The organism is Streptomyces harbinensis, assembly GCF_900116145.1.
Classification (GTDB): domain Bacteria; phylum Actinomycetota; class Actinomycetes; order Streptomycetales; family Streptomycetaceae; genus Streptomyces; species Streptomyces carpaticus.
Genome location: NZ_FPAB01000004.1, coordinates 558,100 through 751,957 on the forward strand (window position 1 = coordinate 558,100; position 193,858 = coordinate 751,957).

Here is a 193,858-nt window from a genome sequence, read left to right on the forward strand (position 1 = left end):
CTGGCGACCCCGGGAGCTGGCGACCGGGGCGACGGCTACCCGCCGCTGGCGGGCGAGACGGCGCTGCGGGTCGAACTCGCCCGGTATCTGGGCCGCGCGCACGGCGTCCGCACGGCCCCCGAACGGATCATGATCACCAGTGGGTTCGCGCAGGCCCTCGGTCTGCTCGGCGCCGACCTGCTGGAGCGGGGCATCTCCCGGCTCGCCGTGGAGGACCCGGGCCATCCGGGGCTGCGGCACTTCATCCACGCCTCGGGGCTGAGCCCCTGCCCGGTGCCGGTGGATGACGAGGGCATCGACGTGGAGCGGCTGGTGGCCTCCGGGGCGCGCGCCGTACTGGTCACCCCCGCCCACCAGTTCCCCACCGGTGTCACCCTCAGCCCGGCCCGCCGTGAGGCGCTGGTCCGCTGGGCGCTGGAGCGGGACGGCTGGATCATCGAGGACGATTACGACGGCGGCCTCTGGTACGACCCGGGCGCCGCCCGCCCACTGGCCCTGCAACGCCTGGCCCCCGAGCGGGTGATCTACGCGGGCACGGTCAGCAAGACGCTCAGCCCCAGTCTGCGACTGGGCTGGCTCGCCGCTCCCGGACCGGTGCTCGGCCAGCTGCTGCGGCAGCGTGCCCGGCTGGATCTGGGGAGCGAGTCGCTCAGCCAGCGGGCGTTCGCGGAACTGTTGGGCGGTGGCCTGTTCGACCGTCATCTGCGGCGGCTGAACAAGCTGAACGCGGTCCGCCGCGCCGCCCTGGACGCGGCCGTCCGCCGGCATCTGCCCGGCGCCCGGGTGCTGGGCCCGGCGGCCGGACTGCACGCGTACGTCCGGCTGCCGCGCCGTACGGACGAGGTGGCGCTGGTGGCCGGTGCGCTGCGCCGTTCGGTGCTGGTGCGGGGCGGCGCGGCGTATCACACCCGGCCGCGCCGGGACACCCCCGCGCTGGTGCTCGGCCATGCCCGGCTGCCCAGGACGGGGGTGGCGGAGGCGATCAGGGAGCTGGCCTCCTAGGGCCTGGCACCGGTAGCCGCACCCGCCTCCGTACCGGCACGGACCAGGAAGTTCTCCAGCAGTTGCAAGCCGCCGGTGGTCATCACACTCTCCGGGTGGAACTGCACGCCCTCCACCCGCAGCGAGCGGTGTCGCAGGCCCATCACATAGCCGTGGTCGACGTCGACGGCGGTGGTCAGCAGCGGCTCGGGCAGCGGCTCGGCCACGATGAGGGAGTGATAGCGCGTGGCCTCCAGGGTGTTGCCGAGGCCAGTGAACACCCCGTCTCCGTCGTGCCGCACCGAACTGGTGCGGCCGTGCATGACCTGGTCGGCAACCTCGACCCGGCCGCCGAACGCCAGGGCGATCGCCTGGTGCCCCAAGCACACCCCGAGCACCGGCACCCGGCCGGCGAACCGGCGTACCAGCTCCACGTGCCCGGACGCGGCCGGATGTCCCGGCCCCGGTCCCAGGACGACGGCGTCCGCGCCGAGCGCGGCCAGCTCGTCCGGGGTCCTGGTCCGCGAGCGCACGACCTCCGTCTCCGCCCCCAGGGTGCGCAGGTACTGGTCGATGATGTGCACGAAACTGTCGTAGGCGTCGACAAGCAGCACCCTGGGTGCCCGGGCCGTCGTGGTGGTCACAGCAACTCCTCACCGGTGAGCGCCCAGTAGGCCGCCCCCATCTTCGCCAGGGTCTCCTGCCACTCGGCCGCCGGATCCGATTGCGCGACCATCCCGGCGGACGTCTGGGTGGAGTACGCGGCGCCGTCGTACTCCACCGTGCGGATGCACAGCGCGAGTTCGCTCCACGCACCGCGTGCGTCCAGCAGTCCGACAGCACCCGCGTACGCGCCCCGCGCCTCCCGCTCCAGGCCGTCGATGATCTCCATCGCCCGGATCTTGGGGGCCCCGGTCATGGTCCCGGCCGGAAAAGTGGCCCGTACCGCGTCCCACACCCCGGTGCCCGGCGCGAGCCGTCCGGTGACCGTGGACACCAGGTGGAAGACGTGGGAGAACGTCTCCACCTTCATCAGCCCGTCCACCGGGCGGGTGCTCGGGATCGCGACCCGGCCCAGGTCGTTGCGGCACAGGTCCACCAGCATCACGTGTTCGGCCTGCTCCTTGGTGCTGGCCCGCAACTCCTTGACACGGCGCTGGTTCTCTGCGTCGTCCGGCCCGCGCGGGGTGGTGCCCGCGATGGGTCGCATGGTGATCACCGCGTCCTCGATCCGCACGTGCAACTCGGGGCTGGCGCCGATCAGCAGCCCGCCGGCGCGCGGCACCAGATACATGTACGGGGACGGGTTACGGGCCCGCAGCCGCCGGTACACGTCGGGCGGTGTCAGCTCGGTCTCCACATCCACCCGGTGGCCGATCTGGATCTGGTAGATGTCGCCGACCCGGATGTGTTCCAGACAGCGGCCGGCCCACTCCAGGAAGGTGTCACGGCTGACGCTGTCCCGTACGGCCCGCGGGCGCGGGGCCTCGGGCAGACCGCCCTCGTACCGGCGGGGGAGCGCAGGCGGCGGTGGTGCGGCGGGGAAGTCCGCGCTCTCGGCGCGCAGATGCTGCGGTTCGCCGCCGGAGCCGGTGCCATACCACACGGTGTCGCGGAAGAGCGCGAGCGTGAGGTCGGGGCCCCGGGGAGGTTTGGTGCGGGGCGGGAGGTCCTCCATCAGCCAGGACGACTCGTAGGCGAGGGTGGTGAGGAAACCGAACGCGTACCGGTCGGACGGGAGGGCGGTGTCCACCGCGAACAGCCGCCGGACGTCCTCCAGCAGGTCCCACAGGGGACCGGGGGCGGCGAACCGCGGCCGGTGGGCCTCGCCGGTCATGCCGTGCCGCCGGGTGAGCGCGGCCAGGGCGTCGCGGAGTACCGGTATCCCGCTGATCTCCAGCCGGCCGCCGCCCCCGTCGCCGCCGTACACGCGGAGTTCCGCCAGCCGTCCGTAGCCGACGACAGCGGAGTGCCGCGCTCCGTCGCTCTCCAGCTGCTCCAGCAGAAACACGTCATCGGCGGGCTGCGTCGCGCGTAATCCGGTCCACAGGTCGAGGGGTTCGTGCGGAGGAAGCCCGGATGCCGTCACCCGTACCTGTATCGGTTCACTTCCCGGCAATGGCATGACTGAACTCCTCGTGAATTCCAGGTCCTTTCACTATCGGCAAGCGAAACACCGGCGGTTGCCGGGGACCAGACCAGTCCGGCGTTTTTCATGCGGTCCATTCCCCGAATGATTGACCTGCCCGCCGCCCATCCCGTGAGGTGGTGCCACCAGAAGGCAAGGAAGGGGAAGAGCCGTGAACGCACAGCAGCCCGACTGGCCGGACCCGGACCTCCTGCGGGCGGTGACGGGACGTCTCGGCGCGGCGCCGCCGCTGGTCTTCGCCGAGGAGTGCGACCGGCTGCGGGACCGGCTCGCGGCGGTCGCCCGGGGCGAGGGTCTGCTGCTACAGGGCGGGGACTGTGCCGAAACCTTCTCCGAGGTGACGGCGGACGCCGTACGGGGCAAGCTGCGCACGCTCTTGCAGATGGCGGTGGTCCTCAGCCACGCCAGTGGCCTGCCGGTGGTCAAAGTGGGATGGATGGCCGGGCAGTTCGCCAAGCCGAGGTCGAGCCCGGTGGAGCGGCGCGGCGCGCTGACCCTGCCCTCGTACCGGGGGGACGCGGTCAACGGGCGGGAGTTCACCGCACGGGCCAGGCGCCCCGACCCGCGCCGCATGGAGCGGATGTACGAGGCGTCGGTGGCCACGCTCAACCTGGTGCGGGCCCATGTGCGGGGCGGTTTCGCCGATCTGCGGCAGGTGCAGGAGTGGAACGAGGAGTTCGTGGCCGGTTCACCGCTGGCCGAACGCTACGCCCGCACCGCCGGGGAGGTGTCCCGGGCGCTGGCCTTCCTGCGGGCGAGCGGTGTCGACCGGAGCAGGCTGCGTATGGCGGAGTTCTTCGTCAGCCACGAGGGGCTGTTGCTCGACTACGAGCGGGCGCTGACCCGGGTGGACGAGCGGACCGGCCGCGCGTACGCGACCAGCGGCCACCTGCTGTGGGTGGGGGAGCGGACCCGGCAGCCGGACGGCGCGCACATCGACTTCCTGAGCCGTGTGCACAATCCGGTCGCCGTAAAACTGGGGCCGGGCACCGAGCCGGACACGGTGCTGCGCTATGTCGACCGGCTCGACCCGGCCCGTACCCCGGGGCGGCTCACCTTCGTGGTGCGGGCGGGCGCGGAGCGGGTGCGGGACGTGCTGCCGGTGCTGGTGGAGAAGGCGCGGGCGGAGGGCGCGCGGGTTGGCTGGGTGTGCGACCCGATGCACGGCAACACGGTGACCGCGCCCTCCGGGCACAAGACGCGCGACTTCTCGGCGATCTGGGCGGAGGTACGCGGCTTCGTGGAGGTGCACCGGGCACTGGGCAGCCATCCGGGCGGCATCCATGTGGAGCTGACCGGCGAGGATGTGACGGAGTGCACGGGCGGCGGGACGCCGGTCCGCGCGGCGGACCTGCCGCTGCGGTACACGACGGCGTGTGACCCGCGGCTCAACCACGCGCAGTCCCTGGATCTGGCCTTCCACCTGGCCGAGGTGTACACGGCGCCGCTCCGTGGGTTCGCAGGGGAACCACCGTGCCCGGCCGCCGCGGCGGCCGACTGACCAGAGGCCGGCGCCGGCCGCGTTCACCTCTTTCGCACCACGGCGACGTAGCAGGCGAGCGAGAGCGCCAGCCGGAGCATGACGTCCAGCCAGCCGGCCCACCCGCCGCCGAGCGCCGCGACGGCGACGCCGGACAGCGCCCCGGCCGCCGCCAGCGCCGTGCCGTAGGCGCGGACGGGGTGGTGGCGGTGGACGAGGGTGCCCAGCAGGGCGGCCGGCAGCTGGACGACGACGTGGGCCAGGGCGCCGGTCAGCAGCATGGCGAGGACGAGCAGCGCCGGCGGCTCCACCGTGCCGTACAGCGCCGCGCTCGACGGGGTCGGGACGAGGAACAGCCCCAGCAGCACGAAGCCGCTGACGTGCATCGCCAGGAGATGGACACCGGTCCGCAGGCTCAGCCGGGGGAGGGCGCGGGTGAGGGCCTCTTCGATGCGTACTTCTCTGGGTACGTCCATGAGCCGACAGGCTACGGGCCCCTGGCCGCGGCCGGACCCCGCGGGGCCGTCAGCCCAGCCGCGAGCGGTGCTTCACCGTCGCTTTCTCCGTCTTGCCGTGCGTCTTCGCCGCCACCTCGCGCGCCTTGTGCTCCGCCTCGCGCACCCGCTCCGGCGTCACCGCGTGCTTTCCGTGACCGCTTGCTTCCCTCTCGTGTTGTGCCCGGTGCTTCGACATGCTCACCGTCTCCTCGTATATGTCCCCTTTGTCCATCCTCTCTCGCCCGGGCCCGGATAGCATCCCCGCATGGGAAACGGCCAGTGGTTCCCGGCCGAGTGGGCGGGGCGGGTACGGGAGTTCGTGCGCGGCGAGATCACCCCGGTGGTGCCCCGGCGGGCCGCCACCGTGCTGCTCACCCGGGAGGGGCCGGACGGCGGGCGGCAGGTCTTCCTGCTGCGCCGGCGGCTGTCGATGGGCTTCGCGGCCGGCGCGTACGCGTACCCCGGGGGCGGGGTCGATCCGCGCGACGCCGCCGCCGGTGCCCTGGCCTGGGCCGGTCCCGGCCGCGAGCAGTGGGCGCGACGGCTCGGGGTGCCACCCGCCGACGCGCAGGCGATCGTGTGCGCCGCCGTCCGCGAGACCTTCGAGGAGACCGGCGTCCTGCTGGCCGGGCCGGACGCCGCCACCGTGGCCGCCGACACCACCGGCGCCGGCTGGGAGGCCGACCGGGCCGCGCTCGCCGCCCGCGAGCTGTCCCTGGCCGCCCTGCTCGCCCGCCGCTCGCTGCTGCTGCGCAGCGACCTGCTCACCGCGCGCGCCCGCTGGATCACCCCGGAGTTCGAGCCGCGCCGGTACGACACCTGGTTCTTCAGCGCCGCGCTGCCGCCCGGGCAGCGCACTCGCAACGCCTCCACCGAGGCCGATCGCACCGTCTGGATGGCGCCCGCCGAGGCCCTGGCCGGATACGAGCGCGGCGAGATGATCATGATGCCGCCGACCGTCGCCACCCTGCGGCAGCTGGCCACCGGCGCGGAGCCCGGCCCGCTCGACCCGGTGCTCGTCCGGGTGCGGACCACCGGCGAGCGGATTGTGCTCAGCTGGCCCGGGCATGAGGAATTCGAAAGGACGGTGGAACGATGAGTGAGGCCTCCGCGCTGCCCGGCGCGCCCCGGATCGGCTCCCCGGCCGGCCCCGCCACCGAGCGGGCCACCTGCGTGCTGGCGCCCAACCCCTCGGCGATGACCCTGGACGGCACCAACACCTGGGTCCTCGCCGAGCCCGGCTCCGACCTCGCCGTCGTCCTCGACCCGGGCCCGGACGACGAGACGCATCTGCGGCACGTCGCCGACACCGTCGAACGGTCCGGCCGCCGCGTCGCGTACACCCTGCTCAGCCACGGGCACCAGGACCACTGCGGCGGCGCCGCCCGGTTCGCGGAGCTGACCGGCGCCCCGGTGCGCGCGCTCGACCCCCGGCTGCGGCTCGGCGAGGAAGGGCTCGCGGACGGCGACGTCCTCACCGCCGGCGGCCTCGAACTGCGGGTGGTCGGCACCCCGGGCCACACCACCGACTCGCTGTGCTTCCTGCTGCCCGCCGACAACGCGCTGCTCACCGGCGACACGGTGCTCGGCCGGGGCACCACGATCATCGCCCACCCCGACGGCCGGCTCGGCGAGTACCTCGCCTCCCTGCGCACCCTGCGCCGCCTCACCGAGGAGGAGGGCGTACGCACCGTGCTGCCCGGCCACGGCCCGGTGCTGCGCGACGCCCTGGGGGTCATCGACTACTACCTGGTGCACCGCGCCAAGCGGCTGGCCGAGGTGGAGAGCGCCGTCGAGGACGGGTACCGCACCGCGCCCGAGATCGTGGCGCACGTCTACGCGGACGTGGACCGCGCGGTGTGGCCGGCCGCCGAGCTGTCGGTTCTCGCCCAGCTCGACCACCTGCGCGCGCACGGCCTGATCCCGGACGGCGAGGACGCCCCGTAAGGGCGCGGTGGCGGAAACGACGGCACGCCGGTACGCCCGTGGGCGTACCGGCGTGCCCGGGAAGAACGGGGGCCGGGTGCTCAGCGCGAGCGGCGCGCCAGCCGCTCGATGTCCAGCAGGATCACCGCACGGGCCTCCAGCCGCAGCCAGCCGCGGGCGGCGAAGTCGGCCAGCGCCTTGTTGACGGTCTCCCGGGAGGCGCCCACCAGCTGGGCCAGCTCCTCCTGGGTGAGGTCGTGCACCACGTGGATGCCCTCGTCCGACTGCACACCGAAGCGGCGCGACAGGTCGAGCAGCGCCTTGGCGACCCGGCCGGGGACGTCGGAGAAGACGAGGTCGGACATGTTGTCGTTGGTGCGCCGCAGCCGGCGGGCCACCGCGCGCAGCAGCGCCGCCGCGACCTCGGGCCGGGCGTTCAGCCAGGGCTGGAGGTCGCCGTGGCCCAGGCCGAGCAGCCGGACCTCGGTCAGGGCGGTGGCGGTGGCGGTGCGCGGGCCCGGGTCGAAGAGGGAGAGCTCACCGATCAGCTCGCCGGCGCCCAGGACGGCGAGCATGTTCTCCCGGCCGTCGGGCGAGGTGCGGTGCAGTTTGACCTTGCCCTCGGTGACGACGTACAAGCGGTCGCCCGGATCGCCCTCGTGGAAGAGGGTCTCACCGCGAGCCAGGGTGACCTCGGTCATGGAGCCGCGCAGCTCAGCGGCCTGCTCGTCATCGAGCGCCGCGAAGAGCGGGGCGCGCCGCAGAACGTCGTCCACGAGTTCTCTCTCCTTGTCGGCCAGGCCGTGAAGGGTCATGCACCCCTCATCATGCCGGACACCACAGCAGTGCTATCAGTCACAAGTTTGACTTACCGGGAAAGCCCGGACAGCGCCAGGGGCTGATTCGGGTGACGGATGAGGTGAGTGCCCCACGATTGTCGGCGGGGCCGTTTACGCTGGCCGAGTGGCCAACGGCCCTGTGAACGTACGGGGCTGGGCCGCCCGGAGAGACCAGGAAGAGAGGCCGGGAGGGTGAACGCGACCGGGAATTCCGCTGATGGCGAACGCGGAGCGGGCGGGCCGGCGAAACCGGTACGAAAGCCCACGCGCGCCCGTCCGGGTGCCGCGGGGGAGAGCCGTACCGCTCTGGTGCGCCGGGCGCGCAAGATCAACCGCGAGCTGGGCGAGGTGTACTACTACGCGCATCCGGAGCTCGACTTCGAGAACCCGTTCGAGCTGCTGGTGGCCACGGTGCTGTCCGCCCAGACCACCGACCTGCGGGTGAACCAGACCACCCCCCGGCTGTTCGCCGCCTACCCCACCCCGGCCGCCATGGCCGCCGCCGACCCGGCGCGGGTGGAGGAGCTGATCCGCCCCACCGGCTTCTTCCGCAACAAGACGAAGTCGCTGATAGGGCTCTCCACGGCGCTGCGCGACCGCTTCGACGGCGAGGTGCCGGGCCGTCTGGAGGACCTGGTGTCGCTGCCCGGCGTGGGCCGCAAGACCGCCCATGTGGTGCTCGGCAACGCCTTCGGCAAGCCCGGGATAACGGTGGACACCCACTTCCAGCGGCTGGTGCGGCGCTGGAAGTGGACCGAGCAGACCGATCCGGACAAGATCGAGGCCGAGGTGGGGGAGCTCTTCCCGAAGAAGGACTGGACGATGCTCTCGCACCGCGTCATCTTCCACGGCCGCCGCATCTGCCACAGCCGCAAGCCCGCCTGCGGGGCCTGCCCCATCGCGCACCTGTGTCCGTCCTACGGGGAGGGAGAGACCGATCCGGAGAAGGCGAAGAAGCTGCTGAAGTACGAGATGGGCGGCTACCCCGGGCAGCGGCTGAAGCCGCCGGCCGACTACCCGGGCCCGCCCGCCCCGGCGGCCGGAGACCCGGCCGGCTGAGGGCGGCGGCCGGACGGCGGCCCCGTCCGCCCCGTACCCCGGTACGGGGCGGGTTCCGGTCCGGTGGCCGACCCGGACGCCGCGCGCCCGACCGGCGGCCCCGGGCCGCCGCCGGGCACCCCACGCCCGCGCGGACCGCCCGTACCGCAACGCCCGGACCGTCCGTACCGCATCGCCCGTACCGCAACGCCCGGCCCGCACCACCCGCTCCGCCCGCCGCCTGCGAAGGGACCAGCCCATGACCCCGCGTGACGCCCGCCGCGCCGAGCCACCGCCGGTGCGGGTGAGCGCCGAGGGGCTGCCCGGCTGGCTCCAGCCGGTGGCAGACGCCGCCACCACCGTCCGGGCCGGGCAGCTCAGCCGCTTCCTGCCGCCGCCGCACGGCGGCCGGCCCGCCGCCGTCCTGGTGCTGTTCGGCGCCGGGCCGCACGGCCCCGAGCTGCTGCTGCTGGAGCGGGCCACCAGCCTGCGCGCGCACGCCGGCCAGCCGTCGTTCCCCGGTGGCGCGCTCGACCCGGAGGACGGCGACCCGGCCGGGCAGGGCCCGCTGCGGGCCGCCCTGCGCGAGGCCGAGGAGGAGACCGGACTCGACCCGGCCGGGGTGCGGGTCTTCGGCGTCCTGCCCCGGCTGTACATCCCGGTCAGCGACTTCACCGTCACCCCGGTCCTCGGCTGGTGGCACACCCCCAGCCCGGTGGCACCGGTGGACCAGGCCGAGACCGCCCGGGTGTTCACGGTGCCCGTGGCCGAACTGGCCGACCCCGCCCGGCGCGCCAGCGCCGTCCACCCCAGCGGCTACCGCGGCGCCTGCTTCCAGGTCGCCGGCACCCTGGTGTGGGGGTTCACCGCCGGGGTCATCGACCGTATTCTGCACTTCGCCGGCTGGGAGCTGCCCTGGAACGAGGAACGGGAGATACCTCTCGACGCCGGGGCATGAACTGCCCATACATGAGAGCGTGTCGGGCATGAATACGCTCGACGTGCTGCTGCTGCTGGCCGCCGTGTGGTTCGCGGTCGTGGGCTACCGGCAGGGCTTCGTCGTGGGGATACTGTCCGTCGCGGGCTTCCTCGGCGGCGGGCTCATCGCCCTCTACGCCCTCCCCAGGATCTGGAGCAGGATCAGCGACGGCGCCGAACCCGGCCCGATAGGCGTGATCGTGGCGGTCGTCGTCGTGATCGTGTGCGCCTGCTCCGGCCAGGCCCTCACCACCCACTACGGCAACCGGCTGCGCCGGCACATCACCTGGTCCCCGGCCCGGGCGCTGGACGCCACCGGCGGCGCGCTGGTCAACGTGCTGGCCATGCTGGTGGTCGCCTGGCTGATCGGTTCGGCCCTCGCCATCACCACCCTGCCCACCCTGGGCCGCGAGGTGCGGTCCTCCCGGGTCCTGCTGGGCGTCGAGCGGGTGATGCCGCTGGACGCGAGCAGCTGGATGAATGACTTTTCGGCCATTCTCGCCCAGCACGGCCTGCCGCAGGTCTTCTCGCCGTTCGCCACCGAGCCGATCACCGAGGTCGATCCGCCCGACCCGGCGCTGGCCGGCAGCCCGGTGGTCGAGCAGGCCGCCGCCTCCATCGTCCGGGTCTCGGGCACCGCCCCCAGCTGCGGCAAGGTGCTGGAGGGCAGCGGCTTCGTCTTCGCCGAGGACAAGGTGATGACCAACGCCCATGTGGTGGGGGGCGTCGGCGAGCCCACCGTGCAGATCCGCGGCGAGGGCAGGCTGTACGACGGCCGGGTCGTGCTCTACGACTGGGAGAGCGACGTCGCGATCCTGGACGTGCCGGGGCTCGACGCGCCCCCGCTGGAGTTCAGCGACCGCGACGCGCTCACCGGTGACGACGCCATCGTGGCGGGCTTCCCGGAGAGCGGCCCGTTCGACGTCCGCCCGGCCCGGGTGCGCGAGCGGTTCACCGCCAACGGTCCGGACATCTACCGCCGGGGCACCGTCAACCGCGATGTCTACTCGCTGTACTCGACCGTCCGCCAGGGCAACTCCGGCGGCCCGCTGCTCACCCCGGAGGGCGAGGTGTACGGCCTGGTGTTCGCCAAGTCGCTGGATGACGACAGCACCGGGTACGCGCTGACCCTGGACGAGATCGCGGACGCCATCGAGCGCGGCAGCGGCGCGACGGCGCCCGTGGACACCCAGAACTGCGCCATGTGACCGGTGCGGCGGTGCGGCGGTGCCCGGAGGTCACTGCTGCCGGTGACGCGCGATGAGGGCGAGGACGGATTCCGGTACGGGCGTGTGCAGGTTCGCCGAACGGGCGTCGGGCTGGGGTGTGCCGTAGGTGTGAAGCAGCGGCACGACGCCGGCCCAGTAGGCGTCGAGCCCCCAGCTGTCCTGCTCGTGTTCGGGGTTGCAGATCCGATGCGTCTTGGCACAGACCTCCGTCGGCGCCGCGAGGCTGATGGCGAGCACGCCGACATCGGGGCTGCCCTTGCCGTCCGTGTTCAGCTCGCTGTCGGTCAGGGGGTGGATCTCACCCCAGCGGCCCGGAATGATCTGCTCGGTCAGTGCCTCGAACGCCTTCATCCGGTCCTCGGGCCGCACTTTCTTCGCGATGCCGTTCACGACGACGGAGCTGTAGTTGAGCGAGGTACTGATGGCGGCCCGTCCCACGACCAGCCCATTGACGGAGGTGACGGTCACGCAAACGGGTACGCCGGTCTCCGTCCACAGTCTCCTCAGCGAGGGAAGGCGCTTGGTGTCCGGCGGCCAGTAGGTGGAGCCGTGCAGATAGATGACCGGCTCCCCGGCCTCCTCGTGGTAGCCGTACACCATGGGGACGCACCGGGGTTTGACCGACGAGGTGTCCCCGGGGGTCACGACCTCGGAATAGGCGACGCTGCAGACGAAGCCCGCTTTCAGGATCGGCTTCCGCGCGTCGGCCGAACAGGTCAGATCTCCTCTCTTGTTGATCACCGTGGCGGTGAATGACGGCTGTCCACTGTCCGATTCCTGCGACATGGTTCCTCCGGTCCACCAGGGGTACGGGATAAGGCCGCGAGCCGTGCTCATTCATACGGCACGCAGCGCGCCCGGCCGGCCCGGAAACGGGTCACTTCCCGGTACTGTTGAGCCGATCAGCGGTCCCCTGTCCGAGGGGAATGCTGCGGCAGTCGGGGCGAGACGGTGTTCCGGGGCAGGGGCGGGAATCCGGGTACCGGGATCGGTGGAACGTTTCGGCTTGTCCGGGTGCTCGCGAGAATCCGAACTCTTCATATCTGCGGCCACTTTCCCTTTCCGGTGACCCGGACGTACGTTCCGCTTTCTTCGCCGCCGGAAGGGCACATACTCGATGCCGTGAACGCGGGTTCCGCGCGGTGGCGCCCACGGCCGGGCGGCCGAAGTGCTGCGGCGGGCCGCCTTGGACATCCGCCCCGATGAACAGGAGCAGCGATGACGCCAACCCACCACCACCCCGAGACGCTCGCTGATTTCCTCGCCAAGATCAGAAAGTGGTACGAGGAGGACCATCAGAGCTTCGCTACCCTGTTCAGGGCGATGATCGCGCATGTGGTGCCCCTCCCCGACGACACACCCGAAGAGGTGCGGTACGACTGGCGGGGGAAGACGATCGACCAGCTGTGCGACTTCTTCAGCGAGTGGTACGAAGCGGGGTGGACCACCAAGCCCAACGACGGATTGAACTACATCGAGAAGTTCAGCTGGCTCACCTACGAGAACGACTACGGCATGGTTTTCGTGACCTGTGGCCCGGGTCTGGAAATGACGGCCGACTTCACCCATCTCCAGGGAATGCAGATGGATGATGAAGGGCCGCAGGGGCAGGAGCTCATCAAAATCTGGAAGGATGAGCTGGGCGCCCGGATGGACGACTTCACGAAGGGGCCCTGGAAAACCTTCAACGAGTTCTTCGTCCGAGAGCTGCTGGACGCTTCGAAACGGCCGATCGACGCCCAGGACGACAACAGCGTGGTGGTCGCCCCGACGGATTGTGTCATCAACATGATCGTCGACGACCTGGCGGAAGAGACGCCGATTCCCGTCAAGAGCGTCACCATGAATGTCAAGCAGTTGCTCGCGGACTCCGAGTACTACAAGAAGTTCGTCCCGGAGAAGAATTCCCACGGCGAGATCATCCAGCCCGGCGGCACAGCGGTGTCCTGCATTTTGATGCCCGACACCTACCACTGGTACCACGCGCCGGTGGCCGGCGAAGTGGTGGAGGCCCACGACGACATCGGCGGCGTCTACTACGGGATGCGCGACTTCCCCCAACTCCTCAACAAGGGCAACGTCGGATATGGCTTCGACTACGAGATGTTCGACAACTTCCGCCGGGGATACCTCATCTTCAGGACGGTCTTCACGGACCCGCACGGAGCGGAACACGAGACGTATGTCGCGATGGTGACCGTCGGGATGAACTCGATCGCCTCGGTGCGGTACGAGTCACCGTTCCGGAACCCTCAGCAGCCGGTCCCGGTCAGCAAGGGAGACCGGATCGGCAACTTCCAGTACGGCGGCTCCCTGAACATCCTCCTCTTCCAGTACGGCAGGTTCCCCGCCCTGCAACTGCACATGGGCCAGCGCATCGGAACCCTGGAGCAGCAGGACCGCACCGAGAAACTGTTCACCCACCACCGTCACCATGGGCCCCGGCACCACCACCTGACGTTCTGACCCGCCGCCGAACGGAGAACAGGCATGTCACCAGCAGTTCCCGTCGCGTCGATCCCCGCGAACGTCGCCGGCACCCAGCGGATCGACCTGTTCAAGGACGACCCCTACGAAACCGGCTGGTGCAGCACACCCTGGACCTCGGCGGCACCTTCGACGTCTACGACATCCGCCGCTGGGACGACCTGTCACCCGGGGCACTCGGGTCCTACCTGGGGACCGACGCCGTGAAGGACGCCCTGCACGTCCCCCGGCACGTCCCGTGGGAGTTCCACGACAACACCGGCCCGGTGGCCCAGCATCTCGCGGTGGACAACATGCAGGACTGCTCCGACAAGTACCGCGCGATCATGGACCGGTACCGGGCCCTGCTCTACACCGGTAACTTCGACACCGCCTGCGGTTACCGGAGCACCGAGGAGATCCTCGACGACATCATGGACAAGCGGGGCCTGCGGGCGGAGTGGCGCGACGCTCCCCGGCTGATCTGGACGCAGGCGCAGGGAAACCCGAAGGGGTTCGTCCGCAGCCACGGGCAGCTGACGCAGGTGAGTGTGCCCGACTCCGGACACGAGGTGCCCGCCTATCAGCCGGAGATCTGCCGGGAGATGCTGTACAACTGGCTCTTCGACCGCCCGTTCCACGGCTACGACCCGCTGAAGGCCGGGAAGCCGGACAGCTGAAACGGGGGGTCCCGCACGGCATGGCGGTGAGCGCCCGGGCGCGTGCCCCGGACCGGCCGCCACGCCGTACGCCCGGGTGGCTGCCTCGGACCGGCCGGCAGGACGGGCCCGGCCGAGGACGGCACGGCCCGCAACACCTCGGCCGCGCCGCAGACCTCAGCGATCGATGCGCCCGCGCGGATGCCGCAGGCGCGCGCCGACCCAGCGGGCCCGGCGGCGCAGAATGTGCGGGAAGCCGATGGGTGGATCCAGCACACCCCCGCCCGGAATCCGGCGCACGGCGCCGCCCGCCGCCTGGGCGGCGGCTCCTTTGCCGCTGCGATTGCGTGCCACGTCACGGTAGTCGTGCGTCCAGCCCATACCGGCTCCCTGCCCGGGCCCCAAGGTCAGTAACCTCGTGACGGGCGGGCATTTGGACTATGCGCCGGGCATGTGTGACAGGGCCGCGTCAGCGACGGTCGGGCTCGGGGTCCTTCAGCCAGTCGATGAGTTCGGTGCTGAACGCCACCGGGTCCTCCTCGTGCGGGAAGTGCCCCAGACCGTCGAACAGCCGCCAGCGGTACGGCGCCTCCACGTACTCCCCGGACCCGGCCGAACTGCGGGTGCGCAGCACCGGGTCCAGCGAACCGTGCAGATGCAGCGTGGGCACCTGCACCGGCCGCTTCATGCGCCGATTGAACTGGATGCCGTCCGGACGGGCGATGGAGCGCACCATCCAGCGGTACGGCTCGATCGCGCAGTGCGCCGTGGACGGGATGGTCATCGCCCGCCGGTACACCTCGACCGTCTCCTCGTCCGGCTGGCGCGGCCCCGACCACTCGGTGAGCATCCGGGCGACCTCGGCCGCCTCGTCCGCGACCAGGGCGCGCTCCGGCAGCCACGGCCGCTGGAAGCTCCACACCGAACCGCTGGCCACCGTCTGCTTGGGGTCGCGCAGCAGCGCCGAGCGCCAGCTGCGCGGATGCGGCATCGAGGCGACCGCGAGCCGGCGCACCAGCTTCGGCCGCATCACCGCCGCCGTCCAGGCCAGATAACCGCCCAGATCGTGGCCGACCAGCGCGGCGTCCGGCTCGCCGAGCGAGCGGATCACGCCGGTGACATCGAGGGCGAGATTGGCCGGGTCGTACCCGCGCGGGGTGCGGTCGGAGCCGCCCACGCCGCGCAGATCCATCGCCACCGCCCGGTACCCGGCGTCCGCGAGCGCGGTGAGCTGATGCCGCCAGGTCCACCAGAACTGCGGAAAGCCGTGCAGCAGCAGGACCAGCGGCCCGTCCCCCTGCTCGGCGATGTGGAACCTGGCGCCGTTGGCGGCGACGTGGCGGTGCGTCCACGGCCCGTCCCGCAGGACGACCGCCGAGCGCGCCTCGGAGTGCCCTTCGGTGCTCATACGGGCGTGCCGGCCTTGCCGTTGGCCTCGGCGCGCGGGTGCGGCCGTACCCCGGACAGCACGGACGCCGACTCCTTCGCGGACCGGATGGACCGCTCCGGCGGCGTGATCCGCTTGAACTTGGCCACCGCGACGGCGGCGAAGATCCCGGCCAGGACCAGGAACACGCCGGCGGTGACCAGGAAGGCGATCGCCGGCGGCGCGCCCCACCAGGCGCGGATCCAGAAGGCCAGGGCGATGGCCAGCAGCGGCAGCGCCAGCAGGGCGAGCACGGCGGCGACGGCACCGACCGCGCCGCCGAGCTTCGCGCGCTGGATGTCCTGGCGTACCTCGGCCTTGGCCAGCGCGATCTCGTCGTGCACCAGCTCATGCAGATCGGCGGCGGCCGAGGCGACCAGCTCTCCCAGGCTGCGGCCCTCGTCGGCTGCGTCGCTCATCGCGTTCCCCTCTTCCCGCTCCACCAGGAGGCGTGTGCCGTTGCTGCGTGTGCCAGTGACAGTAGTGGGCGTGGTGCCCCGACGCCGCCCGAGCGGCCGTTTGACGCCCTGCCATAGCCCTGGGGAGTGATCGCGGCCGTCCCGCCCCCACTCGTTCGGCCCCCCTGCATGGTATGCGGCCGGGGGCGCGGACGCGCGCGAGGGCGCCCGGCGGGTCGCCGGACGCCCTCGAACGGGACGGAGCGGGGGTCACTCCTCGCGGGAGGCACCCGGGAGCTTGGCCTGGATCAGCTCCATCACCGTGGCGTCGGTGAGCGTGGTCATGTCGCCCAGCTCGCGGTCCTCGGCGACATCGCGCAGCAGCCGGCGCATGATCTTCCCGGACCGGGTCTTGGGCAGCTCCTCCACCGGCAGGATGCGCTGCGGCTTGGCGATCGGGCCCAGCACCTTGGCGACGTGCTTGCGCAGCTCCTCGACCAGCGCACCGTCCTCGTCACCGGCGTCCGCGCCGCCGCGCAGGATGACGAACGCGCAGATGGCCTGCGTCGTCTGCGGGTCGGTGGCGCCGACCACGGCGGCCTCGGCGATCCGGGGGTGCGAGACCAGCGCGGACTCGACCTCGGTGGTGGAGATGTTGTGGCCGGAGACCAGCATCACGTCGTCGACCCGGCCCAGCAGCCAGATGTCGCCGTCGTCGTCCTTCTTGGCGCCGTCCCCGGCGAAGTACCGGCCGGGGAACCGGGACCAGTACGTGTCCAGGTAGCGCTGGTCGTCGCCCCAGATGGTGCGCAGCATGGACGGCCACGGCTCGGTGAGGGCCAGGTAGCCGCCGGAGCCGTCGGGCACCTCGTTGCCCTCGTCGTCCAGCACGGTGGCGCTGATGCCGGGCAGCGGCACCTGCGCGGAGCCGGGCTTGGCGAGGGTGACCCCGGGCAGCGGGCTGATCATGATGCCGCCGGTCTCGGTCTGCCACCAGGTGTCCACCACGGGGGTGCGGTCGGCACCGATGTGCTTGCGGTACCAGATCCACGCCTCGGGGTTGATCGGCTCGCCGACCGAGCCCAGGATGCGCAGGCTGCTCAGGTCGAACTGCGCCGGGATGTCGTCGCCCCACTTCATGCAGGCGCGGATCGCGGTGGGCGCGGTGTAGAGGATGGTGACGCCGTACTTCTGCACGATCTCCCACCACCGGCCGTTGTGCGGGGTGTTGGGGGTGCCCTCGTACAGCACTTCGGTGGCGCCGTTGGCCAGCGGCCCGTAGACGATGTACGAGTGGCCGGTCACCCAGCCGACGTCGGCGGTGCACCAGTAGACGTCCGTCTCCGGCTTGAGGTCGAAGACCGCGTGGTGGGTGTAGGCGATCTGCGTGAGGTAGCCGCCGGTGGTGTGCAGGATGCCCTTGGGCTTACCGGTGGTGCCGGAGGTGTAGAGGATGAACAGCGGGTGCTCGGCGTCGAACGCCTGCGGGGTGTGCTCGGCGGGCTGGCGCTCCGTCACCTCGTGCCACCACAGGTCGCGGCCGTCCTGCCAGGGGATGTCCTGGCCGGTGCGGCGGACCACCAGCACATTGCGGACCCGGCCGGCGACGCCGGGCCGGGTGAGGGCCTCGTCCACGGCGGGCTTGAGCGCCGAGGGCGCGCCCCGGCGGTAGCCGCCGTCGGAGGTGATGACGACCTTGGCGTCGGCGTCCTCGATCCGGGTGGCCAGCGCGTCGGCGGAGAACGCCCCGAACACCACGGAGTGCGGGGCGCCGATCCGGGCGCACGCCAGCATCGCGACCACGGTCTCGGGGATCATCGGCATGTAGATGGCGACCCGGTCGCCGGCCTCGACACCCAGCTCGGTGAGCGCGTGCGCGGCCTGGGAGACCTCGCGCAGCAACTCGGCGTAGGTGAGGGACCGGGAGTCGCCGGGCTCGCCCTCGAAGTGGAGGGCGACCCGGTCGCCGTGCCCGGCCTCGACGTGCCGGTCCACACAGTTGTACGCGACGTTGATGCGGCCGTCCGCGAACCACTTGGCGAACGGCGGGTTGGACCAGTCGAGCACCTCGGTGGGCTCGGTCTCCCAGCTCAGCCGCCGGGCCTGCTCGGCCCAGAACCCCAGCCGGTCCTCGGCGGCGGCGGTGTACGCGTCGGCGGTGACATTGGCGTCGGCGACGACCTCGGCGGGGGGAGCGAACCTCCGCTCCTCCGTCATGAGATTGGCCAGGCTCTCGTTACCCACAGTCCAGCTCCCTTGCGGCGTGGTCCCACTGCTGTGTCCCAGAGCACACCCCATCAGCACCACGTCCCTTTGACAAGGGAATGCCCCCCGGGTGCGGCGAACGGTCCCCACCGGGCGCCGAACGGTCCCGCCCGCCCCCCGCCCCGCCCCGCCCCGTCGCGCCGTGCCGCGCCGCCTCCGCCGTTCGGCAGTCCGTCCGCTGCCGGCCGGTGACCACCGGCCGGCAGCGGAGCGGGGTACGCCGCTACCCCGTCAGCACATCGGGCCGCACCGGTGTGAACACCGCCGGATGGCCCGCCATATCGGTGCCCTCATGGTTCAGCACATAGGCCTGGGCCTCCCCGACGTGGAAGTACATGCCGCGCAGGGCCAGGGTGCCCTCGGCCAGCCGCTGGGCCACGCACTCGTGCCGCGCCAGATGGTCGAGCTGCTGCACCACATTGGCCAGGCACAGCGTCTCCAGCTCATCGGCGGTGGGCCTCCCGTCCAGTATCGGCCTGGCGCCCTCCGGCTCGGTCAGCCGTGCCACGCTCGGCCGGCCGTGCCGCAGCCACCGGCTGAGCGCGTGCGCCCCGGGCACCGCGTGCCCGCCGTCGGCCGTGGCCTGCAACGCCTGCATGGCGCCGCACCCGGAGTGCCCGCACACGGTGATGGTCGGCACCCGCAGCACCGTCACCGCGTACTCGATGGCAGCCGCCACCGACGGGTCCGCGCTCTCCTCGCCGGGCGGCGGCACCAGGTTGCCCACGTTGCGCACCGTGAACAGGTCCCCGGGGCCGCTGGAGGTGATCATCGAGGTGACCAGCCGCGAGTCGGCGCAGGTGACGAACAGCTGCCCCGGCTGCTGCCCCTCGGCGGCCAGCCGCGCCAGCTCCTGACGGACCAGCGGCGCGGTGTGCCGCTGGAAGGTGCGCACCCCGCCCATCAGCCGGTCGTCCTCGCGCCGGCCGCCCGGCTTGTGGGTCGTCCCCGCGTTGTCCGCGGCGGCGGTGCACTGGTGGTTGCGCCACGGGGTCCACGGCCGGCAGCGGTGCGCCGCCGCGGGCTCGGCCACCACCTGCCCGGAGCGCCCGGTGATCTCCGCCTCGGCCCCGTGCGCGATGTGCGCGGTACGCCAGTCGTGCAGCGTCTCGTACGCGGCGTGGTCCATGAAGGAGCCGTCCAGCTCGACGGCGGCCGGCGCGTCCTCGGGGATCTGGGCCAGCGTCCGGCTGAGCCTGGGCACCGCGAGGAACGTCAGCTGCCCCCGCACCCGCACCCGGTGGCTGCCGTCCGGCTGCCGCTCGTGGCTGATCCGGGTCTGGGTGAGCCGGTGCAGCGCGATCGCCACCGCCATCGCGATGCCGATCGCCACCCCTTCCAGCACGCCCAGCGCGGCGACGCCGAGGGCGGTGGCCGCGTACACCACCACCTCGCGGTGCCGGGTGACGGTGCGGATGTGGGTGATGCTCACCATCTGGATGCCGACCACCATCACCAGTGCGGCGAGCGTGGCCAGCGGAATCTCCTCCAGCAGCCCCACCAGCAGCCCGGCCGACAGCAGCACCCAGCAGCCGTGCATGATCGAGGACCAGCGGGTGGCCGCGCCGGCGGCCACGTTGGCGGCGCTGCGGACGGCGACCCCGGTCACCGGCAGCCCGCCCAGGGTGCCGGAGAGCAGATTGGCCGCGCCCTGTCCGCGCAGCTCCCGGTCCAGGTCGGCCTTCGGCACCCGGGTGCCGCCCTGCCGCTGCCGCGCGGCGGCCAGCTTGTCCACCGCGACGGCCGACAGCAGGGATTCGACGCTCGCCACCAGCGTGATGGTGAGCACGGCAGCGATCAGCCCGAGCACCGGACCCTCGGGCATCTGCGGCAGCGCGTGACTGCTCCAGGACGGCAGATCGACCTTCTCCACCGAGGCGGAGGTCAGCCAGCTCAGGACGGTGGCCAGGGAGACGGCGGCGAGCGCGGCGGGGAACGCTCTGCGCACGGTGGCGCCGCGGCGGCCCGGCAGCCGCGGCCACAGCAGCAGCACGGCGACGGTGAGCCCGCCGATCAGCAGGGAGGCGGTGTGCGGCTGGGCCAACTGGCCGGGCAGCTGGGCGAGATTGGCCAGGGCCTCGCTCTCCGGGCTGCCGCCCAGCACGATGTGGAGCTGCGCGAGCGCGATGGTGATGCCGATGCCGGCGAGCATGCCGTGCACGATGGCGGGGCTCACCACGAGGGCCGCTCTGGCCACGCGCAGCGCGGACAGGCCGAGTTGGGCGAGACCGGCCAGCGCGGTGATGGCGCAGGTGACGCGCCAGCCGTACTGGATGATCAGCTCGGCGGTGACGACGGTGAGACCGGCCGCGGGGCCGCTCACCTGGAGCGGGGCTCCGCCCGCCAGGCCGACGACGATCCCGCCGATGGCCGCTGCCACCAGACCCGCCTGGAGCGGCGCGCCGGTGGCCAGCGCGATGCCCAGGGAGAGCGGCAGGGCGATCAGGAAGACAGAGATCGAGGCCGGCAGATCGGCGCGCAGCACGGGGCCGCGACCGCCGCCGGTGGGGGCGGAGGGGGGAGGTGAGGTCGAAGGGGTGGGCGCGGGGGCGCAGGCGGACATGTTCCGTCTCCGTCCAGGTCCAGTTCGAGATCCGGGGAGAAGCCACGTTCCGTGTCGTTATGGCTACTCCCAAGCATTGGTAAACGAAGAGTAATGCCGCGTAAAGCCAGTTACTAGAGCAGATGCCCGAATGGCGGATGACTTCCACCTTTCGGGTGAAGCAAGATGAAAAGCCGCTTGTCGTACTAACATCTCATCTGATTTATGGAGATGTTGGGGGCCGGTCGGACCACCCCGGCCACCAGGCACCCCAGTACGGCGGGAGGACCGATGGCGGTCACACGCGGCACACATACCACCCCACTCAGGACAAGGAGGTCCCGGCGGATCACCGGCACCGCGCTGCTCACCGCCCTCGCCCTGGGCCTGACCGGCTGCGGCAGCGGCGACGGCGGGCAGGACACCGGGCGCGAGGCCGAGGAGGAGGGCGCCGCCGCCCGCGACGCCCCCGCCAAAGTGGCGCCCCGGCTGATCGGCGACGGCTCCACCGCGTTCACCGGGGAACAGCCCAACCAGCCCGAGGTGAGCCGGCTCGCCCCCGGCGAGACACCGCCGCAGTTCGTCGTCTTCTCCTGGGACGGCGCCGGGGAGGACAGCAACAAGCTCTTCTCCCGGTTCCGCGAGATCGGCCGCGAGTACGACGCGCACATGACGTACTTCCTCTCCGGCGTGTACCTGCTGCCCGAATCCGAGCGCACGGCCTACCAGCCGCCCGGCCACGCCCCCGGCGCCTCCGACATCGGCTACCTCAAGGACGAGAACATCGCCGCCACCCTCGAACAGGTACGCGGCGCCTGGCTGGACGGCAGCGAGATCGGCACCCACTTCAACGGCCACTTCTGCGGCCCCTCCGGCGTCGACAGCTGGTCGGCGGAGGACTGGATCAGCGAGACCGAACAGGCCAAGTGGATGGTGCAGAACTGGAAGACCACCACCGGCTGGACCGAACTGGAGCCGCTGCCCTTCGACTACGACGAGGAACTCGTCGGCGGACGCACCCCCTGCCTCGAAGGGCGCGACGCGCTCCTGGAGGCCGCGGACGAACTCGGCTTCCGCTACGACTCCAGCGGCAACGGCAAGCAGGTGTGGCCGGAGCAGATCGACGGCATCTGGGACGTCCCACTCCAGGCCGTCCCCATGCCCGGCCGCTCCTTCGAGACCCTGTCCATGGACTACAACTTCATGGTCAACCAGTCGGGACCGACCAGCGGCGACCCGGCCATGCACACCACCTGGGGCAACCAGATGCGCGACGGGCTGCTCGCCGCCTTCGACCGCGCCTACGAGGGCAACCGTGCCCCGCTGATCATCGGCAACCACTTCAACAGCTGGAACGGCGGCGTCTACATGGACGCCGTCGAGGAGGTCATCAAGGACGTGTGTCCGAAGGAGGACGTCCACTGCGTCTCCTTCCGCCAGCTCGTCGACTGGCTCGACGCCCAGGACCCGGACCTCCTCGACGCCCTGCGCACCCTGGACGTCGGTGAGCGGCCGGCCGGCGGATGGGAGACCTTCCCGGCCGCCCCCGCCGACCCGGCCACCGAACCGGACACTCAGCCGACCGCCTGAGCCACCGGCTCCTCACCCAGCACGAAACCGGGGTCGACCTGCGCCGCCAGGTCGGCCCCGGTCCGCTCGTTGCCCCAGCTCGCCGCGTTCTTCAGATGGAAGTGCACCATCTGCTGCGTGTACCGGCCCCAATCGCGCCGCTCGTACGCCGCGTCCGCCTCCCGGTACAGCACCGAGAGCGCCGCCCGGTTGCCCGCCTCCAGCTCCCCGAACGGCCGCCGCACACCGCGCTCCAGCGCCCGTACCCAGTCGGAGTGGCCCACCGTCACCAGCAACTCGTCCCCGACCTGCTCGCGCAGGAACTCCTCGTCGTCCCGGCCCTGCACCTTGTTGCCGATGACGCGCAGCGCCACGCCGAAGTCCCGCGCGTACTCCCGGTACTGGCGGTACACCGACACACCCTTGCGGGTCGGCTCCACCACCAGGAACGTCAGGTCGAAGCGGGTGAACATCCCGGAGGCGAACGAGTCGCTGCCCGCCGTCATGTCCACCACCACGTACGCGTCGCGCCCGTCCACCAGATGGTTCAGGCACAGCTCCACCGCGCCCGTCTTGGAGTGGTAGCAGGCCACCCCCAGGTCGTCCTCGGTGAAGGCACCCGTCGCCAGCAGCCGCGCCGAGCGGCCCTCGCCGAGATCGACGTCGCGGGCGCAGGCCGCGAAGACCGGATTGTCCTCATCCAGCCGCAGCAGCCGCGAACCCGCGCCCGGCGGGGTCGTCTTGATCATCGTCTCCGCCGACAGGATCCGCGGATTGTCGCCGCGCAGATACTCCTTGATCAGCGGCAGCCGTCCGCCCAGCGGCGGTACGGCCGCCGCCTCCTCGTCCGACAGGCCGAGCGCCGGGCCCAGGTGCTGATTGATGTCGGCGTCCACCGCCGTGACCGGCACCCCCCGGTGCGCCAGGTGCCGGATGAACAGCGAGGACAGCGTGGTCTTGCCACTGCCGCCCTTGCCCACGAAAGCGATCTTCATGTTCATTAGCGTAGTGGCCCGGAGTGCCCGCACCGGTCAGCCTCTAAGCTTCGGCACCATGCACGCCAACGCCCCCGCCGACCCCCTCGGCCCCCTGGCCGCACTGCCCGGCGTCGCCGACGCCGTCGACTCCGTACGCACCGCCGTCGACCGGCTGTACGGCCACCGGGTGATGCGCCGCCGCGCCGCCGAGGTCGCCTCCGAGGCCGCGCTGCGCGGCGCCCGCGGCTCGGCCGCCCTCTCCGGCGCCGACTGGGCCCTGGAAGAGGTGCGCCGGCGCACGGACTTCGGCGACGACGACCAGGCCCGTACGGTCGGCGCGGCGCTGCGGGTCACCGCCGAGGCGGGCGAGGCACTCGACGTGTGGCGCGGCACACCGCTGCGGGTCCTGGCCCGTCTGCACCTGCTGGCCGCCGGCGGCCCGGCGGCCCGGGCCGGTACCGCGGACACCGTCGGCCGCCCCCGGCTGGCCGGCGAGCCCGTCACCGAACCCCTGCTGACGGACGATCACCCCCCGCTGCCCGGCCCCGAAGCCGTCGCCGCCCGCCTGGACGCCCTCAACCAGCTCCTGGTGCACGGCTCCACGGCCCCCGCCCTGGTGACCGCCGCCGTCGTGCACGGCGAACTCCTCACCCTGCGCCCCTTCACCTCGCACAACGGCCTGGTCGCCCGCGCCGCCCAGCGCATCGTGCTGCTCGGCTCCGGCCTGGACCCCAAGGGCGTCGCCCCCGCCGAGGCCGGACACGCGGAGACCGGAACGGAGGCGTACAGGCGGGCCCTTGCCGGCTACGCCTCGGGTACGGCGGCGGGCATGGCGGAGTGGATCGCGCACTGCGGGCGCGCCGTGGAGCTGGGGGTACGCGAATCGGTGGCCGTGTGCGAGGCGCTGCAACGCGGAGCCGCCTGAGCCGGCCCGCACAGGAGGCGGCGGCGCCGCTGTGACGCCGCGCCGCCGATCGGTGCGAAGCCCGGGGTGAACAGTGCGTGCGCCTCATGTGGCCGATCGGGTGCGGGGACGTGCCCCGTTCCCCGGTCGGCCGGCCCGGTTGGCGGGTCGGCTACGCGTGGGTGCCCGGTCTTCCCACCGCCGGTCCGTGGGCCTTGTCCGCCGCATCCTCCCGGATGCCGCCGGCCGCACGGGCCTTCACTTCCTTTGTACTCCGTCCGGGGCGGAAGCGGGAACCCGGAGCGGCCCGGGCCCGCAATTTTTACTCACCCGGCGCATTTGGACGTACCGCCTGGGGCCGGCTCAGGCCGCCCGGGCCGCCCGCGCGGACCTGCGCCGCCCCACGTACCAGACCACACCGGCCGTCGCCACGGCCGCCACCACCGCCGCACCGGCCGCCAGCGCCGGACGGGTCGGCATGGACAGCGACGGCAGCCGCTGCCGCAGCGGCACCGGGCGCTCGAACGCCAGCACCGGCCACTGCCGCGCCACCGCCTCCTTGCGCAGCGCCCGGTCCGGGTTCACCGCGTGCGGATGGCCGACCGACTCCAGCATCGGGATGTCCGTTACCGAGTCGCTGTAGGCGTAACAGCGCTCCAGGTCGTACCCCTCCGACTCGGCCAGCTCCCGGATGGCCTCCGCCTTGGTCGGGCCGTAGGCGTAGTAGTCGACCTCGCCGGTGTAGCGGCCGTCCTCGATCACCATCCGGGTGGCCACCACCCGGTCGGCGCCCAGCAGCCGCCCGATCGGCTCGACGACTTCGGCGCCCGAGGTGCTCACGATCACCACGTCCCGGCCTGCGGCGTGGTGCTTCTCGATGAGCGAGGCCGCCTCGTCGTAGATGATCGGGTCGATCACCTGGTGCAGCGTCTCGGCGACGATCTCCTTCACCTGGGCTACGTTCCACCCACGGCACAGAGCCGACAGATACTCCCGCATCCGCTCGGTCTGCTCATGGTCCGCGCCGCCCAGCAGATAGAGGAACTGGGCGTAGGCGGTGCGCAGCACGGCCCGGCGGTTGATGAGCCCACCCTGGTAGAAGGACCGGCTGAAGGTGACCGTGCTCGACTTGGCGATGACCGTCTTGTCCAGGTCGAAGAAGGCGGCCGTGCGCGGCTGGGAGAGGTTTTCCACCTGCCCGAGCATAAAGGGCCGCCATTCGGCGTACGCTGGGGCGCGTGGGTTTGCCTGAGAAGCCTCTCGGGTACACCATGGAAGTCACGGATCGTTCGCGACCGTGCTAACCCGGTCCGGCTCCTCCCCCCCGAGTCGGCCGTGGAAGACGACCCCCGCTCTCCCCCCCGGCGGGGGTCGTCGCATGTCCGGGCCCGGTCGCGGCCCGTGGAGCGCCGCTCGGCCGGGGCGGCAATTCGACACCCCCTTAACCCTAGGTAATCGTGCCGGTGGTGCGGAAGCCTTTGCCGCCCCGTTCACCGAATGGGGTGACGGAGTTATCCACAGGGCTGTGGTTATCCACAGAATCCGAGCGAGATCCCCGTAATCCCGTGAGATCGGTCACCGTGTTTCCCGTCGCTGTCGCATAGCCGAAGGGGACGGACTCATGACCGCCTCGATTCTGATCGTCACCGAGGACGAGACCACGCTGGAGGACCTGCTGCGCCTGTGCGCGGCGGCCGGCACCCCGGCCGAGGTCGTGCACGGGACGCCCACGGCCGAACAGTGGGCGAGCGCTCCGCTCGTCCTCGTCGGGGACGACCGGGCGCTCGCCCGGCAGGGCCGCCGCTGGCCCGGCCGGCGTCCCGGAGTGCTGCTCATCGCCCGGGACCTGGACGACCACACCGTGTGGGCGCGGGGCGTTGCACTCGGCGCCGAGGAAGTCGTCCATCTCCCCGACGCGGAGCCGTGGCTGGCCGACCGCATCGCCGACGCCGGTGAGCCGCCCGGACGGCCCGCGCTCACCATCGGGGTGCTCGGCGGGCGCGGCGGCGTCGGCACCTCCGCGCTGGCCGGGGCGCTCGCCGTCACCGCCGCCCGGCAGGGCCACCGCACCGTCCTCGTCGACGGCGATCCGCTCGGCGGCGGCCTGGACGTGCTGCTCGGCGGCGAACGGATCGCCGGCTCCCGCTGGCCCGCGTTCGTCACCGCGCAGGGGCGGCTGTCCGGGGCCGCGCTGGAGGAATCCCTGCCCCGGGTGCACGGGGTGAGCCTGCTCAGCTGGGACCGGGGCAGCGTGCTGCGGCTGACCGGCCAGGCGATGCGCTCGGTGCTGACGGCGGCCCAGCGCGGCGGCGGTCTGGTGGTCCTCGACCTGCCGCGCACCGTGGACGAGGCGTGCGCCGAAGCCCTGGCCCAGCTGGACCTCGGGTTGCTGGTGGTCCCCGGCGAACTGCGCGCGGTCGCCGCCGCCCGCCGGGTGGCCGGCACCGCCGGGGCACTGGTACGGGACCTGCGGGTCGTCGCGCGCGGCCCCGGGCCGGCGGGCGGGCTGGCCGGGCCCGAACTGGGGCAGGTGCTCGGACTGCCCCTCGCGGGCGAACTGCCCGACGAACCGGGCCTGTCCAAAACCATCGAGGAAGGCAGGCCACCCGGCGGCAACCCCTCCGGAGTCCTCGCCCATTTCTGCGCCGAACTCCTCGGCCACGCCCTGCCCGCGCTGGGAGCGGCGGCATGAACGCGGCGGCGGGACTGCTGGAGACGGTCCGGCTGCGGCTGGCCGAGACCGGCGCGGAACCCACCCCCGGCAATGTGACCGCGGCCCTCGGCGACCGGGGACGGCTGCTGGGCGACACGGCGGTGCGCGAGGTCGTCCGCACGCTCCGCTCCGAACTCGACGGCGCCGGCCCGCTGCAACCCCTGCTCGCGGAGCCGGAGGTCACCGACGTGCTCGTCAACGGGCCCGACGAGGTGTGGATCGACCGGGGAGGCGGCCTCGAACGCGCCCCGGTGCGCTTCGCCGACGCGGCGGCCGTCCGCCGGCTCGCCCAGCGGCTGGCGGCCACCGCCGGCCGCCGGCTGGACGACGCCAGCCCCTGGACGGACGCACGCCTCCCGGACGGCACCCGGATGCACGCCGTGCTGCCTCCCGTGGCCGCCGGCGGCAGCACCGTGCTGTCGCTGCGGGTCATCCGGCCCCGCGCCTTCGCGCTCGCCGACCTGCTGGCGGCCGGGACCGTACCGCCCGGTGGCGACCGGCTGCTGCGCGCTGTGCTCGCCGCCCGGCTGTCCTTCCTGGTGACCGGCGGCACCGGCTCGGGCAAGAGCACCCTGCTCGCCACCCTGCTGGGCCTCGCCGATCCGGCCGAACGCCTCGTGCTCGTCGAGGACTCGGCCGAGCTCCGCCCCGACCACCCCCATGTGGTCCGGCTGGAGACCCGCCCGGCCAACCAGGAGGGCGCCGGCCGGGTCGGACTGCGCGACCTGGTGCCGCAGGCGCTGCGCATGCGGCCCGACCGGCTGATCGTCGGCGAGGTGCGCGGGCCGGAAGTCCTGGAACTGCTGTACGCGCTGAACACCGGTCACGATGGCTGCGGCGGAACGCTCCACGCGAACGCCGCCGCCGATGTCCCGGCCCGTCTGGAGGCCCTGGCCAGCGGGGCCGGGCTGCCCAGAGCCGCCCTGCACAGCCAACTGGCGGCGGCGCTCCACCTGGTCGTGCACGTCGTCAGGGACCGCGGCACCGGCCGCCGCCGGATCGCGGAGATCCACACCCTGGACCGCACCGACACCGGCCTGGTCACCACGACCCCGGCGGTGCGCTGGACACCCGGGGGCTTCGCCCCCGACCGGGGGCACGAGCGGCTGCGGGCGCTGTGCGCGCGGGGCGGTGCGGCGCTGTGAGCGGGCCGCGACGCGCGGCGGCGCCCGGCACGGAATACGCGGCGGGAGCACCGACATGAACGGGCCGACGACGACCCTGATGCCGTTCGCGGGCGCGCTGTGCGCGGGCGGCGCCACCTGGCTGCTGACCACCTCCGGCGCGGCGGCGCGGCGCCGCGCCCGGTGGGTGCTGGCGGACGACCGGCCGCGGGGGCCGCGGCCCGGGCCGGGTGCCCGGTTGCGGGCGCGGGTGCGCCCGCCGGCGGACGGCACGGCCCGGGCGGTGCTGTGGTGCCTCGCCGCCGGCGGCCTGGTCGCGCTGTGGGGCCGCTCCCCGTTGCCCCTGGTCGCGGCGGGCCTCGCCGCACCCCTCGTGGTGCGCGGCCTGCGGCGCCGGCGGAAGCGGCGGCGGGCCGAGGAGCGGCGGGAGTCGGTGATCGGGTTCTGCCGCGCGGTGGCGGCCGAGGTCCGCGCCGGCCGGCAGCCCTGGCAGGCCATCACGGCCACTGGCACCGGCTCCCTCGGCGCGGCGGGCACGGCGGTGCTGGCCGCCGCACGGTACGGCGGTGACGTGCCGGGCGCCCTGAGCACCGCCGCGCAACGGCCCGGAGCGGACGGGCTGCGCGCCGTGGCCGCCTGCTGGCGGGTGGCGGTGGACAGCGGGGCCTCTCTCGCCGCCGGTCTTGAGAAGGTCGCGGAGGCGCTGAGAGCCGAGCAGGACCAGCGGGAGGAAGTACGGGCCCAGCTCGCCGGGCCCCGGGCCACGGCTGCCTTGCTGGCGGCCCTGCCGCTGTTCGGACTGCTCATGGGTACGGCCATGGGCGCGCGGCCCCTGGAGGTGCTGCTCCATTCCGTGCCCGGGCTGGTCTGCCTGCTCCTGGGCGGCCTGCTGGAGCTGGCGGGCCTGGCCTGGGTCGCGGCCATCAACCGGTCGGCGGAGAGGACGGCGCCATGACGACGCACGCCCTGCGGGTGCTGCTTCCCCTGCTGACCCTGTCGGCGGCCGTCGCCGGTCCGCTGCTGCTGCTCCACCGCTTCACCCGGCGCCGGACCACCGCCGCCCGGCTGACGGCGCTCACCCCCGGCGCCACCGGGCCGCCTGACCCGGACCCGACGCCGCACCCGGGCCCGGGAGCGGTGGCCGAGGCGGCGGGACGGCGGGCGCGCCTGCGGGCGCGCATCCGCTCGGCGGGAGCGGCCCGGACCGATCGGGAGGATCCGCAGCTGCCGCTGATCGCCGAGTTGCTGGCCGCCTGTCTGGCAGCCGGGGCCGCCCCGGCGGTGGCCGCCGGGGCGGTGGGTGGCTCACTCGGCGGGCCGCTCGGCGACGGCCTGCGGCGGGCGGCCACTGAGCTGCGGCTCGGCGGGGAACCGGCCGCCGTATGGAAGAGATTCGGCCAGTTGCCCGGGGCCGCCGGGCTGGCCAGACGACTGGAGCTGGCCGGATCCAGCGGCGCTCCCGCCGTCGCGGCCGTGGCGGCGGAGGCCGTCGAATGCCGTGGGCGGCGCCGCAGGGCCGCCCAGACGACCGCCCGGCGGGCGGCGGTCCTGGTGACGGGGCCGCTGGGCCTCTGCTTTCTGCCCGCGTATCTGCTGATCGGGGTCGCCCCTGTGGTGATCGGACTCGCGAAGGAGCTGATGTGAGATGACCAGGTGGATCACGCTGTACGGTCCGCGCCGCGACGCCGGGATGAGCACGGCCGAATACGCCGTGGGCACCATCGCGGCAGCCGGACTCGCGGCCCTGCTGTACCAGGTGCTGACCTCCGACACGGTGGCCGGACTGCTGCGCGGCCTGGTCGAGCGGGCGTTCAGTGGGCCGGTGTGAGCGCCGTGCGCGGAGCGCGCCACGGGACGGCGGCTATGTCACCGCCGAGGCGGCGATCGCCGTGCCCGCGCTGGTGGCTCTGCTCGCGATGCTGCTGTGGGCGCTGGGTGCCGTGGCCACACAGCTGCGCTGTCAGGACGCCGCGCGGGCCGGGGCCCGCGCGGCGGCCCGGGGCGAGCCGCCCGCCGTGGTGCTTCAGCTGGCCCGGGCGGCGGCACCCGGCGGGGCGGACGTCCAGCTCCGGGACGAGGGCGACCTCCACCACGTCCGGGTGGTGGCCCGCACCCCCGGCCCCGCGGCGCTCGCCCTCGACATCGGCGCGGACGCCGCCGCCCACCGGGAGCCCGGTCTCCCGTAGGCCCACCCGGGGTGCTGGCCGGGATATGGCCGCCGGGCGGGGCGGAGTGACTGGTTCGCATCCCGCCACTCGGACCGCGCCCGGTGCGGCCGCCGGGCGCGGCCGGGCGGGCCGGTGGCGGGAGGGGCGCGACCGGGGGGTGGCGTCCGTGTGGGCGGTGGGGCTGGTGGCGCTGCTCCTGGCCGGGTTCGGGGTGGTGCTGCTGCTCGGGCAGCTGGCCGGGCTGCGGCAGCGGGTGGCCACCGGGGCGGACCTGGCGGCCCTCGCCGCCGCCGACCGGGCGCTGCGCGGGGCCGATGCCGCCTGCGCGGCGGCCGGGCGGGTGGCCGCGGCGCACCGGGTCCGGGTGGTGCGGTGCGACATGGCCGGCGAGATCGCCGACCTGAGCGTGGCGGGGGAGGTGGGGCCCTACGCCGTCACGGTGCGGGCTCGGGCGGGGCCGGCTGCCGCAGCAGTTCCGTGAGCAGCCGGATGGCACCGCGCTTGTGCAGCGGCTCGTTGCCGTTGCCGCACTTGGGCGACTGGACGCAGGACGGGCAGCCGGCCTCGCAGCCGCAGGCGGCGATCGCGTCGCGGGTCGCGGTCAGCCAGGCGCGGGCCACGTGGAAGCCGCGTTCGGCGAACCCGGCACCGCCCGGGTGGCCGTCGTGGACGAAGACCGTTGGAAGGAGGGTGTCGGGATGCAGCGCGGTGGACACGCCGCCGATGTCCCAGCGGTCGCAGGTGGCGAAGAGCGGCAGCATGCCGATGGCGGCGTGCTCGGCGGCGTGCAGGGCGCCGGGCAGGATCTCCGGGGTGATCCCGGCGGCGTCCAGCTGGTCTTCGGTGACCGTCCACCACACCGCGCGGGTGCGCAGCGAGCGCGGCGGCAGGTCCAGGGTGGTCTCGCCCAGGATCTCGCCCGTCAGCAGCTTGCGGCGCAGATAGGAGACGACCTGGTGGGTCACCTCCACGGTGCCGAAGCACAGCTTCGCCGCGCCCCACGGGATCTCCGTCCCGGTCTCCAGGATCGAGATGTCGGTCACGTCGCGCGCCGAGGTGGACCAGGGCGGGCTGGACTCCTCGACCAGGGCCACCGCGTCCGTCAGGTCCAGTTCCCGGACGACATAGCTGCGGCCCCGGTGCAGATGCACGGCGCCCTCGTGGACGGTGGAGTGGGCGGCGGAGGCGTCCACCGTGCCCAGCAGGCGGCCGGTGCCCTCTTCCACCACCTGGACCGGGCGTCCGCCCTGACCGCGGATGTCGACGAGGTCGGCCGGCCGTTCGCGGCGCGTCCAGTACCAGCTCTCGCCCCGGCGGCGCAGCAGGGCGCGGTCGGCGAGCTTGGGCAGCAGCGCGGCGCCCGCCGCGCCGAACAGGTCCTCGGCGCCGTCCGCCGCGGTCAGCGGGACCTCGGCCGCCGCCGCGCACAGGTGCGGGGCGAGGACGTACGGGTTGGCCGGGTCCAGCACGGTGGATTCCACCGGCTGCCGGAAGAGGGCGTCCGGGTGGTGGACGAGATAGGTGTCCAGCGGGTCGTCGCGGGCCACCAGCACCGCCAGCGCGCCCTGCCGCCGGCGACCGGCGCGGCCGGCCTGCTGCCACAACGAGGCCCGGGTGCCCGGGTAGCCGGCGAGGACGACGGCGTCCAGCCCGGCGATGTCCACGCCCAGCTCCAGGGCGTTGGTGGCGGCCAGGCCCAGAAGTTCGCCGCTGTGCAGCGCCTGCTCCAGGGCGCGGCGCTCCTCGGGGAGATAGCCGCCCCGGTAGGCGGCGACCCGGCCGGCCAGCGAGCGGTCGACCTCGGCGAGCCGTTCCTGGGCGATGAGCGAGATCAGTTCGGCGCCGCGCCGGGAGCGGACGAAGGCGACGGTGCGGGCGCCGGCGACGGTCAGGTCGGTGAGCAGGTCGGCGCTCTCGGCGGTGGCGGTACGGCGCAGCGGGGCGCCGCGTTCGCCGTGGGCCTCGGTGAGCGGGGGCTCCCACAGCGCGAAGACGACCTCGCCGCGCGGGGCGGCATCGTCGGTGACCTCGGTGACCGGCAGTCCGGTGAGCCGGGTGGCGGCGGCGCCGGGCTCCGCGGTGGTGGCGGAGGCCAGGACGAAGACCGGTGCGGCCCCGTGGTGGGCGGCCACCCGGCGCAGCCGGCGCAGCACCTGGGCGACGTGGGAGCCGAAGACGCCGCGGTAGATGTGGCACTCGTCGATGACGACGTAGCGCAGCCGCCGCCAGAACGCGGTCCACCGGCGGTGTCCCGGCAGCAGCGCCCGGTGCAGCATGTCGGGGTTGGTGAGCAGCACGTTGGCGTGCTCACGGGCCCAGGCGCGTTCCTCGGGCGGGGTGTCGCCGTCGTACACGGCGGGCCGTACGGCGCTGCCCAGCGGGGCGGCCAGGGCGCGCAGGGCGCGGCGCTGGTCGGCGGCGAGGGCCTTGGTGGGGGCCAGGTAGAGCCCGGTGCCGCCCGCCAGGACGCCGGTGAGCAGGGGCACCTGGTAGGCGAGGGACTTGCCGGAGGCGGTGCCGGTGGACAGGACGACGGAGGAGCCGCCCAGCGCCAGCTCGGCGGTGCGGGCCTGATGGGCCCAGGGCTGTTCGATCCCGGTGGCGCGCACGGCGTCGGTGACCGCGCCGGGTATCCCTTGCGGCCAGGGCGCATGGCGGCCGGTCCGCGCGGGCAGGTGCTCCGTATGGGTGATCCGCGTGGAGCGGTCACTTGGGCTGCCCAAGCGCGCCAGCACCTCCCCGGGGGAGGGCCGGCGGGCGGCGGGGACGCCTGCGGTCGGCGGTGGCTGCTCGTGGGACATCAGCACCGAGTCTGTCACTGGTTGGACGGACAATGGCTGTAAGACGTCGTCGTGGGCAGGCGGTAAGTGATTGAATGCGATGGCGGCTGCCGATCCATGGGGGGCGACCGCTCGTGAGCAAGGTGCTGGAGGAGTCCGTGGACCTGTCCCTTTCGACCAGGACCGTTGGTGACCGCACGGTCGTCGAGGTCGGTGGCGAGATTGACGTATACACCGCGCCCAAGCTGCGCGAACAGCTGGTAGAGCTGGTGAACGAGGGCAATCACCACCTGGTGGTGGACATGGAGCGCGTTGACTTCCTGGACTCCACCGGTCTCGGGGTGCTGGTCGGCGGCCTGAAGCGGGTCCGGGCACAGGAGGGCTCGCTGCGGCTGGTGTGCAACCAGGAGCGCATCCTCAAGATCTTCCGGATCACGGGTCTGACGAAGGTCTTCCCGATCCACGAGTCCGTCGAAGAGGCCATCGCCGCCACCGACTGAGGGGCGGGGCGGGCCCCGTGCGGGCCCGCACCGGATTCGTACGAGATCATCACAGTGAGCCGCCCCGGACCGGCGTCGGTCCCCGGGGCGGTGTCCGTGTACGACGTAGGGGGATGGCATGGCCACCGTCGAACTTCGCTTCAGCGCGTCGCCCGAGCATGTGCGGACCGCCCGGCTGGTCGCCGCGGCCGTGGCGCGGCGGGCCGGGGTCGACGAGTCCGTGCTGGACGAGCTGCGGCTCGCGGTGGGCGAGGCGTGCAGCCGCGCGGTGGGTCTGCACGCGGTGCACGGCCTGACCTCCCCGGTGCGGGTCACGCTCACGGAGGCGGAGAAGGCGTTCACCATCGAGGTGGGCGACGACGCGCCGAGCGCGGTGGCCGTGCCGCAGGGCAAGCCGGCGGCGGAGGCCGCCGAGGAGACCGATGAGCTGGGCCTGGCGGTCATCAGCGGGCTGGTGGACGACGTGGAGGTCGTCGCGGACGACCGGGGCGGTCTCATCCGGATGAGCTGGCCGACGCTGGACGCCTCGTTCTCCTGAGCGGCCCGGCTCCGAGCGGCCGACCCCTGAGCGGCCGGGCCGCCGGCCGCCTCCTGTCACCGTTCGCCGCTTTTCCCCGGAGCACCGCCTTTCTCTCGCTGCTCCTTTTTCTCTCCCGTCACCTTTCTTTTTCTTGATCGGTTTTCTCCGGTCGATCTTCCGCTGCCCGCCGCGGCATGCATTCCTTTCGCATCCCCTTTTTGGATCGCGTAGTTCTCCCTACACTCCCGCCACGTCTCTTCCGGATCAACGCCTGAGCGTCAAGGAGGACGAATGGCGGGAATTCCGTACACACAGGCCGCCGAGCTGACCGGCGGTGATCGCGGTCTCGTGGTGGTCATCGCGCTGGTGGCCGCCGCCGCACTGGGGCTGGCCGTGGTGCTGGCCCGGCAGGTACTGGCCGCCGGCGAGGGCACCGACGGCATGAAGAAGATCGCCGCGGCCGTACAGGAGGGGGCGAACGCCTATCTCGCCCGCCAGCTGCGCACCGTGTCCCTCTTCGCCGTCGTGGTGTTCTTTCTGCTCTTTCTGCTGCCGGCCGACGACTGGAATCAGCGGATCGGGCGCTCGCTCTTCTTTCTGATCGGCGCGCTTTTCTCCGCCGCCACCGGTTATCTGGGAATGTGGCTGGCGGTGCGCAGCAATGTCCGGGTGGCGGCGGCGGCGCGTGCGGCGGACGCGCGCGATCCGGTACCCGCCCGGCATCACGCGATGCGGATCGCGTTCCGTACCGGCGGGGTCGTCGGCATGTGCACGGTCGGCCTCGGGCTGCTGGGTGCCGCGTGCGTGGTGCTGGTGTACGCCGCCGACGCGCCCAAGGTGCTGGAGGGCTTCGGCCTGGGCGCGGCCCTGATCGCCATGTTCATGCGGGTGGGCGGCGGGATCTTCACCAAGGCCGCCGACGTCGGCGCCGACCTGGTCGGCAAGGTCGAGCAGGGCATCCCCGAGGACGACCCGCGCAACGCCGCCACCATCGCCGACAACGTGGGCGACAACGTCGGCGACTGCGCGGGCATGGCCGCCGACCTGTTCGAGTCGTACGCGGTGACGCTGGTCGCCGCGCTCATCCTCGGCACGGTCGCCTTCGGCGACGCCGGGCTGGCCTTCCCGCTGCTGGTGCCGGCCATCGGTGTCATCACCGCCATGGCCGGGATCTTCGTCGTCGCGCCCCGGCGCGGCGACCGCAGCAGCATGACCGCCATCAACCGGGGCTTCTTCATCTCCGCCGGCATCTCGGTCGTCCTGGTGGCGATCGCCGCGTACGTCTACCTCCCGGGCTCGTTCGCCGAACTGGACGGGATCGGCGACGCGCAGATCGCCGGGCACGACGCCGACCCGCGGCTGTTCGCGCTCGCCGCCGTCAGCATCGGCATCGTGCTGGCCGCCGTCATCCAGCAACTCACCGGCTACTTCACGGAACCGGGCCGCCGCCCGGTGCGGGACATCGGCAGGACCTCGCGCACCGGTCCGGCCACCGTGGTGCTGGCCGGGTTCTCCCTCGGCCTGGAGTCCGCCGTGTACACGGCGCTGCTGGTCGGCCTGAGCGTGTACGCGGCCTTCCTGCTGGCCGGCTCCACGATCATGCTGGCGCTGTTCGCGGTGGCGCTGGCCGGCACCGGGCTGCTGACGACGGTCGGGGTCATCGTCGCCATGGACACCTTCGGCCCGATCGCCGACAACGCGCAGGGCATCGCCGAGATGTCCGGGGACGTGGAGGGCGAGGGCGCCCGGGTGCTGACCGATCTGGACGCGGTCGGCAACACCACCAAGGCCGTCACCAAGGGCATCGCCATCGCGACGGCGGTGCTGGCGGCGGCGGCGCTGTTCGGCTCGTACCGGGACGCCATCGCCACCGCCGTCGCGGACGTCGGCGTGGACCGGATCACCGACGCGACGCTGCTCTCGCTCGACATCTCCCAGCCCAACAACCTCGTCGGTCTGATCATCGGAGCGGCGGTGGTGTTCCTGTTCTCCGGACTCGCCGTCAACGCCGTCTCCCGCTCGGCCGGCTCGGTCGTCCACGAGGTACGCCGGCAGTTCCGGGAGCGGCCCGGGATCATGGACTACAGCGAGCGGCCCGAGTACGGCCGGGTCGTCGACATCTGCACCCGCGACTCCCTGCGCGAGCTGGCCACCCCCGGGCTGCTGGCGGTCATGGCGCCGATCGCCGTCGGCTTCAGCCTCGGCGTCGGGGCGCTCGGCTCCTACCTCGCCGGCTCCATCGGGGCCGGCATCCTCATGGCGGTGTTCCTGGCGAACTCCGGCGGCGCCTGGGACAACGCCAAGAAGCTGGTCGAGGACGGCCACCACGGCGGCAAGGGCAGCGAGGCGCACGCCGCCACCGTCATCGGGGACACGGTCGGCGACCCCTTCAAGGACACGGCCGGCCCGGCCATCAACCCGCTGCTCAAGGTCATGAACCTGGTGGCGCTCCTCATCGCCCCGGCCGTGGTCGCGCTCAGCTACGGCGACGACGCGAGCGCGCCGCTGCGGGTGCTGATCACCGCGGTCGCGCTGGTCGTCATCGTCGGCGCCGTGTACGCGTCCAAACGGCGCGGCATCGTGGTCGGCGACGACGACGGGGGTGACGGGGACGGCGGCAAGCGGCCGGAGGAGGCGACCACGCCCGCGTAACGTCCCCCGCCCCCGGGTCAGCGCCGGGCGGCGAGCCGTCCCGCCACCACGTGCGCCCCGGCGGTGACGGCGCCCGCCGGCGCCGGACCCCGGGCGGCATCCCGCGCCCGGGCCGGCCGCAGCACCCCGGCCCGGCGCAGCCGCCGCCGCGCCCTGCTGACCCCACCCGTCACAGGGCCCCCTCCCGCTCCAGCAGCTGCCGCTTGCGCTCCAGCCCGCCCGCGTACCCGGTCAGCGAGCCGTCCGCCCCGATCACCCGGTGGCAGGGCCGGATCACCTGGAGCGGATTCGCCCCGATCGCCCCGCCCACGGCGCGCACCGCCGCCCGCGAGGCGCCGATCGAGGCGGCCACCGCCCCGTACGTCGTCGTCTCGCCATACGGAATGGACTCCAGCGCGGCCCACACCCGGCGCCGGAACTCCGAGCCGGTGGGCAGGTACGGCAGCGCGAAGCGGGTCCGGTCGCCCGCGAAGTACTCGGCCAGCTGCCGGACCGCCTCCCCGAACACCGTGTCGTCGCGCTCCCACGCCGGGTCCACGGGGAAGCCCTTCGGCGAGTCCGGCGAGCCGACCGCCGACAGCGCGCCGCTGCGGTCTCCCACCAGCACCAGTTCGCCCACCGGGCTGTCCACGCGTGTCCACACGGTTGTCGCCATCGTCCTCGGCCTCCTTCTCGCTGCTCGCCCCCAGCCTGCGCCGCCCGGGGGCCGTCCGTCCGGCGGATTTCGGACATGACGGTGACACGTACCACCCCGCTCCCGCGCATTGGGAGCCGTCAGTGGGGAAGGCGTGCCCCATCCGGTGCCCCGGACGCGGCTTCCGCACGCGGCGCCCGCGCCACCGGGGAAGGATGACATCGACTTCGCGGCCGTGCTGCCGCCGCCCGGGCCCCGTCGCCGACGCCGGCCGCGCGACGCGAGCTCGCCGGTGTACGGGTCCCCTCGGGGCCGACTGCTTGAGGTGAGAGACGTGCTGGGTGCCGTGCTGTGCGACATCGACGGAGTGCTGAGGACGTGGGACGACGCGGAGCGGTGGCGGCCCGTGCTGGAGGTGGCGCTGCGGCCGGACCTGCTGCGCCCGGCCGTCACCGGCGCGATCACCGACGAGGAGTGGCGCGCCGCCGTCCGCGCCGAACTGCCGGCCGCGCAGCGGGCGCTGGCCGACGCGTGGGCGGGGCCGGCCGGGATCGGCCGGGTCGATCCGGAGCTGGTACGGCTGCTGCGTGAGGTACGCCGCAAGGTGCCGGTGGTGCTGGTGTCCAACGGCACCACCCGGCTGGAGGCCGATCTCGCCGGGCTCGGGATCGCCGATCTGGCGGACGCCGTGGTGAACTCGGCGCGGGTCAAGGCGGCCAAGCCGGAGCCCGCGATCTACCGGATCGCGGCCCGGCGGGCGGGGGTCGCGGCGGCCCGGTGTCTGTTCGTCGACGACTCCCTGGAGAATGTGCAGGCGGCACGGCGGGCCGGGATGACCGGGGTGCACTACCAGGGAACCGGCCCGTTGCGGGAGATGCTGGTGCCGCTGATGCAAATGGCTGCAATCCGCGGCGACCGGTCCGCTCGTCACTCGGAAGAGGGATCGACGGCATAGTAGGTTCCCGCCCAGCGGCTCGAAGGGATGAGGGAACGGTGACTTACGGACGTGCGGTCAGATGGTCCGGTGGCGCGGCGCTGGCGCTGGCGCTCACGCTGACCGGGTGCGGGAGCGACGACAACGGCAAGACGGACGAGTGGGCCAAGGCCGTCTGCGACCGGATGCAGCCGGAGGTCGAGAAGATCCGCTCGGCCAGCGCGGCCATCACCGAGGCCAGCGAGGGTGGGAAGCCGGCCGCCGAGGTTCAGGAGGCCGACTCGGCGGCGTTCCAGGAGATCTCCGACGCGTACGCCAACCTCGCCACCATCGTCAACGACGCCGGCGACCCGCCCGTGGACAACGGCGCGCAGCTGCGGCAGGACGCGGTCGGGGAGCTGAACAGCATCTCGGAGTCGTACGCCGGCCTGAAGACCTCGGTCGACGAGCTGGACCCGGACGATGTGTCGGCGTTCTCGGACGGGCTCAAGGACATCGCCGGCCGGCTGAGCACGCTGGGGCAGAGCGGTGACGAGGCGCTGAGCGAGCTCCAGTCCGGGGAGCTGGGCCAGGCGATGGCCCAGCAGGAGGGCTGCCAGAGCGCCCCGGCGGGCGGCCCGGGCGGCGAGGACGCGGACGGAGGCGAGGATGCCGACGCCGACGCCGACGCCGACGCCGGCAAGGACGAGGACGCGGACGCCGACGCGGACTCCGATGACGAGGACGCCTGAGCGCGCACCACAATGGCAGGGTGAGCACTGCTGATCTCCCCCTCCCCACCGCCGCCGGCACCGCCCGTCTCCGGGCGGCGCTGACGGCGTCCGCCTTCACCGCCGACGGTCTGCTTGAGCTGCTGGGCGGCCCCGCGTACACCGCGCTGGCCCGCGGCGAGACCGTCCCGGCGGCCCGTGCGACCGGCGGCGACGACAGCGCGCCCGCCGTCCTCGTCCGGCTGTTCCTGCTCCAGCGGCCGGTGCCCTACGAGCGGGCCCGCGCCGTCCTCCCGGTGGATGGGCTGCTCGGCGACGGCTGGCTGCTGCGCGAGGGCGCGGGCGTACGGGCCGCGGTCGACGTCCGCCCGTACGCCGGGCCCGAGGGGCAGGACTGGTGGGTGGTCTCCGACCCCGGGTTCGGCGTCGGCGGCGCGGGCGGGGCGGGCGGCAGGGACCGCGATGTGGTGCTGGGTGTCGGCGGCGCCTCCATGACGCTCGCTCAGCTCACGGTCCGTGAGCCGGTGGACCGCGCGCTGGACGTGGGCACCGGCTCCGGCATCCAGGCGCTGCACCTCGCCCAGCACGCGCGGCGGGTGGTGGCCACGGACGTGAACCCGCGCGCGCTGCGGATGGCCGCGCTCACCCTGGGGCTGTCGGGGGCGGCGGAGCCGGAGCTGCGGGAGGGCTCGCTGTTCGAGCCGGTGGCGCGGGAGGCGGGCTTCGATCTGATCGTCGCCAACCCGCCGTTCGTCATCTCCCCGGCCCAGGGCGCGGACGCGCTCACCTACCGCGACGGCGGGATGGGCGGCGACACGCTCTGCCGCACGCTGGTGGAACGGTCGGCGGACCGGCTGACCGACGGCGGCGTGTGCCAGCTGCTCGCCAACTGGCAGCACGTGGAGGGCGAGGACTGGCGCGAGCGGGTCGCCTCCTGGGTGCCGGCCGGCTGCGACGCGTGGATCGTGCAGCGCGAGCGGCAGGACATCACCGAGTACACCGAACTGTGGCTGCGCGACGCGGGCGTCCACCGGGACGATCCGGCCGGGTACGAGCGGCTGTACGGCCAGTGGCTGGCCGAGTTCGAGCGGCGGCGCACCGGGGGCGTGGGGTTCGGCTGGATCACCCTGACCAAGACCGGCAGCCGCCGGCCGTCCGTCACGGCGGAGGAGTGGCCGCACGCGGTCGAGCAGCCGCTGGGGGAGACGGCGCGGCGCCGTCTCGCGCTCGCGGCGTTCCTGCGGGACCACGACGACCGGGCGCTGCTGGCCACCCGGTTCGAGCTGGCCGAGGGCGTGGTGCAGGAGCAGGTGGGCGCGCCGGGTGCGGAGGACCCGGAGCATGTGGTGCTGCGGCAGCGGCACGGCATGATGCGGGCGCACGCCGTGGACACGCTGGGCGCGGCGCTGGCGGGGGCGTGCGACGGGACGCTGCCGGCCGGGGTGATCGTGGACGCGATCGCGCAGTTGCTGGAGGCCGATCCGGCGCGGGTGCGGGAGGGGGCGCCGGCGGTGCTGCGGACGCTGGTGGGCGACGGGTTCCTGCTGCCGGTGTGAGCGGCGGGCCGCGAGCCCGCCGGCGGCACGGCCCCGGGCAGGCCAAAGGGCCGACTCCGGGGCGCCCGGGCCGGCCCTCCGCCTGGTGCCGTCGCGTTACTTCTTCAGGACCAGGCCGTCGGAGTCGGTGCGGTCCTCCTTGACCAGGAAGAGGATGCCGTCGATGAGCGACCAGATGCCGAGGCCACCGCAGGTGAGCAGCTGGGCGACGGCCATGCCGTAGTGGCCGGTGTACCAGCGGCCCGCGCCGACGCCGCCGAGCAGGATCTGCAGGATGCCGGCGACGACCTTGGACTTGGGGGACTCGGGGGCACCGGCCGGGGAACCGGGAGCCGGGGCGGGGGGATAGGTCATGAGCGGTGTTCCATTCAGGCTGTGAGATGGTCGAACGACAAGCGGATTTACTTGTTGTTGGTGCTCAGACATCCCGAAGCGCTCACCGGTTGCACCGGATCGGATACCGATGCAGAAGTGATATCCGTTACCCCATGAGGTTGCGGACCACGGCCCACCCCACCGCGATCCCCACGATCGCCACCATCCCCGCCCGGCCGCCGAGAGCCGGCCGGTAACGCCGCCCGCGCAGCCCCTCGTACAGCCAGCGGCCCCCGATCCACGCCCCCAGCGGCAGACCGAGCAGCAGCAGAACCGCGTTGTCGTGCAACGCCGCGGCGACGTCCCCGTGCAGCAGGTCGTACGCCATCCGGGTGCCGCCGCAGGCCGGGCAGAGCAGCCCGGTGGCCCAGTTGAACGGACAGCGCGGCAGCAGCCCCCCGCCCTCGTGCGGGTTGGTGTGCCACAGATAGACCGAACCGGCCAGGCCGGCGGCGAGGGTGGCCAGCGGCAGCACCGAGGGGTGAAGCCGCCGCCCCGCCCGCGTGACACTGCTCACCCGGCTCACCCCCTCCACCTCACGGCCCGGCCCGGATCAGCTCTTGAGGGCGCGGCCGTCGGAGTCGGTGCGGTCGTCCTTGACGAGGAAGAGGATCCCGTCGATGAGCGACCAGATGCCCATACCGCCACAGGTGAGCAGCTGGGCGACCGCCAGGCCGTAGTGCCCGGTGTACCAGCGACCCGCACCGACACCGCCGAGGACCAGCTGGAGCACACCCGCGATGATCTTCGACTTGGAGGAGTACGGACGCCCGTACTGGTCATAGCCGAAGGGGGCGTTCGGGTCCACCGCGCCGTAGGCGGCACCGGGCTGCTGGGCGTATCCGGGCGGCGGGTACTGCCCGTACCCGCCGGCGCCCGGCTGCTGCGGGTAGCCGTACCCCGGCTGGCCGGGCTGCCCGCCGGGCGGCGGCGTCCCGGGCTGGCCCGGCTGGCCGGTGGGCTGCTGGTACGGGTTCTGGTTCGGGTCCGGCGGCGGCTGCTGATACGGGTTCTGGTCGGTCATGAGTCCCCCTTGCGGATGGATGAGCGGAAGCGCGGGCCGGTCAGGGACAGACCGGTTCCACGGCCGACATCCTGCCAGGGGCATGGGGCGGCGGGAACGCGGGCTGTCGGGTTACGGTTCGAGTGGCGTCGCGGGGTATTCCCGTTTGACACGGAGCCGGGAGGTAGCGTCACACTCCGCACGGGGCGCGGCGAGCCCGTACCCACCCCGTACGCGGCGACCGCCCATCCGCGCCGAGAGCTACCGGAGAAACCGGAGAGAAGAGAGCGAGACGTTGTCCCCGACCAGCGAGACCACGAACGGCGGACGCCGGCTTGTCATTGTCGAGTCGCCCGCCAAGGCCAAGACGATCAAGGGCTACCTCGGCCCGGGCTATGTGGTCGAGGCGAGCGTCGGACACATCCGCGATCTGCCGAACGGCGCGGCCGAGGTGCCCGCCAAGTACAAAGGGGAGTCCTGGGCGCGGCTCGGCGTGAACGTCGACGCCAACTTCCAGCCCCTCTACGTCGTCAACAGCGACAAGAAGGACCAGGTCAGAAAGCTCAAGGAGCTGCTGGCCGAATCGGATGAGCTCTACCTGGCCACCGATGAGGACCGCGAGGGCGAGGCCATCGCCTGGCATCTGCGCGAAGTCCTCAAGCCCAAGGTGCCGGTGCGCCGGATGGTCTTCCACGAGATCACCCGCGACGCCATCCGGGCGGCCGTCGACAACCCGCGCGAGCTGAACCAGCTGCTGGTGGAGGCGCAGGAGACCCGGCGCATCCTCGACCGGCTGTACGGGTACGAGGTCTCGCCGGTGCTGTGGAAGAAGGTCATGCCCCGGCTGTCGGCCGGGCGCGTGCAGTCGGTGGCCACCCGGCTGGTCGTGGAACGGGAGCGGGAGCGCATCGCGTTCCGCCCGGCCGCGTACTGGGACCTCGTCGGGACCTTCGCCACGGGCGAGGGCGCCGACGGCGGCCCGGACACCTTCGGCGCCCGGCTGGTCTCCGTCGACGGGCGGCGCATCGCGCAGGGCCGGGACTTCGGCGCGGACGGGCAGCTGAAGAGCCCCGGGCAGGTGCGGCAGCTGGACGAGGCGACGGCCCGCGCGCTGGCCGAGGGGCTCGCGGGGGCGGCGTTCACCGTCCGCTCGGTGGAGTCCAAGCCGTACCGGCGCGCCCCGTACGCGCCCTTCCGCACCACCACCCTCCAGCAGGAGGCGTCGCGCAAGCTCGGGATGGGCGCGAAGGCCACCATGCAGGTGGCGCAGCGGCTGTACGAGAACGGCTTCATCACCTACATGCGGACCGACTCCACCACGCTGTCGGAGACGGCGGTGGCGGCGGCGCGGGCCCAGGTCACGCAGCTGTACGGGCGGGACTATCTGCCGGACCGCCCGCGCACCTACGCCAGCAAGGTGAAGAACGCGCAGGAGGCGCACGAGGCGATCCGGCCCTCCGGCGACCGGTTCCGCACCCCGGCCGAGACGGGGCTGACCGGCGAGCAGTTCCGGCTGTACGAGCTGATCTGGAAGCGGACCGTCGCCTCGCAGATGAAGGACGCGGTCGGGCAGTCGGTGGCGGTGCGCGTCGCCGGGACGAGCGCGGACGGGCAGGACTGCGAGTTCGGCGCGACGGGGAAGATCATCACCTTCCACGGCTTCATGAAGGCGTACGTCGAGGGCGCGGACGACCCCAACGCCGAGCTGGACGACCGCGAGCGGCGGCTGCCGCAGGTCGCCGAGGGCGATGCGCTGGCCGCGCGCGAGCTGGCCGCGGACGGGCACTCCACCAAGCCGCCGGCCCGCTACACCGAGGCGTCGCTGGTCAAGGAGCTGGAGGAGCGCGAGATCGGGCGGCCCTCGACGTACGCCTCGATCATCGGCACCATCCTGGACCGGCGCTACGTCTTCAAGAAGGGGACGGCCCTGGTGCCGTCCTTCCTCTCCTTCGCCGTCGTCAATCTGCTGGAGCAGCACTTCGGGCGGCTGGTGGACTACGACTTCACCGCGAAGATGGAGGACGACCTGGACCGCATCGCCACCGGCGACGCGGAGGCGGTGCCGTGGCTGCGCCGCTTCTACTTCGGTGAGGGCGAGGGCGTCGGCGGTGCTGCGGAGGCGGGCAACGGTGACGGCGACCATCTGGGCGGGCTGAAGGAGCTGGTCACGGACCTGGGCGCGATCGACGCCCGGGAGATCTCCTCGTTCCCGGTGGGCGAGGGCATCGTCCTGCGGGTCGGCCGGTACGGGCCGTACGTGGAGGCGCCGCCCGAGGAGGGCGCGGCCGAGGGCGAGCCGGGCAAGCGGGCGGACGTCCCCGACGAACTGCCGCCGGACGAGCTGACGGTGGAGCTGGCCAAGGAACTGCTGGCCAAGCCCAGCGGGGACTTCGAGCTCGGCACCGACCCGGTCAGCGGTCATCCGATCGTGGGACGGGACGGGCGGTACGGGCCGTACGTCACCGAGGTGCTGCCGGAGGGCACGCCGAAGACCGGCAAGAACGCGGTCAAGCCGCGCACGGCGTCGCTGTTCAAGTCGATGCGGCTGGACACGATCACGCTGGAGGACGCGCTGCGGCTGCTGTCGCTGCCGCGGGTGGTGGGCACCGACCCCGAGTCGGGGGACGACATCACCGCGCAGAACGGGCGGTACGGCCCGTATCTGAAGAAGGGGACGGACTCGCGCTCGCTGGAGAGCGAGGAGCAGCTGTTCACCATCACGCTGGATCAGGCGCTGGCGATCTACGCCCAGCCGAAGAAGCGCGGGCGGGCCGCGGCCAAGCCGCCACTGAAGGAGCTGGGCACGGACCCGGTGACGCAGGCGCCGGTGGTGGTGAAGGACGGGCGGTTCGGTCCGTACGTCACGGACGGCGAGACGAACGCGACGCTGCGGCGGGACGACGATCCCGAAACCATCACCCCTGAACGTGGGTTCGAACTGCTCGCAGAGAAGCGGGCGAAGGGGCCGGCGAAGAAGACCGCGAAGAAGGCGGCCAAGAAGACCACCAAGAAGACGGCGGCGAAGAAGACGACCGCGAAGAAGACGACGACGGCGAAGAAGACGACCGCCAAGAAGACCGCCGCCAAGAAGACCACGGCGAAGAAGACGGCCGCGAAGAAAACCTCCACGGTGGAAAAGTCCACGTCAAAGGCCGAAAACGGCCCCTCGGGCGACCCGGGCGCGGACGGCGGCGCCTGACGCGGCACGCCCGGCCGGTGTGTGCGAGTGGGAAGGCACCCGGCCGGGCCGCCTCATGGCGGCGCTGCCGCGCTCGTTCCCCGGGCAAATGTTCGGGTAGCTGACGCTTGTGTCGGTGACGGCGGTTACGCTGGCCGAATGACGCGAGCAGAGCAACACCCGGTTGTTGACCCCACCTGCGGCGCCACCGACGAGGCACTCGCCGCGGACTCCCGGGAGCGCGCCCGGCGGGCGTTGCTGCGGGTGCCCGAGCTGCGGCGCCTGTGGGAGGCGCAGTTCACCGGCGGTATCGGCGACATCCTCGCCGTGCTGGTGGTCACCCTGCTGTCCGTGCAGGCGGCCTTCCACGTCACCGCGGGCGGCGAGATGCTGTTCGGCGGCGGCTACCGGGGTGTGGCCCTCGCCATCACCCTCGCGCTGACCGTACGGCTGGCGGCCGGGGTGCTCGGCGGCGTGCTGCTGCTGGGCCCGATCGCGAAGCTGCTCGCCCCGGCCGGCTCGCTCGACCGGCGCTGGACGATGATCGGGGCGGACGGGCTGCGTGCCGCGCTGCTGATCGTCGCCCCGCTGTGGATCATCTGGGTGCCGGACAGCGCGTACATCTACCTGCTGGTCACGCTGGGCGTCAGCGGGCTCGCCGAGCGGGTGTGGACCCTCGCCAAGGACGGCGTCGCCCCCGCGCTGCTGCCGCCTCCGCCGCCGGAGGGCGCCGCTGTCCGGCCGCTGCCCGACCACGGCGAGGCGCTGCGCCGGCTGTGGCTGCGCACCGCGTTCCTGTCCGTGCCCGCCGCCGCCGCGGTGCTGGTGGCCGTCACCCTGGTCAGCAATCTGCTCGCCACCGGCATCGACTGGTTCGGTGTGCACCAGGCGGCGCTCGCCTCCTACGTGGCGGCCGGGTTCTTCGCCGCCTCGATCTCGGTGCTCTACTTCCTGAAGCTCCCGGCCGGTGACGCGCGCCGCCCGGTGTCCCCGCTGGAGGGGCTGCGCCGGCCGGCGGCCGGCACCACCCCGGACCGGGGGCGTACCGGCGCCATCCCGGTGCTGGTGCTGGGGTGCGCCGCGCTGGCGGCGGCGGTCGCCGCGGCGGTCGCGCTGGGCGTCCTGCGGGTGCTGGAGTTCGGCGGCGGCCCGGTCTCGTACGGCCTGCTCGTCCTGGGGCTGACCGGCGGTGTCGCGGCCGGGGTGCGCTGGTCGGGCGCGGTGCTGCCCGCGCTGTCGCGGCGGCGGATCTTCGCGCTGGCGCTCGCGGTCGGCGGGCTCGGCCTGTTCGGGGTCGGGATGATCGCCGACCCGGCGACGGTGCTGTTCACGACGGCGGTCACCGGCGTCGCGGCCGGTGTCGCGGCGGCCACCGGGCACGTTCTGCTGGACCAGGAGACCGAGGAGTTCCGGCGGCCCCGGCTGACGCAGCACCTGCACGCCGTGGTCCGGGTCGCGATCGGCCTCGGGGTGCTGGTGGCCCCCCTGGTGGCGGCGCTGATCGGGCCGCACCGGGTGGAGCGCGGCGACTTCGTGATCGACCACGGGGGCGCGGCGTACACCCTCATGATCATCGGGGCGCTGCTGCTGCCGGTGGCCGCGCTGGTGCTCGGCCGTACCGACGACCGGCGCGGGGTGCCGCTGCGGCGCGACCTGGTGACGGCGGTGCGCGGCGGCTCGGTGGAGCCGGTGGCGGCCACGGCCGACGGCGGGTTCTTCATCGTGGTCGAGGGCGGTGACGGCGCCGGCAAGACCACCCAGGTGGAGAAGCTGGCCGAGTGGATCCGCGGCAAGGGCCACGAGGTGGTCGTCACCCGCGAGCCGGGCGCCACACCGGTCGGCCAGCGGCTGCGCACCATCCTGCTGGACGTGTCGACCGGCGGGCTCTCGCACCGGGCCGAGGCGCTGCTGTACGCGGCGGACAAGGCCGAGCACGTGGAGACGGTGGTGCGTCCGGCGCTGGAGCGCGGCGCGGTGGTGATCTCCGACCGGTACATCGACTCGGCCGTGGCGTACCAGGGCGCCGGGCGCGATCTGTCGGCCACCGAGGTGGCGCGGATCTCGCGCTGGGCGACCGACGGTCTGCTGCCGCATCTGACGGTGCTGCTGGATGTGTCGCCGGAGACGGCGCGGGAGCGGTTCACGGAGGCGCCGGACCGGCTGGAGTCGGAGCCGAGTGAGTTCCACCAGCGGGTGCGGTCCGGGTTCCTGGCGCTGGCCGCCGCCGACCCGGCGCGCTATCTGGTGGTGGACGCCGGGCAGGACCCGGAGTCGGTCACCACGGCGGCGCGGCACCGGCTCGACCAGATGCTGCCGCTCTCGGAGAAGGAGCTGCGGGAGCAGGAGGAGGCCCGGCGCAAGGCCGAGGAGGAGGCGCGGCGGCGCGCGGAGGAAGAGCGCCGGCGCAAGGAGGAGGAAGAGCGCCTGGAGCGGGAGCGCCAGGAGGAGCTGGCGCGGCTGCGGGCCGAGGAGGAGGAGCGCAAGGCACGCGAGGCCGAGGAGGCCCGGCTGGCCGAGGAGCGGCGCAAGGCCGAGGAAGCGCGGCGGGTCGCCGAGGAGGCCCGCCGGCTGGCCGAGGAGGAGCGCCGGCGGCGGGAGGCCGAGGAGCGGCTGCGGCAGGCCGAGGAGGAGCGCCGCCGCCGGGAGGCCGAGGAGGAGGCGCGGCTGCGGGCGCAGGCCGAGGAGCGGCGCCGTGAGGTGCAGCGCAAGGCCGAGGAGGCGCTGCTGGCGGCCGAGCGGGCGCGTCTGGAGAAGGCCGACAACAGCGAGACGGTGCAGATCCCGCAGGTCGGCGACGCGGACGACGGCAGCAACAGCGAGACGATGCAGATCCCGAACTCGTACCCCGGCACGGCCGACGACGAGACGACGGTGCTGCCCGTGGCGGGCGACGTCGGCGAGACCCGGCCCATCCCGAAGGTGACGGACGAGGGCGGGGACGAGGAGCCGAAGCGCCGGTCGCGGCCCGCGTGGGCGGAGGAGACCCCGCTGGACGACGTGCCGACGCTGGCGGACGAACTGCTCGGCCCGCACCGCGACGACGACGAGCGGGACGAGGGCAAGGGGGGCAAGGGCGGCAGAAGCCGCTGAGCCCACGGGGCCCACTGAGCCGCTGAGCCGACCGCCGAAACGGCGCTTCCGGGAACTCCGGGAGCGCCGTTTCCGTCGGGTGTGGGGGTGCCGGCCGTTACTGGTCGCCGGGCGCGGGCAGCAGCGGGAACGGCTCGTGGATGGTGACCTCGTCGCCGGGGGCGATCCGGTACGGGCCGTCGCAGACCTCGTCGGGGGCGGGCATGCCGTAGCCGGCGGGGGTGGTGGCCACGCAGGCGTAGTACGTGCGGTGCTCCTGGGGCGCGAAGGCGACCCCGCAGCGTCCGCTGGCGTCGGTGGTGCAGGCGTCGATCAGGGCGCCGCGTTCGTCGACGACCTCGAAGACCACGTCCTTGACACCGTGCCCGGCGCCCGCGTCCTCGGCGACCGAGATGAGGACCCCTTCTTCCGCGGCGGTCCCGTCCTCTTCCTCGGCCGGTTCCTCGGCGGGCTCCTCCTCGACCGGGTCCTCCTCGGCGGGCGGCTCCTCGGCCGGCACCAGCGAGGGGCAGGTGACGGAGCCGATGACCACGTCGCCCGCCAGGTCCCCGGCGGCCTCGGTGAGGCTGAGGCGCAGGGCGTTGACGGTGAGGGAGCCGTCCGGGCCGGGGAGCTGTTCGTTGAGGACGACCTGGCCGAGGCCGCCGGGCAGCTGGACGGTGGTGCCCGGCGCCGGGTTGGCGCTGAAGCCGAGGCGCGTACTGCCGTCGACGGTGAGCAGGACGTCGTGGACGCGTACCCGGGCGGTCGGGTCGGACTCGTCCTCGCTGGCGCAGCGCGCGGTCACCACGCCGGTGCTGAGGACGGCGGCGGCCAGGTCGAGTTCGGTGGCGGCGACGCCGGCCTCGGCGGCGGTCCCGCCGGTGCTGCGCTCACCGGCGCGGGCGTGGATGCCGGCGACGGTGCCGAGGGAGGCGAAGCGGGCGGAGGAGACCTCGGCCCGGACGGGACCGCTGGGGTAGGCGGCGTGGGCCTCGGTGATGGCGATGCCGTTGCCGAGGGCGGCGGTGAAGCCGGTGGCGGAGAAACCGGCCGGGTCGGCGGTGGGGGCGGCGAGCGCGGGACCGGGGAGGGCGAGGGCGAGGGCGGTGGCCACGGCGAGGGCCGGGAGGGTTGCGGTGCGGGGCATGGGGCGGGACACTCCTATCATCGTGACGCGATGACCACATAGTGTGATGATCGGTATCGCGGATTCCATGCGCCTCACACGGAGTCCACCGATCGGCGCAGCAGGCCGCCCGGGATGGACTGTCAGTGGGAGACGGCAGAATGTGGGGCATGACGGTCTGGGACGAGCTGGTGGGCCAGGACCGGGTCGCGGCGCAGCTGACGTCGGCGGCCCGGGACGCCGACGCGTATGTCACGGCGATCGAAGCCGGTCAGGAGCCGCGGCTGGCCGGCTCCTCGATGACGCACGCCTGGCTGTTCACCGGCCCGCCCGGCTCCGGCCGCGCCACGGCGGCGCGCGCCTTCGCCGCCGCGCTCCAGTGCCTGAGCCCGGACCGCGCCCTGGGCGGAGCCCCGGGCTGCGGCTTCTGCGACGGCTGCCACACCTCGCTGGTCGGCACCCACGCGGACGTCGAGGTGCTGCGCACCGACCTGCTCACCATCGGCGTCAAGGAGACCCGGGAGCTGGTCCGCCGCGCCCAGCTCTCCCCGGCCGGCGGCCGATGGCAGGTCATCGTCATGGAGGACGCCGACCGGCTGACCGAAGGCGCCGGCAACGTCCTGCTGAAAGCGGTCGAGGAGCCCGCCCCCCGTACCGTCTGGCTGCTGTGCGCGCCCTCCACCGAGGACGTCCTGCCCACCATCCGCTCGCGCTGCCGCACCCTGTCGCTGCGCACCCCGCCGGTGGCCGCGGTGGCCGACGTCCTGATGCGGCGGGACGGCGTCGCCCCCGAGGTCGCGCACGCCGCCGCGCAGGCCACCCAGGGGCACATCGACCGCGCCAGGCGGCTGGCCACCGACGAGCGGGCCAGGGAACGGCGGGCCGCCGTGCTGCGCATCCCCGAGCGGGTGAGCGACCTCGGCGGTGCGCTGCGCGCCGCGCAGGAGTTGGTGGACGCCGCCGCCGAGGACGCCAAGCAGCTGGCCGGCGAGCGGGACGAGAAGGAGACCGAGGAGCTGCGGGCCGCCCTCGGTGCGGCCGAGGGCAAACGGCTGCCGCGCGGCACGGCCGGCGTCATGAAGGACCTGGAGGACCGCCAGAAGCGCCGCGCCACCCGCACCCAGCGGGACACCCTGGACCTGGCGCTCACCGAGCTGACCGGCTTCTACCGCGATGTCCTGGCCCGCCAGCTGGGCACGGCCGTGGCGCTGGCCGGCGGGGAGAGCGCGCCGGCCGTGGAGCGGGTGGCGGCGGCCAGCACCCCGGAACACACCCTGCGGCGGATGGAGGCGATCCTGGCCTGCCGTACGGCACTCGATCGCAATGTTTCCCCGCTCCTCGCGGTGGAGGCGATGACGGTGGCCCTGCGATGAGCGGATACGCTCCAGGGATCACGCGATCAAGGACACGCCACGGGGGCCTGACATGACCCGATTCGCCCGCTCTCTACCCCTGCTGACGGCCGGCGCCCTGCTGCTGACCGCGGCCTGCTCCGCCGAGACCCGCACCGAGGAGCGCCCCAGCCCCTCCCCGTCGGCCGGCGACGAGCCGGGCGGCGGCGGCCCGGAGGGCGCCGACGGCGGCTCCGCCGCCGACGCCCCGGTGCTCGACCCGCTGCCCGAGGAGATCCCGGCGGACCTCCAGCCGTACTACGAGCAGGAGCTGACCTGGCGCGGCTGCCCCGGCGTCCCCGGCTTCCAGTGCGCGATGCTCACCGTTCCGCTCGACTACGAGAGCGTCGACCCGGCCGACGACATCCAGCTCACCGTCACCCGCGCCCGGGCCGGCGGGGCCGACCGGCTCGGCGCCCTCCTGATGAACCCCGGCGGCCCCGGCGCCTCGGCGGTGGAGTTCGCGCAGGACGCGGCGAACTACATCTTCCCGGCCGAGGTGCGCGAGCAGTACGACATGGTGGGCCTGGACGCCCGCGGCACCGGCGGCAGCGAGCCCATCGAGTGCCTGACCGGCCCCGAGATGGACGCCACCACCCAGGTGGACCGCACGCCGGACGACGAAGAGGAGATGCAGGCGCTGCTGACCGCGCACGAGGAGTTCGCGGCCGGCTGCCAGGCCAACTCCGGGCGGCTGCTGGAGCACATCTCCACCATCGAGTCGGCCCGCGACATGGACGTGCTGCGCTCGGTCCTCGGCGACGAGCGCCTGCACTACGTGGGCTTCTCCTACGGCACCAAGCTGGGCGCGGTGTACGCCGGCCTCTTCCCGCAGCGGGTCGGCCACCTGGTGCTCGACGCCGCGGTGGACCCGCGGCTGTCCACCCTGGACCTGGACCGCGAACAGGCGGGCGGGTTCGAGACGGCGTTCCGCTCCTTCGCCGCCGACTGCGCCTCCCGCCGCTCCTGCCCGCTGGGCCCCGAGGGCGGCGACGACGCCTCGGCCAACCTCCTCGCCTTCTTCGCGGAGCTCGACGCGACCCCCCTGGAGACCGGCCAGGACCGCCCGCTGACCGAATCGCTGGCCACCACCGGCGTGGCGATGGCGCTCTACAGCGAGTCCCTGTGGTCCGAGCTGCGGCTGGCCCTGACCGCCGCCATGGACGACGGCGACGGCGCGCCGCTGCTGGCACTGGCCGACGCGTACAACGAGCGCGAGCCCGACGGCTCGTACGGCACCACGATGTTCGCCTTCCCGGCGATCAGCTGCCTGGACAGCCCGGCCGCGACCACCACGCCCGAGGAGGTCCTGGCCCAGCTCCCGGACTACGAGGAGGCGTCCCCGACCTTCGGCCGTGACTTCGCCTGGGCCACCCTGCTGTGCGGCGTGTGGCCGGTGGAGCCCAGCGGCACCCCGCTGACGATCCCGGCGGCCGGCGCCGACCCGATCCTGGTGATCGGCACCACCCGCGACCCGGCCACCCCGTTCGCCTGGGCGGAGGGCCTGGCGGACCAGCTCCAGTCCGGCATCCTGCTGACCTACGACGGCGACGGCCACGGCGCGTACGGCAGCGACAGCTGTGTCGACACGGTGGTGAACGACTACCTTCTGGCCAACACGACTCCCGAGGAAGGTGCTTCTTGCCCATAGCCTGCGCGGGCTTCCGGCCCGCGATCTCGGCCCGCACGGAGGGCGAACCCCTCCCTGCGGGCGTGACGGACACCGAACTGGACGCCCACTTAAGCCAGTGCCGCGACTGCAACCGCTGGGCCCGCCACCTGCGAGCCCTCCGCGCAGCCACGGACGACCTCCTCCACCGCCGCCCCCGCCGCGGTGTGACCCCACCCCCCACCCCCATGTAGACTCATCACGCACCACCCGCCGCCTTAGCTCAGTCGGCCAGAGCGACGCACTCGTAATGCGTAGGTCAAGGGTTCGATTCCCTTAGGCGGCTCACCCGGGAGCCCAGGTCACATCTCCTGTGACCTGGGCTTTTCCGTGTTCATGACCCCGGCATCCGTCAGCTGCGGGTCGCTCACGCCGCCCAGAGGGCCCGTTCTGGGTCCAATCTGGGGACGAGAGACCGGGAAAGACCTACGATGACCTCGGCGTTTCTCGAATGGCGATGACGTCGATGACAGAACCGCTCATGAGAACACACTCCTTCGTGAGAGGGCAGTGGTGCCGGGTACGCGGCGGGAATGGCAAGGCAGTTCATTTGGGAGCCGCCCTGGCAAGTTCTCCCCGCCAAGCCCGGGTTTACCTGACTGGTCACTCCTTCGGATGATTTGAGCGGAAGCGGCGCCATGGCGTCCGGGCCGGACGTCCCGCCGGCGTGCATGCCAAGGATTCGATGTTCTTCGGGCGGCTCGTCAGTGACCTTGGACCTTGGCCAGGGTTTCCTGGGCTTCCGGGATGCCGAGGTCGTTCAGCAGCCTGGCCACATTGACGCCGACGAAGGCGCGGTCGGCCGGGGTCAGGTCGCGCAGGGCGACCGCGAGTGATCGTTCCCAGCTGTCGGGTGCGGGCTCGGGTGCGGCCGGCTTCTCCGGTGGCTGGAGGAGTGACCGGTTCGCCACCGTCCACTCCAGCACCTCCTTCGCGTCCTGCGGGTGGTACAGCAGCCACATCGCCGCCAGGCCGCGCGGGTCGTCGCTGATCAGCTCGCGGAAGAACTGGAAGGCGTTGAGCATCCCGCTGTCCCACGAGGACGGCAGGGGCGGTGCCGCGCGGACGCCGGTGGGGTCGGTCGCCGGCTGCTGGAGGACGCGGTACATGATCCCGGCGTCGGGTACGAGATGCAGCCCGCCGGAGCCCATGCCGTTCTCCGCTATGTGGCGGGCGATCCGGAGAGGTACCTCGGCCGCGGTGATCTGGTGGTACACGACCATGACCGGGTCGCTCACCTGCCAGCTCACCGAGTACCGGAACGCCGGCCGCGGACCCGTGCCGCCGTCCGGTGCGGCCACGTCCACCCAGTCCGGCCGTTCGGCGAGCGAGACCCACCCGGATCGCGCGTAGCTACTGCCCAGCACCTGCAGCGCCTTCGGCTGCGGATAGTCGAACCCGCCCCACTCCCCGGGCGGGACCCCGACCAGGGCCGTGCCGTCCTGGGCGATCAGCACCAGGGCCCGGTCGGGTCTGGCATTGGCGGGGCAGCGGAGTTGCAGGACGGAACGGAACGCCGACGTGGTCAGCGGTTCCACCAGTGGCGCGCTCATGCGGCGGCTCCTTCTGCGAGGTTCTCGGACCGGGCGCGCCGGTGGAGACGGGCGACGAGCAGGGTACGTACACCGCGCTGCCGCCCCGCGTCGGCGGCCAGGGCGGTGATGAGGGCGGTGGCCCGGGCCCGGATGCGGGGGTTGGGGGATTCCTCGGCCCGCAGGAGTGCCTGTACGACGGACTCCCTGGCCTGGGCGTTGTTCAGGGCCTCGCGCACCAGGGGCAGCAGCGGCCCCGGATCGTCGACGTCCAACTGGAGGAAGTCCGCGATCAGTCCCGGGATGGCCCCCAGCGCGTACGAGTGCTGGCCGGTGTCCTCCGGCCGGGCGATCCAGTCGGTGAAGGTGTCGAAGACGAGTCCCGTGTTCGCCGATTCCGTGAGCAGGACGGCCAGGGAGAGCGAGACACCGGTCCGTACGCTGGTCGGGGCCGAGCCGTACAGCACCCGGTCCAGCAGGGACAGCGTCCGCTCCGGCCGGATCAGGCCGAAGCCGCCGCCGCACGTCTCGGCCACGGTCGCGCGCAGATGCTCGTTCGCGTATCGGCTCCACCGCGACATCTGGTCGCGGACGGCTCCGGCCAGCAACCCGTCCTGCGCGGCCTCGTTCAGCGCGTACGCCACCAGCCGGCGTCGCCAGCGATCGGGTGACTCGGCCAGGTGCCGCAGTTGCCGCAGTACCTCGGGCCCGGTGGCCTGGCGCAGTACCCGGCCGATGGCCAGACCCGCCGTGTAGTCGATGCCGGGGGAGTATCGCGTGGAGTCTCTCCGCAGCCAGGTCAGCACCGCGTGGGCGATGCCGTCGTAGTCCAGCCAGAGCCGGCTGAGGACGGCATTGGCCTGGTGCCGGCGCTGGAAGGCGATCGGTTCGATCCAGTAGCGGAACCAGTGGTGACTGCTGCTGTCGACGACACGCGGCAGCGGATGGGCGTTGACCTTCCGCAGGCGGGTGGTGAAGTCGTCGCCCAGCACGTCCGTCTCGGGTGCGGCTGTCGCCTCCGGTTCCCGGCCGAGAGCGGAACGGTCGAGCAGGGGCCGCAGGCCGGCCGCGCAGCGGGCGATCACGGTCCGGTCGTGGCGTTCCAGCAGCGCGATCGAGGTGGCCAGGGCCAGGGCGTCGCCGTCCGCGCGCACGGCGCGCAGTGTCTGGGCGGCGTGGTCGGCGGCGGTACGGGTGAGGCCGCCCAGCGCCTCGTGCAGTTCCTTGGTACCCAGGGCGATGTGGCGCAGCTCCTCGGCCACCTCGGTGCCGACGGCCGGTTCCCGGCTGGTCTCCAGATGGGCCTTGACCTGGGGATCGCCCAGAGCAGCCAGGGCGAGGGACAGCTGCTCCTCGGTCAGGCCCATCGTCCCGAGACGGGCGCGGGCCACCTCCGCCGGGTGCGGAGGTGTGTGGATCACCTGCCAGCGGGCGGTCGTGGAGGCCAGGCGCAGCGCCGGGTTGACGATGACGACCAGGTGGGCGCCGGCCGCGCGGAGCCGCTCGTGGAGGGCGGCCAGCGCCACGTCCGTCAGCGCCTCGGCGGATTCCGCGTTCACACCGCGCAGCAGATACCCGCTGCCGTCCGAGGGGTTCAGCTCGGCCAGGTCGCGGCTCGGATCGAGGCCGATGATGCGGCCGTCGCCGGTGATCCGGTCGCGGAGCAGGGCGAACGCCGCGGTGCCGGCGCCGGAACCGGCGGCGCCGATGAGCAACAGCACCCGGCGCCGGTCCAGTACGGCGCGGGCGTCGGCGCACGACGGGGGTTCGACGAAGGCGTGCAACCGCTCGGAGATGTCCTCCGCGGGGTACGGGCCCTCGCGGAAGCGGGGTTTGACGACCCTGGTGGCGGTGCCGAACGTGAGGTTCACGTCGCCCTGCACATTGCCGTGCACGGCGGCGCCCTGATCGACCCGCTGGTGGTCGCCGGTCCGGCCGGGCTCCGGCTCGGGGTGCTCGCTCACTGCGCGGTCCCCGGTACGCCGAAGTTGCTGGAGATGCCCCCGGTCACATTGCCGATGACCGCGTTGCCCTGCCCGACGCGCTGCGTGTGGCCCGCGCCCGGCTGTTGCGACGGGGGAGCCTCGGGAACGGCCGGCCGGGCCGCGTCCTCCCCGGCGTCCGGCGCGGCCTCCGGTTCCTCGATGGCGGCGATGATGCCGTTGCGCAGCAGGTGGCCGGACGGGGACGGGATGTACAGCCAGGCCCGCTGGGCGAAGGGCTTCCCCGGCACGGTGGCCGGGACCTCGATGAAGTGCTCGGGGCGCAGGCCGGTGTAGCCGCCCAGGACCACGTCCTCGTAGACCCGGTCGGAGACGATGGCCGCCAGATGCGTGGCCCGTTCGGTGCCCGGGGTGGCGAGGATCGCCTTCACCGGGCGGGAGTCGAGCAGCCGGTGGGTGTCGTTGCGGGCGGTGCCGTTCCCGTCGGGCTCGGACAGCGGGCCCACGTGCACACTGGCGCGCAGCCGCAGGCGTGCGGTGACGTACTGGCCGTTGTGCCGGCCGAGGAGACCGTCGAGGACGCGGAGGAAGGGGAAGACGACGAACGGCAGATAGCCGGGGTCGAAGCCGAAGACGATGCCGTCGCCCGTGTTGGCGGGGAAGCTCTTGGCGTCCCTCAGTTCGGTCAGGCCGGCTTCGGTGAGCGCGCGGTCGACCAGTTCGGGGATCACCATGCTGACCGCCGAGTGCTGGATGGAAGCCAGTCCGGTGAAGTCCTTGGCGTCGACGGCGAGCAGCGCGCGGTAGCCGGGCAGCGCGCGGCTCTCGGCGTTGGGTTCGGGGATGGAGGTGGGGATGGGGGTGGACATGGAGGTGCGTGCCTCTCCTGAGAATCGGGGTGCCCCGTATCGGGCGTCGCCGATCCTTCCGCCGGGCCGCGCGCCGTTCTGCCCGCTACTGGGCACTCGCACGGTGAGGGCGCTCACACGCCTGGTGGCCGTACCGGCCGCCGTCACCGCGGGTCAGGAGCGATCCGCCCACTCGTCCAGGACGCGGGTGTCGACGACGCTGATCACTTTGCGTGCGGTCGCCACCGCGCCGACCTCGCGCAGGTCCTGCAGCGCCTCGGTCACGCTGTTGCGGGACGCGCCGACGGCCTGCGCGAGTTCTTCCTGGGTGAGCCCGGTCAGCTGCCGGCTGCGGGCGAGGGTGGACAGTCGCCGCAGGGTACGGGCGAGCCGGGCCGGGACCGGCAGGGTGACCAGCTCGGCGCGGTACTCGTCGGATTCGCGGGTTCTCTCCAGCGCCCGGTCGAGCAGGTCGGCGTGGAGGTCGTTCTCCTCGACGAACTTCCGGAACCGGTGCGCGTCCAGGACACGCGTGACGCAGGGGGTGACGGCGACGACATCCGCGCCGCGCAGCTGGTGTCCCCGGCTGAGGACCGAGACCTCGCCCAGCAACTCGCCGGGCCCGCGGAAGGCCAGCCACAGGACGGTTCCGTCCCGCCGGTGCTGGACAACCTTGGCCAGACCGGTGGTGAGCACCAGCAGATACGTGCCGCGCGATCCCTGGCTCAGCATCACGTCCCCGGCCGCATAAAGCCGTTGTGTGCCCTGCCGGGCCAAGATCTCCGCCATCTGATCCGACCGCACCGTCGTACCCTCCCCGCCCCAGGTGGCACTTCCCCGGCCGGGCGCGAACGGGTGGTATCCGGTGCGGCACCCCCGTCATGCCTGCGCGGCCCGACCCGGAGAGCATGCGCCGCGACCGCCGGATCGAAACCGGCGGATCCCGCCGGTCAGGTACCGGACAGGTCCAGCAGCACCTTGGAGGCCGTCGTGCGGTCGCCGGCGAGGGTGAAGGCTTCCGTCGCGCGGTCCAGGGGGAAGGTGTGGGTGACGACCGGACCGACGGGGAGGCCGGTGGCCAGGAGGGTCAGGGCTTCGTCGAATTCGGTGTCGAAGCGGAAGGCGCCGCGCAGGTCGAGTTCGCGGGTGACCGTGACGTTGCCCAGCAGGCCGATCTCGCCCGGTGGCAGCAGGCCCAGCAGGACGACGGTGCCGCCGCGGCGGGTGCGTTCCACGCAGGTGCGCAGGCCGGCCGGGGCGCCGGAGGCTTCGATCGTGATGTCGAACGGGGCGGACCAGGCCGGGTCGTCGGGGTGGTCGGCCCGGACGGTGGCGGTGGCGCCCACCGCCGCGGCGATGCGCAGGGGTTCGTCCACCAGGTCGGAGGCCACGATCTCGGCGGCGCCGCGGTGGCGCAGGGCCGCGACGACGAGGCAGCCGATGGGGCCCGCGCCGGTGACCAGGACGCGCTTGCCCCGGACGTCGCCGGCCCGGTTGACGGCGTGCAGTGCGACGGAGAGGGGTTCGGCCAGTACGGCGCGGTCCAGCGCGAGGCGCGGCGGCAGCGGACGGAGCTGGGCCGCGGGTACGTTGACGCGCTGGGCGAACCCGCCCTGGACGTGCGGCAGATGTGCGGCGCTGCCGAGGTAGCGGGTGTGGCCGCAGATGTTGCGGCGGTCGGCGGCGCACTCGGGGCAACTGCCGCAGGGGGTGGCGGGGTGGATCGCGACCGGGGTGCCGACCGCCGGGCCGGTGGTGGTGGGGCCGAGCGCCGCCACGTGGCCCACCACCTCGTGGCCGAGCACCATCGGCTCGCGCACGGCGAAGTCGCCGACGCGGCCTTGGTGGTAGTAGTGCAGGTCCGAGCCGCAGATCCCGCCGAGCGCGATGGCGACGGCGATCTCGCCGGGGCCGGGCCCGGGGGTGGTGCGTTCCTCGATCCGCAGATCGCCGGCGCCGTGCACGGTGCAGGCGCGGACGGTGGTGGGGTGCATGGGTGGCTCCGGAGGGGTTACAGGACGGAGAGCATGCCGCCGTCGACGTACAGCAGTTGCCCGTTGACGAAGTCGGAGGCGGGGGAGGCGAGGAAGAGCAGGGCGCCGACCAGGTCCTGGGTCTGCCCCCAGCGGCCGGCCGGGGTGCGCTTGCGGACCCAGGCGCTGAACTCCTCGTCCGCGACCAGCGCGGAGGTCAGTTCGGTGTCGAAGTAGCCGGGGCCGATGCCGTTGACCTGGATGCCGGACGGGCCGAGGTCGGCGCACATGCCCTTGGTGAGCATCTTCAGGCCGCCCTTGGTGGCCGAGTAGGGGGCGATGCCCGGGCGGACGGCCTCGCTCTGCAGCGAGCAGATGTTGATGATCTTGCCCTGCCCCCGGGGCACCATGCGCCGGGCGACCTCGCGGCCGACGAGGAAGGCGCTGGTGAGGTTGGTGTCGAGCAGGCCCTGCCAGTCCTCGTCGGTGAAGTCGGTGAAGGGGGCGCGGCGCTGGGCGCCGGTGTTGTTCACCAGGATGTCGATCGCGCCGGCCCGCTCCTCGATCCGGGCGACGGCGGTGGCGACGGCGGCGGAGTCGGTGACGTCGAAGGGCTCGGCGAGGACGGCGTCCCCGTACGTACCGGCCAGTTCCGCGCGGGTGGCCTCCAGGGTGGCGGCGTCGCGGCCGTTGAGGACGACCGTGCAGCCGGCCTCCAGCAGCCCGGTGGCCAGCGCCCGGCCGATGCCGCGGCTCGATCCGGTGACCAGGGCCACCTTGCCGGTGACGTCGAACAGGGGGTGGCTCATGAAGATCCTCTCACCTTTCCACTGAGTGGAAAGAACATCTACTGACTGGAAAACATCGTCGGCGCCGGCGGTGAGCGCTGTCAAGCGAGGAACGGGAAGCAATTCCGGCCAGTGGTAATTTCCTGGGGTGAGCAGCACCGAAGTGCCGTCCGACGTCGTCGGCCGGGCGATCCGGCTCCTCGTCCTGGTCGGCGAGCACCCGCACGGCATCACGCTCTCCGAACTGTCCCGGGCGAGCGGCGTCCCGGTCAGCACGGCGCACCGGCTGGTCAACGCGCTGTGCCGCGAGGGCCTGGTGGACTTCGAGACCGCCGGCAAGCGCTACAAACCCGGCCTGCGCCTCTTCCAGCTCGGCCAGCAGGCGGGCCAGGCGTACGGGTTCGCCGGCACCGCCCTCCCCGTCATGCGGCGCGTGACGGAGCGGACCGAGGAAGCCACCCTCATGTCCGTCCTCGACGGCACCCGCCACCTGTACGTGCACTACGTGGACGGCCCGCTGCCGGTCGGCGTGCGCAGCGAACCCGGCCGGCACGGCCCGCTGCACTGCACCTCGATGGGCAAGATCCTCATCGCCTTCGCCCCCGAGGACGTACGCGCCGACCTGCTGGAACGCGTCGACCTCACCCCGTACGGCCCGAACAGCATCACCGACCGCGCCCGGCTGCGCGAGGACGTCCTGCGCGCCGCCGACCGCGGCTACGCCACCGCCGACGAGGAACACCACGCCGGCCTGCGCGCCGTGGCCGTACCGATCCTGCGCCCGGACGGCACCGCGCTCGCCTGCCTCTCCACCGCCGCCCCGGCCTTCCGCCGCAGCCTCGACGACCTGGTCGCCCTGGTACCCCTGCTCGGCGAGGCGGCCACCGAACTCGGCATCCGGCTGCCCGCCCGCTGAACGCGGAACGATGTAGCGCCCCTTCGCGTGGTCACACGGTGTCGATGGGGGGTTGGCTCTGCGAGACTGCCATGGGCAGAGACGAGGGGCAGGAAGGGGACCACGCGCATGTACAACCGGGACGAGGAGACATGGGAAGCCCTCACCGTGGCCGGGCGGGAATTCCTGACGGAGTGCGCCGCTGACGGGAAGCTCACCGACTACACCACGCTCAACAGGGAACTGGCCGAACGCACGGGCCTCGCGGGTTTCGACTTCCATCGCCCGGACGAGCGGGCAGCACTGGGCCACCTGCTCTACCGCGTCGTGGAGTCCACCTATCCCCAGGCGCGGAAGATGCTGTCGGCGGTGGTCGTCTACGGGAACAGCAACGACCCCGGGACCGGCTTCTACGCCCTCGCAACGGAGATGGATCTTCTCCCGAAGGGGGCTTCCGCCGAGCAGAAACTCGCGTTCTGGTCCGACCAGCTCACGGGGATCTTCGCGCACTACGGATCGCGGCCTGCCTCCGCCTAGTGCGCTCAGCGCAAGGTCGCCGTCACGCTCCGGCCATTCAGCCGACGGGTGTCGGCCCGGAGACGAGTCCCGGTGGCGAGCTGTGCCACGCGCACACCCTCGTCCGCCGAGACGACGCCGAGGCGGTGGCCGCGGAACAGGACGGTCACGGTGTCGCGGGACGCGGTCGGATCCGCCACCGCCACCCGGAGCAGGCCGTCGCCGTCCCGGCGGAGGACGACCGAGGCCGGTCCCTCGATCGTCAGGTCCGCGACGCGGTGCGGGCCGGGGGCGAAGGTGTTGGCCGCCAGCAGGGAGAGGCCGTGGTGAGCGATGGCCTGCAGGCGGGGGGTGTTGGCCAGGACGGTGAGGGGGCCGTCGGTGTACGTGGCGAGCTGGGCCTCGGTGGCGTGCGGCACCAGGGCGTGCGCCAGGGACCGGGGCGCCGAGCGCGCCGGGTGGTGGACGGTGAGGGAGAAGACCCGCTTGCTCACCGGGGTATCGGCGTTGGCGGTGCGGATGCGGCGGCGGCTGTGGGTGACGGTTTCGAGGGTGACCACCGGGTTCGCCGGGGTGAGGAAGACATAGCCCACCGAGTGGCCGGACGCTTCGTAGCGGAGCCAGTCGGGAGAGCCACTGCCGGCCCACGGGGTGCCGTCGGGGAGGCGGCCGGTCACCGTGACCGGGTCGGCGGGATCGGCGATGCGGGTGTCGAGGGTGGTCGTCAGCGCGCGGCCGGCGGGGTCGGTGATGCCGGCGGTGAGGACGACGACCTCGTCGTCGAGCAGGAACCAGGACTTGGTGGCGCGGGCGTTGGCGTACGTCACGAAGTCACCGGGGAGTTCGTCCCTGGCGGCGTGGGCGGCGTCGTCGCCCAGGACGAGGGCGGCCGTGCCGTAGGTGTCCAGGCGGGCCCCGCCGGAGTGGGTGTTGGTGGCGAGCGGGAAGTAGACGTACCGGTTCTGGGCCTCGGAGGAGGCGGTGAAGCCGGCCGCCGGGTTGTCGTACCAGGTGGAGCCGTACAGTTCCGGGACGGTGCGGCGGGTTTCGACGGGGACGGTGACGCCGGCCAGGTGGTACGGGGAGACCGTGGTGAAGTAGTCCACGCCGTGGGCGAGGCGCTGGTCCTGGCCGCCGAGGTAGAGGTAGTGCGCGCCGTCGCCCTGGAACCAGGGTGTGAGGTTCTCGCCGTTCATGTACTCGTACGTGCTGATCCGCTCCGAGCTGCGCGCGAGCGCGAAGGCCCAGCCCGGCCGCCGGTGGACGGTGCGGTCCATGGCGGGGAACGCGGCGTGCGCCGTCGTGCCCGCCAGGTCGGCCGCCGGGACGGAGGCGTCGGCCAGGATGTCCGCGTACCGGACGATGGTCAGCGGTGAGACGAACGTCGCCGGATCGGGCGGGGACTTCGACGTCTCGTGCAGATACTTGAGGTAGCCCCGGAGCGCGGTCGTATCGGCCACGTCGGTGACGGCCTCGGCCACGGCGGAGACGTCCGCGTAGCCGGTCGCCGGCCGGGAGACCGTGCGGCCCTTGACGATCTCCATCATCCAGCCCTCGAAGATCACCGGGGCGAAACCGCGTACCACCCAGTCCTGGACGACCGAGGTGAGCGCGGTGGTGTCGGTGTACGCCGTGCCGCGCAGCAGCTGGATGGTCTGGACGGCGCGGGTGAGGAGGTTCTTGCCGTACGCGCCGGTGTACGCCACCGATTCGTGTTGGATGAACGAGCCGTCGGCGTGGAAGCCGTCGCCCTCCTCCACCGTCGCGTACACGGTGAGCTGGTCGGCCACCGCCTTGGCGATGCGGGCGTCGTCGCCGGTGGCCGCGCCCTGGAGGACGCGGTTGGTGGTGATGTCGGCGAGGTTGGCGCCGGTGTGGAAGCGGGAGCCGAGGTCGACGTCACCGTCCTTGCCGTTGCGCAGGTACGCGTCCATCGAGGCCAGGTAGGTCGCCGTCAGGCCGGGGCGGTACGCGGCGAGTTCGTCCCCGAGCAGCACCAGCGTCTTGCTGACACTGGCCGCGATGCCGATCTCCCAGGTGAACCAGTTGCCGTAGTAGCCGCGTTCCTGGTCGCCGTAGTACGTGGCGTGCAGCTCTTCGAGCGCGTCGACGACCCGGTGGGCGGTGGCGGTGTCGCCGGTGAGCCGGGTGGCGAGGGCGATCTCGTACAGGTTGCGGTAGGTGGTGTTCAGGTTCGGGTCGCTGGCGCCGAGGGGGAGGCCGCGGAAGAGTTCGCCGGGGCCGGCCGCGTCCAGCGCGGCGAGGTGGGTACGGGCGGTGGCGGCGATCGCGGCCAGCCGGGCGGCCGTCTCCGGGCGGGCACGGGACGCGGGGGTGCCGGCGAACAGGGCGACGGCGTTGGCGCGTACGGTCGCGGGCCCGGCCCGGTCCGCGGCGACCGCCGTGCCGGGGCGCGCGGACGCGGCCAGGGCCAGCGTCATCAGCAGGGTGCGGCGCGAGAGCTGCATGGGCCACTCCAGGTCGGGTGCCGGTGCCTATGATCCGGTAGGACGGGGATGTTGCACAGGGGGAGTGCATGGGGGAGAACGAACTGGCCGCGTTCGAGGCGGCCATCGCGCGGCTGCGGGCCCTGCCCGAGGACGATCCGGTACGGCTGCGGGCCGAGCGGGCGGCCGGCTCCTTCGTCCGGGAGGCAAGACGCCGGCGGAGCAGGGACCGGCGGGCCGGGGCGCGGGCGGCCGACGCCCGCGTCCAGGAACGGACCGCGACCGGCGCCGACGGCCGGCCCGAGGACGCCCCGCTGGCGGAGCGCGGCACCGGCACGGTGGGACGCTGGTCCGCTCCGCGGCGGTGCTACGTGTGCAAGGTGCTCTACCAGGACGTGCACACCTTCTACCACCGGCTCTGCCCCGGCTGCGCCGCCGACCATCTGCGGCGGCGCGGTCTTGGCACCGATCTGCGCGGCCGGCGGGCGCTGCTCACCGGCGGCCGGGTGAAGATCGGGTTCCAGCTCGCGCTGATGCTGCTGCGGGACGGGGCCGAACTGCTGGTGACCAGCCGGTTTCCGGCGGACACGCTGCGCCGGTTCCGGGCTGTGCCGGGCAGCGACGCGTGGTTCGGCCGGCTCACGGTGGTCGGGATCGATCTGCGCGACCCGCGGCAGGTCGCGGGGTGGTGCGACCAGTTGCTGGCCGAGGGGCGCGCGCTGGACATCCTGATCAACAACGCGGCGCAGACGATACGGCGCCCGCCCGAGGCGTACGCCCTGCTGGCGGCCGGCGAGCAGCCGCCGTACCGCGAGGGACGGGCCCTGACGGCACCGGGGTTCACCGGCGCGGCTCCGGCCGCCCTCCCGGCCGGCGTGCTGGCGGAGGTGGACGTGGCGGGGCTGCTGCCGGACCGGGCGCCCGTCAACTCCTGGTCGGTGCGGCTCGGCGAGCTGGACGGAGCCGAGGTCCTGGAGACGTACCTGGTCAACGCCCTCGCCCCGCTGCTGCTGTGCGACCGGCTGCTGCCCCTGCTGCTGGCCTCGCCGCGGCCGCGCCGGTACGTCGTCAATGTATCGGCGGTGGAGGGCCGCTTCACGGCCCGGAACAAGACCGCGCGGCATCCGCACACCAACATGGCCAAGGCCGCCCTGAACATGCTCACCCGCACCAGTGGGCCGGAACTCGCCAGGAGCGGCGTTTACATGAGCGCGGTGGACACCGGCTGGATCACGGACGAGAACCCGGAGCCGCGCAAGGCGTGGACGGCCGGGGTCGGGTTCCGCACCCCACTGGACGTGGTGGACGGGGCGGCCCGGGTGTACGACCCGATCCTGCGCGGCGAGGCGGGCGACCCGGTGGCGGGGGTGTTCCTGAAGGACTACCGGGAGGCGGACTGGTAGCCGGGGCCCCGCCGGGCTCCGGGAGCCGGCGGCCACCGGGTCACGAGCCGGGCGGGGCGGGGTTCCACGTCACGATTCCGGTGTCCGCCGGATATCGGTGACGGCTACTTCGGCGGATACGGGGCTCTGGGGATTCAGCTTCACGACGGCGTGATCCGGCAGACCCGTGAGGACGTCCCGGAACAGGACGCGCTGGACTTCCGGGACATCACTGGGTGCGTGCACCGGGCTGGTGTAGATGGCGACGGTGAAGGGCTCGGTGCTCCGGAGTCCGGGGGAGTCCGGGGCGGTGTAGACAACGGACCCCAGGAGGGCGGCCTGCATGTCACCGTCGGAGATGTATCCCGTGGCCGCGAGCTGGATCGCGGCTTCGAGCCGGTCCGTGGGAGCCTTCATGCCTCGGGCCTGCGGAGAAGGGCGGTATCGCGGGTTGGGGCGGAACTCCTCCGTCAGTTGTCCGTTGTCGTCGGCTTTCCAGGCGCCGATGATGCCGAATGGCGGGACCCTGCCGGATGGGTCGAAGTGGGGGTCGATGGCATAGATCCAGGATCCCGGCGACTTCGCGGCCTGCGCGCGTAGCGCGTCGGACACCGGCGGCAATGCCGGGTGGGGTTCGGTCATTGCCCTGCGCTCCTGCGTTGACGATGGGCGGCCTCTTGCCGGTCCACGCTGATCCATAGGTGATGCGAACCGCGTAGTCGGTGCCCGAGAACTCTGCCAGGAGTCGCCCTCGGCGGTCCCCGTCCGGGGACACCAAGGTGATCTCCTGGTCGTAAAGAATCTCCACCTCATCCGACACGTCGGGCCTCGGGGATCTTGGCCGTTCGGGTCGGGTTTGACGAGTCAATCGCTGAAGCGTCGAACGAGAGGGTGCCAGTGCGGTGGGGGGAGAGAGACGTGCCGGACGCATGCGCATCCGCCGGTGAGTGAAGAGGCCGGAAGACCTCTTGGGTGCTCCCGCGGTCAATACCGGCCTGACAGTTCTTCGAGTGCGTCCAGCGTCGGGGCTTGGTGCGGCTTCTGCTCGACGGCCGAGCCGGCCTCCTGGCGTGGTGGATTCTGGATGGCCCATACCAGCGCGTCAAGCGAACCGAGTCCTCGGGCGTGGGCGGCTCGCAGGTGGAGCAGCCATGCTGCGCCCGCCTCGAATGCCGCTTCGCCGGCGGCTGTTCTGGGTTCGAAGCCCGCGGCCTCGTCGCCGGTGGAGGCCCAGAGGTAGCCCAGCGTCTGCCCACCACGGCTGATGGTGACATAGCGGACCGGCTGGTCTGTCGTGTCCGGGTACTCGTCATCGGACGGAGGCAGGCGGGAGCGGATCAACCGCGAGCGAGCAGGAACCTCGAATGTTCCCCAGGAGTCGTCGTAGGCGAATCCCTCGGTCCTCGGGTCCTCGAATCCCTGTCGGGTGGGCGTGGCGTGGCGGTTCGGGTCGCCCGGTGTCGGAGCAGTGCCGAGCAGCGCTGAGATCCCTTCCAGGGAAGCGGCCAGGCGGGGCGCGTTCTCCGCGTGAACTTCGGGTTGCGGCCGGTCACGGGTGTCCATGGTCAGCCAGGCGTCGGAGTACGTTTCCAGGGTCGCGACGAGCAGGCGTCGTTTCCAGAGGTCCACCTGTACGACGAACAGTTTCTGCGCGAGGTGTTTCACTCCTGCTTCCAGCCAGTATCCCGGGCACTCGATGCGCACGCTCACGAGGAGATCGCCCGAGAGGGACCCGGCCTCGAGCACGGCGTGCGAGAGCGCCGTACCGGGAGACAAAGGGTTCGGCTCCAGGGGCAGGCCGGTGACATCGACCAGTGCGTGCTGGTTGTCACCCATGGCACGTGCCGAAAAGCTGACCTTTCCAGTGGGGACCGCCAATTCTTTCCCGGCCAGGATATTCCAGATGTCTACCGCGACCTCTGCTGCGCGATCCGGCTGGGTCTCTGCCGCGTCCGAATCGACTTCCCAGGTCCAGTCGCCAACAGGGTTCGAGGTGATCACAGCATGTCCTTGGGGTCGAGCTTGCTTCCGGGTGGAATGACGAGATTCCCATCCTCGAGGCGGATGACAAAGGTGATGCCTTGACCTTTCGGTCCTCGGTCGCCTCGGTGGATATCCATGAGAGCATCGTAGGAGCCGTTGGCCATCCACTCCGCCAGTGTGCCTCGCCCTCCGTCCACCAGCAATATCTGGTGGTCGGCTTCGGATTTGGCCAGCTGAAGCAGATATTTTCCCCGCGTGATCTCACTCACCGGATCCAGGGGATTGTTGAGGTGCTTCATCTGATATGCGTAGACGTCACCGGTTTCGTCCACGATGCGAACGTCCATGTCGGCACCGACCGGGAATTTCTGCTCGAAGTCGATGGCGTGCGGGGGAACGCCGCTCTTGACGAGATCATCGGCGAAGATGAGCTGGTCGGCACTGGGCTGGAACATCGCTGTCTTGTTGGCGCCCAGTGCCGACACCACCTGCCCGTATTCGTCGCTCTGGTTGAAAGCCCCGGAACCGATGATCTCGGCGAGTCGTTGCCCGTCCGGTTCCGTGCCGAGCCTGTCCAGTACCCTTTTCAAGACGTTGGGCTTGGGTCGCTGCTTGCCAGGGATGCCCTTGATCGCCTCCCGGACTCTCTGCTCCTCATCTCCTCCGCGAACCATGGGCTGTCCCGGGCCCTCCGATGAGCCTCCGGAGGGGTCCGAGGGAGACCGGCCGTCCGGCCCGCCGCCGCCTCCTCCGTAACTGTGTCCGTGACCGTTGGCGTCACCTCCGGTGTCACCGCCACCACCATGGTGCTGATCGGCGGCCGGGCGCTCTGTGGAGTGACCGCTGTAGTCCTCTCCCGAGTGTCCGTGCTCCCCCCGGAGGTCGCGGCTCATGCCACCGTTCTCATAGGGGTTGGCCTGAGCCGTGGCGCCGGCAGAGGAACCGTCCCTCCCGGCCTGGGCGTTGAGGTCGGGTTTCTGGGTGGCGCCGACCGCGACGGGGTCGTGGGTGGTGTTGTCGAGGATGGTGCGGTCCCGGGCGGAGAGTTCGGCGGGGATCTGGTCGGGGGTTTGGAGGGTGTCGCCGGTGGGGGAGGTGAGACGGCCGTCGGGGTGGAGGGTTCTGCCGTCGGGGAGAAGGAGGGTTCCGTCGGGTTTCCGGGTGGCTTGGTGGGGTGGGTCGATTTCGTAGGGGCGGCCGGGGTGGACGACGGTGCCGTTGGGGAGTTGGGTGGTGCCGTCGGGGAGGTCGAAGCCTTTGGCGGCGGTGAGGCGTGCGAGGTCGTCGGTGATCTGGCTGAGGCGGTTGAGCTGGGTAAGGCCGGTGACGATGTGGCCGGGGACGTCGATGGCGGTGCCGATGCGGGCGGTCGTGGCGGCGATGCGGGTGGCGGTGCTCGCTCCGCTCGCGGCTGCGCGGACGCCGGCGCCGGCGCCGAAGGTGGCCACTGTGGTGAGGACGTTGAAGGTGGTGAGGCCGGCGGCGCGGGCGGGGTCCTCGCTCCAGGTGTCCCAGGCGATGAGGCCCTTGGCGGTTTCGATGGTGAGGTCCTGGGCGTCGGTGAGCCAGTTTTTGACGGTGCCGTCGGGCATGAGGTCGACGGCGTAGTGGCCGAGGGGGTTGATGGTGATGCTGAGGCCGACGACGAGTTGGCCGAGGCCGTTCCAGGAGGCTTTCATCGCGTCCCAGCCCTGGAGACCGACGAGGCTGGAGAGGCCGACGAGGCCGTCCCAGATGCCGTCGACGATGATGCCGTCCCAGACGAAGCTCTTGAGGTGCTGGTCGATGCGCCAGGCGGGTTATTCGCGTTCGACGGCGCGGCCCCAGGGCGCTTCTTCCATGGCGGTCAGGTCGGCTTCGCTGACGCCGTACATGCGGGTGCCGCCGGAGCCGTCGTCGGTGGTCCACTGCGGGCCGCCCCACAGGGCGTTGATGCGGTTGGCGCAGGAGCGTTCGGCGGCCCAGAACGCGGCGACGGTGGCGGCCACGTCGTCGCGGAGCTGGTTGTTGCGGTCGGTTCTGGCGGTGTCCTGTTTCCAGTCGTCGTCGTCCCGGATGGAGGCGACGAACTCCTCGGCTTCGTGTTTGAGGCGGCGGAGGCGGCCGACGAGGGGGGTGATCTCCTGGTGGTAGTCCCACAGGGCGGAGCGGACGGTGGTGAGGTCGTCGGCGAAGTCGGCGGCGCGGTCGCGGGCGGGTGCGGTGGTGGCGAAGAGTTGTTCGGCCTCGGGGGCGGTGTAGAAGGAGGACAGGCCCTGGAACTCGTCGTGGACGTCCGAGCCGATGGTCCGTACGCGGGTGGCGGCGGCGTCGAAGCCCATGCAGTCGGCTGCCAGCATGGCGAGATTGCCGGTGAACTCCGGGATACCGGCGGGATCGACCCGCTCCACGTCCCCCGTCTCGGGAACACACATCTCCTCACTCACCGGCGTCCCCCCGCTCCGGCTGGTGCCCCCGAATGTCCGCGTCGCACACCCATGCCCGAACCCCTCCCCCTGGGCTGTACACACGTCCTGACGCAGGGTGGACACGTGCGGTTGCGGGAGGGGCCGGACACAGGGGGGTGATCAGCCCCAGACGGTGATGTCGGAGTTGCCGCTGCTCTGGTAGCCCTCCGTGGCCATGATCATGTAGTAGTTGAAGGCGCCCAGGTTCATGCCGGACCGGTTCCAGGCGTCGAAGTGGTTGCCCGTGGTGATCGTGCCGCCCACGCGGCGGGACTGGCGGACGCTCCAGTACTGCGGGAAGGTGCGGGTGCCTTCGACCGACGGGGCGTTGTAGCGCATGGTGTGGTAGATGTCGTACGTGCCGCCGTCGCTGCTGACCGAGCCGCGGTAGTCGCCGGTCGGGCGGTAGTTGCCCCAGCTGTCGACGATGTAGTACTCGACGAGCGGGTTGGCGGTCCAGCCGTAGAGGCAGAGGTAGCCGTTGCCCGAGGGGTTGAAGCTGCCGGAGTAACCGACGTTGCGGCGGGAGCCGTTGGGCCAGCCCTTGCCGCACACGAAGTTGCCGGTGTTCTGCCACCAGGTGCTGTAGTTGCCGCCGTTGCCCAGGGTCATGGACACGGTGTTCTGGGCGTCCGTCCAGAACGAGTAGTAGAAACCGTTGTGGGTGCCGGTCTGGTTCTGCGTGATCGTCTGCGCGTGCGCGACGCCCGGCAGCGCCAGGGCCGAGGCCGAGGCGGCGGCCAGGCTCACAGCACCGGTACGGGCGATGAAGCGCCGCCGGCTGAGCGGCCGGGCGGGAGTGCTGTCCTCGTGCATGTGTCCTCCAAGCAGCGGGACATGACCGTGCGGGTCTGTCGTGGGGGTAACACTCAGCGTGCCTAGCAGTGTTGGGCGGGGGCATAAGGGCGTCAACAGTTCTCGCAAGGATTCCGGAAGGAAAATCCGGCCCCCGGTCTTGTCCAGGCGCCTTTCCGGTCAATCGCGGGCGGTCGTGGTGGTGATCGTTCTCCGATAATTTTCGGAACCGTTCCGGATCGGCGGTGAGCGCTCCGCCGGGTTTCCCCCGACTGGTGCGGAAGAGGTCATGAAAGCCGCTTCCAAGGGGTACGTTGGCCCGGCGAGGGGGTGCGCGGTGCATGTGAGGGAAATGCCCGTCGGCGACGACGGGGCGGATGTCGTGATGGTGGAGATCCGGGAGGCGCCGGACGAGGGGGTCGTCCCGGCCGGAGCCGCCGGCAGGGTGGCGGCCCGGGCCGCGCGGTCGCTGGAGGGGATGCTGCGCACCGTCCGGCCGGTCGCCGAACGGTTCGTGGACACCTTCCGGGAGATGCCCCGGGCGCCCGACGAGATCAGTGTGCAGTTCGGGCTCTCCCTGTCCGCCGACGCCGATGTGATCATCAGCAGCGCGGCGGCGGAGGCCAACTTCTCGGTCACCCTCACCTGGACCCGGCCCGGCGATGGTCCGCAGCGCTGACCCCGAGGCCGCGCCGCTGGACGCGGCCCTGCTGACGGTCCGGGCGGTGGACGGGCGACCGATCGGCGTCGCCTTCCTGGCCACCACGCACACCGCCCTGACCTGCGCCCACGTCCTGCCGCCCGAGGCGGACGAGGCGGTCGTGGTGCCCGCGATCACCACGGAGGACGAACCGGAACCGGTGCGCTGCACGGTGGAGCGCCGGGACGAGGACATCGCCGTCTTACGGTTCGCCGCGCCCCCGCCCGGTACCGCGCCGGTCCCGCTGGCGTATCCGGGCGAGGGGAACCGTACGGTGCGGGCCTTCGGCCACCCCGCCGGGCGGCCGGACGGTGTCCGGCACGCGGGAGTGCTGCGCGGACTCCAGTCCGGCGGCCGGGTGCAGATCGACAAGGCGCCGGACAGCGCGTACGAGATCACCGGCGGTTTCAGCGGCTCCCCCGTCTGGGACACGGAACTCCGGGCCGCCGTCGGCATGGTGGCGACCTACGACACCGCGGCGCCGGCCGCGTTCATGATCCCGCTCCAGCGGCTCTGCGCCGAAGTGGCGGAGATCCGGGACCTGTTCGAGAAGCCCTCGCCGTTCCCGGGCCTCGCGGCGTTCGGTGAGGAGGACGCCGGGCGGTTCTTCGGCCGGGCGGAAGAATCGGAGAAGATCGCCACCCTGGTGCGCCAATACCGGGTGGTGACCGTCACCGGGCCGTCCGGCTGCGGCAAGTCCTCGGTGGTACGTGCCGGGGTGGTGCCCCTGCTGCGGGCCGACCACGAGGTGGTGGTGATCGACGCCCGCTCGGCCGAGAGCGTGATCGAGAAGCTCGCCCAAGCGCTCGACACCAGCGCGGAGCAGCTGACGCCGGAGGCCCTCGCCCGGCACGCCGCCGCGAGCGAGGGCGGCCTCGTCGTCGTCATCGATCAGCTGGAGCAGCTGACCTCCGGCCCTGGCCCGCTGGTTCCGCTGCTCCTGTCCGACGATCGGCCCGAGAAGCTGCGCGTCCTTATCACCGCCCGGCTCGACGCGGTGGAGAAAGCCGTCCCCTGGACGAAGGAGCTGTATCTGCTGCCGGCCATGTCCGCCGAGCAGTTGGACGTCGCGATCACCGCACCCTTCGCCGCGCTGGGCGGCCGGTACGCGGACGGCCTGGTCGGCCGCATCCGTGCGGACATGGGGGAGGGGAGCGACGGGCTGCCGCTGCTGGCGTTCACCCTGAAGCGGCTGTGGGAGCAGAAGGACGGCGCGTGGATCGGCCATCGCACCTACGAGGAGGTGCACGGGGTGCGGGGCGCGCTGGTTCTCCAGGTGGAGGAAGCACAGGCGGGATGCCGTGCGAAGGGGGCCGATGTCGAGAAGGCCCTGGAGCCGCTGCTGCTGGCGCTGGTCAGGATGCCGCCGGACGCCACCCGGCCGGTCCGGGCGAGCGTCGACCGCGCCGAGCTCGACCCGCACCAGCGCGCGGCGGCCGATGTCCTGATCGGGGCCCGGCTGGTGGTGGGGCGCGAACGGCTGGAGCTGGCCCACGAAGCGGTGATCGACGCTTGGCCGGGACTCGGCCAACGCATTCAGGAGGACCGGGACTTCCTCGTTCGGCGGGACGAACTGCGCGCCGACCGGGAGCGCTGGGAGGCGGCCGGGCGCCCCGCCGATCTGCTGCCGGGCGTCACCGCCCTGGACCGCGCGGCCCGCTGGGAACGGGACCGGCCAGCCGATCTGAGCCCGCAGGACCGCGACTTCCTGGCCCGGGGCCGCCGCCGCCGCAGGCGGCAGGCGTTGCGCCGCCGGTGGGGCCTGATCAGTATCGCGCTCGCCCTCACACTGGCCTCGGCGCTGGGCACGCTGTTGGTCAACGAGGCGCGTACCGGGGCGATCCGGGCCGCCGAGTCGGCGTCCCGCACGATGGCGGTGGCCTCCGCCGATCTGCGGGAGACCGACCCGGTGCTGTCCCTCATGCTCGCGGTCGGCGCGTACCGCAGCGCGCCCACCGAACTGGCCCGGGACGCACTGCTCCAGGGGTATCTCGGCTACGGCACCACCGAGTGGCTGGTGTCCGGCGGTACGGGCGCGGACACGCAGCTGGCGGCGAGCCGGGACGGGCGGGTGATCGTCACCGTCACGGGCGGCGGCCGGGCCACGCTGTTCGTCCGGGACGCGGACGGTGACTCGCGGCAGCAGCCGTTGCCCTGGGGGACCGCGTACGCGCTGTACCCGTTCGTCGCTCCGGACGGCGGGCGCGCCGGTTATCTGGGGACAGACGGGACGCTGGTGTGGTTCGACGTGGTGGCCGCGCAGGACGGGCCGGAGCCGCTGGGCACCGAGCGGCGGCTCCCGGGCGGACCGGCCGGCGTCACGGATGGCCTCGGGTACGACCATCCGAGCCAGCCGCTCACGGTGTCGGCGGAGGGGAGCCGGGTGGCCGTGGCCGTCGCGGGCGAGCTGGTGGTGTGGGATCTCGACGCGGAGGCGGTGCTGCTCCGGCAGTCGCTGGATCAGGAGATCGCCGATGTCGCCGATCTGTGGTTCGGCCCCGAGGACGGGACGCTGTACCTGGCCTCCTACGAGTACCGCGAGGGCACCGGCAACCTCTGGAATCTGGACGCGCTCGACACCACGGACGGCAGCCACCGCTCGCTGGCGGAGGGGGTCCGGCGGGCCGGGATGTCGGGGGACGGGTCGACGGCGCTGGTGTGCCGTGACTCCGGTGATGTGACGCAGCCGGCCGAGTATCAGCTGCTGGACGTGGCCACCGGCCGGACCCGGGCGGGCTTCTCGCTGGAGCTGTGCAGCGAGATCGCGGTGGACGAGAGCGGACGCCGGTTCGTCGTCGGCACCGGTTCCTGGTCCCGGTCGCTGGAAGTCGCGGACGACGGCACGGTCGGGCTGCTGCCGACGCCGTTCGGCAACCCGATCACCAAGGCGAGCGGCGCCACCCTGCACCGGGAGTTGCTGGGCAGCGGCGAGGAGCTGTCCGTCCTGGTCCGGGCGCCGGCGGGCGCCGCGCTGCTGGCACTGCCGGGCCGGGACGAGGAAGCCGTGCTGGAATCCATGATGCTGAGTCCGGACGGTGCCACCGTGGTGGGCGTCACTCCGGACGGCTCCCAGGTGCACGCCGCCACGGTCGAGAGCGACCTGGAGGACGGGCAGTGGGCGGAACGCCCGGGGGCGACCCGGGTCCCGGAAAGCCACGAGATCACCTTCTCCCCGGACAGCACCCTGGTCGCGGACCGGGTGACGGACGACCGCATCGAGATCCGTGACGTGGACACCCTGGAGGTCACCGGCGCGGCGACGGTCGCCGAGCCGGACGGTGACGTGGACTACTGGTTCCTTGACGACCGGACCCTGCTGGTGCGCTCCGGCACGGTGCTGGAGCTGTGGGAGGCGCGGGCCGAGCGGCTCCGTATCCGGGTCGACCTCGCCGATCTGGGCATCACCGGGCGGGAGGACTGGCACTTCGGTGTGTACCGGCACGTCGAGCCTGGCCATGTTGCCGTGGTGGACGGCGGTTCCGTGATCCGGGTGGTGCACCTGTACGAGGGGCGTGAGGTCCCGGAGCTGAACGTGGACACCGGAGGCGATGTGCTGGCGGTGCGGTTCGACACCGAGGGCCGGTATCTGCTGCTGGCGCGGCCCGGTGACGCGGTGTGGGAGCTGTGGCGGCTCGACCCGCCGCGCCGCGAGCTGGGGCCGCTGCCGACGCTGTGCCGGACCTGTACCGGGTACGAGACCCGGTCGTTCGGCTTCCCGGGCGACGGCCGGGTGCTGATCGGCATGGGGGACACGCTGCGGGTGTACGAGCCGGGCAGCCCGTACGCCGTCGAGCGGTATTTCCTGGGCGGGCCCGGCCAGTTCCTGGGCATCTCGCGGGACGGCACGACCGTGCTGTTCAGCCCCGGCGAAGGGTACGAGGAGTCGCCGGTGTTGGTGATGCGGCTGGACCAACCGGAGGAGTGGGCGGACCGGTTGTGCGAGGTGCTGGGGCACCGCCGGATCACGGATCCCGAACGGGCGGTGACCACCGCCGAGCTGCTGCCCGAGCCGGTGTGCGAGCCGTCCTGAGCCGCGCCGCCCGGCGAGCGGGCCGTCACTGTCAGTGACCCATGGCAGGATGCGGGTGGGGTGATGCGGTGATGGAGTTGCGGGAGTTGGCGCAGGGTGTGGTGGCCGATCACACGGCGGCCGTCGCCCGGGTGCGCGAGGCGCTGGTGCCGCTGCGCGACGCGGAGATCGCCGAGCGGCTCGGCGGCATGGGCGTGGAGCGGCTGAAGGAGGTCACCGAGGGGCGGCTGCGGGTGGCCGCCCTGGAGGACGGCGGGTACCGGACGGTCGGCAGCGTGTGGGCCGCCACCGTCGGGGAGTTGCAGCTGGTGCCCGGGGTGGGGGCGCTGACGGCCGGGCAGGCGCTGGCGGCGGCGCGGCAGATCGGGCAGGCGGTGGAGCGTACGGTCACCGTCTGGCTGGACGTGGACGAGCCGGACGCGCGCACCACGGCCCTGGTCGTCGCGCTGCACCGGCTGCTGGCCGCGGGGCCCGGGCTGCGCAGGACGGTGGCGGCGGCGCGGGAGATCGAGGCGCGGCTGGCGGAGTTGCTGCCCGCGGCCCGGCCGGCGCGGGGGCGGCTGCGGATGCTGGTCGCCGGGCGGGAGGGGCGGGCCCGGGCCAGGGCGGCGGTCGCCGCTATCGAGGAGCTGACGGCGGACGCCGAACGGCGGGGGCTGACCGGGGAGTTCCGGCAGGCGTCGGTGGATCTGCTGCGCGACCCGCCCTCGGACGTCGAGGCGTGGGTGGACTTCGAGCTGCGCTCGGCCGACTACTACAGCCTGCTCGCCGAGCTGGACGCCCGGCCGCCGGACGCGGACGCGGCCCAGGGGTATGTGCCGGCCGAGATCGGGGACCGGGTCCGGGCGGAGGTGCTGGACGACAGCCTGCTGAAGGTGTCGCTGCGCGGGTACCAGTCGTTCGGCGCGCGTTTTCTGCTGGCCCAGCGGCGGGTGCTGCTCGGGGACGAGATGGGGCTGGGCAAGACGGTGCAGGCGATCGCCGCGCTGGCGCATCTGGCGGCCCGGGGCGAGACCCACTTCCTGGTGGTCTGCCCGGCGAGTGTGCTGATCAACTGGACGCGGGAGATACGGGCGCGCAGCGCGCTGCGGCCCCTCGCGGCGCACGGGCCCGGCCGGGAGGAGGCGTTCGCGCGCTGGCGGCGGGACGGCGGGGTGGCGGTGACGACCTTCGACGCGCTGCGGGTGGCGGGCAAGGCCGCTGCGACCGCGATGCTGGTGGTGGACGAGGCGCACTACGTGAAGAACGCCGGCGCGCAGCGCACCCGGGCGGTGGCCCAGTGGGCCGCGGTGGCCGGGCGGGTGGCGTACCTCACCGGCACTCCGCTGGAGAACCGGGTGGGCGAGTTCCGCGCGCTGGTGCGCCAGTTGCGGCCCGAGGTGCTGCCCCGGGTGGACGGGCGGGAGCTGGTGGCCGGTTCGCAGGCGTTCCGGCGGGCGGTGGCGCCGGTGTATCTGCGGCGCAACCAGGAGGACGTGCTGAGCGAGCTGCCCGCGGTGGTGCGGGTGGACGAGTGGGAGGAGTTCGGGCCGCAGGACGCGGCGGCGTACCGGGAGGCGGTCGCCTCCGGGAGTTTCATGGCGATGCGGCGGGCCGCCTACGCCTCGCCGCGGTCCATGAAGGTGCGGCGCATACGGGAGCTGGTGGCCGAGGCCGCCGAGAGCGGCGCCAAGGTGGTGATCTTCTCCTACTTCCGTTCCGTGCTGGAGACGGTGGGCGAGGCGCTGGATTCCGGGCGGGTCACCGGGCTGCTGAGCGGGTCCACGACGGTGAGCGCGCGGCAGCGGCTGGTGGACGCGTTCACGGCGGCGGACGGGCACGCGGTGCTGCTGAGCCAGATCCAGGCGGGCGGGGTCGGGCTCAATCTCCAGGCCGCCTCGGTGGTGATCCTGTGCGAGCCGCAGATCAAGCCCACGATGGAGCATCAGGCGGTGGCCCGGGCGCACCGGATGGGGCAGGTGCGGACCGTCCGGGTGCACCGGCTGCTGGTGGCCGACAGTGTGGACCAGCGGATGCTGGAGACGCTGGCCGGCAAGAGCGCGCTGTTCGACGCCTACGCGCGGCGCAGTGAGGTGGCGCGGGCCACCCCGGACGCGCTGGATGTGTCGGAGGGGGAGCTGGCCCGGCGCATCGTGGACGAGGAGCGGGCGCGGCTCAGCACAGGTGGCCCGCCGCCAGCGTGAGGGTGTGATCCGCCGCGGCGGCTTCGGCCGGGTGGTGGGTGGCGTGGACGACGGTGGTGCCGTCCTCGGCCGCGATGCGGGTGAGGGTGTCGGTGATCTGCCGCTGGGCGGCGGCGTCCAGGGCGGCGGTGGGTTCGTCCAGCAGGAGCAGCGGTGAACGCTGCGCCAGGGCCTGGGCGATGAGGGTGCGCTGCCGCTGACCGCCGGAGAGGCCGCCGAGCTGGCGGTGGGCGAGGTCCGCGATGCCGAGCCGGGTCAGGCAGTCGTCGACCACGGCGCGGTCGGCGCGGGTCAGCCGGCGCCAGGGGCCGCGCTCGGCCCACCGGCCCATGGTGACGGCCTCGCGCACGGTGAGCGGCAGGGCGTCGGGGACGGCGCTGCGCTGCACCACGTACGCGGGGCGGCAGGGGCGTCCGTAGCTGATGGTGCCGGTGGTCGGGGTGAGCGTGCCGGCCAGCAGGTTGAGCAGGGTGGATTTCCCGGACCCGTTGGGGCCGGTCAGCGCGGTGACCGCACCGGCGGGAAGGGTGGCACTGATGCCGTGGAGGGCGCGGTGGCCCGGGTAATCGGCGGTGACCTCGTGGAGTGTGACCGGCATGACAACCCCCAGTAGATGACGATAATCGTTTTCATTATAGAGTGACCCATCATGGAATGGTTGCTCGAACCGTTCGCGGTGTCCTTCGTTCAACGGGCGCTGTGGGGCGGGATCCTCGTATCGCTGATCTGCGCGCTGGCCGGCACCTGGGTGGTGCTGCGCGGCATGGCCTTCCTCGGCGACGCGATGGCGCACGGCATGCTCCCCGGGGTGGCGCTCGCCTCCCTGCTCGGCGGCCCGCTGCTGATCGGGGCGGCGGCCAGCGCCGGGGCGATGGCGCTGGGCGTCACCGCGCTGGGGCGCTCGACGCGGATCTCCCGGGACACCGGGATCGGGCTGCTGTTCGTCGGCATGCTGTCCCTCGGCGTCATCATCGTGTCGCGGTCGCAGTCCTTCGCCGTGGATCTGACCGGGTTCCTGTTCGGCGACGTGCTCGCGGTACGGGACGGGGACCTGGTGTTCCTGGCGGTGGCGCTGGCGCTCGCGGCGGCGGTCGCGCTGCTGGGGCACCGTGCCTTCCTGGCCCTGGCCTTCGACCCGCGCAAGGCGCACACGCTCGGGCTGCGGCCGAAGGTCGCGCACGGCGTGCTGGTCGCGCTGGTGACGCTGGCGATCGTCGCCTCCTTCCATGTGGTCGGCACCCTGCTGGTGTTCGGCCTGCTGATCGCCCCGCCGGCCGCCGCCGCGCTGTGGGTGCGGCGGGTCCCGCTGATCATGCTGGGCGCCGCCCTGCTGGGCACGGTGTCGACGGCGGCGGGCCTGGTCATCTCCTGGCACGGCGGTACGGCCGCCGGCGCCACGATCGCCGCCGTGGCCGTGGGGCTGTTCTTCGCCTCCGCCCTGGCCACCCTCGTCACGTCCCAGCTGGAGAAGAAGAGAGTCCATGCGTCTTAGGAATGTCATGATCGCGGCAACCCTGCCCGCGCTGCTGCTGGCAGCCGGCTGCGGCACCTCGGACAGTGGTCAGGAAAGCGCACCGGAAGCCACGGAAACCGAGGAAAGCACCCCGCACGGGTACATAGAAGGCGCCGAGGAGGCCGCCGAACCCCAGTCCCGGCTCGTCCTCGCCGACGCCGGCACCGGCGGCATCCACGTCCTCGACCTGATCACCGAAGAGATCACCGAGGCGGGCGAGTTCGCCGACCCGCAAGCCCTGCGCGGCGACGGCAGGTACGGCTACCTCACCGGAGCCGACGGCACCGTCCAGGTCGTCGACAGCGGCGCCTGGACCGTCGACCACGGCGACCACTCCCACTACTACCGCGCCGCCATCGAACTCGGCGAACAACTCCCGGCCGGCACCGTGCCCTACCGGGAGACCCCGTTCACCGTCGCCGACGGCACCGTCAGCGGCCCCGGCCTGGAGGAGACCTGCGCCGACCCTTCCCCAAGCTCTTCGAGCAGGGGATACCCCATGGGCACCGCCGTCACCCGGGCCGGCCTGGTGCTCGGCTGCGCCGACGGCGCCCTCCTCGTCACCGAACAGGAGGACGCCGAGGGCCAGTTCACCGCCGAACGGCTCCCCTACCCGGACGGCACCGAGCCCGCCGCCCGCGCCGGGGAGTTCCACCACCGCGCCGGCAGCACCACCCTCGCCGCCCTCGCGGCGGACGGCACCGGCTTCTGGCTGCTCGACGTCACCACCGGCGACTGGCAGTTCACCGCCGACGACACCGTGACCGCCGTCAACGCGGTCGGCAGCGGCGGCGCCGTCCTCACCCTCACCGACACCGGCGAACTCGTCTCCCGCGACGGCACCGACGGCACGGAGACCGCCCGCGTCCCGCTGACCGGCGACCGCATCGAAGTCGACAGCAGCCGCGCCTACATCAGCGACCCGGAAGGGCAGCAGGTCGTCGAGATCGACTACGCGGACGGGCTGCGCACCGCCCGCACCTTCGACCTCGGCTTCACTCCCTCCTACATGGTGGAGACGGGCCGATGAGGCGGCGCACCGTCATCGGCGCCCTGCTCGGCGCCCTCGCCCTCCCCCTCGCCACCACCGGATGCTCCACGGCGGACGACGACCGTGCCGGCATCGTCGTCACCACCAACATCCTCGGCGACATCACCCAGCGGATCGCCGGCGACCAGGCCGAGGTCACCGTCCTCATGGGCGCCGGCACCGACCCGCACTCCTTCGGCATCTCGGCCCGCCAGGCCGCCGGCATCGAAAGCGCCGCGCTCCTGGTCTACAACGGCCTCGGCCTGGAGGAAGGCGTCCTGCGGCACGTCGAGGCCGCCGCCGGATCCGGTACCCCCACCCTGGAGGTCGGCGCGGAGATCGACCCGCTGCCGTACACCTCCGACGCCATGGCCGGCGAACCCGACCCGCACTTCTGGACCGACCCGCAGCGCGTGGCCACCGCCACCGAACGCATCGCGGACCGGATCATCGAGGACGTACCCGGCGTCGACGCCGACCGCATCCGCGAGAACAGCGCCGCCTACCTTGCCGAGGTCGGCGAACTCGACGCCTGGATGACGGACGAGTTCGCCTCCCTGCCCGCCGAACGGCGCGCCCTGGTCACCAACCACCACGTCTTCGGCTACCTCGCCGACCGGTACGGCTTCACGGTGATCGGCGCCGTCATCCCCAGCGGGACGACCCTCGCCTCGCCCTCCGCGTCCGACCTCGAATCGCTGGCCGGCGCCATCCGCGAGGCAGGCGTCCCGGCCATCTTCGTCGAGGCCCAGCAACCCGACCGGCTGGCCCAGGTGCTCGCCGAGGAGACCGGACTCCAGGTGGACGTCGTCCCCCTGTTCTCGGAATCGCTGAGCGCGCCGGGCGAAGGCGCCGAGACCTATCTGGACCTGATGCGTTCCAACACCCGGGCCATCGTGGCCGGCCTGCGGTGACGACAGGAAAGACAAGAGAGAGAAGAGAGATGCGCACCAAGCGAATCACCGGCGGGATATCCCTCCTCGCCGCCTCCGCCCTGGTCCTGACGGCCTGCGGATCGGACGACACCGACAAGGAGGAGACCCAGCCCAGGGACGAACAGTCCGCACCGGCCCACGAGGTCGCCGAACCGCTGGTCACCACCTACGACGGCGGGCTCCTCGTCCTCGACGGCACCACCCTTGAGGTCATCGAGGACATCCCGCTGGAGGGCTTCAACCGCCTCAACGCCGCCGGCGACGAGCGGCACGTCCTGGTCTCCACCTCGGCCGGCTTCCAGGTCCTGGACGCGGTCGGTGCCCAGCTGACGGAGGCCACCTTCGCCGCCGAGAAGCCGGGCCACGTCGTACGGCACGGGGACCGCACCGTGCTGTTCGCCGACGGCACCGGTGAGGTGACCCTGTTCGACCCGCACGAGCTGGGCGGCTCCGCCCTGCCGGCCACCGACACCTACCAGGCGGCCGAGGCCCACCACGGCGTGGCCGTCGAGCTGGAGAGCGGCGACCTGCTGGTCACCCTCGGCAACGAGGAGAGCCGGGTCGGCGCCATGGTCCTGGACGCGGACGGGGAGGAGATCGCCCGCAGCGAGGAGTGCCCCGGCGTGCACGGCGAGGCGGCGGCCAAGGGCGACGTCATCGTCATCGGCTGCGAGAACGGCGTCCTCGTCTACAAGGACGGCTCCTTCACCAAGGTGGACAGCCCCACCGACTACGGCCGGATCGGCAACCAGGCCGGCTCGGACGAGTCCACCGTCGTCCTGGGCGACTACAAGCAGGACAAGGACGCCGAGCTGGAGCGCCCCGAGCAGGTCTCCCTCATCGACACCGCGGACGGCTCGCTCACCCTCGTCGACCTCGGCACCAGCTACACCTTCCGCTCGCTGGCCCGCGGCCCGCACGGCGAGGCGCTGGTGTTCGGCACCGACGGACAGCTCCACGTCATCGACCCCGAGGCGGGCGAGGTGACGAACTCCATCCCGGTGACCGACGCCTGGGAGGAGCCGCTGGAGTGGCAGCAGCCGCGCCCCGCGGTCTTCGTCCGCGACCACACCGCCTTCATCACCGAGCCGGCGACGAAGGAACTGCACGCCGTGGACATCGAGTCGGGTGAGATCCTCACCTCCGTCACCCTGCCGCAGGTGCCGAACGAGCTGAGCGGAGTGCTCGCCCACTGACACGCGCCGAAGCGCCCGGGGGTGCGCCCCCGGGCGCTTCCCGCGCGCCGCCGAGCGCCCTGGTGGGCCCGGGTTTCCGTGCTGATCATGAGGTGTGACGCAAGATCGCTTGACCTCGAACGCCGAGTACGCCGCCTCCCGGCACGCCGTCTGGATGTGCGCCACCGCCCTCCTGACGGACGACCGGGGGCGGATCCTGCTGGTACGCCCCTCCTACCGCGACACCTGGCTGCTGCCGGGCGGCGGGGTGGAGGAGCGCGAACTGCCCACCGACGCCTGCCGCCGCGAGGTGTGGGAGGAGACCGGCCTCACCCGCACCCCGGGCCCCGCGCTCGCGGTGGACCACGTCAGCCCGCGCATCGAAGGACTCCCGCCCGACCTGCCGTTCCCCGGCGAGTTCCACACGGTCTTCGACGGCGGGACCGTCCCGGCCGCCGACGCCGCCCGCATCCGGCTGGCCGAAGGCGAACTGGAGGACCACGCCTTCCTCGACGCGGACGAGGCCGCCGACCGGATGACCGGCCCGGACGCCCGCCGGATGCTCGCCGCGCTGCGCGCCCGGCTCGGCGGCACCGGCACCGTCTACCTCCAGGACGGCCGGCACACCGGGCCGCAGCCGCCGCTGGAACGGCACTGTGTGATCACCCGCGTGGCCCCCGGCCACGACCGCCCCTGGCAGCCGGAGCCGCCGGCCGGCCACCACCCGCCCGGTACCGAGGTACGGGGCTGGCTGTTCGCCCCGGACGGCCGGGTGGTCCTGCTCGTGGACCCCAAGGAAGGCGTCGTCCTGCTCCCCGGCGGGCCGCTGGACGCGGCCGACACCGGCGACCCGGCCCGCGCCCTGACCCGGCTGGCCCACGAGGAGGCCCGGCTCACCACCGGCCCACCGCTCCCGCTGGCCCGGCGGGCCGCCGCGCCGGGCGAGCCCGCGCTGCTCACGCTGGCCGGCCGGATCACCGGCATCGGCCCGCACGGCCTCGACCCGGCCACCCGGCTCACCCACCACCGGCTGCTGGCCACCCCGCGCCAGGCGGCCGGCCTGCTCGGCTGGGGCCCGGCGGCGACCGACCAGGCGCGGGCGGCGGCGGCCGTCGCCGCCGGACGCTGGGGGCTGCCGCCCGCCACCGAGCGCCCGGTGACGGAGGTGGACGCGTGAGCCGGCCGTCCGCCCAGCGCGAGCCCGCGCCCGTCCCCCCGGACCGGCCCGAGCCCCCGCCGCGCCCCGACCACCCCCAGCCGCCCCCGCCGCCCGATCCCCCCGTCCCGCCCGAACACCCCACACCACCGCCGCCCCCGCCCTCCCCGGAGCCGCCCGCCCAGCACCAGTCCGAACAACTGCTGTTCGGCGGCCCCCTGCTGTACGACCGGGCCTGGTCCAGCCACGAGGGCGCGGCGGCCCGGCTCACCCTGGGCCAGATGCTCGCCTCGCTGCCCGCGCTGGTGGCCACCTCCGTCCGGCTGGCCCGGGCCGCCGACCCGGCCGCGCTGCGCATGGTGGCCGGCGCGGAGATCGGCCGCGGCCTGGCCCAGGCCGTCGGACTGGTCGCGGTCAACGCCGTACTCGCCGCGATCCTCGCCGACGGCCAGCCCGCCGAGCGGCTGCGCGCCGCGCTCCCGGCGCTGGCCGTCGTGGCGGCGGTGGGCGTGGCCTCCGCTCTGCTCACCGCCGCCTCCACCTACGGCTCCGGACGGCTGCGGCCCAAGGTGGAACGGGTCGCCACCGAGCGCTATCTGGAACACGCCGCCCGGGTCGAGCTGGCCGCCATGGAGGACGACCGGTTCCACCGGCTGCTGGACACCGCCCAGTACGGCGCGTCCGCCGCCCGCAGCATGATCGGCTACTGCCTGAACGCGGTCACCGGCCTGTTCTCGCTGATCGCGGCGGCCGGTGTGCTGACGGTGCTGCACCCCGTCCTGCTGCCGCTGCTGGTCCTGATGACCCTGCCCAGTATGTGGAGCACACTGGTGACCACCCGCCGCCGGTACGCCTCGTACCGGGTGTGGGTCCAGCACACCCGGGCCGGGCACCTGCTCAGCGGCGAACTCACCCGGCCCGAGCCCGCCCCGGAGATCCGGGTGCACCAGGTCGGCCCGTTTCTGCGCCGGCACTTCCGCCACATGTCGGAGAGCGCCGAGGGCGAACAGACCCGGCTGGCGCGGCTGGACGCCCGTACCGGTCTGTGGGCCGCCGGGTGGACGGGCCTGGCGGGCTTCCTCACCTACAGCACGCTCGGCGCGCTGGCCTGGAGCGGCGCGGTCGCGATGTCGGTGGCCGGCACGGCGGTGCTGGCGATCCGTACCGGCGCGGGCAGTCTGGGCGGTCTGGTCGGCGCCATCAACCAGCTGTACGACGAGTCGCTGTTCGTCGCCGATCTCGACCGGCTGTGCACCGAGGCCGACAGCTGGGCCATCCCTCAGGGCGGGCAGCCGCTGCCCGCCCGGATCGCGGACATCCGGTTCGACCGGGTCTCCTTCGGCTACCCGGCCGCACCGGAGGCCGAAGCCCCCCGGCTCGCGCTGGACGAGGTGAGCCTGAGCATCCCCGGCGGCCGGATCACGGCCCTGGTCGGGGAGAACGGCTCGGGCAAGACCACCCTGGTGAAGCTGCTGGCCGGGCTGTATCTGCCCGGCTCGGGCACGGTGCGGTTCGGCGGGGTCGCCACGGCGGACGCCGACCGGCAGGATCTGTTCTCCCGGATCGCCATGGTGGCCCAGGACTTCAACCGCTGGCGGTTCACCGCCCGGATCAACATCGCCATCGGCGCGCCCAACGATCCCATCGAGGAACGGCGCGTCACCTCCGCCGCCACGGCCGCCGGCGCCGACCAGGTGATCGCCGGGCTGCCGCGCGGCCTGGACACGCTGCTGGCGCGCGGCTTCCAGGGCGGGCACCAGCTCAGCGGCGGGCAGTGGCAGCGGCTCGGGATCGCCAGGGCCCGGTACCGGGACGCCGAGATCCTGATCGTGGACGAGCCGACCGCCGCGCTGGACGCCAAGGAGGAGGCCCGGGTCTTCGCGCAGATCAGGGAGCTGGCGGCGGCCGGGCAGACCGTCATCCTCATCACCCACCGGATGGCGTCGGTGCGGCACGCCGATCTGGTGCATGTGCTGCACGAGGGGCGGCTGGTGGAGTCCGGCGCCCCGGACGAGCTGCTGGCGCGCGAGGGCGGCCGGTTCCGGGAGCTGTACGAGATCCAGGCGGCCCAGTTCGTCCGGACCGGCTGACCCGGGCCCGCCGCCGGGGCCGGCCCGGGTGGCCGAGAAGGCGCTCTGGCGGGCGGGAGCGCGTACCTCCCACACTGGCGCGCCATGGGCGGAAAGCGGCAGAAGCAGCGGAATCAGCGGAAGCGGGGGCGGCAGGGGAAGCGGTACGAGCGGCGCACGCGGTGGGGCGCCGCGGGGCTGGTGGCCGTGGTGGCGGCCGTGGCCTTCTGGCCGTACACGCTGCTGGTGCTCGGCGCCTGCCTGCTCGGCGCGGGCGGGTGGTGGCTGTGGCGGCGGGACCGGCGGGCGCGGGCGGCCGACCGGGAGTTCCGGGAGGCGGACCGGCGGGCCCGGGCGCGGGCCACGGTGGCGGCGCTGGACGTGCTGAGCTGGCGGGAGTTCGAGGAGCACGTGGCCTGGCTGTGCCGGCGCGACGGCTGCGGCCAGGTGGAGGTCACGGGGCGGGCCGGGGATCTGGGCGCGGATGTGACCGCGCTGCTGCCGGACGGGCGCCGGGTGGTGGTGCAGTGCAAGCAGTACCGGGCGGACCGGTCGGTGGGCAGCGCCGACATGCAGCGGTTCCTGGGGACCGTGTACCAGCACCACCGGGCGGATCTCGCGGTGTTCGTGACCACGGCGCGGGCCTTCACCAAGCCGGCGCTCGAACTGGCGACGCAACAGCGGGTTCTGGCCATTCACCGGGACTATCTGGGGCTGTGGAACAGCGGGACGCCGCTGCTGGACCTGATCCCGGTCAACGGGGCCGGGCAGGGCCGGCGTGAACGGCGCGCCGATGGGTAGTGAGGGGGCGAAGGGGGAGGTTTCTCATGGTCGATCCGCTGTCGCTGGCGGCCATCACCGCGGCGGTCTCGGCCGCGGCGGGGGCGCTCGGTACGGAGGCGGGCACCCGCAGCTGGGCCGTGCTCACCCGGCTGGGGCGGCGGGCGCTGGGCCGGGCGGACGATCCGGAGCCCGAGCCGGACGCGGAGCCCGGGCCGGAGCCCGGCGGGCGGCCCGATGACACCGCCGTCAGCCAGCTCGCGGCCGTCGTCTACGCCCGCGCCGTGCAGGACGCGGCGTTCGCCGCCGAGCTGCGGGCCTGGATGCGGGAGAGCGAGGCGGCGCGCGGTGCGGGCGGCGGGGTGACGGTCACCAATGTGGTCAAGGGGAACGCCCGGGTGGAGAACCTGATCCAGGCGAACGAGGTCACCTGGCATTCCGGTCGCTGATCAGGCATGTTCGCTCACGGCGAACGCTCCTCGGTGGCCGGCCAGTTGCGCAGCAGCGCGTCGAGGGAGTCCAGGATGCGGGTCCAGCTCTGCGCGCTGTCGGGGGCGCTGTGCGCGAAGCCGCCGCCCAGCTCCAGCCCGACGTAGCCGCTGAAGACGCTGCCGAGCAGCCGCACCGCGTGGGTGCGGTCGGGTTCGGCCAGGTCGTACCCGCGCAGGACGGCCCGGGCCATCTCGGAGTGGCGCCTCCCGGCGCTCGCCGCGGCCGTCTCGGGGTCGAGCCGCAGCTGGGCGGCGGCGTAGCGGCCCGGGTGCTGGTGCGCGTAGTCGCGGTAGACGTCGCCGAGGGCGGCCAGCGCGTCGCGGCCGGACCGTCCGGCGAGCGCGGCGGCGGCCCGGTCGGCCATCTCCTCCAGGGCGAGCAGCGCGATCCGGGTCCGCAGCTCCTGGGAGTTCTTCAGGTGCGAGTAGAGGCTGGCGACCTTGACGTCGAACCGGCGGGCCAGCGCCGAGAGCGTCACCGCGTCGAACCCGGCCTCGTCGGCCAGCTCCGCGCCCGCCCGCACCACCCGCTCGGTGGTCAGTCCCGCACGCGCCATGATCGCCTCACTTCCCGCACCTTCCAGGCCACTGCCTGATCACATTAAACATTTGCCTAAAGGCTATAGGCAACCTAGCCTCGCGCTTATGAAGCCACTGACCGAACAGGAGATCCGCGCCGCCTTTGTGAACTGCTCCAAGGGCGAGGCCAAGCGGCTGTACGTCCCACGGGACCTGGCCGACCGCCCCTGGGACGACCTCGACTACCTCGGCTGGCGCGACCCGCAGTCCCCGGGCCGCGCTTACCTGGTCGCCGCGCCCACCGGCCGGCCGCAGGCCGTCGCCCTGCGCAGCCCGGGCCCGGCCGCCGGGCTCCAGCGCCGCAGCATGTGCTCCATCTGCCTGACCACCCGCTCCGGCGGCGTCGTGCTGATGGTCGCCCCGCGCGCCGGCCAGGCCGGCAAACAGGGCGACTCGGTGGGCAGCTACCTCTGCGGCGACCTGGACTGCTCGCTCTATGTGCGCGGCAAGAAGGACACCGCGGACGGCGCCCGGGTGTACGAGACCCTCACCGTCGAGGAGAAGATCGAGCGGACCACCGCCAACCTCGCCGCGTTCCTCGCCAAGGTCACCGCCTGACCCGGCCGCCCGGTCCGGCGTCCCCCGCCGTGACCAGCACCGGCAGCCGGGCCGGCGCGTGGCTGCGGAACGTCGTACGCCACAGGGCCGGCTCGCCGTCCGCGAGCCGCAGGGCCGGGAAGCGCTCCAGCAGCGTGCCGAGCGCGATCCGGATCTGGAGCCGGGCCAGCGGCGCGCCCAGGCAGTAGTGCAGCCCCTGGCCCAGCGCCAGGTGCGCGGTGTCGGCCCGGCGCACGTCGAAACGGTCGGGCTCCGGGTAGCGCGCCGGATCGCGGTGCGCCGCGGCCAGCGCCAGCAGGACGGTCTCGCCGCGCGGGATGACCGTACCGCCCACCTCGATGTCCTCGACCGGGAAGCGGCGGATGGCCGTCACATTGGGGTGCACACAGCGCAGCAACTCCTCCACCGCCGCCGGCAGCAGGCCCTCCGGATCCGCCCGCACGGCGGCCAGCTGCCCGGGATGGGTCAGCAGGGTGTGCACGCCGCCGGAGATCAGATGGGTGACGTTCTCGATACCGGCGCCGACGATGAGGAAGGCGAGCGAGACCAGTTCGCTCTCGGACAGCCGGTCGCCCTCGTCCCGGGCGGCGATCAGCCCGGAGAGCAGATCATCGCCGGGGGCGGCGCGCCGTCCGTCGATCAGCTCGCGCATGAACGCGGCGATGGCGGCCACCGCGGCCCGGGTGCTGTCCGGGGTGCGGGCGCCGATCACCGAACCGATCAGCTCCGCGAAGGGCCGCCGGCCCTCGGCGGGCAGCCCGAACAGGTCGCCGATGACGGTCATCGGCAGCGGCCCGGCGTACGCGCGCACCAGGTCCACCGGCCCGGACCGCCCGGCGGCGGCCACCCCGTCCGCCAGCCGCCCGGCCGCCTCCTCGATCCGGGGCCGCAGCTCCTCGACCCGGCGCGGGGTGAACGCCTGCGACACCAGGCGGCGCAGCCGCAGATGGTCGGCGCCGTCCATGTTGAGGAGGTTGGTGTCCAGCTCGGGCGGCAGCGAGAAGCCCCGGTACCCGGTGGTGGAGTGCGTCTTGTCGAGCGACAGCCGTGGATCGCCCAGCCAGGCCCGGACGTCCGCCTCCCGGGTGACCACCCAGGCGCTGGTGCCCTCCGGCAGGGTCACCCGGACGACGGGGGTGTCCTCGCGCAGCCGCGCGAGGACACCGTACGGATCGGCGGCGAACACCTCGGGATCGAACGGCGACCGGGACTGAGCGAGCGTCATGTCCCCAGCGTAGAGGGGGAGTACGTCACCGGGTGCGGGCGTTGTACTCCTCGGCCGCAGCCGCGACGTCCACCGCGAAGGTGCCCTGGGTGACGGAGGTGGCGCCGCCGTCCACGGGGATCACCGCGCCGGTCACGAACTGCGCGAGGTCACTGCCCAGGAACACCGCCACCCGCGCGATGTCGTCGCCGGTGCCGACCCGGCCCAGCGGCTGGCTGCCGCCGAGGCGGTCGGCGAGGAAGGAGGTGAACTCCACCGCCTCCGTCATCGGCACGCCGAAGCTGCGGGCCATGATCGGCGTCATGATGATGCCGGGCGCGATGGCGTTGGAGCGGATGCCCAGCGGGGCGAGTTCGGCGACGGCCTGGTGGACGACACCGACCACCGCGTGCTTGGCGACGGTGTAGCCGGCCGCGCTCCAGCCGCCCTGGAGGGCGGCGGCGCTCGCGGTGCTGATGATGGAGCCGGGGCCGTCCTGCGCCTGGAACTGGCGGGCGGCGTACTTGTGGCCGAGGATCACCGACCGGGTGAGCAGATCGAGGGTGCGGGTGAAGCCCTCCGCGCCGATCTCGGTGATGGGGGAGGGGTCGCCCTGGGCGCCCGCGTTGTTGAACATGATGTCGAGCCGGCCGAAGTGCTCGGCGGTGCGGGCCACCACGTTCTCGATGGCGGCCTCGTCGGTGACGTCGGTGCGGACGTACAGGGCGCTCTCGCCCAGGCGGCGGGCGAGCGCCTCGCCGGCGTCGTCCTGGATGTCGGCGATGGTGACCTTGGCGCCCTCGGCGACGAAGCGCTCGACGGTCGCCTCGCCGATGCCGCTGCTGCCGCCGGTGACGATGGCGACCTTGTTCTCCAGGAGAGCTGACATGGTGGTACCTGGCTTTCGTGTGGTGCGGGTGGTGCGGGTGGTGCCGCCGGGCCCGGGATACGGGACGGTACGGGGCGGGGGTGGGATCGGCGCGCGCCGTCAGCGCAGGTCGCCGAGGGCGCCGGCCGCGAAGGCATCGATGTGGGCCAGGAATAACGGCTCCGGGTCCCGCCCGGTCCGCGCCATCTCCTCCAGGGCCAGCCGGGTGGCGGAGGCCACCGCGGCGGCGGCCGTCCGGGTGAGGACCGCGTCCGCCGGCAGACCGAGCCGGGGCGCCAGCGCCTCGGCGAGCGTGATCTCCCCGTGGTGCACGGCCCGCAGGAAGACCGACCACATGCCCGGGTCGGCGAAGACCAGCGGGAACAGCGCCCGGGTGCGCGCCGCGTGGGCCCCGCCGAGCATGGCCCGGAAGCCGTCGCGCAGCACGGCGCGCGGCGCGCCGGGGCCCGCGGTGCGCACATGGGCGTTGAAGGTGTCGGTGGTCCAGTCGAAGACCGGCTGCACCGTGTCGGCCTTGGTGGGGAAGTAGCGGTGGAAGGAACGCGCCGAGATGCCGATGGCCGCCGTGATCTCGGCGACGGTGAGGGCGGTGGTGCCGCGGCTGATGTACAGCTCGCAGCACCGCTCGGACGCCCTCATCGCGGCGTCGTCCCTGACGCGTCCCATGGTCCGCACCCTACGCCCGTGCTGGCAGAATCTGCCAGGGTCGGCCCGGAAGCGGCCCGTTCCGGCTCCGGTACGCCGGGCCGGGCCGGTTACGGCGCGGGCTCGGGCGCGGCCTCCGGAGCCGCACCCGGCTCCGGCCTCCGGCCCGCGTGCGTACCCGTGTTCGGGTCCGTGTCCGTGTCCGGGGCCGGGTCCGGCTTCCCCGGCGGCGCCTGCTCCGCGTCCGGCTCCGGCTCCGGCTCCGGCAGCGTGTACGACCGCAGCGGGCGGTTCACCGCCGCCACCACCCCGACCGCCACCGCCCCGGCCAGGCCGCCGGTCACCAGCGCCACCGGCGCCGAGGTGAGCGAGGCCACCAGACCGCCCCGGAAGTTGCCCGCCTCGGGCCCCGCCATCCCGATGATGTGCTCGACCGACGACACCCGGCCCCGGTACCGGTCCGGCGTCTCCAACTGCACCAGCGCGCCGCGGGTCACCACCGAGATGGTGTCCGCGCCGCCCGCCACCGCCAGGGCGCCGAGCGCCAGCCACAGCGGCCCGGCCAGCCCGAAGACGGCCAGCGCCAGACCCCACACCAGCGCGGCCGTCAGCTGGACGAGACCGGCCCGGCGCAGCCGGGTCACCGTGCCCGAGAACAGCCCCGCCGTGATCCCGCCCACCGCCACGGCGGACAGGAAGAGCCCCAGCGTGCGCGGATCACCGTCGAACCGCGCCTCGTTGACCAGCGGGAACAGCGAGATCGGCATGGCCAGCAGGGTCGCGGACAGATCGGTCGCGAAGGATCCCCACAGGGTCGGCCGCCGCAGGATGAACCCCCACCCGCCGCGCTCCGGCCGCCGTGGCCGCCCACCGGACGCGCCGCCCGCCGCCGGCCGGCCCCCGTCCACCGGCATCGGCGGCAGCCGGAAGGTGACGGCGAGGGAGACGACGAGGGCGGCGGCCTGGCACCCGTACGCCGCCGGGAAGTCCCAGCGGGCCAGCAGTAGCCCGGCCAGCGCGGGCCCGGCCAGCATCGAGACCTGGAAGGCCATGCCCTGGAGCGCGAGCCCCGCGGCCAGCTGATCGGACGGCAGCAGCCGCACCGGGAACGTACGCCGGGCGGGCGCCCCCAGCGCGCTCGCCCCGGCAGCCGCCCCGACCAGGGCCAGAAGCAGCAGCACCGACCGGTTGCCGGCCAGCGCCTGCCCGAGCAGCGCCAGCGCGGCCAGCAGATGCACGGCCGTGGTGGCGCGCACCAGCGTCCTGCGGTCCATCGCGTCCGCGAGCGAGCCGCCGGCCAGTCCGCAGACCAGCGCGGGCCCGGCGGTGGCCAGACCGATCGCCCCGGTCCACAGCGGACTGCGGGTCAGCTCCCACACCTGCGCCAGAACGGCGACGGTGGCGATCTGGTGGCCGGCCGAGCCGAGCGAGGCGCCGATCCCCAGCGCGCGGAAGGGCCGGCTGGTGCGCAGCGGGCGCAGATCGAGGAACCGTATCCGCCTCCCGCTCACGACGACGGCTCGTCGAGGTGGTCGAGGATGCGTTCCTTCATGGAGCGCCGCTGAAGGGCGCGGGCCAGGGCGAGGGCCGCCTCGCTCAGCGGGTGCGGCAGTTCGTCGTCCAGTTCGGCGACCACCGCCTTGGTGGCGCGCCACTCCGCCTCCAGGAACGGCACCAGGGCGCGCCCCCGTTCGGTGAGGGTGATCCGGCGGGTCCTGGCGTCCTCGTCGCCCGGCGCGGAGTCGATCAGCCCCTCGCGGCGCATGGCGGTGAGGGTCTGGCTGAGCGCCGAGTGCGAGCGGTCCAGGGAGGCGGCCAGTTCCCGGATGGTGAGCGGTCCGGTGTGCGCGAGCCGGATCAGCGGATAGGCGAAGCGCGGCCGTACCCCGTGGATGCCGCGCAGCGCGTACACCTCGCCGATCTCGTCGTCCATGGCGCGGAACAGCTGGTGCAGCGGCACCCAGCGGTCCGGTTCCGCGGTCGGGTCGTCGCCGGGCGGGGGAGGGGGAGAAGATGTCACAGCGCTAATGTAACAGCGCTTGTGCATTGCCGGGGCGTTTCCCCGCACCCCGTTCGCCCGGCGCCGGCCACCGCCCGGCCGGCCGCCCCGTCCGACCGCTCCCCGTTAGGATCCAGCGGGAATGGACGGGTATGGAAGGGCAGGTGCACAGCCATGAAGTACCGCAGCATCGGAGCGGTCGAGGTCTACGAGATCGGACTCGGCGCGATGCCGATGTCGATCGAGGGACGCCCCGAGGACGAGAGCCGGTCGATCGCCACGATCCACGCCGCGCTGGACGCGGGCGTCACCCTCATCGACACCGCCGACGCCTACTCCCTGGGCGACGCGGAGGACGCGGGCCACAACGAATCGCTCATCGCCCGGGCCCTGGCCGGGCATCCGCGCCGCGACGAGGTGCTGGTCGCCACCAAGGGCGGGCACACCCGGCCGGGCGGCGGCGCGTGGGGGCTGAACGGCTCCCCCGCGTATCTGCGCCGCGCCTGTGAGGCGTCGCTGCGCCGGCTCGGCGTGGAGGCGATCGGCCTGTACCAGTTCCACCGGCCGGATCCGTCCGTGCCGTACGCCGAATCGATCGGCGCGCTCGCCGATCTGCTGGACGAGGGCAAGATCCGGATGGCGGGCATCTCGAACGCCGACCCCGAGCAGATCGAGCAGGCCAACGCCATCCTGGGCGGACGGCTGATGGCGGTGCAGAACCAGTTCTCGCCGGCCTTCCGCTCCAGCGAACCCGAACTCGACCTCTGTACGGAGCTGGGCATCGCGTTCCTGCCGTGGAGCCCGCTGGGCGGCATCGCCCGGGCCGGAGAACTCGGCTCGCGCTTCGCCCCGTTCGCGCGGATCGCCCGCGACCGCGGGGTGAGCCCGCAGCAGGTGTGCCTGGCCTGGATGCTGGCGAAGTCCCCGGTGGTCATCCCGATCCCCGGCGCCAGCCGCCCGGAGACCATCACCGACTCGGCGGCGGCCTCCGGACTGCGGCTGACCGAGGACGAACTGGCCCAGCTCGACTGACGGGCCGCGCGGCCCACCGGCCCACCGGACCACCGAACCACGACCCACTGGAGCTGAGCACCCCCCATGCGACTGATGCGCATAGGCGAACCGGGGCACGAGCGCCCCGTCCTGGCCGCCACGGACGGCACCCGCCACTACGACCTGCGCGGCGTCACGGCCGACATCGACGGTGCCTTCCTGGCGGAGCTGACCCGCGACCCCTCCGTCGTCCCCGACCCGTCCGCCCTGCCCGAGACCGGCATCGAGGGGGAGCGGATCGGCGCCCCGGTCGCCCGCCCCTCGGCGGTGCTGTGCATCGGGCAGAACTACGCGGCGCACGCCGCCGAGTCGGGCGCGGAACCGCCGGAGTGGCCGATCCTCTTCTACAAGTCGCCGAACACGGTCGTCGGCCCGTACGACGAGGTGTTCATCCCGCGCGGCTCGCGCACCACCGACTGGGAGGTCGAACTGGCCGTCGTCATCGGCCGGCGCGCCCGCTACCTGGAGGGCCCGGAGGACGCCCTCGCGCACATCGCGGGCTACACCATCGCCAACGACGTCTCGGAGCGCACGTACCAGCGCGAGGAGTCCGGCGGGCAGTGGTCCAAGGGCAAGAGCTGCGAGACGTTCAACCCGCTCGGCCCGGTGCTGGTCACCCCGGACGAGGTGCCCGACCCGCAGGACCTCGCCCTGCGCTCGTGGGTCAACGGCGAGCCCCGGCAGGACTCGAACACCTCCGACATGATCTTCTCGGTGGCCCATCTGGTGCACCATCTGTCGCAGTACCTGGTGCTGGAGCCGGGCGATGTGATCAACACCGGGACGCCGCAGGGCGTCGCCATGTCGGGCCGGTTCCCGTACCTGGCGGCCGGGGACGTGATGGAACTGGAGATCGCGGGACTGGGGCGGCAGCGCAGCCCGCTGCGGGCCGCCCCGTCATCGTGATGGCCGTCACCCGTTAGGGTGAGGAATCCCCGAACGCCGCCCGATTTGAACGATCTTGGCGGGATTCCCGGGGGGAAGCGCGAGGTGACGCCTGGTTAGGTTGGGCGCCATGGCTTCCCCCCACGTGATCAAAGTCCGCTTCGACGGCGGGCCCCGTCACGGCCGGACGATCGATCTCGTCATCACCGGCCATGTGCCGCTGATGCTCTCCGGCCAGCCGGGCAGCACCGGCCTGTACGAACTGCGCTGCACCGAGGGCCGGGGCACCCGCTACACCTGGATCGACGACCTGCCGGTGCGCCGCTGACCCCCGCGCCTCCGCCGGGCGGTGCGGAGGTCAGCGGCTCCCCGGTGAGCGGCTCCCCGGTCAGCGGCCCAGCACCCGGTAGCGGCGCAGGGCCGCCGGTACGGCCAGGGCGAGCAGGAGCAGCGGCCACAGCACGGCGAGCAGCACGGGATGCCCCGCCGGCCAGGAGGTGCCCTGCCAGGCGGGGTTGCCGAACAGTTCGCGGACGGCGCCGGCGGTGGCCGACATCGGGTTCCACTCGGCGATCGCGCCGAGCCAGCCCGGCATGGTGGCGGGCGAGGTGAAAGCGCTGGAGAGGAAACCCACCGGCCACACCAGCATCTGGACGGTCTGCACCATCTCCGGCCGCCCGGCCACCAGACCGAGCCAGATCCCGGCCCACAGCATCGCGAACCGCAGCAGGAGCAGCAGCCCCACGGCGGCCAGCGCCTGGGCCGGGCCGCCGTGCCAGCGCCAGCCGATGGCCAGTCCGGCGCCGAGCATCACCAGCAGGCCGGCCGCCGAGCTGAGCATGTCGAGCAGACTGCGGCCGATCAGGAACGACGAGGGGGCGATCGGCATCGACCGGAACCGGTCGAGTATCCCTCGGTCGATGTCCTGGGTGAGCGCGACCATGGTGCTCTCCAGGCCGAACGCCATGGTGAGCGCCAGCATCCCGGGCACCAGGAAGTCCTGGTAGTCCCCGCCGCCGGGCACGGATATGCCGCCGCCGATGAGGTAGGCGAACATCACCAGCAGCATCACCGGGAAGAGCAGCGCGGTGGCGACCTGGCCGGGCTGCCGGGCCCAGTGGGCCAGACCCCGGCGGGTCATGGTCAGCGAGTCGGTCCACACGCGGGCGTACGGGGTCATGCGGGCGTCTCCGTTTCCGTGTCCGATGCCGAGTCCGAGTCCGTCGGGCCGGGGCGGTCGGCCGGTGCCGCCGGGCCGGCGCCGTTCCCGGTGAGGGTGAGGAAGACCTCGTCGAGAGTCGGGCGGCGCAGGGCGACGTCCTGGGCCTCGACGTCGGCCGCCGTCAGCGCGGTGACGGTCGCGGTCAGCGCCGCCAGCCGGTCGGGCGCGGCCCGGCTGACCAGCCGGCGGTCGGCGTCCGTCACGGTCCCGCCGACGACGGCCGCCGCCCGGTCCAGCTGGGCGGGGTCCCGCACGACGATGTCGATGCGGTCGGCGCCGGCCCGGGTCTTGAGGCTGTCGGCGGTGCCGTCCGCGATGCACCGGCCCCGGTCGATCACCGAGATCCGGTGGGCGAGCTGGTCGGCCTCCTCCAGGTACTGGGTGGTGAGCAGCACGGTGGTGCCGGCGCCGGTGAGCCGGCGGACCGCCTGCCAGACCTCGGCCCGGCCGCGCGGGTCGAGGCCGGTGGTGGGCTCGTCCAGGAACAGCACCTTCGGGTGGGTGATGAGGGAGGCGGCGAGGTCGAGGCGGCGGCGCATGCCGCCGCTGTAGGTGCGCACCGGGCGGTCGCCGGTGTCCTCCAGCGAGAACTCGGCGAGCAGTCCGGCGGCCCGGCGGGCGGCGCCCGGTCCGCCGAGGTGGTGGAGGCGGCCGAACAGCTCCAGGTTCTGCCGCCCGCTGAGCCCTTCGTCCAGCGCGGCGTGCTGGCCGACCAGGCCGATCCGGCGCCGTACCTCGTCGGGGGCGCGGCCGACGTCGTGGCCGGCCACCTCCGCCAGACCGGCGGTGGGCCGCAGCAGGGTGGTGAGGATGCGGACGGCGGTGGTCTTGCCCGCACCGTTGGGCCCGAGCACGGCGTGCACCGTGCCCTCGGCGACGGTGAGGTCCAGCCCGTCGAGGGCGCGGTGGGTTCCGAAGGTTCTGACGAGGTCGCGGACTCTGATCATCTGCCTCACTCTTCAAGTTTGATTAGTCGGGCGCGGCTCGCCGAGGGTAGGGCAGCGAAACCCGCTAGTCAAATTTGAAGAGACGGAGCAATGAGAGACTGCGCACTGATACACCCCGGACGATTTCCGCAACAGGAGGGCGTGTGATGTCGGTCATCCGGCTGCTGGTGCTGGGCTCGGTCCGCCAGCACGGGCGGGCCCACGGGTACCAGGTGCTCAGCGATCTGGAGTTCTGGGGCGCCCACGAGTGGTCCAACGCCAAGCCGGGCTCGATCTACCACGCGCTGAAGAGCATGGCGAAGCAGGGTCTGCTGGTCGCGCACGAGGCCGCCCCCTCTCCGGCCGGGGGCCCGCCGCGCACCGAGTACGAGGTGACCGCCGCCGGCGACGAGGCCTTCTTCGACCTGCTGCGGCACGCGCTGCGCGCCCACGACGAGCGGATCGACGTGCTGACCGCCGGGGTCGGCTTCCTGGTCGATCTGCCGCGCGCGGAGGCCATCGCCCTGCTGCGGGAGCGGGTGGCCGCGCTGGAGGCGTGGCGCGCGGAGGTCCGCACGCACTGGAGCCCGCCGGACGACACCCCCGAGCAGTGGGGGCACATCGGCGAGATCATGCGGCTGTGGGTGCACACCTCCTCGACCGACGAGGAGTGGACGCGCGGGCTGATCGCGCGCCTGGAGGCGGGCGCGTACGTCTTCGCGGGCGAGGGCGAGCGGCAGCAGGACGTGCTCCCGCCCGGGGTGCCGAACCCGTACGCGAAGGGGGACTGAGCCCTCAGCCCCCGCCGCCCAGCAGGGTGTGCCACAGCCGGCTCAGCAGCTCGCGCGACTCGGCGGGCGGCAGCGCGGCGTCCGAGAGCCGGTCGAGGACGGCCTGGTACGAGGCCACGTCCTCCCGCTTGTCCAGATACAGCGCGCCGGTGAGCTGCTCGACGTACGCCACGTCCGACAACTCGCGCTCGGCGAACCGCAGCACCGTGAACGCGCCGCTCTCCGCGACGTGCCCGCCGTGCGCGAACGGCACCACCTGGAGGGTGATGTGCGGCAGTTCGGAGAACTCCAGCAGCAGCTTGATCTGGTCCGCCATGACCTGCCTGCCGCCGTACCCGCGGTGCAGCGCCGCCTCGTCCAGGACGCAGTGCAGCTGCGGCGCCTGCTCGCTGAACAGCAGCTTCTGGCGCTGCATGCGCAGTTCGACCCGGCGCTCGATCTCGGCGCGCGGCGGGCCGCCCCGGTGGCCGCTGATGATGACGGCCTCGGCGTACGCCTCGGTCTGGAGCAGGCCGTGCACGAACTGCACCTCGTAGGTGGCGATCCGGGCGGCCGCCGCCTCCAGGCCGACGTAGGTCTGGAACCAGCCCGGCAGCACGTCGTTGTAGCTGTGCCACCAGCCGGCGTGGCCGGAGGAACGCGCGAGGCCGAGCAGCGATTCGCGCTCGGCCTCGTCGACCACCCCGTACAGCGTCAGCAGATCGGCCACGTCCCGCTGCTTGAAGCTGACCCGCCCCAGTTCCATCCGGCTGATCTTGGACTCGGAGGCGCGGATCGAGTATCCGGCGGCTTCCCTGGTGACCCCTCGGGACTCGCGCAGCCGTCGCAGCTGTGAACCCAGCAGGATCCGGCGGACCATCGAGCCGCTGTCGTCTCGCTCGGCCATGGGCATGCTGGCGGCGCCCCCTGTGCTGTGCGGCCTGATTGTGGTGGTGGTCGGTGTGGTCATGCGGTCGGCCCTCCACGTCGGACTGGGTGAAGTCTGCCATCTTCGGGCTTCATTCGGTGGTGGGTTGATTACAGTCAATCGATTTTTGAACATGCACGTGCATCTGCCCTTGCATTCGACGAGGGCGTTGGGAAGCATGAGGACCACGCGCTGGGAACCGGTGCGTCTGTACGAGCCTGCCCGGACCGCCGCCGCCGTGAGAGCCAGGAGTGCCGCATGGGGAACGACACGACGCCCGTGCTCGATGTTTTAGGGCCATCGTTCCCCGCCCTCGGCACCCGCTCCGTGGCCGGAAGTGGCACCCTCGCCCTGCCGGACCGGCCCGAATCGGTCCGCAGCGCCCGTGACTTCACCCGCAGCACGCTGGGCTTCTGGCGGCTGGGCGAACAGTACGACGCGGTGTCGCTCGTCGTCTCCGAACTGGTCACCAACGCCCTGCGGTACGGGCGTCCCGCGGTCGAACTGGAGCTGACGCGCGGCAGTCACCGGCTGGTGTGCGCCGTGCGCGACGCCAGCCCCCGGGCGCCGCGGCTGGGCGAACCGGACGAGAACGCCGAATCGGGGCGCGGTCTCCAGCTGGTGGAGTGTTTCAGCGACGGCTGGGGCTGGCGCCACCGGACGGAGAGCGGCGGCAAAGTGGTCTGGGCGGTCTTCCGCATCTGACAGAGTCCTCCGCATGACCATGCTGAGGATGATTGTCGTACTGGGGGTGCTGGTCGCGGGGTTCGCCGTGACCGGCTGTTCCGGTGGCGGGGACGACAGCTGCGAGACCGAGGAGGTCGGCTCGGTCGCCGCACCCGGGCGGTCCTCCGGCGGTTCGGGGGGCGGCGGCCGGGGCGGGGGCCGCTACCGGCCCGGCGGGACCAGCACCTCGGGCGGCGGAGGCGGCAGCGCGCGACAGGACTGCCCCGACCCCACGCCCCGCGCCACCCCGGCGCCCACGTTCGTGCCCACCGTCCCGGCGCCCGCGCGGTAGGGCGCGGCGCGGAGCGCGGGAGCGGCAGGAAATCGCTGGTCGGACGCTCCGCGCCTGTGCCAGGGTCACCGGATGCACGCATCCCGCCGCGCACTGGCGCGCTGGCAGTTCGAGATGACCTGGTCCCTGTTCACGTACCACCTGGAGCGCCTGGAACCCGGCGACTTCCGGTGGCAGCCGGCCGGTGCCGACCCCATCTGGACCGTACGTCCGGACGGCACCGGCCGCTGGATCGCCGACTGGCCCGAGGGCGGCACCGAGCCCGATCCGGTCCCGCTGCCCACCATCGGCTGGCTGAGCTGGCACATCGACTGGTGGTGGAGCGTCGCCCTCGACCATGTGCACGGCCGCCCGCCCCGGGACCGTACCGACATCACCTGGCCGGGCGACGGGCCGGCCGCCGTCGCCCGGCTGCACGCGCACCACGATGCGTGGCTGGCCTACCTCGACGGCCTCACCGAAGAGGACCTGGACGCCACCGCCCCGTACCCCTGGCCGCACGACCCGGAGCACACGGTGGCGCATCTGCTCGCCTGGCTGAACGCCGAACTGATGAAGAACGCCGCCGAGATCGGCCAGCTCCGGATGCTGCGCGCCGTCTCCCCGGCCTGAATCCGTCCCTCCGATAGGATCACCGGACCAGATGTTCTCGGGGGGAGACACATGGCGGAAACCGCCGACGGCGACGGCCGCGCGGACATGACAGGGACGGCGGAGGCGGCACGGCCCCGTCCCCCGAGCGCCCGCTGGTTCACCCGCCGCGGCCCGCTGGCGGCGGCGATCTGCGCGGCCCTCCTGGCGGCGGGCCTGGGCACGGCGAAGGCCACCAGCACGGGCCCCTTCGCCGCCGAACCCCGCTACTGCTGGGGCGCATGGGGACACGACACCAATCCCTCGCTCTTCGGCGGGTCGGAGAACCAGGACCGGACGTGGACGGTGACGGAGGACGAGCTGACCGCTGGGCAGCCGCACGGCAGCTGCACGGTGGTCGTGGAAGCCGGCTACGACGACGAGGTGTCCCGGAACCGCGAGAACGTGAACACGGTACGGAAGACAGTGACGCGGACGCTCACCGTCGCTGTCGGTCCCGCCCCGGCCGATCCGGACGACCTTGTCGAGTGGATCGCCGGGACTGTCGGCAGCGATTCGGCGGCACTGCCGGACGGGCTCCCGGGGTTGGCACACGACACGGGCGGACTGCTGGCACTGCCGGAGGAATGCGCGGCGGACGGCCGACCGGTGTATGCCGCTCTCACCATCGGCCCCCTGGAGGGGCATGCCGGTACGATCCGCTCCGGCGGCCTGGAAAGGGTGGGCCGGATGCTTCTCGAGGTCGGCCGGCAGATGATGACGGAACTGGGGTGTGCCCCCGCCGAACCCTGGGTCATCACCTCACCCTGGTCCCAACTGCCGGAAGAGGAAGAGCCGGCGAGTGACACGGCGGACGTCTGCCGTATCCCGGGCCTGCGCTTCGTCTTCGGCTCGGCCGCTTCGCACTCCGGCCACCGCGTGGGCCCGGTCACCCAGGAGTTCCAGAGCTGCTCGGTCCGGACCGGCAGGGAACCGGCCGGGCCGGCCCTCGAGTTGATGATGCTGGGCCAGCCTTGGCTGACTGCCGCTTTCGCGGAAACGGCGGACGCCCCCTCCTCGCGGGACTGGCGGGGCAGCGGATGGGTCGAGGAGAGCTCGGCGGTCGTGCTCACCGAATGCGGGGGCCGGCCCGTGGTGCTGTTCATGCGGGGGGAGCCCCGGGCCGCGGTGGTGGGGCGTGACACCATCGGATCATTCGCGATCTTCAGCCAGGCAGTGACTCACCGCGTGGGATGTGACCCGGTGGCACCGACCGCGGAGGTGGAGTCATGACGGCGGACGCCGAGGGCCGGGAGGGGGATCGAGGCCCCGGCATGTGGTGGGGGCGCCTGGCCCGGGCGTTGCCACAGGGACGTCGTGCCCTGCTGGCGGCCGGCCTCGCCGGGCTGCTGATCGGGGCCGGAACGGTGACCTGGTGGGAGGAGGCCGGGCCGTTTCAGGACGGGTCGGCCCGCTCCTGCTGGGATTCACTGACCGGGGCCGATCTGCCGCTGCGGGCCGACCGTGAGAAGTGGGGCGAGGCACAGGACGTACGGGCCGAGGAAGTGGCGCCCCTTCGGTCCTCGCCGACCGGGCACTGCCGGATCACGGACGGCTGGAACACACTGCGGGTACGGGTGCACCAGCCGAGTTCCTGGCAGGCGGAGATCAAGCCGGTGGCCGCGGACAGCTGGCCCTGGACCCTGACACATGTGACGTCCGACATGACCTGGCTCGGCGGTGAACTGCGGGGCATGGCCTCGTCGACCAGGGCGTGGCTCGCCCTGCCCGCCAGTTGTGCGAGCCCGACGGCTTGGGACGGGCCGGTGATCGTGGACATATCGATCGGGGGCGAGGAAATCCGGGGTGCGGACGAGGAGTACCGGACCGTGCGGGACTCGCTGGCGCGGACGGTGACGCGGGTCGCCAACGGCACCATGCGGGAACTGGGCTGTGACGGCGAGTTCCCTCTGCCGGAGGATCTTCCCGATCCGATCGCCGGAGAGCGGGTTTCCCCGGAGCGCCTGTGCGGAATCGAGGGCCTGGCTCTCCCCGAGGAGTATCAGGAGCGATTCGTATACGAACGGGCCGGTCACGACGGGGGACCAGCCCGCTCCTGCGAGCTGAGCACGCCCGTGCTGGGTGAAGCCGTGCGGTTGACAACCATCGAGGATCCCGGCATCGCCCGGTCCTTGCGGGGAGCCGAGCACGGTCTCGGGGAGATGGTGGTCGCCGACCAGGGATACGACCGGGGGCGCGGTGAGATCGGCCCACGACTGGCCCTCTTCCACGCCCGCTGCCAGACCGGCGATGTCACCTTCGCGATGCACCATGTGATCCAGGCACGTGAGCACCGAGGGCTCACCCGGGAGGTTTTCGCCGATTATGTCGAGGCCGAAGCCGAGCGGATCGGGTGCGGGCCCTTGACGATCCGCCCGGCCGACTGACGTCCCACCCCCCCCGATCGGCCGACCGCCCCGGCGGCGGCCCCTCAGTGCACCAGGTGGTCGAACTCCCCGTCCTTCACGCCGAGCAGCAGCGCGGCCACCTCGGCGCGGGTGTAGACCAGCGCGGGCCCGTCCGGGAAGCGGGAGTTGCGCATCGCCACCTCGCCGCTGGGCAGCAGGGCGAATTCGGCGCAGGTGCCCTGGGAGTTGCTGTGGCTGCTCTTGAGCCACTGCACATTCTCCAACTGCTGCGCGGCCATGCCGTTGTACACGTCGGGCACGGTGACTCCCGGGGGTTGTGCGACTGGTGGAACGTCTCAACTTCCGCCCAGCATAACGGCGTTCACATGCAGGTGCACGTGAGGATGCACGTGCACAACGCCCCGTTGTCGCGCCATCACCCCTGGTCAGAGCCCCTGCCCGCCGGACGGGCTCAGCGCGAGGCGTACGGCAGGAGCGCCATCTCCCTGGCGTTCTTGATCGCCCGCGCCAGCTCCCGTTGCTGCCGCACCGTGACCCGGGTGACCCGGCGGCTGCGGATCTTCCCCCGGTCGGAGATGAACTTCCGCAGCAGCTCCGTGTCCTTGTAGTCGATGTACGTGATGCCCGCCGCGTCCAGCGGATTCGGGCGCTGTTTCGCCGACTGCCTGCGGTCTTTGGACGAACGGCGGCTGATCATCGTTCCGTGACTCCTTGGGTGGTGGGATCGAGCAACGTGTCGAAGGAGGAGGGCCGCACCGCCGACCAGGCGCCGCGCCCGGCCGCGTACTCGGCGTCCGTCAGCAGACAGGACTCCAGCACCGCCGTCAGCCCCTCCGTGTCCAGCCCGGGCGAGGTGAACACCAGATGCTGCACCCGGTCCCCGCACACCGGATCCCAGTCCAGCGCGGCGGCGGCCCGGCGCACCGGCGGCACCATCTCCCAGGCCGCGTCCGGCAGCGCCGCCAGCCACGGACCGGCCGGCTCCACGCACAGCGCGCCGCCCGCCGCGTCCCACGCCAGCAGGGTGTCGGGCCGGTCGGCCAGCCAGAACCGTCCCCGGCTGCGGGCCGCCGCGCAGGTCAGATCCTCCAGCGCCGCGTACAGCCGCTCCGGGTGGAACGGTCGCCGCCGGCGCCACACCAGCGTGGTGACCCCGGACTCGTCCGCCTCCTGCGGCAGCAGCGCGCTCGCCGGATGCAGCCGGTCCGCCGCCGCCCCCGGATCGAACCCGGCCGTCGCCAGCGCCGCGAACCGCGGATCGGCGGCCTCCACCCGGTGCGCCGTCGGGTGCAGCTGGGCCAGCAGGGCGTGGTCGGTGTCGTCGGCCTCCTCGCTGTCCGCGCCCGGCGCGAGGGCGAGCACGGTGGCGTACTCCAGCTGCCGCGCCCAGGTGTCACCGACCGTCCGCTGATCGGTGGTGGCCGCGGCCAGCGCGTGCTCGGCCAGATCGTCGCCGCAGCCCAGGTACGGCAGGGCCAGCGCCGGATCGACGGCCGTGACCACTCCGGCCACCCGCAGCGCCTGCGGGTCGGCGTGCTCGGTGATCACCTCGGCCATGGACTTCGGCTCGACCGAGTCCCACAGTTCGACGACGGCGAGCGTGCAGGCGCCGTCCGCCGCGAGCCGGGCCAGCTCCGGGACGAGGTCCTCGCGCAGCGCACAGCAGGCGCAGTCGTTGACCAGCGGCGCCTCGCCACCGGCGACCACCCCGCCGGCGGCGGTGCGCACCGTCCGGGCGACGGTGCCCCGGGCGGGACCTTCGCTCAGATCGTGGTGCAGCGCCACGGCGCCGGGGTCGGAGCGCAGCAGCGCGTCGACGGCGGCGCGCCGGGCGTCGGCGTGCAGCCCGGCGACGATGACGACCGGCAGGCCGGTCATCGCCGCCGCCCGTAGCGCCGTTCGAAGCGCTCGACGCGTCCGGCGGTGTCCACGACGCGGGCGTTGCCGGTGTAGAAGGGGTGGCTCGCGGAGGAGATCTCCACGTCGATCACCGGGTAGGTGGCGCCGTCCTCCCACTCCACCGTCTTGTCGCTGGTGGCGGTGGAGCGGGTGAGAAAGGCGAAGCCGGCGGCGCGGTCACGGAAGACGACGGGCCGGTACGGGGGGTGGATGCCTGGCTTCATCGGGGGTTCCTCCTCGGGTTCAGCGCTCTTCGCGGAAGTCGACGTGGCGGCGGACGACCGGGTCGTACTTGCGCAGGACGAGGCGGTCGGGGTCGTTGCGGCGGTTCTTGCGGGTGACGTACGTGTAGCCGGTGCCGGCCGTGGACTTCAGCTTGATCACGGGGCGGATGTCGTTCCTGGGCATACGGGCTACTATACAGAAACGGGAATCATTTTCATTAAGGAGGAAGAGTTTGTCCGCGCACTGCCAACTGACGGGTCGCGAGCCCCGCTTCGGCAAGACCGTCTCGCACTCCCACGTCCGCACCTCGCGCCGCTTCGACCCCAACATCCAGCGCAAGCGGTACTGGCTCCCCAGCGAGGGCCGCTACGTACGGCTCACCCTCAGCACCAAGGGCATCAAGGCCGTCGATGCCCTCGGCATCGAGGCGGCCGTGGCCCGGATCCGGGCCAGGGGAGGCAAGGTCTGATGGCGAAGAAGAGCAAGATCGCCAAGAACGAGCAGCGCAAAGCGGTCGTCGCCCGGTACGCCGCCCGCCGCGCCGAACTCAAGGAGCTGATCCGCTCCCCGCACACCGGCGACGCCGAACGCGCCGCCGCCCAGCGCGAACTGCGCGCCCAGCCGCGCGACGCCAGCGCCACCCGGATCCGCAACCGCGACAGCACCGACGGCCGCCCCCGCGGCCACCTGCGCGCCTTCGGCCTGTCCCGGATCTCGGTCCGGCAGCAGGCGCACGCCGGCTACCTGCCCGGCGTGCGCAAATCCAGCTGGTAGCACGGACGTCCGCGCCCTCCCCCTCCGCGCCCCCTCGGCGGGAGGGGGAGCCGGCCCCTGCCGCCCGGCCGCGGCCCGTGCCTTCTGTCACGACTTCGCACCTGGATTCGCCCGGCACTCCCGCACGGTTCCGGCCATCGCTAGGGTGTCGCCCGTGACGAGCGGTATGCGTAATAAGCGAATCAGGCGCGCCGGCCCGGCAGCCGGCCTGGCCCTCATCCTGGCCACGGTCGCCGGCTGCTCATCCGACGGCGGCGACAACGAGGAACCCATCGACACGGGCGGCTCGTCGTCCCCTTCCCCGGACGCGGAGGGCGGGGAAGGGGACGAGGCGGATCTTGCCGAGTTCTACGCAGCCTACTGGGACGCCCTGGTGGAGCTGGAGAACTCCGAAGAACTGAACGTCGAGCTCCTGGACGGCTTTGTTACGGGCGAGCTCTTGGAGGGGGAAGTGTCCCGGCTGCGGGATTTCCGGGCCAATGGACTCAGCCGGAGCGGTGAACCGGTCATCGAAGATGTGACAATCACAGTTGACGAGGACACGGCACGCATCGAATCCTGCAAGAGCGAAGAGGGCTGGGACGTCGTCACCGGGGGAGAAGTCATCCCCAATGTCGTCCCCGAAGAGCTTCTTGCGTTTCACCCGTACGTCGTCACCTTGGAGAGGACATCCGAAGGCTGGTTGATCAACGAGACTCTTCCCCAGGAGGAGGCGACCATCTCATGTTCATGACGACCGGGGCGCGTACGGGCCGGGGGGCCTTGCGGGGGCCGCTGGCGCGAGGGCTCGCGGTGGCGGCCCTGGCCGTCGGGCTGGTGTACGCCGTTGCCCAGGACGCGAGGGCCGATACCCAGGACCCGGACTGCTACAAGCCCGGGGGTTCCGGCAAGCTGATCTACGTCTGCCATGTACCCGGTGGCGAGGAATCGGGCAACGGCGGTGGCAGCGGGGGCGGCGGGGGTGGCTCCAGCCAGCCCAGTTGCGACCTGAGCCTCGCCGGTGAGGGCAGTAACCGCTGGTGCGAGGGGGAGTACGCCTGCTGGGCGAACATCCCCTCCGCCGCCTACCCCACCCCGGACACCTGGCCCGAGGGCCAGCCGTCCGAGGACTCCGTCTACATCTACAAGAACTGCCAGAACGCCGAGGGCGACGGCTACGACGAATGGGGCTGGCACACCCCCCAGGAAGAACAGGGCCCGTCCCTCCAGGAGCGGGCAATGATGGCCTTCGGTCAGCTGAACACCCCGGAGTTCTCCCTGGCGTTCAGCCCGCCGGGCCACTCCATCATCTACATCGACACCTGGTGGTGGGCCGAGGGAGCGCCCGCTGGGGAGATCCGGGGCAGCTCGGCGCTCGGCGTCGTCGCGGTCGGTACCCCGTCCCACATCGAGGTGGACCCCGGGGACGGCAGCGGCGTGATGACCTGTGACTTCGTCACGTCCGAGAGCGACGCCTGCTCCTACACCTACTCGCGCTCCGGGGACTACACGACCTCGGGCCGGCTCGTCTACGACGTGCACTTCGAGTACGACGGGACGACCCTGGATCTGCCGGGCCTGCCCGACTCCCTGGAGAGCGCCTGGCAGGAGAGCGGCATCACCGTGACCGAGTCGCAGGCGGTCGTGGTGCCGTAACGCTGGTCGGCTCCCACGGACGAGGGCCGCGGATCCGACCGGATCCGCGGCCCTCGTGCCGTTCGCGGGGGGATCACTCCCCGGTCGCCGGACCGAGGAGCTGAAGGTGGACGGTGCCCGCCGCGAAGCCGGGGGACCCTTCGGCGGCATCGGAGCTGCCGGCGTGGACCGATGCCACCTCCCACAGCTTGTCGGCGATCTCCACGGTGTCGCCCTCACGTACATCCTTGTAGAACGCCACGGTCCGCTGCTGGGCCACGACGAGGATGTCCGCGCGAGCCGGCTCCGTCCGTACCTCCTGCACCACCACGCCAAGTCCGTCGGCTCCTGGCTCGTTGTGCGGAACGTGCCACTGCAACGACCAGCGCCCCTCGTTGGTGCTCGGCCACTCGCTCACATCTTCTCCCTCGTCCCCTGCTCCGTCCTGGCCACCACCGGCCAGGACAACACGGTAGGTGCAGACCTGGGCGACATCGAAGGACTGTCCCGCGATGCTGACACCGTCCCCGGCCGCCACCGACCAGCTGTCCGGCCCGTCCACGAGTTCGAGCTGCGCCTGCCGCGTGGTGCCGTCGGCACTGCCGTCCGTGTAGGCGAGCACGGTGCCGTCCGGCAGGGTGGCCTCCCCACCGCGCAGCACCCGCGTGCCTGACGGCGGCGGATCGCCCTCGCACTGCGGTCCGGCGTCGGGTGGCGGCGCCTCGGCCGGAGGTTGCTCCTCAGCTGGGCTTTCGGGTGAGCGCGGCGGACCGGACTCGTCCTGGTCACCGCCACAGCCGCCCAGAACAAGAGCCATCGCTACCGCGCCCGGAAGCCACAGCGCGCGTCGTGTCGTCATGCTCATCTCACATCTCCCGGTACGGCAGGAGGCACATCACTTGGGTACCGTCAGAGCCTGCGCGCTGTTGAAGTAGCGCTCGTACTGTTCCTCGGTGACCTCCAGCGGAGGGTACCGGTCGCCCCACGGATTGCCGAGAATGACCTTTCCGTCCTCGAATCCCTTCACGTAGTAGACGTGCCGGGTGGAGAAACTGTTGCCCCACTCCTCCGGGATGTCGTCGCCGTCGGTACCGGTGGCCACGATGACCGGCTGCCCGCTGTTGAAGGCATCCCGCATGTCGGAGAAGCCGTCGCCGATGCTCTCCGACTCGTTGCCCGTGAGATAAGGCGGTGCCTGTTCGGTGAAGTCCCACTCGATGGCGCCGTAGGTGCCTCGTTCGGCCCGGTCGAAGGCGGGGTCGTCCTGGTATCCGTCGGGCGCGCCGCCCTGGTCCTCCCCGTACATCAGCGCGAACGCCTTCTCGTAGTAGGCCGGCCAGGTCTCGCCGTTCCCGTAGGCCGACATCGGGTTGCCGTTCTCGTCCATCGGTAGTTCCGGAGTGACCGTCACCCAGCGCAGGTTGCCGTGCTCGTCCCAGATGCGGACGTCCACGGTGCCGTTGGGGTTCTGCCGCAGTCCGTCCTGGATGAACTGCGGGTCGGTCTGGGTGATGGCCGTCAGCGAAGCGATGTACCAGCAGTCGCCGAAGCGTCCCTGGGAGATGTCGGCAGCCGAGACGAAGGCACCGGTGCCGTCCGGGGCGAACAGCGGATCGGTCGGCACTCCCCACCGCATGCCGTTGGCGGACTCCCCGTTCTGGGAATTCTCGCCCATGAGGTAGGCGTCGGTGGAGGTGAAGTCGGGCTGCACCCAGGGAAAGGCGTTGACGAGCTTGTCCAGGTTGCGTTTGTCGACAGCCGCCAGCAGCCCGCTGAGGTGATCGCGGCGCTGATCCTCGGGGATACCGTTCTGCTCGCGGGTGATCAGACTCCAGAAGCCCGTTTCCTCGTCGGTGAGCAGATCGTTGTACCGCTCCAGGTCTGCCGGTGGCACCTTGGCGACGAACAGATCCAGCTCGACCGCCGTGAGACCGTCGAGTTGGCTCATGATCCGCTCCAGCTCGTCGCGGTTGCCGTTGCTGCCGAAGTCCTGGCCGTCCAAGCCCTCCAGGGCCGTCAGTGCCTCCTCGATGTCCTCGGCGTTCGGAGGGTCCTCGTCGGCGAACAGCAGGCGGTCCGGGATCCGGTACCCGGCGTCGGCCAGGTCCCGGCAGCCGTCGATCTGCTCCCGCCGGCGATCGATCTCCCCGGCCGTCCGCTCCAGCGAACCGGCGAGGGAACCGGGCAGTGAGACGTATGCGCTGAAGAGGCCACCGATCCCTCCCCAGCCCAGCACACTGGACAGGGCGGGGTCCCGGGTGGCTGGCTCGTTGTCGAGGTGCTCGCCCGCCTCCCTCAGCACCTCACGCAGCTCTCTGTGCAGATCGTGTGCGCCACCGCTGAGTTCGGACAGATGTGTGGAGAGCTGGCCCAGCCGCTCGATGTCGAAGCCGCGGAAGGTCATGGCCTACTCCCCCTCCTCGTCGGCGCGCTCGTCCAACTGCGTTGCGGCGGAATCCCAGCGCCTCGCATCGTCCGTCAGCGCTTCGGACATGCCACGCAGGGAGCCCTGCAACTCGGCGAGTTCCTCCGTGGTGGTCTCCGCGTACGGCCCCTTCCACAAGGGTGGGTCGCTGCTCTGGGCCGTGGTGACGGCCGTGCTGAGGTAGGAGTCCAGCACACCGGCCACCCTGCGTGCCTCGCGCGCGCACTCGCGCAGCTTCTCGGCGCGGCGGCGCAGCTCTGCCGCGGACTCTCCGGTTGTTGTGCCGTTTGTCAACGGATCCCCCAACCGTGGACGTAGCAATGCCTGATCCGCGTCACCTTACGCGCGGTTGAATGGGCTAGTGGGTCAACCCGTTCGTGGGAACGCTTTGTTCCAGGATCATGACCGTTCTCGCACATTGTGATGGGCTGCCCGCATGAGAGTGCGTGCGCTGGTCGCGGGTGTGATGCTGTCCGTTCTCCTCGCCGGGTGCGGGGGCGGCGGCGACAGTGGGGGGAGCCGGACCGAGGGGGGCGGGGACGGCGACAGCACCGAGACGTCGCCGTTCACCGGGGAGGAGACCGGCACGGGGCCCGTACTCGCCGTCAAGGTGGACAACGCGCCGCAGGCCAGGCCGCAGGTGGGGCTCGGGGACGCGGACATCGTCTACGCCGAGCAGGTCGAGGCGGGGCTGAGCCGCTTCCTGGTGATCTTCTCCGGGACGCTGCCGGACGAGGTGGGCCCGGTGCGTTCCGCGCGGCAGTCGGATCTGGAGCTGCTGCGGCAGTTCGGTACGCCGGCGCTCGCCTACTCCGGGGTGCAGAGCGCGCTCCAGCCCGAGCTGGACGACGCCCGGCTGATCCAGCTCACGCCCGGCATGGCGCCCGAGGCGTACGAGCGGCTGGAGGACCGGGAGGCGCCGCACAATCTGTTCGGCCGGCCGAAGGAGCTGCTGGCCGCCGCCCCGGACGCCTCCGACGCCGCCGACATCGGGTTCCGGTTCGGTGACGCGCCCGCGAGCGGCGGTACGGACACCTCCGAGGAGACCGTCTCCTTCCCCGCCGCCTCCTTCGGCTTCTCCTGGTCGGCCGATGACGGGCACTGGAAGGTGTCGCTGGACGGGGACGAGACCGACCTGACGCCGGCCACCGTCGTCATCCAGCACGTGAGCATCACGCAGTCGGAGTTCCACGACAGCTCCGGCGCGTTCACCCCCTTGACCCGCACCACCGGCGAGGGCACCGCGCTCGTGCTGCGCGACGGGAAGGCGTACGAGGGCCGCTGGTCCCGGCCGGACGCCGACTCCGGGACGACCTTCACCACCCCGGACGGTGAGCCGCTGCGGTTCGCCACCGGCCAGGTCTGGGTGCTGCTGACCGAGGGCTGAGCGACACCATCGGCGGTACCGGACGGGTTGTCATACCGGCGTCCATGCCGCCAAGCCGGTGGTGTCGCGTGCGCTGACGGAGTGTTGGACGCCTCGTGCGGAGCACTCCAGCGGGCGCCCCAGGTGGCGGGTAGACAAGATGATCAGTATGACCCTCAGTCTTGACCACCTCCGCCGTTGCACCGTGGCCGCCGACCTGGGCGCCTCCCGCACCCGCATCTACCTCAAGCAGTCAGGACTCATCGTCGACGAACCGTCCGTCGTCGCCGTCAACACCAAGACCGGCGCCCTCCTCGCCGTCGGCTCCCCCGCCGAGCGGATGGCCGGCCGCACCCCCGCCAACATCCGCGTGGTGCGCCCCATCAACGGCGGCACCGTCGTCGACATCGACATGGCCCAGCGCATGCTGCGCGCCATGGTCGGCCCCAAGCTGCGCCGCGCCTTCCGCCGCAAGCCGCTGCTGCGCGCCGCCGTGTGCATCCCGCACGACGCCGACCCGCTCGCCCGCCGCGCCGCGCTGGAGACCCTCATCGGGCTCGGCGCCCGCCGCGTCGAACTCGTCGACTCCCTCGTCACCGCCGGCATCGGCTGCGGGCTCCCGGTCGAGCAGCCCGAGGCCACCATGATCGTGCAGGTCGGCGCGGCCACCACCCAGGTCGCGGTGCTCTCCCTCGGCTCCATCGTCGCCGCCGAGAAGGTGCCGATCGGCGGCGAGACCTTCGACCGCGCGCTCGTCCAGCACCTGCGCAACCAGCACGAACTCCTGCTGCCCTCGCTGGCGGTGCGCCCCCTGCACCAGGTGCTCAACGGCGAGATGCCGCAGGTCACCGAGGTGCACGGGCGCGATGTCGCCACCGGCCTGGCCCGCACCGTCAAGGTCGACCCCGAGAGCCTGCGGCTGGCCGTCCGCACCCCGCTCACCTCCCTCCTGGACGCCATCCGCGCCGTCCTGCACCGCTGCCCGCCCGACCTGGTGGCCGACCTCGCCGACCGGGGCATCATGCTCACCGGCGGCGCCGCCCAGCTGCCCGGTCTTGACACCACGCTGCGCGAGAACACCGGCATGCCGGTGAACGTCGCCGAGGACCCGGGACTGTGCGCCGTGCAGGGCCTCGGCGCGATGCTGGAGGGCCGGGTCCGGCCCGTGGCCGTCCCCGAGCCGGCGAACTGACCGGCCGTGGCCGGCGAGGGCACCGGCGCTAACATGGCGCCACCATGGACAACCCCGGGCCGCCGCGTCGGGCCGCAGCGCCGTCGCCCACGGTGGTACTCGCCGTGGCGCTGGGCGGCGGCCTGGGCGCGACGGCCCGGTACGGCGCGACGCGGCTGTGGGACGTGCCCGTCGAGACCGGTTTCCCCTGGACGATTCTCGCGGTCAACACCCTCGGGTGTGCCCTCATCGGGGCGCTGATGGTGATCACCGAGGAGCGCGGGCACCGGCTGGCACGGCCCTTCCTGGGCACCGGCGTGCTGGGCGGGTTCACCACCTTCTCCGCGTACGCCGGGGGCGCCCGCACCCTGACGGACGCGGGGCGGGTGGGCCCGGCGCTCGGCTATCTGGTGCTGACCCTGGCCGCCGCGATGGCCGCCGTGTGGGCCGGGACGGCGGCCACCCGGTCCCTGCGCGCGGGGAGTCGGCCGTGAGCGGCGGCCCCGCCCCGGTCACCGGGCTGCGGCTGACGGTGCTGCTCGGCGAGGGCGACACCTACGGGCACCGGCCGCTGTACAGCGAGATCGTGCACCGCGCGCACTACGCCCGGCTGGCCGGCGCGAGCGTCTTCCGGGGGATCGAGGGGTTCGGCGCGTCCTCGCTGATCCACACCACCCGGCTGCTGTCGCTGAGCGAGGAACTGCCGGTCGCGGTGGTCATCGTGGACGTGGCGGAACGGGTGCGGGCGTTCGTGGCGGAGCTGCGGGAACTGGTGGGTGAGTCGCTGGTGGCATGGATGGACGAGGTGGAGATCGTCCGGTGAACTGGGTACTGGTGCTGGTGGGCGGCATGGTGGGCGCGCCGCTGCGCTATCTGACCGACCGCGCGGTGCAGGCGCGGCACGACCAGGTGTTCCCGTGGGGCACGCTGACGGTGAATCTGACCGGCTGTCTGCTGTTCGGCGCGCTGACCGGCGCGGCGGCGGCCGGGGCCGCCTCCTCCGAGGTACAGCTGCTGCTCGGCACCGGGCTGCTGGGCGCGCTGACCACGTACTCCACCTTCTCCTACGAGACGCTGCGGCTGGCCGAGTCCGGGGCCCGGCTGCTCGCCGCCCTCAACATGGCGGTGAGCGTCGTCGCCGGCACCGGCGCCGTCTTCGCGGCGCACGCCGTGGTGCAGCGGCTGCTGTAACCACCGGCGGCGCGGCGCCCGGGCCCTCAGAGCGTCACCCCGTGATCGCGCAGCCACGGCGCCGGGTCGATGGCCGAGCCGACGTACGGGGTGAGGCGGATCTCGAAGTGCAGGTGCGGCCCGGTGGAGTTGCCGGTGCTGCCGGAGCGGCCCAGACGCTGCCCGACCGCGATGTACTGGCCCTGCGCCACCTCGGTCACCGACAGATGGGCGTACTGGCTGTAGTAGCCGTTGCCGTGGTCGATGATCACGGCGTTGCCGAACGCGTCGCCGCAGGTCACCGACACCACCGTGCCCGAGCCCACCGCCCGCACCGGGGTGCCGGTGGGCACCGCGAAGTCCTGGCCGGTGTGGGCCGATGACCACATCCCGCCGTGCTGGGCGAAGGACGCGGACAGCGTGTACGTCTCCACCGGCGCCACCCAGGACGCCCCGCCGCCGGCCGGCTGGGCCAGCTCGTCCGTGTCGCGCACCGCGCTCACGCAGTCGCCGCCGGCCGGCGCGGGCGGAGCGGGCAGCGGCGCCGCCGCCCGCTGCCGGGCGGCGCGCGAGGCCCGGGCCTCCCGCTCGGCCTGGAGTTCGCGCAGTTCGGTCAGCCGCGCCTCGGCCGCCGCCAGCTTCCGCTCGACCTCCTCGCGGATCTCCCGCTGCCGCTCGGCCTCCTGCCGCAGTTTCGCCTGGGTGCGGGAGGCGAGCAGTTCGTCCCGGGCCAGCGCCGCCTCGGCCTCCAGCACCTCGTCGAGCAGCCGGCGGGCGGCGAGGTCGCCGCGCTCCAGCAGGGACACCCGGCGCAGGAAGATGTCGGGGGAGTCGGCCAGTATCAGCCGGGCCAGGCCACCGGAGCCCGCCGAACCGGTGCGGTACTGCTCACGGGCCCGCTGGCCCGCGATGTCCCGGAGGGCGGAGAGCCGCTCGCGCTCCGCGTCGAGCCGCTCGCGCACCTCGGCCAGTTCGGCGCGCTGGTCGAGCTGCCGCCGGCGCAGCCGTTCGTGGGTCGCGCTGGCGTCGGCCGCCTCCGCCCGCAGCTCCCTGACCTCCTCGGTCAGGGACTCGGCCGTCACCGGGGGCTTGGCCACCGCCCGGGGAACGACCGGAGCGGCGGCGGCGAGCACCACCGCGAGGACGACCCCTCGCTGGAATGTACGGATTCGCTGACGCACGCCGCCGATGCTGGCCCCCGGCAAACCGTTCCTCCGTCGCTGACACACCTTCAGCAGGCAACCGGAACCCGGATGCCGTAGCCGCGCCCGGCTGTCAGGATGACGCCCATGACCGCACCGCAGATCCTGCACACCGCGTACCTGGACCCGGCCACCCGGACGGAGCTGAGGGCCCTCCTCGACGAGGCGTTCGACGGCGAGTTCACCGACGAGGACTGGTCGCACACCCTCGGCGGCCTGCACGCGCTGATCCGGGCGGCGGACGGCCGGATCATCGGCCACGGCGCCGTCATCCAGCGCCGGCTGCTGCACGGCGGCCAAACGATCCGCACCGGCTACCTGGAGGGCGTCGCCGTACGGGCCGGCCACCGCGGACAGGGACACGGCGCGGCCCTGCTCACCGTCCTGGAGGACATCGTGCGCCGGGCCTACGACCTCGGCGCGCTCGGCTCCTCCGAGGACGCCCGCGCTTTCTACGCGGCGCGCGGCTGGCGGCAGTGGCAGGGCCCCACCTCCGTACTGACCGCCGAGGGCCCGGCCCCGACCGCCGACGACGACGGCGGGGTGTACGTCCTGCCGGTGCTCCCGCCCGCCGACCTGCCGCTCGACCTCGGCGGCGCGCTCTCCTGCGACTGGCGGGACGGCGACGTGTGGTAAGGGCGGCGTAGGGTCGGTGGCACAGCCATCAAGTCACCCCTTCATCCAGAAAGCGTGAGACGCATGAGCACGCACTATGACGTCGTCGTCCTGGGCGCCGGGCCCGGCGGCTACACCGCCGCCGTCCGCGCCAGCCAGCTCGGGCTGCGGACCGCGGTCATCGAGGCGAAGTACTGGGGCGGGGTCTGTCTGAACGTCGGGTGCATCCCCTCCAAGGCCCTGCTGCGCAACGCGGAGCTGGCCCACCTGTTCACCCATGAGGCGCAGACCTTCGGTATCAACGTCGAGGGGCGGGTCAGCTTCGACTACGCCGAGGCGTACCGCCGCAGCCGCAAGGTCGCCGACGGGCGGGTGGCCGGCGTGCACTATCTGATGAAGAAGAACGGCATCACCGAGTACCAGGGGCGCGGCACCTTCGCCGACGACCACACGCTGCGGGTGGAGCTGAACGACGGCGGGTCGCAGACCGTCACCTTCGACCACTGCATCATCGCCGCCGGCGCCACCACCAAGCTGCTGCCCGGCACCAGCCTCAGCGAGCGCGTGGTCACCTACGAGGAGCAGATCCTGGAGTCGGAGCTGCCCGGCTCGATCATCATCGCGGGCGCCGGGGCGATCGGCGTGGAGTTCGCGTACGTCCTGGCGTCCTACGGCGTCAAGGTGACGATCGTGGAGTTCCTGGACCGGCTGGTGCCGCTGGAGGACGCGGACGTCTCCAAGGAACTGGCCCGGCAGTACCGCAAGCTGGGCATCGAGGCGCTCACCTCCACCCGGGTCGAGTCGATCGACGACGGCGACCCGGCGGCGCCGGTGCGGGTCACCGTGACCCGCGCGGACGGCACCCGCCAGGTGCTGGAGGCCGACAAGGTGCTCCAGGCCATCGGGTTCGCGCCCCGGGTGACCGGCTACGGCCTGGAGAACACCGGGGTACGGCTCACCGACCGCGCCGCCATCGACGTCGACGGGCGGCTGCGCACCTCGGTGCCGCACATCTTCGCGATCGGCGACGTCACCGCCAAGCTGATGCTGGCGCACGCCGCCGAGTCCATGGGCATCATCGCGGCCGAGACCATCGCCGGGGCGGAGACGATGGAGCTGGACTACCCGATGATCCCGCGCGCCACCTACTGCCAGCCGCAGATCGCCAGCTTCGGCTGGACCGAGGCGCAGGCCAGGGAGCAGGCCGAGGCCGAGGGCTGGGACGTGAAGGTGGTGAAGTTCCCCTTCACCGCCAACGGCAAGGCCCACGGCCTGGGGCAGGCCACCGGCTTCGTCAAGATCATCTCGGACGACACGCACGGCGAACTCCTCGGCGCCCACCTGATCGGCCCCGAGGTGACCGAACTCCTGCCGGAGCTGACCCTGGCCCAGCAGTGGGACCTGACGGTGCACGAGGTCGCCCGCAACGTCCACGCCCACCCGACCCTGGGCGAGGCGGTCAAGGAGGCGATCCACGGGCTGTCCGGCCACATGATCAATATGTGACCCGGCACCGTTTCACCTGGTCGGACGGGCCAGGAAGGCGGCCAGGGGCACAGGGAGGGCACTCGGCTCGGTGAACGCGTACGCGAGGGCCGGGCCGAGGGCCGCGCCCACCGCGTTCCGTGCCGGCCGAGGGGCGCGGGAGCAGGTGGCGTACGTCCGCGGAGTGAGCGCCGGGCCCGTCCGAGGTGGACCGCGCCCGGATGTCCGCCCTGGGCTTCGAGCAGCACGCTCGCGTGGCGGTGCCGCGGGAGGTGGCACTCGTTCTCGGCCGTCCCTCGCATCTCCCCCTGGCCCGGCGTGCCCGGGAACCGATGTTCTCTGCGGCCCACAGCGAAGGGTTCGCCCCTGGCACGGGCCACACCCGCCCGAGCGGAGGACCGGGCGATGACTTCGCGCCCGCCGGGCCACGGTCTCACCCCTGGGACGGGGCACTGCGGGTCCGGTCGGAGGCCGGCCAGACGTAGGGCAGGTCGTCTCGCACGCCGGGGAACGTCTGCGAATAGTGCTCGGGATTCTTGCGAAGCAGGGCCGATTGGTGACTTCGGTGGAAGGCCGGGTCGCCGAGCCAGGGCGGCAGTTCACCCGCTGCGGCGAGCTCCGGCTGCGAGCGCGGCCCGTCGATGCCGGTGCCCGTCCGGAGTTCGCGGCGCAGCAAGGACCGGCAGGTGTCCGCGTGGCCGACCGCGCACCACTCGTGGCAGATGTCGAGTCCGTACCGCGTCAGCGCTTCCTCGTACCCCGTCCACATGCGGACCGCCGGATGCCGCCGCCAGCCGTATCCGGGAACGACGAGGCCCCTCAGCACCTGAAGCGCCTCCACCCGCTGCTTGCCCAGCCGCCGCGTGTCCAGCGTCCGGGCGGTCGCCGCGAAGTCGGGGAAAGGGAGGAATGTCTGCATACCACCGGCCTGTCCCTCCCGTTCCCGGCGTGTCACTCGGAGGAGGGAGCGGGGGCTCTGGTTGTGGCGTCGTCGCCGGACGGGTCGTCGCGGGGGGAGAAGGAATCCGGGAGCGCTCACGCCCACTTTCCGGCAAAAGCGCGGCCGGTCATCGGCATCGCTGAGCGGAAAGAGGCTGAAATCGTTGTCGTCGTCCACAAGGGAGTGGCGCTCGACACGCTGTCCGCGGCGATATCTTGCTGCCCGTTCCGCTCACGGCCGGAGCCTTGCGGACGGGCCGGGGTGAGTCGTCAGTCCTTTTCGTATTGCGACAGGGCGATGCCGAGCCCGAAAAAGGTCGGGGCCCACTCTCCCACGAAGATCCCCCAGCGGTCGGCACGGTCCAATCCCTGCCCCGGCTCCTTTTTCAGTGAGCTCAGCCAGACAAGGACCGACAGGCCGATGGAGCCGACGGCGGCGGAGTAGGCATGCTCGCTGCGCACACCCATTTCGTGGAGTTTCTTGACCATCACGTCAGCCTCCTGGATTGTCGTCGCGTCTCGCGTCTCGCGTTCCGCCTATCCACAACGTTATGGCATGATCGGCGGGCCCGCCATTCGAATCCGCGCGACGATCCGGCGATTGCCGCCGCGACGCCCAGGGACACCGCCTCGCGCGCCGTTCAGCGCTCACCGGCACCCTCGTCGTTGCCGGCCCGGTCCTCCTCGATCTCCTCCTGAAGGCGTTCGCAGATCCGGGTCAGCAGCCGGGAGACATGCATCTGGGAAATACCGAGCTGATCCGCGATCTTGCTCTGGGTCAGCTCGTCGAAGAAACGGAGATACAAAATACGCTGCTCGCGCTCCGGCAGCCGTCTGAGTTTGGGCTTGACGGCTTCCCGGAAGACGACCTGGTCGAATCCGGGATCGGGAACTCCGAGCGTGTCCTTGAGGGAGTAGCCGTCGTCCGTGCCCGGGAGTTCGGCGTCCAGTGACAGCGGACTGTAACTCTCCAGCGCTTCGAGGCCGGTCGCCACCTCCTCCTCGCTGAGCCCGCTGAACTCGGCCAGTTCCGCCACCGAGGGCCGCCGGTCGTCGGGCCGGCACTCCAGCTGCCGGCTCGCCGCCCGCACCTGGTTGCGCAGTTCCTGGGTGCGCCGCGGGACGTGCACCCCCCACAGGTGGTCGCGGAAATGCCGCTTGACCTCCCCGACGATGGTGGGCACCGCGAAGCTCTCGAACGCGCAGCCGCGCCCCGGATCGTACCGGTGCACCGCTTTGACCAGGCCGAGTGCCGCCACTTGTTCCAGGTCCTCCAGGGACTCGCCCCGGTCGCGGAAGTTGCGGGCCAGCCGGCCGGCCATCGGCATCCAGGCGCAGATCACCTCCTGGCACAGCTCCTCCCGTTCGGGCCCGTCCGGCAGGGCGGCGATGCGGTCGAACTGGCGCGAGGTGTCGGGGGCGTCGTCGTGCGGATGCCGGCCGCGCCGGTGTCGGGGCGGAACGGCGGTGGGGGACGCACTGCGTGCGGACGTGCTCATAGCACCTCCCTGAGGGCGAGGGCAGTCGATCAGCTACTCTCGGTTGCTTCCGCAAGATACTGCGGCGATGCCATTCCCCCGAGGATTCCCCGACCATCCACGGCACTTTCCCCCCCCATGCCCGTGCCACCGGCCCATAAACCCCGGACGGCAGAACTCCGGGCCGAAGATGCGGGGGCCGACCGGCGGATATACGGTGGTTGCTGCCCGGCTTCATCCCCGATCCCTGTTCCTTCCTCCTCCGCAATTCTGGAGGTTTTCGGCATGGATATTCTCGTACTGATCGGCCGGATTCTCTTCGTGCTGCTGTTCCTCGGATCGGCGTTCAACCACCTGTCGCAGAGCAAGGCGATGGCGGGGTACGTCGAGTCCAAGGGCCTGCCGTCCGCGGGCAACATGGTCCTCGGCTCCGGGCTGCTGATGCTGCTCGGCGCGATCAGCGTCGCCTTCGGTATCTGGGCGGACCTCGGCGCGCTGCTGCTGGTGATCTTCCTCGTCCCGACGGCGTTCCTCATGCACGCCTTCTGGAAGGAGAGCGACCCGGCCGCCCGGCAGAACGAGATGACGCAGTTCCTCAAGGACCTGTCGCTGGCCGGTGCCGCGCTGGCACTGCTCGGCCTGTTCGCCAAGGCGGGGCACGACCTGGGGCTGACCATCACCGGGCCGCTCTTCTCCTAGCCCGGACCCGGGGGCCCGGGGCCCGGGGCGGCAAGGCGGACATCAGGAACCATCGGGTCATTCACCGGCGTTCCACTCATGACGGAAGGGGCCACGGTGAATCTGCTCGATGTCATCCTGGTGATCGCCGCCCTCGGGTTCGCCGTCTCCGGTTACCGGCTCGGCCTGGTCGCCGCCCTGCTCACGCTGGCCGGTTTCGTCGGCGGGGCGGCGCTCGGCGTGTGGGTGCTGCCGCTGGTGGTCGGGCACATGGTGCCGGGCACCCTCACCGTCACGCTCACCGCGCTGCTGCTCGTGCTGGTGCCCGCCGCCGTCGGCCAGGCACTGGCCGGCGCGCTCGCGGTACGGCTGCGGGACGGCCTCACCTGGTCCCCGGCGCGCTGGCTGGACGGAGTGGGCGGTGCCGCGCTCAACGCGGTGGCCGTGCTCCTGGTGGCCTGGATCGCCGCCAGCGCGCTGATCGGCTCGCCCTACCCGGGACTCAACCACGCCATCCGGGACTCGCGGGTCCTCACCGGCGTGCAGGAGCGGATGCCGGACCAGGCCCCCACCTGGTTCAGCCGGGCCACCGAGGCGCTGGGCCAGGCCGGGTTCCCCCGGGTCTTCAACCCGTTCGAAAGCGACCGGTCCGCCCTGGACAGCGCCACCGTCCCGATCTCGGACGAGGTGCCGGCCGCCGCCCAGCAGGCCGCCGAGGAGAGCACCGTCAAGATCGTCGCCACCTCCGGGGACCAGATCCAGGAGGGCAGCGGCTTCGTCTTCCACGACGAACTGGTGATGACCAACGCCCACGTCGTCGAAGGCGCGCTCACCCAGACCGTCCAGGTCGGCGGCAGCGGCGCCACCCGCGAGGCCGATGTGGTGCTGTTCGACCCGGAGACCGATGTCGCCGTCCTCCAGGTGCCCGGGCTCACCGCCCCCACGCTCGACTTCGCGGGCGACGCCGCACGCGGCGACACGGCGGTGGTGGCCGGCTACCCCGAGAACCAGGGCCTGGACGTACGGGCCGCCACCGTCGCCGGCCGCACCGACGCCCGCGGCCAGGACATCTACGGCACGAACGTGGTCACCCGCGACGTCTACACGCTGCGCGCCACCGTCCGCCCGGGCAACTCCGGCGGCCCGCTGCTCACCACGGACGGCAAGGTCTACGGCATGGTCTTCGCCCGCTCCTCCACCGACGATGACACCGGCTACGCGCTGACCGCCGACCAGATCGAGCCGCAGGCCGAGGCGGCCGTCAAGACCGCGGAGGGCAGCGGCTAGACACGGCCTAGGACGGCTCGCCGGTGTCCTCGCCGGTCAGCACCCGCGTCACCGCCCGCGCCGTCCAGTGCCCGGCCGCGCCCGGGCAGGACGCCAGAAACCCGGCGACCCGCTCCGGCGGCCAGCCGTGCGCCTCGGCGATGCCCGCGCCCAGCCGGCGCAGATAGCGCGCCGACGGCGGCACCGGCGGCACCTCGCCCGCGGACCAGGGCGCCGTGAACGTCAGCATCGGCAGCCCGTCCAGCGTCCCGGCCCGCACCAGCGTCTCGTACCGGCCGGGACCGAGCCGGTCGCGGCCGTCCCGCAGCACGCCGCGCAGATCGAGATCGGTGCCCGGCTCGCGGAACATCTCCTGGTGCGCGATGTCCGAGAACTGGCCCACCGTCAGCAGATAGCCGCGCGCCGGGACCCGGCCCGGCGCGTCCGGGTCGTAGAAGGCCCGGCCGCCGCCCCACACCGGTGAGCGCGTCGCGAAGTACAGGGTGCCGGGCAGCCACACGGCCCGAGTGCGCGCCGGCGGGCGCGGGTCGCGGCAGCCCGGGTACGTGCGGTCCCCGCCGTCGGCCGACCGGCCGCCGCGCAGATACGCCGCCAGCCGCGCGGCATGCGTGTTCGATCCGTACGCGACGTACCACAGCCGGGACACACCGGCCGAAGACGTGCCCCACCGCGCCGCGGGCTCTGTCACCGTTCGCTCCTCCGCACGATACTCAGCCAGGCCGTACCCCCGCGCGTCCTGGAGGAATCGTGGACCGACCCAGCAGAAGGACCGCCCTCACCGCCGCCGCCACCGTCCTGGCCGGGCCCGCGCTGCTCGGGGCCCACCGCCCGCCGCCCGCCGAACCCCCGGTGGCACGGCGCGCACACGCCCACAATGACTATGAGCACCCGCGTCCGCTGCTCGACGCCCTCGGCCACGGGTTCGCCAGTGTGGAGGCCGACATCTGGCTGGTGGACGGCCGGCTCCTCGTCGCCCACGACGCGGACGGCCTCGACCCGTCCCGCACCCTCCAGTCCCTCTATCTGGACCCGCTCGCCGCACGCGTCCGGGAACGGGGCGGCTGCGTGTACCGCTCCGCGCCCCGGCTGCCGCTGCAACTGCTCATCGACCTCAAGACCGCGGGCGAGCCCACCTACCGGGCGCTGGCGGCGGCGCTGCGCCCGTACCACCGCATCCTCAGCTCCGCGACCGCCGCCGGACGGGTGCGGCACCGGGCGGTCACCGCCGTGGTCTCCGGGGACCGGGGCGCCCGCGCGCCGCTGGAGGCGGAGCGGGTGCGGTACGCGTTCTACGACGGGCGCGCCGAGGACCTGGACGGCGGGGCGCCCGCGTCGTTCATCCCGCTCATCAGCGGCAACTGGAACACCTTCTTCCACTGGCAGGGCACCGGCCCCTTCCCGGCCGCCGAACGCGCCGCCCTGCGCGGGATGACGGCCGCCGCGCACCGCGCCGGGCGGGCCATCCGGTTCTGGGCCACCCCGGACGCCCCGGGGACCGCCCGGGAGGCGGTGTGGCACGAACTGCTGGCGGCCGGCGCCGACTGGATCAACACCGACGACCTGGCCGGGCTCGCCGCCTTCCTCCGCGCGCACGACACATGACGATCGCCGGCCGGCCGCGCGGGCACCTCTCCGGCCCGATGGTGGGGGGAGGGCCGCGCGCGGGCGGAGCGCTATCCGGACGGGCTGGGGTCGCGCGCGCCCCGGGACGGCCCGGCCGACGCCCGATCCGCCCGCTCCGGCGTACGGGCCAGGACCTGACGCACCGTCTCCAGGGCCGCCGCCCGTTCCGGTTCGGGCAGTCCAGCGCGGTCCAGCACCCGGGCCGCCGGGACGGCCAGCTCCTCCAGCGCGCGGACCGTCCGGAAGTGCTCCACCCGGCCCGGATCCAGCTCCACCGGGCCGTACCCGGCGAAGAACGCTTCCCGCTGATCCGGCGTCAGCTCCAGCACCGCGACCAGATCCTGCTCGCGCGGCGCGCGCACCGCACCGCTCCAGCCGAGCAGCCACACCTCCTCGGCGCCCGCCCCGAGCAGCAGCCGGCCGGGCCCCGGGTCCCCGTGGCAGAGCACCGGGTCCCCGGGCTCCGCCGCCGGGGGCGGGGCGCCCGCCCGCGCCAGCAGCGCGCCGATCGGCCCGGCCATCTCCCGCCACAGCCCGGCCAGCGCCCGCTCCAGCGGATCGTGCCGCTCCACCCCGGGGCCGCGCAGCAGCCACCGGTCCACCGCGCGCACCGCGTCCGCCATCGGGCCCGGCCGCCGCGCGGGCGGCAGTCCGTCCGGCACCGGGGCGGCGTGCACGGCGGCCAGCAGCCGGCCGAACGCCCGCCAGTGCCCCGGCTCCACCGGCCCGGTGCCGCCCGGTACGCCCTCGACCCACGGCCGTACCGACAGCCGCCGCCCGGTGCGCACGCTCCACCACTGCCCGCGCCGGTCGCGCAGCGGCCCCGGCACGCCCGGCACCCCGTGCGCCGCCGCCTGCCCGGCGGCCCGCAGTCCGGCGGCCGGGCCGCCCGCGCCCAGCCGCACCGCGTACCCCGCGCCGTCCTCACCGCGCCCGTGCCACAGCCGGCCGGCCCCGCCGTCCCGGCCCGCACCGCGCGGCACCTCGTCCAAGGAGGCCAGGCCCACCCCGAAGTCGGCCCGCACCCATCGCCGTACCTTCTCCTCCATCACGGCACCAGGCTCCCACGGCGGTACGGTGGCCCGATGCCGCACGTCCTCGACACCGCCGTCTGGACCGAGCACCGGGCCGCGGTGTTCGGGGCCGCCTACCGGATCCTGGGCAGCGTCGCGGACGCCGAGGACATCACCCAGGAGGTCTGGCTCAAGGCCCACCGGTCCGACCTCACCGAGGTCGCCGATCTGCGCGCCTGGCTGGTGACGGTCGCCGCCCGCCGCGCCTACGACGAACTGCGCTCGGCCCGCGCCCGGCGCGAGACGTACACCGGGCCCTGGCTGCCCGAGCCGCTGCTGACCGGCCCGGACGCCGCCGAACCGGTGCTCGTGGACGAACTGGTCTCCACCGCCGTCCTGCTGGTGCTGGAGGAGCTGACCCCGGCCGAGCGGGTCGCGCTGGTGCTGCACGATGCTTTCGGGCTGCCGTTCGCCGAGGTCGCCGGGGTGCTCGGCGGCTCCCCTGCCGCCGCCCGCCAGCACGCCTCCCGGGCCCGCCGCCGGGTCGCGGCCGTCCGCGACCGGCCCCGGACCGCCGCCGACCGCGCCGAACACGCCCGCGTCCTGGCCGCCTTCCGGGCCGCCTGCGAGGCCGGCGATCTGGACGCCCTGATCCGGCTGCTGCACCCCGACGCCGTCTACCTCACCGACGGCGGCGGCCGGGTGCGCGCCGCCCGCAAGCCGATCACCGGCGGCACCCGGGTCGCCGAGGTCCTGCTGCGCGTCGCCCGCCGGCTGTTCGCGGACCTCCCGCGCACCAGCCGCCGGATCGAGGCGGGCGGCGAGCCCGCCCTGCTCGTCCTGCGCGGCGGGCGCCCGCTGTGCGTGGACACCCTCCACGTCGTGGACGGCCGGATCCTCGCCCTGCACCGGGTGCTCAACCCCGACAAGCTCCGCCATCTGTGACGGCCGTCACTGTCACATCCGGGTGCCCTCTCCCGTCTCCCTGCCGACCGCATCACCCACCGCGAGGGAGCACCCGCCATGACCCGTCTGAAACGCACCGGAACCGCGTCCGAGGGCTACCGCGCACTACTGCGCAGCCAGCAGACGGTGAACGACGGCCCGCTCGACTCCGTGGTCCGCGAACTCGTCAAGACCCGGGTCTCGCAGCTCAATGGCTGCCTGTTCTGCATCGACATGCACACCACCGAGGCGCGGCGCGCCGGGGAGAGCGAGCAGCGGCTGTACCACCTCGCCGCCTGGCACGAGTCGCCGCTGTACACGGCGCGCGAGCGGGCGGCCCTGCGGTACGCGGAGGCCGTCACCCGCTGCGCGGACGTCGACGACGCGCACTGGGAGGACCTGCGCGGCCACTTCCCGGACGAGGCGGAACTCGGCCAGCTGGTGCTCCAGGTGGCGCTGATCAACGCCCTCAACCGGCTGGCCGTGCCGCTGCGCAAGGAACCGGGCTCCGCGGCCTGAGCCGGCCGGGCGGGCCACCGCCCGGTACGACGACGGCCCGGCCGCGCCGGGGGGCGCGGCCGGGCCGTCGGGCCGGTGGTCGTCAGACCTTGGCGTGCCGGCGGCGCGCCCGCTGCGCGGGCGGCGGGGTGTCGTCGTCACCGTCCCGCCCGGCCGCCGCGGCAGCGGCCTGCTCCTTGCGGTGGCCGATCACCAGCACCGTCGCCACCACCACGAAGCCGGCCAGCGCCAGCGCCAGGGTCAGCGGCACGCCCTCGGTGGGCGCGTACAGCGAGGTGTCGTGCTCGTCCTCGCCCTGCCAGGGCCACAGGGCGCGCAGCGCGCCCGCCATCACCCCGGTCAGGATCACCAGCGTCACCCGGTGGAAGTTCTCCAGCAGCCAGCGCAGCACCTTCACGATGAGCGCCAGACCGACGAGCAGGCCCGCCATGAAGACCCCGAGGTAGCCGAAGTCGCGCTCGTTCAGCGCCTCGATCGTCGGCTCGTACATGCCGAGCGCCAGCAGCAGGAACGATCCGGAGAGCCCGGGCAGGATCAGCGCGGAGACCGCGATCGCCCCGGAGAAGAACACCACGAGCATGTTCTCCGGCGAGACCGTCGCCGACAGCGAGGTCAGCCAGAAGGCGGCACCGGCGCCCAGCAGGGCCAGCGGCCACTCGCGCAGCCCCCAGCGCCGCCCCGAACCGCTGAACGGCACCCACAGCGAGGCCAGCACCAGGCCGAAGAACACGGCGTACGCGTACTGCTTGTGGTCGGTCACCAGCGGCGCCAGCAGCCGGCTGCTCAGCAGCAGGCCCACCACCATGCCGATCATCAGCGGCACGATCATCCGCCAGTCGGCCTTCCGGAACTCCTCGCCGGCGCGGCGCAGCCCCTGCCCGCGCGGCACATCCGCGATGCCCAGACGTATTGCGCTCGTCACATGGCTGGCTCCCGCGATCAGCCGTTCGTAGACGCCGACGATCAGCGCGACGGTGCCGCCGCTGATCCCCGGCAGTGCCTCCGACGCCCCGACCAGGGATCCTTTGAAGGCATCGGTCACACGGCTGCTGCTGGCTTGCTTCGCCATGGGTCTCCACTCTCGGTCTACGCCGGGCACGGCGGTACGGCGCCCTGGGGCGCTGCGAGGCGTTGCGGTGAGGAACATCCTATGCTTCGCATCGTGGGCCCCTCGGTGGGGCCAACCCCCGTAATCGGGCTGTGGACATCTGGAGGCGAGGAGAGCAGCGGACGTGGCCGGCGAGCACAAACGATTCGGCGAAGGTGACGACGGCGGCGACGAGAACCGCCGGAGCCTGACCACCCCGCAGCTGATGCCGGTCCTCCGCTCCGAGGGGCACCCGCACCCCCAGCCGCTGCCCGAGGCCGACGAGCACCCCACCTCCGAGTTCGCCCTCCCCGAGGGCCTGGCGCCGCCGCCGGCGCCCGAGGCGGAGGAGGAAGAGGCGTCCGGGTTCGCGGTGCCCGAAGGGCTCACCACCACCGTGCCGGCCGAGGAGCGCAGCGAGTTCCGGGCGCCCGGCGGCGCGACCCCGCCGAACGGCACCGCGCAGCTGCCGGTGACCCTGCGCCGGGCCGCGCCCGGCATCCTGTGGCAGGACCGGATGCGCTCCCTCATGCGCGCCGCCCCCACCATCGAGCGCATCACCCCCGAGCTGCCGCCGCGCGCGGAGGAGGAGGGCGAGGAGCAGCCGGCCGTCCCCCGGGTCCTCGACCTGACCCTGCGCATCGGCGAACTGCTGCTGGCGGGCGGCGAGGGCGCCGAGGACGTGGAGACCGCCATGTTCGCGGTGGCCCACGCGTACGGCCTGGACCGCTGCGACGCCACCGTCACCTTCACGCTGATCTCCATCAGCTACCAGCCGTCCCTGGTGGATCCGCCGTTCACGCTCAGCCGCACCGTGCGCCGCCGGGGCACCGACTACACCCGGCTGGCGGCCGTCTTCCGGCTGGTGGACGACATCTCCTCCGGCGCCGTCACCATGGAGGAGGCGTACGGCCGGCTGGCGACCATCCGGCGCAACCGGCACCCGTACACCAAGTGGCAGCTGACCTTCGCCAGCGGGCTGCTGGCGGGCGCCGCCTCCACCCTGGTGGGCGGCAACTGGCGGGTGTTCGTGCTGGCCATGATCGGCGCGATGCTCGGCGACCGGCTGGCGTGGCTGGCGTCCGGGCGCGGGCTGCCGGAGTTCTACCAGTTCGTGGCCGCCGCCATGGCCCCGGCGCTGATGGGCGTGGGCTGGGCGGCCGGGCACAACAACGCCGCGGGGAAGGTCGAGGCCGCCGCCGTCATCACCGGCGGGCTGTTCGCGCTGATCCCCGGACGGGCGCTGGTGGCCGGCGTCCAGGACGGGCTGACGGGGTACTACCTGACCGCGTCCGCCCGGCTGCTCGAAGTGATCTATCTGATCGTCGGCATCGTGGTCGGGGTGCTGGCGGTGCTCTATCTCGGCGAGGTGTCCGGGGTGAGCCTCCAGCCCGAGGTGGTGGTGCGGCACAGCCGGCCCGTCATCCAGCTGTGCGCCGCGCTGCTGCTCTCACTGACGTTCTGCGTGCTGCTCCAGCAAGAACGCGGCACCGTCCTCGCGGCCACCCTCAACGGCGGTATCGCCTGGCTGATCTACGGCTCGATGCGGGACACCGCCGGGCTCTCCCCGTTCGCGGCCACGGCGGTGGCGGCCGGTCTGGTCGGTCTCTTCGGACAGCTCCAGTCCCGGTACCGCTTCACCTCCTCGCTGCCGTACGTCACGGCCGCGATCGGCCCGCTGCTGCCGGGCAGCGCCACCTATCTGGGGCTGCTCGGCTTCGCGCAGGGACAGGTGGACACCGGCATCCAGAACCTGCTGCTCGCGGTGTCGCTGGCGCTGGCGATCGCCATCGGAGTGAATCTGGGCAGCGAAATGGCCCGGCTCTTCATCAAGACGCCGGGCCAGACCACTCCGCTGACCCCGCTGGGCCGGCGGGGAGCCAAACGGACCAGGGGCTTCTAGCCCCTGCGGTCGTACTTCAGGGCACCGTTCAGTGCTCGCCACCGGACTCGGCGAGGCGCTTGAACGAGCGCTCGATCTCGGCCTCGGCCTCGACCCGGCCCACCCAGTTGGCGCCCTCGACGGACTTGCCGGGCTCCAGGTCCTTGTACACCTCGAAGAAGTGCTGGATCTCCAGGCGGTCGAACTCGCTGACGTGGTGGATGTCCCGCAGGTGCTCCATCCGGGGGTCGCCCGCCGGGACGCACAGCAGCTTGTCGTCGCCGCCCGCCTCGTCGGTCATCCGGAACATGCCGATGGCGCGGCACTGGATCAGGCAGCCGGGGAAGGTCGGCTCGTCCAGCAGCACCAGGGCGTCCAGCGGGTCACCGTCCTCGCCGAGGGTGCCCTCGACGAAGCCGTAGTCGGCCGGGTAGACGGTCGAGGTGAACAGGTGCCGGTCCAGGCGGATGCGGCCGGTCTTGTGGTCCACCTCGTACTTGTTCCGAGAACCCTTCGGAATCTCGATGGTGACGTCGAACTCCACGGGGGGCTCCTTAAGCGATCTGTGCTGTCGGCAGGGGTTAAGTTTCCCTCACGCAGGAGTGTGCTCGCGAAAGGGGCTGGTCGCTGTGCCGGTGCGGTGGTCACAAGCGGTGCGCGTGGTGCTGGGAGCGCCCACCCGGCGGCTGGTCACGGCCGCCGCGGCGGCGGGGCTCGCCACCGCGGCGCTGACCGTCGCCCTGTCCGGTCCGTGGGACTCCGGGCAGCGCACGGCCGAGCGGCACGCCGCCGCCGGGATCGCCGCCGAACGCGAGGTCGCCGACCTGGAGAAGATCGTCGCCGGGCTGCCGTCCGCGCCGCCCGTGCTGGACCCGCTGGGCGAGCGGGTGGCCGGGTCCGTCGGGTCCGCGGGCTCCGCCGGGACCGCCGGCCTGGTCGGTGCCCTCGCCCCGCTGGGCGACGCGGCGCTGGGCAGCGGCGGCGCCGCCGTCTCCGTGGTGGACATCGCGGACGGCACCGTGCTGTACGCCTCCGGCGAGGACGCCGCCCGCACCCCGGCGTCCACCGTCAAGCTGGTCACCTCGGTGGCCGCGCTGCGCGCGCTCGGCCCCGACCACCGGCTGTCCACCACGGTCGGCTGGGACGAGGCGGCCCGGCGCGTGGTGCTCGTCGGCGGCGGCGACCCGACCGTGCTGGCCGCCGACTACGCGGCGCTGGCCGAGGAGACGGCGGCGGAGCTGACGGACCGTGGCATCTCCGAGGTGAGTGTCGGCTACGACCTATCGCTGTGGGACGGCGGCGAGGGCCTGCACCCCATCGGCGTCAACGACAACATCGCGCCGCTGACCCCGCTCCAGGTCAATGAGGGCCGCCTGGACGACTCCACGCACGGCCCGACGCCGCGCTCCACCGACCCGGCCGCCGACGCGGTGCGCACCTTCACGGACGCGCTGCGGGCGGCCGGCGTCACGGTCACCGGCGAGCCCGAGCGGGCCGGCGGCCAGGACACCGAACGGCTCGCCCGGCACCGCTCGGCGCCGATGTCGGTGCTGGTCGAGCGGATGCTGACGTACAGCGACAACGACCTCGCCGAGGCGCTGGGCCGGGCGGTCGCGGTCAAGGCGGGGCAGCCGGTGACCTTCGCCGGCGTCGGCCGGGCGATCGGCGACGAACTCACCGGCCTCGGACTGTCCGTCGACGGGGTGCGCATCGCGGACGCCAGCGGCCTGGACCGCTCGGGGCAGCTGACCGCCCGGCTGCTCACCGGGGTGCTGACGGCCGCCGCCGACCCGGCCCACCCGGAGCTGCGGCCCGCGCTGACCGGCATGCCGGTGGCCGGCTTCACCGGCACCCTGACCGGCCGCTACGGGGCCGGCACGGACGGGGCCGCGGACGGCGCCGGCGTGGTCCGGGCCAAGACCGGCACCCTGACCGGCGTGAACACCCTGGCCGGCACGGCCGTCACCGCCGACGGCCGGGTGCTGGCGTTCGCCTTCCTGGCCGCCGACACCACCGACGCGAACGCCGCCCAGACCGCCCTGGACCGGGCCGCGACGGCGCTGGCCACCTGCTCCTGCGGCTGAGACCGGACGCGGACACCCCGGCCCGTCCCCCGTACGGCGCAGCGCGCGCCGGGCCGCCCCCGCCTTCCGCGCGCGGCCCGGCGGGCGGATGCGGGGACGGGCGGCGGGTACCGGTCGCGGGAGCGGCGCCGTACCGTGGGGCGCATGACGAGTTTCGGCGGTACGGATCTGGTCGACTGGAATCTCGCGGTGTCCACGGCGGCCCGGATGACACGGCCGGGGCCGGGGGTCAGCCGGGACGAGGCGCGCGCCGTCGTCGCCGAGCTGCGCCGGCACGCCGAGGCCGCGCGGGAGCATGTGCACGGCTTCACCGGTCTCGACAACGGGGCGGCCGACACGCCCGTCCTGGTCGTGGACCGGCCCGGCTGGATCCGCGCCAACGTGGCCGGCTTCCGGGAACTGCTCGGCCCGGTGATGGCCCGGATGCGCGAGCGCCGCTCCGGTGTCCCCGGCGGCGCGGCGCTGACCGCGGTCGGCTCGAAGGTGACCGGTGTCGAGGTCGGGATGCTGATGTCCTTCCTGTCCTCCCGGGTGCTCGGCCAGTACGAGACGTTCGCCCCGGCCTCCGCCGGGCTGCCGGCCCGCCCCGGCGGTGGCCGGCTGCTGCTGGTGGCGCCCAACGTCGTCCAGGTCGAGCGGGAACTCGATGTCAACCCGCACGACTTCCGGCTGTGGGTGTGTCTGCACGAGGAGACCCACCGCACCCAGTTCACCGCCGTGCCCTGGCTGCGCGACCATCTGGAGGGCGAGATCCAGGGGTTCCTCAAGGAGTCCGACGTGGACCCCGGCACCCTGGCCGAACGCTTCCGGCAGGCGGCGCAGGCCGTTACCGGCAAGAGCCCCGAGGGCGGCGAGGACGGGAGCGGGCGCGGCCTGGTCGACCTGGTGCAGACCCCGGCGCAGCGGGAGATCCTGGACCGGCTCACCGCCGTCATGTCCCTGCTGGAGGGGCACGCCGACTACGTCATGGACGGGGTCGGCCCGGCCACCGTGCCCTCGGTCGCCGAGATCCGGGAGAAGTTCACCCGCCGCCGCGCCACCGGCGCCGGGCGGCTGGACCGGGCGCTGCGCAAGGTGCTGGGCATGGACGCCAAGCTGCGGCAGTACCAGGAGGGCGAGCGGTTCGTGCGCACCGTGGTGGACGAGGCCGGCATGAGCGGCTTCAACAAGGTGTGGACGTCCCCGAACACGCTGCCCACCAAGGACGAGATCGCCGACCCCGGAGCGTGGGTGGCCCGGGTCCGCCCGGCGGCAGCCGGGTGAGGGCGGCCCGGGCGGCAGGCACACGCCCCGATATCACTCGTACGAGGGACCGTCGGGCGATAGCTGGCGTGCGATGCTCGGGTACCAGGGCTCCTCTGTCACCATTTACGCACCCAGCGTGACATTGCTCCCCGAGCCCCCACCTCCCTCAGCTCCCTTGAGCGTCCCCAGGAAGAAGTGATGCGGACATGGGTCCCCACCCCGCGGTCGCGGCGATACGTCTGGCAGTCCGCCGTGTCCTGCACGATCTGCTGCGCGAAACCCCGCACGCCCCGCCCCCCTCGCACTCCCCGGCCGCCCCGGCAGGACCGCCCGCCCCGGTCGTCCTGGTCGCCGCCTCCGGCGGCGCCGACTCCATGGCCCTCGCCTCCGCGCTCGCCTTCGAAGCCCCCAGGGCCGGTCTGCGGGCCGGCGCCGTCACCGTCGACCACGGGCTCCAGGACGGCTCCGCCGCCCGCGCCGCCGAGGTCGCCGAACGCCTCACCGCCCTCGGCCTGGCCCCCGTCGACATCGCCACCGTGACCGTCGGCCGGGACGGCGGCATGGAGGCCGCCGCCCGCTCCGCCCGCTACCGGGCCCTCGACGCCGCCGCCGACCAGCACCGGGCCGCCGCCGTCCTCCTCGGCCACACCCGCGACGACCAGGCCGAGACCGTCCTGCTCGGCCTCGCCCGCGGCTCCGGGCTCCGCTCGCTCTCCGGCATGGCCGCCGTCTCCGGCGGCACCGCGGGCCGCGCCGGCCGCTACCGCCGCCCCTTCCTCGGCGTCGACCGCCAGACCACCCGCAAGGCCTGCCTGGTGCAGTCCCTGCCGGTGTGGGACGACCCGCACAACTGTGACCCCTCCTACACCCGCTCCCGGGTGCGGCACGAGGCGCTGCCCGTGCTGGAGAAGGCGCTGGGCCGCGGGGTCGTGGACGCCCTGGCGCGTACCGCCTCCCTCGCCCGGGACGACGCCGACGCGCTCGACGAGTGGGCCGCCCGCGCCGAGTCGGCCGCCAGGGCCGGGGACGGCTCCCTGGAGATCGCCGCGCTGGCCGGCCTGCCCCCCGCCGTACGCCGCCGGGTGCTGCGCCGGGCGGCCGTCGCGGCGGGCGCTCCGGCGGGCTCGCTGTTCGCCCGGCACATCGCGGAGACCGACCGGCTGATCACCGACTGGCACGGCCAGCGGCCCCTCAACCTGCCCGGCCGGGTGGAAGCCGCCAGGCAGGGTGGCAGACTGGTCCTCCGGCAGGCGGACCGAGGAGACCGGGCGGACCGCTAGAGCGGCAAGCGGCAGAGAGTGACGCGGGTGCACGAGAAGGACATGGGCGCGGACCTGGAGTCGGTGCTCATCACCAAGGAAGAGATCGACGCGAAGCTGGCCGACCTGGCCGCGAAGATCGACACGGAGTACGCGGGCAAGGATCTGCTCCTGGTGGGGGTGCTCAAGGGAGCGGTGATGGTCATGGCCGACCTCGCCCGGGCCCTGTCCTCCCCCGTCACGATGGACTGGATGGCGGTGTCCTCCTACGGGGCGGGCACCCAGTCCTCCGGGGTGGTGCGGATCCTCAAGGACCTGGACGTCGACATCAAGGGCCGGCACGTCCTGATCGTCGAGGACATCATCGACTCCGGGCTGACCCTGTCCTGGCTGCTGTCGAACCTCGGCTCGCGCGAGCCGGCCTCGCTGAAGGTGGTCACCCTGCTGCGCAAGCCCGACGCGGCGAAGGTCGACATAGAGGTCGAGTGGGTCGGCTTCGACATCCCGAACGAGTTCGTGGTGGGATACGGCCTGGACTACGCGGAGAAGTACCGGAACCTCCCCTTCGTCGGTACCCTCGCGCCGCACGTCTACCAGAGCTGAACCGCCCGCGCGGAACGCTTCGCGGTCGCGCCGCGTTGCGTGATTATGGACAAGCGGCCACATCCCACGGTCCCCGGCGCCGCCGGAGGGCCGCTTTGGGGTACGGTCGCGGATGAAGCAGGACGTAGGACACGCCGCGCACAGCGGATCCCAGCCGGGGGCTGTGCCTCTACATGGCAGGAGGGACGGGGCCGCACCGCCCCGTGTGAATAGACGTGAAGCGCTATTTCCGTGGGCCAGTGATGTGGATCGTACTGGCCGTCCTTGCCGTGGTGCTGCTGATGCAGGTGTTCACCTCGTCCGAGGGCTACAAGAAGGTGGACACCAGCAAGGTCGTCCAGGCGATCGCCCAGAATCATGTCCAGTCCGCCGAGCTGACCACCGGCGACGAGCAGAACATCAAGATCGAGCTGAAGTCCGGCCAGGAGATCGAGGGCAAGACCAAGGTCCAGGCCGGCTACATCGACGGTCAGGGCGAGAATCTGGCCGACACGCTCCAGGACAAGGTCGCCTCCGGTGATCTGGAGGGCGGCTACACCGTCTCGCCCAAGTCGCAGAACCCGTTCGTCGGGATGCTGCTGACCATCCTGCCGCTCCTGCTCATCATCGTGGTCTTCCTGTTCCTGATGAACCAGATGCAGGGCGGCGGCTCCCGGGTGATGAACTTCGGGAAGTCCAAGGCCAAGCTCATCAGCAAGGACACCCCGAAGACCACCTTCGCGGACGTGGCCGGCTCGGACGAGGCCGTCGAGGAACTGCACGAGATCAAGGAATTCCTCCAGGAGCCCGGCAAGTTCCAGGCCGTGGGCGCCAAGATCCCCAAGGGCGTGCTGCTGTACGGCCCGCCCGGCACCGGCAAGACCCTGCTGGCCCGCGCGGTGGCCGGTGAGGCCGGGGTGCCGTTCTACTCCATCTCCGGCTCCGACTTCGTCGAGATGTTCGTGGGTGTCGGTGCCTCCCGGGTCCGCGACCTGTTCGAGCAGGCCAAGGCCAACGCGCCGGCCATCGTCTTCGTCGACGAGATCGACGCCGTCGGCCGGCACCGCGGCGCCGGCATGGGCGGCGGCCACGACGAGCGCGAGCAGACCCTCAACCAGCTGCTGGTCGAGATGGACGGCTTCGACGTCAAGGGCGGCGTGATCCTCATCGCCGCCACCAACCGTCCCGACATCCTGGACCCGGCGCTGCTGCGGCCCGGCCGCTTCGACCGGCAGATCGCCGTGGACCGGCCCGACATGCAGGGCCGGCTGGAGATCCTGAAGGTCCACCAGAAGGGCAAGCCGGTCGCCCCGGACGTCGATCTGGGCGCGGTCGCCCGGCGCACCCCCGGCTTCACCGGCGCCGATCTGAACAACGTCCTCAACGAGGCGGCGCTGCTGGCGGCCCGCGGCAACGCCAAGCTGATCGACAACAAGTTCCTCGACGAGGCGATCGACCGCGTCGTGGCCGGTCCGCAGAAGCGCACCCGCATCATGAGCGACAAGGAGAAGATGATCACCGCGTACCACGAGGGCGGACACGCCCTGGTCGCGGCGGCCTCTCCGAACAGCGACCCGGTGCACAAGGTGACGATCCTCTCCCGCGGCCGGGCGCTGGGCTACACCATGGTGCTGCCCGAGGAGGACAAGTACTCCACGACGCGCAACGAGATGCTGGACCGGCTCGCCTACATGATGGGCGGGCGCGCGGCCGAGGAACTGGTCTTCCACGACCCGACCACCGGCGCGGGCGACGACATCGAGAAGGCCACCGGCACGGCCCGGGCGATGGTCACCCAGTACGGCATGACCGAACGGCTCGGCGCGATCAAGTTCGGCTCCGACCAGTCCGAGCCCTTCCTGGGCAAGGAGATGTCCCACCAGCGCGACTACTCGGAAGAGGTCGCCGGGCTGGTGGACGAGGAGGTCAAGAAGCTGATCGAGACCGCGCACAACGAGGCGTGGGAGATCCTGGTGGAGAACCGGGACGTCCTGGACAACCTGGTGCTGGAGCTGCTGGAGAAGGAGACGCTCAACAAGGAGGAGCTGGCGGAGATCTTCCGCCCGGTCGTCAAGCGCCCGGCCCGCCCGGCGTGGACCGGCTCCGCCCGGCGCACCCCCTCCACCCGGCCCCCGGTCTCCGTGCCGGTGAAGAACGTGCAGCTGGCCAACGGCAGTGGTGAGAACGGCCCGACCACCTCGCTGGAGAAGATCATCAGCACCGAACCAGGAGACCGGCCCACGGCCGAGTGACCCTGGTCACCACGGAATACCGGCCGCGCCCCCCACGCTTTACGCTTGGGCGGCGCGGCCGTTCATATCGGCCCATTGAGCCGCATATGCCTGACAGGAACGAGGCGGGAGCACATGACCGACCCGGTGACGGCGGGGACGGGCCACGTCGGCACGTTCGACGAGAAGCGCGCCGAGAACGCCGTGCGTGAACTGCTGATCGCCGTCGGCGAGGACCCCGACCGCGAGGGGCTGCGGGACACCCCGGCGCGGGTGGCCCGGGCGTACCGCGAGATATTCGCCGGGCTGTGGCAGGAGCCGGAGGACGTGCTGACCACGACCTTCGACCTCGGCCACGACGAGATGGTGCTGGTGAAGGACATCGAGGTGATGTCCTCCTGCGAGCACCACCTGGTGCCGTTCGTCGGCAAGGCCCATGTCGGCTACATCCCGTCCTCCAGCGGCAAGATCACCGGCCTGTCGAAGCTGGCCCGGCTGGTGGACGTCTACGCCCGCCGCCCGCAGGTGCAGGAGCGGCTGACCACGCAGATCGCCGACTCGCTCATGCGGATCCTGGAGCCGCGCGGGGTGATCGTGGTGGTGGAGTGCGAGCACATGTGCATGACGATGCGCGGGGTGCGCAAGCCGGGCGCCAAGACCACCACCTCGGCGGTACGCGGCCAGCTGCGGGACGCGGCGACGCGCGCCGAGGCGATGAGCCTGATCCTCTCCCGCTGAGCTGACGGGCCCGGGCGCGGGGCGCTACCCGCGTTCCAGCAGCCGCTTGAGGGTGGCCAGATCCTTCTCGACGGCGGCGGCGTCGCGCCGGAAGTCGGCCTCGCTCTCGCCCGCGCGCTGCCGGACGGTGAAGACGACCTCGCAGGCGTCGGGGCCGTCCGGGATCACCCGCAGCGGGTTGTACACGGTCTCGCCCCCGGGCAGCCGCACCTCGTGGTCGAGGACGCCGTACGGGTTGCGGGGCGCGAAGGTCACCTCCACCCGGCCCATGGGGGAGGAGGCGGCGATCCAGCGGCCGTCGACCAGTTCGATGGAGCCGCCGAGTCCGGCGGCCCACGCGGGGAGCTGGGCCGGGTCGCCGGCGTAGGCGTAGACCTCGTCGGCGGGCCGTTCGATGCGGGTGCTCAGGTGCAGGGATTCCATGCCGGGCACGCTATCCAGCGCCGGGCCGCCCGGTCTTGAACGAAACAGCCCTGCGCGGCGCGGATCAGTGCTTGCCGGCCCGGGGCTTGCCGAAGAAGTCGAAGCCGCCGGTGGACTCGGTCCGCCCCCGCCCGGCGCCGGGCGGGGCCGGCCGGTCCTGCGCAGCGGGGCGCGGCTGCGGGGCGGGGCCGGCCGGGGTGTCCTGCGCCTGGCTCGGCTGCACCGCCGGCCGCCCCGGCCGCTGTTCCGGCAGCTGCCGGGCCGCGGACTCCTCCTGCCGGGCCTCCTCCTGGCGGGCGCTGTTGCGCGACAGCTTGCCGAGCGCCTCGTACGCCTGGAGGTAGGTGAGCTGGGTGGGTGCGCCGCCCGAGGTGCGGTGGTCGGTGGCCTGCGCGGGCAGCGCCTTGGCCGGTTCCGCGGCCTCCAGGGCCAGTTGCCTGCGGCCCTCCAGGGCCTTGGCGCGCTCGGTCTCGGCGGTGGCGTACCGGCGCAGCAGGTCGGCGTGCTCGGAGCGGAGCCGGCCCAGCTCGATGCGCTTGGCGCGGACCTTGGCCTCCAGGGTGGCGACCAGCTCCTGCGCCTCTTCGAGTTCGGCCTGTTTCTCCTCGACCTGCCAGCTGATGCCGGCCTTGGCGGCCCGTTCGCGGGCCACCTTGCGGCCGGCCTCCAGGTCCCAGCGGCGCAGCAGGAAGGCGGCGGCGACGGCGGCGCCGGCGGCGAGCGTGGTCAGGGAGCGCAGCACCACGACGCCGCCGTCGCCGGTGCCGAGGAACCAGGCGGTGCCGGCGCTCAGTACGGCGGCGCCGCCCAGCAGGGCGGGAACCAGCACCCGGTGCAGCGGTGCATTGCGGTGACGTCCACGGGCCATGCCCGAAACCTACCGTGACGCCCGGGCCTGCCGGGACCCGCCGGGCGGACCGTTCTCAGGTGGTTACATTCCGCTGTGGCCGGGTGACGCGGGATCAGCCATCGAGCAGTCCCTTCTCCTGGAGATAACTCCCGGCCACGTCCGCCGCCTTGAGCCGTTCGGCGTCCACCTGGCGGTTCAGTTCGACGAGGTCGTCGGTGGTGAGGGTGGCGGTGAGCCGGTTCAGCGTGTCGGTGATCTTCCGGTCGTCACCGATGCCGGAGTGCAGCACGGGCAGCAGATTGTCGGCGAGTTGGAGGTTCTGGTCGTCCTCCAGCAGCACCAGGCCGAACTCGTCCAGGGTGCCGTCGGTGGTGGAGACCAGGACGAGATCGTCGGTGCCGTCCTTGACCGCCTGCTTGGCCTGGACGGTGCCGACACCCTTGGGGTCTATCCCGGTGATGTCGATGCCGTAGACCTCTTCGAGGCCCGGCTGGCAGAACGGACGTTCTGGGCATTCATCGCCGGCCGCCAGCTTGATCGGCAGTCCGGAGGCGCCGAGGTCGGAGAGGGTGGTCAGCCCGTGCTCCTCGGCGAACTCGGCGGTGACGGCGAAGGCGTTCTGGTTGACGGCGTCGCCCGCGTTCAGCACGGTCAGCCCGCGCGGGGTGGCGAGTTCCCGCAGCGCCTCCACGGTGGCCACCGGGTCGGCGGAGGCGACCAGCGGGGCGTCCTCGCCGTTGACCCGGGCGTTGAGGAACTCGGTGAGGGTGGCGGCGTACTCGGGCACGATGTCGATCGAGCCCTTCTCCAGCTCCGGCGCGTACAGTTCGCGGCTCTGCACCGTGATGACCTCGGTGGTGTAGCCGGCGTCGGTCAGCAGCTGGGAGTACAGCTCGGCCATGATGGTGGCCTCGGTGAAGTCACCGCCGCCGATGGTGAGGGTGCCGGTGGACGCGCCGCCGTCCTGCTCGCCGCCGTCGCCTCCCCCGGATTCCAGGCTGTCGCCGCCGCAGGCGGTCAGCGCCAGCGCGAGCGCGGCGCTGCCGCAGGTGGCGCCGAGCAGCCGGCGCAGCGGGGTACGGGGGGTGGTCGCGGTCACGGTGTCGCCTTTCGACGGTGGACGGTACGGGTTCAGGTCCTGGCGGGTGCCTCGGCGGCGTCCGCCGGTACGGAGTGGGGGCCGGGCGGTAGGGCACCGGAGGCCGGGGCGGCGCCGGCGCGGCGGCGCCCGGGACGGGTGGGGTCGAGCAGCCGCTGGAGCAGGGCGAGCAGTCCCTCGACGGCCAGCGCGAGCACGGCCACCAGCACGGCGCCGGCGACCACCTGCGCGGTGCGGTAGTTGGCGAAGCCGGCGGTGATGACACGGCCGAGCCCGCCGCCGCCGGGCAGCGCGGCGAGGGTGGCGGTGGCCACGATCTGCACGGCGGCGGTGCGTACCCCGGTCATCAGCATCGGGAAGGCCAGCGGGAGTTCGACCCGGCCCAGGACCTGCCACCGCGACATGCCCATGCCGCGCGCGGCCTGCACGATGTCGCGGTCGGTACCGGCGATGCCCACATAGGCGTTGGTGAGCAGCGGGGGCACCGAGAACAGCACGAGGGCGATGAGGGTGGGCAGTTCGCCGTAGCGGGCGAGCGGGGTGAGGGTGAGCAGCACCAGGACGGCGAAGGTGGGCACGGCGCGGCCGGCGTTGGAGATGTTGATGGCCAGCGCCCCGCCGACCCGGCGTCCGCCGCCGTGCCCGAGCCACATGGCGAGCGGCAGGGCGATGGCGCAGGCGGCGAGCAGGGCGAGAGCGGTGAGGTAGAGGTGTTCGCCCAGGCGCTGGGTGATGCCGCCGTCGCCGCTCCAGTGCGCGGCGGTGGTGAGCCAGCTCCAGGCTCCGGTCAGGGCGTTCACGCGGTCCGTCCCTTCCGCGCCCAGGGGGTGAGGGCGCGCTGGACGCCGAGCAGCAGCAGATCGGCGGTGACGGCGAGCAGGACGCACAGCACGGAGGCGGTCAGCACCTCGGCCTTGAAGTAGCTCTGCATGCCGCTGTAGATGAGGTTGCCGAGGCCGCCGTGGCCGACGATGGCGCCGACGGTGGTGAGGGAGACGGCGGAGACGGTGGCGATCCTTATCCCGGCCATGACGGCGGGCAGCGCGAGCGGCAGTTCGACGGTGAGCAGCAGCCGGCCGCGTCCGTAGCCCATGCCGAGCGCCGCGTCCCGGACGTCGGCGGGCACCGAGCGGAGCCCGGTGAGCATGTTGCGCACCAGGACCGTCAGGGAGTAGAGCACCAGGCCGCACACCACCACCGCCATCGACAGCCCGAAGAAGGGCAGCAGCAGCGCGTACATGGCGAGGGAGGGGATCGTGTAGAGAACGGTGGTCAGCCCCAGGAGTGAGCCGGCCGCCGGCCGCCAGCGGCGGGCCAGCAGGGCGAGCGGGAAGGCGACGACGACGGCGATGGCCACCGCGGACGCCGTGATGACGAGGTGTTGCACGGTGGCGTCGGTCAGCTCCTGGCCGCGGGTGCGTACGTACTCCCCGCAGATCCAGTCGTTCGCCACCAGGCAACTATTCGCACTCATGTCCACGACCCTAGGCGGTAAACCTGACAGACTCATGAACATGCTGCTTTTCGACCATGTCACCAAGCGCTACCCGGACGGCACCCTCGCGGTGGACGATCTGTGTCTGGAGGTGGCGCGGGGCGAACTGGTCACCCTCGTCGGACCCTCGGGCTGCGGCAAGACCACCACCATGAAGATGGTCAACCGGCTGGAGGCCCCCACCTCCGGGCGCGTCCTGCTCGACGGCGAGGACATCGCGGACCAGGACCCGGTGCGGCTGCGGCGGCGCATCGGCTACGTCATCCAGCAGGTCGGGCTCTTCCCGCACAAGACCGTGCTCGACAACACCGCCACCGTCCCCGTCCTGCTCGGCGAGCGGCGGACGGCGGCCCGCCGCCGGGCCGCCGAACTCCTGGAACTGGTCGGCCTCGACCCGGCGGTGTACGGGGGCCGCTACCCCGATCAGCTGTCGGGCGGCCAGCGGCAGCGGGTGGGCGTGGCCCGGGCGCTGGCCGCCGACCCGCCGGTGCTCCTCATGGACGAGCCGTTCGGCGCGGTGGACCCGGTGGTGCGCGAGCGGCTCCAGAGCGAATTCCTGCGGCTCCAGGCCGAGGTGCGCAAGACCGTGCTGTTCGTCACCCACGACATCGAGGAGGCGGTACGGCTCGGCGACCGGATCGCCGTGTTCGGACAGGGTCGGGTGGCCCAGTTCGACACCCCGGCCACCGTGCTGGGCGCGCCGGCCACCGAGGAGGTCGCGTCCTTCGTCGGCAGCGACCGCGGCCTGAAGCGGCTGTCGGTCACCCCCGTCGAGATCACCGATCTGGAGCAGCCACCGGTGGTCCATCTGGCCGACTCCATGGCGACGGCCTGCGCCAGGATGCGCGCCGAGGGCGCCCGCTGGGCGGTCGTGCTGGACGAGACGGACGGGCTGCACGGCTGGGTGCGGATACCACGGGACGAGGACGGCCCGGCCCCCGGCGGCACGGTGGCCGCACACGCCCGGCGGATGGAGGCGTGGCTGCCGGTCGGCGCCCCGCTCAAGCAGGCGTTCGCCACCATGCTCCAGTACGACGCGGGCTGGATCGCCGTGCTGGACGGGGACCGCTTCCTCGGCGTACTGACCCCGGCGAGCCTGCACGCGGCGCTGCGCCGCTCGGTCGCGGAAGGCGCCGTGGAGGGCACCGTGGAGAGCGCGCCGGCCGGCTGAGGACCGGCCGGCCACCCGTCAGATCGGCGAGCCCATCGGGCCGTGCCGGTCGTGGTCGTCGTCGCCGTCCCCGTCGGGGAGCCGGCACACCCGCTCCAGATAGAGGGCGGCGGCGCACACCGCGATCCCGGCCACCACCGACAGGCCCGCGTACAGGGCGTGTTCGCGGCGGTTGGGCACGTCCATCCGCTCCAGCAGCAGAAACAGCCCGAAGCCGCCGTACAACCCCGCGACCAGGGACGACACCAGAGCGCTCGCCTGACCGAAGACGACCGCCCTGGCCGCCATCAGCGGCTCCACCGGCTGCGCGCCCCGCCGCCGCTCGCGCTGCGCGCGCAGCCGGCCGCGCAGCGACAGCGCGGTGCCCAGCAGGACGGCGGCGATGACCGCGAGGACGACGGGGGCGAGCAGCGGTACGGCCGGCAGCGTGCCCAGCGTGTCCCACAGCCCGGCGCCCGCCCAGCCGAAGGCGAACGCGGCGGCGAACAGCCCGGCCAGGTTCCTGATCCGCAGTTGGTTCACCGCTGTCCGCGCCCCTCGTCCGTCACCTGTTCCGTACCTCCCCGGTCAGTCGGGGAGGACCAGTTCGAGATCGGCGCGCCGGGCGATGCCCTGCTCGGGCAGCGCCGACAGCAAATCGGCGACCCGGCCCTGCCCCGGCACCTCGGCCGCCGGATCGACATCGTGCCACGGCACCAGGACGAAGGCCCGCTCGTGCGCCCGCGGATGCGGCAGGGTGAGCTCCGGATCGTCCGAGACGACACCCTGGTAGGACACGATGTCCACATCGATGGTGCGCGGGCCCCAGCGCTCGTCCCGTACCCGCTCGAACGCCTCCTCGATGGCATGCGCGCGCTCCAGCAAGGAGGCCGGGGGAAGGGTGGTCTTCACCACGACCACCGCGTTGAAGTACGTGGACTGGGTGCCGGGCGCGACGCCCCACGGCTCGGTCTCGTACACCGGGGACACGGACTTCACCCGCAGGCCCGGGGTGTCCTCCAGCGCGTCGATGGCGCCCTGGAGGGTTTCGAGACGGTTGCCGAGGTTGCTGCCGAGGGACAGCACGGCGTGTTTGGGGTTGTGAAGGGTCGAGTCGGCGGCGTCGACCTGCTGCACCACGGAGGCGGGCACCGGCTGGACGGTCGGATCGGGAGTGGACGCGGCATTGCTGGGGGTCATGCTCGGCTCCGCTTGATGGTGATGGTCACGTCGTCGAAGGGAACGGTGATCGGCGCCTGCGGCTTGTGCAGGGTCACCTCTGCCTCGTGCACGGCGGTGAACGCCAGGCAACGGTCGGCGATCCGCTGGGCGAGCGTCTCCAGCAGATCGACGGGTTCGCCGCCGACGACGGCGAGGACTTCCTGGGCCACCACCCCGTAGTCCACGGTCTTCGTCAGATCGTCGGTCGCGGCGGCGGGCCGGGTGTCCAGGCTCAGGGTGAGATCCACCGTGAACCACTGGCCGCCCTCCCGCTCGTGCGGGAGCACGCCGTGGAACCCCCTGGCCCGCAGCCCGCGCAGCGTGATGCGATCCATGGCCTGCTCCCTTCTCGCTGGTCTCTCGCCGGGACGGCCCCTTGCCGCCGGCACATTCGAATCTACCTGCGGCCGGTGACAGGCCCCGCCAGCGGCGGCTACCCGCCCGCCGCACCGGCTAAGCTCCGGCGCCCCACCCCATCACGGCCCGCCCGGCGGCGCCCGGGCGGGGTCGGTACGGGCCGGACGCCGGGCGTACACCCCCGCGTCGACACCGGGGCGGATGCCGAAACCTCCCCGGTGTCTAGGGTGGGGGTATGGGTGAGATGCAGGGTCAGGTGGCCGGGCTGCCGGCGTGGGGCCGGTGTGCGGTCATGGGCGTCGTCAATGTCACGCCCGACTCCTTCTCCGACGGCGGGCAGTGGTTCGACCCGGAGGCCGCCGTCAAGCACGGCCTCGACCTGGTGGCCGCCGGAGCCGACCTGATCGACGTCGGCGGCGAGTCCACCCGCCCCGGCGCCACCCGGGTGGACGAGGCCGAGGAACTGCGCCGGGTGCTGCCCGTGGTCCGCGCGCTCGCCGCCGAGGGCGTCATCGTCAGCGTCGACACCATGCGCGCCTCCGTGGCCGAACAGTCCGTCGCCGCCGGGGCCCGCCTCGTCAACGACGTCAGCGGCGGACGCGCCGACGCCCGCATGGTGCCGGTGGTCGCCGAGGCGCGGGTGCCGTTCGTGGTCATGCACTGGCGCGGCCAGAGCATCGACATGAACGACCGCGCCCTCTACACGGACGTCGTCGGCGAGGTCGTCGCCGAACTGCGCGAGTCCATCGAGCGCGCCGTCGCCGGCGGCATCGACCCGGCCCGTATCATCGCCGATCCCGGCCTCGGCTTCGCCAAGGACGCGGGGCACGACCTGGCGCTGGTGGCCGGCCTCGACCGGCTGCGCCGCGCGGTGGGGCGGCCCCTGCTGGTGGCGGCCTCCCGCAAGCGGTTCCTCGGCCGGGTCTTGGCGGGCGGCGCCGGCACCCCGCCGCCCGCCGCCGAGCGGGACCACGCGACCGCCGCCATCTCGGCGCTCGCGGCCCGTGTGGGGGCATGGGCGGTGCGGGTACACGAGGTACGAGCCAGCGCGGACGCGGTCCGGGTGGCCCAGGCCGTCGAAGACGCGGCGCCGACGCGAGCGGAAGGGGATACGGCCCATACATGAGTGGTACCCGGACGGACATCGAAGCGGTGGAAGCCGCCAACACCGCGCTGTACGACGCGCTGGAGCAGGGCGATCTCGACGCCATGGCGGACCGCTGGATCGACACCGAGGACATCAGCGTGATCCATCCGGGCTGGCCGGTGATCTCCGGCCGGGGCGAGGTGCTGCGCTCCTACGCGCTGATCATGGCGAACACCGAGTACATCCAGTTCTTCCTCACCGACGTCGAGGTCTCCGTACTGGGTGACACCGCCCTGGTGACCTGCACCGAGAACATCCTCAGCGGAGGCCCCGCCGAGGAGGACGGCAGCGCCGGGCCGCTGGTCGGCGGCCTGGTGGTGGCCACCAACCTCTTCCGCCGCACCGAGGGCGGTGACGGCGAGTGGAAGCTGTGGTCGCACCACGGCTCGCCGGTGCTCATCGAGGAGAGCGACGAGGAGAGCGAGGAAGGGCCGCCGGAGGACGGGGACGGCATCGGCAGCATGGGCTAGGCGGGCCCCCGGGACGTACCGTCCGCACGGGCTGGGACGGGACCCCCGGACGTACCGTCCGCCCGGCCCCGCCCGGTCAGGCCGTCCCGCCCGTCAGCCAGCGCTCCGGCGCCGCGTTGCGCCGCCCCAGGCGGGAGCGGTCCGCCTGCTCGGCGACCTCCCGCGCCGCCTCGGCCGCGTCCCGCAGCCGGGCGGTGGCGGTGCCGTTCGCGCCGTGGTCCACATGGATGTCCGCCAGGCCGAGCCGCTGCTCCCACGGCCCCTGCGTCATCCGCACGCTCTGCACCTTCGCGTGCGGCACCAGCGTGTACCGCCGGCTCAGCCGCCCCGCGCGAGCCACGAACACGGCGTCGGTCACCCCGTGCCCGTACCCGTGCCGCCACACCGGGACCGCCCACCGCGAGCGGCGCGGCACCGGGGTGATGGAGGCCATCGTCTTGTCGATGTCCACCTCCGGCAGAATCCTGCCGATCAGCTCCGCCGCCAGCGCCCGACCGGCCACCGGCACCAGCAGCCCGCTCTCGTTCCCCTCGCCGGCCACCTCCAGCTCCACCCGCACCCAGCCCGGCCGCCGCCACAGCAGCGGCTCGACGATCCGCACCGACTGCACCCGGCCGGGCGGCACCGTGGCGTGTTCGCGCTGGAGCAGCCCGTGATCCAGCCGCAGCCCGTCCGGCGACTCGCTCACCGTCCAGCCGTACTGGGTCAGGAACCGGCCCACCGTGCCGCTCCACACCCCGGCCAGCATCGGCACGGCCACCGTGAGCGCCAGGAACGGGCCCGCCACCATCAGCAGCACCGCCGGCAGCGCGATCCCGGCCACCAGCAGCAGCGCCCAGCCGCCGCTGAGGGCCTCCAGGGCGATGGCCTTCACCAGCGTCGGGGTCTCCACCGCCGCCAGCCGGCGGCTCGGGGCCTCGCCGGCGGTGGGCGCGGCCAGCGGGTCGATCCCGGCGGCGCGGGCCAGGAGCTCGGCGCGCAGCGCGGTGGCCTCCGCCTCGCCGAGGAAGGCCAGCTCGTCGGCGTCGCCCGAGCCGACCACGTCCATCTTGAGCTTGGCGACGCCGACCGCGCGGGCCAGCAGCGGGCGGGTCACGTCGATGGACTGGATGCGGTCCAGCCGCAGATGCGCGGTGCGGCGGAACAGCAGCCCGGTACGGATCCGCAGCTCGGTGTCGGTGACCAGGTAGCGGGTGACGCGCCAGGACAGGAAGCCGTACCCGGCGCCGCAGAGCATGAGGACGACCAGCAGCAGCCCGAGCCAGCCCAGGCCCAGGGACTGGGTCCACGAGCGCAGGTTCTCGGCGTTGTTGAGGGCGACGGCGAACAGCCCGGCCAGCGGCGCCCAGGCCCGCCGCCACGGGGTGACGGGGTGCAGTCTGCGCCCGTCCCGCTCCAGGGACGGCTCGGACGGCGCGGTCTCCGCCTGCGGCATGGCCTCGTCCGGTGCGCCGGTCATGGTGCCCCCGTCCCTGTTCACAGGCCCGCCGACCGGGCCTCGCCGAGCGCGGTCAGCCGGTCCCGCAGCCGCTCCGCCTCGGCCGGCTCAAGACCGGGGATGGTGGCGTCACTGGCCGCGGCGGCCGTGTGCAGCTGCACCCTGGCCAGGTCGAACTTGCGGTCCAGCGGCCCCGAGGTGACCTCCACCAGCTGCATCCGGCCGTACGGCACCACCGTCAGCTGCCGCCACAGCACCCCGCGGCTGATCAGCAGGTCGTCGTCGCGTTCCTGGTAGCGCCAGGACCGCCAGTTGCGCCCCAGCGCCCGCCACCCCCACGCGCCCAGCACCAGCGGCGCCAGCGCGGGCAGCGACCACACCGGCGCGCCCAGCAGCGCCGGTACGACGGCGGCGGCCAGCACCACCGGGCCGAGCCACAGCGCCAGCACCAGCCGGCGCATGGTCAGCAGCCCCGGGCGTACTCCGCGCCAGGTGCCTTCTTCCTGTGCCTCGTCCATGCTCAAAAGCTTAGAACGCCCTCACGCATCGTGGTGGGCCGTCCGGAAGAGCTGTCAGACTGTCGCCTTGACGCTCTCCTCCCTGAAGGGGGGAGATTCTTACGGCTCGCGCCGTGAGACTTCCTGCTTCGTTGCCGACTGCCCGCCCGGAGAACTCCGTTGAGGTCTTACACCGGCTCCACAGGCCGACACCGCCCGCCCGGCGGCCAGAAGGTTCTTCGCCGCGTTCACGTCCCGGTCGTGGGATGTGTCGCAGCTCTCGCACGTCCATGTCCGGATGTGCAGCGGCATCCTCCGGGCGAGGGTGCCGCAGTGGGAGCACAGTCTGGAGGAGGGGAAGAAGCGGTCGACCGTGATCACTTCCCTCCCGTACCACTGTGCTTTGTACTCCAGCAGGGCACGGAACTCGCTCCAGCTCGCATCCGAGATCGCCCGGGCGAGGCTCCGGTTCTTGACCATATTGCGTACGGACAGGTCCTCGATCACGATCGTTTGGTTTTCACGAACGAGTCGAGTGGTCAGCTTGTGCAGGTGGTCCCGCCTGCGGTCGGCGATCCTCGCGTGGATCTTCGCGACCCGTCGCCGTGCCTCGCGCCGGTTGGCACCGTCCCCCTTGGCCTTCTTCGCCAAGCGCCGCTGGGCCAGCGCAAGGCGGGCACGGTCCTTCCGCTCGTGCCGGGGATTGGCGATCTTCTCCCCGGTGGAGAGTGTCAGCAGGTGATTCAGGCCGACATCCACACCCACAGCGGCTTCCTTCGGGGGGAGCGGTTTCACGGACGCGTCCTCGCACAGCAGCGACACGAACCAGCGACCCGCCGCGTCCTGCGAAACGGTCACCGTGGATGGCGCGGCACCCTGGGGAAGCGGACGCGACCACACAACGTCCAGGGGCTCGCGCATTTTGGCCAGCGTCAGCTGACCATCACGGAAGCGGAAACCGCTGGTGGTGTACTCGGCGGACTGCCGGGACTTCTTCTTCGACTTGAAGCGCGGGTACTTCGCCCGCTTGCCGAAGAAGTTGGTGAACGCACCCTGCAAGTGCCGAAGGCACTGCTGAAGCGGCACGGAGGATACCTCGTTGAGGAACGCCAACTCCTCCGTCTTCTTCCACACGGTCAGCATCGCCGACGTCTGGTTGTAGTTCATCCGCACCTGCCGCGTCCACGCTTCGGTACGGGCAGCGAGCGCCATGTTGTAGACCTTGCGGACGCAACCGAACGTGCGGGACAGCTCCGCTGCCTGCCCGTCCGTGGGATAGAAGCGGTACTTGAACGCCCGCTTCACCTGCGCCGTTGCCATTCTCACAAACTAGCGCCAGAGAATATGAAGACCCAACCTGCTCGTCAGGGCGCAGACTTCCGCTCTGAAGGGCGGGGCATCCACGGAGGAGCCGGATGACGGAGACGACGGTCGGGATCGGCGGCGCCGCCGAGTCCACCGACATGGTGCTCAACATCGGGCCGCAGCACCCCTCCACCCACGGCGTGCTCCGGCTGCGGCTGGTGCTCGACGGGGAACGGATCTCGGTGGCCGAGCCCGTGGTCGGGTACATGCACCGGGGCGCGGAGAAGCTGTTCGAGGCGCGCGACTACCGGCAGATCATCGTGCTGGCCAACCGGCACGACTGGCTGTCCGCGTTCTCCAACGAGCTGGGCGTGGTGCTGGCCGTCGAACGCATGCTGGGGATGGAGGTCCCCGAGCGCGCGGTGTGGCTGCGCACGCTGCTCGCCGAGCTGAACCGGGTGCTCAACCACCTGATGTTCCTCGGCTCCTATCCGCTGGAGCTGGGCGGCATCACCCCGATGTTCTACGCCTTCACCGAGCGCGAAAGCCTCCAGCACGTCATGGAGGAGGCGTCCGGCGGGCGGATGCACTACATGTTCAACCGGGTCGGCGGCCTCAAGGAGGACCTGCCGGCCGGCTGGACCGGCCGCGCCCGGCAGGCCGTCGCGGCGGTGCGCACCGGCATGGACCGGCTGGACGGGCTGATCCTCGGCAACGAGATCTTCCGCGCCCGCACCCGGGGCATCGGCGTGCTGTCCCCGCAGGCCGTGCACGCGTACGGGGTGTCCGGGCCGATCGCCCGGGCCAGCGGCGTCGACTTCGATCTGCGCCGCGACGAGCCCTACCTCGCGTACGGGGAGCTGGCGGACGTGCTGCGGGTGAGCACCCGCACCGCCGGGGACAGCCTGGCCAGGTTCGAGGTGCTGCTGGAGCAGACGAAGAACTCCCTCGATCTCGCCGACGCCTGCCTGGACCGGCTCGCCGAGCTGCCGCCCGGGCCGGTCAACCAGCGCCTCCCCAAGGTGCTCAAGGCGCCCGAGGGCGCCACCTACGCCTGGACCGAGAACCCGCTGGGCCTCAACGGCTACTACCTGGTCTCGCGCGGCGAGCGCACCCCGTACCGGCTGAAGCTGCGCTCCGCGTCGTTCAACAACATCCAGGCGCTCGGCCACCTACTGCCCGGCACCCTGGTCGCCGACATGGTGGCGATCCTGGGCTCGTTCTTCTTCGTCGTCGGCGACATCGACAAGTAGCCGGGCCGCCGCCGCCCCGCCGGGCCCGGCCGCCGCCGACACCAGCCAGCCGAAGCCGCCGAGCCCGGCCGGATCGGTCAGCTCGGCGGCCTGGCCCGCCGCGGCCAGCGCGCGCAGATACCCGGCCGGGTCGGCCGTGGCGAGCGCGAGCGGCGGCCGGGTGCCGCGGACACCCAGCCGGTGCAGGGCCGCGCGCTGCGTCAGCCGCCAGGAGGGTCCGGAGGTCGCGGCGGCGCACGCGTCCAGCGCCACATGGGCCGTCAGATCGCAGGAGCCGTCCGGCACCGGGGCCACCGCGCGGCCGTCCCGGTAGCCGGTCAGGGTGCCCAGCCGCGGGCGGGCCGCCGCCGTGTGCGCGTAGTCGGCCGCCACCGCGAGGCCGTCGGCGAGCGTCGCCACGGCCGCCGCCCACGCGCTCTCGCGCGGCCGGCCGAGCTCCGCCCGCCGCCCCGGCTCGGGCGGCAGCGGCCACCAGCGCGCCAGCCACGCGGCGTCCGCGCCGCCGACCGGCGCGCCCAGCCGCTCCCGGCCGTCCGCCGTCACCAGGACGTACCGGGGCACCCCGGCCGGGTCCACCTCGGCGATCTCCAGCGGCACGTTGTCCAGCCACTCGTTGGCGAAGAGCAGCCCGCGCACTCCGCGCGGCGGCTCCGCGCACCAGAGGATCCGCGGGTCGAGACCGGTCGGCCGCGCGGCCCGTTCCACCGCGTACGGCGTCAGCCGGGCCGCCACCGGTTCCGGCAGCGCGGCCAGCACCCCGGTCAGCAACTCCCCCCGGCCCGCGCCCAGGTCCACCAGCGCCAGCCGCTCCGGCCGCCCCAGCACCGCGTCCACCCGCTCCAGCAGCCGGGCCACCGCGCCCGCGAACAGCGGCGAGGCGTGCACCGAGGTACGGAAGTGGGCGGCGGGCGCCTGCCGCAGATAGAACCCGCCCGGCCCGTACAGCGCCCGCTCCGCCGCCGCCCGCCAGCCCGTCGCACCGCCGCTCGTCCCGCTCACCGGGCCCACGGTACTCACCCGGCCGCCGGGTCCGGGTGGCCGTGTCCACCTTGAGGAGTAGCCGCCGGCCGCGCGGATCGGCCCTCCGGCTGACTCCCGGGCCGCACCCGCTCCCTACGCTGGGTGACATGAACCGGCTCTACGACTTCGTGCGCCGTCATCCCGGCTGGGTCGACGGATTCTGGGGCTTCGTATGGCTGATCTCCACCTTCGCGCTGCTGGGCGTCGGCCCGCCCGACTCCCCGTACCTGGGCTCCCAGGCCGGCGCCGTGATCACCGCGCTCGCGCTGACCGTCGCGCTCGCCTTCCGCCGCCGCGCGCCCGAGAAGATGCTGCTGCTGGGGGCCGCCACCGGGCTGTTCCAGCTGGCCGCCGACGTGCGGCCCATCCCGTCGGACTTCATCTTCCTCGTCCTCATCTTCACCGCCGCCTCCCGGCCGGTGCGCTGGGCGTCCCGGCTGGCCCTCGGCGCCTCCCTCACCGCGCCCGGTCTGGCCACCATCCGCTGGCAGGACCCGGGGGAGGAGACGCTGGCCGGCACCATCGTCTCCACGATCTTCGTCACCGTGATGTTCCTGCTGGCCTGGGTGCTGGGCGACTCGCTGCGCACCCGCCGCGCCTACTACGCAGAACTGGAGGAGCGGGCGGCCCGGCTGGAGCGCGAGCGGGAGACCCAGTCCCGGATCGCGGTCGCCGCCGAACGCGCCCGTATCGCCCGGGAGCTGCACGACGTCGTCGCCCACAACGTGTCGGTGATGGTGGTCCAGGCGGACGGCGCCGCGTATGTGCTGGACACCCACCCCGAGCAGTGCCGCACCGCGCTGGCCACCATCTCCGGCACCGGCCGGCAGGCCCTGACCGAGATGCGCCGGCTGCTCGGCGTGCTGCGCGGCGACGGTACGGCCACCGCCGGGGCCACCGACTACGTGCCGCAGCCCGGCGTCGAACAGCTGGCCGAGCTGGTCGATCAGGTGCGCGACACCGGGCTGCCCGTCGACTTCCGGATCAGCGGCACCCCGCGCCCGCTGCCCAGCGGCGTCGAGCTGACCGCGTACCGCATCGTCCAGGAAGCCCTCACCAACACCCGCAAGCACGGCGGCCCCGACGCCGGCGCCCGCGTCTGCCTCGACTACCGGGACGACGCCCTCACCGTCCTCGCCGAGGACGACGGGCGCGGCGCGCAGCGCGAGCTGTACGAGGCGCGCGGCGCCGACGGCCTCGGCCAGGGGCTCATCGGCATGCGGGAACGGGTGGGCATGGTCGGCGGGGAACTGCTCGCCGGACCCCGGCCCGGCGGCGGCTTCCGCATCACCGCTACGTTGCCGATGGCCGCCAAGCCCTGAGGAAGGAACCCCCGTGACCACACCGCCGCCGCCGATCCGCGTGATGCTCGTGGACGACCAGGTGCTGCTGCGCACCGGCTTCCGGATGGTGCTCGACGCCCAGGAGGACATGACGGTCGCCGCCGAGGCCGGCGACGGCGTCGAAGCCCTGGAGGTACTGCGCTCCACCGCCGTCGACGTGGTGCTGATGGACGTGCGCATGCCGCGCCTGGACGGGGTGGAGACCACCCGCCGGGTGTGCCGCGAGGGCGCCGGCGGGCCCGGCGACCCCAAGGTGCTGATCCTCACCACCTTCGACCTCGACGAGTACGCCTTCTCCGGGCTGAAGGCCGGCGCCGCCGGATTCATGCTCAAGGACGTGCCGCCCGACGAACTGCTGGCCGCCATCCGCGCCGTGCACAGCGGCGACGCGGTCGTCGCCCCCTCCACCACCCGGCGCCTCCTCGACCGCTTCATGTCGCTGATCCCGGCCGAACGCCAGCCCGCCCACCCCGAACTCGGCCAGCTCACCGACCGTGAACGCGAAGTGCTGCTGCTCATCGCCCAGGGCCTGTCCAACGGCGAGATCGCCCAGCAACTGTTCGTCTCCGAGGCCACCGTCAAGACCCACGTCGGGCGCATCCTCGCCAAGCTCCAGCTCCGCGACCGGGTGCAGGCGGTCGTCCTCGCCTATGAGACCGGCCTGGTGCAGGCGGGCGGGAACGAACGGCGGCCGGGCCCGTAGCATGGCTGCGACGTCCGGTACCGAGCACACGGACCGGAACGGATGCGAAAGAGGCTGAGCGAGCGCCGTGAACGAGTCGTGACCACCTCCCGCCCCGCCCGGCTGGCCGTGGGCGTCGTCGGCGCCGGACGGGTAGGACCCGTCCTGGCCGCCGCCCTCGCCCTGGCCGGCCACCGGCCGGTCGCCGCCTCCGGCGTCTCCGACGCCTCCCGGCGCCGCGCCGAGACCCTGCTGCCCGGGGTGCCGCTGGTCGAGCCCGCCCAGGTGCTGGCCCGCGCCGAACTGGTCCTGCTGACCGTCCCCGACGACGTCCTGCCCGGGCTCGTCGCCGGCCTGGCCGAGACCGGCGCGATCCGGCCGGGACAGCTCATCGCCCACGCCTCCGGCCGGTACGGCACCGCCGTTCTCGACCCGGCCACCCGGGCCGGCGGCCTGCCGCTGGCGCTGCACCCGGTGCTGACCTTCACCGGCACCCCGGTGGACGTCCAGCGGCTGGCCGGCTGCTCCTTCGGCGTCACCGCCCCCGAGGAGCTGCGGCTGGCGGCCGAGGCCCTGGTCATCGAGATGGGCGGCGAGCCCGAGTGGATCGCCGAGGCCGACCGTCCGCTGTACCACGCGGCACTGGCCCTCGGCGCCAACCACCTGGTCACCCTGGTCGCCCAGTCGCTGGAACTGCTGCGCGCCGCCGGTGTCTCCGCCCCGGACCGGATGCTCGGCCCGCTGCTGGGCGCCGCCCTGGACAACGCGCTGCGCTCCGGCGACGCCGCCCTCACCGGCCCGGTGGCGCGCGGCGACGCCGGTACGGTCGCCGCGCACCTGGCCGAGCTGCGGGCGCACGCCCCCGGCGCGCTGCCCGGCTATCTCGCGATGGCGCGCACCACCGCCGACCGGGCCCTGGACCACGGGCTGCTCCGCCCCGAGCTGGCGCAGGAACTCCTGGGCGTGCTGGCCGACGAGGCGGCGGACGAGGGAGAGAAGGACCGATGAGGATCGTGCACACCCCCGACGAGCTGGGCGCACCGTACGGTGCCGACCCGCCGCGCGCCGTCGTCCCCACCATGGGCGCGCTGCACGAGGGGCACGCGGCGAACATCCGGGCGGCCCGCGAGCTGCTGCCGCCGGACGGCCTGGTGATCGTCACCGTGTACGTCAACCCGCTCCAGTTCGGCGCGGGCGAGGACTTCGACCGCTACCCGCGCACCCTGGAGGACGACGCCCGGGTGGCGCGGGCCGCCGGCGCGGACCTGATCTTCGCGCCGTCCGACGCGCTGATGTACCCGGCGGGCGAGCCGCTGGTACGGCTGAGCGCCGGCCCGATGGGCGAGCCGCTGGAGGGCGCTTCCCGGCCCGGCCACTTCGACGGCGTGCTGACGGTGGTCGCCAAGCTGCTGCACCTGACGGCGCCGCGCTACGCGCTGTTCGGCGAGAAGGACGCGCAGCAACTGGCGCTGGTGCGCCGGATGGTCGCCGATCTGAACTTCCCGGTAAAGATCGTGGGCGTGCCCACGGTCCGCGAGGACGACGGCCTGGCGCTCTCCAGCCGCAACCGCTACCTCGGCGCGGCCGAGCGCCGCACCGCACTCGCGCTCTCCCGGGCGCTGTTCGCCGCCCGCGACCGGCTCTCCGCCGAGGCCGCGCTCGCCGGCCGCGCGGAGGCGGCGGCCGTCCCGCACGGCGACCGGGCGCGGCGGCTGGCTGCCCTGCACGAGGAACGCGCCTCCGCCGACGCCGCGGCCCTCGCCGCCGCGACCGCCACCCGGCCCGGCTCCGCCGCCTCGGCGCGCGCCGCCGCCCGTACCGTCCTCACCGAGGCGTCCCGGCTCACCCCGCCGCTGGAGCTGGACTACCTGGCCCTGGTCGACCCGGCCACCTTCCGTGAGGTCCCGGACAGCCACACCGGCGAGGCGATCATGGCGGTGGCGGCGAAGGTCGGCAGCACCCGGCTCATCGACAACACCCGCCTCACCCTGGGAGCGGCCGGATGACCCCCGCCGGCATAGCCGCCCCCGCCCCCGGTGCCCCCGGCGCCCTCGCCCTGCTCCCGGCCCCCGCCCCCGGCTGGCGGGTGACGGCCGACGTCGTCGTCGTGGGCTCGGGCGTCGCCGGGCTCACCGTCGCGCTGCGCTGCCACGCCGCCGGGCTGCGCAGCGTCATCGTCACCAAGGCCCGGCTCACCGACGGCTCCACCCGGTGGGCGCAGGGCGGCATCGCCGCCGCCCTGGGCGAGGGCGACACCCCCGCGCAGCACCGCGCCGACACCCTCACCGCCGGCGCCGGGCTGTGCGACGACGCCGCCGTCACCGCCATGGTCACCGAGGGCCCCGGCGCCGTCCGCCGGCTCATCGCCGAAGGCGCCCGCTTCGACACCGCGGGCGACGGCACCATCGCCCTCACCCGTGAGGGCGGCCACCACCGGCGGCGCATCGCCCACGCGGGCGGTGACGCCACCGGCGCCGAGATCTCCCGCGCGCTGCTCGCCGCCGTCCGCGCCGCCCGGATCGAGACCATCGAGAACGCCCTCGCCCTCGATCTCCTCAAGGACGCCGCCGGGCACGCCGCCGGCGTCACCCTGCACGTCATGGGGGAGGGCCGGCACGACGGCGTCGGCGCCGTGCACGCCCCCTCCGTGGTGCTCGCCACCGGCGGTATGGGCCAGATCTTCTCCGCCACCACCAACCCGGCCGTCTCCACCGGCGACGGCGTCGCCCTCGCGCTGCGCGCCGGCGCCGAGGTGTCCGATCTGGAGTTCGTGCAGTTCCACCCCACCGTGCTGTTCCTGGGGCCGGGCGCCGAGGGCCAGCAGCCGCTCATCTCCGAGGCGGTGCGCGGCGAGGGCGCGCACCTCGTCGACGCCGACGGTGTCCGGTTCATGACCGGGCAGCACGAACTGGGCGAGCTGGCCCCGCGCGACATCGTCGCCAAGGGCATCATGCGGCGGATGCGTGAGCGCGGCACCGACCACATGTACCTGGACGGGCGGCACTTCGGCGCCGCCATGTGGGAGCGCCGCTTCCCCACCATCCTGGCGGCCTGCCGGGCGCACGGCATCGACCCGGTCACCGCGACCATCCCGATCGCCCCGGCCGCCCACTACGCCTCCGGCGGGGTGCGCACCGATCTGCACGGGCACACCACCGTGCCCGGCCTGTACGCGTGCGGCGAGACCGCCTGCACCGGCGTGCACGGCGCCAACCGGCTCGCGTCCAACTCGCTCCTCGAAGGGCTGGTCTTCGCCGAGCGCATCGCGGCCCGCATCGCCGCCACCACCCCGCCCGGCACGGCGCCCGCGCCCGTCCCCGCGCCGCGCACCCACCCGCCGGTGCGGCTGCTGCCGCCCGAGGCCAGGGGCACCATCCAGCGCGTCATGACCGAGGGCGCCGGCGTGCTGCGGGACGCCGCCGGGCTCGCCGCCGCGGCGCGCGCCCTGGACGCGCTCGCCGGCGACCCGGCGGACACCGACCGCAAGCCGGCCGAGCCCGGCGCGGACACCTGGGAGACCGCTAATCTGCATCTGGTCGCCCGGGTCCTGGTGGCCGCGGCCGAGCGGCGCACCGAGACGCGGGGCTGCCACTGGCGCGAGGACTTCCCGGACCGGGACGACGCGCGCTGGCGGCGTCACCTCGTGCTCGCGCTGCGGCCGGGCGGCGACGGCCGTGATCCGCGGGTGCGCACCGAGGACCCCGACGGCCCCGGCGACCCCGCCCCCGGCGAGCCGACCGGGTCCGCCGGGCCACCCGCATCTTCCGCACACCCCGAGCACCCGTTCCGAGGAGAGACCCCGTGACCACCCCACCGCGCCGGCCGGCCCCCGTGGAGCTGACGCTGCTGCCCATCGGCTCCGCCCCGGGCGACGCCGCTCCCGGAGGCTGCGGCGACGGCTGCGGCTGCGGCGACGGCGGCGCGGGCCCCGCCCACGACCCCCTGGAGTGCGGCCTGGACCCCGATCTGGCCGCGCTGCTGGCCGAGGCGGGCCTGGACCCGGTCCTCGTCGAGGACATCGCCCACCTCACCATCGAGGAGGACCTGGACAACGGCGTGGACGTGACCACCGTGGCCACCGTCCCCGAGGACGCGGTCGCCACCGCCGACTTCACCGCCCGCGAGGCCGGTACGGTCGCCGGGCTGCGGATCGCCGAGGCGGTGCTGTCGGTGGTGTGCACGGACGAGTTCGAGGTCGAGCGGCACGCCGAGGACGGTGACCGGGTCGCGGCCGGGCAGGTCCTGCTGTCGGTGACCGCCCGCACCCGCGATCTGCTCACCGGCGAGCGCGGCGCGCTGAACCTGCTGTGCCGGCTGTCCGGCATCGCCACCGCCACCCGGGCCTGGGCGGACGTCCTGGAGGGCACCGCCACCCGGGTGCGCGACACCCGCAAGACCACCCCCGGGCTGCGCGCGCTGGAGAAGTACGCGGTGCGCTGCGGCGGCGGCGTCAACCACCGCATGTCGCTGTCGGACGCCGCGCTGGTGAAGGACAACCACGTGGTGGCGGCGGGCGGCGTCGGCGAGGCGTTCCGGCGGGTCCGCGAGGAGTTCCCCGGGGTGCCGATCGAGGTCGAGGTGGACCGGCTCGACCAGCTGGCCGAGGTGCTGGCGGAGGGCGCCGAGCTGATCCTGCTCGACAACTTCACCCCCGAGGAGACGGCGCGCGCCGTCGAGCTGACGGCCGGGCGCGCCACGCTGGAGTCCTCCGGCCGGCTCACGCTGGCAGGCGCGCCGGCGTACGCGGCCACCGGCGTCGACTACCTGGCGGTGGGGGCGCTCACCCACTCGGCGCCGATCCTGGACATCGGTCTGGACCTGCGCGCGGCCGAGGGGCGGGGCTGACGATGCTGCTCACCATCGACGTCGGCAACACCCACACGGTGCTCGGCCTGTTCGACGGCGAGGAGATCGTCGAGCACTGGCGGATCTCCACCGACGCCCGCCGCACCGCGGACGAGCTGGCGGTGCTGCTCCAGGGGCTGATGGGCATGCATCCGCTGCTGGGCGAGGAACTGGGCGACGGGATCGACGGGATCTGTGTGTGCTCCACCGTCCCCTCGGTGCTGCACGAGCTGCGCGAGGTGACCCGGCGCTACTACGGGGACATCCCGGCGGTGCTGGTGGAGCCGGGCGTCAAAACGGGGGTGCCGATCCTCACCGACAACCCCAAGGAGGTCGGCGCGGACCGCATCATCAACGCGGTGGCGGCGGTGGAGCTGTACGGCGGCCCGTGCATCGTGGTCGACTTCGGCACCGCCACGACGTACGACGCGGTCTCGGCGCGCGGGGAGTACGCGGGCGGCGCGATCGCGCCCGGGATCGAGATCTCGGTGGAGGCGCTGGGGCTGCGCGGCGCGCAACTGCGGAAGGTGGAGCTGGCCAGGCCCCGCCATGTGATCGGCAAGAACACCGTGGAGTCGATGCAGTCCGGCATCCTGTACGGCTTCGCCGGCCAGGTGGACGGCGTGGTGGAGCGGATGGCGCGGGAGCTGGCGGACGATCCCGACGATGTGACGGTGATCGCCACCGGCGGTCTGGCGCCGATGGTGCTGCGCGAGGCGACGGTGATCGACGAGCACGAGCCGTGGCTGACGCTGGTGGGGCTGCGGCTGGTGTACGAGCGGAACGTCGCGCGGTCCTGAGGCGGCCGGGCCCCGGGACGGGGCCGGGGACCGGGGGCGGTCGCCACGCCGTTTGGCAGACGAATAGCTGCACATTGTCTGTTAAGCACTTAATGTCGGAATATGTTCACGTCACAGGGTTCTCCCGTCTTCGCGAAGGCCGACGGCGACGAGCGCGGCACGGGCGAGAAGGAGCCGCGCCGCCCGGGGAAGGCCCCGTCCCCCGGGGCCAAGCCCAAGCGGCCCGTGCCGACGCCGGCCGAGGTCTTCCCGCCGCACCGGCGCAAGCCCGCCCCGCAGCAGCCGCCCGCCCCGGCCACCCGGCCCCCGGACAAGGACGGCGGCGAGGCGGGGCCGGGCCAGGGGTGACCGGCGGGTAGCGGGGCGGCGGGTCCAGGCCCCGTTCCGGCGGTGGGTAGTGTGGTGCCGCACGGACGAAGGAGGCCGCCACTCATGGACTACATCGCCGCTCTCTTCCCCCCCACGGTGATGGCTGTCGCCTTCATCGGCGTGATCGTGACCATGGTCAAGTCGCAGGGCGGGGCGAACAAGTACAAGGAAGACGCCGCGGTGGACGCGGCGCTCGCCGCCCGCTCCGCGGACACCGACGCGGGTGAGGCGCGGGCCACCGGCACGAGCTGAGTCAACATCCGGCGAAACGGACACATGCCGCGTTTTCCCGCGTCGCGGTTATTCTTCCGGTGTGCCTCGGCCATTGGGTGAACTGGAAGACGCGGTGATGACCCGCGTATGGGAGTGGAACCGTCCCGTCACGGTCCGGGAAGTTCTCGAAGATCTGCGCCAAGACCGTTCGATCGCCTATACGACGGTCATGACCGTCCTGGACAACCTGCATCAGAAGGGCTGGGTCCGCCGCGAACAGGAGGGGCGGGCCTATCGCTATGAGGCGGTCTCCACCCGCGCCGCTTACTCAGCGGCATTGATGAATGACGCCTGGTCCGAGTCCGACAACCCGGCGGCGGCCCTCGTCGCATTCTTCGGCATGATGTCGGCCGAGCAGACCGAGGCATTGCGGGACGCGCTGCGGGTCACCGCACTGGACGGATCGCGCGAGTCCCGTGAGCCGCCCCCCGGGCCGGAAGAGGGCCCTTCCCAGCGATAGCCTCCGTTCGTGTCAGACACAGCGGAAGCCAACGAAGCCAAGAACGGGCCGCACCCGGTAACGGAAGTCACCGTCCGCAGGGCCAGGACCACGGATGTGCCCGAGGTGCGCCGTCTCATCGATCTCTACGCGCGGGACCGCATCCTCCTCGACAAGGCGACCGTGACCCTTTACGAGGACATTCAGGAGTTCTGGGTGGCGGAACGCGACTCGGACGCCCGAGTGGTCGGCTGCGGCGCCCTCCACGTCATGTGGGAGGACCTGGCGGAGGTGCGGACGCTGGCCGTCGACCCGCAGCTGAAGGGCCATGCGGTCGGCCACCGGGTACTGGAGAAGTTGCTCCAGACGGCGCGCTGGCTCGGTGTTCGGCGCATTTTCTGTCTGACCTTCGAAGTGGAGTTCTTCACCCGTCACGGCTTCACGGAGATCGGTGATGCCCCGGTGGACGGGGATGTCTACAGCGAGCTGCTCCGTTCCAATGACGAGGGCGTGGCGGAGTTCCTCGGGCTGGAGCGAGTGAAGCCCAACACATTGGGTAACAGTCGGATGCTGTTGCATCTCTGATAGCAACACAGGGGCGGGGGTATGTCCGAATCGTCCCCCTGTGTCTTATGGAGTTGCCGGGTAATCAGGACTCGGGGTTTGTGTTTTCCCTGGAATGGCGGTTTGATTACACCGCAAGTATGTATGGGTATTCGGCGACTATGAATGAGGAGCAGCCCGGTGGCACAGAAGGTTCAGGTCCTTCTCCTCGATGACCTCAGCGGTGGCGAGGCGGAGGAGACCGTAACGTTCGCGCTTGACGGCAAGACTTACGAGATCGACCTCAACTCCGAAAACGCGGACAAGCTGCGTGACGCTCTTGAGCCCTACGTGAAGGCCGGCCGGCGTGCCGGGAGCGGCCGTGGCGGTCGCGGTCGCGGCCGTACCGCGGCTCCGGCGGGCGGCAGCGGGCAGGACACCGCGAAAATCCGCGCGTGGGCGAAGGAAAACGGATTCGACGTGAATGACCGGGGCCGTGTTCCCGCCAACATTCGCGAGGCTTACGAGAAGGCCGGCGCCTGATTCCGCGGCCGGGCGCCGGGGGCGGGACGCCCCCGGCCTGCGCTCAGTCGCCCCGCGGTGGGTGTTTCCCGGGCACGGCCCGGGCGAGCGCCCAGGCGGACCAAGCGCTTCCCTGACCTGGGGGGCCGCACACCTGTCGCGGCCCCCTGTGGTGTGTCCGCACCCCCCCGCGCCGTGCGTCCGCGGCGCCTCACCCCATCGGTGTCATGTCTTGAGCGGTGGCCCGCGCCGTGCGAAGGTTACGCACAGTCGGCGGACGGGCGCGTACCGTACCCGCTCCCGGCGGCCGACCGGGACGCGATCGAGAATTATCGCGTTCGCCTGTAGCGGATGTCCGTTGCCCCGGCGGCATGGAGTGTCAGTCTTGACGGGTAGGAATCCCACATGGTTGCCCATGACTGAAGGGGCGATTTCCGTAGGTCCGGGTGTGTTGCCCGGCGGCGTTCGCCGTCGGCGTACTCATCCGAGGTGCAAGAGCTTGGCCTGCGGGAACAACGTCTCGCACCATCGGGTTGGAACTGATGTCGCCTGTTCGGGACACGGGGCCGGGGACAGGAGCAGACAGTCGGAATGAGCGGTCCCCCGTTGCGGGACTAAGCTGCGGAAGGACAGGGAGGGGACCGACCCCTTTACTGCCTGACCGCTCTGAGGAGCGATTAACGATGTTCGAGAGGTTCACCGACCGTGCGCGGCGGGTTGTCGTCCTGGCTCAGGAAGAAGCCCGGATGCTCAACCACAACTACATCGGCACCGAGCACATCCTCCTGGGCCTGATCCACGAGGGTGAGGGTGTCGCCGCTAAGGCCCTGGAGAGCCTCGGGATCTCTCTGGAGGCGGTCCGCCAGCAGGTGGAGGAGATCATCGGCCAGGGCCAGCAGGCCCCCTCCGGCCACATCCCCTTCACCCCCCGGGCGAAGAAGGTCCTGGAGCTGTCGCTCCGCGAGGCCCTTCAGCTCGGCCACAACTACATCGGCACCGAGCACATCCTGCTCGGCCTGATCCGCGAGGGCGAGGGCGTCGCCGCCCAGGTCCTGGTGAAGCTGGGCGCCGATCTCAACCGGGTCCGGCAGCAGGTCATCCAGTTGCTGTCCGGCTACTCGGGCGGCAAGGAGGCGGCCACCGCGGGCGCCGGCCCCTCCGAGGGCACGCCGTCCACCTCCCTCGTCCTGGACCAGTTCGGCCGCAACCTCACGCAGGCCGCCCGGGAGACCAAGCTCGACCCCGTCATCGGGCGCGAGAAGGAAATCGAGCGGGTCATGCAGGTGCTGTCCCGCCGCACCAAGAACAACCCGGTCCTCATCGGCGAGCCCGGCGTCGGCAAGACCGCCGTCGTCGAGGGCCTGGCGCAGGCCATCGTCAAGGGCGAGGTGCCCGAGACCCTCAAGGACAAGCACCTCTACACCCTGGACCTGGGCGCGCTGGTCGCCGGCTCCCGCTACCGCGGTGACTTCGAGGAGCGCCTGAAGAAGGTGCTCAAGGAGATCCGCACCCGGGGCGACATCATCCTGTTCATCGACGAGCTGCACACCCTGGTCGGCGCGGGCGCCGCCGAGGGCGCCATCGACGCGGCGAGCATCCTCAAGCCGATGCTGGCCCGCGGCGAGCTGCAGACCATCGGTGCGACCACCCTGGACGAGTACCGCAAGTACCTGGAGAAGGACGCGGCCCTGGAGCGCCGCTTCCAGCCCATCCAGGTCGCCGAGCCGTCCCTGCCGCACACCATCGAGATCCTCAAGGGCCTGCGCGACCGGTACGAGGCGCACCACCGCGTCTCCATCACCGACTCCGCGCTGGTGGCCGCGGCCCAGCTGGCCGACCGGTACATCTCGGACCGCTTCCTGCCGGACAAGGCGATCGACCTGATCGACGAGGCCGGCTCCCGGATGCGCATCCGCCGGATGACCGCGCCGCCGGACCTGCGCGAATTCGACGAGAAGATCGCGAACGTGCGCCGGGAGAAGGAGTCCGCGATCGATTCGCAGGACTTCGAGAAGGCCGCGTCCCTGCGGGACGACGAAAAGCAGCTCCTGACCGCCAAGGCACAGCGCGAGAAGGAATGGAAGTCCGGCGACATGGATGTCGTCGCCGAGGTCGACGAAGAACTCATCGCCGAGGTGCTGGCGGCTTCCACCGGTATTCCGGTCTTCAAGCTGACCGAGGAGGAGTCCTCGCGGCTGCTGCGCATGGAGGACGAACTCCACAAGCGCGTCATCGGGCAGGAGGACGCCATCAAGGCGCTCTCCCAGGCCATTCGCCGTACCCGGGCGGGCCTGAAGGACCCGAAGCGCCCCGGTGGCTCGTTCATCTTCGCCGGCCCGTCCGGTGTGGGTAAGACGGAGCTGTCCAAGACGCTGGCCGAATTCCTGTTCGGCGACGAGGACGCGCTGATCGCTCTCGACATGTCGGAGTTCGGCGAGAAGCACACCGTCTCGCGGCTCTTCGGCTCCCCGCCCGGATACGTGGGCTACGAAGAGGGCGGCCAGCTGACGGAGAAGGTGCGGCGCAAGCCGTTCTCGGTGGTCCTTTTCGACGAGGTCGAGAAGGCGCACCCGGACATCTTCAACTCGCTGCTCCAGATCCTGGAGGACGGTCGCCTGACCGACTCCCAGGGCCGGGTCGTCGACTTCAAGAACACGGTCATCATCATGACGACCAACCTGGGCACGCGGGACATCTCCAAGGGCTTCAACATGGGCTTCGCCGTGGCCGGCGACGTCGCCACCGGGTACGACCGGATGAAGGCCAAGGTCAACGACGAGCTGAAGCAGCACTTCCGCCCGGAGTTCCTGAACCGTGTCGACGACACGGTGGTCTTCCACCAGCTCACCCAGGACGACATCATCCAGATCGTGGACCTGATGATCGCCCAGGTGGACGAGCGGCTGAAGGACCGCGACATGGGCATCGAGCTGTCGACGGACGCCAAGCAGTTCCTGGCGAAGCGCGGCTACGACCCGGTGCTGGGCGCGCGTCCGCTGCGCCGGACGATCCAGCGCGACGTCGAGGACGTCCTGTCGGAGAAGATCCTCTTCGGCGAGCTGCGTCCGGGCCACATCGTGGTGGTGGACACGGAGGGTGAAGGCGCGGACAAGAAGTTCACCTTCCGGGGCGAGGAGAAGTCCTCGCTCCCCGACACCCCCCCGGTGGAACAGGCCGCGAAGGGCGGCCCGAACCTCTCCAAGGAGAGCTGACCCGCCGCCGAGCCGTACGCCGAGGCCCCCACGACCCGCAAGGGTCGTGGGGGCCTCGGCGCGTTCAGTAGCGGGGTGGGGGATCGCGGTGGACGGTGATGTGGGAGGGGAGCTGATCGAGGCCGGTCACGTGGGGGACGCCGTCGAGGTCCACGAGCTCGAGGTGTCGCAGGAGGGGGAGGGCAGTGAGCGGTGTCAGGTCCAGAGGCTGCGTGGTGGCTCCGCCCAGATGAAGGCTTTCGACTGCGGGAAAGCGTTCCACGAGGGCGCTGAGCCGGGTCTTCTCTCCGACCGGGCGGACGACCAGGCAATTGACTCGCGGAAAGGACACAGCCGTTTGGCACAGCTCGGCGAGCGTCGGGGGACCGAGGTGCAGTTGAGCGAGCTCGGGCAGGTTCGCGACGGCCTGCCAGCCGGCAGGTCCGACGGCCGCGTCCAGGTCTCCGAGGTACAGGATATACAGCATCGGCCAGGCGCTGATCCGGGTGAGATCGGTGATCCCCCGAGGCAGTGACAGGCGGGTGAGCGGCGCCTGCAGTGGAAGCCCGGTCAGGTCACGGTCGATGGTTCCTTCTCCCAGGGAGAGGAAGGAGAGGTCCGGCAGTTCGCCGAGCCAGGCCAGTTGGTTGACGCGGCCCTCTCCCCTGAGGAACAGATCGGTGAGCGGCAGTCCGGCGAGCTGGGAGAGGTCGGCGTGCTCGTACGGGCCGGTCACGATCAGCTCGCGGAGGTCCGGGAGTCCGCGGAGGAAGCCGAGACCACCGAGTCGCTCACCCAAGTGCAGCACCAACTCGGTGACGCTCTTCCCGGCGAGCGCCTGGGTGATCTCGGCGGCGGAGAAGTCGCCGCGCAGCGAGTAGTACGGGTGGTCGGGAAGGGTTGCCAGGATCTCCAGCTGGCGGGCGGTGGACGCGGTGAGACGGAAGCGTCCTCCCATGGAGAGCCGGGCCAGTACCTCCTTCCCATAGCGCTCGGCGTTGAAGCTGTTCCATTCCGAGGCGAGCCAGCTCCGTACCGAGGCGTAGGGGTGCTGGCAGTAGGGCACCAGCCGGGGGATCGCGGCGTCCGTACCGATGCGGGTGGCTGTGGCGACGACGAAGCGTGCCTCATTCTCCGTGAGGCCGTCGGGGCCGGGCAGCAGTTCCAGCACCACGGGGCCGGTCTCCACCAGCCGGTCGGATTCGGAGCGGGTCCGGGGCGGGAGGAGAGCGGCGGCGCGGTGTTCGATCTCCTCCCGGACCGCCGGGTCGAGCTGGGTGGCCTGTTCCAGGCAGGCCATGGCCAGCAGGTGGAGCCGGACGCGCTGCTCGTCGTCCTCGTCCCCGCGCTTGATCAGGTCGCGGAGGAGTGTGGCGCGCTCGTCGGGGCGGGCGTGGGCCACGGCCATGCGGAGGACGTCTTCCCACTGGTCCAGGTGGGCGTTGCCGACCAGCATGCCGACGTCCCGCTCTTCCACCGCCTCGCGGGCGCCGAGGTAGTCCTGGAAGGTGCGGTGGACGAAGTCGATGGCGCCGGGGCCCGGCTCGCGCAGCAGGCCGGAGCGGTTCACGAGGTGGCGGAGGATCTGCTCGGGGGTGCCCTGTTCCGCGACGTGGGGCATGGACGGGAGCACCCGGGTGATCAGGCCGAGGGCGACGCCGGTGTCGAGTTCGGAGCGGCCGTTCCTGATCAGCCAGTAGGCGAGTTTCTGGAGCAGCAGCCCGGTCGATTCGGCGTCCAGTTCGACGCTGGTCCGGTCGATGCCGCGTTCCCGGTCGCGCCGTTCCAGCAGCATCAGCAGGGCCGCGTCGTACAGGCTCTTGCGGCCGTGCGGGAGGTAGCCGCGGCGTTCGCGGTGCAGGGCGCAGATCAGTCCGCACATCAGGGGGTTGGTGGCGAGGCGGCCGAGGTCGGCCTTGGTGCGCAGGGCCGTCAGCAGCTTCTCTTCGAGGGCCGGGTCCGCCCCGGCCGCCCGGTGCCAGCGGTGGACGAACGCCGCCACGTCCTCCCGGCTCATCCGCGTCAGCGCCAGGTCCGTGAAGCCCTCGCCCGCCAGCCAGTCGTCGCGGACGGCGGAGGGGCGGGAGGTGACCAGCCACAGGTTGCCGGGGTAGGCATCCAGCAGGTCGCGCAGCCAGCGGCGGGCGGGCTCCCGCTCCTCTTCCGGGATCTCGTCGATGCCGTCGATGAGCAGCAGCCCGCGCCGGGCGGTCAGCACCCGGTCGGTCCAGCCGGCCGGCTGGGCGGCGTGGAAGGGGCAGCCGACCGCCGACAGGAAGGCGTCGGGGGAGGGCAGGTCCCTGCCGCCCCGGGTGAGGGTGCGTAGCGGCAGCACGAAGGGGATGCGGCCCAGCAGGTGGGTCATGCCGTCCGCCGCCTCCTGGCGGGCGGTGGTGAGGGCGAGCCACTGGACCAGGGTGGTCTTGCCCGACCCGGCCTCGCCGCGCAGCAGGACCCGTTCCCGGCCGGCCAGGGCCCGTTCGGCGGGCTGCGGTGGGTTGGGGGCGGGGGCCGGGTCGGGTTCGCCGGGGAAGTGGTGGGTGCCGGTGTCGCGTTCCGTGGTGCGCAGGCTCAGGTAGGCGGCGTCCAGGGGCCACTCCCCGCTCTGGTAGAGGTCCAGGCCGTAGATGGTGAGGTGGTTGTGCTTGTCGAGGATGTATGCCGCGTACCGCTGCTCGAAGGCCGTGTCGGCCGCCGACCGGGCCGGGATGCGTTCCGTCAGGAGGTCGACGGTGCGGATCAGCCGGTCCAGGTCGCGGCTCTGTTCGGTGAGGGTGCGGGCGACGAAGGTGGAGCGCTGGGTGAAGAAGTTCAGGATGTGGAGGCAGACGGCGCCGAGGAGGGCTTCGTAGCGGGCTTCGGCCGCCGCTGAAAGGTCGCCGGGGTGGGTGAGGCGGGCGGCGAGACCTTGCGGGCCCAGCCGGACGGCCTGGACGTCGTCCATGTCCAGCTCGCCGAGGTCGCGGAGTGATCGGGTAAGGGCATCGGTCAGTTCCTCCTGTACGTCGGGGGTGGGGGCCTCGTGCGGGCCCGCGGCGGTGGCCGCGCGGGCGACGAGTTCGCGGGTGAGCTTGCGCAGCTCGCGCTCACCCAGGGTGCGGGTCTCGCCGCGGAACGACACCAGCGCCGTGATGCGTACCGGCTTGTCGGTCAGTCCGGCGCCCGGGCCGTCCCGGTGGAAGAGTTTCTTGATCAGCGGTGCGATGGCGCTCGATGCGAGTCGGAGCCCGCCCCCGGTCGGATCCATGGTCGGGATCGTAGGTGTTCGGCTCGCATCGCGTGAGAGGGCGTTTCATCATGGAGGGAAGGGAGTACGAGGAGGTGGACAGCGGTGGCCACACAGCACACGATGTGGGCCGAGTACGTCGACCCCGACGAGCCCGGGGACGTGAAGTGGTGGCACATGGTGCGTGAGGGGGACGGGAACATCGCCATGTGCGGCAAGGAGATGGCGTCCGGCGCCCGGACCATGACGGACCGCAGGTGGGGGAACACCGAGGAGCCGTCCTGCCACACCTGCGGGGCGATGTATCTGCGGGAAGTGCCCTACCGCACGGTCGCCTGAGGGCGGGCCGGCGGGAGTGTCGGTGCCCTGAGGCAGACTGAGGGGCATGAGCGACACACCGGGCGCGGTGCCCGGCCCGGACGGGCTGTTGCGCTGTCCCTGGGGGGCCGGTCCCGAGGACTACCGCGCGTATCACGACACCGAGTGGGGCCGGGTGGTGCGCGGGGACGACGCGCTGTTCGAGCGGCTGTCGCTGGAGGCGTTCCAGTCGGGTCTTTCCTGGCTGACGATCCTGCGGCGCCGAGAGGGGTTTCGCAGCGCCTTCGCCGGGTTCCGCATCGCGAAGGTCGCGGCGTACACGGCGGAGGACGCGGCGCGGCTGCTCGCCGATCCGGGGATCATCCGCAACCGGATGAAGATCGACGCCACGCTGCACAACGCCCGGGTGCTGGCCGGCTGGCGCGAGGGGGAGCTGACGGAGCTGATCTGGTCGCACGCGCCCGAGGCACAGGGCCGTCGCGCACCCGTGGGGCACGGGGACATCCCGGCCACGACGGCCGAGTCGACGGCCCTGGCCAAGGACCTCAAGAAGCGCGGCATCCGCTTCGTCGGGCCGACCACGGCGTACGCGCTGATGCAGGCGTGCGGTCTGGTCAACGATCACCTGGCGGACTGCCGGTTCCGCTGACCGGTGGGCGGCCGGCCGGCCGGGATGGCTACGGAGCGGCCTTCAGAGCGATCCCGCCGGTCTTGATCCGGGCGAGTAAGGCCCGGGTGGCGGCGCGGGACGCGGTGAGGGTGACGGCCGGGACGTCGCTCTCCCGGAGGCAGACACCGGTGTGGGTGGTGGTGGCGGCCAGTTCGACGCAGGAGCCGTTGCCTCCCGAGCCGCTGAAGCTGGACTTCTGCCAGACCAGATGACGCATGATGACCTTTCTGCGGGGGGAACCGCTGGTACTGAGGGGACGGATGGGGCCGGGCGGCCCCGAACGTCCTTTCCCCGCCCGGCTTTCCGCTTAACGCGACCCAGGTCACGTCACGCGCGCCGCCCAGGTCACCCGCCGACCGGCGTCAGCCGCCCGGTGCCCGCCTCGACGGTCTCGGCCGCCGCCAGGCACAGGTCCTCGCGCCAGGCGCCGCCGATCAGCTGGACGCCGAGCGGCAGCCCGTCGCGTACCCCGGTGGGCACGGCCACCGCCGGGACGCCCACCAGGCTGACGGCCGCGCACAGCCGCATGGCCTCGGTCACCCGCCGGTGGCCCTCTGGGCCGGAGGATTCGAGCCCCGGTTCGATCGGCGGTTCGGTGAACACCGGGCCGAGCAGCAGCGGGTACGTGTCGAGGAACCGCGCCCACGCCCGCTGGACGGTGAGCCGGACGGCTGTCGCCCGCAGATAGCCGCCGAGGTCGCCGCCGGTGGCGCGGTCCATCGACATCTCGATGTACGCGCGGCTCCCGGCCGGCACGATCGGCCCGATGTGGGGCCAGGCCAGCGCGAACTCCGTCATCACCAGCGTCGCGTACGTCTCCAGCGCCTCCTCCAGACGCGGGACGTCCGGCACCTCCACCACCTCGTGGCCGGCGTCCGCGAGCCGGTCGGCGGCGGTGCGGACCGCGTCCCGTACGTGCGGGTGGACGCCGAGGCCGCCGGGGTCGGTCACCACGGCGACCTTCGCGGGTGGTGCGGCGGCGGAGTCGGGCGGGTACAGCGGGACGGGCGCGGTGCGCGGGTCGCGGGGGTCGGGTCCTGCCAGCGCCTCGTAGGCGAGCCGCAGATCGCCGACGGTGCGGGCCAGGGGGCCGTCCACCGGGATGAGCTGGGAGGCGAGGGTGGGGTCGTCCTCGCCCAGCCGGTGGTCGGCGGCGAAGCGGCCGGCGGTCGGTTTGAGGGCGGTGACGCCGCAGAAGGAGGCCGGGATGCGGACGGAGCCGCCGGAGTCGTTGCCCAGGCCGAGCGGCGCCATGCCGGTGGCCACGGCGGCGCCGTCGCCACCGCTGGTGCCGCCGGGGGTGCGGGTGCGGTCCCAGGGGTTGCGGGTGTCGCCGAACAGTTCGCTGCGGCTGTGCACCCCGCCGAGGGCCAGGTCGGGCATGTTGCTGTGGCCGATGGGGATGGCGCCCGCGGCGCGCAGCCGGGCCACGGGCGGGGCGTCGGCGGGGGCGGTGAAGTCCTTGAAGCGGGCGATGCCGTGCGTGGTGGGGACGCCGCCGATGGCCAGGTTCTCTTTGACGGTGAACGGGACGCCGGCGAGCGGGCCGAGGTCCTCGCCGGCCGCCCGGCGCCGGTCGAGGTCGCGGGCCTGGGCGCGGGCCCGGTCGGCGAGGAGCTGGGTGACGGCGCCCACGGCCGGGTTGGTCGCGGCGATGCGCTCCAGATGGCTGTCGACGACCTCGGCCGCGCCGATGTCGCCGCATGCGACGGCGCGGCCCAGCTCGGCGGCGGTGCGGGCCCACAGCGGTTCGGTGGTGTCCATGGCGGTGCGGGATCCTTCCGTGCTCGTTCCGATGCGCTTGTATCGGTTCGAGGAACGATCGTACGCTGGGTTGCGATGCGCATGCATCGGAATAATGGAGAACGCACGGAAGGCGGACCCATGCCGCGACAGGTGGACCACGACAGCCGACGCCGCACCATCGCCGAGGCCGTCTGCGCCCTCGCGGACCGCGACGGCCTGGAAGGCGTCACCCTGCGCGACGTCGCCGAGGAGGCCGGCGTCTCCATGGGAGCGGTGCAGCGCTGCTTCCGCACCAAGGACGAGATGCTCGTCTTCGCCCTCACCCACGTCAGCGAGCAGGTCGCGGCCCGCATCCGCCGGGCGCACGGCCTGGGCCGGGTCGCCGCCGAGATCGCCCTGCTCACCGAAGGACACCGCGCCCAGGCCCGGGTCTGGCTCGCGTTCGCCGCCCGCGCCGCCGTCAGCCCACCGCTGGCCGCCGTCCTGCGCGCGCACTACGCCGAGGCCCACGCCCTGCTGACCCGGCTGATCCAGGCCACCGGTGACGACGGCCCGGACGCCGCCGGCGACGCCGCGGAACGGGCCCGTACCCTGCTCGCCCTCGCCGACGGCCTCACCGCCCACGTCCTCATCGGCCACCTCACCCCGCACGCGGCCCAGGCCGTCCTCGACCACCACCTGGCCACCGCCCCGGCCCGCTGAGCCGTCAGCGGCGCAGCCCGGCCTCCCGGTCCATCCCGGAGAGCTTGCGCGGATTGCGCACCGCGTACAGACCGGTGATCCGGCCGTCCGCCACCTCGATCGCCAGCACCGTGTCCAGCGAGCCGTCCAGCCGCATCGTCAGGGCCGGACGCCCGTTCACCTCCGCCGGATGCAGCGCCCCGGCCAGCAGGTCCCGGCGCGCGACCAGCAGCCGGGCCACCTTGCCCGCCCCCACCACCGGACGCGGCACGGCCCGCCGGATGCCGCCGCCGTCACCGATCAGCACCACGTCCGGGGCGAGCAGATCCAGCAGCCCCTGGAGGTCACCGCTCTCCGTCGCCCGCCGGAACGCCTCGACGGCATCGCGCCGCTGGGCCGCCGACACCGTCTCGCGCGGCCGGCGGGCCGCCACATGGGCGCGCGCCCGGTGCGCGATCTGGCGCACCGCCGCCCGGCTCTTGCCGACCGCCTCGGCGATCTCGTCGTACCCGACGTCGAACACCTCGCGCAGCACGAACACCGCCCGCTCGGTCGGCGCCAGCGTCTCCAGCACCAGCAGCATCGCCATCGACAGGCTGTCCGCCAGCTCCACGTCCTCGGCCACGTCCGGCGCGGTCAGCAGCGGCTCCGGCAGCCAGGAGCCGACGTACGACTCCCGGCGCCGGCCCAGCGTGCGCAGCCGGGTGAGCGCCTGCCGGGTGGTGATCCGCACCAGATACGCGCGCCGGTCGCGCACCGGCCCGAGGTCCACCCCCGACCAGCGCAGCCAGGTCTCCTGGAGGACGTCCTCGGCGTCGGCGGCCGAGCCGAGCATCTCGTAGGCGACGGTGAACAGCAGATTGCGGTGGGCGACGAACGCCCCGGTGTGATCGTCCTGCTCGCTGCGCACCGGCTGCTCCCGCCTGCTCGGGTCCAAGGCTGTCACGCGCATCAGACGCCGCGGCGCCCGCCGCTGTGACACCCGCGCACCGTGGCACAGGTCACAGCGGCGTCCGGTCACGGCGGGACGCCGGGCGGCATCTGGTGGGTGTCGGCGTCATCGCACCACCACGAGTGAGGAAGAGATCATGGAATCCGGATTCTCCCTGTTCGACCACGAGATCGGCGCCCGGTTCGGGAAGCGGTTCGCCAACGCCGCCGCCGTCGTCCACCAGTCGTCGCTGCCGCACACCACCCAGGAGCTGGTGTCGCTGCGGGCCAGCCAGATCAACGGCTGCGGCCACTGCGTCGACATGCACACCAAGGAGGCCGCGGCGGCCGGCGAGAGCGCGGTACGGCTGCACCTGGTCGCCGCCTGGCGCGAGTCCACCGTCTTCACCGACGCCGAACGGGCCGCCCTGGCGCTCACCGAGGAGGGCACCCGCCTCGCCGACGGCGCGCCCGGGGTCTCCGAGGCGACCTGGGCGGCGGTGCGCGAGCACCACGACGACGATCAGACCGCCGCGCTGGTCTGCCTCATCGGCCTGATCAACGCGGCCAACCGGATGGCGGTGATCACTCACCAGAAGGGCGGCTCCTACGAGGCGGGCATGTTCGCCGCCGCCCTCGGCTGATCCCCGGCCCACTCGCCCTCCTGGGCGGCCACCACCGCGTCCGCGTGGACGGCCGCCCAGGCGCCGAAGCCCTCGATCGGGGGCAGCAGGGTGCGGCCCAGCCCGGTCAGCTCGTACTCCACCCGCGGCGGCGCCTCCCGGTAGGCGTGCCGGGTCACCAGGCCGCTGTGCTCCAGCCGGCGGAGCGTCTCGGTGAGGACCTTGCCGCTGATCCCGCCGATCCGGCGGCGCAGATCGTGCGGGCGGGCCGGGCCGTGCCGCAGGGCCCAGATGACCACCGGATTCCAGGTGTTGCCCAGCAGGTCGAACGCCACCCGCGTCCGGCAGTCGGCGAGGAAGTCGGGCACCGCTTGGTTCCTTTCGGCGTGCCTACCGTTCTGCTCAGTGTGCCGGACCGGCACCGCGAGAGGACCGGAGAAAAACCGGAGAGAAACCGGAGAGAAGGAGAGACGCCGATGCGGATCGGGATACTCGGCGCCGGCGGGATGGCCGACGCCCTGGGCACGCAGTGGGTGCGCGCCGGGCACGAGGTGCTCGTCAGCGGGCGCGATCCGGCGAAGGCGCGGGCGCTCGCCGCCCGGATCGGTTTCGGGGCGTACGCCGGGAGCTGGGCGGAGGCCGCCGGGTTCGGGGAGGTCGTGCTCCTGGCGGTACGGGCCCACGCCGTCCCGGAAGTGCTGGCCGCGGCCGGTGACCTGACCGGGCGGACCCTGATCGACTGCACCAACGCCGTGGTGCCGGGCGCCTTCACGCTCGCCACCGCGGGCGGGCCCGGCACGGCCGAGCGGATCGCCCGGCAACGGCCGGGCGCGCACGTGGTCAAGGCGTTCAACCTGAACCACGTGGACATCTGGCGGATGCGGCCACCCGCCTTCGGCGGGGCACCGCTCGGCGTGCCCGTGTGCGGCGACGACCCGGCGGCGCTGGCGCTGGCGCGGACGCTCATCACCGACATCGGCTGCACACCGGTGGACGGCGGCCCGCTGGAGCGGGCCGGGCTCCTGGAGGCCACCGCCGCGTTCGTGATCGGCGTGTGGGCCGGCGGGGCCGATGTGCGGGGGATGTTCCCGCCGGCCGACCCCGGCCGGCTGCCGGACGCCGCGCCTCAGACGGCGCCCGGCAGCCGGTAACGGCCGTCCGGGAGGCGCTCCACCAGGCCGTCGGTCAGCAGACCGGTCAGGGCCCGGGCCCGCTGCTCCGGGTCGTGCCACACCGCGTCCAGCACCGCGCGCTCCACCGGGCGGTGCGACTCCCGCAGGACGGCCAGCAGTTTGCCGCGTACCTGACGGTCCGTCCCCGCGTACGTCTGGCCCCGGCGCGGCGGACCCTCGTGGGCCGGGGAGCCCGCACCGCGCCAGGCGCACAGATCGGCGATCGGACAGCCGCCGCACGACGGCGTGCGCGCCGTGCACACCAGCGCGCCCAGCTCCATGGTCGCCGCCGCCCAGCGCGAGGCCGTGGTGTCGTCCTGCGGCAGCAGCGTCCTGGCCAGCTTGCGCTCGGCCGCCGTCGTGGCGTTCGGCGGGTACTGGGTGCCGCTGACCGCACGGGCGAACACCCGGCGGACGTTGGTGTCCAGCACCGGATGCCGCTGCCCGTACGCGAAGGAGGCGACCGCCGCCGCCGTGTACTCCCCGACACCCGGCAGCGCCAGCAACTGGTGGTGGTCCTTGGGGACATCGCCGCCGTGCCGTTCCGCTATGGCGGCGGCGGCCCCGTGCAGCCGCAGCGCACGGCGCGGGTAGCCGAGGCGGCCCCAGGCACGGACCGCCTCACCGGCGGCCTCGGCGGCCAGATCGGCCGGGCGCGGCCAGCGGGCGAGCCATTCCTCGTACACCGGCAGCACCCGGTTCACCGGGGTCTGTTGCAGCATGAACTCGCTGACCATGACACCCCACGCCCCGGCTTCGGGCCGGCGCCAGGGCAGATCGCGGGCATGCTGGTCGAACCAGTCGATGACGGGGGAGTGGAGGGCGGTCGGTCCGGCTTCTGGCGTCGTCGTGCTCGTCGCAGTCATGGCGTACCGATCCTGGCATGTCCGGGGCACGGCTCCCAAGCGGCCCCGCCGTTTCGTCCCCCTGCGGGCTAACCGGTTGATACCCAATGGTGCCCTGGCGTACGACGGGTGAGGCTCCGGAGCGGGTCGGCGTCTCGTAAGGTTTCCGCGTGGGATCTCTGCGCACTCCTGTCGGTCCGCTCCCCTCCTCCATCTACTGGCGGCGGAGGGCCGTTGTGCTGCTGGTGATCGCCCTGGTGGCGGTGCTCGCCTTCTGGGCCACCCGCCCCGGGGGCGGCGGCTCGCAGAACACCGCCGGGAGCGACGACGGTTCGGGCCCCGCGCCGTCCATCACCCCCGGGCCCAGCGCCAGTGAATCCCTCATCGACGAACGGCCCGGCGGCCGGGAGGAACCCGGGGAGGGCGAAGCGGGGGACGGCGGCTCCGGCGACGCGGAGGACCCCGGCGCGGACGGCGGCTCCGACGAGACGGAGGACGCGGACGGCGACGGCGAGCCCGGCGCACCCGGGGACGCCGACGGTGACGGCGGCAGCGGCAGCGGCGGCGCGGACGCCGACCCCGACCGGGGCGGCGGCGGGACGAGCGGGGCCGGGCTGCCCGCCTGCGGCACCGGCGCGGTGACCCTCGCCCTGCGCAGCGCCGAGAACGCCTACCCGCCCGGCGACAAGCCCGAACTGCGGCTCACCGCCCAGAACGCGTCCGGCGACTCCTGCGCCCTCGACTTCGGCCACGGCTCCCTCACCCTCACCATCGCCGACAGCGACGACGAGGAAGTGTGGTCCTCGGCGGTGTGCCCCACCGGCCGCGCCAGCCACCTGGTCGCCGTCCCGGCCGGGGACAGCGCCGCCCACACCGTGCTCTGGGACCGCCGGCACAACGCGGACGACTGCGACAGCGGCGAACCCGGCGCCCCGGCCGCCGCCGGCACCTACATCGCCGAGGCCGACCTGGACGGTTTCCCCGTCGCCAGGACATCCTTCCGGCTGAACCAGGACTGAGCGCCGGTCCCGGCTCCGGAGAGCCCCGGCGTCAGACGTAGCGCTCCAGGATCGAGGACTCGGCCAGCCGGGACAGGCCCTCGCGCACCGAACGCGCCCGGGTCTCCCCGACCCCGTCCACCGCCTGGAGATCGTCCACGCTCGCCGCCAGCAGCTTCTGCAGCCCGCCGAAGTGGTCCACCAGCCGGTCGATGACCAGCCCCGGCAGCCGCGGCACCTTCGCCAGCAGCCGGAAACCGCGCGGCGACACCGCGCCGTCCAGCGCCTCCGGCGAGGCCCCGTGGCCCAGCGCCCGCGCCACGATGGGCAGTTCCAGCAGCTCCGCGTGGGTGAGCGCGTCCAGCTCGGCCAGCGCGGTGCCCACCCGCCGCGAGCGCTTGCCGCCCGCGCCGCCACCGGCGGCCTCCGCACCACCGGCCGCCGACTCCGGCAGATAGTCGCGCACGATCAGCTGCCGCTCCGGCTCCACACCCGCGATCAGCTCGTCCAGCTGGAGCGACAGCAGCCGCCCGTCCGTCCCCAGCTCCACCACGTACTCGGCGATCTCCGCCGCGATCCGGCGCACCATCTCCAGCCGCTGCGCCACCGCCGCCACATCGCGGACCGTGACCAGGTCCTCGATCTCCAGCGCCGACAGCGTGCCCGCGACCTCGTCGAACCGCAGCTTGTACCGCTCCAGGGTGGCCAGCGCCTGGTTGGCCCGGGACAGGATCGCCCCCGAGTCCTCCAGCACCCGCCGCTGCCCGTCCACGTACAGGGCGATCAGCCGCATCGACTGGCTCACCGACACCACAGGGAAGCCCGTCTGGATGGAGACCCGCTGCGCCGTACGGTGCCGGGTGCCGGTCTCCTCGGTCGGGATGCTCGCGTCCGGGACCAGCTGCACCCCGGCCCGCACGATCTTGGTGATGTCGCGGTCCACGATCACCGCGCCGTCCAGCTTGCACAGCTCGCGCAGCCGCGTCGCGGTGAACTCCACGTCCAGCACGAAGCCGCCGGTGCACAGGGATTCGACGGTGCGGTCGACGCCGAGCACGATCAGCCCGCCCGTGTTCCCCCGCAGGATGCGCTCCAGGCCGTCCCGCAGCTGGGTGCCGGGGGCCACCGCGCTCAGCGACGCGCGCAGCAGTCCGTCCGCGGAACCTCCCCCGGCATGCCCGGCCCTGCCGGGACCCGCCGGCCGGTCGCTGGCTGCCATCTCTTCCTCCGGTGACGAAACCGCTTCAGTCCGGATGAGTCTACCGGCGCGCCTGTGCCACCCGTTCTGACGCTCCGCGCCCGGCCCGCTCACCGCCCTCCGGCTCCGCGCTCCGCGAGCGGCGCGGCGCCCGCGGCAGCACCCGCAGCGCCTCCCCGATGTCGGCCACCTCCAGCACCCGCATCCCGGCCGGCGCCTCGCCCGAGTCCGCCGGGACCAGCGCGTGCGTGAACCCCAGCCGGGCCGCCTCCGCCAGCCGCCGCTGCACCCCCGTCACCCGGCGCACCTCGCCGGCGAGCCCCACCTCGCCGATCGCCACCAGGTTCTGCGGCAGCGGGCTGTCGCCCGCCGCGCTGGCCAGCGCCAGCGCCACCGCCAGATCGGCGGCCGGCTCGGTCAGCCGCACCCCGCCCACCGTCGCCGTGTAGATGTCGTTCTTCCCCAGCGAGGTGATCTGCCCGCGCTGCTCCAGCACCGCCAGCATCATCGACACCCGGCTGTTCTCCAGACCGGAGGTGGTACGGCGCGGGGACGGGATCTGGGTGCTCACCGTCAGCGACTGCACCTCGGCCACCAGCGGACGCCGCCCCTCCAGCGTCACCGTGAGACAGGTGCCCGGGACCGGCTCGTCGCGCCGGGTCAGGAACAGGCCGGAGGGGTCGGCGAGCGAGGTGATGCCCTGGTCGTGCAGCTCGAAGCAGCCGACCTCGTCGGTGGCGCCGTAGCGGTTCTTCACCCCGCGCACCAGCCGCAGCCGGGCGTGCCGGTCGCCCTCGAAGTGCAGCACCACGTCCACCAGATGCTCCAGCAGCCGGGGACCCGCGATCGCCCCGTCCTTGGTGACGTGCCCCACCAGCAGCGTCGCCATCCCGCGCTCCTTGGCCGCCCGGATCAGGGCGCCCGCCACCTCCCGCACCTGCGCCATCCCGCCCGGGGCGCCCTCGATCTCCGCCGAGGCGATGGTCTGCACCGAGTCCAGCACCAGCAGGGCCGGCTTCACCGCGTCCAACTGGCCCAGCACCGAGCCCAGATCCGTCTCGGCCGCCAGATACAGCTCCTCGTGGAGCGCGCCGATCCGGTCGGCCCGCAGCCGCACCTGGCCCGCCGACTCCTCCCCGGTGACGTACAGCGTGCGGTGCTCGGCCGAGGCGGCCTTGGCGGCCACGTCCAGCAGCAGCGTCGACTTGCCCACCCCCGGCTCGCCCGCCAGCAGCACCACCGCGCCCGGCACCAGACCGCCGCCCAGCACCCGGTCCAGCTCCGGCACCCCCGTACTGCGCGCGGTGACCCGCTGCGTGTCGACCTGCCCGATGGGCACCGCGGGCGTCGCCACCCGGGCGACCGCCGCCGTCCGCACCGCGGGGGCCCCGCCCACTTCTTCCACGGTGCCCCACGCCTGGCATTCGGGGCAGCGGCCGAGCCACTTCGCGGTGGACCAGCCGCACTCCGTACACCGGTAGGCGGGCCGATCGGATTTACGAGCCATGCCATGACCGTAACCCCCGGCACCGACAGCGCATCCGGGCCCCGCATCACCCGTTAGGAGGAATCTCGCGCCGGTCGGGGCCGGGTGCGCCCGTCGGCGGCCTACCGTCGCCAGGTAATGAACAGCTGCCCCGAGCGTTCCGCACGCACCACGACGCGCACCCGCCCCGCCGCGGCAACCGGCGCTCATCGCGTTCCCCGCCGCCGGGCGGCGGAGAACAGCGGCCCGGACCGGCGGCGCCGTGGCGGCCCGGCGGCCTACGAGGACGCGTACCTCGACGGCCTGTTCACGTACTGCCTGTCCATCATGTGCGAGCACGACACCGCCACGGCCGCGCTCGGCGAGGCGCTGGCCCTGGCGCAGCGGCAGCACGACCGCGGGCGGCGGCCCGCCGCGCCGGGCCAGTCGCGGGCCTGGCTGTACGCGCTGGCCCGGTGGAGCTGTCTGCGGCGGCTCGCGGCGCAGCGGGAGGCGGGCACCCCGCCGCAGCCGCGCGCCGCGGGCACCGCCGGGGCGGACGCGCAGCTGCGCCGCCGCGAACTGGCGGCGCTGGCCTGGCCGGAGGCCGCGGGCACCAGCCCGGAGCAGCGCGAGGCGCTGGAGCTGGCGGTGCGTCACCAGCTGTCGCCTGCCGAGGTGGCGCTGGTGCTGCGGCTGTCGGTGGACGCGGCGACCGCCCTGCTGACCAGCGGGGCGTGCGAGGTGGAGCGCACCCGCGCCGCGCTCGCCGCGGTGGACGCCGGCGGCTGCACCACGGTGGCCTCGCTGGCCGGCGAGGACCGGCTGATGCTGCTGCGGCCCGGCCTGCGGCGGGAGCTGGTGGGGCACGTGGACGGCTGCCCGGCCTGCCGGCGGGCGGCACAGCGGGCGATGGCCGGGGTGACCTGGCCGGGCACCGCGCCGGGCGAGGCGCGGCTGACGGTGCTGGCCGCGCCGCGCGCCGCCGTGCACGCGGCGCTGCTGGTGGTGGAGCGGGCGCGGGCGCAGTACACGCCGCGGTTCGACCGGGCCGGTTTCCCGCTGACGGAGAAGGACCGGGCGGCGCGCCGGGAGCGGCTGCGCAGCCGGGCGGTGACGACGACGGTGGTGGCCACCGTGCTGGCGGCGCCCGCGCTGGCGCTGTGGGCCGCGTACCGGGGCGCGCCGGTGACGGGCGAGGCGAGCGGCCAGGACGCCTCGGCCACCGAGGACGACCGGGGCCTGGGCGCGGCCGGCGGCGACGACTACGCCTACGAGAACACCGGCCGCTGGGAGGAGTCCCCGCCGCCGGACGCGGACGGCGGGCGCAGCCCGGCCGGCGAGGCCACCGAGGAGGCGGACGGCGCGGAGCGGGACGACCCCGCGCCGGACGAGGACACCGGCCCGGGCACGGCCGCGCCGTCGCCCGACGGCAGGGGCGGCCGGGGCGACGGGGGCACGCGCCCGGCGCAGCCCGGCCGGCTGACGGTGGACGCGGTGTCCACGGCGCGCGGCACGGAGATCACCCTGACCGCCTCCGGCGGCGCGCCGGTGCAGTGGAACGCGGTGTGGTCGGCGCAGTGGCTGACGCTCAGCGCCACCTCGGGCACGCTGGAGCCGGGGGAGTCGGTCACGCTGGTGGTGACGGTCGACCGGGACCGGGAGCCGTCCGGGCCGTGGCAGGGCCGGATCACCATCGAGCCGGCCGGCGCCACCATCACCATCGAGGGCAACGGCCCGGCCTCGCCCGAGCCGTCCGAGCCGCCGCCCACCGAGGAGCCCGCGCCGGAGCCGACCGAGCCGGCGCCCTCCGACCCGCCCCCGGCCGATCCCTCGCCCACCGACCCGGTCTGACCGGCGCGCCGTGCGGTGCGCGGGTGCGGTCCGGCTCAGCCGGTGGGCAGCGGGGCGCCGGTCAGATGGTGCTGGACCACCGGCGCCAGCTGCCGGACCAGGGTGTCCGGATCGGTGGTGGCCAGCGGCGGGATCCTCAGGACGTACCGCAGCAGTACCGTGCCGACCAGCTGGGCCGCCGCCAGTTCCGTGCGCAGCTCCGCGTCCTCGGCCGGCAGCGCCCCGGCCAGCCGGGACAGCAACTGGCCGGCGATGAACTCGCGGAAGATGCGGGCCGCCGTCTCGTGGGTGAGGGCCGAGCGGACGACGGCGAGCAGCGGGGTGCGGGTCGCCGGATCCTCCCAGACCCGCAGGAAGGCGCGGGTGAACTCCTCGCCGATCCGGCCGGGGTCCAGGGGGCCGAGCGCGGCGATCCGCTCGGCGACCGGCCCCGCGGTCACCGCCACGGCGGCCGAGAACAGCCCCTCCTTCGTGCCGAAGTAGTGGTGCACCAGCGCCTGGTCGACCTCGGCGCCGCGCGCGATGGCGCGTACCGACGTCTTCTCGTAGCCGCGCTCGGCGAACAGCGCGCGGGCCGTCTCCAGGATCCGCTCCCGGGTGGCGGGGCCGCGCTCCGCGCCGCTCCCGGCGGGCCGCCCGCGCCGCCGGCCCGCCGCCCGCGGGGCGCCCGGCGCGGCGGAGTCGTCCGGTGCGGTGGAGGCGGCGGGGGTGGCGCCGTCCTCAGCGCCGGACATCGCGCCCGCCGGCCCCGGCCCGCAGATGCATCCGGGTGAAGGCGAGCGCCTCGGCCAGATCGGCCTCCCGCTCGGCGGCCGACATGGCGCGCCGGGTGTTGACCTCCACCACCACATGGCCGTCGTAGCCGGTGGCGGCGAGCCCGCGCAGCAGTTCGCCGCACGGCTGCGTGCCGCGGCCGGGCACCAGGTGCTCGTCGCGGCCCGAGCCGCTGCCGTCGCCGATGTGGACGTGGCCGAGCCGGTCGCCCATCCGGGCCGCCATCGCCAGCGCGTCGGTCCGGGAGGTCGCGGCGTGCGAGAGATCGAGGGTGAAGTGCCGGTAGTCCTCGTCGGTCGGGTCCCAGCCGGGCGCGTACGCCAGCATCTCGCGGTCCCGGTACCGCCAGGGGTACATGTTCTCCACCGCGAACCTGACATCCGTCTCGTGGGCCATCCGCCCGATGCCGGAGACGAAGTCCCGTGCGTAGCCGCGCTGCCAGCGGAACGGCGGATGGACGACCACCGTGCTCGCGCCCAGCCGGTGGGCGGCGTCGCGGGCGCGCAGCAGTTTGCGCCAGGGGTCGGTGGACCACACCCGCTGGGTGACCAGCAGGCACGGCGCGTGGATGGCGAGCACCGGCACCCCGTACCGGTCGGACAGCCGGCGCAGGGCGTCGATGTCCTGGCTCACCGGGTCCGTCCACACCATGACCTCGACGCCGTCGTAGCCGAGCTTGGCGGCTATCGCGAAGGCCGACGCGGTGTTCTCCGGGTACGCCGAGGCGGTCGACATCGCGACCTTGGTCCCCGGATTCGCCTGGTGTGCCACGCGCCCCAGCCTAAAGGGCCCGATTCCTTGACGACGGCAGCCCTGCGCTCCAGTATTCATCGCATGATGAATAAATCGGCACCGGGCCGGGAACCGGCGGTACGGGCCGCCGGCCTGACCGTGGTGCGCGGCGGGGCCCGGGTGATCGACGGCCTGGACTTCACCGTGCCGGCCGGCAGCGTCACCGGCCTGCTGGGCCCGTCCGGCTGCGGCAAGACGACACTCATGCGCGCGATCGTCGGCGCGCAGGCCCGGGTGAGCGGCACCGTGGAGGTCCTGGGCCGGCCCGGCGGCAGCCCGGAGCTGCGGCACCGGCTGGGGTACGTCACCCAGGACCCGTCGGTGTACCGCGATCTGACCGTGCGACAGAACCTGGACTACTTCGCCGCCGTGCTCGGCATCCCGCGCCCCCGCCGGGCCGCGGCGGTGGACGGCGCGCTCACCGATGTGGACCTCGGCGCGAAGGCGGACGCGCTGACCGGGGCGCTCTCCGGCGGCCAGCGCTCCCGGGTCTCGCTCGCCGTGGCGCTGCTGGGTACCCCGGAGCTGCTGGTGCTGGACGAGCCCACGGTCGGTCTCGATCCGGTGCTGCGGCGCGATCTGTGGAACCTCTTCCACCGGCTGGCCGACGAGCGGGGCACCACGCTGCTCATCTCCTCGCACGTGATGGACGAGGCCGACCGCTGCCACCGGCTGCTGCTGATGCGCGAGGGCGCGCTGCTCGCCCAGGGCAGCCCGGCCGAACTGCGGGAGGCCACCGGCAGCGCCACCATCGAGGGCGCCTTCCTGCGCCTGGTCGACCGGGCCGCCCGCCCGGAGAGCGCGGGGCGGGAAGAACCGGAACGGCGCGCGGACCGGGAAGCAGACGCGGGAAACACCGGACCCGAGGGAGACACCGCCGCATGAGCCCCGCCCGTACCCTCGCCACCGCCCGCCGCGTGCTGCGCCAGCTGCGCCACGATCCGCGCACCGTCGCGCTGCTGCTGCTCGTCCCGGTGCTGCTGCTCACGCTGCTGTACTACGTCTTCGACAACCGGGCGGCGGAGTTCGACCGGATCGGATCGTCCCTGCTCGGGATCTTCCCCATGCTGACCATGTTCCTGGTGACCTCCATCGCCACCCTGCGCGAACGCACCTCCGGCACCCTGGAACGGCTGCTCGCCATGCCGCTCGCCAAGGCCGACCTCCTCCTCGGCTACGCGCTGGCCTTCGGCGCCCTCGCCGTTCTCCAGGCCGGCCTGGTCACCGGCCTCGCCGTGTGGCTGCTCGGCCTCACCGTGGCCGGCTCCCCCTGGCTGCTGCTGCTCGTGGCCGTGCTCACCGCGCTGCTCGGCACGGCCATGGGGCTGTTCGTCTCGGCCTTCGCCGCCTCCGAGTTCCAGGCGGTGCAGTTCATGCCGGCCTTCGTCTTCCCGCAGCTGCTGCTGTGCGGCCTGTTCACCCCGCGCGACACCATGCAGCCCGCCCTGGAGTACGTCTCGAACGTGCTGCCCATGTCGTACTCCGTCAACGCCGCCCAGCAGGTGCTGGAGCACCCGGGCGTCACCGGCCACTACCTGCGCGACCTGGGCATCGTCGCCGGCGTCGCGCTCGGCGTTCTCGTTCTCGGCGCCGCCACGCTGCGGCGGCGCACCGCCTAGGACCGGCCGAACGCCCCCTCCGCCGGTTCCGGCCTCCGCTCCGCCCCGTTCCGCATCCCGTCCAGCCGCCGCAGGATCACCCCCTCGCGCAGCGCCCACGGGCAGATCTCCACCGACTCCACGTCGAACAGATCCAGCGCCGCCTCCGCCACCACCGCCCCCGCCAGCAACTGCGGCGCCCGCCCCTGCGAGACGCCCGGCAGCGTCGCCCGCTCCGCCGCCGGCATCACCGTCAGCTTCGGCACCCACGAGCGCAGATCACCGCGCCCCAGGTCGCGCCGTACGTACAGCCCGTCCGCCGCCCGTGCCGCGCCCGCCAGCCGGGCCAGCTGCCGGAACGTCTTGGAGGTGGCCACCACCCGGTCCGGCGGACCGAAGCGGGTGAAGTCGCCCACCACCTGCGCGATCTCGCCGCGCACCTGGCGGCGCAGCGCCTTCACGTCCGCCGCGTCCGGCGGATCCCCCGGCAGCCCGGCCGCCGTCAGCCGCCCCGCGCCCAGCGGCAGCGACACCGCCGCGTCCGGCGCCTCGTCGACCCCGTAGGCGATCTCCAGCGAACCGCCCCCGATGTCGAACAGCAGCAACCGCCCCGCCGACCAGCCCAGCCAGCGGCGCGCCGCCAGGAACGTCAGCCGCGCCTCGTCCGCGCCCGACAGCACCTGGAGCGCCACGCCCGTCTCCCGCGCCACCCGGTCCAGCACCACGTCCGCGTTGCTCGCCTCGCGCACCGCCGAGGTCGCGAACGGCAGCAGTTCGGCGACGCCCTGGTCCTCGGCGACCTCCAGCGCCTCCTTGACCACCTGGATCAGGCGCTCTATCCCGACGGTGTCGATCGCACCCCCGTCGTCCAGCAACTCCGCCAGCCGCAACTCCACCTTGTGGGAGTACGCCGGCAGCGGGCGCGCACCCGGATGCGCGTCGACGACCAGCAGATGGACCGTATTGGAACCCACGTCGAGAACACCGAGCCTCATGAGGGGCAACGCTACCCGGGCCCCTTACCCTGGCGTGGTGGCAATGACGAAGAGGGCGAAGGCGGGCAGAACCGTCAGGCAGCTCGATGGGGCACGGCGGCGCGCGGCCGGCGACGAGGTGGCACTCGACCACCCCCGCGCATGGGTGGAGTTCCCCGACCCGGCCGACGCCGAGCAGGTCTTCCGCTGCGATCTGACCTGGCTGACCTCGCGCTGGCACTGTGTGTTCGGCAACGGCTGCCAGGGCATCGAGGCCGGCCGCGCCTCCGACGGCTGCTGCACCCTGGGGGCGCACTTCTCGGACGAGGAGGACGAGGCGCGCGTCGCCCGGCACGCCGCCCGGCTCACCCCCGAGACCTGGCAGTTCCACGCCGAGGGCACCTCCGAACGCGGCTGGGTGCAGCTCGACGACGACGGCGAACGGCAGACCCGGCGCCTGGAGGGGGCGTGCATCTTCCTCAACCGCCCCGGATTCGTCGCGGGCGCCGGCTGCGCGCTGCACACCATGGCGCTCGCCGAGGGCCGCGAGCCCCTGGAGACCAAGCCGGACGTGTGCTGGCAGCTGCCGGTCCGCCGCACCTACGAGTGGGTGGAGCAGCCCGACGGCGAGCAGCTGCTGTACGTCTCGATCGGCGAGTACGACCGGCGCGGCTGGGGCCCCGGCGGCCATGACCTGCACTGGTGGTGCACCGGCGCCCCGAGCGCGCACGGCGCGGGACGGCCGGTGTACGAGTCGTACCGGCCCGAGCTGATCGAGCTGATGGGCAAGGAGGGGTACGCCGAGCTGGCCCGGCTGTGCGCGGAACGGCTGGCCGTGCACGCCGCCGTACCCCCCGGCGTACGCCCGCTCCCGCTGCTGGCCCCGCACCCCGCCGACCCCGGACCGGCCGCCGCTCCCGTGTGCTCCGTCTCGGAATCCGGGAAGACCGTCCCAGCACCCGGGCGAGAGGCGTAGCCTCGACGCAAGCAGCCCGTGTCCCGAAGGAGAGCAGCACCATGGCGACGCTGAGGTCCCGAACCGTCACCCACGGCCGCAACATGGCGGGCGCCCGCGCCCTTCTGCGGGCCGCCGGCGTAGCACGGGAGGACTTCGGCAAGCCGATCATCGCGGTCGCCAACAGCTTCACCGAGTTCGTGCCCGGCCACACCCACCTCCAGCCGGTGGGCCGCATCGTCTCCGACGCCATCAAGGCGGCCGGCGGCGTCCCGCGCGAGTTCAACACCATCGCGGTGGACGACGGCATCGCCATGGGCCACAGCGGCATGCTGTACTCCCTGCCGTCCCGCGATCTGATCGCCGACTCCGTGGAGTACATGACGGAGGCGCACTGCGCGGACGCGCTGATCTGCATCTCCAACTGCGACAAGATCACCCCCGGGATGCTGATGGCCGCCCTCCGGCTGAACATCCCCACCGTCTTCGTCTCCGGCGGCCCCATGGAAGCCGGCAAGACCACCCTGGTCGACGGCACCGTCCGCTCCAACCTCGACCTGGTGCACGCCATGTCCGAGGCCGTCTCCGACGCCACCTCCGACGAGGACCTGCTGCGCATCGAGGAAGCGGCCTGCCCGACCTGCGGCTCCTGCTCCGGGATGTTCACCGCCAACTCGATGAACTGCCTGGTCGAGGCGCTGGGCCTGGCCCTGCCCGGCAACGGCTCGGTGCTGGCCACCCACACCGCGCGCAAGGAGCTGTACGAGGCCGCCGGCCGCACCGTCGTGGAGATCACCAAGCGCCGCTACGAGCAGGACGACACCTCCGTCCTGCCCCGCGAGCTGGCCTCCCGCGCCGCGTTCGAGAACGCCATGGCGCTGGACGTGGCCATGGGCGGCTCCACCAACACCGTGCTGCACCTGCTGGCCGCGGCCGTCGAGGCCGGCCTGGACTTCGGCCTCGCCGACATCGACGCCGTCTCCCGCCGGGTGCCGTGCGTGTGCAAGGTCGCGCCGAACGGCGCGTACCACATGGAGGACGTCCACCGGGCCGGCGGCATCCCCGCCATCCTGGGCGAACTCCAGCGCGCCGGGCACCTGAACGAGGACGTGCACGCCGTGCACGCCGACTCGCTCGCCGAGTGGCTGAAGAAGTGGGACCTGCGCGGCGGCTCGCCCGCCCCTGAGGCAGTCGAACTCTTCCACGCCGCGCCCGGCTGTGTGCGCTCGGCCGAGGCGTTCTCCCAGTCCGAACGGTGGGAGACGCTCGACCTGGACGCCGCCGGCGGCTGCATCCGCGACGTGGAGCACGCCTACTCGGCCGACGGCGGGCTCGCCGTGCTCACCGGCAACCTGGCCCCCGACGGCGCCGTCGTGAAGACCGCCGGTGTGGACGAGTCGATCTGGACCTTCACCGGCCCGGCCGTGGTCGTCGAGTCGCAGGAGCAGGCGGTCGAGGCGATCCTCGGCAAGCGGGTCAAGGAGGGCGACGTGGTCGTCGTCCGCTACGAGGGCCCCAAGGGCGGCCCCGGCATGCAGGAGATGCTGTACCCCACGGCGTTCCTCAAGGGCCGCGGCCTGGGCGCCAAGTGCGCGCTGATCACCGACGGCCGGTTCTCCGGCGGCACCTCCGGACTGTCCATCGGCCACGTCTCCCCGGAGGCGGCCTCGGGCGGCACCATCGCGCTGGTGCGCGACGGCGACATGATCAGCATCGACATCCCGGGCCGCAGCATCGAACTCCAGGTCCCCGAAGCCGAGCTGGCGGCGCGCCGCGAGGCGCTCGGCGGCCGGTACGCGCCGGTGGACCGCGACCGCAAGGTGTCGCTGGCGCTGCGCGCCTACGCCGCGATGGCCACCAGCGCCGACAAGGGCGCGGTGCGCGACGTCAGCAAGCTGGAGGACTGACCGCCGCCCCGGTCACCCCGCCACCCCGCCCGCCGCGCCCGGCCGTATCACCGGGCCCGGCGGGCGCGCGCGTTCCCGCGTTCCGCACCACCGCCGTTGCCGGAACGGCAATCCTTGCCCCGCCCGGTGGCCCGGACGCTCACAGCTCGGGCAGCCGCACCGCGTAAAGCGTGTTCCCCAGGGTCACCACATACGCCCAGCCGTCCAGCAGCACCGGCGCCGGAGCCCAGGCGTCACTGCCCAGACCCGGCGTGCCCGGGTGCGCCGGGCCCGTCCACAGCGTGCCGCCGTCCGCCGTGTCCACCACGGACAGCCGGCCCTCCTGGTCCGACAGATACAGCCGGCCGTCCGCGACCAGCGGCTCCGACGCCCCCGACACCCCGGTCTCGGCGCTCCACCGCACCTCACCGGCCGCCGCGTCCACCGCCGTGACCCGGCCCGCCGTGTCCGTCACGTACACCAGACCGTCGTCCGCCAGCACCGCGCGCGGCTCCGCCGGATGCGGCAGCTCGGTGCGCACCCACTCCCCGTTCGCCAGGTCCATCCGCTGCACCGCCACCGACACCGGCAGCTCCGGGTCCCACTCCTCGAAGTACGCGGCCTCCTCGTCCAGGGCGACCAGCTCCAGCAGACTCGGCACCGGCGCCAGCGGGCGCGGGGCGTGCCACTGCTCCCGCCCCGTCCCGTCCAGCAGCATCATCTCCGGGGCCCCGCCGGTCTCCTCGTCCCGGCTCACCGCCAGCAGCCGGTCGCCGTGCGCGCGCAGATCGGTGAGATACCGGCCCGGCACCTCCCAGGTGCCCAGCCGCTCCGGCGTCTCCTGGGCGTAGAACCGCACCGTGCTGTCGCCGTTCTGGAGCGCCAGCCGGTCCCCGACTGCCACCAGGTCGCGCAGCTCCGGGGCGTCCAGCTGCCACAGCTCCGCCCCGTCCGCCGGATCGAGCGCGATGACCCCCTTCTCGGAGCGGGCGAACACCGCGCCGCCCGCCGCGATCGCCGCCGGCGGCCCCAGACTCGTGCGCGGCCCGTTGTACCGCCACGACTCCGCCCCGTCCGCCGGGTTCAGCACGACGGTCCGCACCCCCCACGCCGCACACAGCAGCTCCGCCGCCAGCGGCCGGCAGGAGAACCCGTCGGTCGGCGCGTCCTGCACCCCGACATCCCGCAGATCCAGCTCCCACGGCTCGGGCGCCCGCTCCTCGGGCGCCGCACCGCCCGCGCCGCCCGCACCGCCCGCCCCCGGGGACGCCGGTGCCGTCCCGCCGTCGTCCATCCACAGCAGCCGCGCCCCCGCCCCGGCCGCCAGCAGCACGGCCACCGCCACCCCCGCCAGCGCCAGCCGGCGCCCGCCCCGCCGCCGCACGGGCCGGGGCGCCGTGTCCTCCTCCGCGCCGCCCCCGGTGCCCGGCGCCCGCCACACCGGCGACGCCCGCACCTCGCCCGCCTGCGCCCGCGAGTCCGCCCACGCCGCCATCCGCAGCACCGTCACCACGTCCGGCCGCTGCCGCGGATCCTTCGCCAGACACAGCCCGACCAGCTCCCGCAGCGGCTCCGGCACCGCGTCCAGCACCGGCTCCTCGTGCACCACCCGGTAGGCCACGGCCAGCGGATCGGGCCCCGGCACCTCACCCGTCTCGAACGGGCTGTGCCCGGTCGCCGCGTACGCCACCACCGCCCCCAGCGCGAACACGTCCGCCGCCTGCGTCACCTCCGCCCCACCCGTCAGCTGCTCCGGCGCCATGAACGGCGGCGACCCCAGCACCGCACCCGTCTCCGTCAGCCGGTGCGAATCCGTGAGCGCCCGCGAGATCCCGAAGTCGATGACCCGCACGCCGTCCTCGGCCAGCAGCACATTGCCCGGCTTCAGATCCCGGTGCACCAGCCCCCGCCCGTGGATGTCCCGCAGCGCCTCCGCCAGCTGCGCCCCCACCCGGGCCGCCTCCCGCGCGCTCAGCGGCCCGTCCCGGTCCACCCTGTCGGTCAGCGAACCACCCGGGACGAACAGCGTGGCCAGCCACGGCGGATCGCCGTCCGGATCCGCGTCCACCACCGGCGCCGTGTACGCGCCGCCCACCTTCCGGGCCGCCGCCACCTCCCGCCGGAACCTGGCCCGGAACCCCGGGTCCTGGGCGTACTCCCGGCGGATCACCTTCACGGCCACCTGCCGGCCCGCCGGCGTCCGGGCCAGATACACCACCCCCATGCCGCCGCTGCCGAGGCGCCGCTCCAGGACGTAGTCGCCCAAACGCTCGGGTGCGGTGCCGTCCGTCATGGCCACTCCCCCTGAGACAAGTCGGAACTCACCCTACAAAGGCCGGGCGGGCGCCGGTCATAATCGACACCATGTCCACACCCCTGGCACAGCGACCCCAGCCGGACCCGATCCGTTTCTACGGCACCAGCTGGGTCGATCACTCGCGCGGCTACGGAGCGCGGCGCTTCGTACTCGGCCTGGGCGCCTCCCTGCTGGCGGCCCTCGGCGTGCTGGCACTCAAGCTCGGCTACAACGGGCTGACCCTCTCGCAGGGCGCGGCCTGGCTGCGCGTGCTGGTCATCGTCGCCTTCGCCGGCTGCACCGCCGTCGCCTTCACCCGCGCCCTGAACAGCTGGACCCGGCCCCGCGCGGCGGGCGAGGACGAGGCCGCCTTCCGCAGCATCAAGATCATCGGCTTTGTGGGGATCCTCCTCGCGTACGCGCTGCGCAGCGCGGTCGAGGCCCCGGGCGAGAAGCTGCGCCGCATGGACTACGAGGCCGCCGTCACCCAGTGGGAACGGCTCACCACCAAGCGGTCCGGCAACCCCGCCCGCAAGCGCGGCCGAGCCGGCGCAGGTGGCAAGCGGCGCTGAGCGGGAAGGGGAGGGCACATGACCGTCTCCAAGGCCACCCTCGCCGCCTCCTTCAACGCCGTCGCCGCCGACTACGCCGCCACCAGGCCCGGCTACCCGGCCGCGCTGTACGACGCGGTCGAGGAACTGGCCGGCCGCCCGCTGCACGGCGCCCGCGTGCTGGATGTCGGCGCCGGCACCGGCATCGGCACCGCCCCGATGCTGGCGCGCGGTGCCCAGGTGACCGCTGCGGAGCCAGGCCCCGGTATGGCCGCCCAACTGCGCGCGCACCTCCCCGCTGTCCCCCTGGTGCGCGGCTCCGGCGACGCCCTGCCCTTCGCGGCCGACACCTTCGACCTGGTGACGTACGCCCAGGCCTGGCACTGGACGGACCCGGCCCGCTCCCTCCCCGAGGCCCTGCGCGTCCTGCGCCCGGGCGGCACCCTCGCCCTCTGGTGGAACACCCCGGACGAGTCCGTCGCCTGGGTCGCCGCCCAGCAGCGGCGGCTCAGCCCCGGGCACCGGTACGACGTCACCGACCGTGCCCCCGCCCTCATCCGGGGAGCTGCCCCGCACCTCACCCCCCACTACCGGGAACTGCGCTGGACCCGCACCCTCCCCCTCGACACCCACCTCGCCGCCCTCACCACCCACTCCACCCTCGCCACCCTCCCGCCGGAGCGCGCCGCCGCCCTGATCGAGGCCGAGCGCGCCGCGCTCCGCGCCGTCGTCGGGGACGGACCCGTGACCGAGCCGTACGTCGTGCGGCTGACCGCTGTGCGGACACCCGCCTGACGGTCCCGGCCCCCGGTGCACCATGGGGGGATGACTCAGAAGATCGCTGTCCTCGGCACCGGCAAGATCGGCGAGGCGCTGCTCGGCGGCATGCTGCGCGGCGGCTGGGCCCCCGGCGACGTGCTGGTGTCCACGCGGCGCGCCGAGCGGGCCGAGGCACTGCGCGCCCGGTACGGGGTCACCGCCGTCGGCAACGCCGAGGCCGCCAAGACCGCCGACATCCTCATCCTGTCCGTCAAGCCGCAGGACATGGGCGCCCTCCTCGGTGAACTCGCCCCGCACACCCCCGCCGACCGCCTCGTCATCTCGGTCGCCGCCGGTATTCCCACCGCGTTCGTCGAGGACCGGCTCACCGCCGGTACCCCCGTGGTGCGCGCCATGCCCAACACCGCCGCGCTCGTCGACGAGGGCATGACCGTCATCTCCGGCGGCGCGCACGCCACCGAGGACCACCTGGCCCACGCCGAACGCATCCTCGGCGGCGTCGGCGCCACCCTGCGGCTGCCCGAGTCCCAGCAGGACGCCGCCACCGCGCTCTCCGGTTCCGGGCCCGCGTACTTCTACTACCTGGTCGAGGCGATGACCGACGCCGGCATCCTGCTCGGTCTGCCCCGTGACAAGGCGCACGAGCTGATCGTGCAGGCCGCCGTCGGCGCCTCGGTGATGCTGCGCGACAGCGGCGAGCACCCCGTGGTGCTGCGCGAGGCCGTGACCTCCCCGGGCGGCACCACCATCTCCGCGATCCGCGAACTGGAGAAGCACGGGGTACGCGCCGCCCTCATCGCCGCGCTGGAGGCGGCCCGCGACCGCAGCCGCGAACTGGCCTCCGGCCGCTGAGCCGCCGGGCCGCCCGGCCGCGCACCCCGCCCGCCCCGCACGGACGGGCGGGGTACGCACACCCCGCTCAGCCGGCCACCGGCACCTCCGCCGCCCGGGGCCCGTCCCCGCCCCCGTCACCCGAGGCGTACATCCGGGCGATGACATCCTCGATGTCCGGCTCCCGCAGCGACAGATCCAGCAGCGGATAGTCCGCCGCCACCCGCGCCACCAGCGGCGCCGCGCTCGCCTTGGCCGGGAACGCCAGCCACTGCCGCGGCCCCTCCACCCGCACCGTGCGCGCGCCCTCGACGCTGATCGGCGGCTGCTCCCGCTCCAGATCCACCACCAGCTGCCGCTCGCCCGCGCCCGCCTCGTACAGACCGGGCAGCCCGCCGTCGTACATCAGCCGGCCGTGGTCGATCACCATCACCCGCCGGCACAACTGCTCGATGTCGGTCAGATCGTGCGTGGTCAGCAGCACCGTCGTGCCCCGCTCGGCGTTCAGCTCACGCAGGAAGGAACGCACCTTCGCCTTGCTGATCACATCGAGCCCGATCGTCGGCTCGTCCAGATACAGCACCTCCGGATCGTGCAGCAGCGCCGCCGCGATGTCCCCGCGCATCCGCTGCCCCAGCGACAGCTGCCGCACCGGAACCTCCAGCAGCTCCGCCAGATCCAGCAGTTCGACGCAGCGCTCCAGGTTCTCCCGGAACCGCGCCTGCGGCACCCGGTACATCCGGCGCACCAGCGCGTACGAGTCGCGCAGCGGCAGATCCCACCACAGCGTGGTGCGCTGCCCGAACACCACCCCGATCCGGCGGGCGAGCCGGGTCCGCTCGTGCTGCGGGTCGATACCCGCCACCCGCAGCCGGCCGCCGCTCGGGGTCAGAATCCCGGTCAGCATCTTGATCGTGGTCGACTTCCCGGCCCCGTTCGGGCCGATGTAGCCGACCATCTCGCCGCGCCGCACGGTGAACGAGATCCCGTTCACCGCCCGCACCTCGCTCCTGGTCCGCCGGAACCGGCCGGCCCGCCGCCGTACCCGGAACACCTTCTCCAGTTCCTCCAGCACGATCAGCTCATCGCCGCCCGCCACCGTCCCCCGCGTCCCGTCCATCCCGTCCGTCCCATCCATCCCGTCCGACGCAGCCATCCCGTCCATGCCCCTCAACTCCCCGTGCTCCGATAGCTCCGCACCCCGACCCGCCACAGCAGCGCCGTCAGCGCGCACATCACGACGGCGACCAGCGGCGAGAGGAAGTCCACCCAGCCGGGAAGACCCAGGGGGTCGTCCCGGTCCAGCAGCCGCAGCAGCGGAACCCAGTTCACGAACGCCAGCGGCACCACGTACGTAACCCCCCGCACCAGCTCGGTGCCGTAGATCGTCGGCGGATACTGGAGCAGCCGGTTGCCGCCGTACGTCACCGAGTTCTGCACCTGCGCCGCGTCCTGCGCCCAGAACTGGAACGCCCCGCCGAGCGCCCACAGCGCCCCGAAGATCGCCGCCCCGCAGACGATCACCCCGGCCAGCAGCGCGTACTCCAGCACCGACCAGCCCGGCCGCAGCTGGGCGAGGGCCCAGCCGAGGACCAGCAGCCCCTGCACGATCCGGCCCACCCGGCGCAGGACGAAACGGTCCGCAGCGACCTGCGCGAACAGCGGCACCGGGCGGATCAGCATGGTGTCCACGCTGCCGTCGCGCACCCGGGCGCCCAGCTGGTCCATGTTCCCGAGGAACAGATCGGCCAGGCCGAGGGAGCAACTGGCGGTGGCGTACATGAGCGCCACCTCGCCGACCGAGAAACCGCCCAGCTGATCGACGTGCGAGAAGATGATGAGAATGCCGGCGAACTCCAGCCAGCTGGTGATCGCGTTCCCGAGCGTGGTGAGCAGGAACGAGGCGCGGTAGGCGAGCGTCGAGCGGAACCACATCCCGACGATCAGCCCGTAGCCGCGCAGCCCGTCGAGAACCTTAACCACCCTGCACCACCACACGCCGGGTCGCCGCCGCCTGCACCAGCCGGCCGAGCAGCAGCAGGGCCACCGCCCACAGCAGCGGGAACAGCAGCACGGCGAACGCCCCGCCACCCGCGTACCGGCCCAGGAGTACGTCCGCCGGCACCTGGAGCAGTGCCGCCCAGGGCAGCCACTGGAGCACGGTGCCCAGCCCCTCGGGGAAGACGGTCAGCGGCATGACCATGCCGGAGCAGAACATCCCGAGCAGATTGCTCACCATGTTCAGCCCGTTGCCGTCCATCAGCCAGAAGGCCATCAGGGCGACCAGATAGTTGAGCGCGAACGCCACCAGCAGGCCGAGGGCGAGGGCGCAGCCGAAGAGCAGCCAGCGCAGCGGGTCGGTGGGCAGCGCCAGCTCGAAGATCAGCCCACCGACGACGACCGGGACGATGCCGCGCCCGAGCAATTGGAACGCGGAGCGGCCGAGATCCACCGCCAGCCACCACAGCTGGAGATCGACCGGCCGGTAGAGATCGATGGAGATCTCGCCGGTACGGATCCGCTCCTGGAGTTCCTCGCGGAAACCGCCGCCCATGACGGCGGTCGCGGCGAGAAGTCCCTGGCCCACCCATACGAAGGTGAGCGCCTGCGCCTGGTCGTAACCCCCCAGACCGGGGCGCTGATCCCACAGCGCGATAAACGTATAGCTCATGAAGAAGCCGAACACCGTATTGGTGAACACTCCGGCCGCCGTGGCGACGCGATACGTCGCATAGCGCCGGAAACTGCTGCCCGCGACAGCGCGGTACAGCCCGGACATCCGCATGTCATGAACCCCCTTTCTTCCGGAGCCAAAACGCCGGAGCCTAGGGGGCGGAAGGAAAGCGCCGCTACCGAATATCGGCGCTCCGCCGGAACCGGAACCAGCGGGTACGGCCGGCCCGGTGCAGCCGCACCGCCTCCCAGTAGGCGGCGTCCAGATCGGCGCCGGCGGAACGCCAGGGGTGACGCAGATCGAAGCCCGAGCCGGAGGCGACGGCGGTGGTGGTGGAGCCGGGTACGGAAACCGCTGCGGAGTGAAGTGAGGAGTCCATGACGCCAGAGTGCGACCGGGACGGGGCCGGGCGCGCGTCGATTGACGAGGACCGTCAAACGACTGCCGGACGGGGCGCCGCGCTCCCACAATGGATGCCATGGCCGTAGTCATCGACATCGCCGGACTGCCGACCGACCACATCGTCTTCGGCCCCTCGCCGCTCGCCGAACTCGGCGCGGCCCTCCATGTGCTCTCCGAACCGGGCCACCACCCGGCCCGCGCCGAATGGGCGGCCTCGGTGCACTGCGCCCTGCCGGCGGATCTCGCGGACCGGCTGTGCGAGGCGGACTTCCTGTGGCGCTCCACCCGCTCCGACATCCTGCTGCCCGCCGTCCCGGGGCGCACCTTCGAGGAGGACCTGGATGCGGTGGACGGCATGAGCCACGAGCGGTACGTGGACGCGGCGCTGGAGATCTCCTGTGCCGCACTGCGCTACGGGCCGGCGGGGGCCGGTTCGCCGCTGACCGATCCGGTGGACCGGGACAGGGCCCTGGACCGGGCGGCGGCCAGGGGTCCGCGCCAGCGGGCGTTCGTGGAACGGCTGCTGGCGGACCCGGTCCCGGTGCGCGCCTGGATCAGGCGGCTGCTGGAGGACTGCCACGAGGAGTTCTTCGCCCGGGCGTGGGAGGAAGTCAGGCCCCGGCTGGCGGCCGACGCCCGGCACAAGACGGAGCTGCTGAAGCGCAAGGGTTTGCCGGACGCGATGGCGGCGGTGTCGTCCGCCGTCTCCGTGGACGGCACCGCCGGCCGGCTGGTGATCGACAAGATGTACGAGGGGCGGACGACGGCGCTGGACCGGGAGGCCGGCCTCGGTATCGCTTTCGTCCCGACGGCGTTCGCCTGGCCGCATCTGCTGGCGCTGCACGCCCGGGGCTGGCGGCCGGTGATCCAGTACCCGATGGCCGACCCGCAGCAGTCGCGGTACCCGGCTCCGGCGTCGGGGGAGTTGCTGGCCCGCCGGCTGTCGGCGCTGGCGCACCCGACGCGGCTGCGGATGTGCCGGACGCTGGCGTTCGCCCCGCACACGACGGGCGAGCTGGCGTCGTCCCTGTCGATGACCGCGCCGGAGGTGTCGCGCCACCTGGCGGTGATGCGGAAGGCCGGTCTGCTCTCAACGCGGCGGCACGGACGGTACGTTCAGCACAGCCTGGACCTGTCGGTGGTGGCCCGGCTGGGCAGCGAGTTCCTGGAGACGGTGCTGCGGTGAGCCGGCCGGGTGACCTCGATTTGACACTCTCTCGGCCCGGTCCGTAAGGTCCTCCGAGTTGCCGCAGAGGGGCAAGTTCTCAGGCCAGGATCCGGATTTGGATCGGGCGGGGGAATCCCCTAAAGTGGTGGACACGCCGGAGGGCGCAAAACTCAAAGGCTTAACTCCCCCCAGCGGGGGCCAAGTTCGAGAAATCGGATGTGGTAAGCTGGGAAACACGAAGGGAAAGCCCGGAGGGGCCCGAGAGGGAACCAAAGGAAGCATCCGTTCCTTGAGAACTCAACAGCGTGCCAAATAGTCAATGCCAGATTATTTACTGAGTCTGCATCTCGACCTCGTCTGAGGTGCAGCATTTAAGCGAGGATTTTCCTTGCTCTTACATGAAGCATTCATGGAGAGTTTGATCCTGGCTCAGGACGAACGCTGGCGGCGTGCTTAACACATGCAAGTC

193 protein-coding genes, 1 tRNA gene and 1 rRNA gene (1 of these 195 cut by a window edge) are annotated in these 193,858 nt (G+C 73.0%); 109 read left to right on the forward strand and 86 right to left on the reverse strand.

Features of this window, described 5'->3' with window-relative positions:
• A protein-coding gene (gene pdxR, locus BM385_RS13980) for a MocR-like pyridoxine biosynthesis transcription factor PdxR (protein WP_093843233.1) crosses the window boundary here: on the forward strand, positions 1–1,002 show its 3' portion. It extends 384 nt beyond the left edge of the window; 1,002 of the gene's 1,386 nt are visible here — the last part of the coding sequence; its start codon lies off the left edge, out of view; its stop codon occupies positions 1,000–1,002.
• Here pdxR and BM385_RS13985 read toward each other — a convergent pair.
• Positions 999–1,625, reverse strand: coding sequence for an anthranilate synthase component II (locus BM385_RS13985; RefSeq protein ID WP_093843234.1), 627 nt, complete (start codon positions 1,623–1,625; stop codon positions 999–1,001). The two genes, pdxR and BM385_RS13985, sit on opposite strands and share 4 nt — an antisense overlap.
• Entirely contained in the window at positions 1,622–3,070 is a 1,449-nt protein-coding gene (locus BM385_RS13990) for an anthranilate synthase component I family protein (protein ID WP_254791553.1), read from the reverse strand. Before BM385_RS13990 ends, BM385_RS13985 begins: the two co-directional genes overlap by 4 nt.
• Positions 3,071–3,281: 211 nt before the next feature.
• Here BM385_RS13990 and BM385_RS13995 point away from each other — a divergent pair, with 211 nt between their 5' ends.
• Positions 3,282–4,631, forward strand: coding sequence for a class II 3-deoxy-7-phosphoheptulonate synthase (locus tag BM385_RS13995; protein ID WP_093843236.1), 1,350 nt, complete (start codon positions 3,282–3,284; stop codon positions 4,629–4,631).
• A 23-nt stretch (positions 4,632–4,654) separates the two neighbouring features.
• On the opposite strand, the gene BM385_RS14000 is transcribed toward BM385_RS13995, so the two are convergent.
• Together BM385_RS14000 and BM385_RS27150 are read right to left on the reverse strand one after the other, a co-directional pair.
• Positions 4,655–5,086, reverse strand: a complete 432-nt coding sequence (locus tag BM385_RS14000; RefSeq protein WP_093843237.1) for a hypothetical protein — start codon at positions 5,084–5,086, stop codon at positions 4,655–4,657.
• A 49-nt stretch (positions 5,087–5,135) separates the two neighbouring features.
• Positions 5,136–5,303 carry a hypothetical protein gene (locus BM385_RS27150; RefSeq protein WP_158687211.1) on the reverse strand — a complete coding sequence of 56 codons (168 nt, stop codon included), beginning with the start codon at positions 5,301–5,303 and terminating at the stop codon, positions 5,136–5,138.
• Between the two features lie 69 nt (positions 5,304–5,372).
• On the opposite strand from BM385_RS27150, the gene BM385_RS14010 reads away from it, so the two are divergent.
• A complete protein-coding gene (locus BM385_RS14010; RefSeq protein ID WP_093843239.1) occupies positions 5,373–6,206 on the forward strand; it encodes an NUDIX hydrolase in 834 nt (277 codons plus the stop codon).
• Positions 6,203–7,054, forward strand: a complete 852-nt coding sequence (locus tag BM385_RS14015) for an MBL fold metallo-hydrolase (RefSeq protein WP_019434007.1) — start codon at positions 6,203–6,205, stop codon at positions 7,052–7,054. The genes BM385_RS14010 and BM385_RS14015 overlap by 4 nt, the downstream gene beginning before the upstream one ends.
• Before the next feature lie 80 nt (positions 7,055–7,134).
• Here BM385_RS14015 and BM385_RS14020 read toward each other — a convergent pair whose 3' ends face one another.
• Complete coding sequence (locus BM385_RS14020) at positions 7,135–7,809, reverse strand: Crp/Fnr family transcriptional regulator (protein WP_026047468.1); 675 nt, start codon at positions 7,807–7,809, stop codon at positions 7,135–7,137.
• A gap of 255 nt (positions 7,810–8,064) precedes the next feature.
• Between BM385_RS14020 and nth the strand changes: the two genes are divergently transcribed.
• From nth to BM385_RS14035, 3 genes are all read left to right on the forward strand, one after another.
• Complete coding sequence (nth, locus tag BM385_RS14025) at positions 8,065–8,931, forward strand: endonuclease III (protein WP_093843240.1); 867 nt, start codon at positions 8,065–8,067, stop codon at positions 8,929–8,931.
• A gap of 238 nt (positions 8,932–9,169) precedes the next feature.
• Positions 9,170–9,868 (forward strand): NUDIX hydrolase, encoded by a 699-nt coding sequence (locus BM385_RS14030; protein WP_093843241.1) that lies wholly within the window; start codon positions 9,170–9,172, stop codon positions 9,866–9,868.
• A gap of 28 nt (positions 9,869–9,896) precedes the next feature.
• Positions 9,897–11,096: a MarP family serine protease gene (locus BM385_RS14035; protein ID WP_019434003.1), complete on the forward strand. Its 1,200-nt coding sequence runs from the start codon at positions 9,897–9,899 to the stop codon at positions 11,094–11,096.
• Positions 11,097–11,126: 30 nt separating this feature from the next.
• Here the strand turns inward: BM385_RS14035 and BM385_RS14040 are convergent, their stop codons facing one another.
• Positions 11,127–11,903, reverse strand: a complete 777-nt coding sequence (locus BM385_RS14040) for a pyridoxamine 5'-phosphate oxidase family protein (RefSeq protein WP_175542982.1) — start codon at positions 11,901–11,903, stop codon at positions 11,127–11,129.
• A gap of 432 nt (positions 11,904–12,335) precedes the next feature.
• On the opposite strand from BM385_RS14040, the gene BM385_RS14045 reads away from it, so the two are divergent.
• On the forward strand, positions 12,336–13,583 hold the full coding sequence (locus BM385_RS14045) for a phosphatidylserine decarboxylase (RefSeq protein WP_093843243.1): 1,248 nt from the start codon (positions 12,336–12,338) through the stop codon (positions 13,581–13,583).
• 119 nt (positions 13,584–13,702) lie between these two features.
• The gene (locus BM385_RS14050) at positions 13,703–14,263 is read left to right on the forward strand and encodes a S10 family serine carboxypeptidase-like protein (protein ID WP_175542983.1); all 561 of its coding nucleotides are present in this window, start codon (positions 13,703–13,705) and stop codon (positions 14,261–14,263) included.
• Between the two features lie 156 nt (positions 14,264–14,419).
• Here the strand turns inward: BM385_RS14050 and BM385_RS14055 are convergent, their stop codons facing one another.
• The 5 genes from BM385_RS14055 to BM385_RS14075 form a co-directional block, all read right to left on the reverse strand.
• The gene (locus BM385_RS14055) at positions 14,420–14,623 is read right to left on the reverse strand and encodes a hypothetical protein (RefSeq protein WP_019433998.1); all 204 of its coding nucleotides are present in this window, start codon (positions 14,621–14,623) and stop codon (positions 14,420–14,422) included.
• An 88-nt stretch (positions 14,624–14,711) separates the two neighbouring features.
• Entirely contained in the window at positions 14,712–15,650 is a 939-nt protein-coding gene (locus BM385_RS14060; protein WP_093843244.1) for an alpha/beta fold hydrolase, read from the reverse strand.
• The gene (locus BM385_RS14065; protein WP_019433996.1) at positions 15,647–16,087 is read right to left on the reverse strand and encodes a phage holin family protein; all 441 of its coding nucleotides are present in this window, start codon (positions 16,085–16,087) and stop codon (positions 15,647–15,649) included. The genes BM385_RS14060 and BM385_RS14065 overlap by 4 nt, the downstream gene beginning before the upstream one ends.
• 249 nt (positions 16,088–16,336) lie before the next feature.
• Positions 16,337–18,310, reverse strand: coding sequence for an acetate--CoA ligase (acs, locus tag BM385_RS14070; RefSeq protein ID WP_019433995.1), 1,974 nt, complete (start codon positions 18,308–18,310; stop codon positions 16,337–16,339).
• 244 nt (positions 18,311–18,554) lie between these two features.
• Positions 18,555–20,894 carry a SulP family inorganic anion transporter gene (locus tag BM385_RS14075; RefSeq protein ID WP_254791555.1) on the reverse strand — a complete coding sequence of 780 codons (2,340 nt, stop codon included), beginning with the start codon at positions 20,892–20,894 and terminating at the stop codon, positions 18,555–18,557.
• Positions 20,895–21,164: 270 nt separating this feature from the next.
• On the opposite strand from BM385_RS14075, the gene BM385_RS14080 reads away from it, so the two are divergent.
• Entirely contained in the window at positions 21,165–22,463 is a 1,299-nt protein-coding gene (locus BM385_RS14080; protein ID WP_093843246.1) for a polysaccharide deacetylase family protein, read from the forward strand.
• Here the strand turns inward: BM385_RS14080 and BM385_RS14085 are convergent.
• Positions 22,448–23,437 (reverse strand): ATP-binding protein, encoded by a 990-nt coding sequence (locus tag BM385_RS14085; protein ID WP_019433992.1) that lies wholly within the window; start codon positions 23,435–23,437, stop codon positions 22,448–22,450. The two genes, BM385_RS14080 and BM385_RS14085, sit on opposite strands and share 16 nt — an antisense overlap.
• Before the next feature lie 58 nt (positions 23,438–23,495).
• Between BM385_RS14085 and BM385_RS14090 the strand changes: the two genes are divergently transcribed.
• Positions 23,496–24,344: a Fic family protein gene (locus BM385_RS14090; protein ID WP_093843247.1), complete on the forward strand. Its 849-nt coding sequence runs from the start codon at positions 23,496–23,498 to the stop codon at positions 24,342–24,344.
• A gap of 342 nt (positions 24,345–24,686) precedes the next feature.
• On the opposite strand, the gene BM385_RS14095 is transcribed toward BM385_RS14090, so the two are convergent.
• Entirely contained in the window at positions 24,687–25,529 is an 843-nt protein-coding gene (locus tag BM385_RS14095; protein ID WP_019433990.1) for an HAD family hydrolase, read from the reverse strand.
• Positions 25,530–25,944: 415 nt separating this feature from the next.
• Between BM385_RS14095 and ssd the strand changes: the two genes are divergently transcribed.
• From ssd to BM385_RS14130, 7 genes are all read left to right on the forward strand, one after another.
• The gene (gene ssd, locus BM385_RS14100; RefSeq protein WP_093843248.1) at positions 25,945–27,015 is read left to right on the forward strand and encodes a septum site-determining protein Ssd; all 1,071 of its coding nucleotides are present in this window, start codon (positions 25,945–25,947) and stop codon (positions 27,013–27,015) included.
• Positions 27,012–28,181: a TadA family conjugal transfer-associated ATPase gene (locus BM385_RS14105; protein WP_019433988.1), complete on the forward strand. Its 1,170-nt coding sequence runs from the start codon at positions 27,012–27,014 to the stop codon at positions 28,179–28,181. The genes ssd and BM385_RS14105 overlap by 4 nt, the downstream gene beginning before the upstream one ends.
• Before the next feature lie 55 nt (positions 28,182–28,236).
• Positions 28,237–29,115 (forward strand): type II secretion system F family protein, encoded by an 879-nt coding sequence (locus tag BM385_RS14110; protein WP_093843249.1) that lies wholly within the window; start codon positions 28,237–28,239, stop codon positions 29,113–29,115.
• Complete coding sequence (locus tag BM385_RS14115) at positions 29,112–29,804, forward strand: type II secretion system F family protein (protein WP_019433986.1); 693 nt, start codon at positions 29,112–29,114, stop codon at positions 29,802–29,804. Before BM385_RS14110 ends, BM385_RS14115 begins: the two co-directional genes overlap by 4 nt.
• Position 29,805: 1 nt before the next feature.
• Positions 29,806–29,988 (forward strand): DUF4244 domain-containing protein, encoded by a 183-nt coding sequence (locus tag BM385_RS14120; RefSeq protein WP_019433985.1) that lies wholly within the window; start codon positions 29,806–29,808, stop codon positions 29,986–29,988.
• The gene (locus tag BM385_RS14125; protein WP_093843250.1) at positions 29,975–30,346 is read left to right on the forward strand and encodes a TadE family type IV pilus minor pilin; all 372 of its coding nucleotides are present in this window, start codon (positions 29,975–29,977) and stop codon (positions 30,344–30,346) included. Before BM385_RS14120 ends, BM385_RS14125 begins: the two co-directional genes overlap by 14 nt.
• Positions 30,347–30,485: 139 nt before the next feature.
• Positions 30,486–30,809 (forward strand): Rv3654c family TadE-like protein, encoded by a 324-nt coding sequence (locus BM385_RS14130; RefSeq protein WP_093843251.1) that lies wholly within the window; start codon positions 30,486–30,488, stop codon positions 30,807–30,809.
• Here BM385_RS14130 and BM385_RS14135 read toward each other — a convergent pair.
• Positions 30,763–33,210, reverse strand: a complete 2,448-nt coding sequence (locus BM385_RS14135) for a DEAD/DEAH box helicase (RefSeq protein ID WP_175542996.1) — start codon at positions 33,208–33,210, stop codon at positions 30,763–30,765. The genes BM385_RS14130 and BM385_RS14135 overlap by 47 nt on opposite strands.
• A 56-nt stretch (positions 33,211–33,266) precedes the next feature.
• Between BM385_RS14135 and BM385_RS14140 the strand changes: the two genes are divergently transcribed.
• The 3 genes from BM385_RS14140 (at position 33,267) to BM385_RS14150 (ending at position 36,780) form a co-directional block, all read left to right on the forward strand.
• Complete coding sequence (locus BM385_RS14140) at positions 33,267–33,608, forward strand: STAS domain-containing protein (RefSeq protein WP_026047464.1); 342 nt, start codon at positions 33,267–33,269, stop codon at positions 33,606–33,608.
• A 118-nt stretch (positions 33,609–33,726) separates the two neighbouring features.
• Positions 33,727–34,146, forward strand: a complete 420-nt coding sequence (locus BM385_RS14145) for an ATP-binding protein (protein ID WP_019433980.1) — start codon at positions 33,727–33,729, stop codon at positions 34,144–34,146.
• Positions 34,147–34,419: 273 nt separating this feature from the next.
• Positions 34,420–36,780 carry a sodium-translocating pyrophosphatase gene (locus BM385_RS14150; RefSeq protein WP_093843252.1) on the forward strand — a complete coding sequence of 787 codons (2,361 nt, stop codon included), beginning with the start codon at positions 34,420–34,422 and terminating at the stop codon, positions 36,778–36,780.
• A gap of 17 nt (positions 36,781–36,797) precedes the next feature.
• On the opposite strand, the gene BM385_RS27155 is transcribed toward BM385_RS14150, so the two are convergent.
• Positions 36,798–36,953, reverse strand: a complete 156-nt coding sequence (locus BM385_RS27155; protein WP_019433978.1) for a hypothetical protein — start codon at positions 36,951–36,953, stop codon at positions 36,798–36,800.
• Positions 36,950–37,435, reverse strand: coding sequence for a methylated-DNA--[protein]-cysteine S-methyltransferase (locus tag BM385_RS14155; RefSeq protein WP_026047463.1), 486 nt, complete (start codon positions 37,433–37,435; stop codon positions 36,950–36,952). Before BM385_RS14155 ends, BM385_RS27155 begins: the two co-directional genes overlap by 4 nt.
• A 313-nt stretch (positions 37,436–37,748) precedes the next feature.
• Here BM385_RS14155 and BM385_RS14160 point away from each other — a divergent pair, with 313 nt between their 5' ends.
• Genes BM385_RS14160 through BM385_RS14170 form a run of 3 tightly spaced genes read left to right on the forward strand, consistent with a single transcriptional unit; the run spans position 37,749 to position 40,614 of the window.
• Positions 37,749–38,369 carry an HAD family hydrolase gene (locus BM385_RS14160; RefSeq protein ID WP_019433976.1) on the forward strand — a complete coding sequence of 207 codons (621 nt, stop codon included), beginning with the start codon at positions 37,749–37,751 and terminating at the stop codon, positions 38,367–38,369.
• Between the two features lie 38 nt (positions 38,370–38,407).
• Positions 38,408–39,079, forward strand: coding sequence for a hypothetical protein (locus tag BM385_RS14165; RefSeq protein WP_093843253.1), 672 nt, complete (start codon positions 38,408–38,410; stop codon positions 39,077–39,079).
• Positions 39,080–39,099: 20 nt separating this feature from the next.
• Positions 39,100–40,614: a DUF7059 domain-containing protein gene (locus BM385_RS14170; RefSeq protein ID WP_093843254.1), complete on the forward strand. Its 1,515-nt coding sequence runs from the start codon at positions 39,100–39,102 to the stop codon at positions 40,612–40,614.
• A 96-nt stretch (positions 40,615–40,710) separates the two neighbouring features.
• Here the strand turns inward: BM385_RS14170 and BM385_RS14175 are convergent, their stop codons facing one another.
• From BM385_RS14175 to BM385_RS14185, 3 genes are all read right to left on the reverse strand, one after another.
• Positions 40,711–40,968, reverse strand: a complete 258-nt coding sequence (locus tag BM385_RS14175) for a TM2 domain-containing protein (RefSeq protein ID WP_019433973.1) — start codon at positions 40,966–40,968, stop codon at positions 40,711–40,713.
• Between the two features lie 127 nt (positions 40,969–41,095).
• On the reverse strand, positions 41,096–41,515 hold the full coding sequence (locus BM385_RS14180) for a DUF2752 domain-containing protein (protein WP_019433972.1): 420 nt from the start codon (positions 41,513–41,515) through the stop codon (positions 41,096–41,098).
• Between the two features lie 27 nt (positions 41,516–41,542).
• On the reverse strand, positions 41,543–42,013 hold the full coding sequence (locus tag BM385_RS14185) for a TM2 domain-containing protein (RefSeq protein WP_019433971.1): 471 nt from the start codon (positions 42,011–42,013) through the stop codon (positions 41,543–41,545).
• Between the two features lie 274 nt (positions 42,014–42,287).
• Between BM385_RS14185 and topA the strand changes: the two genes are divergently transcribed.
• Both topA and tmk read left to right on the forward strand, forming a co-directional pair.
• A complete protein-coding gene (gene topA / locus BM385_RS14190) occupies positions 42,288–45,191 on the forward strand; it encodes a type I DNA topoisomerase (protein WP_093843255.1) in 2,904 nt (967 codons plus the stop codon).
• A gap of 138 nt (positions 45,192–45,329) precedes the next feature.
• The gene (gene tmk, locus BM385_RS14195; RefSeq protein WP_175542984.1) at positions 45,330–48,260 is read left to right on the forward strand and encodes a dTMP kinase; all 2,931 of its coding nucleotides are present in this window, start codon (positions 45,330–45,332) and stop codon (positions 48,258–48,260) included.
• 97 nt (positions 48,261–48,357) lie between these two features.
• On the opposite strand, the gene BM385_RS14200 is transcribed toward tmk, so the two are convergent.
• A complete protein-coding gene (locus tag BM385_RS14200) occupies positions 48,358–49,389 on the reverse strand; it encodes a choice-of-anchor P family protein (RefSeq protein ID WP_093843257.1) in 1,032 nt (343 codons plus the stop codon).
• 149 nt (positions 49,390–49,538) lie between these two features.
• Between BM385_RS14200 and BM385_RS14205 the strand changes: the two genes are divergently transcribed.
• From BM385_RS14205 to BM385_RS14220, 3 genes are all read left to right on the forward strand, one after another.
• Positions 49,539–50,741 (forward strand): DNA polymerase III subunit delta', encoded by a 1,203-nt coding sequence (locus BM385_RS14205; protein WP_093843258.1) that lies wholly within the window; start codon positions 49,539–49,541, stop codon positions 50,739–50,741.
• Between the two features lie 52 nt (positions 50,742–50,793).
• Positions 50,794–52,410, forward strand: a complete 1,617-nt coding sequence (locus tag BM385_RS14210) for an alpha/beta hydrolase (protein ID WP_093843259.1) — start codon at positions 50,794–50,796, stop codon at positions 52,408–52,410.
• Positions 52,411–52,640: 230 nt separating this feature from the next.
• A tRNA-Thr gene (locus BM385_RS14220) sits at positions 52,641–52,714 on the forward strand.
• Positions 52,715–53,132: 418 nt separating this feature from the next.
• On the opposite strand, the gene BM385_RS14225 is transcribed toward BM385_RS14220, so the two are convergent.
• The 6 genes from BM385_RS14225 to BM385_RS14250 form a co-directional block, all read right to left on the reverse strand.
• The gene (locus BM385_RS14225; protein ID WP_093843260.1) at positions 53,133–53,981 is read right to left on the reverse strand and encodes a hypothetical protein; all 849 of its coding nucleotides are present in this window, start codon (positions 53,979–53,981) and stop codon (positions 53,133–53,135) included.
• Positions 53,978–55,924 carry a hypothetical protein gene (locus BM385_RS14230; protein ID WP_093843261.1) on the reverse strand — a complete coding sequence of 649 codons (1,947 nt, stop codon included), beginning with the start codon at positions 55,922–55,924 and terminating at the stop codon, positions 53,978–53,980. Before BM385_RS14230 ends, BM385_RS14225 begins: the two co-directional genes overlap by 4 nt.
• Positions 55,921–56,772, reverse strand: a complete 852-nt coding sequence (locus BM385_RS14235; RefSeq protein ID WP_019433962.1) for a hypothetical protein — start codon at positions 56,770–56,772, stop codon at positions 55,921–55,923. The genes BM385_RS14230 and BM385_RS14235 overlap by 4 nt, the downstream gene beginning before the upstream one ends.
• A gap of 153 nt (positions 56,773–56,925) precedes the next feature.
• Positions 56,926–57,540, reverse strand: a complete 615-nt coding sequence (locus BM385_RS14240) for a Crp/Fnr family transcriptional regulator (RefSeq protein WP_093843341.1) — start codon at positions 57,538–57,540, stop codon at positions 56,926–56,928.
• A 161-nt stretch (positions 57,541–57,701) separates the two neighbouring features.
• The gene (locus BM385_RS14245) at positions 57,702–58,745 is read right to left on the reverse strand and encodes an L-idonate 5-dehydrogenase (RefSeq protein WP_019433960.1); all 1,044 of its coding nucleotides are present in this window, start codon (positions 58,743–58,745) and stop codon (positions 57,702–57,704) included.
• A 17-nt stretch (positions 58,746–58,762) separates the two neighbouring features.
• Positions 58,763–59,533, reverse strand: coding sequence for an SDR family oxidoreductase (locus BM385_RS14250; RefSeq protein WP_019433959.1), 771 nt, complete (start codon positions 59,531–59,533; stop codon positions 58,763–58,765).
• Positions 59,534–59,660: 127 nt separating this feature from the next.
• Here BM385_RS14250 and BM385_RS14255 point away from each other — a divergent pair, with 127 nt between their 5' ends.
• Entirely contained in the window at positions 59,661–60,428 is a 768-nt protein-coding gene (locus BM385_RS14255) for an IclR family transcriptional regulator (RefSeq protein WP_093843262.1), read from the forward strand.
• Positions 60,429–60,536: 108 nt separating this feature from the next.
• A complete protein-coding gene (locus tag BM385_RS14260) occupies positions 60,537–60,944 on the forward strand; it encodes a hypothetical protein (protein ID WP_175542985.1) in 408 nt (135 codons plus the stop codon).
• 5 nt (positions 60,945–60,949) lie between these two features.
• Here the strand turns inward: BM385_RS14260 and BM385_RS14265 are convergent, their stop codons facing one another.
• On the reverse strand, positions 60,950–63,391 hold the full coding sequence (locus BM385_RS14265; protein ID WP_093843263.1) for a polysaccharide lyase family 8 super-sandwich domain-containing protein: 2,442 nt from the start codon (positions 63,389–63,391) through the stop codon (positions 60,950–60,952).
• A gap of 68 nt (positions 63,392–63,459) precedes the next feature.
• Between BM385_RS14265 and BM385_RS14270 the strand changes: the two genes are divergently transcribed.
• Entirely contained in the window at positions 63,460–64,773 is a 1,314-nt protein-coding gene (locus tag BM385_RS14270; RefSeq protein WP_093843264.1) for an SDR family NAD(P)-dependent oxidoreductase, read from the forward strand.
• Positions 64,774–64,842: 69 nt separating this feature from the next.
• On the opposite strand, the gene BM385_RS14275 is transcribed toward BM385_RS14270, so the two are convergent.
• From BM385_RS14275 to xynA, 5 genes are all read right to left on the reverse strand, one after another.
• Entirely contained in the window at positions 64,843–65,394 is a 552-nt protein-coding gene (locus BM385_RS14275; protein WP_237751301.1) for a type VII secretion system-associated protein, read from the reverse strand.
• 342 nt (positions 65,395–65,736) lie between these two features.
• Positions 65,737–66,753 carry a hypothetical protein gene (locus tag BM385_RS14280; protein ID WP_093843265.1) on the reverse strand — a complete coding sequence of 339 codons (1,017 nt, stop codon included), beginning with the start codon at positions 66,751–66,753 and terminating at the stop codon, positions 65,737–65,739.
• On the reverse strand, positions 66,750–68,414 hold the full coding sequence (locus tag BM385_RS14285; RefSeq protein WP_254791557.1) for a hypothetical protein: 1,665 nt from the start codon (positions 68,412–68,414) through the stop codon (positions 66,750–66,752). The genes BM385_RS14280 and BM385_RS14285 overlap by 4 nt, the downstream gene beginning before the upstream one ends.
• Positions 68,415–68,534: 120 nt before the next feature.
• On the reverse strand, positions 68,535–69,161 hold the full coding sequence (locus tag BM385_RS27820) for a hypothetical protein (protein WP_254791560.1): 627 nt from the start codon (positions 69,159–69,161) through the stop codon (positions 68,535–68,537).
• Between the two features lie 141 nt (positions 69,162–69,302).
• On the reverse strand, positions 69,303–69,998 hold the full coding sequence (gene xynA, locus BM385_RS14290; protein WP_019433950.1) for an endo-1,4-beta-xylanase XynA: 696 nt from the start codon (positions 69,996–69,998) through the stop codon (positions 69,303–69,305).
• Between the two features lie 331 nt (positions 69,999–70,329).
• Here xynA and BM385_RS14295 point away from each other — a divergent pair, with 331 nt between their 5' ends.
• From BM385_RS14295 to BM385_RS14305, 3 genes are all read left to right on the forward strand, one after another.
• Complete coding sequence (locus BM385_RS14295; RefSeq protein ID WP_019433949.1) at positions 70,330–70,656, forward strand: CU044_2847 family protein; 327 nt, start codon at positions 70,330–70,332, stop codon at positions 70,654–70,656.
• Positions 70,640–74,707, forward strand: coding sequence for an nSTAND1 domain-containing NTPase (locus BM385_RS14300; RefSeq protein WP_093843266.1), 4,068 nt, complete (start codon positions 70,640–70,642; stop codon positions 74,705–74,707). Before BM385_RS14295 ends, BM385_RS14300 begins: the two co-directional genes overlap by 17 nt.
• A gap of 71 nt (positions 74,708–74,778) precedes the next feature.
• On the forward strand, positions 74,779–76,890 hold the full coding sequence (locus BM385_RS14305) for a DEAD/DEAH box helicase (RefSeq protein WP_093843267.1): 2,112 nt from the start codon (positions 74,779–74,781) through the stop codon (positions 76,888–76,890).
• On the opposite strand, the gene aztA is transcribed toward BM385_RS14305, so the two are convergent.
• Complete coding sequence (gene aztA, locus BM385_RS14310) at positions 76,862–77,488, reverse strand: zinc ABC transporter ATP-binding protein AztA (RefSeq protein ID WP_019433947.1); 627 nt, start codon at positions 77,486–77,488, stop codon at positions 76,862–76,864. The two genes, BM385_RS14305 and aztA, sit on opposite strands and share 29 nt — an antisense overlap.
• Before the next feature lie 51 nt (positions 77,489–77,539).
• Here aztA and aztB point away from each other — a divergent pair, with 51 nt between their 5' ends.
• The 8 genes from aztB (at position 77,540) to BM385_RS14350 (ending at position 85,997) form a co-directional block, all read left to right on the forward strand.
• The gene (gene aztB, locus BM385_RS14315) at positions 77,540–78,382 is read left to right on the forward strand and encodes a zinc ABC transporter permease AztB (protein ID WP_019433946.1); all 843 of its coding nucleotides are present in this window, start codon (positions 77,540–77,542) and stop codon (positions 78,380–78,382) included.
• A gap of 7 nt (positions 78,383–78,389) precedes the next feature.
• Complete coding sequence (locus BM385_RS14320) at positions 78,390–79,433, forward strand: VCBS domain-containing protein (RefSeq protein ID WP_254791561.1); 1,044 nt, start codon at positions 78,390–78,392, stop codon at positions 79,431–79,433.
• On the forward strand, positions 79,430–80,347 hold the full coding sequence (gene aztC, locus BM385_RS14325; RefSeq protein WP_093843269.1) for a zinc ABC transporter substrate-binding protein AztC: 918 nt from the start codon (positions 79,430–79,432) through the stop codon (positions 80,345–80,347). The genes BM385_RS14320 and aztC overlap by 4 nt, the downstream gene beginning before the upstream one ends.
• Positions 80,348–80,376: 29 nt before the next feature.
• Positions 80,377–81,564 (forward strand): zinc metallochaperone AztD, encoded by a 1,188-nt coding sequence (aztD, locus tag BM385_RS14330; protein ID WP_093843270.1) that lies wholly within the window; start codon positions 80,377–80,379, stop codon positions 81,562–81,564.
• 109 nt (positions 81,565–81,673) lie between these two features.
• On the forward strand, positions 81,674–82,720 hold the full coding sequence (locus BM385_RS27485) for an NUDIX hydrolase (RefSeq protein ID WP_254791562.1): 1,047 nt from the start codon (positions 81,674–81,676) through the stop codon (positions 82,718–82,720).
• A gap of 179 nt (positions 82,721–82,899) precedes the next feature.
• A complete protein-coding gene (locus tag BM385_RS14340; RefSeq protein WP_254791584.1) occupies positions 82,900–84,789 on the forward strand; it encodes an ABC transporter ATP-binding protein in 1,890 nt (629 codons plus the stop codon).
• Between the two features lie 84 nt (positions 84,790–84,873).
• A complete protein-coding gene (locus BM385_RS14345) occupies positions 84,874–85,569 on the forward strand; it encodes a restriction endonuclease (RefSeq protein WP_093843272.1) in 696 nt (231 codons plus the stop codon).
• 26 nt (positions 85,570–85,595) lie between these two features.
• The gene (locus BM385_RS14350; RefSeq protein WP_019436225.1) at positions 85,596–85,997 is read left to right on the forward strand and encodes a hypothetical protein; all 402 of its coding nucleotides are present in this window, start codon (positions 85,596–85,598) and stop codon (positions 85,995–85,997) included.
• A 14-nt stretch (positions 85,998–86,011) separates the two neighbouring features.
• On the opposite strand, the gene BM385_RS14355 is transcribed toward BM385_RS14350, so the two are convergent.
• A complete protein-coding gene (locus tag BM385_RS14355; RefSeq protein WP_019436226.1) occupies positions 86,012–86,596 on the reverse strand; it encodes a TetR/AcrR family transcriptional regulator in 585 nt (194 codons plus the stop codon).
• 88 nt (positions 86,597–86,684) lie between these two features.
• Here BM385_RS14355 and BM385_RS14360 point away from each other — a divergent pair, with 88 nt between their 5' ends.
• Positions 86,685–87,176, forward strand: a complete 492-nt coding sequence (locus BM385_RS14360) for an FBP domain-containing protein (protein WP_093843273.1) — start codon at positions 86,685–86,687, stop codon at positions 87,174–87,176.
• On the opposite strand, the gene BM385_RS14365 is transcribed toward BM385_RS14360, so the two are convergent.
• The 5 genes from BM385_RS14365 to BM385_RS14385 form a co-directional block, all read right to left on the reverse strand.
• Positions 87,166–88,401 (reverse strand): cytochrome P450 family protein, encoded by a 1,236-nt coding sequence (locus tag BM385_RS14365; RefSeq protein ID WP_093843274.1) that lies wholly within the window; start codon positions 88,399–88,401, stop codon positions 87,166–87,168. The genes BM385_RS14360 and BM385_RS14365 overlap by 11 nt on opposite strands.
• Before the next feature lie 25 nt (positions 88,402–88,426).
• Positions 88,427–89,269 (reverse strand): SDR family NAD(P)-dependent oxidoreductase, encoded by an 843-nt coding sequence (locus tag BM385_RS14370; RefSeq protein ID WP_093843275.1) that lies wholly within the window; start codon positions 89,267–89,269, stop codon positions 88,427–88,429.
• A gap of 99 nt (positions 89,270–89,368) precedes the next feature.
• A complete protein-coding gene (locus BM385_RS14375) occupies positions 89,369–89,935 on the reverse strand; it encodes a TetR/AcrR family transcriptional regulator (protein ID WP_093843276.1) in 567 nt (188 codons plus the stop codon).
• A gap of 89 nt (positions 89,936–90,024) precedes the next feature.
• Positions 90,025–91,425 carry an MFS transporter gene (locus BM385_RS14380; protein ID WP_093843277.1) on the reverse strand — a complete coding sequence of 467 codons (1,401 nt, stop codon included), beginning with the start codon at positions 91,423–91,425 and terminating at the stop codon, positions 90,025–90,027.
• A complete protein-coding gene (locus BM385_RS14385) occupies positions 91,422–91,934 on the reverse strand; it encodes a MarR family winged helix-turn-helix transcriptional regulator (RefSeq protein ID WP_026047846.1) in 513 nt (170 codons plus the stop codon). The genes BM385_RS14380 and BM385_RS14385 overlap by 4 nt, the downstream gene beginning before the upstream one ends.
• Positions 91,935–92,087: 153 nt before the next feature.
• On the opposite strand from BM385_RS14385, the gene BM385_RS14390 reads away from it, so the two are divergent.
• The 3 genes from BM385_RS14390 (at position 92,088) to BM385_RS14400 (ending at position 94,179) form a co-directional block, all read left to right on the forward strand.
• Positions 92,088–92,945, forward strand: a complete 858-nt coding sequence (locus tag BM385_RS14390) for an aldo/keto reductase (protein ID WP_019436233.1) — start codon at positions 92,088–92,090, stop codon at positions 92,943–92,945.
• Between the two features lie 66 nt (positions 92,946–93,011).
• Positions 93,012–93,872, forward strand: coding sequence for a fumarylacetoacetate hydrolase family protein (locus BM385_RS14395; RefSeq protein WP_019436234.1), 861 nt, complete (start codon positions 93,012–93,014; stop codon positions 93,870–93,872).
• A gap of 109 nt (positions 93,873–93,981) precedes the next feature.
• Positions 93,982–94,179, forward strand: coding sequence for a hypothetical protein (locus BM385_RS14400; protein WP_019436235.1), 198 nt, complete (start codon positions 93,982–93,984; stop codon positions 94,177–94,179).
• 60 nt (positions 94,180–94,239) lie between these two features.
• On the opposite strand, the gene BM385_RS14405 is transcribed toward BM385_RS14400, so the two are convergent.
• Both BM385_RS14405 and BM385_RS14410 read right to left on the reverse strand, forming a co-directional pair.
• Positions 94,240–95,031: an ABC transporter permease gene (locus tag BM385_RS14405; RefSeq protein WP_093843278.1), complete on the reverse strand. Its 792-nt coding sequence runs from the start codon at positions 95,029–95,031 to the stop codon at positions 94,240–94,242.
• Positions 95,028–96,020 (reverse strand): ATP-binding cassette domain-containing protein, encoded by a 993-nt coding sequence (locus tag BM385_RS14410; RefSeq protein ID WP_019436237.1) that lies wholly within the window; start codon positions 96,018–96,020, stop codon positions 95,028–95,030. Before BM385_RS14410 ends, BM385_RS14405 begins: the two co-directional genes overlap by 4 nt.
• Positions 96,021–96,166: 146 nt before the next feature.
• On the opposite strand from BM385_RS14410, the gene BM385_RS14415 reads away from it, so the two are divergent.
• On the forward strand, positions 96,167–96,790 hold the full coding sequence (locus tag BM385_RS14415; protein WP_093843279.1) for a PadR family transcriptional regulator: 624 nt from the start codon (positions 96,167–96,169) through the stop codon (positions 96,788–96,790).
• 4 nt (positions 96,791–96,794) lie between these two features.
• On the opposite strand, the gene BM385_RS14420 is transcribed toward BM385_RS14415, so the two are convergent.
• The gene (locus BM385_RS14420) at positions 96,795–97,676 is read right to left on the reverse strand and encodes a Sco1979 family transcriptional regulator (RefSeq protein ID WP_037756807.1); all 882 of its coding nucleotides are present in this window, start codon (positions 97,674–97,676) and stop codon (positions 96,795–96,797) included.
• 279 nt (positions 97,677–97,955) lie between these two features.
• Here BM385_RS14420 and BM385_RS14425 point away from each other — a divergent pair, with 279 nt between their 5' ends.
• The 5 genes from BM385_RS14425 to BM385_RS14445 all read left to right on the forward strand — a co-directional run bounded on the left by BM385_RS14425 (position 97,956) and on the right by BM385_RS14445 (position 101,732).
• Complete coding sequence (locus tag BM385_RS14425; protein ID WP_019436240.1) at positions 97,956–98,402, forward strand: ATP-binding protein; 447 nt, start codon at positions 97,956–97,958, stop codon at positions 98,400–98,402.
• 13 nt (positions 98,403–98,415) lie between these two features.
• The gene (locus BM385_RS14430; protein ID WP_019436241.1) at positions 98,416–98,715 is read left to right on the forward strand and encodes a hypothetical protein; all 300 of its coding nucleotides are present in this window, start codon (positions 98,416–98,418) and stop codon (positions 98,713–98,715) included.
• Between the two features lie 72 nt (positions 98,716–98,787).
• Positions 98,788–99,327, forward strand: coding sequence for a DinB family protein (locus BM385_RS14435; protein WP_019436242.1), 540 nt, complete (start codon positions 98,788–98,790; stop codon positions 99,325–99,327).
• Between the two features lie 324 nt (positions 99,328–99,651).
• Entirely contained in the window at positions 99,652–100,578 is a 927-nt protein-coding gene (locus BM385_RS14440) for a hypothetical protein (protein ID WP_139275174.1), read from the forward strand.
• Entirely contained in the window at positions 100,575–101,732 is a 1,158-nt protein-coding gene (locus tag BM385_RS14445; RefSeq protein WP_093843281.1) for a hypothetical protein, read from the forward strand. Before BM385_RS14440 ends, BM385_RS14445 begins: the two co-directional genes overlap by 4 nt.
• Positions 101,733–101,776: 44 nt before the next feature.
• Here BM385_RS14445 and BM385_RS14450 read toward each other — a convergent pair whose 3' ends face one another.
• The 5 genes from BM385_RS14450 to rpmG form a co-directional block, all read right to left on the reverse strand.
• A complete protein-coding gene (locus tag BM385_RS14450; RefSeq protein ID WP_078576483.1) occupies positions 101,777–101,992 on the reverse strand; it encodes a DUF397 domain-containing protein in 216 nt (71 codons plus the stop codon).
• Positions 101,993–102,165: 173 nt separating this feature from the next.
• Entirely contained in the window at positions 102,166–102,411 is a 246-nt protein-coding gene (gene rpsR, locus BM385_RS14455) for a 30S ribosomal protein S18 (RefSeq protein WP_019436246.1), read from the reverse strand.
• Positions 102,408–103,592, reverse strand: coding sequence for a CobW family GTP-binding protein (locus tag BM385_RS14460; protein ID WP_019436247.1), 1,185 nt, complete (start codon positions 103,590–103,592; stop codon positions 102,408–102,410). The genes rpsR and BM385_RS14460 overlap by 4 nt, the downstream gene beginning before the upstream one ends.
• Entirely contained in the window at positions 103,589–103,837 is a 249-nt protein-coding gene (locus BM385_RS14465) for a type B 50S ribosomal protein L31 (protein WP_019436248.1), read from the reverse strand. Before BM385_RS14465 ends, BM385_RS14460 begins: the two co-directional genes overlap by 4 nt.
• A gap of 19 nt (positions 103,838–103,856) precedes the next feature.
• Complete coding sequence (gene rpmG, locus BM385_RS14470) at positions 103,857–104,021, reverse strand: 50S ribosomal protein L33 (protein WP_019436249.1); 165 nt, start codon at positions 104,019–104,021, stop codon at positions 103,857–103,859.
• Between the two features lie 49 nt (positions 104,022–104,070).
• Between rpmG and rpmB the strand changes: the two genes are divergently transcribed.
• The 4 genes from rpmB to BM385_RS14490 all read left to right on the forward strand — a co-directional run bounded on the left by rpmB (position 104,071) and on the right by BM385_RS14490 (position 106,247).
• Complete coding sequence (gene rpmB, locus BM385_RS14475) at positions 104,071–104,307, forward strand: 50S ribosomal protein L28 (protein ID WP_093843282.1); 237 nt, start codon at positions 104,071–104,073, stop codon at positions 104,305–104,307.
• Entirely contained in the window at positions 104,307–104,612 is a 306-nt protein-coding gene (gene rpsN / locus BM385_RS14480) for a 30S ribosomal protein S14 (RefSeq protein WP_019436251.1), read from the forward strand. The genes rpmB and rpsN overlap by 1 nt, the downstream gene beginning before the upstream one ends.
• A gap of 154 nt (positions 104,613–104,766) precedes the next feature.
• Positions 104,767–105,345, forward strand: coding sequence for a hypothetical protein (locus tag BM385_RS14485; protein WP_019436252.1), 579 nt, complete (start codon positions 104,767–104,769; stop codon positions 105,343–105,345).
• Positions 105,336–106,247 carry a hypothetical protein gene (locus BM385_RS14490; protein WP_139275175.1) on the forward strand — a complete coding sequence of 304 codons (912 nt, stop codon included), beginning with the start codon at positions 105,336–105,338 and terminating at the stop codon, positions 106,245–106,247. Before BM385_RS14485 ends, BM385_RS14490 begins: the two co-directional genes overlap by 10 nt.
• Positions 106,248–106,320: 73 nt before the next feature.
• On the opposite strand, the gene BM385_RS14495 is transcribed toward BM385_RS14490, so the two are convergent.
• The 3 genes from BM385_RS14495 to BM385_RS14505 are packed head-to-tail and all read right to left on the reverse strand — an operon-like array spanning position 106,321 to position 108,846.
• Complete coding sequence (locus tag BM385_RS14495; RefSeq protein WP_139275176.1) at positions 106,321–107,085, reverse strand: hypothetical protein; 765 nt, start codon at positions 107,083–107,085, stop codon at positions 106,321–106,323.
• Between the two features lie 36 nt (positions 107,086–107,121).
• Positions 107,122–108,630, reverse strand: a complete 1,509-nt coding sequence (locus tag BM385_RS14500; protein ID WP_026047848.1) for a C2 family cysteine protease — start codon at positions 108,628–108,630, stop codon at positions 107,122–107,124.
• 3 nt (positions 108,631–108,633) lie between these two features.
• On the reverse strand, positions 108,634–108,846 hold the full coding sequence (locus BM385_RS14505; protein WP_019436255.1) for a hypothetical protein: 213 nt from the start codon (positions 108,844–108,846) through the stop codon (positions 108,634–108,636).
• A gap of 241 nt (positions 108,847–109,087) precedes the next feature.
• Between BM385_RS14505 and BM385_RS14510 the strand changes: the two genes are divergently transcribed.
• From BM385_RS14510 to crcB, 5 genes are all read left to right on the forward strand, one after another.
• Positions 109,088–110,038 (forward strand): DUF3048 domain-containing protein, encoded by a 951-nt coding sequence (locus BM385_RS14510; RefSeq protein WP_078576475.1) that lies wholly within the window; start codon positions 109,088–109,090, stop codon positions 110,036–110,038.
• Between the two features lie 148 nt (positions 110,039–110,186).
• Positions 110,187–111,209, forward strand: a complete 1,023-nt coding sequence (locus tag BM385_RS14515; protein WP_026047850.1) for a rod shape-determining protein — start codon at positions 110,187–110,189, stop codon at positions 111,207–111,209.
• A gap of 44 nt (positions 111,210–111,253) precedes the next feature.
• Positions 111,254–111,682 (forward strand): fluoride efflux transporter FluC, encoded by a 429-nt coding sequence (locus BM385_RS14520; RefSeq protein WP_093843284.1) that lies wholly within the window; start codon positions 111,254–111,256, stop codon positions 111,680–111,682.
• Positions 111,679–112,011 carry a DUF190 domain-containing protein gene (locus tag BM385_RS14525; protein WP_026047852.1) on the forward strand — a complete coding sequence of 111 codons (333 nt, stop codon included), beginning with the start codon at positions 111,679–111,681 and terminating at the stop codon, positions 112,009–112,011. Before BM385_RS14520 ends, BM385_RS14525 begins: the two co-directional genes overlap by 4 nt.
• A complete protein-coding gene (crcB, locus tag BM385_RS14530; protein ID WP_019436260.1) occupies positions 112,008–112,379 on the forward strand; it encodes a fluoride efflux transporter CrcB in 372 nt (123 codons plus the stop codon). Before BM385_RS14525 ends, crcB begins: the two co-directional genes overlap by 4 nt.
• Before the next feature lie 26 nt (positions 112,380–112,405).
• On the opposite strand, the gene BM385_RS14535 is transcribed toward crcB, so the two are convergent.
• Positions 112,406–113,539, reverse strand: a complete 1,134-nt coding sequence (locus BM385_RS14535) for a M23 family metallopeptidase (RefSeq protein ID WP_139275177.1) — start codon at positions 113,537–113,539, stop codon at positions 112,406–112,408.
• 99 nt (positions 113,540–113,638) lie between these two features.
• Here BM385_RS14535 and BM385_RS14540 point away from each other — a divergent pair, with 99 nt between their 5' ends.
• Together BM385_RS14540 and lpdA are read left to right on the forward strand one after the other, a co-directional pair.
• Positions 113,639–114,196, forward strand: coding sequence for a GNAT family N-acetyltransferase (locus BM385_RS14540; protein ID WP_380979371.1), 558 nt, complete (start codon positions 113,639–113,641; stop codon positions 114,194–114,196).
• 63 nt (positions 114,197–114,259) lie between these two features.
• Positions 114,260–115,681, forward strand: coding sequence for a dihydrolipoyl dehydrogenase (lpdA, locus tag BM385_RS14545; RefSeq protein ID WP_019436263.1), 1,422 nt, complete (start codon positions 114,260–114,262; stop codon positions 115,679–115,681).
• A gap of 412 nt (positions 115,682–116,093) precedes the next feature.
• Here lpdA and BM385_RS14550 read toward each other — a convergent pair whose 3' ends face one another.
• The 3 genes from BM385_RS14550 to BM385_RS14560 all read right to left on the reverse strand — a co-directional run bounded on the left by BM385_RS14550 (position 116,094) and on the right by BM385_RS14560 (position 118,098).
• A complete protein-coding gene (locus tag BM385_RS14550) occupies positions 116,094–116,579 on the reverse strand; it encodes an MSMEG_6728 family protein (protein ID WP_019436265.1) in 486 nt (161 codons plus the stop codon).
• A 290-nt stretch (positions 116,580–116,869) separates the two neighbouring features.
• Positions 116,870–117,088: a hypothetical protein gene (locus BM385_RS14555; protein ID WP_093843344.1), complete on the reverse strand. Its 219-nt coding sequence runs from the start codon at positions 117,086–117,088 to the stop codon at positions 116,870–116,872.
• 152 nt (positions 117,089–117,240) lie between these two features.
• Entirely contained in the window at positions 117,241–118,098 is an 858-nt protein-coding gene (locus tag BM385_RS14560; RefSeq protein WP_019436267.1) for a SigB/SigF/SigG family RNA polymerase sigma factor, read from the reverse strand.
• Between the two features lie 264 nt (positions 118,099–118,362).
• Between BM385_RS14560 and BM385_RS14565 the strand changes: the two genes are divergently transcribed.
• Entirely contained in the window at positions 118,363–118,776 is a 414-nt protein-coding gene (locus BM385_RS14565) for a DoxX family protein (protein WP_019436268.1), read from the forward strand.
• 96 nt (positions 118,777–118,872) lie between these two features.
• A complete protein-coding gene (locus BM385_RS14570; RefSeq protein WP_254791564.1) occupies positions 118,873–120,042 on the forward strand; it encodes a MarP family serine protease in 1,170 nt (389 codons plus the stop codon).
• A gap of 7 nt (positions 120,043–120,049) precedes the next feature.
• Here the strand turns inward: BM385_RS14570 and BM385_RS14575 are convergent, their stop codons facing one another.
• Positions 120,050–120,730, reverse strand: a complete 681-nt coding sequence (locus BM385_RS14575; protein ID WP_247482096.1) for a histone deacetylase — start codon at positions 120,728–120,730, stop codon at positions 120,050–120,052.
• A 59-nt stretch (positions 120,731–120,789) separates the two neighbouring features.
• Between BM385_RS14575 and BM385_RS14580 the strand changes: the two genes are divergently transcribed.
• On the forward strand, positions 120,790–121,644 hold the full coding sequence (locus BM385_RS14580; RefSeq protein ID WP_093843288.1) for a phosphatidylinositol-specific phospholipase C/glycerophosphodiester phosphodiesterase family protein: 855 nt from the start codon (positions 120,790–120,792) through the stop codon (positions 121,642–121,644).
• A gap of 71 nt (positions 121,645–121,715) precedes the next feature.
• Here the strand turns inward: BM385_RS14580 and BM385_RS14585 are convergent, their stop codons facing one another.
• The gene (locus BM385_RS14585; protein ID WP_254791587.1) at positions 121,716–122,714 is read right to left on the reverse strand and encodes an aminoglycoside phosphotransferase family protein; all 999 of its coding nucleotides are present in this window, start codon (positions 122,712–122,714) and stop codon (positions 121,716–121,718) included.
• A gap of 36 nt (positions 122,715–122,750) precedes the next feature.
• Between BM385_RS14585 and sigJ the strand changes: the two genes are divergently transcribed.
• Positions 122,751–123,623 (forward strand): RNA polymerase sigma factor SigJ, encoded by an 873-nt coding sequence (gene sigJ, locus BM385_RS14590; RefSeq protein WP_093843290.1) that lies wholly within the window; start codon positions 122,751–122,753, stop codon positions 123,621–123,623.
• Positions 123,624–123,701: 78 nt separating this feature from the next.
• On the forward strand, positions 123,702–124,142 hold the full coding sequence (locus tag BM385_RS14595; RefSeq protein ID WP_093843291.1) for a carboxymuconolactone decarboxylase family protein: 441 nt from the start codon (positions 123,702–123,704) through the stop codon (positions 124,140–124,142).
• 82 nt (positions 124,143–124,224) lie between these two features.
• Here BM385_RS14595 and BM385_RS14600 read toward each other — a convergent pair whose 3' ends face one another.
• A complete protein-coding gene (locus tag BM385_RS14600) occupies positions 124,225–125,211 on the reverse strand; it encodes a DUF368 domain-containing protein (protein WP_247482093.1) in 987 nt (328 codons plus the stop codon).
• A gap of 244 nt (positions 125,212–125,455) precedes the next feature.
• On the opposite strand from BM385_RS14600, the gene BM385_RS14605 reads away from it, so the two are divergent.
• On the forward strand, positions 125,456–127,132 hold the full coding sequence (locus BM385_RS14605; protein ID WP_078576485.1) for a threonine/serine exporter family protein: 1,677 nt from the start codon (positions 125,456–125,458) through the stop codon (positions 127,130–127,132).
• Positions 127,133–127,160: 28 nt separating this feature from the next.
• Here the strand turns inward: BM385_RS14605 and BM385_RS14610 are convergent, their stop codons facing one another.
• Positions 127,161–127,655, reverse strand: coding sequence for an inorganic diphosphatase (locus tag BM385_RS14610; protein WP_019436277.1), 495 nt, complete (start codon positions 127,653–127,655; stop codon positions 127,161–127,163).
• 115 nt (positions 127,656–127,770) lie between these two features.
• Between BM385_RS14610 and dacB the strand changes: the two genes are divergently transcribed.
• The 6 genes from dacB to folE all read left to right on the forward strand — a co-directional run bounded on the left by dacB (position 127,771) and on the right by folE (position 135,250).
• Positions 127,771–129,195 carry a D-alanyl-D-alanine carboxypeptidase/D-alanyl-D-alanine endopeptidase gene (dacB, locus tag BM385_RS14615; protein WP_175542988.1) on the forward strand — a complete coding sequence of 475 codons (1,425 nt, stop codon included), beginning with the start codon at positions 127,771–127,773 and terminating at the stop codon, positions 129,193–129,195.
• A gap of 144 nt (positions 129,196–129,339) precedes the next feature.
• Entirely contained in the window at positions 129,340–130,458 is a 1,119-nt protein-coding gene (locus BM385_RS14620) for a zinc-dependent metalloprotease (RefSeq protein ID WP_093843294.1), read from the forward strand.
• Between the two features lie 188 nt (positions 130,459–130,646).
• On the forward strand, positions 130,647–131,720 hold the full coding sequence (tilS, locus tag BM385_RS14625) for a tRNA lysidine(34) synthetase TilS (RefSeq protein ID WP_019436280.1): 1,074 nt from the start codon (positions 130,647–130,649) through the stop codon (positions 131,718–131,720).
• A gap of 42 nt (positions 131,721–131,762) precedes the next feature.
• The gene (gene hpt / locus BM385_RS14630) at positions 131,763–132,302 is read left to right on the forward strand and encodes a hypoxanthine phosphoribosyltransferase (protein ID WP_093843345.1); all 540 of its coding nucleotides are present in this window, start codon (positions 131,763–131,765) and stop codon (positions 132,300–132,302) included.
• A 209-nt stretch (positions 132,303–132,511) separates the two neighbouring features.
• Positions 132,512–134,533: an ATP-dependent zinc metalloprotease FtsH gene (gene ftsH, locus BM385_RS14635; RefSeq protein WP_093843295.1), complete on the forward strand. Its 2,022-nt coding sequence runs from the start codon at positions 132,512–132,514 to the stop codon at positions 134,531–134,533.
• Positions 134,534–134,647: 114 nt separating this feature from the next.
• On the forward strand, positions 134,648–135,250 hold the full coding sequence (gene folE / locus BM385_RS14640) for a GTP cyclohydrolase I FolE (protein ID WP_019436174.1): 603 nt from the start codon (positions 134,648–134,650) through the stop codon (positions 135,248–135,250).
• Between the two features lie 24 nt (positions 135,251–135,274).
• Here folE and BM385_RS14645 read toward each other — a convergent pair whose 3' ends face one another.
• The 5 genes from BM385_RS14645 to BM385_RS14665 form a co-directional block, all read right to left on the reverse strand.
• Positions 135,275–135,673, reverse strand: a complete 399-nt coding sequence (locus BM385_RS14645; RefSeq protein ID WP_093843296.1) for an SRPBCC family protein — start codon at positions 135,671–135,673, stop codon at positions 135,275–135,277.
• Between the two features lie 64 nt (positions 135,674–135,737).
• Complete coding sequence (locus BM385_RS14650) at positions 135,738–136,541, reverse strand: hypothetical protein (RefSeq protein WP_139275179.1); 804 nt, start codon at positions 136,539–136,541, stop codon at positions 135,738–135,740.
• Positions 136,542–136,635: 94 nt separating this feature from the next.
• Positions 136,636–137,622 (reverse strand): ABC transporter substrate-binding protein, encoded by a 987-nt coding sequence (locus tag BM385_RS14655; RefSeq protein ID WP_093843298.1) that lies wholly within the window; start codon positions 137,620–137,622, stop codon positions 136,636–136,638.
• Between the two features lie 32 nt (positions 137,623–137,654).
• A complete protein-coding gene (locus tag BM385_RS14660; RefSeq protein WP_093843299.1) occupies positions 137,655–138,422 on the reverse strand; it encodes an ABC transporter permease in 768 nt (255 codons plus the stop codon).
• Positions 138,419–139,096, reverse strand: coding sequence for an ABC transporter permease (locus BM385_RS14665; protein ID WP_093843300.1), 678 nt, complete (start codon positions 139,094–139,096; stop codon positions 138,419–138,421). The genes BM385_RS14660 and BM385_RS14665 overlap by 4 nt, the downstream gene beginning before the upstream one ends.
• Before the next feature lie 40 nt (positions 139,097–139,136).
• Here BM385_RS14665 and BM385_RS14670 point away from each other — a divergent pair, with 40 nt between their 5' ends.
• Positions 139,137–140,288 (forward strand): ABC transporter ATP-binding protein, encoded by a 1,152-nt coding sequence (locus BM385_RS14670; protein ID WP_093843346.1) that lies wholly within the window; start codon positions 139,137–139,139, stop codon positions 140,286–140,288.
• Between the two features lie 18 nt (positions 140,289–140,306).
• Here the strand turns inward: BM385_RS14670 and BM385_RS14675 are convergent, their stop codons facing one another.
• From BM385_RS14675 to folB, 3 genes are read right to left on the reverse strand one after another with little or no spacing between them, the layout of a single operon-like run.
• On the reverse strand, positions 140,307–140,810 hold the full coding sequence (locus BM385_RS14675) for a DUF3180 domain-containing protein (RefSeq protein ID WP_019436167.1): 504 nt from the start codon (positions 140,808–140,810) through the stop codon (positions 140,307–140,309).
• Positions 140,811–140,855: 45 nt separating this feature from the next.
• The gene (gene folK / locus BM385_RS14680; RefSeq protein ID WP_019436166.1) at positions 140,856–141,467 is read right to left on the reverse strand and encodes a 2-amino-4-hydroxy-6-hydroxymethyldihydropteridine diphosphokinase; all 612 of its coding nucleotides are present in this window, start codon (positions 141,465–141,467) and stop codon (positions 140,856–140,858) included.
• Complete coding sequence (gene folB, locus BM385_RS14685) at positions 141,464–141,823, reverse strand: dihydroneopterin aldolase (RefSeq protein ID WP_093843301.1); 360 nt, start codon at positions 141,821–141,823, stop codon at positions 141,464–141,466. The genes folK and folB overlap by 4 nt, the downstream gene beginning before the upstream one ends.
• A 257-nt stretch (positions 141,824–142,080) precedes the next feature.
• Between folB and folP the strand changes: the two genes are divergently transcribed.
• Together folP and BM385_RS14695 are read left to right on the forward strand one after the other, a co-directional pair.
• Positions 142,081–142,971 carry a dihydropteroate synthase gene (gene folP, locus BM385_RS14690; protein ID WP_246338307.1) on the forward strand — a complete coding sequence of 297 codons (891 nt, stop codon included), beginning with the start codon at positions 142,081–142,083 and terminating at the stop codon, positions 142,969–142,971.
• Positions 142,968–143,462, forward strand: coding sequence for a nuclear transport factor 2 family protein (locus BM385_RS14695; protein WP_019436163.1), 495 nt, complete (start codon positions 142,968–142,970; stop codon positions 143,460–143,462). The genes folP and BM385_RS14695 overlap by 4 nt, the downstream gene beginning before the upstream one ends.
• 76 nt (positions 143,463–143,538) lie before the next feature.
• Here BM385_RS14695 and BM385_RS14700 read toward each other — a convergent pair whose 3' ends face one another.
• From BM385_RS14700 to BM385_RS14710, 3 genes are all read right to left on the reverse strand, one after another.
• Positions 143,539–144,921, reverse strand: coding sequence for a PH domain-containing protein (locus BM385_RS14700; RefSeq protein ID WP_019436162.1), 1,383 nt, complete (start codon positions 144,919–144,921; stop codon positions 143,539–143,541).
• 17 nt (positions 144,922–144,938) lie between these two features.
• Positions 144,939–145,418 (reverse strand): PH domain-containing protein, encoded by a 480-nt coding sequence (locus tag BM385_RS14705; RefSeq protein ID WP_019436161.1) that lies wholly within the window; start codon positions 145,416–145,418, stop codon positions 144,939–144,941.
• A 99-nt stretch (positions 145,419–145,517) separates the two neighbouring features.
• A complete protein-coding gene (locus BM385_RS14710; RefSeq protein ID WP_019436160.1) occupies positions 145,518–146,717 on the reverse strand; it encodes an RNA-guided endonuclease InsQ/TnpB family protein in 1,200 nt (399 codons plus the stop codon).
• Positions 146,718–146,812: 95 nt separating this feature from the next.
• Between BM385_RS14710 and BM385_RS14715 the strand changes: the two genes are divergently transcribed.
• Positions 146,813–147,955, forward strand: a complete 1,143-nt coding sequence (locus BM385_RS14715; protein WP_019436159.1) for an NADH-quinone oxidoreductase subunit D — start codon at positions 146,813–146,815, stop codon at positions 147,953–147,955.
• On the opposite strand, the gene BM385_RS14720 is transcribed toward BM385_RS14715, so the two are convergent.
• Entirely contained in the window at positions 147,875–148,954 is a 1,080-nt protein-coding gene (locus tag BM385_RS14720; RefSeq protein WP_026047834.1) for an SAM-dependent methyltransferase, read from the reverse strand. The genes BM385_RS14715 and BM385_RS14720 overlap by 81 nt on opposite strands.
• Positions 148,955–149,082: 128 nt before the next feature.
• Here BM385_RS14720 and BM385_RS14725 point away from each other — a divergent pair, with 128 nt between their 5' ends.
• From BM385_RS14725 to BM385_RS14785, 13 genes are all read left to right on the forward strand, one after another.
• Complete coding sequence (locus BM385_RS14725; RefSeq protein WP_019436157.1) at positions 149,083–150,297, forward strand: sensor histidine kinase; 1,215 nt, start codon at positions 149,083–149,085, stop codon at positions 150,295–150,297.
• Positions 150,298–150,340: 43 nt separating this feature from the next.
• Entirely contained in the window at positions 150,341–151,021 is a 681-nt protein-coding gene (locus tag BM385_RS14730; protein WP_093843348.1) for a response regulator, read from the forward strand.
• 42 nt (positions 151,022–151,063) lie between these two features.
• Positions 151,064–152,008 (forward strand): Rossmann-like and DUF2520 domain-containing protein, encoded by a 945-nt coding sequence (locus BM385_RS14735; RefSeq protein WP_051131246.1) that lies wholly within the window; start codon positions 151,064–151,066, stop codon positions 152,006–152,008.
• On the forward strand, positions 152,005–153,006 hold the full coding sequence (gene panC, locus BM385_RS14740) for a pantoate--beta-alanine ligase (protein WP_093843302.1): 1,002 nt from the start codon (positions 152,005–152,007) through the stop codon (positions 153,004–153,006). Before BM385_RS14735 ends, panC begins: the two co-directional genes overlap by 4 nt.
• Positions 153,003–154,805 carry an L-aspartate oxidase gene (locus tag BM385_RS14745; RefSeq protein WP_093843303.1) on the forward strand — a complete coding sequence of 601 codons (1,803 nt, stop codon included), beginning with the start codon at positions 153,003–153,005 and terminating at the stop codon, positions 154,803–154,805. The genes panC and BM385_RS14745 overlap by 4 nt, the downstream gene beginning before the upstream one ends.
• On the forward strand, positions 154,802–155,845 hold the full coding sequence (gene nadC, locus BM385_RS14750; RefSeq protein WP_175542989.1) for a carboxylating nicotinate-nucleotide diphosphorylase: 1,044 nt from the start codon (positions 154,802–154,804) through the stop codon (positions 155,843–155,845). The genes BM385_RS14745 and nadC overlap by 4 nt, the downstream gene beginning before the upstream one ends.
• A 2-nt stretch (positions 155,846–155,847) precedes the next feature.
• Entirely contained in the window at positions 155,848–156,645 is a 798-nt protein-coding gene (locus BM385_RS14755; RefSeq protein ID WP_019436151.1) for a type III pantothenate kinase, read from the forward strand.
• Positions 156,646–156,747: 102 nt separating this feature from the next.
• Entirely contained in the window at positions 156,748–156,993 is a 246-nt protein-coding gene (locus BM385_RS14760) for a hypothetical protein (protein ID WP_019436150.1), read from the forward strand.
• An 84-nt stretch (positions 156,994–157,077) separates the two neighbouring features.
• The gene (locus BM385_RS14765) at positions 157,078–157,266 is read left to right on the forward strand and encodes a hypothetical protein (protein ID WP_093843305.1); all 189 of its coding nucleotides are present in this window, start codon (positions 157,078–157,080) and stop codon (positions 157,264–157,266) included.
• A 61-nt stretch (positions 157,267–157,327) separates the two neighbouring features.
• Positions 157,328–157,747: a BlaI/MecI/CopY family transcriptional regulator gene (locus BM385_RS14770; protein WP_247482240.1), complete on the forward strand. Its 420-nt coding sequence runs from the start codon at positions 157,328–157,330 to the stop codon at positions 157,745–157,747.
• A 9-nt stretch (positions 157,748–157,756) separates the two neighbouring features.
• Positions 157,757–158,311: an amino-acid N-acetyltransferase gene (locus tag BM385_RS14775; protein ID WP_078576467.1), complete on the forward strand. Its 555-nt coding sequence runs from the start codon at positions 157,757–157,759 to the stop codon at positions 158,309–158,311.
• A gap of 159 nt (positions 158,312–158,470) precedes the next feature.
• Positions 158,471–158,812, forward strand: coding sequence for a histone-like nucleoid-structuring protein Lsr2 (locus BM385_RS14780; RefSeq protein ID WP_019436146.1), 342 nt, complete (start codon positions 158,471–158,473; stop codon positions 158,810–158,812).
• A 662-nt stretch (positions 158,813–159,474) separates the two neighbouring features.
• Positions 159,475–162,003, forward strand: a complete 2,529-nt coding sequence (locus BM385_RS14785; protein WP_019436145.1) for an ATP-dependent Clp protease ATP-binding subunit — start codon at positions 159,475–159,477, stop codon at positions 162,001–162,003.
• Between the two features lie 64 nt (positions 162,004–162,067).
• Here the strand turns inward: BM385_RS14785 and BM385_RS14790 are convergent, their stop codons facing one another.
• Entirely contained in the window at positions 162,068–165,229 is a 3,162-nt protein-coding gene (locus BM385_RS14790; protein WP_093843307.1) for an NACHT domain-containing protein, read from the reverse strand.
• An 84-nt stretch (positions 165,230–165,313) separates the two neighbouring features.
• Here BM385_RS14790 and BM385_RS14795 point away from each other — a divergent pair, with 84 nt between their 5' ends.
• Positions 165,314–165,547 carry a hypothetical protein gene (locus tag BM385_RS14795; protein WP_019436143.1) on the forward strand — a complete coding sequence of 78 codons (234 nt, stop codon included), beginning with the start codon at positions 165,314–165,316 and terminating at the stop codon, positions 165,545–165,547.
• Between the two features lie 46 nt (positions 165,548–165,593).
• The gene (locus BM385_RS14800) at positions 165,594–166,175 is read left to right on the forward strand and encodes a DNA-3-methyladenine glycosylase I (RefSeq protein WP_019436142.1); all 582 of its coding nucleotides are present in this window, start codon (positions 165,594–165,596) and stop codon (positions 166,173–166,175) included.
• Positions 166,176–166,203: 28 nt separating this feature from the next.
• Here the strand turns inward: BM385_RS14800 and BM385_RS14805 are convergent, their stop codons facing one another.
• Entirely contained in the window at positions 166,204–166,413 is a 210-nt protein-coding gene (locus tag BM385_RS14805; protein WP_093843308.1) for a DUF397 domain-containing protein, read from the reverse strand.
• 128 nt (positions 166,414–166,541) lie between these two features.
• Positions 166,542–167,960, reverse strand: a complete 1,419-nt coding sequence (locus tag BM385_RS14810) for an amidase (RefSeq protein ID WP_093843309.1) — start codon at positions 167,958–167,960, stop codon at positions 166,542–166,544.
• 120 nt (positions 167,961–168,080) lie between these two features.
• Between BM385_RS14810 and BM385_RS14815 the strand changes: the two genes are divergently transcribed.
• On the forward strand, positions 168,081–168,644 hold the full coding sequence (locus BM385_RS14815; RefSeq protein ID WP_019436139.1) for a TetR/AcrR family transcriptional regulator: 564 nt from the start codon (positions 168,081–168,083) through the stop codon (positions 168,642–168,644).
• A 4-nt stretch (positions 168,645–168,648) separates the two neighbouring features.
• On the opposite strand, the gene BM385_RS14820 is transcribed toward BM385_RS14815, so the two are convergent.
• Positions 168,649–169,575, reverse strand: coding sequence for an RNA polymerase sigma-70 factor (locus tag BM385_RS14820; protein ID WP_051131245.1), 927 nt, complete (start codon positions 169,573–169,575; stop codon positions 168,649–168,651).
• A gap of 136 nt (positions 169,576–169,711) precedes the next feature.
• Here BM385_RS14820 and BM385_RS14825 point away from each other — a divergent pair, with 136 nt between their 5' ends.
• Positions 169,712–170,197, forward strand: coding sequence for a carboxymuconolactone decarboxylase family protein (locus tag BM385_RS14825; RefSeq protein ID WP_019436137.1), 486 nt, complete (start codon positions 169,712–169,714; stop codon positions 170,195–170,197).
• On the opposite strand, the gene BM385_RS14830 is transcribed toward BM385_RS14825, so the two are convergent.
• On the reverse strand, positions 170,161–170,544 hold the full coding sequence (locus tag BM385_RS14830) for a winged helix-turn-helix transcriptional regulator (RefSeq protein WP_019436136.1): 384 nt from the start codon (positions 170,542–170,544) through the stop codon (positions 170,161–170,163). The genes BM385_RS14825 and BM385_RS14830 overlap by 37 nt on opposite strands.
• A gap of 108 nt (positions 170,545–170,652) precedes the next feature.
• Here BM385_RS14830 and BM385_RS14835 point away from each other — a divergent pair, with 108 nt between their 5' ends.
• Entirely contained in the window at positions 170,653–171,327 is a 675-nt protein-coding gene (locus BM385_RS14835; RefSeq protein ID WP_093843310.1) for an NADPH-dependent F420 reductase, read from the forward strand.
• Here the strand turns inward: BM385_RS14835 and BM385_RS14840 are convergent.
• Positions 171,303–172,214, reverse strand: a complete 912-nt coding sequence (locus tag BM385_RS14840; RefSeq protein WP_093843311.1) for an HhH-GPD family protein — start codon at positions 172,212–172,214, stop codon at positions 171,303–171,305. The genes BM385_RS14835 and BM385_RS14840 overlap by 25 nt on opposite strands.
• Positions 172,215–172,363: 149 nt before the next feature.
• Here BM385_RS14840 and BM385_RS27160 point away from each other — a divergent pair, with 149 nt between their 5' ends.
• Entirely contained in the window at positions 172,364–173,212 is an 849-nt protein-coding gene (locus BM385_RS27160; RefSeq protein WP_175542990.1) for a hypothetical protein, read from the forward strand.
• A 31-nt stretch (positions 173,213–173,243) separates the two neighbouring features.
• Here the strand turns inward: BM385_RS27160 and disA are convergent, their stop codons facing one another.
• Together disA and radA are read right to left on the reverse strand one after the other, a co-directional pair.
• Positions 173,244–174,410 (reverse strand): DNA integrity scanning diadenylate cyclase DisA, encoded by a 1,167-nt coding sequence (disA, locus tag BM385_RS14850; RefSeq protein ID WP_019436132.1) that lies wholly within the window; start codon positions 174,408–174,410, stop codon positions 173,244–173,246.
• A gap of 40 nt (positions 174,411–174,450) precedes the next feature.
• On the reverse strand, positions 174,451–175,896 hold the full coding sequence (gene radA, locus BM385_RS14855; RefSeq protein ID WP_026047831.1) for a DNA repair protein RadA: 1,446 nt from the start codon (positions 175,894–175,896) through the stop codon (positions 174,451–174,453).
• A 117-nt stretch (positions 175,897–176,013) separates the two neighbouring features.
• Here radA and BM385_RS14860 point away from each other — a divergent pair, with 117 nt between their 5' ends.
• The gene (locus BM385_RS14860; protein ID WP_093843313.1) at positions 176,014–177,708 is read left to right on the forward strand and encodes a BACON domain-containing protein; all 1,695 of its coding nucleotides are present in this window, start codon (positions 176,014–176,016) and stop codon (positions 177,706–177,708) included.
• Between the two features lie 35 nt (positions 177,709–177,743).
• Here BM385_RS14860 and BM385_RS14865 read toward each other — a convergent pair whose 3' ends face one another.
• Together BM385_RS14865 and BM385_RS14870 are read right to left on the reverse strand one after the other, a co-directional pair.
• Positions 177,744–178,442 carry a TetR/AcrR family transcriptional regulator gene (locus tag BM385_RS14865; RefSeq protein WP_093843314.1) on the reverse strand — a complete coding sequence of 233 codons (699 nt, stop codon included), beginning with the start codon at positions 178,440–178,442 and terminating at the stop codon, positions 177,744–177,746.
• Positions 178,429–179,217 (reverse strand): sugar phosphate isomerase/epimerase family protein, encoded by a 789-nt coding sequence (locus BM385_RS14870; RefSeq protein WP_037756770.1) that lies wholly within the window; start codon positions 179,215–179,217, stop codon positions 178,429–178,431. The genes BM385_RS14865 and BM385_RS14870 overlap by 14 nt, the downstream gene beginning before the upstream one ends.
• A 99-nt stretch (positions 179,218–179,316) precedes the next feature.
• Between BM385_RS14870 and BM385_RS14875 the strand changes: the two genes are divergently transcribed.
• Both BM385_RS14875 and BM385_RS14880 read left to right on the forward strand, forming a co-directional pair.
• Positions 179,317–180,159, forward strand: a complete 843-nt coding sequence (locus BM385_RS14875; protein WP_026047830.1) for an ABC transporter ATP-binding protein — start codon at positions 179,317–179,319, stop codon at positions 180,157–180,159.
• Complete coding sequence (locus tag BM385_RS14880; protein ID WP_019436126.1) at positions 180,156–180,893, forward strand: ABC transporter permease; 738 nt, start codon at positions 180,156–180,158, stop codon at positions 180,891–180,893. Before BM385_RS14875 ends, BM385_RS14880 begins: the two co-directional genes overlap by 4 nt.
• Here the strand turns inward: BM385_RS14880 and BM385_RS14885 are convergent.
• Positions 180,890–181,867 (reverse strand): Ppx/GppA family phosphatase, encoded by a 978-nt coding sequence (locus BM385_RS14885; RefSeq protein WP_093843316.1) that lies wholly within the window; start codon positions 181,865–181,867, stop codon positions 180,890–180,892. The two genes, BM385_RS14880 and BM385_RS14885, sit on opposite strands and share 4 nt — an antisense overlap.
• A 43-nt stretch (positions 181,868–181,910) precedes the next feature.
• On the opposite strand from BM385_RS14885, the gene BM385_RS14890 reads away from it, so the two are divergent.
• Positions 181,911–182,822, forward strand: a complete 912-nt coding sequence (locus BM385_RS14890) for a DUF3109 family protein (protein ID WP_380979483.1) — start codon at positions 181,911–181,913, stop codon at positions 182,820–182,822.
• A gap of 41 nt (positions 182,823–182,863) precedes the next feature.
• The gene (gene ilvD / locus BM385_RS14895) at positions 182,864–184,708 is read left to right on the forward strand and encodes a dihydroxy-acid dehydratase (protein WP_093843317.1); all 1,845 of its coding nucleotides are present in this window, start codon (positions 182,864–182,866) and stop codon (positions 184,706–184,708) included.
• Between the two features lie 139 nt (positions 184,709–184,847).
• Here the strand turns inward: ilvD and BM385_RS14900 are convergent, their stop codons facing one another.
• On the reverse strand, positions 184,848–186,980 hold the full coding sequence (locus BM385_RS14900; RefSeq protein WP_093843318.1) for a protein kinase domain-containing protein: 2,133 nt from the start codon (positions 186,978–186,980) through the stop codon (positions 184,848–184,850).
• A 71-nt stretch (positions 186,981–187,051) separates the two neighbouring features.
• Here BM385_RS14900 and BM385_RS14905 point away from each other — a divergent pair, with 71 nt between their 5' ends.
• The 3 genes from BM385_RS14905 to proC are packed head-to-tail and all read left to right on the forward strand — an operon-like array spanning position 187,052 to position 189,166.
• On the forward strand, positions 187,052–187,555 hold the full coding sequence (locus tag BM385_RS14905) for a hypothetical protein (protein ID WP_019436120.1): 504 nt from the start codon (positions 187,052–187,054) through the stop codon (positions 187,553–187,555).
• Positions 187,556–187,573: 18 nt separating this feature from the next.
• Entirely contained in the window at positions 187,574–188,329 is a 756-nt protein-coding gene (locus BM385_RS14910; RefSeq protein ID WP_093843319.1) for a class I SAM-dependent methyltransferase, read from the forward strand.
• A gap of 30 nt (positions 188,330–188,359) precedes the next feature.
• Entirely contained in the window at positions 188,360–189,166 is an 807-nt protein-coding gene (proC, locus tag BM385_RS14915; protein ID WP_019436118.1) for a pyrroline-5-carboxylate reductase, read from the forward strand.
• Positions 189,167–189,233: 67 nt separating this feature from the next.
• Here proC and BM385_RS14920 read toward each other — a convergent pair whose 3' ends face one another.
• The 4 genes from BM385_RS14920 to BM385_RS14935 all read right to left on the reverse strand — a co-directional run bounded on the left by BM385_RS14920 (position 189,234) and on the right by BM385_RS14935 (position 192,198).
• Positions 189,234–190,265, reverse strand: coding sequence for an ABC transporter ATP-binding protein (locus tag BM385_RS14920; RefSeq protein ID WP_093843320.1), 1,032 nt, complete (start codon positions 190,263–190,265; stop codon positions 189,234–189,236).
• A gap of 50 nt (positions 190,266–190,315) precedes the next feature.
• Complete coding sequence (locus BM385_RS14925; protein ID WP_093843350.1) at positions 190,316–191,080, reverse strand: ABC transporter permease; 765 nt, start codon at positions 191,078–191,080, stop codon at positions 190,316–190,318.
• 40 nt (positions 191,081–191,120) lie between these two features.
• On the reverse strand, positions 191,121–191,930 hold the full coding sequence (locus tag BM385_RS14930) for an ABC transporter permease (protein ID WP_374313674.1): 810 nt from the start codon (positions 191,928–191,930) through the stop codon (positions 191,121–191,123).
• Positions 191,931–191,994: 64 nt separating this feature from the next.
• Positions 191,995–192,198: a hypothetical protein gene (locus tag BM385_RS14935; RefSeq protein WP_019436114.1), complete on the reverse strand. Its 204-nt coding sequence runs from the start codon at positions 192,196–192,198 to the stop codon at positions 191,995–191,997.
• A 99-nt stretch (positions 192,199–192,297) separates the two neighbouring features.
• On the opposite strand from BM385_RS14935, the gene BM385_RS14940 reads away from it, so the two are divergent.
• Together BM385_RS14940 and BM385_RS14945 are read left to right on the forward strand one after the other, a co-directional pair.
• Entirely contained in the window at positions 192,298–193,407 is a 1,110-nt protein-coding gene (locus tag BM385_RS14940; RefSeq protein WP_019436113.1) for a DUF5937 family protein, read from the forward strand.
• Between the two features lie 388 nt (positions 193,408–193,795).
• Positions 193,796–193,858 (forward strand): 16S ribosomal RNA (locus tag BM385_RS14945); the annotation flags it as partial.

Excerpts from the sequence above, each read along its gene's own strand:
- BM385_RS14000 (WP_093843237.1), bottom strand. The coding sequence starts at position 5,086 with ATGGACGTACCCAGAGAAGTACGCATCGAAGAGGCCCTCACCCGCGCC.
- BM385_RS27150 (WP_158687211.1), bottom strand. The coding sequence starts at position 5,303 with ATGTCGAAGCACCGGGCACAACACGAGAGGGAAGCAAGCGGTCACGGA.
- BM385_RS14010 (WP_093843239.1), top strand. The coding sequence starts at position 5,373 with ATGGGAAACGGCCAGTGGTTCCCGGCCGAGTGGGCGGGGCGGGTACGG.
- BM385_RS14015 (WP_019434007.1), top strand. The coding sequence starts at position 6,203 with ATGAGTGAGGCCTCCGCGCTGCCCGGCGCGCCCCGGATCGGCTCCCCG.
- BM385_RS14030 (WP_093843241.1), top strand. The coding sequence starts at position 9,170 with ATGACCCCGCGTGACGCCCGCCGCGCCGAGCCACCGCCGGTGCGGGTG.
- BM385_RS14035 (WP_019434003.1), top strand. The coding sequence starts at position 9,897 with ATGAATACGCTCGACGTGCTGCTGCTGCTGGCCGCCGTGTGGTTCGCG.
- BM385_RS14040 (WP_175542982.1), bottom strand. The coding sequence starts at position 11,903 with ATGTCGCAGGAATCGGACAGTGGACAGCCGTCATTCACCGCCACGGTG.
- BM385_RS14045 (WP_093843243.1), top strand. The coding sequence starts at position 12,336 with ATGACGCCAACCCACCACCACCCCGAGACGCTCGCTGATTTCCTCGCC.
- BM385_RS14055 (WP_019433998.1), bottom strand. The coding sequence starts at position 14,623 with ATGGGCTGGACGCACGACTACCGTGACGTGGCACGCAATCGCAGCGGC.
- BM385_RS14060 (WP_093843244.1), bottom strand. The coding sequence starts at position 15,650 with ATGAGCACCGAAGGGCACTCCGAGGCGCGCTCGGCGGTCGTCCTGCGG.
- BM385_RS14065 (WP_019433996.1), bottom strand. The coding sequence starts at position 16,087 with ATGAGCGACGCAGCCGACGAGGGCCGCAGCCTGGGAGAGCTGGTCGCC.
- BM385_RS14075 (WP_254791555.1), bottom strand. The coding sequence starts at position 20,894 with ATGTCCGCCTGCGCCCCCGCGCCCACCCCTTCGACCTCACCTCCCCCC.
- BM385_RS14080 (WP_093843246.1), top strand. The coding sequence starts at position 21,165 with ATGGCGGTCACACGCGGCACACATACCACCCCACTCAGGACAAGGAGG.
- BM385_RS14085 (WP_019433992.1), bottom strand. The coding sequence starts at position 23,437 with ATGAAGATCGCTTTCGTGGGCAAGGGCGGCAGTGGCAAGACCACGCTG.
- BM385_RS14090 (WP_093843247.1), top strand. The coding sequence starts at position 23,496 with ATGCACGCCAACGCCCCCGCCGACCCCCTCGGCCCCCTGGCCGCACTG.
- BM385_RS14095 (WP_019433990.1), bottom strand. The coding sequence starts at position 25,529 with ATGCTCGGGCAGGTGGAAAACCTCTCCCAGCCGCGCACGGCCGCCTTC.
- ssd (WP_093843248.1), top strand. The coding sequence starts at position 25,945 with ATGACCGCCTCGATTCTGATCGTCACCGAGGACGAGACCACGCTGGAG.
- BM385_RS14105 (WP_019433988.1), top strand. The coding sequence starts at position 27,012 with ATGAACGCGGCGGCGGGACTGCTGGAGACGGTCCGGCTGCGGCTGGCC.
- BM385_RS14110 (WP_093843249.1), top strand. The coding sequence starts at position 28,237 with ATGAACGGGCCGACGACGACCCTGATGCCGTTCGCGGGCGCGCTGTGC.
- BM385_RS14115 (WP_019433986.1), top strand. The coding sequence starts at position 29,112 with ATGACGACGCACGCCCTGCGGGTGCTGCTTCCCCTGCTGACCCTGTCG.
- BM385_RS14120 (WP_019433985.1), top strand. The coding sequence starts at position 29,806 with ATGACCAGGTGGATCACGCTGTACGGTCCGCGCCGCGACGCCGGGATG.
- BM385_RS14145 (WP_019433980.1), top strand. The coding sequence starts at position 33,727 with ATGGCCACCGTCGAACTTCGCTTCAGCGCGTCGCCCGAGCATGTGCGG.
- BM385_RS14150 (WP_093843252.1), top strand. The coding sequence starts at position 34,420 with ATGGCGGGAATTCCGTACACACAGGCCGCCGAGCTGACCGGCGGTGAT.
- BM385_RS14155 (WP_026047463.1), bottom strand. The coding sequence starts at position 37,435 with ATGGCGACAACCGTGTGGACACGCGTGGACAGCCCGGTGGGCGAACTG.
- BM385_RS14175 (WP_019433973.1), bottom strand. The coding sequence starts at position 40,968 with ATGACCTATCCCCCCGCCCCGGCTCCCGGTTCCCCGGCCGGTGCCCCC.
- BM385_RS14185 (WP_019433971.1), bottom strand. The coding sequence starts at position 42,013 with ATGACCGACCAGAACCCGTATCAGCAGCCGCCGCCGGACCCGAACCAG.
- tmk (WP_175542984.1), top strand. The coding sequence starts at position 45,330 with ATGACGCGAGCAGAGCAACACCCGGTTGTTGACCCCACCTGCGGCGCC.
- BM385_RS14200 (WP_093843257.1), bottom strand. The coding sequence starts at position 49,389 with ATGCCCCGCACCGCAACCCTCCCGGCCCTCGCCGTGGCCACCGCCCTC.
- BM385_RS14205 (WP_093843258.1), top strand. The coding sequence starts at position 49,539 with ATGACGGTCTGGGACGAGCTGGTGGGCCAGGACCGGGTCGCGGCGCAG.
- BM385_RS14210 (WP_093843259.1), top strand. The coding sequence starts at position 50,794 with ATGACCCGATTCGCCCGCTCTCTACCCCTGCTGACGGCCGGCGCCCTG.
- BM385_RS14225 (WP_093843260.1), bottom strand. The coding sequence starts at position 53,981 with ATGAGCGCGCCACTGGTGGAACCGCTGACCACGTCGGCGTTCCGTTCC.
- BM385_RS14235 (WP_019433962.1), bottom strand. The coding sequence starts at position 56,772 with ATGTCCACCCCCATCCCCACCTCCATCCCCGAACCCAACGCCGAGAGC.
- BM385_RS14240 (WP_093843341.1), bottom strand. The coding sequence starts at position 57,540 with ATGGCGGAGATCTTGGCCCGGCAGGGCACACAACGGCTTTATGCGGCC.
- BM385_RS14245 (WP_019433960.1), bottom strand. The coding sequence starts at position 58,745 with ATGCACCCCACCACCGTCCGCGCCTGCACCGTGCACGGCGCCGGCGAT.
- BM385_RS14250 (WP_019433959.1), bottom strand. The coding sequence starts at position 59,533 with ATGAGCCACCCCCTGTTCGACGTCACCGGCAAGGTGGCCCTGGTCACC.
- BM385_RS14260 (WP_175542985.1), top strand. The coding sequence starts at position 60,537 with ATGTACAACCGGGACGAGGAGACATGGGAAGCCCTCACCGTGGCCGGG.
- BM385_RS14265 (WP_093843263.1), bottom strand. The coding sequence starts at position 63,391 with ATGCAGCTCTCGCGCCGCACCCTGCTGATGACGCTGGCCCTGGCCGCG.
- BM385_RS14270 (WP_093843264.1), top strand. The coding sequence starts at position 63,460 with ATGGGGGAGAACGAACTGGCCGCGTTCGAGGCGGCCATCGCGCGGCTG.
- BM385_RS14275 (WP_237751301.1), bottom strand. The coding sequence starts at position 65,394 with ATGACCGAACCCCACCCGGCATTGCCGCCGGTGTCCGACGCGCTACGC.
- BM385_RS14285 (WP_254791557.1), bottom strand. The coding sequence starts at position 68,414 with ATGAAAGCCTCCTGGAACGGCCTCGGCCAACTCGTCGTCGGCCTCAGC.
- xynA (WP_019433950.1), bottom strand. The coding sequence starts at position 69,998 with ATGCACGAGGACAGCACTCCCGCCCGGCCGCTCAGCCGGCGGCGCTTC.
- BM385_RS14295 (WP_019433949.1), top strand. The coding sequence starts at position 70,330 with ATGCCCGTCGGCGACGACGGGGCGGATGTCGTGATGGTGGAGATCCGG.
- BM385_RS14300 (WP_093843266.1), top strand. The coding sequence starts at position 70,640 with ATGGTCCGCAGCGCTGACCCCGAGGCCGCGCCGCTGGACGCGGCCCTG.
- BM385_RS14305 (WP_093843267.1), top strand. The coding sequence starts at position 74,779 with ATGGAGTTGCGGGAGTTGGCGCAGGGTGTGGTGGCCGATCACACGGCG.
- aztA (WP_019433947.1), bottom strand. The coding sequence starts at position 77,488 with ATGCCGGTCACACTCCACGAGGTCACCGCCGATTACCCGGGCCACCGC.
- aztB (WP_019433946.1), top strand. The coding sequence starts at position 77,540 with ATGGAATGGTTGCTCGAACCGTTCGCGGTGTCCTTCGTTCAACGGGCG.
- BM385_RS14320 (WP_254791561.1), top strand. The coding sequence starts at position 78,390 with ATGATCGCGGCAACCCTGCCCGCGCTGCTGCTGGCAGCCGGCTGCGGC.
- aztC (WP_093843269.1), top strand. The coding sequence starts at position 79,430 with ATGAGGCGGCGCACCGTCATCGGCGCCCTGCTCGGCGCCCTCGCCCTC.
- aztD (WP_093843270.1), top strand. The coding sequence starts at position 80,377 with ATGCGCACCAAGCGAATCACCGGCGGGATATCCCTCCTCGCCGCCTCC.
- BM385_RS14345 (WP_093843272.1), top strand. The coding sequence starts at position 84,874 with ATGGGCGGAAAGCGGCAGAAGCAGCGGAATCAGCGGAAGCGGGGGCGG.
- BM385_RS14350 (WP_019436225.1), top strand. The coding sequence starts at position 85,596 with ATGGTCGATCCGCTGTCGCTGGCGGCCATCACCGCGGCGGTCTCGGCC.
- BM385_RS14355 (WP_019436226.1), bottom strand. The coding sequence starts at position 86,596 with ATGGCGCGTGCGGGACTGACCACCGAGCGGGTGGTGCGGGCGGGCGCG.
- BM385_RS14360 (WP_093843273.1), top strand. The coding sequence starts at position 86,685 with ATGAAGCCACTGACCGAACAGGAGATCCGCGCCGCCTTTGTGAACTGC.
- BM385_RS14365 (WP_093843274.1), bottom strand. The coding sequence starts at position 88,401 with ATGACGCTCGCTCAGTCCCGGTCGCCGTTCGATCCCGAGGTGTTCGCC.
- BM385_RS14370 (WP_093843275.1), bottom strand. The coding sequence starts at position 89,269 with ATGTCAGCTCTCCTGGAGAACAAGGTCGCCATCGTCACCGGCGGCAGC.
- BM385_RS14375 (WP_093843276.1), bottom strand. The coding sequence starts at position 89,935 with ATGGGACGCGTCAGGGACGACGCCGCGATGAGGGCGTCCGAGCGGTGC.
- BM385_RS14390 (WP_019436233.1), top strand. The coding sequence starts at position 92,088 with ATGAAGTACCGCAGCATCGGAGCGGTCGAGGTCTACGAGATCGGACTC.
- BM385_RS14395 (WP_019436234.1), top strand. The coding sequence starts at position 93,012 with ATGCGACTGATGCGCATAGGCGAACCGGGGCACGAGCGCCCCGTCCTG.
- BM385_RS14400 (WP_019436235.1), top strand. The coding sequence starts at position 93,982 with ATGGCTTCCCCCCACGTGATCAAAGTCCGCTTCGACGGCGGGCCCCGT.
- BM385_RS14405 (WP_093843278.1), bottom strand. The coding sequence starts at position 95,031 with ATGACCCCGTACGCCCGCGTGTGGACCGACTCGCTGACCATGACCCGC.
- BM385_RS14410 (WP_019436237.1), bottom strand. The coding sequence starts at position 96,020 with ATGATCAGAGTCCGCGACCTCGTCAGAACCTTCGGAACCCACCGCGCC.
- BM385_RS14415 (WP_093843279.1), top strand. The coding sequence starts at position 96,167 with ATGTCGGTCATCCGGCTGCTGGTGCTGGGCTCGGTCCGCCAGCACGGG.
- BM385_RS14420 (WP_037756807.1), bottom strand. The coding sequence starts at position 97,676 with ATGGCCGAGCGAGACGACAGCGGCTCGATGGTCCGCCGGATCCTGCTG.
- BM385_RS14425 (WP_019436240.1), top strand. The coding sequence starts at position 97,956 with ATGGGGAACGACACGACGCCCGTGCTCGATGTTTTAGGGCCATCGTTC.
- BM385_RS14430 (WP_019436241.1), top strand. The coding sequence starts at position 98,416 with ATGACCATGCTGAGGATGATTGTCGTACTGGGGGTGCTGGTCGCGGGG.
- BM385_RS14435 (WP_019436242.1), top strand. The coding sequence starts at position 98,788 with ATGCACGCATCCCGCCGCGCACTGGCGCGCTGGCAGTTCGAGATGACC.
- BM385_RS14445 (WP_093843281.1), top strand. The coding sequence starts at position 100,575 with ATGACGGCGGACGCCGAGGGCCGGGAGGGGGATCGAGGCCCCGGCATG.
- BM385_RS14450 (WP_078576483.1), bottom strand. The coding sequence starts at position 101,992 with ATGGCCGCGCAGCAGTTGGAGAATGTGCAGTGGCTCAAGAGCAGCCAC.
- rpsR (WP_019436246.1), bottom strand. The coding sequence starts at position 102,411 with ATGATCAGCCGCCGTTCGTCCAAAGACCGCAGGCAGTCGGCGAAACAG.
- BM385_RS14460 (WP_019436247.1), bottom strand. The coding sequence starts at position 103,592 with ATGACCGGCCTGCCGGTCGTCATCGTCGCCGGGCTGCACGCCGACGCC.
- BM385_RS14465 (WP_019436248.1), bottom strand. The coding sequence starts at position 103,837 with ATGAAGCCAGGCATCCACCCCCCGTACCGGCCCGTCGTCTTCCGTGAC.
- rpmG (WP_019436249.1), bottom strand. The coding sequence starts at position 104,021 with ATGCCCAGGAACGACATCCGCCCCGTGATCAAGCTGAAGTCCACGGCC.
- rpsN (WP_019436251.1), top strand. The coding sequence starts at position 104,307 with ATGGCGAAGAAGAGCAAGATCGCCAAGAACGAGCAGCGCAAAGCGGTC.
- BM385_RS14490 (WP_139275175.1), top strand. The coding sequence starts at position 105,336 with ATGTTCATGACGACCGGGGCGCGTACGGGCCGGGGGGCCTTGCGGGGG.
- BM385_RS14495 (WP_139275176.1), bottom strand. The coding sequence starts at position 107,085 with ATGACGACACGACGCGCGCTGTGGCTTCCGGGCGCGGTAGCGATGGCT.
- BM385_RS14500 (WP_026047848.1), bottom strand. The coding sequence starts at position 108,630 with ATGACCTTCCGCGGCTTCGACATCGAGCGGCTGGGCCAGCTCTCCACA.
- BM385_RS14510 (WP_078576475.1), top strand. The coding sequence starts at position 109,088 with ATGAGAGTGCGTGCGCTGGTCGCGGGTGTGATGCTGTCCGTTCTCCTC.
- BM385_RS14515 (WP_026047850.1), top strand. The coding sequence starts at position 110,187 with ATGACCCTCAGTCTTGACCACCTCCGCCGTTGCACCGTGGCCGCCGAC.
- BM385_RS14520 (WP_093843284.1), top strand. The coding sequence starts at position 111,254 with ATGGACAACCCCGGGCCGCCGCGTCGGGCCGCAGCGCCGTCGCCCACG.
- BM385_RS14540 (WP_380979371.1), top strand. The coding sequence starts at position 113,639 with ATGACGCCCATGACCGCACCGCAGATCCTGCACACCGCGTACCTGGAC.
- lpdA (WP_019436263.1), top strand. The coding sequence starts at position 114,260 with ATGAGCACGCACTATGACGTCGTCGTCCTGGGCGCCGGGCCCGGCGGC.
- BM385_RS14550 (WP_019436265.1), bottom strand. The coding sequence starts at position 116,579 with ATGCAGACATTCCTCCCTTTCCCCGACTTCGCGGCGACCGCCCGGACG.
- BM385_RS14555 (WP_093843344.1), bottom strand. The coding sequence starts at position 117,088 with ATGGTCAAGAAACTCCACGAAATGGGTGTGCGCAGCGAGCATGCCTAC.
- BM385_RS14560 (WP_019436267.1), bottom strand. The coding sequence starts at position 118,098 with ATGAGCACGTCCGCACGCAGTGCGTCCCCCACCGCCGTTCCGCCCCGA.
- BM385_RS14565 (WP_019436268.1), top strand. The coding sequence starts at position 118,363 with ATGGATATTCTCGTACTGATCGGCCGGATTCTCTTCGTGCTGCTGTTC.
- BM385_RS14585 (WP_254791587.1), bottom strand. The coding sequence starts at position 122,714 with ATGGAGGAGAAGGTACGGCGATGGGTGCGGGCCGACTTCGGGGTGGGC.
- sigJ (WP_093843290.1), top strand. The coding sequence starts at position 122,751 with ATGCCGCACGTCCTCGACACCGCCGTCTGGACCGAGCACCGGGCCGCG.
- BM385_RS14595 (WP_093843291.1), top strand. The coding sequence starts at position 123,702 with ATGACCCGTCTGAAACGCACCGGAACCGCGTCCGAGGGCTACCGCGCA.
- BM385_RS14600 (WP_247482093.1), bottom strand. The coding sequence starts at position 125,211 with ATGGCGAAGCAAGCCAGCAGCAGCCGTGTGACCGATGCCTTCAAAGGA.
- BM385_RS14605 (WP_078576485.1), top strand. The coding sequence starts at position 125,456 with ATGCCGGTCCTCCGCTCCGAGGGGCACCCGCACCCCCAGCCGCTGCCC.
- BM385_RS14620 (WP_093843294.1), top strand. The coding sequence starts at position 129,340 with ATGACGAGTTTCGGCGGTACGGATCTGGTCGACTGGAATCTCGCGGTG.
- tilS (WP_019436280.1), top strand. The coding sequence starts at position 130,647 with ATGGGTCCCCACCCCGCGGTCGCGGCGATACGTCTGGCAGTCCGCCGT.
- hpt (WP_093843345.1), top strand. The coding sequence starts at position 131,763 with ATGGGCGCGGACCTGGAGTCGGTGCTCATCACCAAGGAAGAGATCGAC.
- folE (WP_019436174.1), top strand. The coding sequence starts at position 134,648 with ATGACCGACCCGGTGACGGCGGGGACGGGCCACGTCGGCACGTTCGAC.
- BM385_RS14645 (WP_093843296.1), bottom strand. The coding sequence starts at position 135,673 with ATGGAATCCCTGCACCTGAGCACCCGCATCGAACGGCCCGCCGACGAG.
- BM385_RS14650 (WP_139275179.1), bottom strand. The coding sequence starts at position 136,541 with ATGGCCCGTGGACGTCACCGCAATGCACCGCTGCACCGGGTGCTGGTT.
- BM385_RS14665 (WP_093843300.1), bottom strand. The coding sequence starts at position 139,096 with ATGAGTGCGAATAGTTGCCTGGTGGCGAACGACTGGATCTGCGGGGAG.
- BM385_RS14670 (WP_093843346.1), top strand. The coding sequence starts at position 139,137 with ATGCTGCTTTTCGACCATGTCACCAAGCGCTACCCGGACGGCACCCTC.
- folK (WP_019436166.1), bottom strand. The coding sequence starts at position 141,467 with ATGACCCCCAGCAATGCCGCGTCCACTCCCGATCCGACCGTCCAGCCG.
- folB (WP_093843301.1), bottom strand. The coding sequence starts at position 141,823 with ATGGATCGCATCACGCTGCGCGGGCTGCGGGCCAGGGGGTTCCACGGC.
- folP (WP_246338307.1), top strand. The coding sequence starts at position 142,081 with ATGGGTGAGATGCAGGGTCAGGTGGCCGGGCTGCCGGCGTGGGGCCGG.
- BM385_RS14695 (WP_019436163.1), top strand. The coding sequence starts at position 142,968 with ATGAGTGGTACCCGGACGGACATCGAAGCGGTGGAAGCCGCCAACACC.
- BM385_RS14700 (WP_019436162.1), bottom strand. The coding sequence starts at position 144,921 with ATGACCGGCGCACCGGACGAGGCCATGCCGCAGGCGGAGACCGCGCCG.
- BM385_RS14705 (WP_019436161.1), bottom strand. The coding sequence starts at position 145,418 with ATGGACGAGGCACAGGAAGAAGGCACCTGGCGCGGAGTACGCCCGGGG.
- BM385_RS14710 (WP_019436160.1), bottom strand. The coding sequence starts at position 146,717 with ATGGCAACGGCGCAGGTGAAGCGGGCGTTCAAGTACCGCTTCTATCCC.
- BM385_RS14715 (WP_019436159.1), top strand. The coding sequence starts at position 146,813 with ATGACGGAGACGACGGTCGGGATCGGCGGCGCCGCCGAGTCCACCGAC.
- BM385_RS14725 (WP_019436157.1), top strand. The coding sequence starts at position 149,083 with ATGAACCGGCTCTACGACTTCGTGCGCCGTCATCCCGGCTGGGTCGAC.
- BM385_RS14730 (WP_093843348.1), top strand. The coding sequence starts at position 150,341 with ATGCTCGTGGACGACCAGGTGCTGCTGCGCACCGGCTTCCGGATGGTG.
- BM385_RS14735 (WP_051131246.1), top strand. The coding sequence starts at position 151,064 with ATGCGAAAGAGGCTGAGCGAGCGCCGTGAACGAGTCGTGACCACCTCC.
- panC (WP_093843302.1), top strand. The coding sequence starts at position 152,005 with ATGAGGATCGTGCACACCCCCGACGAGCTGGGCGCACCGTACGGTGCC.
- BM385_RS14745 (WP_093843303.1), top strand. The coding sequence starts at position 153,003 with ATGACCCCCGCCGGCATAGCCGCCCCCGCCCCCGGTGCCCCCGGCGCC.
- BM385_RS14755 (WP_019436151.1), top strand. The coding sequence starts at position 155,848 with ATGCTGCTCACCATCGACGTCGGCAACACCCACACGGTGCTCGGCCTG.
- BM385_RS14760 (WP_019436150.1), top strand. The coding sequence starts at position 156,748 with ATGTTCACGTCACAGGGTTCTCCCGTCTTCGCGAAGGCCGACGGCGAC.
- BM385_RS14765 (WP_093843305.1), top strand. The coding sequence starts at position 157,078 with ATGGACTACATCGCCGCTCTCTTCCCCCCCACGGTGATGGCTGTCGCC.
- BM385_RS14785 (WP_019436145.1), top strand. The coding sequence starts at position 159,475 with ATGTTCGAGAGGTTCACCGACCGTGCGCGGCGGGTTGTCGTCCTGGCT.
- BM385_RS14790 (WP_093843307.1), bottom strand. The coding sequence starts at position 165,229 with ATGGATCCGACCGGGGGCGGGCTCCGACTCGCATCGAGCGCCATCGCA.
- BM385_RS14800 (WP_019436142.1), top strand. The coding sequence starts at position 165,594 with ATGAGCGACACACCGGGCGCGGTGCCCGGCCCGGACGGGCTGTTGCGC.
- BM385_RS14805 (WP_093843308.1), bottom strand. The coding sequence starts at position 166,413 with ATGCGTCATCTGGTCTGGCAGAAGTCCAGCTTCAGCGGCTCGGGAGGC.
- BM385_RS14810 (WP_093843309.1), bottom strand. The coding sequence starts at position 167,960 with ATGGACACCACCGAACCGCTGTGGGCCCGCACCGCCGCCGAGCTGGGC.
- BM385_RS14815 (WP_019436139.1), top strand. The coding sequence starts at position 168,081 with ATGCCGCGACAGGTGGACCACGACAGCCGACGCCGCACCATCGCCGAG.
- BM385_RS14820 (WP_051131245.1), bottom strand. The coding sequence starts at position 169,575 with ATGCGCGTGACAGCCTTGGACCCGAGCAGGCGGGAGCAGCCGGTGCGC.
- BM385_RS14825 (WP_019436137.1), top strand. The coding sequence starts at position 169,712 with ATGGAATCCGGATTCTCCCTGTTCGACCACGAGATCGGCGCCCGGTTC.
- BM385_RS14835 (WP_093843310.1), top strand. The coding sequence starts at position 170,653 with ATGCGGATCGGGATACTCGGCGCCGGCGGGATGGCCGACGCCCTGGGC.
- BM385_RS14840 (WP_093843311.1), bottom strand. The coding sequence starts at position 172,214 with ATGACTGCGACGAGCACGACGACGCCAGAAGCCGGACCGACCGCCCTC.
- disA (WP_019436132.1), bottom strand. The coding sequence starts at position 174,410 with ATGGCAGCCAGCGACCGGCCGGCGGGTCCCGGCAGGGCCGGGCATGCC.
- radA (WP_026047831.1), bottom strand. The coding sequence starts at position 175,896 with ATGGCTCGTAAATCCGATCGGCCCGCCTACCGGTGTACGGAGTGCGGC.
- BM385_RS14860 (WP_093843313.1), top strand. The coding sequence starts at position 176,014 with ATGAACAGCTGCCCCGAGCGTTCCGCACGCACCACGACGCGCACCCGC.
- BM385_RS14865 (WP_093843314.1), bottom strand. The coding sequence starts at position 178,442 with ATGTCCGGCGCTGAGGACGGCGCCACCCCCGCCGCCTCCACCGCACCG.
- BM385_RS14870 (WP_037756770.1), bottom strand. The coding sequence starts at position 179,217 with ATGTCGACCGCCTCGGCGTACCCGGAGAACACCGCGTCGGCCTTCGCG.
- BM385_RS14875 (WP_026047830.1), top strand. The coding sequence starts at position 179,317 with ATGATGAATAAATCGGCACCGGGCCGGGAACCGGCGGTACGGGCCGCC.
- BM385_RS14880 (WP_019436126.1), top strand. The coding sequence starts at position 180,156 with ATGAGCCCCGCCCGTACCCTCGCCACCGCCCGCCGCGTGCTGCGCCAG.
- BM385_RS14885 (WP_093843316.1), bottom strand. The coding sequence starts at position 181,867 with ATGAGGCTCGGTGTTCTCGACGTGGGTTCCAATACGGTCCATCTGCTG.
- BM385_RS14890 (WP_380979483.1), top strand. The coding sequence starts at position 181,911 with ATGACGAAGAGGGCGAAGGCGGGCAGAACCGTCAGGCAGCTCGATGGG.
- ilvD (WP_093843317.1), top strand. The coding sequence starts at position 182,864 with ATGGCGACGCTGAGGTCCCGAACCGTCACCCACGGCCGCAACATGGCG.
- BM385_RS14900 (WP_093843318.1), bottom strand. The coding sequence starts at position 186,980 with ATGACGGACGGCACCGCACCCGAGCGTTTGGGCGACTACGTCCTGGAG.
- BM385_RS14905 (WP_019436120.1), top strand. The coding sequence starts at position 187,052 with ATGTCCACACCCCTGGCACAGCGACCCCAGCCGGACCCGATCCGTTTC.
- BM385_RS14910 (WP_093843319.1), top strand. The coding sequence starts at position 187,574 with ATGACCGTCTCCAAGGCCACCCTCGCCGCCTCCTTCAACGCCGTCGCC.
- proC (WP_019436118.1), top strand. The coding sequence starts at position 188,360 with ATGACTCAGAAGATCGCTGTCCTCGGCACCGGCAAGATCGGCGAGGCG.
- BM385_RS14920 (WP_093843320.1), bottom strand. The coding sequence starts at position 190,265 with ATGGACGGGACGCGGGGGACGGTGGCGGGCGGCGATGAGCTGATCGTG.
- BM385_RS14925 (WP_093843350.1), bottom strand. The coding sequence starts at position 191,080 with ATGTGGTTCCGCTCGACGCTCGCCTACCGCGCCTCGTTCCTGCTCACC.
- BM385_RS14930 (WP_374313674.1), bottom strand. The coding sequence starts at position 191,930 with ATGCGGATGTCCGGGCTGTACCGCGCTGTCGCGGGCAGCAGTTTCCGG.
- BM385_RS14935 (WP_019436114.1), bottom strand. The coding sequence starts at position 192,198 with ATGGACTCCTCACTTCACTCCGCAGCGGTTTCCGTACCCGGCTCCACC.
- BM385_RS14940 (WP_019436113.1), top strand. The coding sequence starts at position 192,298 with ATGGCCGTAGTCATCGACATCGCCGGACTGCCGACCGACCACATCGTC.